Source organism: Micromonospora sp. DT62 (assembly GCF_049847285.1).
In the GTDB taxonomy this organism is placed as follows: Bacteria; Actinomycetota; Actinomycetes; order Mycobacteriales; family Micromonosporaceae; genus Micromonospora; species Micromonospora reichwaldensis.
This window is the reverse complement of sequence record NZ_JBNCOB010000006.1, coordinates 115,343-341,489: the sequence shown is the minus strand read 5'-3', so window position 1 is coordinate 341,489 and position 226,147 is coordinate 115,343. Positions and strand designations below refer to the sequence as shown.

At 73.6% G+C, this 226,147-nt stretch carries 205 protein-coding genes, 1 tRNA gene, 2 pseudogenes and 1 riboswitch (2 of these 209 cut by a window edge); of the genes and pseudogenes, 102 read left to right on the top strand and 106 right to left on the bottom strand.

Annotated elements, in window-relative coordinates; translation table 11 throughout:
- Positions 1-830: the 3' portion of a GNAT family N-acetyltransferase gene (locus ACPXCB_RS12490; protein ID WP_425874980.1), read on the top strand. The gene continues 100 nt to the left of window position 1, outside the view; 830 of the gene's 930 nt are visible here — the last part of the coding sequence; the start codon falls outside the window, past its left edge; it ends in the stop codon at positions 828-830.
- Between the two features lie 91 nt (positions 831-921).
- The gene (locus ACPXCB_RS12485) at positions 922-1,119 is read left to right on the top strand and encodes a hypothetical protein (RefSeq protein WP_088998151.1); all 198 of its coding nucleotides are present in this window, start codon (positions 922-924) and stop codon (positions 1,117-1,119) included.
- A 57-nt stretch (positions 1,120-1,176) separates the two neighbouring features.
- Here ACPXCB_RS12485 and groL read toward each other — a convergent pair whose 3' ends face one another.
- The 3 genes from groL to ACPXCB_RS12470 all read right to left on the bottom strand — a co-directional run bounded on the left by groL (position 1,177) and on the right by ACPXCB_RS12470 (position 4,610).
- Entirely contained in the window at positions 1,177-2,799 is a 1,623-nt protein-coding gene (gene groL / locus ACPXCB_RS12480) for a chaperonin GroEL (RefSeq protein ID WP_425874978.1), read from the bottom strand.
- A gap of 274 nt (positions 2,800-3,073) precedes the next feature.
- Entirely contained in the window at positions 3,074-4,192 is a 1,119-nt protein-coding gene (locus ACPXCB_RS12475) for a DUF3824 domain-containing protein (RefSeq protein ID WP_425874976.1), read from the bottom strand.
- A gap of 214 nt (positions 4,193-4,406) precedes the next feature.
- Entirely contained in the window at positions 4,407-4,610 is a 204-nt protein-coding gene (locus ACPXCB_RS12470; RefSeq protein ID WP_121400069.1) for a cold-shock protein, read from the bottom strand.
- A 210-nt stretch (positions 4,611-4,820) separates the two neighbouring features.
- Between ACPXCB_RS12470 and ACPXCB_RS12465 the strand changes: the two genes are divergently transcribed.
- Positions 4,821-5,354 carry a GNAT family N-acetyltransferase gene (locus ACPXCB_RS12465; RefSeq protein WP_357578716.1) on the top strand — a complete coding sequence of 178 codons (534 nt, stop codon included), beginning with the start codon at positions 4,821-4,823 and terminating at the stop codon, positions 5,352-5,354.
- Positions 5,355-5,435: 81 nt separating this feature from the next.
- On the opposite strand, the gene paaN is transcribed toward ACPXCB_RS12465, so the two are convergent.
- Complete coding sequence (gene paaN, locus ACPXCB_RS12460) at positions 5,436-7,109, bottom strand: phenylacetic acid degradation protein PaaN (RefSeq protein ID WP_425874974.1); 1,674 nt, start codon at positions 7,107-7,109, stop codon at positions 5,436-5,438.
- A gap of 215 nt (positions 7,110-7,324) precedes the next feature.
- Between paaN and ACPXCB_RS12455 the strand changes: the two genes are divergently transcribed.
- Both ACPXCB_RS12455 and ACPXCB_RS12450 read left to right on the top strand, forming a co-directional pair.
- Positions 7,325-7,873, top strand: a complete 549-nt coding sequence (locus tag ACPXCB_RS12455; RefSeq protein ID WP_425874972.1) for a matrixin family metalloprotease — start codon at positions 7,325-7,327, stop codon at positions 7,871-7,873.
- Between the two features lie 2 nt (positions 7,874-7,875).
- Positions 7,876-8,388, top strand: a complete 513-nt coding sequence (locus tag ACPXCB_RS12450; RefSeq protein ID WP_425874970.1) for a hypothetical protein — start codon at positions 7,876-7,878, stop codon at positions 8,386-8,388.
- A gap of 553 nt (positions 8,389-8,941) precedes the next feature.
- On the opposite strand, the gene thrC is transcribed toward ACPXCB_RS12450, so the two are convergent.
- The gene (thrC, locus tag ACPXCB_RS12445; RefSeq protein ID WP_425874968.1) at positions 8,942-10,228 is read right to left on the bottom strand and encodes a threonine synthase; all 1,287 of its coding nucleotides are present in this window, start codon (positions 10,226-10,228) and stop codon (positions 8,942-8,944) included.
- Positions 10,229-10,238: 10 nt separating this feature from the next.
- Positions 10,239-10,374: riboswitch (SAM riboswitch) on the bottom strand.
- Between the two features lie 120 nt (positions 10,375-10,494).
- Positions 10,495-10,923, bottom strand: coding sequence for a DoxX family protein (locus tag ACPXCB_RS12440; protein ID WP_425874966.1), 429 nt, complete (start codon positions 10,921-10,923; stop codon positions 10,495-10,497).
- A gap of 162 nt (positions 10,924-11,085) precedes the next feature.
- On the opposite strand from ACPXCB_RS12440, the gene ACPXCB_RS12435 reads away from it, so the two are divergent.
- Both ACPXCB_RS12435 and ACPXCB_RS12430 read left to right on the top strand, forming a co-directional pair.
- On the top strand, positions 11,086-11,835 hold the full coding sequence (locus ACPXCB_RS12435) for a hypothetical protein (RefSeq protein WP_425874964.1): 750 nt from the start codon (positions 11,086-11,088) through the stop codon (positions 11,833-11,835).
- Positions 11,836-12,572: 737 nt separating this feature from the next.
- Positions 12,573-13,130, top strand: coding sequence for a DUF4232 domain-containing protein (locus ACPXCB_RS12430; protein ID WP_425874962.1), 558 nt, complete (start codon positions 12,573-12,575; stop codon positions 13,128-13,130).
- Between the two features lie 13 nt (positions 13,131-13,143).
- On the opposite strand, the gene ACPXCB_RS12425 is transcribed toward ACPXCB_RS12430, so the two are convergent.
- Both ACPXCB_RS12425 and ACPXCB_RS12420 read right to left on the bottom strand, forming a co-directional pair.
- Positions 13,144-14,019 carry an ABC transporter permease gene (locus ACPXCB_RS12425; RefSeq protein WP_425874960.1) on the bottom strand — a complete coding sequence of 292 codons (876 nt, stop codon included), beginning with the start codon at positions 14,017-14,019 and terminating at the stop codon, positions 13,144-13,146.
- Positions 14,016-16,880, bottom strand: coding sequence for an alpha/beta fold hydrolase (locus ACPXCB_RS12420; RefSeq protein WP_425874958.1), 2,865 nt, complete (start codon positions 16,878-16,880; stop codon positions 14,016-14,018). Before ACPXCB_RS12420 ends, ACPXCB_RS12425 begins: the two co-directional genes overlap by 4 nt.
- A 362-nt stretch (positions 16,881-17,242) precedes the next feature.
- Between ACPXCB_RS12420 and ACPXCB_RS12415 the strand changes: the two genes are divergently transcribed.
- The 7 genes from ACPXCB_RS12415 to ACPXCB_RS12385 are packed head-to-tail and all read left to right on the top strand — an operon-like array spanning position 17,243 to position 25,542.
- The gene (locus ACPXCB_RS12415; protein ID WP_425874956.1) at positions 17,243-18,424 is read left to right on the top strand and encodes a hypothetical protein; all 1,182 of its coding nucleotides are present in this window, start codon (positions 17,243-17,245) and stop codon (positions 18,422-18,424) included.
- Complete coding sequence (locus ACPXCB_RS12410; protein WP_425874955.1) at positions 18,411-20,969, top strand: nitrate- and nitrite sensing domain-containing protein; 2,559 nt, start codon at positions 18,411-18,413, stop codon at positions 20,967-20,969. The genes ACPXCB_RS12415 and ACPXCB_RS12410 overlap by 14 nt, the downstream gene beginning before the upstream one ends.
- Positions 20,966-21,436 (top strand): roadblock/LC7 domain-containing protein, encoded by a 471-nt coding sequence (locus ACPXCB_RS12405; RefSeq protein ID WP_088998136.1) that lies wholly within the window; start codon positions 20,966-20,968, stop codon positions 21,434-21,436. The genes ACPXCB_RS12410 and ACPXCB_RS12405 overlap by 4 nt, the downstream gene beginning before the upstream one ends.
- A complete protein-coding gene (locus ACPXCB_RS12400) occupies positions 21,433-21,906 on the top strand; it encodes a DUF742 domain-containing protein (protein ID WP_425874953.1) in 474 nt (157 codons plus the stop codon). The genes ACPXCB_RS12405 and ACPXCB_RS12400 overlap by 4 nt, the downstream gene beginning before the upstream one ends.
- Positions 21,884-22,621: a GTP-binding protein gene (locus ACPXCB_RS12395; RefSeq protein WP_425874950.1), complete on the top strand. Its 738-nt coding sequence runs from the start codon at positions 21,884-21,886 to the stop codon at positions 22,619-22,621. Before ACPXCB_RS12400 ends, ACPXCB_RS12395 begins: the two co-directional genes overlap by 23 nt.
- A 46-nt stretch (positions 22,622-22,667) precedes the next feature.
- A complete protein-coding gene (locus ACPXCB_RS12390) occupies positions 22,668-23,216 on the top strand; it encodes a hypothetical protein (RefSeq protein WP_425874948.1) in 549 nt (182 codons plus the stop codon).
- Between the two features lie 22 nt (positions 23,217-23,238).
- Positions 23,239-25,542: an AAA family ATPase gene (locus ACPXCB_RS12385; protein ID WP_425874946.1), complete on the top strand. Its 2,304-nt coding sequence runs from the start codon at positions 23,239-23,241 to the stop codon at positions 25,540-25,542.
- Between the two features lie 65 nt (positions 25,543-25,607).
- On the opposite strand, the gene ACPXCB_RS12380 is transcribed toward ACPXCB_RS12385, so the two are convergent.
- The 19 genes from ACPXCB_RS12380 to ACPXCB_RS12290 form a co-directional block, all read right to left on the bottom strand.
- Positions 25,608-26,036, bottom strand: a complete 429-nt coding sequence (locus ACPXCB_RS12380) for a gas vesicle protein K (protein WP_425874944.1) — start codon at positions 26,034-26,036, stop codon at positions 25,608-25,610.
- The gene (locus ACPXCB_RS12375) at positions 26,033-26,287 is read right to left on the bottom strand and encodes a gas vesicle protein (RefSeq protein WP_425874942.1); all 255 of its coding nucleotides are present in this window, start codon (positions 26,285-26,287) and stop codon (positions 26,033-26,035) included. Before ACPXCB_RS12375 ends, ACPXCB_RS12380 begins: the two co-directional genes overlap by 4 nt.
- Before the next feature lie 19 nt (positions 26,288-26,306).
- Positions 26,307-27,146, bottom strand: a complete 840-nt coding sequence (locus tag ACPXCB_RS12370) for a GvpL/GvpF family gas vesicle protein (protein WP_425874941.1) — start codon at positions 27,144-27,146, stop codon at positions 26,307-26,309.
- Positions 27,130-27,498, bottom strand: coding sequence for a gas vesicle protein (locus tag ACPXCB_RS12365; RefSeq protein ID WP_425874939.1), 369 nt, complete (start codon positions 27,496-27,498; stop codon positions 27,130-27,132). The genes ACPXCB_RS12370 and ACPXCB_RS12365 overlap by 17 nt, the downstream gene beginning before the upstream one ends.
- Before the next feature lies 1 nt (position 27,499).
- Positions 27,500-27,850: a gas vesicle protein gene (locus tag ACPXCB_RS12360; protein WP_425874938.1), complete on the bottom strand. Its 351-nt coding sequence runs from the start codon at positions 27,848-27,850 to the stop codon at positions 27,500-27,502.
- Complete coding sequence (locus tag ACPXCB_RS12355) at positions 27,810-28,262, bottom strand: gas vesicle protein GvpG (RefSeq protein ID WP_425874936.1); 453 nt, start codon at positions 28,260-28,262, stop codon at positions 27,810-27,812. The genes ACPXCB_RS12360 and ACPXCB_RS12355 overlap by 41 nt, the downstream gene beginning before the upstream one ends.
- Positions 28,263-28,265: 3 nt before the next feature.
- Positions 28,266-29,021: a GvpL/GvpF family gas vesicle protein gene (locus tag ACPXCB_RS12350; RefSeq protein ID WP_425874935.1), complete on the bottom strand. Its 756-nt coding sequence runs from the start codon at positions 29,019-29,021 to the stop codon at positions 28,266-28,268.
- Positions 29,022-29,023: 2 nt separating this feature from the next.
- On the bottom strand, positions 29,024-29,455 hold the full coding sequence (gene gvpJ, locus ACPXCB_RS12345; protein WP_425874933.1) for a gas vesicle protein GvpJ: 432 nt from the start codon (positions 29,453-29,455) through the stop codon (positions 29,024-29,026).
- Positions 29,452-30,738 (bottom strand): SRPBCC family protein, encoded by a 1,287-nt coding sequence (locus tag ACPXCB_RS12340; RefSeq protein ID WP_425874931.1) that lies wholly within the window; start codon positions 30,736-30,738, stop codon positions 29,452-29,454. The genes gvpJ and ACPXCB_RS12340 overlap by 4 nt, the downstream gene beginning before the upstream one ends.
- Before the next feature lie 2 nt (positions 30,739-30,740).
- A complete protein-coding gene (locus tag ACPXCB_RS12335) occupies positions 30,741-31,304 on the bottom strand; it encodes a hypothetical protein (protein ID WP_425874930.1) in 564 nt (187 codons plus the stop codon).
- 275 nt (positions 31,305-31,579) lie between these two features.
- Positions 31,580-32,089 (bottom strand): GNAT family N-acetyltransferase, encoded by a 510-nt coding sequence (locus ACPXCB_RS12330; protein WP_425874928.1) that lies wholly within the window; start codon positions 32,087-32,089, stop codon positions 31,580-31,582.
- 174 nt (positions 32,090-32,263) lie between these two features.
- Positions 32,264-33,163 (bottom strand): hypothetical protein, encoded by a 900-nt coding sequence (locus ACPXCB_RS12325; protein ID WP_425874926.1) that lies wholly within the window; start codon positions 33,161-33,163, stop codon positions 32,264-32,266.
- A gap of 4 nt (positions 33,164-33,167) precedes the next feature.
- A complete protein-coding gene (locus tag ACPXCB_RS12320; protein ID WP_425874924.1) occupies positions 33,168-33,893 on the bottom strand; it encodes a DUF3618 domain-containing protein in 726 nt (241 codons plus the stop codon).
- A gap of 22 nt (positions 33,894-33,915) precedes the next feature.
- Positions 33,916-34,308, bottom strand: coding sequence for a phage holin family protein (locus ACPXCB_RS12315; RefSeq protein ID WP_425874923.1), 393 nt, complete (start codon positions 34,306-34,308; stop codon positions 33,916-33,918).
- Positions 34,305-35,138, bottom strand: a complete 834-nt coding sequence (locus ACPXCB_RS12310) for a hypothetical protein (protein WP_425874921.1) — start codon at positions 35,136-35,138, stop codon at positions 34,305-34,307. Before ACPXCB_RS12310 ends, ACPXCB_RS12315 begins: the two co-directional genes overlap by 4 nt.
- A 233-nt stretch (positions 35,139-35,371) precedes the next feature.
- Entirely contained in the window at positions 35,372-35,884 is a 513-nt protein-coding gene (locus tag ACPXCB_RS12305) for a DUF3263 domain-containing protein (protein WP_425874920.1), read from the bottom strand.
- 243 nt (positions 35,885-36,127) lie between these two features.
- Complete coding sequence (locus ACPXCB_RS12300; protein WP_425874918.1) at positions 36,128-37,144, bottom strand: ABC transporter permease subunit; 1,017 nt, start codon at positions 37,142-37,144, stop codon at positions 36,128-36,130.
- Positions 37,141-38,151: an ATP-binding cassette domain-containing protein gene (locus tag ACPXCB_RS12295; RefSeq protein ID WP_425874916.1), complete on the bottom strand. Its 1,011-nt coding sequence runs from the start codon at positions 38,149-38,151 to the stop codon at positions 37,141-37,143. The genes ACPXCB_RS12300 and ACPXCB_RS12295 overlap by 4 nt, the downstream gene beginning before the upstream one ends.
- A 150-nt stretch (positions 38,152-38,301) precedes the next feature.
- Positions 38,302-39,087: a DeoR/GlpR family DNA-binding transcription regulator gene (locus ACPXCB_RS12290; protein ID WP_425874914.1), complete on the bottom strand. Its 786-nt coding sequence runs from the start codon at positions 39,085-39,087 to the stop codon at positions 38,302-38,304.
- 194 nt (positions 39,088-39,281) lie between these two features.
- On the opposite strand from ACPXCB_RS12290, the gene ACPXCB_RS12285 reads away from it, so the two are divergent.
- Genes ACPXCB_RS12285 through nagA form a run of 3 tightly spaced genes read left to right on the top strand, consistent with a single transcriptional unit; the run spans position 39,282 to position 42,237 of the window.
- On the top strand, positions 39,282-40,211 hold the full coding sequence (locus tag ACPXCB_RS12285; protein WP_425874912.1) for an SIS domain-containing protein: 930 nt from the start codon (positions 39,282-39,284) through the stop codon (positions 40,209-40,211).
- Positions 40,208-41,128: an ROK family protein gene (locus ACPXCB_RS12280; RefSeq protein WP_425874910.1), complete on the top strand. Its 921-nt coding sequence runs from the start codon at positions 40,208-40,210 to the stop codon at positions 41,126-41,128. The genes ACPXCB_RS12285 and ACPXCB_RS12280 overlap by 4 nt, the downstream gene beginning before the upstream one ends.
- Positions 41,128-42,237 carry an N-acetylglucosamine-6-phosphate deacetylase gene (gene nagA / locus ACPXCB_RS12275; protein WP_425874908.1) on the top strand — a complete coding sequence of 370 codons (1,110 nt, stop codon included), beginning with the start codon at positions 41,128-41,130 and terminating at the stop codon, positions 42,235-42,237. The genes ACPXCB_RS12280 and nagA overlap by 1 nt, the downstream gene beginning before the upstream one ends.
- A gap of 496 nt (positions 42,238-42,733) precedes the next feature.
- On the opposite strand, the gene ACPXCB_RS12270 is transcribed toward nagA, so the two are convergent.
- Entirely contained in the window at positions 42,734-43,945 is a 1,212-nt protein-coding gene (locus tag ACPXCB_RS12270) for a DUF4032 domain-containing protein (RefSeq protein ID WP_425874906.1), read from the bottom strand.
- Positions 43,946-44,058: 113 nt separating this feature from the next.
- On the opposite strand from ACPXCB_RS12270, the gene ACPXCB_RS12265 reads away from it, so the two are divergent.
- Together ACPXCB_RS12265 and ACPXCB_RS12260 are read left to right on the top strand one after the other, a co-directional pair.
- On the top strand, positions 44,059-44,820 hold the full coding sequence (locus ACPXCB_RS12265) for a phosphatase PAP2 family protein (protein ID WP_425874904.1): 762 nt from the start codon (positions 44,059-44,061) through the stop codon (positions 44,818-44,820).
- A 9-nt stretch (positions 44,821-44,829) separates the two neighbouring features.
- On the top strand, positions 44,830-46,068 hold the full coding sequence (locus tag ACPXCB_RS12260) for an APC family permease (RefSeq protein WP_425874902.1): 1,239 nt from the start codon (positions 44,830-44,832) through the stop codon (positions 46,066-46,068).
- Between the two features lie 28 nt (positions 46,069-46,096).
- Here the strand turns inward: ACPXCB_RS12260 and ACPXCB_RS12255 are convergent, their stop codons facing one another.
- Complete coding sequence (locus ACPXCB_RS12255) at positions 46,097-47,872, bottom strand: NAD-binding protein (RefSeq protein WP_425874900.1); 1,776 nt, start codon at positions 47,870-47,872, stop codon at positions 46,097-46,099.
- Between the two features lie 99 nt (positions 47,873-47,971).
- On the opposite strand from ACPXCB_RS12255, the gene ACPXCB_RS12250 reads away from it, so the two are divergent.
- The 4 genes from ACPXCB_RS12250 (at position 47,972) to ACPXCB_RS12235 (ending at position 52,036) form a co-directional block, all read left to right on the top strand.
- The gene (locus tag ACPXCB_RS12250; RefSeq protein WP_425874899.1) at positions 47,972-48,463 is read left to right on the top strand and encodes an MSMEG_6728 family protein; all 492 of its coding nucleotides are present in this window, start codon (positions 47,972-47,974) and stop codon (positions 48,461-48,463) included.
- Positions 48,464-48,553: 90 nt separating this feature from the next.
- Complete coding sequence (locus tag ACPXCB_RS12245; protein WP_425874897.1) at positions 48,554-50,083, top strand: FAD-dependent oxidoreductase; 1,530 nt, start codon at positions 48,554-48,556, stop codon at positions 50,081-50,083.
- 52 nt (positions 50,084-50,135) lie between these two features.
- Positions 50,136-51,341: a hypothetical protein gene (locus ACPXCB_RS12240; RefSeq protein WP_425874896.1), complete on the top strand. Its 1,206-nt coding sequence runs from the start codon at positions 50,136-50,138 to the stop codon at positions 51,339-51,341.
- Between the two features lie 251 nt (positions 51,342-51,592).
- Entirely contained in the window at positions 51,593-52,036 is a 444-nt protein-coding gene (locus ACPXCB_RS12235) for an HNH endonuclease (RefSeq protein WP_425874895.1), read from the top strand.
- Between the two features lie 152 nt (positions 52,037-52,188).
- On the opposite strand, the gene ACPXCB_RS12230 is transcribed toward ACPXCB_RS12235, so the two are convergent.
- Together ACPXCB_RS12230 and ACPXCB_RS12225 are read right to left on the bottom strand one after the other, a co-directional pair.
- Positions 52,189-52,962: an enoyl-CoA hydratase/isomerase family protein gene (locus tag ACPXCB_RS12230; RefSeq protein WP_425875020.1), complete on the bottom strand. Its 774-nt coding sequence runs from the start codon at positions 52,960-52,962 to the stop codon at positions 52,189-52,191.
- 119 nt (positions 52,963-53,081) lie between these two features.
- Positions 53,082-55,475, bottom strand: a complete 2,394-nt coding sequence (locus ACPXCB_RS12225) for a M4 family metallopeptidase (RefSeq protein WP_425874893.1) — start codon at positions 55,473-55,475, stop codon at positions 53,082-53,084.
- Between the two features lie 399 nt (positions 55,476-55,874).
- Between ACPXCB_RS12225 and ACPXCB_RS12220 the strand changes: the two genes are divergently transcribed.
- A complete protein-coding gene (locus tag ACPXCB_RS12220) occupies positions 55,875-56,162 on the top strand; it encodes a hypothetical protein (RefSeq protein ID WP_425874892.1) in 288 nt (95 codons plus the stop codon).
- A 76-nt stretch (positions 56,163-56,238) separates the two neighbouring features.
- Here the strand turns inward: ACPXCB_RS12220 and ACPXCB_RS12215 are convergent, their stop codons facing one another.
- Genes ACPXCB_RS12215 through ACPXCB_RS12205 form a run of 3 tightly spaced genes read right to left on the bottom strand, consistent with a single transcriptional unit; the run spans position 56,239 to position 57,820 of the window.
- Entirely contained in the window at positions 56,239-56,904 is a 666-nt protein-coding gene (locus ACPXCB_RS12215; protein ID WP_425874890.1) for a histidine phosphatase family protein, read from the bottom strand.
- Between the two features lie 39 nt (positions 56,905-56,943).
- Entirely contained in the window at positions 56,944-57,363 is a 420-nt protein-coding gene (locus tag ACPXCB_RS12210; protein ID WP_121401524.1) for a VOC family protein, read from the bottom strand.
- Between the two features lie 10 nt (positions 57,364-57,373).
- Positions 57,374-57,820 carry an AraC family transcriptional regulator gene (locus tag ACPXCB_RS12205; protein ID WP_311411708.1) on the bottom strand — a complete coding sequence of 149 codons (447 nt, stop codon included), beginning with the start codon at positions 57,818-57,820 and terminating at the stop codon, positions 57,374-57,376.
- Positions 57,821-57,989: 169 nt separating this feature from the next.
- On the opposite strand from ACPXCB_RS12205, the gene ACPXCB_RS12200 reads away from it, so the two are divergent.
- Together ACPXCB_RS12200 and ACPXCB_RS12195 are read left to right on the top strand one after the other, a co-directional pair.
- On the top strand, positions 57,990-58,187 hold the full coding sequence (locus ACPXCB_RS12200; protein ID WP_425874888.1) for a hypothetical protein: 198 nt from the start codon (positions 57,990-57,992) through the stop codon (positions 58,185-58,187).
- Entirely contained in the window at positions 58,184-58,588 is a 405-nt protein-coding gene (locus tag ACPXCB_RS12195; RefSeq protein ID WP_425874886.1) for a type II toxin-antitoxin system VapC family toxin, read from the top strand. The genes ACPXCB_RS12200 and ACPXCB_RS12195 overlap by 4 nt, the downstream gene beginning before the upstream one ends.
- A gap of 29 nt (positions 58,589-58,617) precedes the next feature.
- Here ACPXCB_RS12195 and ACPXCB_RS12190 read toward each other — a convergent pair.
- Positions 58,618-58,694, bottom strand: a tRNA-Thr gene (locus ACPXCB_RS12190).
- A gap of 331 nt (positions 58,695-59,025) precedes the next feature.
- On the opposite strand from ACPXCB_RS12190, the gene ACPXCB_RS12185 reads away from it, so the two are divergent.
- Positions 59,026-60,117: an ABC transporter ATP-binding protein gene (locus tag ACPXCB_RS12185; protein ID WP_425874885.1), complete on the top strand. Its 1,092-nt coding sequence runs from the start codon at positions 59,026-59,028 to the stop codon at positions 60,115-60,117.
- Between the two features lie 128 nt (positions 60,118-60,245).
- On the opposite strand, the gene rlmB is transcribed toward ACPXCB_RS12185, so the two are convergent.
- Both rlmB and cysS read right to left on the bottom strand, forming a co-directional pair.
- Positions 60,246-61,385, bottom strand: coding sequence for a 23S rRNA (guanosine(2251)-2'-O)-methyltransferase RlmB (gene rlmB, locus ACPXCB_RS12180; protein ID WP_425874883.1), 1,140 nt, complete (start codon positions 61,383-61,385; stop codon positions 60,246-60,248).
- Positions 61,385-62,800 (bottom strand): cysteine--tRNA ligase, encoded by a 1,416-nt coding sequence (cysS, locus tag ACPXCB_RS12175; RefSeq protein ID WP_425874881.1) that lies wholly within the window; start codon positions 62,798-62,800, stop codon positions 61,385-61,387. The genes rlmB and cysS overlap by 1 nt, the downstream gene beginning before the upstream one ends.
- Positions 62,801-62,863: 63 nt before the next feature.
- Between cysS and ACPXCB_RS12170 the strand changes: the two genes are divergently transcribed.
- Both ACPXCB_RS12170 and ACPXCB_RS12165 read left to right on the top strand, forming a co-directional pair.
- On the top strand, positions 62,864-63,511 hold the full coding sequence (locus tag ACPXCB_RS12170; RefSeq protein WP_425874879.1) for an IclR family transcriptional regulator: 648 nt from the start codon (positions 62,864-62,866) through the stop codon (positions 63,509-63,511).
- 145 nt (positions 63,512-63,656) lie between these two features.
- A complete protein-coding gene (locus tag ACPXCB_RS12165; RefSeq protein ID WP_425874877.1) occupies positions 63,657-64,700 on the top strand; it encodes a hypothetical protein in 1,044 nt (347 codons plus the stop codon).
- A 98-nt stretch (positions 64,701-64,798) separates the two neighbouring features.
- Here ACPXCB_RS12165 and ACPXCB_RS12160 read toward each other — a convergent pair whose 3' ends face one another.
- Positions 64,799-66,487 (bottom strand): S8 family serine peptidase, encoded by a 1,689-nt coding sequence (locus tag ACPXCB_RS12160; RefSeq protein ID WP_425874875.1) that lies wholly within the window; start codon positions 66,485-66,487, stop codon positions 64,799-64,801.
- 133 nt (positions 66,488-66,620) lie between these two features.
- Complete coding sequence (locus ACPXCB_RS12155; protein WP_425874873.1) at positions 66,621-67,583, bottom strand: EamA family transporter; 963 nt, start codon at positions 67,581-67,583, stop codon at positions 66,621-66,623.
- 75 nt (positions 67,584-67,658) lie between these two features.
- Here ACPXCB_RS12155 and ACPXCB_RS12150 point away from each other — a divergent pair, with 75 nt between their 5' ends.
- Complete coding sequence (locus tag ACPXCB_RS12150) at positions 67,659-68,204, top strand: CGNR zinc finger domain-containing protein (RefSeq protein WP_425874871.1); 546 nt, start codon at positions 67,659-67,661, stop codon at positions 68,202-68,204.
- Positions 68,205-68,505: 301 nt separating this feature from the next.
- Here the strand turns inward: ACPXCB_RS12150 and ACPXCB_RS12145 are convergent, their stop codons facing one another.
- From ACPXCB_RS12145 to ACPXCB_RS12125, 5 genes are all read right to left on the bottom strand, one after another.
- Positions 68,506-69,915: a class II fumarate hydratase gene (locus ACPXCB_RS12145; protein ID WP_425874869.1), complete on the bottom strand. Its 1,410-nt coding sequence runs from the start codon at positions 69,913-69,915 to the stop codon at positions 68,506-68,508.
- A 138-nt stretch (positions 69,916-70,053) separates the two neighbouring features.
- A complete protein-coding gene (locus tag ACPXCB_RS12140) occupies positions 70,054-70,665 on the bottom strand; it encodes a GNAT family N-acetyltransferase (RefSeq protein ID WP_425874867.1) in 612 nt (203 codons plus the stop codon).
- 38 nt (positions 70,666-70,703) lie between these two features.
- Positions 70,704-72,371: a fumarate hydratase gene (locus ACPXCB_RS12135; RefSeq protein WP_425874865.1), complete on the bottom strand. Its 1,668-nt coding sequence runs from the start codon at positions 72,369-72,371 to the stop codon at positions 70,704-70,706.
- Positions 72,372-72,438: 67 nt separating this feature from the next.
- Positions 72,439-73,866 carry a PQQ-binding-like beta-propeller repeat protein gene (locus ACPXCB_RS12130; RefSeq protein WP_425874863.1) on the bottom strand — a complete coding sequence of 476 codons (1,428 nt, stop codon included), beginning with the start codon at positions 73,864-73,866 and terminating at the stop codon, positions 72,439-72,441.
- Between the two features lie 144 nt (positions 73,867-74,010).
- Entirely contained in the window at positions 74,011-74,499 is a 489-nt protein-coding gene (locus ACPXCB_RS12125) for an Lrp/AsnC family transcriptional regulator (protein WP_425874861.1), read from the bottom strand.
- A gap of 166 nt (positions 74,500-74,665) precedes the next feature.
- Here ACPXCB_RS12125 and hppD point away from each other — a divergent pair, with 166 nt between their 5' ends.
- The 4 genes from hppD to hisC are packed head-to-tail and all read left to right on the top strand — an operon-like array spanning position 74,666 to position 78,768.
- Positions 74,666-75,871, top strand: a complete 1,206-nt coding sequence (gene hppD / locus ACPXCB_RS12120; RefSeq protein ID WP_425874859.1) for a 4-hydroxyphenylpyruvate dioxygenase — start codon at positions 74,666-74,668, stop codon at positions 75,869-75,871.
- 11 nt (positions 75,872-75,882) lie between these two features.
- Positions 75,883-76,611 carry an RDD family protein gene (locus tag ACPXCB_RS12115; RefSeq protein ID WP_425874857.1) on the top strand — a complete coding sequence of 243 codons (729 nt, stop codon included), beginning with the start codon at positions 75,883-75,885 and terminating at the stop codon, positions 76,609-76,611.
- A gap of 22 nt (positions 76,612-76,633) precedes the next feature.
- Positions 76,634-77,668 (top strand): RDD family protein, encoded by a 1,035-nt coding sequence (locus ACPXCB_RS12110; protein ID WP_425874856.1) that lies wholly within the window; start codon positions 76,634-76,636, stop codon positions 77,666-77,668.
- Positions 77,665-78,768 (top strand): histidinol-phosphate transaminase, encoded by a 1,104-nt coding sequence (gene hisC, locus ACPXCB_RS12105; RefSeq protein WP_425874854.1) that lies wholly within the window; start codon positions 77,665-77,667, stop codon positions 78,766-78,768. The genes ACPXCB_RS12110 and hisC overlap by 4 nt, the downstream gene beginning before the upstream one ends.
- A gap of 83 nt (positions 78,769-78,851) precedes the next feature.
- On the opposite strand, the gene ACPXCB_RS12100 is transcribed toward hisC, so the two are convergent.
- From ACPXCB_RS12100 to ACPXCB_RS12075, 6 genes are all read right to left on the bottom strand, one after another.
- On the bottom strand, positions 78,852-78,977 hold the full coding sequence (locus tag ACPXCB_RS12100) for a hypothetical protein (protein ID WP_425874852.1): 126 nt from the start codon (positions 78,975-78,977) through the stop codon (positions 78,852-78,854).
- Between the two features lie 53 nt (positions 78,978-79,030).
- Positions 79,031-80,311 carry a PQQ-binding-like beta-propeller repeat protein gene (locus tag ACPXCB_RS12095; RefSeq protein WP_425874850.1) on the bottom strand — a complete coding sequence of 427 codons (1,281 nt, stop codon included), beginning with the start codon at positions 80,309-80,311 and terminating at the stop codon, positions 79,031-79,033.
- A 186-nt stretch (positions 80,312-80,497) separates the two neighbouring features.
- Positions 80,498-80,971: an SRPBCC family protein gene (locus ACPXCB_RS12090; protein ID WP_425874848.1), complete on the bottom strand. Its 474-nt coding sequence runs from the start codon at positions 80,969-80,971 to the stop codon at positions 80,498-80,500.
- Positions 80,972-81,072: 101 nt separating this feature from the next.
- A complete protein-coding gene (locus ACPXCB_RS12085) occupies positions 81,073-81,282 on the bottom strand; it encodes a DUF397 domain-containing protein (protein ID WP_425874846.1) in 210 nt (69 codons plus the stop codon).
- A 176-nt stretch (positions 81,283-81,458) separates the two neighbouring features.
- Positions 81,459-82,658 (bottom strand): fumarylacetoacetase, encoded by a 1,200-nt coding sequence (fahA, locus tag ACPXCB_RS12080; protein WP_425874844.1) that lies wholly within the window; start codon positions 82,656-82,658, stop codon positions 81,459-81,461.
- Positions 82,655-83,527, bottom strand: coding sequence for a hypothetical protein (locus ACPXCB_RS12075; protein WP_425874843.1), 873 nt, complete (start codon positions 83,525-83,527; stop codon positions 82,655-82,657). The genes fahA and ACPXCB_RS12075 overlap by 4 nt, the downstream gene beginning before the upstream one ends.
- A 95-nt stretch (positions 83,528-83,622) precedes the next feature.
- On the opposite strand from ACPXCB_RS12075, the gene ACPXCB_RS12070 reads away from it, so the two are divergent.
- The 6 genes from ACPXCB_RS12070 (at position 83,623) to ACPXCB_RS12045 (ending at position 94,057) form a co-directional block, all read left to right on the top strand.
- Positions 83,623-84,819 carry a homogentisate 1,2-dioxygenase gene (locus tag ACPXCB_RS12070; protein ID WP_425874841.1) on the top strand — a complete coding sequence of 399 codons (1,197 nt, stop codon included), beginning with the start codon at positions 83,623-83,625 and terminating at the stop codon, positions 84,817-84,819.
- Between the two features lie 343 nt (positions 84,820-85,162).
- Positions 85,163-85,354, top strand: coding sequence for a thiopeptide-type bacteriocin (locus ACPXCB_RS12065; protein WP_425874839.1), 192 nt, complete (start codon positions 85,163-85,165; stop codon positions 85,352-85,354).
- A gap of 103 nt (positions 85,355-85,457) precedes the next feature.
- Positions 85,458-88,265, top strand: a complete 2,808-nt coding sequence (locus ACPXCB_RS12060) for a lantibiotic dehydratase (protein WP_425874838.1) — start codon at positions 85,458-85,460, stop codon at positions 88,263-88,265.
- Positions 88,266-88,313: 48 nt separating this feature from the next.
- Positions 88,314-89,447, top strand: coding sequence for a lantibiotic dehydratase C-terminal domain-containing protein (locus ACPXCB_RS12055; protein WP_425874836.1), 1,134 nt, complete (start codon positions 88,314-88,316; stop codon positions 89,445-89,447).
- Between the two features lie 16 nt (positions 89,448-89,463).
- Entirely contained in the window at positions 89,464-92,292 is a 2,829-nt protein-coding gene (locus tag ACPXCB_RS12050) for a TOMM precursor leader peptide-binding protein (RefSeq protein ID WP_425874834.1), read from the top strand.
- Between the two features lie 13 nt (positions 92,293-92,305).
- Positions 92,306-94,057: a thiopeptide-type bacteriocin biosynthesis protein gene (locus ACPXCB_RS12045; protein WP_425874832.1), complete on the top strand. Its 1,752-nt coding sequence runs from the start codon at positions 92,306-92,308 to the stop codon at positions 94,055-94,057.
- Positions 94,058-94,091: 34 nt separating this feature from the next.
- Here ACPXCB_RS12045 and ACPXCB_RS12040 read toward each other — a convergent pair whose 3' ends face one another.
- The 4 genes from ACPXCB_RS12040 to ACPXCB_RS12025 are packed head-to-tail and all read right to left on the bottom strand — an operon-like array spanning position 94,092 to position 96,862.
- Positions 94,092-95,117: a tetratricopeptide repeat protein gene (locus tag ACPXCB_RS12040; RefSeq protein WP_425874830.1), complete on the bottom strand. Its 1,026-nt coding sequence runs from the start codon at positions 95,115-95,117 to the stop codon at positions 94,092-94,094.
- Positions 95,118-95,127: 10 nt separating this feature from the next.
- Complete coding sequence (ispF, locus tag ACPXCB_RS12035) at positions 95,128-95,610, bottom strand: 2-C-methyl-D-erythritol 2,4-cyclodiphosphate synthase (RefSeq protein WP_357566009.1); 483 nt, start codon at positions 95,608-95,610, stop codon at positions 95,128-95,130.
- Positions 95,611-95,624: 14 nt separating this feature from the next.
- On the bottom strand, positions 95,625-96,320 hold the full coding sequence (ispD, locus tag ACPXCB_RS12030) for a 2-C-methyl-D-erythritol 4-phosphate cytidylyltransferase (RefSeq protein ID WP_425874828.1): 696 nt from the start codon (positions 96,318-96,320) through the stop codon (positions 95,625-95,627).
- A 56-nt stretch (positions 96,321-96,376) separates the two neighbouring features.
- Positions 96,377-96,862 (bottom strand): CarD family transcriptional regulator, encoded by a 486-nt coding sequence (locus ACPXCB_RS12025; protein ID WP_091626665.1) that lies wholly within the window; start codon positions 96,860-96,862, stop codon positions 96,377-96,379.
- A 326-nt stretch (positions 96,863-97,188) separates the two neighbouring features.
- Here ACPXCB_RS12025 and ACPXCB_RS12020 point away from each other — a divergent pair, with 326 nt between their 5' ends.
- On the top strand, positions 97,189-97,884 hold the full coding sequence (locus ACPXCB_RS12020; protein WP_425874827.1) for a hypothetical protein: 696 nt from the start codon (positions 97,189-97,191) through the stop codon (positions 97,882-97,884).
- Between the two features lie 113 nt (positions 97,885-97,997).
- Here ACPXCB_RS12020 and ACPXCB_RS12015 read toward each other — a convergent pair whose 3' ends face one another.
- The 4 genes from ACPXCB_RS12015 to ACPXCB_RS12000 all read right to left on the bottom strand — a co-directional run bounded on the left by ACPXCB_RS12015 (position 97,998) and on the right by ACPXCB_RS12000 (position 101,905).
- Positions 97,998-98,738 carry a hypothetical protein gene (locus ACPXCB_RS12015; protein WP_425874825.1) on the bottom strand — a complete coding sequence of 247 codons (741 nt, stop codon included), beginning with the start codon at positions 98,736-98,738 and terminating at the stop codon, positions 97,998-98,000.
- A 2-nt stretch (positions 98,739-98,740) separates the two neighbouring features.
- Positions 98,741-99,829, bottom strand: coding sequence for a type III polyketide synthase (locus ACPXCB_RS12010; RefSeq protein WP_425875018.1), 1,089 nt, complete (start codon positions 99,827-99,829; stop codon positions 98,741-98,743).
- A 91-nt stretch (positions 99,830-99,920) separates the two neighbouring features.
- Complete coding sequence (locus tag ACPXCB_RS12005) at positions 99,921-101,087, bottom strand: acyl-CoA dehydrogenase family protein (RefSeq protein WP_425874823.1); 1,167 nt, start codon at positions 101,085-101,087, stop codon at positions 99,921-99,923.
- A 44-nt stretch (positions 101,088-101,131) separates the two neighbouring features.
- Positions 101,132-101,905: a methyltransferase domain-containing protein gene (locus ACPXCB_RS12000; protein WP_425874821.1), complete on the bottom strand. Its 774-nt coding sequence runs from the start codon at positions 101,903-101,905 to the stop codon at positions 101,132-101,134.
- Positions 101,906-101,950: 45 nt separating this feature from the next.
- On the opposite strand from ACPXCB_RS12000, the gene ACPXCB_RS11995 reads away from it, so the two are divergent.
- From ACPXCB_RS11995 to disA, 4 genes are all read left to right on the top strand, one after another.
- The gene (locus tag ACPXCB_RS11995; RefSeq protein WP_425874819.1) at positions 101,951-102,790 is read left to right on the top strand and encodes a UbiA family prenyltransferase; all 840 of its coding nucleotides are present in this window, start codon (positions 101,951-101,953) and stop codon (positions 102,788-102,790) included.
- A gap of 138 nt (positions 102,791-102,928) precedes the next feature.
- The gene (locus ACPXCB_RS11990; protein ID WP_425874817.1) at positions 102,929-103,699 is read left to right on the top strand and encodes a hypothetical protein; all 771 of its coding nucleotides are present in this window, start codon (positions 102,929-102,931) and stop codon (positions 103,697-103,699) included.
- A gap of 91 nt (positions 103,700-103,790) precedes the next feature.
- Entirely contained in the window at positions 103,791-105,245 is a 1,455-nt protein-coding gene (gene radA / locus ACPXCB_RS11985) for a DNA repair protein RadA (RefSeq protein WP_425874815.1), read from the top strand.
- Between the two features lie 142 nt (positions 105,246-105,387).
- Positions 105,388-106,569, top strand: coding sequence for a DNA integrity scanning diadenylate cyclase DisA (gene disA / locus ACPXCB_RS11980; RefSeq protein WP_132239885.1), 1,182 nt, complete (start codon positions 105,388-105,390; stop codon positions 106,567-106,569).
- 60 nt (positions 106,570-106,629) lie between these two features.
- Here the strand turns inward: disA and ACPXCB_RS11975 are convergent, their stop codons facing one another.
- The 3 genes from ACPXCB_RS11975 to ACPXCB_RS11965 all read right to left on the bottom strand — a co-directional run bounded on the left by ACPXCB_RS11975 (position 106,630) and on the right by ACPXCB_RS11965 (position 108,594).
- On the bottom strand, positions 106,630-107,352 hold the full coding sequence (locus tag ACPXCB_RS11975) for a hypothetical protein (RefSeq protein ID WP_425874813.1): 723 nt from the start codon (positions 107,350-107,352) through the stop codon (positions 106,630-106,632).
- A 148-nt stretch (positions 107,353-107,500) separates the two neighbouring features.
- Positions 107,501-108,085, bottom strand: a complete 585-nt coding sequence (locus tag ACPXCB_RS11970; protein WP_357578644.1) for a peptide deformylase — start codon at positions 108,083-108,085, stop codon at positions 107,501-107,503.
- Positions 108,082-108,594, bottom strand: coding sequence for a glycine cleavage system protein R (locus tag ACPXCB_RS11965; protein ID WP_425874811.1), 513 nt, complete (start codon positions 108,592-108,594; stop codon positions 108,082-108,084). The genes ACPXCB_RS11970 and ACPXCB_RS11965 overlap by 4 nt, the downstream gene beginning before the upstream one ends.
- 142 nt (positions 108,595-108,736) lie before the next feature.
- On the opposite strand from ACPXCB_RS11965, the gene ACPXCB_RS11960 reads away from it, so the two are divergent.
- Positions 108,737-109,636, top strand: coding sequence for an A/G-specific adenine glycosylase (locus tag ACPXCB_RS11960; RefSeq protein ID WP_425874810.1), 900 nt, complete (start codon positions 108,737-108,739; stop codon positions 109,634-109,636).
- Positions 109,637-109,947: 311 nt separating this feature from the next.
- On the opposite strand, the gene ACPXCB_RS11955 is transcribed toward ACPXCB_RS11960, so the two are convergent.
- Entirely contained in the window at positions 109,948-110,598 is a 651-nt protein-coding gene (locus ACPXCB_RS11955) for a C39 family peptidase (protein WP_425874808.1), read from the bottom strand.
- A gap of 634 nt (positions 110,599-111,232) precedes the next feature.
- Here ACPXCB_RS11955 and ACPXCB_RS11950 point away from each other — a divergent pair.
- Both ACPXCB_RS11950 and ACPXCB_RS11945 read left to right on the top strand, forming a co-directional pair.
- The gene (locus ACPXCB_RS11950; RefSeq protein WP_425874806.1) at positions 111,233-111,781 is read left to right on the top strand and encodes an ArsC/Spx/MgsR family protein; all 549 of its coding nucleotides are present in this window, start codon (positions 111,233-111,235) and stop codon (positions 111,779-111,781) included.
- Between the two features lie 74 nt (positions 111,782-111,855).
- A complete protein-coding gene (locus tag ACPXCB_RS11945; RefSeq protein ID WP_425874804.1) occupies positions 111,856-113,526 on the top strand; it encodes a right-handed parallel beta-helix repeat-containing protein in 1,671 nt (556 codons plus the stop codon).
- Positions 113,527-113,536: 10 nt separating this feature from the next.
- Here ACPXCB_RS11945 and ACPXCB_RS11940 read toward each other — a convergent pair whose 3' ends face one another.
- Positions 113,537-113,719, bottom strand: a complete 183-nt coding sequence (locus ACPXCB_RS11940) for a hypothetical protein (RefSeq protein WP_425875028.1) — start codon at positions 113,717-113,719, stop codon at positions 113,537-113,539.
- A 19-nt stretch (positions 113,720-113,738) separates the two neighbouring features.
- On the opposite strand from ACPXCB_RS11940, the gene ACPXCB_RS11935 reads away from it, so the two are divergent.
- From ACPXCB_RS11935 to pulA, 5 genes are all read left to right on the top strand, one after another.
- Complete coding sequence (locus tag ACPXCB_RS11935) at positions 113,739-114,527, top strand: hypothetical protein (RefSeq protein WP_425874802.1); 789 nt, start codon at positions 113,739-113,741, stop codon at positions 114,525-114,527.
- A 37-nt stretch (positions 114,528-114,564) separates the two neighbouring features.
- A complete protein-coding gene (locus ACPXCB_RS11930) occupies positions 114,565-114,954 on the top strand; it encodes a hypothetical protein (RefSeq protein ID WP_425874801.1) in 390 nt (129 codons plus the stop codon).
- Positions 114,955-115,090: 136 nt separating this feature from the next.
- On the top strand, positions 115,091-115,777 hold the full coding sequence (locus ACPXCB_RS11925; RefSeq protein WP_425874799.1) for a cellulose binding domain-containing protein: 687 nt from the start codon (positions 115,091-115,093) through the stop codon (positions 115,775-115,777).
- A 35-nt stretch (positions 115,778-115,812) separates the two neighbouring features.
- On the top strand, positions 115,813-116,301 hold the full coding sequence (locus tag ACPXCB_RS11920; RefSeq protein WP_425874798.1) for a GNAT family N-acetyltransferase: 489 nt from the start codon (positions 115,813-115,815) through the stop codon (positions 116,299-116,301).
- Positions 116,302-116,437: 136 nt separating this feature from the next.
- On the top strand, positions 116,438-121,930 hold the full coding sequence (pulA, locus tag ACPXCB_RS11915) for a pullulanase-type alpha-1,6-glucosidase (RefSeq protein ID WP_425874796.1): 5,493 nt from the start codon (positions 116,438-116,440) through the stop codon (positions 121,928-121,930).
- 100 nt (positions 121,931-122,030) lie between these two features.
- Here the strand turns inward: pulA and ACPXCB_RS11910 are convergent, their stop codons facing one another.
- The 4 genes from ACPXCB_RS11910 to ACPXCB_RS11895 all read right to left on the bottom strand — a co-directional run bounded on the left by ACPXCB_RS11910 (position 122,031) and on the right by ACPXCB_RS11895 (position 129,848).
- Entirely contained in the window at positions 122,031-123,665 is a 1,635-nt protein-coding gene (locus tag ACPXCB_RS11910; protein WP_425874795.1) for a right-handed parallel beta-helix repeat-containing protein, read from the bottom strand.
- A gap of 366 nt (positions 123,666-124,031) precedes the next feature.
- Complete coding sequence (locus ACPXCB_RS11905; RefSeq protein ID WP_425874793.1) at positions 124,032-125,735, bottom strand: right-handed parallel beta-helix repeat-containing protein; 1,704 nt, start codon at positions 125,733-125,735, stop codon at positions 124,032-124,034.
- A gap of 437 nt (positions 125,736-126,172) precedes the next feature.
- Positions 126,173-128,071 (bottom strand): hypothetical protein, encoded by a 1,899-nt coding sequence (locus tag ACPXCB_RS11900; RefSeq protein ID WP_425874791.1) that lies wholly within the window; start codon positions 128,069-128,071, stop codon positions 126,173-126,175.
- A gap of 271 nt (positions 128,072-128,342) precedes the next feature.
- Positions 128,343-129,848 carry an aminopeptidase P family protein gene (locus ACPXCB_RS11895; RefSeq protein WP_425874789.1) on the bottom strand — a complete coding sequence of 502 codons (1,506 nt, stop codon included), beginning with the start codon at positions 129,846-129,848 and terminating at the stop codon, positions 128,343-128,345.
- Between the two features lie 290 nt (positions 129,849-130,138).
- Between ACPXCB_RS11895 and asnB the strand changes: the two genes are divergently transcribed.
- Entirely contained in the window at positions 130,139-132,100 is a 1,962-nt protein-coding gene (gene asnB, locus ACPXCB_RS11890; protein ID WP_151455284.1) for an asparagine synthase (glutamine-hydrolyzing), read from the top strand.
- 137 nt (positions 132,101-132,237) lie between these two features.
- Here the strand turns inward: asnB and ACPXCB_RS11885 are convergent, their stop codons facing one another.
- Together ACPXCB_RS11885 and ACPXCB_RS11880 are read right to left on the bottom strand one after the other, a co-directional pair.
- Complete coding sequence (locus ACPXCB_RS11885) at positions 132,238-133,356, bottom strand: lytic polysaccharide monooxygenase (protein WP_425874787.1); 1,119 nt, start codon at positions 133,354-133,356, stop codon at positions 132,238-132,240.
- Between the two features lie 276 nt (positions 133,357-133,632).
- The gene (locus ACPXCB_RS11880; protein ID WP_425874785.1) at positions 133,633-134,007 is read right to left on the bottom strand and encodes a nuclear transport factor 2 family protein; all 375 of its coding nucleotides are present in this window, start codon (positions 134,005-134,007) and stop codon (positions 133,633-133,635) included.
- A 65-nt stretch (positions 134,008-134,072) separates the two neighbouring features.
- On the opposite strand from ACPXCB_RS11880, the gene ACPXCB_RS11875 reads away from it, so the two are divergent.
- Positions 134,073-135,008 carry a PfkB family carbohydrate kinase gene (locus ACPXCB_RS11875; protein WP_425874784.1) on the top strand — a complete coding sequence of 312 codons (936 nt, stop codon included), beginning with the start codon at positions 134,073-134,075 and terminating at the stop codon, positions 135,006-135,008.
- Here the strand turns inward: ACPXCB_RS11875 and ACPXCB_RS11870 are convergent.
- The 3 genes from ACPXCB_RS11870 to ACPXCB_RS11860 form a co-directional block, all read right to left on the bottom strand.
- Positions 135,005-135,946 carry a MerR family transcriptional regulator gene (locus ACPXCB_RS11870; protein ID WP_425874783.1) on the bottom strand — a complete coding sequence of 314 codons (942 nt, stop codon included), beginning with the start codon at positions 135,944-135,946 and terminating at the stop codon, positions 135,005-135,007. The two genes, ACPXCB_RS11875 and ACPXCB_RS11870, sit on opposite strands and share 4 nt — an antisense overlap.
- Before the next feature lie 108 nt (positions 135,947-136,054).
- Positions 136,055-136,882 carry an MBL fold metallo-hydrolase gene (locus tag ACPXCB_RS11865; RefSeq protein WP_425874781.1) on the bottom strand — a complete coding sequence of 276 codons (828 nt, stop codon included), beginning with the start codon at positions 136,880-136,882 and terminating at the stop codon, positions 136,055-136,057.
- Positions 136,879-137,283, bottom strand: a complete 405-nt coding sequence (locus tag ACPXCB_RS11860; RefSeq protein ID WP_151457646.1) for a thioesterase family protein — start codon at positions 137,281-137,283, stop codon at positions 136,879-136,881. Before ACPXCB_RS11860 ends, ACPXCB_RS11865 begins: the two co-directional genes overlap by 4 nt.
- 186 nt (positions 137,284-137,469) lie before the next feature.
- Between ACPXCB_RS11860 and ACPXCB_RS11855 the strand changes: the two genes are divergently transcribed.
- Positions 137,470-138,513: a phosphatase PAP2 family protein gene (locus ACPXCB_RS11855; protein ID WP_425874779.1), complete on the top strand. Its 1,044-nt coding sequence runs from the start codon at positions 137,470-137,472 to the stop codon at positions 138,511-138,513.
- A 25-nt stretch (positions 138,514-138,538) separates the two neighbouring features.
- Here the strand turns inward: ACPXCB_RS11855 and ACPXCB_RS11850 are convergent, their stop codons facing one another.
- The 3 genes from ACPXCB_RS11850 to ACPXCB_RS11840 are packed head-to-tail and all read right to left on the bottom strand — an operon-like array spanning position 138,539 to position 140,833.
- Entirely contained in the window at positions 138,539-140,044 is a 1,506-nt protein-coding gene (locus ACPXCB_RS11850) for a PH domain-containing protein (RefSeq protein ID WP_425874777.1), read from the bottom strand.
- A complete protein-coding gene (locus ACPXCB_RS11845) occupies positions 140,041-140,589 on the bottom strand; it encodes a PH domain-containing protein (protein WP_425874775.1) in 549 nt (182 codons plus the stop codon). Before ACPXCB_RS11845 ends, ACPXCB_RS11850 begins: the two co-directional genes overlap by 4 nt.
- Positions 140,590-140,602: 13 nt before the next feature.
- On the bottom strand, positions 140,603-140,833 hold the full coding sequence (locus ACPXCB_RS11840; RefSeq protein ID WP_425874773.1) for a hypothetical protein: 231 nt from the start codon (positions 140,831-140,833) through the stop codon (positions 140,603-140,605).
- Between the two features lie 278 nt (positions 140,834-141,111).
- Between ACPXCB_RS11840 and ACPXCB_RS11835 the strand changes: the two genes are divergently transcribed.
- The 7 genes from ACPXCB_RS11835 (at position 141,112) to ACPXCB_RS11805 (ending at position 148,394) form a co-directional block, all read left to right on the top strand.
- Positions 141,112-142,218, top strand: coding sequence for an AAA family ATPase (locus ACPXCB_RS11835; protein ID WP_425874771.1), 1,107 nt, complete (start codon positions 141,112-141,114; stop codon positions 142,216-142,218).
- Positions 142,197-143,201 carry a DUF58 domain-containing protein gene (locus ACPXCB_RS11830; protein WP_425874769.1) on the top strand — a complete coding sequence of 335 codons (1,005 nt, stop codon included), beginning with the start codon at positions 142,197-142,199 and terminating at the stop codon, positions 143,199-143,201. The genes ACPXCB_RS11835 and ACPXCB_RS11830 overlap by 22 nt, the downstream gene beginning before the upstream one ends.
- Positions 143,198-144,148: a VWA domain-containing protein gene (locus tag ACPXCB_RS11825; RefSeq protein ID WP_132238736.1), complete on the top strand. Its 951-nt coding sequence runs from the start codon at positions 143,198-143,200 to the stop codon at positions 144,146-144,148. The genes ACPXCB_RS11830 and ACPXCB_RS11825 overlap by 4 nt, the downstream gene beginning before the upstream one ends.
- 732 nt (positions 144,149-144,880) lie before the next feature.
- A complete protein-coding gene (gene fabG / locus ACPXCB_RS11820) occupies positions 144,881-145,585 on the top strand; it encodes a 3-oxoacyl-ACP reductase FabG (protein ID WP_151457585.1) in 705 nt (234 codons plus the stop codon).
- A gap of 35 nt (positions 145,586-145,620) precedes the next feature.
- Positions 145,621-146,388: an enoyl-ACP reductase FabI gene (gene fabI / locus ACPXCB_RS11815; RefSeq protein WP_151457584.1), complete on the top strand. Its 768-nt coding sequence runs from the start codon at positions 145,621-145,623 to the stop codon at positions 146,386-146,388.
- Between the two features lie 113 nt (positions 146,389-146,501).
- On the top strand, positions 146,502-147,563 hold the full coding sequence (locus ACPXCB_RS11810; protein WP_425874767.1) for a ferrochelatase: 1,062 nt from the start codon (positions 146,502-146,504) through the stop codon (positions 147,561-147,563).
- 51 nt (positions 147,564-147,614) lie between these two features.
- A complete protein-coding gene (locus tag ACPXCB_RS11805; RefSeq protein ID WP_425874766.1) occupies positions 147,615-148,394 on the top strand; it encodes an HAD-IIA family hydrolase in 780 nt (259 codons plus the stop codon).
- A gap of 7 nt (positions 148,395-148,401) precedes the next feature.
- Here the strand turns inward: ACPXCB_RS11805 and ACPXCB_RS11800 are convergent, their stop codons facing one another.
- The gene (locus ACPXCB_RS11800) at positions 148,402-149,196 is read right to left on the bottom strand and encodes a hypothetical protein (RefSeq protein WP_425874764.1); all 795 of its coding nucleotides are present in this window, start codon (positions 149,194-149,196) and stop codon (positions 148,402-148,404) included.
- A 232-nt stretch (positions 149,197-149,428) separates the two neighbouring features.
- Between ACPXCB_RS11800 and ACPXCB_RS11795 the strand changes: the two genes are divergently transcribed.
- A complete protein-coding gene (locus ACPXCB_RS11795) occupies positions 149,429-150,238 on the top strand; it encodes a DUF3097 domain-containing protein (RefSeq protein WP_425874762.1) in 810 nt (269 codons plus the stop codon).
- A gap of 43 nt (positions 150,239-150,281) precedes the next feature.
- On the opposite strand, the gene ACPXCB_RS11790 is transcribed toward ACPXCB_RS11795, so the two are convergent.
- Positions 150,282-151,598, bottom strand: a complete 1,317-nt coding sequence (locus ACPXCB_RS11790; RefSeq protein WP_425874760.1) for a serine hydrolase domain-containing protein — start codon at positions 151,596-151,598, stop codon at positions 150,282-150,284.
- Positions 151,599-151,709: 111 nt separating this feature from the next.
- On the opposite strand from ACPXCB_RS11790, the gene ACPXCB_RS11785 reads away from it, so the two are divergent.
- The 4 genes from ACPXCB_RS11785 to ACPXCB_RS11770 all read left to right on the top strand — a co-directional run bounded on the left by ACPXCB_RS11785 (position 151,710) and on the right by ACPXCB_RS11770 (position 156,668).
- Positions 151,710-152,183, top strand: coding sequence for an NfeD family protein (locus ACPXCB_RS11785; RefSeq protein WP_151457518.1), 474 nt, complete (start codon positions 151,710-151,712; stop codon positions 152,181-152,183).
- A gap of 4 nt (positions 152,184-152,187) precedes the next feature.
- Positions 152,188-153,294, top strand: a complete 1,107-nt coding sequence (locus tag ACPXCB_RS11780; RefSeq protein ID WP_425874758.1) for an SPFH domain-containing protein — start codon at positions 152,188-152,190, stop codon at positions 153,292-153,294.
- Between the two features lie 148 nt (positions 153,295-153,442).
- A complete protein-coding gene (locus ACPXCB_RS11775) occupies positions 153,443-154,243 on the top strand; it encodes a hypothetical protein (RefSeq protein ID WP_425874756.1) in 801 nt (266 codons plus the stop codon).
- A 208-nt stretch (positions 154,244-154,451) separates the two neighbouring features.
- A complete protein-coding gene (locus ACPXCB_RS11770) occupies positions 154,452-156,668 on the top strand; it encodes a transglycosylase domain-containing protein (RefSeq protein ID WP_425874754.1) in 2,217 nt (738 codons plus the stop codon).
- Between the two features lie 62 nt (positions 156,669-156,730).
- On the opposite strand, the gene ACPXCB_RS11765 is transcribed toward ACPXCB_RS11770, so the two are convergent.
- Positions 156,731-157,354 (bottom strand): dTMP kinase, encoded by a 624-nt coding sequence (locus tag ACPXCB_RS11765; protein WP_425874753.1) that lies wholly within the window; start codon positions 157,352-157,354, stop codon positions 156,731-156,733.
- A 142-nt stretch (positions 157,355-157,496) separates the two neighbouring features.
- Between ACPXCB_RS11765 and ACPXCB_RS11760 the strand changes: the two genes are divergently transcribed.
- Positions 157,497-158,060 carry a dihydrofolate reductase family protein gene (locus tag ACPXCB_RS11760; protein ID WP_358121680.1) on the top strand — a complete coding sequence of 188 codons (564 nt, stop codon included), beginning with the start codon at positions 157,497-157,499 and terminating at the stop codon, positions 158,058-158,060.
- A 78-nt stretch (positions 158,061-158,138) separates the two neighbouring features.
- On the opposite strand, the gene ACPXCB_RS11755 is transcribed toward ACPXCB_RS11760, so the two are convergent.
- Positions 158,139-160,010, bottom strand: coding sequence for a thiamine pyrophosphate-requiring protein (locus ACPXCB_RS11755; protein ID WP_425875017.1), 1,872 nt, complete (start codon positions 160,008-160,010; stop codon positions 158,139-158,141).
- Positions 160,011-160,099: 89 nt separating this feature from the next.
- Here ACPXCB_RS11755 and ACPXCB_RS11750 point away from each other — a divergent pair, with 89 nt between their 5' ends.
- On the top strand, positions 160,100-160,954 hold the full coding sequence (locus ACPXCB_RS11750) for a TrmH family RNA methyltransferase (RefSeq protein ID WP_425874750.1): 855 nt from the start codon (positions 160,100-160,102) through the stop codon (positions 160,952-160,954).
- Between the two features lie 9 nt (positions 160,955-160,963).
- Here ACPXCB_RS11750 and ACPXCB_RS11745 read toward each other — a convergent pair whose 3' ends face one another.
- A complete protein-coding gene (locus ACPXCB_RS11745) occupies positions 160,964-161,299 on the bottom strand; it encodes an Lrp/AsnC family transcriptional regulator (protein ID WP_425874748.1) in 336 nt (111 codons plus the stop codon).
- Between the two features lie 94 nt (positions 161,300-161,393).
- Here ACPXCB_RS11745 and ACPXCB_RS11740 point away from each other — a divergent pair, with 94 nt between their 5' ends.
- From ACPXCB_RS11740 to argG, 3 genes are all read left to right on the top strand, one after another.
- Positions 161,394-162,245, top strand: coding sequence for an LLM class flavin-dependent oxidoreductase (locus ACPXCB_RS11740; protein WP_425874746.1), 852 nt, complete (start codon positions 161,394-161,396; stop codon positions 162,243-162,245).
- On the top strand, positions 162,242-162,667 hold the full coding sequence (locus tag ACPXCB_RS11735; protein WP_425874744.1) for a nucleoside deaminase: 426 nt from the start codon (positions 162,242-162,244) through the stop codon (positions 162,665-162,667). The genes ACPXCB_RS11740 and ACPXCB_RS11735 overlap by 4 nt, the downstream gene beginning before the upstream one ends.
- 107 nt (positions 162,668-162,774) lie before the next feature.
- Entirely contained in the window at positions 162,775-164,226 is a 1,452-nt protein-coding gene (gene argG / locus ACPXCB_RS11730; RefSeq protein ID WP_425874742.1) for an argininosuccinate synthase, read from the top strand.
- Between the two features lie 102 nt (positions 164,227-164,328).
- Here argG and ACPXCB_RS11725 read toward each other — a convergent pair whose 3' ends face one another.
- Complete coding sequence (locus tag ACPXCB_RS11725) at positions 164,329-165,327, bottom strand: quinone oxidoreductase family protein (protein ID WP_425874741.1); 999 nt, start codon at positions 165,325-165,327, stop codon at positions 164,329-164,331.
- Positions 165,328-165,414: 87 nt separating this feature from the next.
- Here ACPXCB_RS11725 and ACPXCB_RS11720 point away from each other — a divergent pair, with 87 nt between their 5' ends.
- The gene (locus tag ACPXCB_RS11720; protein ID WP_425692102.1) at positions 165,415-165,837 is read left to right on the top strand and encodes a MarR family winged helix-turn-helix transcriptional regulator; all 423 of its coding nucleotides are present in this window, start codon (positions 165,415-165,417) and stop codon (positions 165,835-165,837) included.
- 227 nt (positions 165,838-166,064) lie between these two features.
- Here ACPXCB_RS11720 and ACPXCB_RS11715 read toward each other — a convergent pair whose 3' ends face one another.
- Positions 166,065-166,637: a DUF6892 domain-containing protein gene (locus ACPXCB_RS11715; protein WP_425874740.1), complete on the bottom strand. Its 573-nt coding sequence runs from the start codon at positions 166,635-166,637 to the stop codon at positions 166,065-166,067.
- A gap of 128 nt (positions 166,638-166,765) precedes the next feature.
- Here ACPXCB_RS11715 and ACPXCB_RS11710 point away from each other — a divergent pair.
- Positions 166,766-167,101, top strand: a pseudogene (locus tag ACPXCB_RS11710) (PucR family transcriptional regulator ligand-binding domain-containing protein); the annotation flags it as partial.
- 1,215 nt (positions 167,102-168,316) lie between these two features.
- Positions 168,317-168,772: pseudogene (locus tag ACPXCB_RS11705) on the top strand (PucR family transcriptional regulator); the annotation flags it as partial.
- Positions 168,773-168,913: 141 nt separating this feature from the next.
- On the opposite strand, the gene ACPXCB_RS11700 reads toward ACPXCB_RS11705, so the two are convergent.
- Complete coding sequence (locus ACPXCB_RS11700) at positions 168,914-170,263, bottom strand: hypothetical protein (protein ID WP_425874738.1); 1,350 nt, start codon at positions 170,261-170,263, stop codon at positions 168,914-168,916.
- A gap of 91 nt (positions 170,264-170,354) precedes the next feature.
- Here ACPXCB_RS11700 and murD point away from each other — a divergent pair, with 91 nt between their 5' ends.
- Complete coding sequence (murD, locus tag ACPXCB_RS11695; protein WP_425874736.1) at positions 170,355-171,701, top strand: UDP-N-acetylmuramoyl-L-alanine--D-glutamate ligase; 1,347 nt, start codon at positions 170,355-170,357, stop codon at positions 171,699-171,701.
- 1 nt (position 171,702) lies between these two features.
- Here the strand turns inward: murD and ACPXCB_RS11690 are convergent, their stop codons facing one another.
- From ACPXCB_RS11690 to ACPXCB_RS11680, 3 genes are all read right to left on the bottom strand, one after another.
- Positions 171,703-172,254, bottom strand: coding sequence for a DUF6114 domain-containing protein (locus ACPXCB_RS11690; RefSeq protein WP_425874734.1), 552 nt, complete (start codon positions 172,252-172,254; stop codon positions 171,703-171,705).
- A 1-nt stretch (position 172,255) separates the two neighbouring features.
- On the bottom strand, positions 172,256-172,885 hold the full coding sequence (locus ACPXCB_RS11685) for a DUF6230 family protein (protein ID WP_425874732.1): 630 nt from the start codon (positions 172,883-172,885) through the stop codon (positions 172,256-172,258).
- 211 nt (positions 172,886-173,096) lie between these two features.
- Positions 173,097-173,864: a TetR/AcrR family transcriptional regulator gene (locus ACPXCB_RS11680; protein WP_425874730.1), complete on the bottom strand. Its 768-nt coding sequence runs from the start codon at positions 173,862-173,864 to the stop codon at positions 173,097-173,099.
- A 377-nt stretch (positions 173,865-174,241) separates the two neighbouring features.
- On the opposite strand from ACPXCB_RS11680, the gene ACPXCB_RS11675 reads away from it, so the two are divergent.
- Positions 174,242-174,937 (top strand): Tat pathway signal sequence domain protein, encoded by a 696-nt coding sequence (locus ACPXCB_RS11675; RefSeq protein WP_425874728.1) that lies wholly within the window; start codon positions 174,242-174,244, stop codon positions 174,935-174,937.
- 61 nt (positions 174,938-174,998) lie between these two features.
- Here the strand turns inward: ACPXCB_RS11675 and ACPXCB_RS11670 are convergent, their stop codons facing one another.
- Positions 174,999-175,994: a hypothetical protein gene (locus ACPXCB_RS11670; protein ID WP_425874726.1), complete on the bottom strand. Its 996-nt coding sequence runs from the start codon at positions 175,992-175,994 to the stop codon at positions 174,999-175,001.
- A gap of 183 nt (positions 175,995-176,177) precedes the next feature.
- Between ACPXCB_RS11670 and ACPXCB_RS11665 the strand changes: the two genes are divergently transcribed.
- Both ACPXCB_RS11665 and ACPXCB_RS11660 read left to right on the top strand, forming a co-directional pair.
- The gene (locus tag ACPXCB_RS11665) at positions 176,178-177,485 is read left to right on the top strand and encodes an aspartate aminotransferase family protein (RefSeq protein WP_425874724.1); all 1,308 of its coding nucleotides are present in this window, start codon (positions 176,178-176,180) and stop codon (positions 177,483-177,485) included.
- 17 nt (positions 177,486-177,502) lie between these two features.
- A complete protein-coding gene (locus ACPXCB_RS11660) occupies positions 177,503-178,993 on the top strand; it encodes a CoA-acylating methylmalonate-semialdehyde dehydrogenase (RefSeq protein ID WP_425875015.1) in 1,491 nt (496 codons plus the stop codon).
- On the opposite strand, the gene ACPXCB_RS11655 is transcribed toward ACPXCB_RS11660, so the two are convergent.
- The gene (locus tag ACPXCB_RS11655) at positions 178,965-180,416 is read right to left on the bottom strand and encodes an acyltransferase family protein (RefSeq protein ID WP_425874722.1); all 1,452 of its coding nucleotides are present in this window, start codon (positions 180,414-180,416) and stop codon (positions 178,965-178,967) included. The two genes, ACPXCB_RS11660 and ACPXCB_RS11655, sit on opposite strands and share 29 nt — an antisense overlap.
- A gap of 195 nt (positions 180,417-180,611) precedes the next feature.
- Here ACPXCB_RS11655 and ngcE (ACPXCB_RS11650) point away from each other — a divergent pair, with 195 nt between their 5' ends.
- The 3 genes from ngcE (ACPXCB_RS11650) to ACPXCB_RS11640 all read left to right on the top strand — a co-directional run bounded on the left by ngcE (ACPXCB_RS11650) (position 180,612) and on the right by ACPXCB_RS11640 (position 183,914).
- Positions 180,612-182,030 carry an N-acetylglucosamine/diacetylchitobiose ABC transporter substrate-binding protein gene (gene ngcE, locus ACPXCB_RS11650; RefSeq protein WP_425874721.1) on the top strand — a complete coding sequence of 473 codons (1,419 nt, stop codon included), beginning with the start codon at positions 180,612-180,614 and terminating at the stop codon, positions 182,028-182,030.
- 73 nt (positions 182,031-182,103) lie between these two features.
- Positions 182,104-183,012 carry a carbohydrate ABC transporter permease gene (locus tag ACPXCB_RS11645; protein ID WP_363900616.1) on the top strand — a complete coding sequence of 303 codons (909 nt, stop codon included), beginning with the start codon at positions 182,104-182,106 and terminating at the stop codon, positions 183,010-183,012.
- Positions 183,009-183,914 (top strand): carbohydrate ABC transporter permease, encoded by a 906-nt coding sequence (locus tag ACPXCB_RS11640; protein ID WP_425857501.1) that lies wholly within the window; start codon positions 183,009-183,011, stop codon positions 183,912-183,914. Before ACPXCB_RS11645 ends, ACPXCB_RS11640 begins: the two co-directional genes overlap by 4 nt.
- Before the next feature lie 422 nt (positions 183,915-184,336).
- On the opposite strand, the gene ACPXCB_RS11635 is transcribed toward ACPXCB_RS11640, so the two are convergent.
- Positions 184,337-185,323: an N-acetylglucosamine kinase gene (locus tag ACPXCB_RS11635; protein ID WP_425874718.1), complete on the bottom strand. Its 987-nt coding sequence runs from the start codon at positions 185,321-185,323 to the stop codon at positions 184,337-184,339.
- Positions 185,324-185,514: 191 nt separating this feature from the next.
- Between ACPXCB_RS11635 and ACPXCB_RS11630 the strand changes: the two genes are divergently transcribed.
- From ACPXCB_RS11630 to ACPXCB_RS11610, 5 genes are read left to right on the top strand one after another with little or no spacing between them, the layout of a single operon-like run.
- Positions 185,515-186,477: a MurR/RpiR family transcriptional regulator gene (locus ACPXCB_RS11630; RefSeq protein ID WP_425874716.1), complete on the top strand. Its 963-nt coding sequence runs from the start codon at positions 185,515-185,517 to the stop codon at positions 186,475-186,477.
- A complete protein-coding gene (locus tag ACPXCB_RS11625) occupies positions 186,474-187,223 on the top strand; it encodes a sugar isomerase domain-containing protein (RefSeq protein WP_425874715.1) in 750 nt (249 codons plus the stop codon). The genes ACPXCB_RS11630 and ACPXCB_RS11625 overlap by 4 nt, the downstream gene beginning before the upstream one ends.
- Positions 187,224-187,248: 25 nt before the next feature.
- Positions 187,249-188,685 carry an N-acetylglucosamine/diacetylchitobiose ABC transporter substrate-binding protein gene (gene ngcE, locus ACPXCB_RS11620; RefSeq protein WP_425874714.1) on the top strand — a complete coding sequence of 479 codons (1,437 nt, stop codon included), beginning with the start codon at positions 187,249-187,251 and terminating at the stop codon, positions 188,683-188,685.
- Positions 188,686-188,705: 20 nt separating this feature from the next.
- On the top strand, positions 188,706-189,614 hold the full coding sequence (locus tag ACPXCB_RS11615; protein WP_425874712.1) for a carbohydrate ABC transporter permease: 909 nt from the start codon (positions 188,706-188,708) through the stop codon (positions 189,612-189,614).
- Positions 189,614-190,543: a carbohydrate ABC transporter permease gene (locus ACPXCB_RS11610; RefSeq protein WP_425874710.1), complete on the top strand. Its 930-nt coding sequence runs from the start codon at positions 189,614-189,616 to the stop codon at positions 190,541-190,543. The genes ACPXCB_RS11615 and ACPXCB_RS11610 overlap by 1 nt, the downstream gene beginning before the upstream one ends.
- 11 nt (positions 190,544-190,554) lie before the next feature.
- On the opposite strand, the gene ACPXCB_RS11605 is transcribed toward ACPXCB_RS11610, so the two are convergent.
- Both ACPXCB_RS11605 and ACPXCB_RS11600 read right to left on the bottom strand, forming a co-directional pair.
- Positions 190,555-192,285, bottom strand: coding sequence for an ABC transporter ATP-binding protein (locus tag ACPXCB_RS11605; RefSeq protein WP_425874708.1), 1,731 nt, complete (start codon positions 192,283-192,285; stop codon positions 190,555-190,557).
- Positions 192,282-194,159: an ABC transporter transmembrane domain-containing protein gene (locus tag ACPXCB_RS11600; RefSeq protein ID WP_425874706.1), complete on the bottom strand. Its 1,878-nt coding sequence runs from the start codon at positions 194,157-194,159 to the stop codon at positions 192,282-192,284. Before ACPXCB_RS11600 ends, ACPXCB_RS11605 begins: the two co-directional genes overlap by 4 nt.
- Before the next feature lie 132 nt (positions 194,160-194,291).
- Between ACPXCB_RS11600 and ACPXCB_RS11595 the strand changes: the two genes are divergently transcribed.
- Entirely contained in the window at positions 194,292-195,995 is a 1,704-nt protein-coding gene (locus tag ACPXCB_RS11595; protein ID WP_425875013.1) for a bifunctional 3'-5' exonuclease/DNA polymerase, read from the top strand.
- Between the two features lie 16 nt (positions 195,996-196,011).
- On the opposite strand, the gene ACPXCB_RS11590 is transcribed toward ACPXCB_RS11595, so the two are convergent.
- A complete protein-coding gene (locus ACPXCB_RS11590) occupies positions 196,012-196,425 on the bottom strand; it encodes a winged helix-turn-helix transcriptional regulator (RefSeq protein ID WP_327028989.1) in 414 nt (137 codons plus the stop codon).
- Positions 196,426-196,506: 81 nt separating this feature from the next.
- Between ACPXCB_RS11590 and ACPXCB_RS11585 the strand changes: the two genes are divergently transcribed.
- Both ACPXCB_RS11585 and ACPXCB_RS11580 read left to right on the top strand, forming a co-directional pair.
- The gene (locus ACPXCB_RS11585) at positions 196,507-197,319 is read left to right on the top strand and encodes an NAD(P)H-binding protein (protein ID WP_425874703.1); all 813 of its coding nucleotides are present in this window, start codon (positions 196,507-196,509) and stop codon (positions 197,317-197,319) included.
- A 230-nt stretch (positions 197,320-197,549) separates the two neighbouring features.
- Complete coding sequence (locus ACPXCB_RS11580) at positions 197,550-198,143, top strand: nucleotidyltransferase family protein (protein WP_357578672.1); 594 nt, start codon at positions 197,550-197,552, stop codon at positions 198,141-198,143.
- A gap of 94 nt (positions 198,144-198,237) precedes the next feature.
- On the opposite strand, the gene ACPXCB_RS11575 is transcribed toward ACPXCB_RS11580, so the two are convergent.
- Together ACPXCB_RS11575 and ACPXCB_RS11570 are read right to left on the bottom strand one after the other, a co-directional pair.
- Positions 198,238-198,810: a GNAT family N-acetyltransferase gene (locus ACPXCB_RS11575; RefSeq protein WP_425874701.1), complete on the bottom strand. Its 573-nt coding sequence runs from the start codon at positions 198,808-198,810 to the stop codon at positions 198,238-198,240.
- A 48-nt stretch (positions 198,811-198,858) separates the two neighbouring features.
- A complete protein-coding gene (locus ACPXCB_RS11570) occupies positions 198,859-199,443 on the bottom strand; it encodes an N-acetylmuramoyl-L-alanine amidase (RefSeq protein ID WP_425874699.1) in 585 nt (194 codons plus the stop codon).
- A gap of 395 nt (positions 199,444-199,838) precedes the next feature.
- On the opposite strand from ACPXCB_RS11570, the gene ACPXCB_RS11565 reads away from it, so the two are divergent.
- Positions 199,839-200,903 carry a phosphotransferase gene (locus tag ACPXCB_RS11565; protein WP_425874697.1) on the top strand — a complete coding sequence of 355 codons (1,065 nt, stop codon included), beginning with the start codon at positions 199,839-199,841 and terminating at the stop codon, positions 200,901-200,903.
- Positions 200,904-200,921: 18 nt separating this feature from the next.
- Here the strand turns inward: ACPXCB_RS11565 and ACPXCB_RS11560 are convergent, their stop codons facing one another.
- From ACPXCB_RS11560 to ACPXCB_RS11550, 3 genes are all read right to left on the bottom strand, one after another.
- On the bottom strand, positions 200,922-201,731 hold the full coding sequence (locus ACPXCB_RS11560) for a metal-dependent hydrolase (protein ID WP_425874695.1): 810 nt from the start codon (positions 201,729-201,731) through the stop codon (positions 200,922-200,924).
- Between the two features lie 214 nt (positions 201,732-201,945).
- Positions 201,946-203,277, bottom strand: a complete 1,332-nt coding sequence (locus tag ACPXCB_RS11555) for a glycosyltransferase family 4 protein (RefSeq protein ID WP_425874693.1) — start codon at positions 203,275-203,277, stop codon at positions 201,946-201,948.
- A gap of 140 nt (positions 203,278-203,417) precedes the next feature.
- Positions 203,418-205,364: an amylo-alpha-1,6-glucosidase gene (locus ACPXCB_RS11550; RefSeq protein WP_425874692.1), complete on the bottom strand. Its 1,947-nt coding sequence runs from the start codon at positions 205,362-205,364 to the stop codon at positions 203,418-203,420.
- Between the two features lie 42 nt (positions 205,365-205,406).
- Here ACPXCB_RS11550 and ACPXCB_RS11545 point away from each other — a divergent pair, with 42 nt between their 5' ends.
- The 4 genes from ACPXCB_RS11545 to ACPXCB_RS11530 all read left to right on the top strand — a co-directional run bounded on the left by ACPXCB_RS11545 (position 205,407) and on the right by ACPXCB_RS11530 (position 210,650).
- Positions 205,407-208,115: an MGH1-like glycoside hydrolase domain-containing protein gene (locus ACPXCB_RS11545; protein WP_425874690.1), complete on the top strand. Its 2,709-nt coding sequence runs from the start codon at positions 205,407-205,409 to the stop codon at positions 208,113-208,115.
- 223 nt (positions 208,116-208,338) lie between these two features.
- Positions 208,339-209,040 carry a hypothetical protein gene (locus tag ACPXCB_RS11540; protein ID WP_425874688.1) on the top strand — a complete coding sequence of 234 codons (702 nt, stop codon included), beginning with the start codon at positions 208,339-208,341 and terminating at the stop codon, positions 209,038-209,040.
- 227 nt (positions 209,041-209,267) lie between these two features.
- A complete protein-coding gene (locus tag ACPXCB_RS11535) occupies positions 209,268-209,888 on the top strand; it encodes a TetR/AcrR family transcriptional regulator (RefSeq protein ID WP_425874686.1) in 621 nt (206 codons plus the stop codon).
- 54 nt (positions 209,889-209,942) lie between these two features.
- Positions 209,943-210,650, top strand: coding sequence for an HAD family hydrolase (locus tag ACPXCB_RS11530; RefSeq protein ID WP_425874684.1), 708 nt, complete (start codon positions 209,943-209,945; stop codon positions 210,648-210,650).
- A 641-nt stretch (positions 210,651-211,291) separates the two neighbouring features.
- Here ACPXCB_RS11530 and ACPXCB_RS11525 read toward each other — a convergent pair.
- From ACPXCB_RS11525 to ACPXCB_RS11510, 4 genes are all read right to left on the bottom strand, one after another.
- The gene (locus tag ACPXCB_RS11525; protein WP_425874682.1) at positions 211,292-212,059 is read right to left on the bottom strand and encodes an SH3 domain-containing protein; all 768 of its coding nucleotides are present in this window, start codon (positions 212,057-212,059) and stop codon (positions 211,292-211,294) included.
- Entirely contained in the window at positions 212,047-213,879 is a 1,833-nt protein-coding gene (locus ACPXCB_RS11520; RefSeq protein WP_425874681.1) for a C39 family peptidase, read from the bottom strand. Before ACPXCB_RS11520 ends, ACPXCB_RS11525 begins: the two co-directional genes overlap by 13 nt.
- Before the next feature lie 98 nt (positions 213,880-213,977).
- On the bottom strand, positions 213,978-214,616 hold the full coding sequence (locus tag ACPXCB_RS11515) for a hypothetical protein (protein ID WP_425874679.1): 639 nt from the start codon (positions 214,614-214,616) through the stop codon (positions 213,978-213,980).
- Between the two features lie 21 nt (positions 214,617-214,637).
- Positions 214,638-215,363, bottom strand: a complete 726-nt coding sequence (locus tag ACPXCB_RS11510; RefSeq protein WP_425874677.1) for a hypothetical protein — start codon at positions 215,361-215,363, stop codon at positions 214,638-214,640.
- Positions 215,364-215,454: 91 nt separating this feature from the next.
- Here ACPXCB_RS11510 and ACPXCB_RS11505 point away from each other — a divergent pair, with 91 nt between their 5' ends.
- Positions 215,455-218,364, top strand: coding sequence for an AfsR/SARP family transcriptional regulator (locus ACPXCB_RS11505; protein ID WP_425874675.1), 2,910 nt, complete (start codon positions 215,455-215,457; stop codon positions 218,362-218,364).
- A gap of 151 nt (positions 218,365-218,515) precedes the next feature.
- On the opposite strand, the gene ACPXCB_RS11500 is transcribed toward ACPXCB_RS11505, so the two are convergent.
- The 3 genes from ACPXCB_RS11500 to ACPXCB_RS11490 form a co-directional block, all read right to left on the bottom strand.
- Positions 218,516-219,271 (bottom strand): SDR family NAD(P)-dependent oxidoreductase, encoded by a 756-nt coding sequence (locus tag ACPXCB_RS11500; RefSeq protein WP_425874673.1) that lies wholly within the window; start codon positions 219,269-219,271, stop codon positions 218,516-218,518.
- Positions 219,272-219,429: 158 nt separating this feature from the next.
- Positions 219,430-219,705, bottom strand: coding sequence for a hypothetical protein (locus ACPXCB_RS11495; RefSeq protein ID WP_311412954.1), 276 nt, complete (start codon positions 219,703-219,705; stop codon positions 219,430-219,432).
- A gap of 47 nt (positions 219,706-219,752) precedes the next feature.
- The gene (locus ACPXCB_RS11490) at positions 219,753-220,184 is read right to left on the bottom strand and encodes a hypothetical protein (protein ID WP_425874671.1); all 432 of its coding nucleotides are present in this window, start codon (positions 220,182-220,184) and stop codon (positions 219,753-219,755) included.
- A gap of 113 nt (positions 220,185-220,297) precedes the next feature.
- Between ACPXCB_RS11490 and ACPXCB_RS11485 the strand changes: the two genes are divergently transcribed.
- Positions 220,298-220,768, top strand: coding sequence for a hypothetical protein (locus ACPXCB_RS11485; RefSeq protein WP_425874670.1), 471 nt, complete (start codon positions 220,298-220,300; stop codon positions 220,766-220,768).
- Here ACPXCB_RS11485 and ACPXCB_RS11480 read toward each other — a convergent pair.
- The gene (locus ACPXCB_RS11480; protein WP_425874668.1) at positions 220,749-221,327 is read right to left on the bottom strand and encodes a DsbA family protein; all 579 of its coding nucleotides are present in this window, start codon (positions 221,325-221,327) and stop codon (positions 220,749-220,751) included. The two genes, ACPXCB_RS11485 and ACPXCB_RS11480, sit on opposite strands and share 20 nt — an antisense overlap.
- Positions 221,328-221,558: 231 nt before the next feature.
- Between ACPXCB_RS11480 and ACPXCB_RS11475 the strand changes: the two genes are divergently transcribed.
- Genes ACPXCB_RS11475 through ACPXCB_RS11460 form a run of 4 tightly spaced genes read left to right on the top strand, consistent with a single transcriptional unit; the run spans position 221,559 to position 225,943 of the window.
- Positions 221,559-222,848 (top strand): ABC transporter substrate-binding protein, encoded by a 1,290-nt coding sequence (locus tag ACPXCB_RS11475; RefSeq protein WP_425874666.1) that lies wholly within the window; start codon positions 221,559-221,561, stop codon positions 222,846-222,848.
- A gap of 46 nt (positions 222,849-222,894) precedes the next feature.
- Entirely contained in the window at positions 222,895-223,893 is a 999-nt protein-coding gene (locus ACPXCB_RS11470; protein ID WP_425874664.1) for a carbohydrate ABC transporter permease, read from the top strand.
- 1 nt (position 223,894) lies between these two features.
- Positions 223,895-224,728, top strand: a complete 834-nt coding sequence (locus ACPXCB_RS11465; RefSeq protein ID WP_121400801.1) for a carbohydrate ABC transporter permease — start codon at positions 223,895-223,897, stop codon at positions 224,726-224,728.
- 9 nt (positions 224,729-224,737) lie between these two features.
- Positions 224,738-225,943, top strand: coding sequence for an ABC transporter ATP-binding protein (locus ACPXCB_RS11460; protein ID WP_425874662.1), 1,206 nt, complete (start codon positions 224,738-224,740; stop codon positions 225,941-225,943).
- 60 nt (positions 225,944-226,003) lie between these two features.
- On the opposite strand, the gene ACPXCB_RS11455 is transcribed toward ACPXCB_RS11460, so the two are convergent.
- Positions 226,004-226,147 carry the 3' portion of a PRC and DUF2382 domain-containing protein gene (locus tag ACPXCB_RS11455; protein ID WP_425874660.1) on the bottom strand. The gene runs 591 nt beyond the window's last position, so only the last 144 of its 735 coding nucleotides appear in the window; its start codon lies off the right edge, out of view — the gene reads right to left on this strand; the stop codon is at positions 226,004-226,006.

Genomic DNA, 226,147 nt, shown 5'->3' with positions numbered 1-226,147 from the left:
CGGCCGTCGTGGACACCCTCTGGGCGCGGGCCGCCGCCCACCGCCCGGTGTTCGCGTGGGGCGCGCACCGGCAGGGGCGTCTCGTCGGTGTGCTCATCGGCTCCCTCGCCGCCGGCGACGGCGACGCCCGTGGTCACGTCGACCTGGTCGCGGTGGCACCGGAGGAGCGGCGGAACGGTGTCGGGAGGGCCCTGCTGGCGACCGCCGAGGCGCGGCTCGCCGAACTCGGCGCGGTGGAGGTGCTGCTCGCCGGGAACCCGCCGTACTACGCCTGGCCCGGGATCGACGTGCGCTACACCCCGGCGGTCTGCGCCGCGCTGGCGCTCGGCTACCGGCAGGACCGGACGGCGTGGAACATGACCGCCGACCTGTCGTACGACGGCTCGCCCGCGCTGCGCCCGACGGAGCCGGCGGAGGCGCGGCTGGCCGGGCAGGGCATCGCGGTCCGCCGCGCTGAGGCGGGTGACCTGCCGGCGCTGGCGGAGTTCGCCCGCGCCACCTTCGGCGGGGCCTGGGACGCCGAGCTGGCCGGCTCGGTGGGCCGGGAGGGGGCGGGCTGTCACCTGGCCGAGCGCGACGGCGAGGTGCTCGGCTTCGCCGCGTACGGGTCGTCCCGGCCGAGCTGGTTCGGCCCGATGGGCACCGCCCCGGCGGCCGAGGGCTCGGGGATCGGCGGGGTGCTGCTGCGCCGCTGCCTGCGCGAGCAGCGGGCGGCGGGCGTGACGGCGGCGCAGATCGGCTGGGTCGGACCGGTCCCGTTCTACTCGGGCAGCGCGGGTGCCCGGATCGAGCGCGTCTTCTTCCTCTACCGCAGGACGCTCGGGGACTGACAACGGGGCGAACGGGATATAGACCCTCATAACGCCATTCGCCCGCATTGGTGATCGTCGCGCCCTACCGTTTCCGGTAGAGGAGGCAGCCATGACCACGGACGACGAACGCCCCGGCCCGTTGCCGTTCGACCGGCTCGACTACGGCGACGCCGAGCAGCAGGCGGAGATGGCCGGCGTCGACGAGCCGGCCGACGAGCCGGTGACGCTGGTCGACGAGCCGGTGCAGATCCCGCAGCCGTACGACCGGGCGCAGAAGAGACGCAACCAACGGCCACTGCCGACGTGACAGCACAAGGGGCGGACCGCTGACGCGGCCCGCCCCTTGCGGCGTTTGGAACTGGACTCAGAAGTCCATGTCCCCGCCACCCGGACCAGCCGGGGCGGCCGGGGTCTTCTCCGGCTTGTCCGCCACGACGGCCTCGGTGGTGAGGAAGAGCGCCGCGATCGACGCGGCGTTCTGCAGCGCCGAGCGGGTCACCTTGGCCGGGTCGATGATGCCCGCGGCCAGCAGGTCGACGTACTCGCCGTTGGCGGCGTTGAGGCCGTGACCCGGGTTGAGGTTGCGGACGTGCTCGACGACCACGCCACCCTCGAGACCGGCGTTGACGGCGATCTGCCGCAGCGGGGCGTCCAGCGCGATCTTGACGATCTGCGCGCCGGTCGCCTCGTCGCCGACCAGGTCCAGCTTGTCGAAGGCGGACTTGCCGGCCTGCACCAGCGCGACGCCACCACCCGGGACGATGCCCTCCTCGACGGCGGCCTTCGCGTTGCGGACGGCGTCCTCGATGCGGTGCTTGCGCTCCTTCAGCTCGACCTCGGTGGCCGCGCCGACCTTGATCACCGCGACGCCGCCGGCCAGCTTGGCCAGCCGCTCCTGCAGCTTCTCGCGGTCGTAGTCGGAGTCGCTCCTGTCGATCTCGGCCCGGATCTGGTTGACCCGTCCCTGGATCTGCTCGGCGTCGCCGGCACCGTCGACGATGGTGGTCTCGTCCTTGGTCACCACGACCTTGCGGGCGCGGCCCAGCATGTCGAGGCCGACGGCGTCCAGCTTGAGGCCGACCTCCTCGCTGATGACCTGGCCACCGGTGAGGATGGCGATGTCGGCCAGCATGGCCTTGCGGCGGTCACCGAAGCCCGGCGCCTTGACGGCGACCGACTTGAAGGTGCCCCGGACCTTGTTGACGACCAAGGTCGCCAGGGCCTCGCCCTCGATGTCCTCGGAGATGATCAGCAGCGGCTTGCCCGACTGCATGACCTTCTCCAGGATCGGCAGCAGGTCCTTCACCGACGAGATCTTGCTGTTGACGATCAGGAGGTAGGGGTCGTCGAAGACGGCCTCCATGCGCTCCGGGTCGGTCATGAAGTAGGCCGAGATGTAGCCCTTGTCGAAGCGCATACCCTCGGTGAGCTCCAGCTCCAGCCCGAAGGTGTTGCTCTCCTCGACGGTGATGACGCCTTCCTTGCCCACCTTGTCCATCGCCTCGGCGATGATCTCGCCGACGCTGGTGTCACCGGCGGAGATGGAGGCGGTGGAGGCGATCTGCTCCTTGGTCTCGACGTCCTTGGCGAGCTTGAGCAGCTCCTCAGAGACGCTGGCCACGGCGGCCTCGATGCCCCGCTTCAGGGCGATCGGGTTGGCACCGGCGGCCACGTTGCGCAGGCCCTCGCGGACCAGGGCCTGGGCCAGGACGGTCGCCGTCGTCGTGCCGTCACCGGCGACGTCGTCGGTCTTCTTCGCGACCTCCTTGACCAGCTCGGCGCCGATCTTCTCGTAGGGGTCCTCGAGCTCGATCTCCTTGGCGATGCTCACACCATCGTTGGTGATGGTGGGGGCACCCCACTTCTTCTCGAGGACGACGTTGCGGCCCTTGGGGCCGAGGGTCACCTTCACGGCGTCGGCGAGCTGGTTCATGCCCCGCTCGAGGCCGCGGCGCGCCTCTTCGTCGAACGCGATCATCTTGGCCATACGGCGTTGTCCTCCTGGACACTCACGGGCCACCCGAGTGTGTGTCCCGGATGGGCCGCCTGGTGTACGCACCTTGGGGACGTCGCCACCTGGCGACGACGACGTCTCCTCGGCCGGGCCGGATAGCCCGCGACGACCGGCCATGTGCCGCAGCCGCGTCTGGGCGCCGCTACGACCGTGGCCCTACCGCCCCGACCATTGGCACTCGCGGTATGCGAGTGCCAATGACTTGTTTAGCACTCTCCCCTGCCGAGTGCAAGCACGATCGCCCCGGTCAGCCGAGTTCGCCGGCCAGCCGCGCGCTGTCCACCGGCCCCTCGTGGGCGCGCTGCTCGGCGTACGTGACGACCAGGCCGACCAGCTGGGCGAGGTGGGTCGGCAGGGCCAGCACCGCGCCCACCAGCGTCACCACGAGCACGCCGACCGCCGTGCCGGGCGACTCCAGCGGGGTGGTGCCGAACGGCAGCGCGCCGATGCCCTCCACCATGCCGGCGGCCCCGCCGCCGACGATCACCGCCGCCCCCACCAGCGCCACCCGGCCGAGCAGCAGACCGAGCCGGTCGTGGAACATGCGGAAGGAACGGCCGATCGGGTGCTGCCGCTCGAACAGGTAGACCGGGCCGGCCATGCTCAGCGCGAAGGCGAAGTAGATGCCGGGGATCACGCAGAGACAGACCCCGAGCCCGATGATGACGCTCATCAGCAGGGTCCAGCCCCAGAGGCCCAGCGCCCGGCGTGCCCCGTAGGAGAGGGCGGCGCCCACGCTCACCGGTTGACCGGCCGCCTGCCGGGTGACCACCCAGGTGCCGGCCGCCCAGCCCAGGCTCTGCACGAAGCCGAAGATGAGGGCGCTGCCGAGCACCACGGACAGCAGGACGACCGTGTCGGTCAGGAAGGTGTCGGGCAGCGCGGCCGGGTCGCCGGCCATGGACTCCTCCCACTTGGCGCTCGGGTCGACGACCAGCGAGAGCATCGACACCACCAGGGCCGGCAGCACCTGGGTGAGCAGCAGGATCGGCAGCAGCAGCCGCCAGCCCCGGCGCACCGCGCCGACGCACCGGCCGAACCAGCCGTTGACGCCCGCGCCGGGCGGGGTGACGAGCAGGTCGGCCGGGTCGAGGCCGTGCCCCGGCGGGTACCACCCGTGGACCGGCTGCCCGGGATACGCGACCGGGGCGCCCGGCTGCCCGGGGTACGCGACCGGGGCGCCCGGGTACCACGGCTGCCCGCCGTACGGGCCGGAGCCGGCCGGGTACCCGCCGGTGGGCGGGAAGACCCAGTCCTGCGGCTGTTGCGGGTCCGTCGGCGCAGCGCCGCCCGGGCCGACGGGTGGCGTCGCGGAGGGGTCGGGATCTCCCGGGGGCGGCGCGGCCTGGGGTGGCTGGTCGGACATGAACCCTCCTCAGCGATGGCTGGAACGGCTCACGATCCTCCCCTGCCGACGCAACCGCGTCGAAGCCCGCCCCCGTGGAGCGGACCGGCAGACTGCCCGGCCCCGTGGAGCGGACCGGCCGGCGACCACCCGGGGCACCGGGCCGCCCCCGGCCGGCGCCCCACGACCGGTGGCCGGGAGGTCGGTCGGCGCGGGGGCGCGGGAGGGACGCCCGTCAGGCGATGACGCGCACGCGCTCGGCCTGGGGGCCCTTCTGGCCCTGGGCGATCTCGAACTCGACCCGCTGGCCGTCGTCCAACGCCTTGTAGCCGTCCATCTCGATCGCCGAGAAGTGGACGAAGACGTCCTGCCCACCGTCGACGGCGATGAAGCCGTAGCCCTTTTCGGAGTTGAACCACTTCACGGTGCCCTCTGCCACGGTGCACTTCCTCACTCTGCGCGGCGTTCCACGACCCCGGAGGCCGGGCGGGCCGGCACCGGAGGACCACCGGCTCGGCGATCGACGAGGGCCGCTGAAACGGTGACCGAAATCGCACGCTACACGAAGCGTGACGACACCGCACGACCACAAATCGGACATACGCCGATCGACGGCCATCGGCCGTCATCGCTGTGATAGGCATTCGGCATGACGAGCACGCCCGACGGTCCGGGGCCGACGCGGCGGGCGGAGATCCGGCGGGTCCGACCCCCGGACGCAGCTCGGATGCGGGCGCTGCGGCTGGAGATGCTCGCCGACGCCCCGCTGGCCTTCCTGGAGACCCTCGCCGACGCGGCGGCCCGGTCGCACGCCGACTACGCGGCCAGGATCGCGTCCGTCTCCGTCGGGGCGGGCACCGCCCAGTTCGTCGCGGACCCGGGCGGCCGGCTCGTCGGGCACGCCGGCGGCACGGTGGCCCCCGGGGAGCCGGGGCTGACCGTGGTGTACGCCGTCTACGTCACCCCGCCCTGGCGGGGCACGGGCCTCCTCGGCGACCTCGTCGACGCGGTCGCGGCCTGGTCCCGCGCCTGCGGGCGCCCCGAACTGATGCTGGAGGTCGTGGTCGGCAACGACCGGGCCTACCGCGCGTACCGACGGCTGGGCTTCGTCGACACCGGCGTACGCGTCCCGCACCCCACGGTCCCGGCGCTCACCGAGCTCCAGATGCGCCGCCCGGCCTGACGCGCTGGCGACCCGTTCCGCCAGGACCGGATCGGCTGCCCGGAGCGGCCCGCGCGGGGCCGACCCGGGCAGCCGGACCTCTCAGGCGTGCCGGCGGGACTGCACGATGCGGAACCGGTTGGCCACGTAGGCGCCGTCGGTGAGCGCCGAGTTGGCCGCCGCGTTGGCGCCGCTGCCGTGGAAGTCGGAGAAGGCCGCCGACTGGTTCACGAAGACCCCACCGGTCAGGTTGCAGGAGAGGTGCACCCCGACCTCGATCGCCGCGGTCTCGGCCGCGTCGAGGACCGCCTCGTCGGTGGAGTAGACCGCCGCGGTGAGCGCGCCCTTCTCGCCGACCGTGGCGCGCAGGATCTCCAGGCTGTGCGCGGTGGAGTCCGTGGCGATGGCGAACGAGATCGGCCCGAACCACTCCTTCGAGTAGGTCGCGGTGTCGTCGGCCGCCAGCCTGACCACCGTCGGGGTGCGGACCACCGCGCCGGGGAAGGCCGGGTGCTCGACCGTACGCGACTCCAGCAGCGCCTCGCCGACCTTGGTGACCTCGTCGAGGCGCTCCAGCACCCCGTCGTTGACGATCGCGCCGGTCATCTCCACGCCGCGCGTCGGGTCGGCGGTGATCTTGGCGACCGCCGCGGCGATCCCGCCCGCCACCTCGTCGAAGCTCTTGTGCCCCTGGTCGGTCTCGATGCCGTTGCCGGGGATCAGGATGTTCTGCGACGTGGTGCACATCTGGCCGCTGTAGAGACTCAGGGTGAAGCCGAGGTTGCGGCACATCCCGGCGAAGTCGTCGGTGGAGTCGATCACCACCGTGTTCAGCCCGGCCTTCTCGGTGTAGACCGCCGCCTGCCGGGCGTTGGCCTCCAGCCAGTCGCCGTACTCGGTGGAACCGGTGAAGTCGATGATCTTCACGGCCGGGTGCAGGGCCAGCGTGGAGGCGAGCTTCTCCCCGGGAGCCTCGGGGGCGAGCAGCACCAGGTTCGGGTCGAAGCCGGCCTCGGCGAGCACCTCACGGGCGTACTTCACCGTGATCGCCAGCGGCAGCACCGCGCGCGGGTGCGGCTTGACGACGACCGGGTTGCCGGTGACCAGCGAGGCGAACAGCCCCGGGTACGAGTTCCAGGTCGGGAAGGTGTTGCAGCCGATCACCAGCGCCACGCCACGGGGCACCACGTGGAAGGTCTTGGTCATCCGCAGCGGGTCGCCCTTGCCGGCCGCCTTCTCCCAGCCCGCCGTCCCCGGGTGCCGGGTCATCTCCGCGTACGCGTAGGCGACCGCCTCCAGCGCGCGGTCCAGCGCGTGCGCGCCGCCCGCCTGGAAGGCCATCACGAAGGCCTGGCCGCTGGTGAACTGCACCGCATTGGCCAGCTCGAAGATGTGCTTGTGCAGCCGGTCGAGAATCTCCAGGCAGACCCCCACCCGGGCCTGCGGGCCGGCGTCGCGCCAGCCGGGCAGGGCCGCGGAGGCGGCGGCGACCAGCTCGTCGGCGCCGGCGTGCGGGTAGCGGACGTTCAGCTCGACGCCGAACGGGCTGCTCTCGGTGGCGACCCGGTCGGCCGCGCCCGGCTGGTCGAGGGGGAAGTCACCGCCGAGGTACGCCTCGAAGGCGGCCTTGCCGTCGGCGGCGGCGGTCTCGCCGTAGACCCGGGGGCTGGGCGACTCGGGGTAGGCGGACCAGTACCCGCGCTCCGTGATCGCGGTCAGCGCCCGGTTGAGGGTGTCGGCGTGCCTGTCGTACAGGGGGTGCGGGGTCTCCGTCATGCCCGCCATCATGCAACAGGAACCCCTCAGATCAGTAGGGCCGTGTCACAACTCGGATCGTGAGCTGCCAGTCCGCCCAGCCGCCGAGGCAGCGACGGCGTCGCCGCCCGCCCGCACCCCTCTCGGGCGGACCGGGGTCCGGGGAATTCGGGTCCACATCGGACGCCCCGGGTCAGTTACAGTGACGACCTTCTATCTATATTCGAGGAGGTTCTGTGGAGCAACGAGAGTCTGTCTTCCGTCGCCGGCCGGCCTGGTCGATGCTGGTGGTGTCCGGGATGATCGCCGCGTCGGCCCTGTTCGCGGCCCCTGCCGCGGCTGACGTGGGAATCGCCGGAAGCGCCTGCAACGCGGTCGACGGTGGGGAACTCGTCTACGATGACTTCACCAAGTACAACGACTCGCTCAATCACGCGGTCAACCAGTGGAACGCGCTCAATCCCATCGACGTCAGAGCCGACGACGCCTGGAGTTACTCCGACGTCGACGTCAGCGACAGCAATGACGGCGGGAACGGCACGGTCGCCTACTACTCCTGCGTAGCCGGCGCGGACGACATCGTCATGAACACCCACTATCTCGACAGTTACAGCACCTCACGTGATCACGCCGCGATGACCCACGAATTCGGGCACGCCATCGGTCTCGACCACGGTCCTGAAGTTGCGGTCATGGACCCCTACTCGACCGACTACAACCCGAACATGAACAACAATTTGCAATCGTGGGACATCAGCACCTATCACAGCAAATGGGGGTACTGAAGATGAACCACCGACTGAAGGCCCCGTTCGTCGGGCTGGTCGCCCTTGTTCTGGCCGTTGGCGGCTGGTTCACCTACCAACAGCTTCGCCCCGCGCAGACCCACCCGGTTTCGGTGAGCTTCGCGTTCGACACCACCAACCGCGCCAAGGTCGCCGGCTACGCCGATGCGGTCGTGGTCGGGACCGTCACTGGCGTCGCGGAGGTACGCCAGGGTGAGCGCGGCGCCCCCCACACCATCTTCAAGGTCGCTGTTTCCGACAGGCTCAAGGGCGACGTCGAGGACACCATCCTCGTCGACCAACTCGGCGGAACCCGCGGGAAGGACACCTGGACGGTCGAGGGCGTCCAGCAACTCGCCGTCGGCTCCGCGTACGTCCTGCCCCTCACCAGCCGGAACGGGTCCGACGAACACGTCCTGGTGCTGACCCCGACCCTGGCACCGGTCACCACGTCCGGCGCGAGCGTGCACGTCTGGACCCAGGCGGTGGCGAACCAGGACACCACGGTGTCCTAGCTCGGGCAGACACCGCAGGGCGTCCGGCCCCCGATCCGATCGGCAGACAGCCCGGCCGGACCGCCGCCCTCCGGTCACCGGCCCCACCGCGACCCGGTGGTCGCGGTCAGGTCGGCGGTGGGGATCGACGCTCGTTCAGCCCGCTTGGCGTGGGGGTGCCGCACGACGACGATCGGGCCAGCGGATCAACCGCTGGCCCGATCGGAAGTTGGTCGGGAGGGACGCTCGCACAACGCCTCCGGCGTTGGGTCGTAAGAACTGAAAGTCTCCGGCGAAACGCCCTCCCGCACGGAGCATCTTGCGCCGTCCGGTTCCTGCCGTCAAGTCCTTGTCGGCGCGTTTTCCGCACTCACAGCGAAAACCCAGTTACGCCGCGAATCCCCCGCCCGCCTGCCCGCAACCCCCCTCGGGCACGCCAGCTCCCGGCCCTCCGAGGGCCCGAGGCCCGGGGCTGGCGGCACTGTTCGCGATCAACTTCGCCGCCAACCTCATGATCGACGCGGAGGGGCGGGGAGGACCGGGGGTGCGGGGAGGACCGGGGTGCGGGGCGGGATCAGCCGAGGAGGCCGGCGTCGCGGGCGGCGCGGAGCGAGGGCTTGATGCGGTGGGTGGGGCCGACCTCGCCGGCCACCGCGTCCAGGGTCTTGAGGCCCTCGCCGGTGTTGAAGACGACGGTCTCGGCGGCCGGGTCGAGGCGGCCGGACTCGACCAGCTTGCGCAGCACGGCCACGGTCACCCCGCCGGCCGTCTCGGCGAAGACGCCGGTGGTCCGGGCCAGCAGCCGGATGCCCGCGCGGATCTCGTCGTCGTCGACGTACTCCATCCAGCCCCCGGTGCGGCGCACCGCCTCCAGCGCGTAGATGCCGGCGGCCGGGTCGCCGATGTTGAGGGACTTGGCGATGCCGGTCGGCTTGACGGGCGTGATGGTGTCGGTGTCGGCGTGCAGGGCGGTGGCGATGGGGTTGCAGCCGGCCGACTGCGCGCCGAACACCTTCCAGCCGCCGGCCGGCGCCTCGACCAGCCCGATCTCGACCAGCTCGGCGAACGCCTTGTCGATCTTGGTGAGCAGCTCGCCGGAGGCCATCGGGATCACCACCTGCGCGGGGATCCGCCAGCCGAGCTGCTCGGCGACCTCGTAGCCGAGCGTCTTCGAGCCCTCGGCGTAGTAGGGGCGCACGTTGACGTTGACGAACGCGGTGTCCTCGAACTCGTCCGTCTCCACCAACTCGCCGCAGAGCCGGTTCACGTCGTCGTACGAGCCGTCGATGGCGACCAGCTCGCCGCCGTAGACGGCGGTGGTGATGACCTTGCCCTGCTCCAGGTCGCCGGGGATGAAGACCACCGACGGCGCGCCGGCCCGGGCCGCGTGCGCGGCGACGGAGTTGGCCAGGTTTCCGGTGGAGGCGCAGGCGTAGCGGCTGAAGCCGAGCGCGTGGGCGGCGGTCAACGCCACCGAGACGACCCGGTCCTTGAACGAGTGGGTCGGGTTGGCGCTGTCGTCCTTGACCCAGAGCGGACCGGTGATGCCCAACTCGGCGGCGAGGTGCGGGGCGGCCACCAACGGGGTGAAGCCGGGGTCGAGGGTGACCCGGGTGGCCGGGTCCTGGCCGGCGGGCAGCAGCGCCGCGTACCGCCAGATGTTCTGCGGGCCCGCCTCGATCTGCTCCCGGGTGACCGTCGCGAGCGCGGCGGCGTCGTAGTCGACCTCCAGCGGGCCGAAACACTCGTAGCAGGCGTGCTGGGCGGCGAGCGGGTAGCGCGCCGAACAGGCGCGACAGACCAGGGCGCGGGCGGGGCTGGCGGTGGTGTCGATGCCGGAGGGGGCGAACGTCGACGTCATGTCGCGGGTCCTCTCATCTTTCCCCGCATCGCACCCTGCGGCGGGGACGGAATTGGCACCTGCCCCGCCGGTCGCTCTGCGATGAGCGCGCGGGGTGGTTGCCGGGGCGTCGTCGGGCCGTATCCCTCAGCCCCTCTGGATGAGGTATGCAGTTGTGTCGTCGAGTCTAAGCACCGACGCCGCCCGGATCGTCGGGAGATCCCACGCTGTGAGCGATCCCGCAGCCGCCGTCGGGCGGCCGGCGGGCCTTCCTCGACGGTACGGATTCAGGCGGTCACCGAGCGGGAGTCGGCGGGGCGTCGGGCCCGCAGCGCGGTGTCGACCGCCCACGCGCCGGGGCCGAACACGGCGATCAGCAGGAACGACCAGCAGAACAGGACGGCCAGCTCACCGCCGTTGCGTAGCGGGAGCAGCGCGTCTGGCTGGTGCACCATGAAGTACGCGTAGGCCATCGAGCCGGACGCCAGCAGGGCCGCCGCCCGGGTCAACAGCCCGACGAGCACCAGCCCGCCGCAGACCGCCTGGATCAGCGCGGCCCACCACCCCGGCCACTCGCCGAGCGGGACCGCCTCGCCGGTGCCCCGGCTGCCACCGAGGACCCCGAGCAGCGAGGCCAGGCCGTGGCAGAGGAAGAGCAGGCCGACGACGGCACGGAACAGGGACAGGGCTGGGCCGCCGATCCGGTCAGCGAGCATCAGGGCACCTCCGATGAGACGACGGGACGACATCAGAATGCCGACTTTCATTCGGCACTGTCGATGCATTCCCTCATCGTGGGAACGCTCCCACAAAGCTGCGGGGCATGCGTGGCGCGCCCCCGTTACGGTGCAGGCACATCGACGGAAAGGAACGCGCGAATGCGTCGCAAGCTCGTCCCGGTGGTGGCGCTCTCCCTGGCCTGCCTGCTGGCGATGACCACCGCCTGCTCCACCGGCAACCGCAAGAAGCGGAACCGGTCCGCCGACCGGCCCGCCGGCACCGCCGCGAAGCGGGACGACGTCGACGCCACCCCCGCCACCACCCGGGCCACCCCGACCCCCCGCCGCACCGGCGACCAGCTCACCTGCCCCGAACTGCGCGACACCCGCATCGGCAGCAGGAAGGTCCGCTACCGCGGGTACGCCGCCCCGCTCCGCCTCTCCAACGGCCGGTGGGCCGACCGGGACGGCACGACGGTGGAGTTGCAGCGGCCGTGCGCCGTCGGTGACCTCGACGGCGACGGCGCGGGCGACGCGATCGGCGTGGTCATGCTCGACGGCGGCGGCACCGGCCGCTTCTTCACCCTCGCCGCCTGGCGCAACGTCAAGGGTGAGCCGGACTACCAGGCCCAGGTCGACCTCGGCGACCGTACACCGGTGGAGAGCGTCAGCGTGCGCGACGGCAGGGCGACGGTGGTCTACCTGACCCGGCCGGCGGGCGGCCCGATGGCGGAGCTGAGCATCCGGCGCACCGCCGTCTACCAGCTCAGGGGCACGGCGCTGGCCGAACTGAGCCACACCGACGCCCGGGTGACCGACCCGTCCGGCGACGGGGACACCGCCGACTCGGGCACCGCGCCGGACTCCCCCGACTCCCCCACCCGCAAGCGCAGGCCCCGTTCCCGCTGACGTCCCCGTGACCGGCCCGCCTCAGTCGGGGACCGGTCGGTGGGTCGGCGGCCTCGGTAGCCGTATGGATCCGGTGGCCGTGCAGCCCTGCTGACTCACCTCGCCGAGGCAGCCCCACCCCGAGGTCGGAACGCGCTCGAAGTACTGCACGGGCAGGAGCGTCGCCCCGGTCGCCGCACGGCCAGGTGGGGGTGCGCCCCTCCCCGCTGAAGTGGCAGTGGCGCAGCCGACCGGGGACGTTCCAGAGTCGACGGGCCAGGGGCTCCATCGTCAACCGGGCGCCCGTGGTGCGGCTCGACCCGGTGGCCGGCTACAGCCGGGCTGCGACCGACGCTCCGATCACCTCACCCCCCCAAGTGGCGCGGGCCGGGTGATGTCGTAGGCGATTCAGCTCGACAGGCACCTCCCGGGGTGGCCCGGCCTGCTGGCCCCGCAGGTGGGGCAGCTCGACAGCGCCACCGGGTCCCACCGGGCGGGTGTCAGGGGATCGGCGGCGCACCGGCCGGTGCGATGATCGGGCGATGGCCCTCCCCGCGCCCCGACCCGCGAGCCGACCCGCGAGCCGACCCGCGGGCGGACCCGCACCGCGTCCTCGCGACGGCATCGCAGGTCCGGCACGGGCGGTCGGGCTCGCGATCGCCGGCCTCGTCCTGCTCGGCGCCTGTGCGCCGGCGATCGACCCGCCGTCAGCCGACCTGCCGCCAGCCGGATCAGCGCCGGCCACGATGCCCGGCACGATGCCGACCGCGACCGCATCGGCGACGGCGTTCTGGGCCACTCCCACGACCGAGTGCCCGGCAGCCGGCATCCGGATCAGTTCGCCGGGCAGCGACGCCGCGATGGGTCTGCGTGCGCTCGGTCTGGAACTGGTCAACTGCGGCACGAAGCCCTACCGGCTCCACGGCTACCCCGTACTGCGCCTGTTCGACGGCGACGGCGACCCCATCCCGGTCCGGGTGGTCCACGGGGCCAAGGAGATCACCTCGGGCTTCGACGACCCGCCCCGGCCACTGACCCTGCAGCCCGGCGAGCGGGCCGGCGCCGCCGTGCTCTGGCGCAACCTGGTCACCGATCCGACGGTCGTCGCCACCGATGGCGAGCGCCTGGAGGTCGCGCCCGCAGTGGGCGGGGCCCCGCAGGTCGTCGGCCTGGACGGGCCCGTCGACCTCGGCAACACGGGCCGGATCGGCGTCAGCGCCTGGAAGAAGGCGACCGACCCGGCACCGACGCCGGCCCGGCCGGGCAGACCGGTGCCGAGCAGGTCGGCGCCGAGCAGCCCCCGGCCGCTGCCGTGAGGCGCCCGGCGTCTCAGCTGGTGACGTCCTTGCGGGTGAAGCGCCAGAACGCCAGGCCCCAGAACAGCGTCGCGTAGCTGATCGCCGAGATCGCCCCGCGTACCACGTCGTCGGTCTGCACCGGCGTCGACAGCAGTCCCAGCCAGGCGGTGCTGTAGTGCGTCGGCAGGAACGCGCGCAGCGCGCCCAGGGCGGTGATCTGGTCGAGGATGCTGGAGAGGATCCAGAGCAGCACCGCACCGCCGACCGCGCCCAGCGCGGCGTCCGTCACCACCGACAGCAGGAACGCCAGGCCGGCCACCACCAGGAGTACGACCGCCAGGTAGCCGAGCACGCCCAGCAGCCGCAGCAGTCCCTCGCCCGGTTCGAGCTGGGCCGCCACGGTGCTGCGCAACGGCTCCCAGCCGTAGCGGAGGGTGCCGATGAGCAGGGCAGTGCCGGCGAGCAGCAGCAGCGCCAGGGCCGAGTAGACGAGCGCGACGAGCAGCTTCACCGTCAGCAGGCGGGCCCGGGGCACCGGGATCGCCAGCAGGTAGCGCAGGCTGCCCCAGCTCGCCTCGCTGGCCACCGTGTCACCGCAGAACAGCGCCACCACCACGACCATCAGGAACGACGCCGAGACGAAGATGGTGAAGAGCGTGAAGTTCAGCCCGCCCGACGTGGCGAACTCGACCAGGCTGCCGAACTCCCCGCGCCCGTTGTCGTCGTCGCCGCCCGTGTCGAACTGGAACGCGATCAGGATGATCAACGGCAGCAGCACCATGAACCCGAGCGCGAGCTGCGTACGCCGCCGGGAGGCCTGCCGCCGGAACTCGGCGCCGAACGGCAGGGTCGCCGACGGCCGGTAGCCGGCCGCCGCGCCCGCCGCTTGTGACGTGCCCGCCATCATCGGTCCCCGCTTCCCCGAGAGTTCTCGCCCACCAGGGCGAGGAACGCGTCCTCCAGGCGGCGCCGCGGCACCACCCGGTCCACCCCGATGCCGGCCCGGACCAGCTCGGCGACCACCTCGCTACGGGCGGTGCCGTTGGTGTCCACCACGAGCTGCCCCTCGCCGTCGGGAAGCACCCGCACCCCGTCCAGGCCGTCCAGCACCGCCCGGGCGGCCTCCGGGTCGGTCACGTCGAAGAGCACGCTCGGCGACTCGCCGACGATCTCCTCGACCGGGCCCGAGGCGACGATGCGGCCCTTGTTCACCACCACCGCGTGCGTGCAGGTCTGCTCCACCTCGGCGAGCAGGTGGCTGGAGACCAGCACCGCCCGGCCGTCGGTGGCGTAGCGCTGGAGCACCCGGCGCATCTCCGCGATCTGCGGCGGGTCGAGCCCGTCGGTCGGCTCGTCGAGCACCAGCAGCTGGGGCAGGCCCAGCATCGCCTGCGCGATGGCGAGGCGCTGCCGCATGCCGTGGCTGTAGTTGTTGGTCTTGCGGTGCACGGAGTCGCCCAGGCCGGCGATCTCCAGGGCCTCCTCGAAGTGCGCGTCCCCGGCGGGCCGACCGGTGGCCCGCCAGTACGCCTTCAGGTTGTCCAGCCCCGACAGGTGCGGCAGGAAGCCCGGCCCCTCGACCAGCGCCCCGATCCGGGACAGCACCGGCGACCCGGGCACCAGCCGGTGCCCGAAGACGTAGATCTCGCCGGCGGTGGGCTGGGTCAGCCCCATCAGCACCCGCAGCGTGGTGGTCTTGCCCGCGCCGTTCGGGCCGAGCAGGCCGACGACCTGACCGGGGTGCACCTCGAAGTCCACGTTGGAGACGGCGACGAAGCCGTCCGCGTACTCCTTGCGGAGCTGCCGCACGGCCAGCGGGACGCCCGCGTACGCCGGGTGGATGGAGCTGTCCTGGCGGCGGTGCCGGCGGCGGACCACGGCGACGACCACGACGAGCCCGACGACGATCGCCGCGACCAGGCCGGCCAGCACCCAGCGCCACACGGTGGCGGAGGTGGGGATCGGGTCGCCGGCGACGGTCGGCAGGCTGACCGCGCCAGTGGCCGCGACGGTGTGCACGGTCGGCTCGACCGGGGTGGCGTACGCCTGGTCGGAGGTCGCCACCACCACGCGCAGCCGGTGCCCGGCCTCGATCCGGCGCACGATCGCCGGCAGGGTGACGGTGACCGGCCGCGCCGTGTCGATGGTCGGCGGCAGGCCGGTGAGCCGGACCGGGGCGACCAGGCCGTTGGGCAGGGTCGCCGCGCCGTTGGGGTCGACGTCGTAGAGCTTGACGAAGAGCACCGCCTCCCCCGTGGCCGACGCCGCCCGCACGTCGACGGTCGGGGCGCCGACGACGTCCACCGCCTCGGTCAGCGGCCCCGACTCGAAGCGGGCGTGCTGGCCGGGGATGTCCCCCGCCACGCCGCCGAGCAGCGACGACAACTCACCGGCGAAGGGCACCGAGGAGATGGCGGCCGGGTTGCGGGACGGCGGGTTGGCGACGGGCTGGGCGGGGCCGGACACCGGTACGCTCCGGCGGGCCGTGCCGGCGATGCCGGGATAGTCGGCGTAGCGGTAGCCGGTCGCCACCAGCCCCCGGTCGAGGGCGTCGAAGCCGGCGATCCGCGACCAGGTGAAGTCGTCGCCCGGGGCCTCGCCCTCGCCCTTGACGTAGTGGTCGAGCCACTGCACGGTCAGGAACTTCACCCGGTCCGAGTCGGTCTTCGGGCCCTCGCCGCCGTCGTGGCCGCCGGTGAACCAGGCCACCCGCACGGGCGTACCGGCGGCGGCGATGCCGTTCGCGTTCGCGTTCGCCTCGCCGAGCGGGAAGAGGGTGTCCGCCTCGCCCTGCACGAGCAGGGTCGGCGCCTTGATCCGCTTGAGCACCCCGGCCGGGCTGGAGCGGCGCAGCAGGTCCACGGCGGCCTGGTCGGCCCGACCCGTGGTGGCGATGCGCAGGTACGCGGCGCAGATGTCGGCGGCGAACCGGCCGCAGGCCGGGTCTCCCGCCCCGGCGGGGGCGCGCCCCGGACCCGTCCCCGGGCCGGCGCCCGGCCCCGGGCCGGGCGGGCCGGCGGAGGCGGGCGCCCCCTCGGGCTGGGCGGCACTCGTCCCGGAGAGCCCGGCCGGCCCGGAGCCGACGTTGCCGCCCCCGCCGAAGAAGAGGCCGGCCCAGCCGGACTTGAACACGCCCTCGGTGGGCTCCTTCCCGGTGCTCTCCGGCAGGAAGGAGCGGGACAGGTCGTTCCAGGTGATCATGGGCACGATCGCGTCGACGCGCTGGTCCTGCGCCGCGAGCAGCAGCGCCAGGGCGCCGCCGTACGAGCCGCCGACGACACCGACCTTCGGGTCCCCGGCGGCGTCGGTACGGATCTCGGGCCGGGCGGCGAGCCAGTCCAGCAGACGTTCGGCGTCCCGGACCTCGTAGTCCGGGTGGTCCAGGTGGATCTGTCCGCCGCTGCGGCCGAGGCCCCGCGCGGTCCAGGTGAGCACCGCGTAACCGCGTCCGGCGAACTCCTCGGCGTCGGCGCGGACGGACTCCTTGGTGCCACCGAAGCCGTGCGCCAGCAGCACCGCCGGCACCTTGTTCGCCGCCGATGCGTCCTCGGGCAGGTAGAAGGTGGTGTCCAGGACGACGGGCTCGTTTCCGGTCGGCCCGGAGGGAACGTTCACGAACGCCGCCTCGGTCCGGACGGCCGGCCCCTGCGGCAGGACGGACCAGGTCACGGCGGCGGCAAGCAGCACGACGACCGCCGCCGCGGCGACGGCGCGCCGGCGGGTGGGCAGGGCACGCCGGATCCACGCGGCCGACAACGGCGATCTCATTGGGCACACGGTACGGCCCGGATCCTGAGCGTTGGCTGAGATCCTCCGTACGTCCGTCCGGTTGCTCCGATCGGCGTCGCCCCAGCGCGGTCCAGACCGTCCCACGAAGATGAATTCGGATCATGTGAATTCCGATGTTCGTCGGAAATCCGCTCCGATCCATCCTTGTCACTCTCTGCCCCGGCACGGACGGTGCCCGACGAGTGACCCTGCGGTTACTTCGAGCTTCGTGACGCAAAGCTGACCGTCCGGCGGCCGGAACGGCCCCCGCTGGTCGGTTAGTTTTCCGGTCCGGTGCACGGGACTTCGCCGTCGACCCCCGACACCCCGCCGATCCCGTGCTCCCGCCGGAGGAGACAGACATGACCGTCCCCGCACCGCCGGCCCGCCGGCGGCCCACCGCGGTGGGCCGCGTACTGCCGCTGCTGCTCCTCGTCGCCCTGCTCGCGCCGATGACCCTGCTGTTCGTCCAGACCTGGGGACTGACGGCCGACGACCGGGACCTGGCCGGCCGGGAACGGCTGGGCGTGGAGTACCTGCGCGCCCTCGCCCCGGTCACCCACGCCCTGGTCGAGGCCCAGTCCGCCGCCGTCGCCGCCCGGCCCGTCACCAGCGAGGCGCTGACCCGCGCGGTCGAGGCCGCCGCCTCCGTGGACGCGCGGGTCGGCGACGAGTTGCGCACCCAGGAACGCTGGGCGGGCCTGCGGGCCAGGATCGAGGCGCTGGGCGCCCGCGCTCCCGCCGACCCGGAGGCGGCCTTCACCGCGTACGGCGAGGCCACCGACCTGCTGCTGGCGCTGCACGGCAAGGTCCGGGAGACGTCCGGGCTCGTCCGCGACCCCCGGCCCGACTCCTTCTTCCTCCAGCACGCGAGCCGGGACCTGCCCGAGGCGGTCGTGGCGGCCGGCCGGCTGGCCGACCTGGCCGTGCTCGCCGCCCGCCGGCCCGCCGCCGACCGCAACCGCACCGCCGTCGAGATCGCCGCCCTCCGGGTGGGCGTGCTCACCCCGGCCGGTGACCTGGTCGCCGACCTCCGGGCCGCCGTGGACAGCTCGGAGAGCGCCGACCTCGGCCCGAGCGTGCTGAACCCGCTCGACACCTACCAACGGGCCGTCGAGACGTTGGCGGCCCACTCCGCGCCGGCCGGTCGCGACGCGGAGACCGACCAGGCGCGGATCGCCGGCGCCCGGTTGAACGCGCAGACCGCCGCCGAGCAGCTCCAGCCCGTCATCCTGGACGAACTCGACGCGCTCCTCGCCGGACGCTCCCGCGACCTGGACCGGGACCGCTGGCTGACCGTGGCGGCCGGGGCGCTGGCCGTCCTGCTGTGGGCGGCACTGGGCGCGGTGTGGCTCGCCGCCGTCCGACGGGCGCCGGGGCCAGCGGCACAGGCCCGACGCGACCGGTACGGCGCCGACGCCCGGCCGGAGGACACGCCGTGGCAGCCGGCCGGCCGGGGTGCCGAACCGCGTCAGCTCCAGCCGGCGGGGTCGGCCCGCGAACCCGGCGGCGCGCAGTGGGGGCCCTCCGATGCTGCTCGCTAGGCTCCGTATCCGGGGCAAGCTCGCGCTGCTCGTGGTCATCCCGCTGCTCAGCATGGTGGCGCTGGCCGTGCCGGCGGTGCTCGACCGCGTGGCCGCCGCGCAACGGGCCGGCGACATCGCCGACCGGGTCCGCGTCGCCAGCCGGATCGGCAGCCTCGTGCAGGACCTGCAACAGGAACGCGTCCTCTCGGTCGGGCTGCTGCTCGGCCGGGTCACCCGGAGCGAGCTGATGCAGCGGACCGCCGGCGTGGACGACCGGGTCGCCGACCTGCGAGCCACCCCGGCAGGCCTGCTGCCGCCGGAGGTGACGGAGGCCCTGCACGGCGTACGCGGGCTGACCGACCTGCGTGCCGCGGTGCTCGCCGGCACCGCCACGCCGGACCAGATCATGGCCGCGTACGGGTCGGTCAGCACGGGACTGATCAACGCGCTGCGGCTGCCGTTCGGGGTGGACACCGACACGGCGGCCGGGCGGCAGGTGCTGGCCCTGGACGGGTTGCTCCGCGTCGACGAGGCGATGGGCGCCTGCGCCACCCTCATCGTGCTCGTCAAGGCCACCGGCTCGCCCCGGGTCAGTGCCTCGTACGTCGCCTGCATGGCGGGGCTGCGGGCGGACAACCAGGGGTTCCGCAGCCTCATCACACCGGAGCAGTTGAAGCTGGTGACCCTGAACGACGCGGCCGTGGCCGCCCGGACCAGCGCGGACTTCCTCACCAGGAGCGCGCTGGACCCGGCCGGCGCGACCAGGGACATCCCGCTGGACGCGCTCTTCCCGTCGGTCCGCTCGATGATCACCTTCGGGCAGTTCATCGAGAAGAAGCTCGTCGCCGACGTCATCGCCGAGGTGACCGGGCAGCAACGCCGGGCGCTGACCGAGGCGTACCTGGTGGCGGGGATCGTCACCCTGATCCTCGCCGTGGTGGTGCTGCTCAGTGCGGCCGTCGCCCGGACGGTGGCCCGGCCGCTGACCCGGCTCACCCGCTCCGCCGACCGGGTGGCCCGGGTCGCCGAGGCGGAGCTGACCAGGGTCGCCGACGACGAGACCGAGGGCGCCGCGCCGGTACGCCTCGACCCGGTCGACGTACGGGCCCGCGACGAGATCGGCGACCTGGCCCGCGCGTTCGACCGGGTGCAGAGCACCGCCGCCCGGCTCGTGGAACGGCAGGTCGCCGGCCGACGCAACGTGGCCCAGATGTTCGGCCACGTCGGCCGCCGTACGCAGAACCTCGTGGGCCGGCAGATCGCGCTGATCGACCGGCTGGAGCGGCAGGAGACCGACCCCGGCCGGCTGGAGCACCTGTACCGGCTCGACCACATCTCCAGCCGCCTGCGCCGCAACGCCGGCAGCCTGGTGGTGCTCTCCGGCTCGGCCGGCGCCGACCCCCACGTGGCGCCGGTGCCGCTCGGGGACGTGGTCCGGTTGGCGCTCGGCGAGATCGAGGACTACACCCGGGTCGACGTGCAGGTCCCGTCCGGCGTGTCGGTGGCGCCCGGCGCCGTCGGCGACCTCGTCCTGGCGCTGGCCGAGCTGATGGAGAACGCGACGGTCTTCTCCCCGCCGCACACCCGCGTCACGGTGGGCGGCGAGCCGACCGGCTCCGGCGCCCGGCTGACCGTGGTGGACCGGGGCATCGGCATGGCCCCGGAGCGGCTGGCGGAGGAGAACGCCCGGCTCACCCGGCGGGAACGGCTCGACCTCGCGCCGACCGAGGTGCTGGGGCTCTTCGTGGTGGGTCGCCTGGCCCGCCGGCACGGCTGGCAGGTGCGGCTGACGCCGACCGCCGGTGGCGGGGTGACCGCGCACCTGGACGTCCCGGAGACGTCGCTGGTCGTCCACCGCGCCGAGCGGGCCGGCGTGACCGTGGCCCGGGCCGCCGTACCCGTCCGCGACCGGCGCTCGCCCGACGAGCCGGAGGCCGCCCGACCCCGCGCGGCGGTCGGCACCGGGTCCGGCGCGACGGTCGGCGCGGCGCCGTCCGAGCCCCGCGCGACGGTCGGCGCCGCGCCGGAGGCTGCGCCGTCCGGGTTCGACGCGGCGCTGCTGAGCCGCGCCACCCGCAGCGTGGAGTCCGGCGCCTCCTGGGACGCGTTCACCTCCAGTGGTGAGCCGGCCGGGGTCGAGCTACGGGCGCCGGCCGGCACCGAGCCACGGGCACCGGCCGCAGCCGCCCCGCCGGGCATCCGACAGCGGGTACCCGGTGCCACCCTGCGCCCGGCCGCCCCGCCGGCCGCCCCGCCGGTGAGCGGGCCGGTGCCGGTCACCGACGCGGACCCGGCCGCCGCCCGCGCCCTCGTCGAGGCCGTCGAGTCGGGCGTACGCCGGGCCGAACTGGGCCGGGGCACCCCGGACGGCACCGCGCCGGCCGGGCTGACCCGGCGGGTGCCCGGCGCGAACCTGACCGCCACCCCGGCCCGTCAGCCCGACAGCCCGCCGGAGAACCCGGACGAGGTCCGCGACCTCCTCACCGAGTTCGAGGCGGGCGTCGCCCGCGCTCTGCGCGAAGTCAGCCAAGACCGCCGCTACGAAGAGGGAACATCACGGTGACCAGCCCCTTCCTGCACGACAACGTCGACCACCAGAACCCGGGCGCCGGGGACCTGAGCCCGGAGGCGCGCACCTTCAACTGGCTGCTGGACTCCTTCACGTCGAGTACGGCCGGCGTGCTGGAGGCGATCGCCGTCTCGTCGGACGGGCTGCTGATGGCCATGTCGGCCATCAAGGACCGCTCCAACGCGGAACGGCTCGCCGCGGTGGTCTCCGGCATGACGAGCCTCGCCGGCGGCGCCGCGAGTTGGTACGCCCTCGGCGGGCTGAACCGGGTGGTCGTGGACATGGCCGAGGGCTACCTGCTGATCAGCGCCATCAGCAGCGGCTCCGTGCTCGGGGTGGTCGCCGACCGCTCGGCGAACCTCGGCACCGTCGCCTACGAGATGACGCTCTTCGCCGGGCGGGCCGGTGGCGCCCTCACCCCGAGACTGATCGCCGAGCTGAAGAACGCCGCCCAGCAATGACCCCCGAGGCCGCCGGCGAGGGACCGGACCCGGAACCCACGGTCCGGATCCGGCCCTACCTGCGCGCGTCGTCCCCGCATGACGCCCGGCCCGGCCTGCCGGCGACCACGGCCGCGCCGGCGACCGGGGACGGGCCCGCCAGCCCGCGCCCGTTCGTGCTCACCGCCGGGCGGGTGGCCGGCGCCGACCCGGCGATCGGGCTGGAGACACAGGTGACCGTCCGGCCGGCGACCGACCGGCCGCCGGCGCTGACCTGGCTGGCACCCGAGTTGCAGGCGATCGTCTCGCTCTGCGACGAGCCGATCTCGGTCGCCGAGATCTCCGCCCGTACCCGGTTGCACTTCGGCGTGACCCGGGTGCTGGTCGGCGACCTCCGCGCCGCGGGCCACCTCGACGTGCACGACGGCGCCGACGCTCTCGACCCCGACATCATCCTTCGAGTGATTGATGGACTCCGTGCGATCTCCTGAATGGCCGGTCGCCCCGCTGGGCGGGATCGCCGCCAACAGCGCCGCCACCCGGTACGGCTCCCCGACGGGGCCGCACCCCGCCGCGTCCGCTCCGCCGCCGCACCGGGCGCCGGCCACCGGGGTGGCCGCGGTGCCCCGGCCCACGCCGGCCGCCGCACCGCCGATCCCGGTCAAGATCCTCATCGCCGGCGGCTTCGGGGTCGGCAAGACCACCACGGTCGGCGCGATCTCCGAGATCGCCCCGCTGACCACCGAGGCGGAGATGACCACCGCCGGGATCGGCGTCGACGACCCCGGCGTACGCTCCGCGAAGACCACCACCACGGTGGCGATGGACTTCGGCTGCGTCACCATCGACCGCAGTCTGAAGCTGTACCTGTTCGGCACGCCGGGGCAGGCCCGGTTCGGTTTCATGTGGGACGACCTCGCCCGGGGGGCGCTCGGCGCGCTCGTCGTGGTGGACAGCGCCCGGCTCGACGACTGCTACCCGGCGATCGACTTCTTCGAGCGGGCCGGCCTGCCCTTCGTGGTCGGCGTGAACGCCTTCGACGGGCGGCTCACGCACGACCTCGACGCGATCCGGTGGGCGCTGGCCGTCGGCGACCACGTGCCCCTGGTGCAGTTCGACGCCCGGGACCGGCTCTCGGTGCGGGACGCCCTGCTGGTCGTCCTCGACCGCGCACTCGAGCGGGCCACCCGGGAGGGAAGGTCCTGAACCGCTGCGGCGGTTCGACCCGTTTCACGAGAAGGGGTGGTTCGTGATGAGAGGTGGACTGGACGAGACACTGGCCCGGATGGCGCGCCGCGAGGAGGCGTTGCGGCGGCGGGCCGCCGAGGCGGAGCCGGCGGGCGGGGAGGCCGTCGGGGCGCCGGAGGCCCGGGGCGGATCCGAGCCGGGGCGCGCCGACGTCCGGGGCGAGGGGCGCAACGCCGGGCCCGGCTGGGTCGACACGCGGCGGGGCGCGGAACACCGCGACCCCGTGGTGGAGGTCGCCGAGGCGGTCCGTCGCGTGGTGGCCGGCCACCCCGGCACCGCGGTCAGCATCCGGGTCGAGCACTACGGGCAGGCGTACCCGCTGCGGGTCACCTGGACCGACGCGGGCGTGACGGTCGACGCGGAGGCCCCCGCGCCGCCGCCGGCGTGGCCGATGTCGGTCAAGACGGTGCCGGCCTGGACGCCGGCCCAGGAGGGGCTGACCCCCGACCCGGCGGCACGGCTGGCCGAGCTGATCCGCCGCGACTCCTCCCTGTTGGGGGACGGTGACGGTCCTCGCGGAGCACGGAACGCCCCGGGAGGGGGCAGGGCGTGACCACGGCGGCTAGGGTCGGGCGGTGGCGGAACCCGACCTGACCCTGACCGCGAGCCTGCGGCCGGCGGCCCTCGACGCCCGACGGGGCGTCGTCCGGCTGCACCCGGAGGTGCTCACCGCGCTGGCGCTGCGCCCCGGCGACCCGGTGCGGCTGGCGGGCCGGCGGGTGAGCGCCGGCATCGTCGCGCCGGCCGAGCCGACCGCCAGCACCGCGCTGCTCTACGCCGACGACCTCATGCTGGGCAACCTCGGCATCCGCGACGGCGCCCAGGTGACGGTGAGCCGCCTGCCGGTCACGCCGGCCCTTCGGGTGCTTCTCGCCGGTCCGGCGCAGATCGCCGCCGTGGTCTCGCCCGAGATGCTCCGGCTGGCTCTGCTCGGCAAGGTGGTGACGACCGGGGACGACGTGTCGCTGCTGCCGCAGGACGTGCTGCCCGACGCCTCGGTGCGCAGCCTGGTGGAGGCCGCCCGGCGCAGCCTCTCCAACAGCGTCGGGTACGCCTGGACCAGCACCCTGCTCGCCGTGGTCGCCGCCGAGCCCGACACCGGCTCGCTGGTCACCATGGACACCGTGGTCGGCTGGGAGCACGGCCAGGCGACCCACGGCTCCGCCGGCACCGGGCCCGCCCCGCAGGGGCGCCGCCTCGACGCTGGCCCGACGGCGAACGGGACCGCCCCGGGCCGGGCGGCGGCCACGGGGGGCGTACGCCTTCCGGGCGCCGTGGACGCCACGGGACGCACCGCCGGGAGCGTCGACGACGCGCCGCCCGCGGTGGACGAGCTGCCCGGGCTGCGGTCGCAGGCAGAGGAGCTGACCGAGCTGCTCGACCTCGGCTTCCACCACCGGGAGGTGCTCGGCCGGCTGGGCACGACCGTCTCGCTGGGCGTGCTGATCGCCGGGCCGGCCGGCTCCGGCAAGGCGGCGCTCGTACGGGCCGTGGCCGCCCGGGTCGGGGCCCGGGTCAGCCCGCTCTGGGCGCCCGAGGTGGCCGCGCTGACCAACCAGGCCGCCGCCGACCGGCTGCGCGCCGCCGCCGCCGAGGCGCGCGCGGACGGCCCCGGGGTGCTGCTGGTCACCGACGTGGAGGCGCTCGCCCCGGCGGACGGGCCGGGGCCGGTGGCGACCGTGTTCCAGCAGGTGGTCGCCGAGACCGTACGGGCGGGGGCGGCGGTCGTCTGCACCACCGGCCGGCCCGAGGCCGTCGACCCCGCACTGCGTGCCCCGGACCTGCTCTCGCTGCGGATCAGCGTGCCGCTGCCGGACGCGGCCCTGCGCCGGGAGCAGTTGACGGTGCTGACCCGGCAGGTCCCGCTCGCCGACGACGTGCGGCTCGACGAGGTCGCCGGGCGTACCCCCGGCTTCGTCGCCGCCGATCTGGCCGCGCTGCTGCGCGAGGCCGGGGTGCGCGCGGCGCTGCGCCAGAAGTCGGCCGAGACGCCGACGGTGGCGATGGCCGACTTCACCGCCGCGCTGGAGGTGGTCCGCCCCACCACCATGGCCGCCTCCACCCTGGAGCTGGCCTCGGTGACGCTGGACGACGTGGGCGGCCTGACGGAGGTCAAGGAGACGCTGACCGAGTCGGTGCTCTGGCCGCTGACCTACCCGGACACCTTCGCCCGGCTCGGCGTGCAGCCGCCGCGCGGGGTGCTCCTCTACGGCCCACCGGGCTGCGGCAAGACCTACCTGGTCACGGCGCTGGCCGGCTCGGGGCGGGCGAACGTGCTCTCGGTGAAGGGCGCGGAGCTGCTGTCGAAGTGGGTCGGTGAGAGCGAGCGCGCGGTCCGCGAGCTGTTCCGCCGGGCCCGGGAGGCCGCACCCACCCTGATCTTCCTGGACGAGGTGGACGCGCTCGCCCCGGTACGCGGCCAGGCCAGCGACGGCGGCACCACCGACCGGGTGGTGGCCGCGCTGCTGACCGAGCTGGACGGCGTGGAGACGCTGCGCAACGTGGTGGTGGTCGGCGCGACGAACCGCCCCGACCTGGTGGACCCGGCGCTGCTGCGCCCGGGACGGCTGGAACGGCTGGTCTACGTGCCGCCGCCGGACGGGCCGGCGCGGGCGGAGATCCTGCGCGCCTCGGCCCGGAACGTGCCGCTGGCACCCGAGGTGGACCTCGTGGAGCTGGGTGGGGAGCTGGACGGCTTCTCGGCGGCGGACTGTGCCGCGCTGGTGCGCGAGGCGGCCCTGGCCACCATGCGGGAGTCGCTGACGGCGTCCACGGTCACGGCCGCGCACGTGGCGGCGGCCCGCGCCCGGGTCCGCCCGTCCCTGGACCCGGCCCAGGTCGCCTGGCTCGCCGCGTACGCCGAGAAGCGCGCCGGCTGACCACCCGCGCCCCCGGCCCGGCCGGGGGTGACGGGCGCTGTCGAGCTGATGTCGTGAACGACTCGTCAGTCGGTGGGCAGGAGGGGACCGAGGGGCCCGAGGTCGAGATTGAGGTCCTCGGGCGTGAGGCCGAAGTACTCGCGCAGCCCCGCCATCTGCTCCTCCAGGGCCATCAGCGTGGTGCCGATCCGTTCGATCTGCTCCTCGGTGAGGTCGCCGAGGTCGACCCGGCGCAGCGCCTGTCGCTCCATGAGCTGCCGCAACAGCTCGATCACGGTGAGCACGAGGCTGGCCAGCCCGCGCTCGACGCCGTCCCGGTCGACGGCGAGCCGGCGGTCCAGCGGCGTCACCCGGGGCGGCTGCCACCGGGTGTCGCCGAGCGCGGCGGCGAGTTCGGCCGCCTCGTCCCGGCGGTCGCCACCGCCGCCCGGCCTGCCCACGCCCACTCCGCCGCCCCCGCCACCCGGGCCGGTCGCGCCGTCCCGGGCGGTCACGGCCACGTCCCCGGCGTCCCGGCGGCGGCGCTCGGGGCGGCGTCGGGCAGTTCCGGCGGGGCGAGCGCGCCGACGGAGGCGACCAGTGCGCGCAGGGAGATCCGGACCAGGTCGATGTCGGCGATGGCGATGGTGATGTCGCCGCTGATCACCACGCCGGTGGCGAGGACCCGGTCGAGCAGGTCGACCAGGGCCACCGGCCGGTAGGCCAGCGGGTCGTCGGCACTGCTGGGGGCGAGCGACGTGGTCACCACGCCGGTCCCCGGGCCGTCAGCACGCTGGCTCCCGTACGGTGAGCGCCGGCTCGGCGGGCCGCTCCTCGGCGAAGGAGTACGGCGGCCACGGGCCGGTCAGCTCCAGCCGGATCTCCGGGTGCCGCCCGGCGAGCGCGCCGACCAGCTGGCGGAATCCGGCGACCGCCCCCTGGCCGACCAGGTACGCCCCGTTGAGCACCATGGCGGTGGGCGCGCCCGAGAGCCGGCGGTCCTGCGGGGGGTGCCGCCGGACGGCCACCGCGTGCCCGGCCAGTGCCTCGTGCACGGCGGAGGCGGCGTCGGCGGCGATCCGCTGCCCCTCCTCGCGGGCGGTGAGCTGGGCCCGGCGCCGCCGCAGGTACGCCGCCCCGGCGCCACCCGACCCGGCGGGCTCCGCCGTGCGGGGCGTCGCGCCCGGCACGACGTACCCCTTCACCCCCCACTCGTCGTGGCCCGCGAGCCGGTCCAGGACGGTGGTCAGCTCGACCCGGCGGGCGGTGAGCTGCCCCGCCACCCGGGCGTCGTCGTGGTGGACGGTGGCCAGCCGGGCGGGCACCACGGCGCCGTTGCGGGACAGGGCCGCGACCACCGCGTGGTGCGTCCGGGCCGCCCGCTCCAGCCAGGCCAGGTCCTCCAGGTTCCGGCGCAGCGCCTCCTCGCCGTACTCGGACAGCGGCGCGGCGCTGACGACGGCGACCAGGCCGGCGGCCCGTACCGCCCGCACCGGAGCGCCGTCCATCCCGGCAGTGGCGGCGAGCAGGGCGGGATCGACGTCCCGCGCCACGCCGTGCAGCCACACCCCGACGCCGGGGCCCGCCGGCCCGGTGGCGGGCGCGAGGTCAGCCGTCGAACTCATCCCGCTCCTCCCTGCGGGCGGCCGTCCGGGCGACCCGGGGGCGGCGTTCCGCCTCCACCTGCTCCGGGTCCCGTGGGCCGGGCTCCACCGGCGGCATCGCCCGGGAGCTGAGCCACGGGTCGTGCTCCCACCAGTCGATGCCGATCTGCCGGGCCGTGTCGACCGAGGCGATGACCAGTCGCAGCTTGAGCGTCAGCAGCTCGATGTCGAGCAGGCTGACCCGGATGTCGCCGGCGATCACGATGCCCCGGTCGAGCACGCGTTCCAGGATGTCGCCGAGATTGGCCGGCTCGTGCCCGGCGGGCAGGACCTGGCCGGAGTTCTGCACCACCGGGGGTGGCTGCACGCTCACCTCAACCCACCTCGCCCTTCCCGCGCTGGTAGCGCCGCACCCGCCGGTAGCCGAGCAGGCCACCCTCCAGGTCCAGCTCCACCTCGTAGAGGCCGAGCAGGTCGGTGGAGCTGGGGATACGCCGGTCCTCGATCACCTCCACCCCGATCAGCCAGCCGTCCCGCGACGACTTCAGCGAGGTGGTCCCCACCGGATCCCGGCCGGTCAACTCGACGATCTGCCGCATCCCCTCGCGCGCCGCCTCGGCGGCCGTGATGGGTTCGAGGTACTCCTCCTCGTCGTCGTACCGGTCGTCGTTGACGGGCTCGCTCCTACGCGCCCGACCGCCGTCGCCGCGGATCAGACCCCCCATCGCGCTCACCTCCCTCGCCGCCGCGCGACACCCGCCGCGAGCGTTCGGTGCCGACCTGCCGCACCCGTTCCGTACCGGTTCGTCGCGCCCGACCCGCGCCGGGCTCGTGCCGGGTCCCGCCGTTCTCCCGACGGGAGCCGGGGCCGTTCCGGGCCGGGGCCCGGCCCTGGGCGGGCGCCGGCCGCTGGACACCGCCGGTCAGCCGCTCCAACACCTGCTGCTGCCCCCGGTCCCGTTCCGCGGCGCTGATCTCGCCCGCCGTCTCCGCCGCGTCCAGCGCCTCCAGCTCGCGCCGGACGTCGACGGGGTTGCGCTGCCGCGACTCCGCCTCCCGGGCGATCACCTTCACCACCGCGGTCAGCCCCCGCACCGGCGCGTACGGCAGGGTCAGCAGCGTCCACAGGATGTCCACCGCTCACCCCATCAACTGGTGGGCGCTGACGAAGTCGTACGGCGCGAGCGGGCCGAGCAGCCGCATCCGGATCAGCTCCCGGCGCTGCTCGGCGTACTCCTCGACCGCCGAGACGAACTCGTCCTCCCGGTCCTGGTCGACCAGGAAGGCGGCGTTCGACGCGTCCAGCTCGTTGCTGGGCTGTCGGGGCGCGCTCGCCACGACGAGGGGACCGAGGGTGTCGACCAGTTGCCGGTTCTCCGCCTCCCGGCGCAGCTCCACCGCCTGGCTGATGATCTCGCCGAGCCGGATCCGCTGCGTCCGGGTGGCCGCCTCCGGCTGCCCACGCACCTGGTCCGCCAGGTCGGCGGCGCCCGGGTTGTCCGCCAGCACCGCCGCGATCAGGTTCGCCTCGTCGTAGCGCCCGTGCACGGTGTACTGGATCCGGCCCTCGAACTCGTCGAGCGCGGCGGCGAACCGGTCGTGGTGCGCGTCCAACAGGTCGGCGACCGCGTCGGGCCCGGTGACGACCGTGCCGAAGCGCACCGGCAGCACCGGCGCCACCGCCGCCGTGCCGTCCACCAGTTCCTGGTACGCGGTCAGGTCCGCCGGCCGGCCGAGCGGCTCGGTCAGGCTCACCTCGCTGACCAGCGCGGCCAGGTCGTCGTGCCGCACCGCCGTCACCTCTCCGGGCGGGTCGCCGACCCCGGCGGCGTCCGGGGTCGGCTCCACGTCGGAGGGCACGATGCCGTAGATGAACAGCCCGGTCTCCTCGGCCATGCTCACCGCTCCTCGTCCCGTCGCCGCCGGGGCCGGTCGCGATCCCGGTCGCGATCCCGGTCCTGGTCGTCCGATCCAAGCTCGCCGACGGCGTCCTTGATCGCGCCGACCGTCTTGCCGATCCCGGAGGCCGCCTTGCCGGCGCCGACCGCCCCCGAGGCCCCCTCGACCAGGTCGGGCAGCCCCTTCTGGCCCTTCGGGGTGATGTCGAACCGGTCGACCGCCTCGGCGAAGCGCAGGTAGGTCTCCACGCTGGCGATGACGATCCGGGCGTTGATCTCCACCAGCTGGATGCCGACCACCGCGATCGAAACCTGGGCGTCGATCACCACGCCCTTGTCCAGCACGGTCTCCACGACGTCGGCCAGGCCGGAGCCCCCGCCGCCGCGTTGCAGGGCGCCGCCGCCCTGACCCTCACTCGTCGCGACGGTCACTCCCGCTCCTCCCGTCGACGGCGGACCACGGGTCGCCGGGGCGCTTCCGGGGAACGGCGGGCCCGGGGCTCCTCGCGGGAACGGGGCTCCTCACGGGAACGGGGCTCCTCACGGGAACGGGGCTCCTCACGGGGCTGCGGGCGGCGGGCCCGCTCCGGGGCACGGCGGCGCGGCGGGGGCTGTTCCTCCTCCGGCTCCTCCTCGTCCTCGTCGTAGTCGCCCTCCTCGTACTCGTCCTCGTACTCCTCGTCCTCGGCCGGGCGACGGCGCTGGGGCGGTCGGCGGCGGCCACGCTCGGCGGGCCTGCGCTTCTCGCGCGGCTCCTCCTCGGCCTCCTCCGCCTCCTCCTCGGGCTCGGGCTCGCGCCGGCCGCGCTGCTCGCGCTCCTGTCGCTCCTCGCCCTCCTCCTGCTGCTCGCGCTCCTGCTGCTCGCGCTCCTCCTGCTCCTCGCGCAGCGCGGTCTCGTGGTCTCGGACCACTTGCGAGTCCTCGATCTCACCGCGCCAGCCCTGCACCGAATCCGGGTCGAGGACCGTCCGGGTCATCACGTGCCGGACGAAGTGCTTGAGCTCCAGCCGGGCGCGGCGGCCCTGGGCCCGCCACAGGTTGCCGGTGTGCTCGAAGAGGCCCTGCGGGTGGTACTCCAGCACCACCAGGATCCGGGTCAGGTCGGGCGACAGCTCGTGGAAGCTGACGGTGCCGTCGACGGAGCCCTTCTCGCCCTTCGAGCGCCAGTGGATCAGCTTGTCCGGGATCTGCCGGACGATGGTGGACTCCCAGGTGCGGTGCGACCAGAAGACCTGCGCCTTCCAAGTCAGCTTCTCGTCCGACTCGGTGTCGACGTTCTCGACCTTCTTCATGAAGCTCGGGAAGTCGCCGAACTGGGTCCACTGGTCGTACGCGACCCGGACCGGCACGCCGACCTCGATCGCCTCGACGATGTTGGTGACCTTGACCTTCTTGCCGCCACCCTTGCCGCCCTTGCCGCCCTTGCCGAGCGCCGACATGACCTTCTCCTTACCGCCGGCCAGTCCGGCATGGACCATCGCCTTCACCGGTGAACCGCCCTCCGCGAGCTTCTGCGTGCCGGTGGCAGCGGCGATCAGGCCGGGACCGCCGCCCTGCTTCGCGTAGTCGCTGAGCCGGCCGGTCGCGCCCGTGATCCGCTCGGTCACCACCCGCATCGCGCGTTCGCCGATGGCGCTGGCCAGGTTGCGCACCTCGCCGGCGAGTTGGCCCCGGACCTTCTCCCCGAGTCCGCCGGGCTTCGTCGTGTCCGGCATGGTCACCGCCCCCGCCGCTTGTCGCTGGCGTCGCGGTTCCGCTGCCCGCCGTCGTCGTCGCGGTCCTGCCCGCCGTCGTCGTCGCGGTCCTGCTGGCCGCCGTCGTCGTCGCGGTCCTGCTGGCCGCCGTCGTCGTCGCGGTCCTGGTGCCCGCCGTCGTCGTCGCGGTCCTGCTGGCCGCCGTCCGCGTCGCGCTCCTGCTGCTCGGCGTCGGTGTCCCGGTCCGGCCGGTCGCCGTCGCCGCGGGTGCCGGCCCCGCCCTTGCGGCGCAGCGCGTCGGCCGAGCCGCGCAGCTTGCCGCTGATGGCATCGATGCCGCTGCCGGCGGCGGCGGTCGCGGCCGCCTTGGAGGCGGCGGCGAGCGGGCTGCCCAAGCGGCCGAGGCTGCTCAGGTGGGGAGACGACTGAAGCAGGTTGCCGCCCGCCTTCAGCAGTCCGCCGGGCTCCCGACTGGCCCGACCGGCCGCGACCGCGGCGGCCAGGGTGAGGGCGGTACGCAGCTTGCGCCGGCGGCCCAGCAGGTAGCCGAAGCCGACCGCGAGCCCGATTCGTGCTCCGCTCTTCATCAGTTCTCCTTCGCTCCCCGGAGCGCCGGACACCTGACGGCAATGGTCGAAAGAATGGCCGCCGGGGATCAGCACGCGCCGGACCGCACATCAGGTTGTCCCGTTTGATCGGACCCGACGGGCAGTACCCGTTGACCTATCGGCGAAACACTCCCGCGCGTTGTCGACACCATTCACCCGGGCCGGAGCGCGCGCCTCGCAAATCGCGCAAAGCCGACACCAAGGCAGCACGGAGCAGGAAGAACGTCAGAAAGGAGATAACTGCGAATTGGCCGTCACATGGCCGGCAGCGTCGAATCGAGGCATATCTCGGCGTACACCCCACCGCCGCTTTCGCGCAATTTGGCGCCGCACTTCTCCAGCACGGAAATGGCGCCGTGGTTGTCGGCGGTGGTCTGTGCGACCACCAGTCGCATTCCGGCCGCCGCCGCCTCGTTCAACAGTTCGCGCAGGGCGGCCGCGCCGATTCCCTGGCCCCGGGCGGAGCGGCCCAGCCACATCCCGGTCTCGACCGTGCCCGGCTCGTCGCGGCGGGCCATCCGGATCATGCCGACCACCTCGCCGCCGGCCAGGATCGCGTACATGCAGGTGCCGGTCGGGCCGTCCAGACCTCCGAAGCTCGCCCGGTGGAACTCCCGGAACGCCTCCCGCCGGGCGCACGACCAGCCCGCAGGGGCCTCCACCGGCGGCATCACGTCACCGGGCTCCGCTTCCGCAGACGCTACGGAGAGCAATGGTTCCAGGTTCTGCTCGTCCACCGGCTCCAGCCGCACCGTTCCCGCCACGTGCCGCAGTCTGCCGGCCCCACCGGCCCAAGTCCACCCCATCGGGCCTCGACTGGCGGTCCGGCGGAAGGTACCGGCCGGTCGGCCCGCATCGTGTTCCGCCTCACGCTCCGCTGTCGACCGCCCGTCCGGCCCGGGTGACGGGCGGCGGACCCGCCCTGCCCACGGGCCCGGTCAGGGTGCCTCGGCGTCGAACTCGCAGAGCACCACGGAGGCGTCGTCGGCGGGCTTGTGCCGGCGCAACCGGTCCGGATGGTCCCGCTCGGCGACGCGTACCCGGTCGATCAGCGCGCCGGGGTCCTCGGCGGTCGCCACGTCCAGCAGCCCCGCCCAGTCGAGGACGCCGAACTGCTCCACCAGGGCCGATGCGCCGTCGCTGAGCAGCGCCGCCCGGCGTACCGCGCCCGGCCCCCGCAGCGGCAGGGTCCCGGTCACCGCGTGGAACGCCGCGTCCGGATCTGCGGCCGCCACCCAGTAACCGTGGGTGCGGTTCATCCGCGCCCGCTGCATGTCGACCGCCTGCCGGAGCCGGGCGACCCGGTCGGCGCCGCCGGCCGGCAGGGCCTCGACCATGGCCCGCAGCTCCGCCGTGGCGGCGTCCAGTCGGTCGTCGGTGACCACGCCGACCCGACCGCCCGCGTCGAGCACCAGCGGGCTGTCGCAGAGCACGAGGTAGTCGAGGTGATCGCCCCCGTCGCGCAGCAGGCAGACCGTGCTCGACGGGGTGCCCGGATGGTCCAGGTCGCACTCGTCGCCGTGGTCGGCCCGGACCGCGAGGATCGCCGCCGCCAGGTTGCTCATCAGGGTCGCCGTCGGGCGGACCGCCTCCGCCAGCCCGAGCCGGGCCGCGAGGTGCCGGACGTACCAGGCGGTGCCGTGCACGCAGCCCGTGTCGAAGCCCTCCGGCACGCTGGCGCCGTCCAGCACGCCGACCAGCGGCCCGAACCGGAAGACCAGGTCCTCGTTGACCGCCCGGCCGGGGGGCGGCGCGGACGCGGAGCGTACCCGCATCGTCCGCGCCGCCCCGACCACCCGGGTCGCCTCAGCGGCGACGGAGGTCGTCGGCGGTCTCATGCGCCTACCCCTGCATCTGGTGGGCGGCCGACCGGCCCTGATCCCGGACGGCGGACGCGCCACTGGCGGCCGTCGAACCGACCGCCCGGGCCGCCTCCTGCGCCGGTCCGCGCATGTTGTGGCTGACCTCGTGGCCCATCTCGCGGCCCACCTCGCCGGCCTGCTCCCGCAGGTGTCTGGCCTGCGCCCGCAGCTGGTCGGAATGCTCGCCGACCATGTCCTTGGCCTGCCCGGCCCACTGCCGTTCGGGACGGCTGGACGGGATCAGCGACGAGAGCAGCAGCCCGGCGCCGAAGGCGATCAGGCCGGCCGCCAGGGGGTTGCCCCGCGCCTGCTGGCGGGACTGCTGCCCGAGCGAACGGGCCTCCTCCCGCACCGACCCGGCCATGTGCGACATCTGCTCCCGGGACTGCTCCCCGAAGGACCGCGCCGAATCCGCAACGTGTGACACCCGTTCCCGGGACTGCCCGCCGAACTCCCGCGCCGAATCGGCCGCGTGCGACATCCGCTGACCTGTCGCCTGCGACATCCGCTGCGCGGCGCCGTGCCCGTCAGACTGCACGCCCATCACCTTCTCCCTGGCCCGGGTGAGCGCGCCACGGGCCTGCCCGACGCGTTCACCGGCGATCCGCCGCGGGTTGACCTTGTCGGCCAGCGCGTCGACGTCGCTGCTCAGTTCGTTCCGGGTGTTCTCGATCTCTGACCGGATCCGGTCCGGATCGTTGGACATGATCTGCTCCCTCCCGGCTGGTTCACCGGCCGCGCGCCGCGTCCGGTATCTCCTGTGCGGTCTGCCTCGTCCGGGGCAGCACCGAGCGGAGCTGCTCCTTCTCCTTGCGCGCCCTGGCGAGCAGGACACCCGTGACGACACCCCAGATGACGGCCACGATCAGCGCCGCCCAGCTCTGGTCCATCACGTTGGACAGCCCCCACCACAGCGCGTACGACACGAACAGCACCGTCAGGAAACCAGCCAGCGAGGCCCCGCCGAACATGCCGGCGAGCTTGCCGACCTGACCCGCCTCCTCACGCAGCTCCGCCTTGGCCAGTTCGACCTCCTTGCGGACCAGCACGGAGAAGTCCCGGGTCACGTCGCCCAGCAGGTCGCCGACCGACTGCGTCCGTTCCTTCTCGGGGGCGCTCACGGCGCCACCCCGCCCGGGATGTCCGGGCCCTGCCGACCCGACGGCGAGGCGTTGCGCACCCGGGCCGTCCCGGTGTACGCCTCCTCGGGCAGGTACGGCGCCTCGGCCGTCCGCTCGTACGGCTGCGGTCCGGCCGTGGTGGACGCGGCGGTCGGCCCGGTGGGCGCGGTACCCGGCCCGGTCGGCGCGGCGGTCGGCGGCATCGACGGCTGGCCCTCGCCCCGCGCCCCGTCGCCCGACGCGGTCAGGTTCCGGGTGAGCCGCCCGACCAGCATGCCGGCCAGGGCCGCGCCGGCCAGGAAGGTGCCCGGGTGCCGGCGTGCGTACGACCGCACGTCGTGGAGCACCGCCCCGGGTTCGCGCTCGTCGAGCCAGCCGGCCGCCTGCTGGGCGGCGTCGGCGGCCCGGCGGACCGCCTGGGCGGCCATCCCGGAGTCCTCGCTCCGCTCCGCCATCGAGCTGAGTTCGCGCCCGATGCCGCGCAGCCCGTCGGCGGCCCGGTGCTGCTGCGCCCGGGCCTGGTCGCGCAACTGCGTGCCGGCCTCACCGGTCAGGTTGCGCGCCTGCCGCCGGGCCTCCGACGCCACGTGTCCGCCCTGTTCGGCGGCGGCGTGCGCGACGTGTCCGCCCTTCTCGGCGGCGGCGTGCGCAATGTGTCCGCCCTTCTCGGCGGCAGCATGCGCGACGTGTCCGCCCTTCTCAGCGGCGGTGTGCGCGACGTTTCCGCCAGCCTGGGCCGCCTGGTGCCCGACCCGGGACGCCTCCTCCCGGGTCTGCTGTGCGGTGCCGGTCGCACCGTCCGGTGGCCGGCTCGGGTTGATCTGCGTCATCGCCCGCTCCCTCCATCGGCCCCGGGTCGCAGGTCACGGCCCGGAACGTGAACCGGCCGCGAGATGCGGCCCGGAACGACACCCGCGTACCCGCGCGGATCGCCGACATTCCGCACCCGCGTCGGGGGTAGGAGTGGCGGTCCGCCTGGGCGCGCCGCCACGCCGTCGGGACCGGATTGGTCGGTCGGAACGGGGCCGGCGGGGCCGGGACCGGTCGCGGGGTACGACAGCGGTCAGCGGCGGCGGTTGCGGGCCCGGGAGGACCGCAGCCGGCGCAGCCGCCCGATCAGCACCGGCTCGGCGGCGAGGGCGGCCGAGTTGTCGAGCAGCCCGTTGAGCAACTGGTAGTAGCGGGTGGCCGAGAGGCCGAAGGTGTCCCGGATGGCCTGTTCCTTGGCGCCGGCGTGCCGCCACCACTGCTGTTCGAAGGCGAGGATGCCGCGCTCACGCTCGGTGAGGCCACCCTCCGGCCGGGCGTCCGCCGGGGCGTCGGCGTCGGAGCCGGCCCCGCTCGGCGGGGCGTCGGCGTCGCGGGGCGCCGCCACGGCGGCGTCCGGCTCCGGCGCCGAGCGGGGCTGCGGGACCGTCGGCGTCCCGGCGCCCGGACCGGTACGCGGCTGGGGAACGACACTGCCGGCGTCCCGCGCCTCCCCGGTGGGGTCCGCCCCGACGGTCGCGCCGGCTTCGCCGGGCCGGCCCGGCGAGGCCGGCTCGGTGGGGGCCGGGGCGGCGTCGGCGGGCTGCATGGCGCTCCTCGTGGGGCTGGCGGGCGGCACACCACGACGCCGACCGGTGGGGGGAACCCCAGCCTAACCAGGGCCGACCCGGTTCGCATCGGGCGACAGTGCCGGAACGTGACCGCTCCGGTTCACCTCGTGTGTCCCGCGAACCCCACCGCCCCGCCCCGATTACGCCGTGTCGTCATCCCCCGGCCAGGATTGGGCGGTGCGACCGGGGCCGGGGAGAGCCGCCGGTCGCACCGCCGACGGTCAGGAGATGTCCCGCCGACGCATCGCCCAGAGGGCCGCGCCGAGGATCACCACGAACCCGACCGCCATCATCACCGAGGACTGCTGCCACGTGATGTCCAGCGTGTCCGGTTTGCACTCGCCGAAGTAGGTGGCCTGGCAGGTGTTCCAGTCCTCCAGGGTCACCTTCTTCTGCATCCACGCCACGGCGTAGGTCGGCAGCAGCCAGGCCTCGGCGAAGCGCACGCCGGCCATCGCCAGCAGGATGCCGAGGCCGAACTGGCCGACGACCATCAGGGCGATCACCCCGCCCAGGGCCATCGCGGTGTGCCGCCCCAGCGAGGCGAGCGCGAAGCCGATGGTCGCGGTGACCAGTGCGAGCACCAGCCCGCGCAGCCCGGTCAGGGCGAAGGACTGCCACGCCCCGGAGGTCATCTTCGCCGTGCTGCCACGGAACGTGGCGACCAGCCAGAAGCTGCCGAACCAGAGCGCCGTCGTGGGCACCGCCAGGGCGACCAGCCCGGTCAGCAGCGCCGCCAGCTTCGTCAGCAGTACGGTCAGCCGCTTCGGCCGCCACAGCAGCAGGTTCATCATGCCGCCGGTGTTCCACTCCGCCCCGACGAACGAGGCGCCGACGACGAACCCGACCAGCGCCAGGATCGCCGCGAGCGGCAGCAGCGTTTCGCCGAAGTTCTCCCGGAAGTCGAACGTGGAGGGCAGGAACCAGCCCGCCTGGATCGCGTCCCGGGGCGGGGGCTGGATCATCGCGCAGTCGTCGGGGAACTCCCCGGACTGGGCCGTGCCGGCCGCCTTCGCCTTCTCGCACTCCGCGCGGTACTGCGTGTTGTGGCGGACGTCCTGCTGCCACTGCTGCTCGGCGGCGCGCTCGGCCTTCGCCAGCGCGTTGGCGTCGATCTTCTCGTTGGTGAAGAAGACCCCGACCACGACGGCCGCGAGCACCAGCAGGCCCAGCAGGCCCATCCAGCGGGTGAAGCGCCGCTTGGCGAGCCGGCGCAACTCCGTACGGTAGAGGCTCACGCGCCCCACCCTCCCCCGGTGGGACCGGGCTGCCCCGCGCCACCGACCTTCGTGGACTGGTCGACCTGCCGGTGCTGGCCGGGTACCGGCGCGGTGGCGGTCAGTTCGAGGAAGACGCTCTCCAGGTCGACGGCGACCGGGGCGAGCTCGCTGACGTAGAGACCCTGCTCGGCGAGGAGCCGGGTCACCGTGGCCGGCTTGTCGACCCCGGCGAGCATCAGGTGGTCGGCCTGGCCCGCCACCCGGATCCCGGCCCGGGTCAGCGCGTCGGCGGCGACCGGCAGGTCGGTGACCGCCTCCAGCCGCACCCGGACCGCGCCCGAGGAGTGCTGGGCGAGCACCTGCTCGACCGGACCGAAGGCCACCCGCCGACCCAGCGAGATGATGGTGACCGAGTCACAGATCAGTTGGATCTCGCCAAGGATGTGGCTGGAGAGCACCACGGTCATCCCCGACTCGGCGAGGCTACGCGTCAGGGTGCGCATCTCCCGGATGCCGCCCGGGTCGAGGCCGTTGGCCGGCTCGTCGAGGATCAGCAGCTTCGGGTTCTTCAGCAGGGCCGACGCGACGGCGAGCCGCTGCTTCATGCCGAGCGAGTAGGTCTTGACCCGCTCGCCGGCGCGGTCGCGCAGCCCGACCAGCTCCAGCACCTCGTCGACCCGGTGTTGCGGCACGTCGCCCGCGCCGGCGAGCAGGGACAGGGTGTCCCGCGCGGTGAAGTGCGGAAAGAACTGCGGGCTCTCCACGATCGCGCCGACCTGACCGGCGACGGCGGGCAGCGCTGCCGGCACCTCGTGGCCGAGGATCGTCATCCGGCCGCCGTTGGGCCGGATCAGGCCGAGCAGCGTACGCAGCGTGGTGGTCTTGCCCGACCCGTTGGGGCCGAGGAAGCCGTGCACCTGCCCCTGTTCGACCCGCATGTCGAAGCCGTCCAGCGCGTTGCGGGTGCCGCGCCGACGGCTCTTGTACGTCTTGCGGAGACCTTCGATCTCCAGGACAGCTGGCAAGCTGCACCTCCCCCGATGGGTGTATGACACGCGACACCATACGCGGTATGCAGATCCCCGCAATACCCGGTATGCATGCGACGCGCCGATCAGGTGAAAGGAAGGGCCCTTCCTGCACCAGGCGCCAGGAAGGCGCCCTTCCTTTCAACGTCAGGCGCAGATGACCGTGACGCCGGCGGCGCGGAACGCCTCCACCACCTCGGGGTTGGCCCCGGAGTCGGTGACCAGCGTCTCCACCCGGTCCACCGGGCAGATCCGGGCGAACGCGTGACCGCCCAGCTTGGACGAGTCGGCGATGATGACGACCCGCTTGGCCCGGGCCACCATCAGGTTGTTCATCGCCGCCTCGCCCTCGTGGTGGGCGGCGGCGCCGAGCTGCGGGTCGATCGCGTCCACGCCGAGCAGGGCGACGTCGAGGGTGACCTCGCGCAGCAGCGCTCCGCCCAGCGGCCCGACCAGCTCGAACGACTTCGGCCGGACCACGCCGCCGGCCACCACGACCTTCATCCGGGAGCGGACCAGCAGCTCGTTGGCGATGTTCAGCGCGTTGGTGACCACGGTGAGCTGGGCGCCCTCGGCGCTGGTGTTCAGGTCGGGCCGGACGGCGAGGGCCCGGGCCACCTCCGTGCTGGTCGTGCCGCCGTTGAGGCCCACCACGGTGCCCGGCGAGACCAGCGCCGCGGCGGCGGCGCCGATCCGCTGCTTCTCCGCCGAGTGCTTGGCCGTCTTGTAGCGCAGCGGCAGGTCGTACGAGACGCCGTTGGCGACCGCGCCACCCCGGGTCCGGGTGATCATCTGCTGCTGGGCGAGCTGGTCGAAGTCGCGCCGGATGGTGGCCTGGGAGACGTCCAGCCGCTCGGCTGCCTCCTCGACGCTGACCCGGCCGCTGTCGGTCAGCATCTCGAGCAGGGCGTTCCATCTGGCGTACCGGTCCACCCGGGCCCTCCAGTTACTGCGCGGTCGGTGATTGATTGCGTGCACAGTAGTGCGCGAAACTACGAGGGCGCAAAACCCTGTCTTGCGCGATGCCGAGGCTGGTTGCCACAGCCAGCCGCTTTCGCGCAGAATAACGCGCGAAAGGCGGCTCTAACGAGCCGTATTGCGCACCGCTCCCCTGCGTAGGAGTTCTCATGTCGTACGTCGACGCCGAGATCGCGAGCCAGCCCGACTGCTGGCGGGAGGCGGCGCGACTCGCCGCCACCGCGACGGACCACCTCCCCCGCCCCGGCGAGCGGGTCGCCGTCGTGGGCTGCGGCACGTCGTGGTTCATGGCGATGGCGTACGCGGCCCGCCGCGAGCACCTCGGCCAGGGCGAGACCGACGCCTTCCAGGCCTCCGAGTTCCCGACCGGCCGGCGCTACGACCGGCTCGTCGCGATCACCCGCTCCGGCACCACCACCGAGGTCACCGAGCTGATCGCCGCCCTGCGCGGGCGGGTGCCGAGCACCGTCCTGGTCGGCGACCCCGACTCCCCCGCCGTCGCGCTGGCCGACGCGGCCGTGACCATGCCCTTCGCCGACGAGCGCTCGGTGGTGCAGACCCGCTTCGCGACCACCGCCCTGGCCCTGCTCCGCGCCCACCTCGGCGACAACATCGACGCGCTCGCCGCCGACGCGGAGGTGGCCGTACGCGCCCCGCTGCCGATCGACCCGACCCGCATCGAGCAGGCCACCTTCCTCGGCCGGGGCTGGACGGTCGGGCTGGCCCAGGAGGCGGCCCTGAAGTGCCGCGAGGCCGCCACCTTCTGGGCCGAGGCGTACCCGGCGATGGACTACCGGCACGGGCCGATCTCGATCGCCGCGCCGGGCCGGCTGGTCTGGGCGTTCGGCGAGTTGCCCGACGGGCTGCCGGCGGACGTGGCGGCGACGGGAGCGGCGTTCGTGCACAGCCGCACCCACGGCTGCCGCACGGTGCTGGGCAGTTGGGCCGCCGGTCGTACGCCCGTCGACCCGATGGCCGACCTGATCCTGGCGCAGCGCTTCGCCGTCGCGCTCGCCACCAGCCGGGGCCTCGACCCCGACGCGCCCCGGCACCTGACCCGTTCCGTGGTCCTCGCGTGAGGCCAGCCGACGTCGTCGTCGCGCTGGACGTCGGCGGCACCGGGATGAAGTGCGCCCTGGTCCGGGCCGACGGTGCCGTGCTGCACACCGAGCGGCACCCCACCGACGCGGAGCGCGGCCCGGACGCCGTCGTCGACACGGTCCTGGGGGTCGCCGAGGGGCTGGCCGGCAAGGCCCGCGCCGACGGGCTCGACCCGGTCGCGATCGGCATCGCCGTACCCGGGGTGATCGACGAGGCGCGCGGGGTCGCCGTCTGGTCGGCGAACGTCGGCTTCCGGGACGTACCGCTGCGGGACCTGGCGCAGGCGCGGCTCGGACTGCCCACGGCGGTCGGCCACGACGTGCGCGCCGGCGGCCTGGCCGAGGCCCGGCTCGGCGCGGGCAGCGACGCCGCGCACGTCCTCTTCGTCGCGATCGGCACCGGGATCGCCGCCGCGCACCTGGTCGGTGGCACGGCGGCCACCGGCGCGCACGGCGCCGCCGGCGAGATCGGCCACATTCTGGTACGCCCCGGCGGGCCGCGCTGCGGGTGCGGCCGTCCCGGCTGCCTGGAGGCGGTCTCCTCCGCCTCCGCGATCGGCCGGCGCTACTCGGAGTTGGCGGGCGTACCGACGACCGCCGCCGAGGTGGCCGACCGGGCGGCGGCCGGCGAGCCGCTGGCGGCGGACGTCTGGCAGGAGGCCGTCGAGGCGCTCGCCGACGGCCTCGCCACCGGACAGGCCCTCTACGACGTGGAGACCGTCGTGATCGGCGGCGGGCTGGCGCGGGCCGGCGCGCTGCTGTTCGACCCGCTGCGGGCCGCGCTGCACGAGCGGATGACGTTCCATCGGGAGCCGCGCCTGGTCGCGGCGGCCCTCGGCGACGAGGCCGGCTGCCTCGGCGCCGCCCTGCTCGCCCTCGACAGTCTGGAGAAGTGATGGCTCTTCGGGTGAACGGCAAGGTGGTGACCCCGACCGGCGTGATCCGGCAGGGCTGCGTGGAGGTGGGCGAGGGCCGGATCCGGGCGGTGGCCGAGTACCCGTCGGTCCGCGACGGGCACTGGATCGTGCCGGGCTTCGTCGACATGCACACGCACGGCGGCGGCGGGCACACCTTCACCACCGGCGACGCCGAGCAGGCCCGACAGGCCGCCGACTTCCACCTGCGGCACGGCACCACCACCCTGCTGGCCAGCCTCGTCAGCTCGCCCTTCGTGCTCATGCGCTCGGCCACCGAGGCGTTCGCCCCGCTGGTCGCCGAGGGGGTGCTGGCCGGGATCCACTTCGAGGGGCCGTACCTCTCCTCGGCCCGCTGCGGCGCGCAGAACCCCGAGTACCTGCGCGACCCGTCCACCGACGAGCTGGCCGAGCTGATCGAGCTGGGTGGCGGGGCGGTCCGGATGGTCACCCTCGCCCCCGAGCGGGACGGTGCCCTGGAGGCGATCAAGCTGCTCACCGCGCACCGGGTGGTCGCCGCGGTCGGCCACACCGACGCCACGTACGACGAGACCCGCGCCGCCGTCGCGGCGGGCGCGAGCGTCGGCACCCACCTGTTCAACGGGATGCGGCCGGTGCACCACCGCGAGCCCGGTCCGGTGGTGGCCCTGCTGGACGCCCCGAACGTGGTCTGCGAGCTGGTCGCCGACGGCGTGCACCTGCACGACGGGATGCTGGCCTTCGCCACGTCGACGGCGGGCCCCGAGCGGTCCGCCCTGATCACCGACGCGATGGCCGCCGCCGGCATGGCCGACGGCGAGTACGACCTGGGTGGCCAGACGGTCACGGTGGCGGACGGCGTGGCCCGGTTGGCCCGCGACGGCGCGATCGCGGGCAGCACCCTGACCATGGACGCCGCGCTGCGGCACGCGGTGGGCGCCGGGATCCCGATCGCGGACGCCGTGCGGATGGCGGCCACCACGCCGGCCCGTGCCATCGGCCTCGGCGACCAGCTGGGCGCGCTCCAGGTCGGGCTCCGGGCCGACCTGGTGGTGCTCGACGACGACTTGAACGTGGTCCGGGTGATGCGCGGCGGCTCCTGGCTGGAGTGACGTGGGTCGGGGCGTGGCGGCCACCGGCACCCGGAGCGTCGCCGTCAACAACAGCGAAGTGACGGCCCCGGCTCCCACCCGCGCGGAGGGGCTCGTGTCCGCGCTGTCGAGCTGAATCGTCTACGACATCACGCGGGCCACCTAGCTGTACTGCCCAGGGAGGTTGGTCAACCTGGTGATGGGTGGCCGGCCTGCGGTGGCGGTGTGGGGTCGGCCAGGACACGTCATAGCGCTCGGCCGCCCGCGCGACCGCCCAGCCCGGAGGCCTTCGTCATCACGTCTGTCTACGTCGGGTCGTCACACAACCTCAAACAACGTCCCTGGGCAGTACAGCTAGCCCGAATCGTTTACGACATCAGCTCGACAGCGGTCGCAGAGGGAGTCCCGCTGCCTTCCAGAACCATCCACCACCGTCACCGCGTCGCCACCGGAATCGGGGCCCGGAATCGGGGCCGGGGGCGGAACCAGGGCCCGGCGGAGTCAAAACGGTCCGGGTTCAGCCGGTGGTGGGGACCTCGTCGCCGAGCACCGCCTGCTCGTCGGGGCGGTGCACCAGCACGTCGGAGAGGAACGACTGCACGGCCGGGGCCATCCCGACATCCCGGCCGGCCCGCTCCGAGAGCAGCCACTTGTGCTCGATGATCTGGGCGAAGAGCTCCTGCGGCTCCAGCTTGCGGCGCAGGTGCGCGGGCACGGCCCGGACCACCGGCTCGAAGACTTCGGTCAGCCAGCGGTGCGCGGCCTGCTGCTCGTCCATCAGGTAGCTCTCCGCCCGGTAGGCGTCCAGGTCGTTGAGCAGCCGGCGGGCCTGGTTCTCCTCGGCGTCGAGGCCGGTCAGGCGGAGCAGCCGCCGGGTGTGGTAGCCAGCGTCGACCACCTTCGGCCGGACCAGGTAGCGCCCGTTGTCGATCGTGGACATGGCCACCTCGGCGACGTCGAAGCCCAGCTCGTTGAGGCGGCGGATCCGCCCCTCGATGTCGTGCCGGGCCTCCCGCTCGACCTGCTGCTCGTAGGTGATCTCGTGCCACAGCCGCTCGTAGCGCTGCACGACCTCCTCGCAGACCACCTCCGGGTCGATCGACTCGTGCAGCAGCCCGGCGGCCTGGAGGTCCAGCGCCTCGCCGAAGATGTTGACCCGGGCGATCTCCAGGTCCTCGCCGCGCTGGCCGTTGGAGAGGGAGTGGTGCAGCGCCCCGGTCTCGGCGTCCACCAGATACGCGGCGAACGCCCCCGCGTCCCGCCGGAACAGCGTGTTCGACAGCGAGCAGTCGCCCCAGAAGAAGCCGGTCAGGTGCATCCGGACGATCAGGGCGGCGAGCGCGTCGAGCAGCCGGCCCATCGTCTCCGGGCGCAGGGTGTGCGAGAAGAGCGCCCGGTAGGGCAGCGAGAACTGCAGGTGCCGGGTGATCAGCACCGGGTCGAGCGGCTCGCCGTCGTCGCTCTGCCTGTCGGCGACGATCGCCACCGCCTCCACGGACGGAAAGTCGATCCGCTCCAGGGCGCGCAGCAGGTCGTACTCCCGCTCGGCGACCCGCTCACCCGTCTCCTTGACCGCGTAGACGTAGCCGCCGAGGCGGACGAAGCGGACGATGTGCCGGGAGATGCCCTGCGGCAACGCCACCAGGTGTTGCGCAGGCCACTCCTCCAGCGGGGTCGACCAGGGGAGGTCGAGCAGCGCCGGGTCCACGAGGGCCGAGGTGATCCGCACGGGGACAAGTCTGACGGGTACCCCCCGCCGAGCGCCTCCCTTCGTGGCTCGGCACACAGGCGGCCCCGGCCCGTCCCCATCCGGCGCCGAACGGGGCCGGTAGCGTGGTCGGGGTGCGGGAGACCACGACGGTACGGGCAAAGGTGCAGCTCCGGCCGGTCCGGCCGGCCGGCTGGTGGTTCGACGCCCTGCTGCTCACCGGGTTCGCGGCGCTGACCCTGGCGCTCGCCGAGGGGCGGCTCCACGATCTCGACCTGGCCGTCAGCGACTGGGCGTACGCCCACGACCCGGCCCCGCTTTACTGGACCGCCCGGATCTTCAACCTGCTCGGGCAGGGCGGTTGGTTGCTGATGCCGGTCTCGGGGGCGCTCGCCCTCGCCGTGGCGTGGCGCCGGCACTCCGTCCGGCCGCCGATGCTGGTGGCGGGCGCATTCGTGCTGAACTACCTGACCATCGGCCCGCTCAAGCTGTGGACCGACCGGGCCGCGCCGAGCGCAACCGTCAAGGACCCGTTCCTACCTCCGAACGAGGCAGTGGAGATCTTCAACCAGCTGCCGGCGGGGGCCTACTCGATGTCCTACCCGTCAGGGCACGTTGCCAACGCAATTGTCTGGTATGGGGTGATCGCGGTGCTGCTGATCGCGCTGACCGCCGGGCGGCTGTCCCCGGTCGCGTACCGGCTGGTCCGGTTCGCGCCGCCGGCGATCCTTCTGGTCACGACCACCTATCTGAACTTCCACTGGCTCACCGACGGGCTGGCGGCCCTGATGCTCGGTCTTGTCCTCGACCGGCTGCTGCGCCGGGTGCCGTGGGACGACCTGCCGTTGCCGGGAGCGCTGCGGGACTGGAACCGTCCGTTCATCTCGGCCCCCTAGGGTCGCGCCGTGGATCGACTGGCACGCCGGCTGGGCGTACGGGATGCGGTGGTCATCGGCCTGGGGTCGATGCTCGGCGCGGGCGTCTTCGTGGTCTTCGCGCCCGCCGCGGCTGCGGCCGGCGGGGCCGGCCTGCTGGCGGCGCTGGTGCTGGCCGGCTTCATCGCCTTCTGCAACGCGACCAGCTCGGCCCGGCTCGCGGCCCGCTACCCGGAGTCCGGCGGCACCTACGTGTACGGGCGGGAGCGGCTCGGCCCGTTCGCCGGGTTCCTGGCCGGCTGGGGCTTCGTGGCCGGCAAGACGGCGAGCTGCGCGGCGATGGCGCTGACCATCGGGGCGTACCTCTGGCCGGGGCAGGCCCGGCTCGTCGCCGTCGGCGCGGTGGCGGCGGTGACCGCCGTGAACCTGCGCGGCATCGGCAAGACTGCCACCGCGACGAAGATGCTGGTCGGCGTGGTGCTGGTGGTGCTGGCCCTCGTCGCGGTGGCCGGCGCGGCCGGCGGCGACGTCTCGCTCGACCGGCTCGGCGACCTCGGCGGCGGCGGTCGGGGCGTGCTCACGGCCGCCGGGCTGCTCTTCTTCGCCTTCGCCGGGTACGCGCGGATCGCCACCCTCGGCGAGGAGGTGCGCGACCCGGCGCGGACCATCCCCCGGGCGGTCCCGCTGGCCCTCGGCGTGGTGCTGGCGGTCTACCTGGTGCTCGCCGTGGTCACGGTCGGCGTGCTCGGGGCCGACCGGCTGGCCGGTTCCGCCGCGCCCCTGGCCGACGTGGTGACCGCCGCCGGGCTGCCCGGCCTGACGTGGCTGGTGCGGGCCGGGGCGACGGTGGCGGTGACCGGTGTCCTGCTCTCCCTGCTCGCCGGGGTGGGGCGCACCGCGCTGGCGATGGCCCGCCGCCGCGACCTGCCGGGGGCGCTCGCCGCCGTCCACCCGGTGCACCGGGTGCCGCACCGCGCGGAGTTGGCCGTGGCCGCCGTCGTGGTGGTGATCGTGCTGGCGGGCGACGTACGCGCCGCGATCGGCTTCTCCAGCTGCACCGTGCTGGTCTACTACGCGATCACCAACGCCGCCGCGCTGACGCTGGACCGGGACCCGGGCCGGCGGCTGCCGGTGCGGGCACTGGCCGTGCTGGGGCTGGCCGGCTGCCTGCTGCTCGCGGTCAACCTGCCGCCGGCCAGCGTGCTCGCCGGCGTCGCCGTGCTCGCCGTCGGCGCCCTCTGGTACGCCCTGCGCCCCCGGCGAGCCTGACCCCGCCTCGGGCCCGGCGCGGCGGCCGTCATTCCTCCGGCTGGCGGGGCGCGGGCGTGACCGGGTCCTCCGGCGGGGGCGCGGCCTCGCGGAGCAGGGCGTTCAGGCCGGCCCGGCGGGCCACCACCGTCAGCCGGTCGCCCGCGACGATCACCAGCCGGGCATCGGGCGCCCAGTCGAGGCGCTGGCCGGCCCGGGCGTGCGCCAGCAGGCGTACGCTCTCGGCCCGCCCGACGGCGGCGAGCGGCCTGCCGTCCAGCGACGATCCGGCGGCGACGGAGACCTCGGTGACCAGCAGCGCGTGCCGGCCGACCGGGATGGTGGCGATCACGGCGCGGTCCAGCAGCGCGGCGGCGAACGAGAACGCGGCGAGGTACGACACGCTGCGCGAGACGCCGATGCCGAACGCCTGCTGGATGCGTTCGGCGAAGTGGCCGTCGAAGAGGCGCAGCACCACCTGGAGTTCCGGGTTGACGGCCCGGCCGATGAGCGCCGCCTGGAGGTTGGTCTCGTCGTCGGTCGAGACCACCACCAGTGCCTGGCAGCCGCCCACGGACGCCGACTGGAGGGTCTCCTCCAGCGCGGCGTCGCCCACGATCAGCGGCACGCCGAGCCGCCGGGCCAGCGCGCCACCGCGCGGCTCGGGCACCTTGTCGATCGCCACCACCTCGACGCCGAAGTCGCAGAGCTGGGCCATCACCCGGGTGCCGACGTTGCCCAGCCCGACCACCACCACGTGCCCGGAGCGCTCGGGCTGGATGCGGCCGGAGTGCAGGGCCAGCCGGGCGTTGACGATGCCGTCCACCACCACGGCGGTGATCAGCGGGATCAGCGCCAGCCCGGCGAGGTTGAGCACCACCTGCATGACCTGCTCGGCGGCCGACTTGTCCGGGTTCGGATCCTGCCCGGTCAGCGTGGTCACGAGCGTCAGGTAGAGCGAGTCGGCCCAGTCCTCGTGCGCGGCGTAGCCGTTGAGCGAGCCGAGCACCCCGATCACCGCCAGCAGCACGATCACCGCGATGCCGATCTTCCGGGTGGCGAAGCTGCGTACCGCGCGCAGCAGCACCGTCACCGGACGGCGGCGCCGGCGGGCCCGCACCAGCCGGCGGGCGGCCAGTTCCGTCCCCGGCGGCGTCCCGGTCGCCTCGGCGATCACCAGGTCGGCCGCGCGCTCGTCGGCGGGCAGCAGCCGGACCTGCTGCGGATCGCGGGTGTCGGCGACCCCGCAGACCACGTCGGGCGGGCGTACGTCCTCGCGGCGGGCCACGTAGAGGGTGCGCCCGCCGTGCCGGAAGTGGGTGGGGGCGACCTCGCCCAACGCGGCGGCCACGAAGGCGGGGGCGGCCATGGAGGCGTCGGAGAGTACGGCCGAGTCGGGGAAGATCTGCCGCACCCCGTTGGCGAGGCCGGTGTTGAACATCCGCACCACCAGCCGCAGCCGGGGCTCGACCTCCTGCGCGCAGAGCGCGGCGTGCATGTTGCCGACGTCGTCCTGGTGCAGCAGGGCCAGCCCGTCGGCGCCGGCCAGCCCGGCCCGGCGGAAGGTCACCTCGTCCAGCCGGTCGGCGCGGACGACCTCGACGCCCTGGAGGTCCCGCCCGTCAGGCTCGTCGGAGCGCGGTCGTTCCGGCACGACCAGGGTGATCCGGACGCGGCCGGCCTGGAGTTCGGTGGCGAGCAGCGCCCGCACCACCCAGTAGGCGAGGGCGTCGCGACCACAGATCACGTAGTGCGCCCGCCCGTCCCCGTTGACCCGGAGCCGCCGGCCGGCACGCCGCGCACGATCCAGCAGGGGCTCCGCCATGTGCCGCATCGTAGTCAGCCGGTCGCGCCGGACGCAGCCCCGTGATCATGAACGCTGGTCGCGCCGCATGTCCCTCCCGGCGACGGGTAGAGCACCGGCATGCAGACGTTCCTGCCGTACCCGGACTTCCTGGCCAGCGCCCGGACGCTGGACCAGAAGCGGCTGGGCAAGCAGCGGGTGGAGACCATCCAGGTGCTGCGCGGGCTGACCTGGCCCACGTACGGCTGGCGCAACCACCCGGCGGTGAAGATGTGGGCCGGGTACGAGGAGGCCCTCACCCGGTACGGGCTCGACGTCTGCGCAGTCTGGTGCGAGCCCGGCCGGGCCGACACGTGCGCGACCACGATGACCGCCGACCTCGCCGCCGCCTGCGGCCTGACCCGGGTCCGCACCCAGGCCGAGCTGGCCGGGGCCGGTGAGCTGCCGCCCTGGCTGGGCCGCGACGACCTGCACCTGAGCCACCGCTCGTCGCTGCTGCGCAAGGACCCCGGACACTACGGGCCGCTCTTCGGCGACGACGTCCCGCCCGACCTGGAGTACGTCTGGCCCGCCTCGGACCGGGAACGGCGCTGCCTCCCGCCGCCGGAGTGATGGCGGGGCACGTCAGGCGCTTCCCGCGGGAAAGGGTTCCCGCGCTGGCTGAGCGGGCAGACTGGAGACCCACCCGGCGGGAAGGTGCACATGGCGCTGTCGAAAGTGGTCGGTCGACTCATCGGCGTACGCGAGCACGAGGTGGACCCGGGCGGTGGTGGCGCCCCCCGCGTGCCGGGCCGGGTCGAGGCGGTGGTGGTCGGCGGCGGGATCGCCGGCATGTCGGCGGCGGTGGTGCTGGCGGAGCGCGGGGTGGCGGTGACGGTGCTGGAGGCCGCGCCGACGCTCGGCGGCCGGCTCGGGGCCTGGCCGGAGACGCTGGCCGACGGCAGCCGGCAGATGAACGAGCACGGCTTCCACGCGTTCTTCCGGCAGTACTACAACTGGCGGTCCATCCTGCGCCGCGCCGACCCGGGGCTGGGCTTCCTCAAGCCGGTCCCGGGCTATCCGATCCTGAGCGAGCGGTGGCCCACCGAGGAGTTCGGCCGGCTGCCGCCCGCGCCGCCGATGAACCTGCTGGCGCTGCTGCTGCGCAGCCCCAGCCTGCGCCTGGGCGACCTGCGGGGCATGGACCGGGACGCGGCGCTGCCGCTGCTCACCTACGACCCGGGGCGCACCTACGCCGAGTTCGACGACACGACCGCCGACGCGCTGCTCGCCTCTCTGCGGCTGCCCGACCGGGCCCGCGCGATGCTCTTCGAGGTCTTCTCCCATTCGTTCTTCAACCACGAGGCGGAGATGTCGGCGGCGGAGATGATCGCCCAGTTCCACTTCTACCTGCTGGGCAACCCGGAGGGGCTGGCCTTCGACTGCCCCGACGAGGACTACGCGACGGCGATCTGGGAGCCGCTGACGCGGCACGTGGAGAAGCACGGCGGCCGGGTGCTGACGGACGCCGCCGCCACCGCCGTGACCCGCGACGGCGCCGGCTGGCGGGTGGCGACCGCCGACGGCACGGCGTACCCGGCCCGGCACGTGGTGCTCGCCGTCGACCCGCCCGCCCTCGCCGCGCTGGTCGCTACCTCGCCCGGCCTGGGCGACCACGCGCCCCGGCTGGCGGCGCGGATGCCCGCGTTCGGCCGGCCCGGCCCGCCGTACGCGGTGGCGCGCTTCTGGTGCGACGGGGACGTCTCCGCAGACCGGGCGGTGTTCAGCGGGGTGTCCCGGCAGCCCACGCTGGACTCGGTGACCCTCTACCACCGGCTGGAGAACGAGTCCCGCCGCTGGGCCGAGCGCACCGGCGGCTCGGTCGTGGAGTTGCACGCGTACGCCTGCGAGCCGGGCGTGCCCGCCGAGGAGCTGGCCGAACGGATGCGGGTCGAGCTGACCGTGCTCTGGCCGGAGGCGGCCCGGCTGCGGGTCCGCGAGCTGCGCGCCCGGGTGGAGGCGCAGGCGCCGGCGTTCACGCCCGGCAGCCACGCCTGGCGGCCGGGGGTACGCACCGACGCCGACGGGCTCTACCTGGCCGGCGACGGCATCCGGACGGACTTCCCGAGCGCGCTGATGGAACGGTCGGCGGCGACCGGGATCATCGCGGCCAACCACGTCCTGCGGGCCGAGGGCGGCGCGGCGGAGCGGGTCCGCTCGATCCGGCCCCGGGGCCTGCTCGCCCGGCGATGAGGGGCAAAGCGGGCAAATGGGCCGTTCGGTTCACTTAGGCTGATCGTCTGGGGTGAGCCGGGAGGTCGGATTGTCGCCGCGCGGGGACGACGGCCCGCTCGTCGCCGACGTGCCGCGGGACGACGCGTACCCGCTGATCCGGGACGAGCGGGCCTGCGTCGTGACCGCCCTGCGGCTCGGCTGGTGGATGGCGGACGCTTACCACCACGCGCGGACCGCCGAGCTGCGCGACGCCGGGGACGACCGGCCGGCGGGCGCACCGGCGAAACTGTCCAACCTGACCGAGATGTCGGGGCGGCGGCGCATGCAGATGTACCTGGACGGCGTGGAGGTCGCGCTCGCCCAGATCGCGGAGCTGACCCGGCGCGTCGGCCCCGTGCCCGCCACCGCCGACGCGCGGGGCCGGGTGGCCGACGGGTCCGCCGACGCCCTACTGCTCGCCCTCGACGACCTGAACGTGGAACTGCTGCGCTGGACGATGGCCACCAACCAGCGGGTGGGGCTGGCGTACCGGCTGGGACGCTCGCTGGCCGACACCGTCCGGTACGGCGACGCCGTGCGGAACGGCGACGCCGGGCAGGTGGCCCAGCGCTTCGGCGGGCGGCAGTTCGAGATCGGCCGTTGGCTGGGCGAGCTGGCCAGCGTGCTGCCCCCGTACTCGGCCGCGGTGGTCCGCCACTCGCTGTCGGCGTGGGCGTCGGCGGTCACCAGGGCGGGCGTGGGCGACCCGACCGAGGCGGGGCTGCCCGAGCTGGCCCGCGAACTGCGCAACCAGGGCGAGCTGTGGCAGGGCGTGCTCACCGGCGGGCTGCACCCGAGGGACCTGCTGGACGAGGAGGACTACGCCATCGTCGCCCGAAACCTGATCGTGCGGGACCGGAGGCTGGTGGTGCAGGCCGTCCGGGGGATCTTCTGGCCGGTGCTCGTACCGCTGCTCGCCGTGCTGTTCGCCGTGGTGGGGGTGAGCGCGCTCGCCGCCGCCGGGTCGCCGGTGACCCGGGCGGCCGTGGCCCTGCTCGGGCTGGGCGCCGGGCTGGCCGCGATCTGGCGCACCGTCTCGGGGCCGGCGCTCGCGGTCGCCGGGGAGGTCAACCGGCCGCTGCTGGAGAGCGAGCTGACGGCGCGGATGGCCGTACGCATCGACCGGCCGCTGGCCGCCGCGCGGGCCGCCGGCCGGGCCCGCCGGCAGCGCCGCCCCGACGAGCCGGGGCCTCGATCGAAATCCGTTGCCCCTCTGTCCCCCGCCGACCTACCGTGATCGCGCAAGGTCAACCACCGCCGCGGGAGCTGGTCATGTCGATGTCGCACGTCACCGGTGTGCCGTCGTGCCTGCCCACGCGTCCGGCATCGCCGGCCGGCGGCGGTCGTCACCGTGCCGAAGACCCCGGGGGCGGCCGGCCCGACTGACGCGTGCCCGCACGACGTCGAGCCGCCCGTCCGCACCCGGACCGGGCGGCTCTTTCGCGCTCCGGCCCGCCCAGCTCGTCACCGCCACGAAGGGAGACACCGGTGGACGCCGTCCTCGTCGTCAACGCCGACCTCGGCCCGCTGCACCGGGTCACCGTCCAGCACGCGATCCGGATGCTCTGCCGGCGGGTCGCCGAGATCCACGAGGCCGAGCCGGACCGGGTGATCGGGATGTTCCCGATGCCCCGGGTGGTGCGCCTCGTCCGCTACGTGGTGACCCGGTGGCGGTTCAGCGCCGGACCGGCCTGGTCCCGCGCGGGCGTGCTGCGCCGCGACGGGCGCTGCTGCGCGTACTGCGGCGGGCCGGCCGGCACCATCGACCACATCCTGCCCCGCTCGCGCGGCGGCCGGAACACCTGGCGGAACACGACCGCCGCCTGCTACGGCTGCAACCAGCACAAGGGCGACCGGACGCCGGCCGAGGCGGGCATGCCGCTGCGGCGTGAGCCGGCCGTGCCGAGCTGGGCGGCGCTGGCGGGGCGGTGACGGACCGGCCGGCGGGAACGGGGGGCCGCGTCGGGGGTACGCCCTCGGCGCGGCACCCGTCGGCCACCCACCTCTCGGCCCCTACCTGGCCGTCCCGGCCTGGCGGGTCCGGCCTGGCGGGTCCCGGCCTGGCGGTACGGGAGGTGGAGCGGTCAGTGCCGGGCGGGTGGGGTCCAGCCGAAGCGGGCCGGGCGGCGCTCGTGGAAGGCGGCCACGCCCTCGCGGGCCTCGCCGCTGGCCCGGACCTGCCCGTGCCACCAGGCGATCCGGTCCTCGTCCGCCCGCCCGTCGACGATCTCCATGGCGGCGGCGACGCTGAGCTGCGACCGGGCGACCACGGCGGCGGTGAGCTCGTCCACCCGGGCGGCGAGCCCGTCGCCCGGCAGCACCTCGTCGACCAGACCCACCCGCAACGCCCGCTCGGCGTCGATCAGCTCGGCGGTGAAGAGCAGGTGCTTGGCCGCGGCCGGGCCGACCAGCCTGGCCAGCCGGCGGGTGGTGGGCGCCGGATAGACCAGGCCCAGCCGCGCCGGCGGCACGCCGAACCGCGCGTCGGTGGTGGCGACCCGCAGGTCGCAGGCGACGGCGAGCTGACAGCCGCCGCCCACGCACGCGCCCCGGACGGCGGCGACGGTCGGCTTGGCGAAGGCGGCGAGCCGCTCCTCGGCGGCCACCGCGATGCTGGCGTCACCGGCATCCAGCAGCTCGTCCAGGTCGCCCAGGTCCGCGCCGGCGCAGAAGGCGTCCCCCGCGCCGGTGAGCACCAGCGCCCGGACGGCCGGGTCGGCCTCCAGCCCGTCGAGCAGCTCCGGCAGCCGCCGCCACATGGCGGTGGTCATCGCGTTGCGCCGCGCCGGGTTGCGGATCACCACCGTCGCCACCGGCCCGGCCACCTCGACGAGGAGTTCCGCGTCCGCCACCGTCACCACCCCTTCGACGTACCGCCCGGCCGCCGGGAGCGGCGACGCGTGCGGCGACCATAACGGCGCCGGCCCGACGACCACCCTGGCGGGGTGGTCGCCGGGCCGGCGACGGTACGGCTACGTCAGGAGACGTTCAGCGCGGTGTCGTCCAACACGAAGGACGTCTGGAGCGACGAGTCCTCGACGCCGGTGAACTTCAGGGTCACGGTCTGCCCCTTGTACGCGGCCAGCGAGAACGACTTCTGGCTGTAGCCCGCGGCCTTGTTCAGGTTCGAGTACGTGGCGAGGGTCGCCAGCACCGTCCCGGAGGAGTTGAGCACCTGCACCCGCAGCGTGTCGTACGCGGTGCTGCTGGTGGTCTCCGCCGAGTCGATGTGCAGCCAGAAGCTGAAGTTGTACGACGTGCACCCGGCCGGCAGGCTCACCGACTGGGAGAGCGTCTCGGTACGGGTGGTCCCGTACCCGTTCATCCACGCGCTCCACGTGCCGGTGCGGGCCGGCTGCGAGGTGCCGTGCTGGCCGATCACGCCCGAGGTCTGCGTCCAGGTGGTGACCCCGGACTCGAAGCCCGCGTTGCCGAGCTTCTGACCGGGGCTGGTGCAGCCGCCGCCGGTGCCGTTGACGGTCAGCGTGTAGGTGGCGCTGCGGGTGACCGAGCCGGCGCCGTTCACGGTGACCGTGTAGGTGCCGGGCGCCGTGGCGGCCGTGGTGGCGACGGTCAGGGTCGACGAGCCGCCCGAGGTCACCGAGGCCGGGCTGAACGAGGCGGTCGCCCCGCTCGGCAGGCCGGAGGCCGACAGCGTCACGGTCTGCGCCGAGCCGCTGGTGGTGGCGGTCGCCACGGTGGTGGAGACCGAGCCGCCCGGGTTCACCGCGCCGGAGGTCGGCGAGAGCGAGACCGAGAAGTCGTTGCCGGTCGAGCACGGCGCGTCGTTGCCGGCCACGTTCACCGCGGTCCAGGCCGCCTGGACGGTCTTGTACTCGGTGGAGCAGCTGCCGTACAGGTCGGTCGCGGCGCGCAGGCTGTACGCCCGGGCGGTGTTGGCCGGGTTGCTGGTGTTGACGTACGAGGTGTTGGAGGTGAAGTACGCGTCCAGCGCCCGCCACCAGATCTTCTCGGCCTTGGCGCGGCCGATGCCGGTCACCGCCGGGGCGGAGCCGCAGATCGGCGAGGTGCCGTACGAGGTGGCCCCGGTGCCCTCGGCGAGGTTGAAGAAGAAGTGGTTGGCGACACCGGACGAGTAGTGCACGTCCTTGCTCCTGGTCGAGGTGGACCAGCAGCTGTCGCTCGAACCGTCCAGGGACGGGTTGTACATGTAGCGCAGCGGCGTACCGTTGCCGTTGATGTTGATCTTCTCACCGACCTGGTAGTCGCCCGGGTCGGCGGAGCTGTTGGCGTAGAACTCGACCATGTTGCCGAAGATGTCGCTGGTGGCCTCGTTGAGGCCGCCGGACTCGCCGGAGTAGGTCAGGCCGCCGGGGACGACGTTCTCGGTCACGCCGTGGCTCATCTCGTGGGCGGCCACGTCGATGGAGACCAGCGGCCGGGAGTTGCCGCTGCCGTCGCCGTAGGTCATCCGGGAGCCGTCCCAGAAGGCGTTGACGTAGTTGTTGCCGTAGTGCACCCGGCTCGGCACACCTCGGCCGTCGCCGAAGATGCCGTTGCGGCCGTGCACGTTCTTGAAGTAGTCGAAGGTCTTGGCGGCGCCGTGGTGCGCGTCCACGGCGGCGGACTGCCGGTTGGAGGCGGCGCCGGTGCCCCAGGTGTTGTCGGCGTCGGTGAACGTGGTGCACGTCGACGTGCCGTTGTTCATGTCGCACGTGGAGCCGTTGCCGCGCAGCGGGTCGATCATCTGGTACGTGCTGCCGGAGAGCGTGGTGTCCACGGTGACGGCGCCCGAGTAGACGCTGTTGCCCGTGCCGGAGACGGCCTCGATCTCGTCGTACGAGCCGACGACCTTGCCCGTGGTGGCGTCGGTGACGACGTGGAACCGCGACGGCGTCTGCCCGTCCGGGTGCCAGCCGGTGACGACGGTCTCCCAGGCGAGCCGGCCCTTGCCGGAGCTGGCGTCGACGAAGAGTTCCGGGGCGCCGACGGCGGTGAGCGTGCCGGAGAACTCGGCGCGGGCGGCCTTCTTCGCCGCCGCGGCGGGGACCTTCGCCGTGGTGGGCAGGGTCAGCGGGGCGTCCAGACCGACCGAGGAGCCGGCGTAGCCGCCGTTCGGGGTCGTGTGGATGACGAAGTCACCGCCGTACACCCGCAGGCCCTGGTAGGTCCGGGTGTAGCGGGTGTGTGCGGCGCCGTTGGCGTCCACCTTGGTGCTGTGCACCTGGTAGGCCTCGGCGCCGGTGCCCTGCACGGCGCCGGGGTTGGTTCGCAGGACGCTAGCCGCGGCGGCGGCGGGCCCGCCCGGGGCGGGGGCGGTGGGGGGTGCCGCGAGCGCCGGGGTGGCGACGCCGGTCAGCAGGCCGCTGGTGAGCAGGGCCGTACCGACGGCGGCAATGGGTCTTTTCACGTGCCCTCCTGAACGGGGGTATGCGCGACAGGTATAGTCACACATGTAGATATAACGATGTGACGACCCAAAAGAGAAGAGGTGATCCGGATTCCGCCCGGGACACTGACCGTTCGGTGGAACCGGGGCCGGCGGGAACCGCGCCGCCGCGCCGCGCGTCCGAGCGGAATGAGATCAGTTTCGATGGCTGCCGTCAAGATCGCGCTGCTGGCGACGGCCCTGTCCGGCTGCGCGGCGGCAGATCCGACAGACCAGGCAGCCTCACCGGGGCCCGTCCGACCGGAACCGACGTCGACATCCGCCGCGCCGGCCCCGGAACCGTCCTCCCCAGGGCCGGCGGACGCGGCGACGCGCGTCGTACTGACCCGCTCGGGCGGGTTCGCCGGGCGCGGCGACACCGTGACGGTGGAGCCCGACGGGCGGTGGGCCGTGGTCGACCGCGCCGGGTCGCGGCGTACCGGCCGGCTCTCCGGGGCGGACCTGGACCGGCTGCGACGGCTCGTCGCCGACCCCTCGCTCGCCGCCGAGGCCGGCCGCCCGTCGACCCCCACCGCCTGCCACGACGCCTTCGACTTCCGGCTGACCGTCGGGGCGGTCGAGACCGGCTACGTGGACTGCCCGACCGACGCCGCCCCACCGGAGACGACCCGGGCCGTGGTGGAGCTCCTGCTCGGGGCCATCGGCTGAGCACCACGACAACCACCCGGGCGGGTGGCGACCCATTGCCCGCTGCCACCCGCCGATGCCCTGCTCACCGACCGGATCAGAACCGGTAGTCGACCGGCAGGCCGGTGCCGCGCAGCTCGGGCGGCAGGTGCGCCACGTCGTTCACGGCGACCAGGGTCGGCGGCCCGCCGGAGCGGTAGCGGATGACCGTCAGCCCGCAGTGGTGCGCGTTGAACCCCAGCCAGCGCCGCTCCGGCGCGTCGAGCGCATGCCGGACGAACCAGGCGATCAGGAACGTGTGCGTGACGACCAGATCCCGCCGGTCGCCGTCGTCCGGCACGGTGGCGAAGCGCCGCAGGGCCGCCGCCGTCAGCCGCGGCCCGTCGGCCCGCTCCGCCGGGGAGAAACCCGCCAACAGCCGGGCGTACGCGGGCGGCAGGCCGCCCGGATCGGTGTCGTGCGGCAGGTGGTCGCCGACCTCCTCGGCGGCGTACACGCCGATCCCGGGCAGCGACGCCGCGACCAGCTCGGCGGTCTCGACGGCGCGCCGCAGCGGGCCGTGGTGGACGGCGTCGAGGGGCACGCCGCGCAGCCGCTCGCCGAGCAGGGTCGCCTGCCGGCGTCCCCGGTCGGACAGGCCGGTCTCCGGCGGGTCGACGCCCGGCGGGGTTCCCGGCGGGCGGTCCTGCTCGCCGTGCCGGGCCAGGTAGAGCAGGCGGGTCCCCACGTCGTCCCCCTCGTACGCGATCGGGAGGCGTGCCACCGGCGGCACGCCTCCCGATCATGACTTCCCGCCGCCAGGTCAGCCCCTGGGGAACATCTGGCCGATGCGGATCTTGTTGCCGAACGGGTCGCGGATGCCGAAGTCGATCCCGTACGGGCGCTCCATCGGCTCGTCGGTGATCTCGACGCCCTTGGCGACGAGGTCCTCGTACGTCTTGTGCGCGTCGTCGGTCGTCATGAAGAGGTACCCGCCCAGCGCCCCCTTGGTGAGCAGCTCACGGACCTGTTCGGCGGTGGCCGGGTCCAGCGCCGGCGGGCCCGGCTTCTCCAGCAGGATCTCGCGCTCCGGGTCGCCGGGCAGGTTCACCGTCAGCCAGCGCATGAAGCCGAGGTCCTGGTCGGTGTTGACCTCCAGGCCGAGCTTGCCGACATAGAAGTCGAGGGCCTCGTCCTGGTCGAGCACGTAGATCTGGGAGCGGCTGATCGCGTTCATCGTCATGCCGGGAACGCTACGGGGCTCCCCTGACCTGCTGCTTATCCAAAACTGACCTCTGCTGCCCGAAGCTGCTGGGCCGGGTCCAGGCCTTGGTGAAGCACACCGGCACGGCGGCGGTGGGCGCCTTGCGCCGGCGGTACTCCGACGGCGACTCCCCGACGATCTGCCGGAACGTGCGGCTGAACGTGCCCAGGCTGGCGAAGCCGACCGCGTAGCAGACGTCGGTGACGTCCCGGTCGGTGTGCAGCAGCAGGTACATGGCCCGCTCCACCCGCCGCCGCTGGAGGTAGCGGTGCGGGGTCTCGCCGAAGGTCGCCCGGAAGGTGCGGATGAAGTGCGCCTCGGAGACGTACGCGATCCGGGCCAGGGCGGGGATGTCGAGCGGCTGGTCGTACGCGCGGTCCATCGCGTCCCGGGCGCGCAGCATGGCCCGGTTCGACTCCTCCGTCGCCCTGCTCACGCCACCAGCATAGGCACTGCCCACAGGCCCCACGGCGACCCGCCGCCCCGCCGGTTCGACGTACCGCGGAACTGCCTCGATCCGTGGACGGCGCGTGCCGCAGATGACGGGTCCAGGCTCTCTGCGTGGAAGAATGGGATCCGCAGTGAGCAGGAGGGATCCAGGCGCGATGTCGAGCAACGCCGAGAGTGTGCCCGAGTGGCCGACTGCTGAACACGTACCGGCAACGGAACTGGCGCGTCGCCAGGGTGTCCGCCCGGTCGCCTCCGTCGACGACTTCGCACGGCCGGGCCTGTTCGAGTCCGACGACGAGCTGGACGACTTCCTCGCCGACCTCTACGCCTCCCGGCGGGCCGGCGCCGCGTGAGCCTGGTAGTCCTGGACACCGACGTCGCGTCGGCCATCCTGCGCGGTCGGCTGCACGACCGACTCCGCGCCCGGCTGACCGGTAAGACCCTGTGCATCACCTTCGTCACGCTTGGGGAGCTGACCAAGTGGACCGCGCTGCGGAGCTGGGGGCCACGCAAGCTGGCTGACCTCGCGCAGTGGCGCTCCGGCGTCGTGCTGCTGCCCTTCGACGAGGCGGTGGCGACGACCTGGGGGCATCTCCAGGCGCGGGCGCAGCATCGCGGGCGGCCCCGGCCGACGAACGACTCCTGGATCGCGGCGTGCTGCCTCGTCGACCGGCTACCGCTGGCGACCTTCAACGGCAAGGACTACGCCGACTTCGCCGAGCACGACGGCCTCCGCCTCTTCGACGTCTCCTAGCCTCCGGCAACCGGGCTGCCTGATGGAATTGGAGCCCCCGGCCGGGATCGAACCGGCGACATCTCGCTTACAAGGCGAGTGCTCTGGCCAGCTGAGCTACAGGGGCGTGTGGTGCCGACGTCAGCATAGCGACTGACGTCCGGATTTCCGCCGCGGCAGGCCTCCCGACCACCGGAAACGTCTCCGCCCCCCTGCGGCGGACCGACATCGACGGTCGATTGATGTCCGCCCGTGCCCGAGTGACCGGAATGTCTATGCGGTCCGTCCCATCCCGTGCGCCCCGCCTTGGCAGGTGGCGGAAAGCCGTTTACCGTGCAGTGACACGGACGACATCTCGATCATCGAGAGGCTGCCCGTGGGCCGGCGCGTCCCGTGCCGGCCGCTCCTTCACTCGGATCGTCCGGCACGTTCCTGCCGGTGAAAGGAAGCACCCCACCATGGCTACGGTCACCTACTCCAAGGCGTCCCGGATCTACCCGGGCACGGAGCGTCCCGCCGTCAACCAGCTCGACCTGGAGATCGGCGACGGCGAGTTCCTCGTCCTGGTCGGCCCCTCCGGTTGCGGCAAGTCCACCAGCCTGCGCATGCTCGCCGGCCTGGAGGACGTCGACCAGGGCTCGATCCACATCGACGACCGGGACGTCACCCACCTGCCGCCGAAGGCCCGCGATATCGCGATGGTCTTCCAGAACTACGCCCTCTACCCGCACATGACGGTGTACGAGAACATGGCGTTCGCGCTCAAGCTGCGCAAGACCTCGAAGGCCGAGATCGACCGGCGGGTCAAGGAGGCAGCGGCGCTGCTCCAGCTGGAGGAGTACCTGGGCCGCAAGCCGAAGGCCCTCTCCGGCGGTCAGCGCCAGCGGGTGGCCATGGGCCGGGCGATCGTCCGCGAGCCGCAGGTCTTCCTCATGGACGAGCCGCTGTCGAACCTCGACGCGAAGCTGCGTGTGCAGACCCGTACCCAGATCGCGTCGCTCCAGGCGAAGCTGGGCGTCACCACCGTCTACGTCACCCACGACCAGGTCGAGGCCATGACCATGGGCCACCGGGTGGCGGTCATGCTCGACGGCGAACTCCAGCAGGTGGACACCCCGCGGGCGCTCTACGACACCCCGGCCAACGTCTTCGTCGCCGGCTTCATGGGCTCCCCCGCCATGAACATCAAGACCGTGCCGCTGAACGAGCGGGGCGCGACCTTCGCCGACCTGCAGATCCCGCTCACCCGCGAGCAGGTCGAGGCGGCCCGTGTCGACGGCGGTGACAACAAGGTGACCGTCGGCTTCCGCCCCGAGGACTGCGACCTGGTCAGCCCGACCGAGGGCGGCATGCCGGTCGTCGTCGAGCTGGTCGAGGACCTGGGCTCGGACGCCAACATCTACGGCCACGCCGCGCTCGAGGGCAACAACGAGCGCTTCGTGGTCCGTACCGACCGGCGCACCATGCCGAACATGGGCGACACCGTGTTCGTCAAGCCGCGCGAGGGCCGCAGCCACGTCTTCAACGCGAGCACCGGCAACCGCATCTGACGTACGACGAGATGGGGGTGCCCGCCGACCGGCGGGCGCCCCCATCGTCGTCTCCGGGCTGAAGGCCCACGGACAGGCGAAGGGGCGGCCCGCCATCGACGGACCGCCCCTTCTTCGTGTCTTGCGGATCAGCCCTCGGCGGCCCGGCGGCGCGCCACCTCGGCGAGGGTGACGGCCGCGGCGACGCTGGCGTTGAGCGACTCGACGTCGGAGACCATCGGGATGCTGACCGTCAGGTCACAGGTCTCGCCGACCAGCCGGGAGAGCCCCCGGCCCTCGGAGCCGACCACCACGACCAGCGGGCCGACGGCGGCCTCCAGGTCGTAGAGGTCGGTCTCGCCGTCGGCGTCCAGGCCCACCACCAGGAAGCCGGCATCCTGACAGGCCTTCAGCGACCGGGTCAGGTTGGTCACCTGGGCGACCGGCACCCGGGCCGCCGCACCGGCGCTGGTCCGCCAGGCGGTCGCCGTGATGCCGGCCGCCCGTCGCTCCGGCACGAAGACACCCTGCGCGCCGAAGGCGGCGGCGGACCGGATCACCGCGCCGAGGTTGCGCGGGTCGGTCACCCCGTCCAGCGCCACCAGCAGCGGGGCGGCCTGCTCCAGCGCCGCCGCGACGAGGTCCTCGAAGGGCTCGTACGCGAACGCCGGCACCTGCAGGCCGATGCCCTGGTGCAGCACGCCGCCGGTCATCCGGTCCAGCTCGGCCCGGCTGATCTCCAGGATCGCGATGCCCCGGTCGGCGGCCGTCCGGACGATCTCGTTGATCCGGTCGTCGGCGTCGATGCCCTGGGCGGTATAGAGCGCGGTCGCCGGCACCTGGGCACGCAGCGACTCCAGCACCGGATTGCGCCCGACCAGAAGTTCCGGGGTGTCCTTCGACGGGTTGGACTTGCGGCCCGGGGCGACCCGGGGACCGCCGCGAGCGGCGGATCGGCCGCCGCCCCGGGCACCGCCAGTGCCGCGCCCGCCGGTGGTCGGTGTGCCCCGGCCACCGCCCTTGCCCCAGGTGGTGTCCTTGCTGCCCGGCTGGCCGATCTTGGGGGCGCGCCCCTCCTCGGCCGCCGCCCGGCGCTCCTTGTCCTGCTTCCAGGCGGTGCGCTGGGGCAGCTTCTCGGTGCCCGAGTAGGCCTTGTGCCAGGGCCGTTCGTCGGCGGGCAGGGTCTTGCCGCGCCCGGCCAGGCTGTCCTTGTTCTTGCCACCGGTGCCCTTGGGGGCTCCCGCCTTCGGCGTCAGTCGCCGGCCACGGCGCTGCGAGTTGCCGGCCATCAGTCCTGCTCTCCAATAGTCCAACGGGGGCCCTGGGGGGTGTCCTCGACCACCACGCCGGCCTGCTTGAGCTGGTCGCGTACGGCGTCGGCGGCGGCCCAGTCCTTGCGACCGCGGGCCTGTGCGCGCTGCTCCAGGGCCAGCGCGACCAGCGAGTCCACCACGCCGCGCAGGTCGTCCGCGCGGCCGCCACCGGTCCACGCCGGGTCGAGGGGGTCGACCCCGAGGATATCCAGCATGGCGCGCGCGGAGGCCAGTGCCGTGCGGACGGTCACATCGTCGCCGCCGGTCAGCGCGGTGTTGCCGTCGCGGACCACCTCGTGCAGGACGGCGAACGCGGCGGAGGTGTTCAGGTCGTCGTCCATCGCCGCCGCGAACGCGCCCGGCAGCTCGCCGAGCTGGCTGGCGCCGACGCGCTCGACGGCCCGCTGCACGAACCCCTCGATCCGGCGGTACGCGACGGCGGCCTCGCGCAGCGCGTCCTCGGAGTAGTCGATCCGGGACCGGTAGTGCGCGGCGGCGTAGTAGTAGCGCAGCTCCACCGGGCGCACCCCGAGCGAGTCGACGTACGTCAGGTCGAGGGCGTTGCCGAGCGACTTGCCCATCTTGGCGCCACCGATGCTGAGCAGCCCGTGGTGCACCCAGTAGCGGGCGAACGGCAGCCCGGCGGCCTGCGACTGGGCGATCTCGTTCTCGTGGTGGGGGAAGGTGAGGTCCAACCCTCCGCCGTGGATGTCGAACTCGGCGCCGAGGTAGCGCCGGCACATCGCCGAGCACTCGATGTGCCAGCCCGGCCGGCCCCGCCCCCACGGCGACGGCCAGTAGGCGTCCGCCGGCTCGTCGGGCTTGGCGCCCTTCCACAGCGCGAAGTCGCGCGGGTCGCGCTTGCCCCGGTCGGGGGCGTCCCCGGCCGACTGCATCGCGTCCGGCGACTGCCCCGACAGGGAGCCGTAGGCCGGCCAGGAGCAGACGTCGAAGTAGACGTCGCCGGAGTCGTCGGTGGCCGGGTAGGCGTGCCCGTCGGCGATCAGCTTGGCGATCAGCTCGTGCATCTCCGGGATGTGCCCGGTGGCCCGCGGCTCGTAGGTCGGGGGCAGCACGTTGAGCGCCCGGTAGGACTCGGCCAGGATCAGCTCGTTGGCGTACGCGATCGCCCAGAAGGGCTGGCCCCGCTCCATCGCCTTGACCAGGATCTTGTCGTCGATGTCGGTCACGTTGCGGATGAAGGTGACCTCGTAGCCGGCGGCGAGCAGCCAGCGGCGCAGCACGTCGTAGTTGACGCCGGAGCGAAGGTGACCGATGTGCGGCGGGGCCTGGAGGGTGAGACCACACAGGTAGACCCCCACCTTGCCGGCTTCCCGCGGGACGAAGTCCCGCACCGATCGGGTGGCGGTGTCATACAGGCGTAGCGTCACCGTACAAGGGTAGCCGTCCCCGCATTCCTGGGTTGTCCGGAGCCGGGTCGTACGCTGCTGGGCGTGGAGACGACGGCGCGGGGCGGGGAGACGGCGCAGACGCTGGACCGGGGGCTGCGACTGCTGCACCTGGTCGCCGACGCGCCGGGCGGGCTGACCGTCACCGAGGCGGCGAACCGGTTGGGCGTCGGCCGGGCGGCGGTGTACCGGCTCGTCGGCGCGCTCGCCGCGCACGGCATGCTGCGCCGCGACGGCGAGGGCCGCCTGCGCCTCGGCGCCGGGGTGCTGCACCTGGCCCGGCGGGCCCAGCCGCTGCTCGCCGAGGGGGCGCTGCCCGCGCTGCGCCGCCTCGCGGAGCAGGCCGGCGCGACCGCCCACCTGACGGTGGTCGAGGGCGGTGAGGGGGTCGCGCTCGTCGTGGTCGAGCCGAGCTGGACGTCGTTCCACGTCGCGTACCGGACGGGGGCGCGGCACCCGCTGGAGCGCGGGGCGGCCGGGCGGGCCATCCTCGCCGGCCGGGCGGGCGCCGCCGGCCCCGTGAGCACCGCCGGGGAACTGCAATCCGGGGCGTACGGCGTGGCCGCCCCGGTGCTCGGCGTGCCGGGCCTGGAGGCGAGCGTCGGGGTGGTGGCGCTGGCCCCGCTCGACGCCGAGGTGGTCGGCGCGCAGGTCCTCACCGCCGCCACCGCCATCGCCGCCGCCCTCTCCTGAGCCGCCGCCCGTCCTCGGGCGCGGACGGGCGCTCTACCACATCCGCACCCCGCCGTGCCGGTTGTCCACAGTCGGCATTCCTCGGGGTGGCCCCGGTTGTCCACAGGGCTGTCGGGCGGGGCCGGACGGCGGGCACGCTGCCCACATGCCACCTCCACCGCACCGTCCCGGCGTACTGGCCTGGCAGGTCTTCCGCGGCTCAGACGCGATTCGACAGGGACTGGTCACCGAGCACCAGCTGCGCAGCTCGGCCTGGCTGCGCCTGCGTCACGACGTCTACGCCGACGCCCGGCTGGACCGGGACCACGCCCTGGCCTGCCGGGCCGCCGCCCTGCGGCTGCCGCCCGAGGCGGTCGTCGCCGGCCCTTCGGCGGCCTACCTGCACGGCGTCGAGCACGCCGCCTCCTTCGCCGACGACGTGCACGTCCTCGTTCCCAGAACGATGCGCCTCGGCCCGCAGCGGGGCCTGCGCGTGCACTCCATGGGCCCGGCCACGTCGCCGTCGTACGCGTCCGCCCGGTCCCGAGGGACAGGCGGCGGCCCGAGCACGGCGATCCGTCAGCCTGACGGCGGCCCGAGCACGGCGATCCGTCAGCCCTCGGGTGGCCGGCGCACCGCGGTCCTCCCGTCCCCGGGCGGCCTGAGGGTGGCGGACCTGCGGACCGCCGGCGTGCCGGTCGTCACGGATCCGACCTCGGCGGCGTGGGAGACGGCGGTCTGGTTGGAACCGCTCCGTGCGGTCGGCATCGTCGACTCGCTGCTCCGGCAGGGATCGACCAGCCGAGAGGCCCTCGCCGACGTCGCCGACCGCAACGCCGACCGGCCCGGCGGCCGCCGGGCGCGCTGGGTGTTCGGGTTGGCGGATCCGGGCGCCCGGTCGCCGGCCGAGTCCGAGTTGCGGGTGCGGCTGGTGCTGGCCGGGCTGCCGCGTCCTACCGCCCGGCACCCCGTCCGGGTCGCCTCCGGGCTGGTGCTGCACGCCGACCTGGCGTGGCCGGCGTACCGCGTCGCCGTCGCCCAGGACGGGCAGCACGCCGAGGCCCGCGGCGGGCACCTCGACCGGATCGCCACACTGGTCAGTGCCGGCTGGCTCGTGCTGCCCGTGACCAGCAGGCGACTGCGCCAGGACTTCCCCGGTGTCCTGCGCGAGGTTCGCGCCGCGCTCGGGGCCCGGGGCTGGCGCCAGTGACCGGGGCGCTCCCGTCACCGTCCGGCGGGTCGGCCGCCCGCCGCCGGACATGCGAGGGGCCCGGCCGAACGAGTCGGCCGGGCCCCTGCCGTCCACCCCTACGGGCGGGCGTTGGGCTTGAGCGGGGTCTTCACCGCCGCGTAGGCGTCGACGATGCCGTAACCGTAGAAGCCGTTGAAGTTCAGGCCGCCGGCGCAGTAGGCGTCGAACTCGGCGTCCCGGCCCTCGTTGGCGTACGACTGCAGGCGCGGCTCCGGGCAGGCGTGCTCGGCGGCCGTCCGGTAGAGGTGCTGCTCCACCAGCTTCGGCGCCATGCCGAAGCCGCCGTGCCGCTCCTTCTTGCCGTGCTTGCTGACGATCAGCGCGGCGACGCCGGAGGCGTGCGGGGCCGCCATGGAGGTGCCCTGCAGGTAGGTGTAGTACCCGCACTCACCGTTGGCCTTGCACTGCTTGAAGACCGTCTCCTCGAACCCGGCGACGATGTTGCCGTTCGCGTCGACCGAGCCCTCCTCCTGGAGCACCTTCTTCGGGTACGTCGAGAGGATCATGTTGGCGTCGGTGCGGAAGGTGTCCGTGCCGAAGCCGTCACGGAACCAACCGCCGGGCGCCGCCACAGCGGTCTGCTCGGTGCCGTAGTTCGAGAAGTCCGACTTCTTGCCCGACGGCCCGACCGCCGACACGCTGATCACGTTGGGGCCCTCGGTGGGCAGGTCCCAGCAGCTGTCGTTGTCGATCTCGCGCGGGTAGGGCGCGGTGTCGCCGTAGTCCGGGCTCGACACGTCGGTGCGCGGAGCGCCCAGGTCCTCGTGGTTGTTGCCCAGCGCGCCGACCAGCGTGACGCCCCGGTCGTGGGCGAAGTTCAGCGCCCGCTTCATGGCCTTGATGGTGGCCCGCTGCTCGGCCTGGTCCTCCGGGGAGTCGGCCGGGTTGGCGGTGCAGTTGTAGAGCCAGGGGTCGACGTAGAAGGACATGTTGACCACGTCCAGGCCGGCCTTGCCGGCGTGCAGCAGGCTGTTGACCACCGGCTCCAGGAAGAAGTAGCCGGAGTCCTGGCCGCCCTTGAGCTCGACCAGGGAGATGTTCGGGGCGACGCCGGAGAGGCCGAAGCCGTTGGCGGCGGCGCCGATCGTGCCGGCCACGTGGGTGCCGTGCCCGCCGTCGTCGGTGCCGACCGGGTCGAGGCAGCTCGCCACCTCGCACGGGCCGTCGACGTCCACCATGTCCGGGGCGAAGTTACGGGACAGCGCCCAGTTGAAGTTCGGCGCGATGTCGGGGTTGCTGGCGTCGACGCCGGTGTCCAGCACGCCGACGGTGACCCGGCGGTCGCCCGGCTCGACCTTGCGGGCCTGGTCCGCCCGGATCATCTCCAGGCCCCAGAGCTTGTCGTCCAGCGGATCCATCTTCTTGCCACGCTTGGCGCCCGCGCCCTTGGCCGCGGCGGCGGCCAGCAGGTGCTCCTGCTCGACCCGGTCCAGCTTGGGCTTGCGGCCGATGGCCTTCTGCTCGGTGGCGCCGATCAGCGCGGTCGCGGCGGTGGCCTTCGCCGCGAAGTCGGCCCGGTCGCTGGTCACCCGGAACATGCCGACGTCGTCGGAGCGGGAGACCACCGTGCCGCCGGCCGACCGGATGGCGGCGATCGCGGCGTCCGCCGAGACGCCGTCCTCGGCGACGACGGTGAAGGTACGGGCACTGCTCGGCTCGGCGCTGGCCGGCACGCTCATGCCTGTCACCGCAAGTGCCAGCGCCGTCGCGGACGCGACGGCACCAGCGGTGAAGCGCTTGCTCACCACATCGGATCCTCTCGTTGAGGGACGTGGCAGCCATCAGACAACACCGCGGCACTTTCCGCCATAGCAACGTCGGCTGTGGCGTGAATCTGTCTTTCATCCGTGGTGGGCGCCGCCGGACGGCCCGGTCGAGTCACGGCAGGGCGGGCTCGGCGAGCTGCGGCCGCGGGTCGTCGGCACGGGGAGCGCGCAGCTCGTCGACGCGTACCAGGGCGACGCCGGCGACGATCAGAGCGCCGCCGAGCAACTGCACCACGGTGGGCAGTTCACCCAGCACCAGCCAGGCGATCAGCACGGCGAACATCACCTCGGTCAGCCCGACGAACGACGACAGCCGGGCGCCGAGGATCCGGGTGCCGGCGATCCCGGCGAGGTACGCGACGACGGCGGCGATCAGCGACAGGCCGACCACCGGCACCAGCCAACTGGTGCGCTGCCCGGCGAAGGTGACCTCGCCGAGGGACACCCGCAGTGGCAGCGCGCCGACCGCGCCGAGCAGCAGCAGGACGGCGGCCCCGACGGCCATGCCGCCGCTGGCCATGGCCACCGAGGGCAGCTCCTCGTCGACCCGCCCCGCGAGCACGAAGTAGCCGGCGAGGCCGACCGCCGCCCCCAGCCCCCAGAGCACGCCCACCGGGTCGAGCCCGCCGGCACCGGTCAGGTCCAGGACGAAGAACAGGCCGGCGAGGGCCGCCACCGAGCCGACGACCGTCAGCCGGCGGGGACGCTGCCGGTGGACCAGCCACATCCAGCCCACCACCAGGACGATCCCGAGGTACTCCAGCAGCAGCGCGACGCCGACCGGCAGGTAGCGGACCGCGTTGAAGAAGCAGACCTGGGCCGTGGCGACCCCGAGCAGCCCGAACACGCCGATCGCGGCGAGGTTGCGGCGCAGCACGCCCCACCTGCCGCGCAGGGACAGCACGGCCGGGACCGCCACGACCAGCGCGGCGACGCCGACCCGGGCGGCCACGGCGGCTTCGGCCGACCAGCCGGCGTCGATGAGGGACCGGGCGAACGTGCCGGACGTGGCGAAGGTGACGGCGGAGAGCAGGGCGAGGCCGAGACCGAGCCCGGCGGCGGGTGGTTGACGCATCGATCCACTCCCACTGTCATGAGTAAACTGCCACTATGCTCATGACGCTAGGCGGGCGCCACGACAGGAGTCAAGTTGCTCTTCACCCATGACACGGAATGCTCCCTGACTGCCATGGCCGCGCTGGTCAACACCGACGGCCGCGCCGGCGAGGAGCTGCCCGACGTCGCCGCCCTGGACGCGTTCTTCGTCACCCACACCTACAGCGGGCGGCACGAGCACAGCGAGGACGAACTGCGGGCGGTACGCGACCTCCGACCCCGGCTACGCCGCGTCTGGTACGCCGACACCGAGGGGATCGTCGCCATCGTCAACGGGCTGCTACGCGAGAACGACGCGCTGCCCCAGCTCATCACGCACGACGACGAGCCGTACCACATCCACGCCGTGCCGCGTGACGCGCCGCTGGCGACCCGGATGGCCGTCGAGGCGGCGATGGCGCTGGCGGATCTCGTACGCACCGGCGAGCTGCGCCGGCTGCGGATCTGCGACCACCCGGACTGCGAGAACGTGCTGGTCGACCTGTCGAAGAACCGGTCCCGCCGGTTCTGCGACGCGGGCTGCGGCAACCGGGCCGCCGTCACCGCCTACCGCGCCCGCAAGACCGCCAGCCGGAACTGAGCCGACCACGCGCACCGCCGGCACCACGCCGACGCGCCCTGCACACCTCCGCCCACCGGCACCGAGGACACCCGCCCGAAGTGAGCCCTCGGCGCCCACCCGCCGGCACTGAGCCCTCGGCGCCCACCGGAAGTGTTTCCATGCCCTGTCGAGCTGCCCCATCTGTGCGACCGGGCGGACCTGGCGCCACTGGCCGGTGCGGACACCGGCCGTCGCGCGTCACCAAGGCGCAGGACGGACACCGACGGGCACACCGTCGAGACGACGCGCACGGCGCGCCCAGCCTCAGGCCGAGCCAGGTTCAGGGGTGGGTCATCCGGAGCAGGTCGAGCGCCTCGTCGAGCTGGGTCTCGCTCAGCTTGCCCGAGTCGACGTGCCCCCGGGAGACGACCACCTCGCGGATCGAGACCTGCTTGGCCAGCGCCTCCTTGGCGATGGAGGCGGCCTCGTCGTACCCGAGGTAACGGTTGAGCGGGGTGACGATCGACGGCGAGCCCTCCGCGTACGCCAGGCAGACCTCGGCGTCCGCGACGAGGCCGACCACCAGTCGGTCGGCGAAGAGGCGGCTCGACGCGGCGAGCAGGCGGACCGACTCCAGCAGGTTGCGGCCCATCACGGGGAGCATGACGTTCAGCTCGAAGTCGCCCTGGGAGCCGGCGAAGCCGACGGCCGCGTCGTTGCCGATCACCTGGGCGCAGACCTGCCGCACCGCCTCGGCGACCACCGGGTTGACCTTGCCCGGCATGATCGACGAGCCGGGCTGGAGGTCGGGGATGCGCAGCTCGCGCAGGCCGGCGCGGGGGCCGGAGCCCATCCAGCGGATGTCGTTGGCAATCTTGTAGAGGCCGACGGCGACCGTGCGCAGCTGCCCGGAGGTCTCCACCAGGGCGTCCCGGGCGCCCTGCGCCTCGAAGTGGTTACGCGCCTCGGTCAGCGGCAGCCCGGTCGACTCGCGCAGCTTGCCGATCACGGCGGCGGCGAAGCCGAGCGGGGTGTTGATGCCGGTGCCCACCGCCGTGCCGCCCAGCGGCAGTTCGGCCAGCCGGGGCAGCGCCCCCTCCAGCCGCTCGATGCCGTAGCGGACCTGGGCCGCGTACCCGCCGAACTCCTGCCCGAGGGTGACCGGGGTGGCGTCCATCAGGTGGGTACGCCCGGCCTTCACCACGGTCTCGAACTCCGCCGCCTTGTCCTCCAGCGCCTCCGCCAGGTGGGCCAGCGCGGGCAGCAGGTCCCGCGCCACCGCCTCGGTGGCGGCCAGGTGGATCGAGGACGGGAAGACGTCGTTGCTGGACTGCGAGGCGTTCACGTCGTCGTTCGGGTGCACGTCCCGGCCCAGTTCCCGGCTGGCCAGCGTGGCGATGACCTCGTTGGTGTTCATGTTCGACGAGGTGCCGGACCCGGTCTGGAACACGTCGATCGGAAACTGGTCGTCGTAGCCGCCGTCGGCCACGTGCGCGGCGGCGGCGGCGATGGCCGCGGCCACGTTCGCGTCGATCACGCCCAACTCGCCGTTGACCTCGGCCGCCGCCCCCTTGATCTGGGCCAGCGCCCGGATCTGGGCCGGCTCGATGCCCCGGCCCGAGATCGGGAAGTTCTGCACGGCGCGCTGGGTCTGTGCACGCCACAGCGCCTCAGCGGGCACCTCCACCTCGCCCATCGAGTCGCGTTCGATCCGGTAACCCGTCGCCTCTGGAGTCGTCACGCGTACCATCCTGCCGCGCCGCGCGCCGACGTGCAGATGATCGCGCCGAGCACGGGAAAGGGGCCGGTCGTCCGCCCGCCGGGTACGGCCAGCCGCGCACCCTGACCTTCGCCTCACAGCCGGAATCCAGTCGGAGGCCCTCAGCGGTCACGGTTGGCTTGCTTGGCGGCGAGGGCTGCCGCCGTCCGGCTGGTCGTGAAGGCTCGATGCCGTGATAGCCCATTCGCGGGCCAGGATGGCGAAGACGAGTTGGTCGGCCCACTCTCCTCTGAACAGATAGCTTTCGACATGGTGCGCCTCCTGACGCATGCCAAGCCGGGCCATCAGGCGGGCGGACGCAGCATTGCGGCCGTGGCACCGGGCGTAGATCCGGTGCAATCCGAACTCGGTGAACCCCCAGTGCAGCAATGCGGTAGCGGCCTCCGTAGCCAGTCCGCGACCTCCATGACCGGGATGGAAGACGTAACCGAGTTCAGCCGTGCGGTCGGTCTGGCTGCGCCAGACCAGCTCCACCGTCCCGATGACCGCGGCGTCGGTGGCTACGGCCAAGGTCAAGCAGTCGCCCTCAGCGCGCAGTGCGTCCTCACCCGCCATGGCGATCACCGACGATCGCGACTCCTCGCGGGTACGCGGCTCGGCGAGCGTCCAGCGGAAGACGTCCGGTCGGCGCTGCCATGAGCACACATCATCGAGATCATCCAGCGTGACCGGGCGCAAGGTGAGTCGCGTAGTACGAATCGGGTACGTCGGTCGGGACATGCAGCGATATTAGGAAGTCTGCGCGGCGGGCTTGCCCGTCAGCGGCGACCGACCGTCAGCACCGGCTTGGTGACCTCGGCGAAGAAGTCGTTGCCCTTGTCGTCGACCACGATGAAGGCCGGGAAGTCCTCGACCTCGATCTTCCAGACCGCCTCCATGCCCAGCTCCGCGTATTCCAGCACCTCGACGTGTTTGATGCAGTCCTGGGCGAGCCGGGCGGCCGGGCCGCCGATCGAGCCGAGGTAGAAGCCGCCGTGCTGCTGGCAGGAGCGGGTGACCTGGGCGGAGCGGTTGCCCTTGGCGAGCATGACCTGCGAGCCGCCCGCGGCCTGGAACTTCTCCACGTACGCGTCCATCCGGCCGGCGGTGGTCGGGCCGAACGAGCCGGACGCGTAGCCCTCCGGGGTCTTGGCGGGGCCGGCGTAGTAGACGGCGTGGTCGCGCAGGTACTGCGGCATCGGCTCGCCGGCGTCCAGCCGCTCCGCGATCTTGGCATGCGCGATGTCGCGGGCCACCACGAGCGGGCCGGTCAGCGACAGGCGGGTCTTCACCGGGTACTTCGACAGCTCGGCGCGGATCTCGTCCATCGGCCGGTTGAGGTCGACGCGGACCACCTCGGACGCGTCGAGCGTCTCGTCGGTGACGTCGGGCAGGTAGCGCGCCGGGTCGGTCTCGAGCCGCTCCAGCCACACGCCCGACGGGGTGATCTTGGCGACCGCCTGCCGGTCGGCCGAGCAGGAGACGGCGATCGCCACCGGGCAGGAGGCGCCGTGCCGGGGCAGCCGGACCACGCGCACGTCGTGGCAGAAGTAGCGCCCGCCGAACTGCGCGCCGATGCCGAAGTTGCGGGTCAGCTCCAGCACCTCCGCCTCCAGCTCCAGGTCGCGGAAGCCGTGCGCGCTCATCGAGCCGGAGGTGGGCAGCGCGTCGAGGTACTTGGCGCTGGCGTACTTGGCGGTCTTCAGGGCGTACTCGGCGGAGGTGCCGCCGATGACGATGGCGAGGTGGTACGGCGGGCAGGCGGCGGTGCCGATCAGCCGCAGCTTCTCCTCCAGGAACTGCATCATCCGCGTGGGGTTCAGCAGCGCCTTGGTCTCCTGGTAGAGGTACGACTTGTTGGCCGAGCCGCCGCCCTTGGCCATGAAGAGGAACTTGTACGCGTCGGGCTGCCCGTCGGGGTCCTCCGCGTAGAGCTCGACCTGGGCCGGCAGGTTGCTGCCGGTGTTGCGCTCCTCCCACATGGTCAGCGGGGCGAGCTGCGAGTAGCGCAGGTTGAGCCGGGTGTACGCCTGGTAGACGCCGCGCGAGACGGCCTCGGCGTCGCTGCCGTCGGTGAGCACGTGCCGGCCGCGCTTGCCCATCACGATGGCGGTGCCGGTGTCCTGGCACATCGGCAGCACGCCGCCGGCCGCGATGTTGGCGTTGCGCAGCAGGTCGAGCGCGACGAAGCGGTCGTTCGGCGAGGCCGCCGGATCGTCGATGATCGCCCGCAGCTGGGCCAGGTGCGCGGGGCGCAGGTAGTGCGCGATGTCGTGCATCGCCTCGGCGGTCAGCGCGGTGAGCGCGGTCGGCTCCACGGTGAGGAACCGGCGACCCCCCGGCCCGTTGACGACGTCGACGCCCTCGTCGGTGACCAGGCGGTATTCCGTCTGGTCAGGGCCGGTCGGCAGCAAGGGAGCGTACGAGAACGCGGCGGCACTGCTCATGAGCGGAAAGCCTAGGGCAGAAGGGTCGGTCAGTCCCACCCGCCGGGTGGGTCCTGGGACGACGCTCTCACCCGGGGCACAGCTCCCGCTTCGGGCCGCAGCTGTCCTCCGGCCCGGGTACGCCCGCCGTGCCGCCGGGACCGGGTACGCCGCCGCCGTCGCGCGGCGGGACGGGGGCGCCCGGCACCCCGCCGAAGCGGACGTAACCGATCTCCCGCCCCTCGCCGATGATCATGCCCCTCGGGCCGACCGCGAGGGCGTTCGCGGAGGTGCGCAGGCTCGCCAGTTCCCGCCCGGTACGCGGGTCCAGCGCCACCAGCCGGGACGGCTTCTCGTCGGCGATCACGGCCGCGTACGGGGTGAGCGCCGCGCCGGCCTTCGGCCCGGTCGGGCGGGTCCACCGGACGCGTCCGGCGCCCAGCTCCCGGCCGACCACCGCGCGCTTGTCGGCCGGGCGGACCAGGGCGTACCGGTCGTCGACCGCGAGCAGCTTCTCCCCGGCGGAGGTGACCAGCAGCAGCCGCCCGTCGTAGCCGTCGAGGACCGCCTCGCGGGCGTCCGGGGCTACCCCGATCAGCACGTTGCGCGCGCCGTGCGGGTCCTCCCGCTGCGCGCAGCCGGCGTTGTCGGCGGTCCGCAGGTTGATCCCGGCCCGCTGCCACGTCTCCTGGCCGGTCGCCGCGTCCCGGCCGGAGATGGCGAAGTAGCAGGTGCCGTCCTGGGAGCGGGCGGTGATCCGCAGCAGCCGGCCGCCGACCACCGACAGCCGTTCGTCGCGGCCGGGCTCGACGTCCTGGAGCACCCGCCCGGTGGCGGTGTCGAGGACGTGCACCCGGCCGTCGATGGGGAAGCCGAGCAGCGGCGGTACGGGCTCCGGGCCGGCCACCTCGTCGTCGATGCGGACGGCGTCGAGCCGGCGGGTGTCGAGCAGCCCCGGGTTGTCGCCGAGCAGCCCGCTGCGTACCCCGGGCACGAAGGCCGTCCAGAGCGGGGCGGTGCCGCGCGCGTCCCAGGCGCTCACCGTGCAGTCGGTGGCCTCGACGCAGCGGGCGTCGAGCAGCATGTTGCGGTACGTCCAGACGGCCACCGCGTCGCCGTTGCGCCGCCGGGTGGCGCCGGTCGTCGGGTCCAGCACCTCGTAGCCCTTGACCAGCAGCTTGCCCACGACGACGACCGAGTCCCGGTCGCCGCCGGCCACCGCGGCCCAGTCGGCCTTGCGCTCCCACAGCTGGGCGCCGGTGGCCAGGCTGCGCGCCTCCACGCGCGTGCGCTGCTCGACCACGACGGTCTCGCCGGCGATGGTCACGCTGCGCGGGGTGCCGCCGACGCGCTGCTGCCAGACCACGTCCGGCTCGGAGATGGGCTGGCTCCGGTTCGCCCATTCCCACATCCCGGGGAACGGGTTCCACACTCCGGTCGCGGCGAGCGCGACGACGACGACGAGCGCGAGCAACAGCCCGCCACGCCACCCCCCGAGGCCGCCCGCCTTCGCCACACGCACACGGTAGCGACGACCGCCGCGCCGCCGCCGTCCCGCGCCGCCGTGTCGCCGCCCTTTCTCGCGCGCCCCGGGGGTGAGGAAGGGCCCCTTCCTATCGCCTTCTGTAGAGGAAGGAACCCTTCCTCACCCCTCCCCTGCTCAGCGCTGGGCGGCGGAGCGGACCAGGGGGAGGATGCGGTAGGTGATCTGTTCGGCGAGGGCGATGATCGTCGAGGCGCGGCGGATGCCCTCGTACGAGACGATCTGGTCGATGACCCGCTGGAGGTCGGTGTTCGAGCGGGCCACGATCCGGCAGAGCAGGTCGCTGGAGCCGGTGATGGTGTGCGCCTCCAGCACCTCCGGGATCGCGGCCAGGTGCGCGGCGACGAGGTCGTGCCCGTCCCGCTGGCTGATCTCCAGGGTGACGAAGCTGGTCACCCCGAACCCGATCGCCGCCGGGGAGATCTCCGGCCCGAAGCCCGAGATGACGCCCCGCTCGACGAGCTTGTCCAGCCGGGCCTGCACGGTGCCCCGGGCGACCCCGAGGCGCCGGGAGCACTCCAGCACCCCGATCCGCGGTTCCTCGGCGAGCAGTTCGATCAACCGCGCGTCGAGGGCGTCGAGCTGTACACCCTGACCAGCACTCATGGCAGATCACCCTACTGAATGCGCAACCTGACCAGGCATGAGCGTGACAGTTGCCCAGTGCGGCCCTTCCCCGCGATCCTCGCCACAGCACCACCGCACCACCGCACCACCGCACACGACCGACGGCGGCGGCCACGGGGCCGACCGGAACTTGAGGGAGACCGCGATGACCCAGGCGATCGACCGACCCCAGACGTCCGAGGACGTCGACGTCGACGTGCTCGTCGGCGCCGTCGACCACGACATCAGCCGCGACCCGTTCCCGGTCAAGGGCCTCGATCACGTGCACTTCCTGGTGGGCAACGCCAAGCAGGCCGCGCACTACTACTCCACCGCGTTCGGCATGACCTGCGTGGCGTACCGGGGCCCCGAGCAGGGCTACCGGGACCACGCCCAGTACGTGCTGACCAGCGGCTCGGCGCGGTTCGTGCTGACCGGCGCGGTCCGCCCGGACGCCGAGGGCGCCGAGCACGTGACCAGGCACAGCGACGGCGTCTCCGACATCGCGCTGGAGGTGCCGGACGTCGACGCCGCGTACGCGCACGCCACCGCGCAGGGCGCCACCGGCCTGACCGAGCCGCACGACGTCAGCGACGAGCACGGCACCGTCCGGATGGCGGCCATCGCCGCGTACGGCGACACCCGGCACACGCTCGTCGACCGCTCCCGCTACACCGGCCCGTTCCTGCCCGGCTTCGTGGCCCGCAAGCCGATCGTGGACCGGCAGCCGATGATCGACGCCGGCCTCCAGCCGAAGCGCTTCTTCCAGGCCGTCGACCACGTGGTCGGCAACGTCGAGCTCGGCCGGATGGACGAGTGGGTCGAGTTCTACAAGCGCGTCATGGGCTTCTCGAACATGGCCGAGTTCATCGGCGACGACATCGCCACCGACTACTCGGCGCTGATGAGCAAGGTCGTCGCGAACGGCACCCGCAAGGTGAAGTTCCCGCTCAACGAGCCGGCGATCGCCCGCAAGAAGTCGCAGATCGACGAGTACCTGGAGTTCTACCAGGGCCCGGGCGCCCAGCACATCGCCGTGGCCACCAACGACATCCTGGCCAGCGTCGACGCCATGCGCGCCGCCGGCGTCGAGTTCCTCGACACCCCGGACTCGTACTACGACGACCCGGAGCTGCGCGCCCGGATCGGCCAGGTGCGGGTGCCGATCGAGGAGCTGAAGGCCCGCAAGATCCTGGTGGACCGGGACGAGGACGGCTACCTGCTCCAGATCTTCACCAAGCCGGTGCAGGACCGCCCGACGGTCTTCTTCGAGCTGATCGAGCGGCACGGCTCGCTCGGCTTCGGCAAGGGCAACTTCAAGGCGCTCTTCGAGGCCATCGAGCGGGAGCAGGAAGCGCGCGGCAACCTGTAACACTGACGAGCGTGACGCAGCCTCCGACGTACCCGACGCCGCCGGCCGGTGGGCCTCCGCCCGCCGCCGGCGGCTTCGCGCCGCCTTCCGGTCCCTCCAGTCAGGGGTACGCGGTGCCGCCGCAACACGCCCCGTTCCCCGGTCAGGTCCCGCCCCCGGGCTGGGCGCCGCCGCCCCCGGGCTGGGCCGGGCCGCCCCGTCCTGCCCCGGCGCTCGGGCCGGGCGGCCAGCCGCTCGCCAGCTTCGGAGACCGGCTGCTCGCCGCGCTGATCGACGGCGCGCTGAGCACGGCGGTGGCGATGGTCCTCTTCCTGCCGCCGTTCCTGCTCCTGTTCTGGAACATGATGGACGACCTGACCCGGACCAACCCGGACGGCACCCTCGCCGATCCCGACCCCGCGTCGTTCCTGACCGACTTCATGCTGCCGATCCTGCTGCTCGAACTGGGCCTGATGGTGATCATGCTCGGGCTCTACTGGCTCTACCACGTGGAGTACATGAAGCGGACCGGCCAGACGTACGGCAAGCGGGTGATGAAGCTGCGGGTCGTGCCGCTCGACCCGGCCGCCACGCTGGACCGGCGGATGGCCGGCAAGCGGTACGCCGTGCAGTACGTCGCCGCCATGTTCCTGCCCGGCCTCAGCTACCTCGACGGGCTCTGGCAGTTGTGGGACAAGCCCTGGCAGCAGTGCCTCCACGACAAGTTCGCCGGCACCGTCGTCGTTAAGGTGTCTGCGTGAGCGAGCGCAGCGAGGCCAGGCCATGAGTGTCGGACCGGGATGGTACGTCGACCCGGCCGATCCGGAGACCCGACGTTACTGGGACGGCGAGGGCTGGATCGGCGCACCGATCCCCGTCGACGCCACCCCGCCCGAGGGGCCGCCGCCGGCCGAGCCGCCACCCGCACCCGCCCCGACGTCACCCGCGGCCCCGGTGCCCGCGTCGGGCGCCCCCGCCGGCGGGCAACCCCTCCCGGGGCAGCCCCACCTTGGGCAGCCGCAGCCGGGACAGCCCTATCCCTGGCAGCCGCCGCAGGGGCCGGGCCACCCGCAGGGCCCTCCGCCCGGCTGGCCGCCCGGTGGCGGTCCGCCGCCCGGCTGGCCGCCCGGTGGCTGGCCCGGACGGCCGCCGGAGCCGCGCCCGCACGGGCTCCCGCTGGCCGGGTTCGGCGCCCGGCTGGTCGCCCGGCTGATCGACTTCACGGTCGTCTTCGCGCTGAACGCCGTGGTGAACGGCTGGTTCGTCTGGCGGCTGGTCGAGGAGGTCACGCCGTACTGGCGGGAGGTGTTCCGGCGGGCGATGGCGGGCGACAGCTCCACCGACAACCTGCCGCAGCCCAGCGAGCAGGCTGGCGGCCTCCAGGTCGTCATCCTGCTGATCGCCACCGCCCTCTGGCTCGCGTACGAGGTGCCGACGACGGCCTCGGGCGGGCAGACCTTCGGCAAGCGGCTGGTGGGCGTCAAGGTGCTGCCGATGAGCGCGGACGAGCCGCTGGGCTTCGGCCGGGCGCTGCGCCGGTGGAACACCCTCGGCCTGCCCACCCTGCTCTGGTACTGCTGCGGCCTGGGCCTGCTGCTCCAGCTCGTCGACGCGCTCTCCCCGCTCTTCGACCACCCGCTGCGCCAGGCGCTGCACGACAAGCGGGCGCAGACCGTGGTGGTCCAGCTCCCCCGCAGCAACCGCAGCACCACGGGCGAGCGCGGCACGCCGGACGACCGCACCAGCACGCGTGAGCCCACCACCACGGACGACCGCACCCCCGACGACCGCACCGACCCCTCGGGAGACACCCCATGACCGACCCCGGACGTCACCAGCCGGAGCTGCGGCTGACCCGCCCCGACCTGGACGCGCTGCCCAACTACGTGCCCGGCCGCAGCCCGGCCGACCTGGCCCGCGAGCTCGGCCTCCCCGAGGCGATCAAGCTGGCCAGCAACGAGGTGCCGTACGGGCCGCTGCCCGGTGTGGTGGAGGCCGTCGCCGGGGCCGCCGCCGGGGTGCACCGCTACCCGGACATGGGCGCGCTCGCGCTGCGCGAGGCGCTCTCCGAGCGGTACGGCGTGCACGTCGACCAGATCGCCACCGGCTGCGGGTCGGTGGCGCTGGCCGAGCACCTCGTCCGGGCCACCTGCCTGCCCGGCGACGAGTTCCTCTACGCGTGGCGCTCCTTCGAGGCGTACCCGATCATCGCGGCGACCAGCGGCGCGACCAGCGTGCGGGTGCCCAACGACGCCGCGCACGGGCACGATCTGGCGGCGATGGCGGCGGCGGTGACCGACCGGACCCGGCTGATCGTGGTCTGTAACCCGAACAACCCCACCGGGACGTCGGTGCGCCGGGCGGAGCTGGACCGGTTCCTGGACACGGTCGGCGAGGACGTGCTGGTCGTGATCGACGAGGCGTACCGCGAGTTCGTCACCGACCCGGACGTCCCGGACGGTCTCACCTACCTCGACCGCCCGAACGTGGTCGTGCTGCGCACGCTCTCCAAGGCCTGGGGCCTGGCCGGCCTGCGGATCGGCTTCCTGGTCGCCCAGCCGGCGGTGGCGGCGGCGATCCGCAAGGTCGTGACGCCGTTCTCCAGCAACATGGCCGCGCAGGCGGGCGCGCTCGCCGCGCTGGCCCAAGCGGACGAGGTACGGCGGCGGTGCGCCCTCGTGGTCAGCGAGCGCGACCGCGTGACGGAGGCGCTGCGCAAGCTCGTCCCGGACGTGCCGGACAGCCAGGCGAACTTCGTCTGGCTGCCGCTGGGCGACCGGGCGGTGGACTTCGGCAAGGCGTGCGAGGCGCGTGGCGTGATCGTCCGCCCGTTCGCGGGCGATGGGGTCCGGGTCACCATCGGCACCCCGGCCGAGAACGACGCCTTCCTGGCGGCGGCGGAGACCGCGCTGGCCTGAGGCAGGTGCCGGTCCGGTCCGCCATCCCCTCGCGGACCGGACCGGACTCTCAGGCGACCGCCACCGGCCCGGAGCCGCACTCGTCAGGCGGCGGGACGGGTGTCGGCATCATGGTGGACGACGCCGACCGGGCCGGTCGGCGCGGCGTCGGCCGGCGAAGCGGTGACGAGGATGAGGATCGCGCCCAACAGGGCGGCCAAGAAACGCACAAATGGACTCTAAGTAACTTATGTCCGTTTTGTCGAGCAGCCGGGCCGGCGTTTCACGTCGCGGCGAAGACCATCGGCTCCGACGTCAGGTAGTAGCGCTGGTCGTCCGCCGTCGGGTCGACCGGCTTGCGGAGCCGCTCCACGGCCACGAACCCGCCGGCCGCGTACACCGCGCCGGGCACCCAGCCGATCCCGTCCGAGCCCACGTTGAGCGCGAAGAAGGACCGCTGCGCCCCCGTCGCCGGGTCCAGCGTCAGCAGGTCGTTCGTCTCCGTCAGCAGGTGCACCCGGTCGGGCTGGACGGCGAGCAGCCGCGCCTGCGACAGGCCGGGACGGCGCCACAGTTCCGCGCCCGTACGCGCCGAGCGGCCGACCGCCACCCCGTCCACGACCGCCACGGCCGTCCCGCCGACGAGTTCGGCGTTCGGCCGGTCCAGGGCCGGGGCGGCGACCGGTTCCCCGGCGCCGAGCAGCCAGCCCCGGCCCGCGTCGTCGCCCGGCCTCGCCGTCCGCAACCCGGTGCACCCCGTCCGGCCGGTGCCGCAGCCCACCGGGGTCGCCACCAGCTCGTCGCCGGCATCCGGCGGCCGCCAGCGCAGGCCCACCGCCCCGGTCGCGGCGTCGCGGAACTCCACCGTCGCCGGCCCCGCGCACGAGTCGACGGTGATCAGGTGGCCCGACGCGGTCGTGCCGAGCGCGTCCCGGCACCCGGCGACCGTGTCGCCCGGTGGCAGCGTGACGGTGACGTGGGACCGCCACAGTTCGCGGCCGTCGGCCAGGACCACGGCACGTGCCCACTCCGCCCCGGCCGCCACCACCACCTGCCGCCCGTCGGACGCGGGGGCCACGAAGATCCCCTGCGGATCCCAGACCGTCGCCGCGCCGGTGCGCCGGACCGTCCGCTCCCCGACCGGCGCCGGCCCGTCCGCCCGCCAGGCGACCCGCCCCGTCCGCGCGTCCAGCGCCACCAGCCGCCCGTCGGACCAGCGGGTGACCACCGTCGTCCCGCTCGCCACGACCCCGTCGAGCACCGCCGGCCAGCGGCGGTACGACCAGTACGGGGTCGTCCGGTGCCGGCCGTCGACCGGGCGGTCGGCGTAGACCTGGCGGTGGGCCGCGTAGACCCGCAGCCGGCCGTCGACGACGAGCGGGGCGACGGGGAGCCGGCCGATCACGCCGGCTGAGGGGGACGCGGCAGCCGGGTATCCGGCCCGCGCGGGCGTGCTGACCTCGGCGGGGGCGAGCACCCGGTAGACCGTCGCCGCGACGGCGACGGTGCCGAGCAGCGCCGCGACCGCCACCGCGATCCGCCGCCGGCCGTTCGGGAACCCCATGCCGCACCTCCGCCCGGCACCCTACCCAGCGGAGCCGGTCCGGGCCCTGTCAGGTCACCGGCGCACGGGCGCTCCGGCGGCGTCCCTGCCGGGGACCACACGTAAGCACCCCGGCCTGCGCCTCGGGCCGCCCGGCCTGCGCCTCGGACCCGCCCCGCGTGCGCCTCGGGCCACCCGACGTGCGCCTCAGGCCGCCTCGGTCGCGTTGGTGGCCGCCGCGGCGGCCAGGTCGGCGAGGTCCTGCCGCAGCGCGCGCTCGACCGTCCGGGCCGCCAGCCCGCCGAGCAGCAGCGCGACCACCCGGCCGTACGGGGCGGTCGGCACCGCCTCCTGCTCGACCGTGACGGCGGTGCAGCCCCGGCGACGCCGCTCGACCGGGCGCAGCGTCCAGGTGATCCGGTAGTCCACGCCGGCGCCCCGGGAGCCGAGCACCAACCGTCGGGGCGGCTCGGCCTCGATGACGAGGAACTCCTCGACCAGCGCGGTGCCGTCGGGCTGGGAACGGGTCTCCCGCCACACGGTGCCGGGGCCGAACGGGCCGGGGGTGAGCACCTCCACCGGCCCGGTGAAGCGCCGGGTGCGGGTGGTCAGGTCGGTCAGCAGCCGCCAGAGGTCGACGTCGTGCGCCTCCACGAACTCCGTGACCGCCACCGTCGACATGCCACCTCCCGTGGCCTCGACGGTACGCCGGGTGAGCGCGGATCGGGGCCCCCGGAGCGGATTTTCCACCGCCAGGGGCCCCGATCCGGAGCGGCGACCCGTCAGCGGCCGAGCTGGCCGGTTCGGATCGCGTCGACGAAGGCCGCCCACCCCGGCGGGCTGACCGCCAGCGTGGGGCCCGCCTGGTCCTTCGAGTCGCGTACGCCCACCACGCCGAGGGCGTCGACCAGGTTGTCCGCCACCTCCACGCAGAGGCCCTGGTCGTTGGAGCGGCTGCTGGTACGCCAGGCCGCGCCCGGGAGATCGTTCATCGTCGTCACCTTCCTGTCGTCGGTACGCCAACCGGCGGCCGGGCCGGAACCGGAAGGGGGCGTCCGGCCCGGCGCGGCGCGGCATGGCGACGGAATCCGCGACGATCAACGCGCAAACAACGGTCCCCGGTCGCACCAACTGTGCGACCGGGGACCGTCGATGATCGGAAGATGGGTCAGCGGGCGGCGAGGACCCTCCCGGTCACCTCGCCCAGGGCGATGGTGGTGCCGTCCGGGCCGGGGGCGGTGGCGGTGATCGTCACCGTGTCGCCGTCCTCCAGGAAGGTGCGGGTCCCGCCGTCGGCGAACTTCACCGGCTCGCTGCCACCCCAGGTGAGTTCCAGGAACGAGCCGACCTGTCCCCGTTCCGGCCCGGAGACGGTGCCCGAGGCGTAGAGGTCGCCGGTGCGCAGCGAGGCGCCGTTGACCGTGAGGTGGGCCAACTGCTGGGCCGGCGTCCAGTACATGGTGGCGAACGGCGGCTCGCTGACCCGCTCGCCGTTCCACTCCACCGACAGGCGCAGGTCCAGCCCGAGGTGCGGCACGTCGCGCAGGTAGGCGGCGACCGGCGGGTCCTGGTCGGGGGCGGGGACGAAGGCGTCGCCCAGCGCGTCCAGCGGGGTCACCCAGGCCGCGACCGAGGTGGCGAAGGACTTGCCCAGGAACGGGCCGAGAGGCTGGTACTCCCAGGCCTGGATGTCGCGGGCCGACCAGTCGTTGACCAGCACGACACCGAAGACGTGGTCGGCGAAGTCGTCGACGGAGACCCGATCGCCCAGCGGGCTGGGCACGCCGACCACGAAGCCGACCTCGGCCTCGATGTCGAGGCGTACGGACGGGCCGGTGACCGGGCCCTGCGGGGTGGCCCGCTGCCCGCTCGGCCGCACCACCGGCGTGCCGGAGACGACCACCGTGCCGGCCCTACCGTGGTAGCCGATCGGCAGGTGCTTCCAGTTGGGCAGCAACGGCGGCTGACCGGGGCGGAAGATCTGGCCGACGTTGGACGCGTGGTGCTCGGAGGAGTAGAAGTCGACGTAGTCGGCGACCTCGAACGGCAGCTGCATCCGCACCTCGGCCAGGGGCACCAGCAGCGGCTCCACCGCCGGCCGGTGGGCGGCGTCGGTGAGCAGCTCGGTCACCCGCTGCCGGACGGCCGTCCACTGTGGGCGACCGAGGGCCATGAAGTCGTTGAGGGTGGGCCGACCCAGCGTCCCCGCGGCCAGCACCAGGCCGGCCTCCTCCGCGCCGGCCAGGTCGAGCACGAAGTCGCCGATGCGTACGCCGACGCGCGGCGCGCCCTCCGCGTGGCGGAACACCCCGTACGGCAGGTTGGCGACCCCGTACGACGAACCGTCGGCACCTGTCACCCAGGTCATGCTTGAAAGCCCCCGTTCACCAGCCCCAGCCGGATCAGATCGGTCAGTGGTTCCAGGATGCTGCACGAGCCGAAGCCGATCCACAGCGGGCGCGGGCCGTCCAGCCCGGCCTCGGCGTACTGCACCAGCGGGCGCGGGTCGGTCGCGGTGAGCAGCTCGGCGACCGACTCCACGGTGGCGCCCCCGGCGGCCGCCAGCGTCGCCGCCAGCACGTTGACGAAGCCGTGGTGGGTGAAGCCGGTCTCCGGGTCGAGGTGCCGGACCGCCTGGTGCAGCCCGGCGGTCAGCTTGAACGGCAGGTCCCGGTCCCGGCAGGCGCAGATCACGGCGGCCAGCTCCGTCGGGGTGGGGAACAGCTCGGCGGCCAGCCCGCCGGTGCGGAACTTCGCGGCGATCGGCAGGCCGTCGGCGCGGGCGGCGGCGAGCGCGTCCAGCGCCCCCATCAGCCCGAACGTGAGCGGCAGCTCGGCGTAGACGGCGTCGAGGGTGGCCGGACCGGCACCGGAGCGACGGGCCAGCGTCACCAGCTCGGTCAGGCCGGGCAGCGGGTCCTCGCCGCGTTTGGCGACCGCCGCCTCCACCTGGCGCACGCGGATGCGCGGGTCGGCCGTGGCCCGCACCTCGTCGAGCCGGTCGAGGGGCACGTCGCCGATCACCCCGACGGCGATCCGCTCGTCGGCGCCGAGTAGCCCCGCCACCGCGGGCAGCCTCGTGGCCGGGACCAGGAGCGGGCCGACGAGGCCGGCGTACCAGGAGGTGCGGTGCCGCCGGTGCGCGGCGACGGCGTCGGGCAGCGGCGCGCTGCCGGGCGGGAAGACGGCGGCGTCGTCGACGAGGCCGTCGACGAGCGCGGGCACCTGCGTTGACACGAGACAAGAATGTACGGGACGCTACAAGGAACGGACAACAGCGTCCGATTATCGGACGCCGCTGGATCGGTGAACGGGACGAACCGGGAGGCGAGATGCCGTACTACCGCAGCGTCGGCGAGGTGCCACGCAAGCGCCACACCCAGTTCCGCCAGCCCGACGGCAGCCTCTACGCCGAGGAGCTGATGGGCCAGGAGGGCTTCTCCTCCGACTCGTCCCTGCTCTACCACCGGCACGCGCCGACCGCGATCGTGGCGGCCGAGGAGTTCACCCCGCCGGCGTTCACCCGGGTGCCGAACCTTCCGCTCAAGCCCCGCCACCTGCGCACCCACAAGCTCGACGGCGCCGGCGCCGACCCGGTGCTCGGCCGGCGGTACCTGCTCGCCAACGACGACGTGCGCATCGCGTACGTGCTGGCGGACCGGCCGTCCCCGCTGTTCCGCGACGCCACCGGCGACCACTGCCTCTACGTGGAGTCGGGCACCCTGCGGGTCGAGTCCACGTTCGGCGTGCTCGACGCGGTGCCCGGCGACTACGTCGTCATCCCCACCTCGACCATCCACCGGCTGGTGCCCACCGGCGACGCGCCGACCCGGCTGCTCGCCGTCGAGGCGGCCGGCCACATCGGCCCGCCCAAGCGCTACCTCTCGGTGCGGGGCCAGTTCCTGGAGCACTCGCCCTACTGCGAGCGCGACGTCCGGGGGCCGGACGCACCGCTGCTGGTCGACGGCGAGGACGTGGAGGTGCTGGTCCGGCACCGGTCCCGGGCGACCCGCCCGGATGGCAGCGGCACAGCATGGACGCGTCATGTCTTTGCCAACCACCCGTTCGACGTGGTCGGCTGGGACGGGCACATGTACCCGTGGGCGTTCTCCATCCACGACTTCGAGCCGATCACCGGCCGGGTCCACCAGCCGCCGCCCGTGCACCAGACCTTCCAGGGCCCCAACTTCGTGATCTGCTCGTTCGTGCCCCGCAAGGTCGACTACCACCCGGACGCGATCCCGGTGCCGTACAACCACCACAACGTCGACTCCGACGAGATGCTCTTCTACACGGGCGGCAACTACGAGGCCCGGCGCGGCTCCGGCATCGAGCAGGGCTCGATCTCGCTGCACCCGTCCGGCTTCACCCACGGCCCGCAGCCGGGCGCCGCCGAGCGTTCCATCGGCGCGGACTTCTTCGACGAGTTGGCCGTCATGGTCGACACCTTCCGGCCGCTGGACCTCTGCGACGCCGCGACGGCGTGCGAGGACGACGGCTACGCCTGGACCTGGGCCCGCCGCCCCTGACGAGTGACCGATGCTGCGGTCCGCAGCGGCGGGCCGCAGCACTTCCTGTCCGCGGGGCGGGCAGGACGACCGCGCCGCCGCGGGGAGCGTCCGCAGCCACCTGCGCCTGGTCGCGTTCCTGATGGACGGTCGCGACCCCATGGCATCCCACCCTCGCGCACATCAGCCGCGTGAACGCAGTTTCTCCTGATCGTCCGCCGGCCGCCGTCGTACGGCCATCGCCGACTGGACGCTCGGACGAATAATTCGTGGGCGGAGCTGACTAACATCTTGCGCACTGTCCATCTTGTCATCGACAAGTACGCCTGCCCGTCGATGGCACCCCCTCAAATCGGAGTACACCATGCGCGACATGACGGCCACGCTGGCCGACCTCGAAGACCTCAACCTGGCCGACCTCGAGGTGTCCGACCTGATGGAGGTGCACGCCGTACGCGAGTCGGTGGCCCTGCCGGAGACCGGCGCCTCGGCGAGCAACTCGCTCGTCTGGGAGTGGCTGGGCTACTCGTCCTGCGCCGTCACCCTCCCTCAGTAACAGGCCAGGACCGACCGGTGGGGCCGGGGACGCCGACAGCGGCGACTCGCCGGCCCCACCGGCTCGACCGTGGTCGGCGTCGAGGACCACGTACGGAGGAAACGTGACAACCACCCGCCAATCCCCTGCCCCACCGGTGGCCCCGGCCCCGGCCCCGGTCGGCCGGGTCGCGTCGGCGGTCCAGGTCGCCCCGTACGTGCTGGTCCGCAGGACGGCGGTCGACATGCCGGCGGCCGGGCCGGCCGGCTCGCACCTGCGTCGCCTCCAGGACCAGCTCGTCGACCAGCTGGTCGAGTGCCAGACCCTCGGTCCGGAACTCACCGAGGAGCTGTATCGCCTCGGCGGCGAGGCCCCGACGGCGTACCGCCGCTCGGTCCTGCTGCCGCTGCGACGGGACGTCCACAACGGCCGTTCTCCGGCCGGCGAGCTGCGCGCCCGGCTCGGCGACCTTCCCAGCCGGCTGCCGGCGCTGGGGCGCTGGCTGCGGGCTCGGGCCGAGGTCGACCGGCTCACCACCGCCATCGACACCGGGTCGGATGCCGCACTGGCCGAGGAGCGCCTCGCGCTCGCCGCCCTGTGCGACAGCGAGCCGTTCGGTCGGGCGGCCGCGTTGACCAGTCCTGAGCTGCTGGCGGCGGTGCGGCGGACGGCGGCGCACGGCGGCGAGCCGGACGCCCGCGGTCGCAAGTCCGAGCCCACCGTGCTCCGGTACGCGTTGCGGGCCACCACCCGGACCAGCCCACTGTCCTGGTACACCATCGTCGGCTGGGCCCCCTGGCCGGACGCCGGAGCCGTCCCCGCCCCGCTGACGTCCCCGCCCGACCGGGCGCTGCCGACCAACCTGGACCTGACGGCGAGCCTGGACCTGACGGCGAGCCTGGACCTGACGGCGGGCCTGGACCTGACGGGAGCGGGAGAACCGGTCGCGGTGACCCGTCCTCCCGCCAGCCTGGTCGCCAGCCTCTTCCTGGCCGGGAACAGCCGCCCGGACCAACTGCCGCGCACCCCGCACCGGCTGGCACCGGGCACCCGCGTGCACGACGGGCACGTGGTGTTCTACCGGGAACACCCGACGACCGGCGCCGACGGGATGCCGGTGATCCGGGAGGAACGCGTCCGGATGCCGCTGCGGCCCGCACTGGCCGCGATCATCCGGGTGCTGCGCGCCGCACCTGGCGGACACCCGCCGGCGGAACTCGTGGCAGCCCTCGGCCGAGGCACCGCACGCCCCGCCGCTGACGCCGCCGCGGCCGAACGGCTCGCGCGACGTCTCGTCACCCAACTCTGCGACGAACGCCTGCTGATTCCGGTACCCCCGACCACCGAGCACGACCCGGCGGCGCTGGCCGCGATCGCCGACTGGCTCGGCGGCAGCGGTGCTCCCGCCCTCGCCGACCAGGTACGGCAACTCGACAAGGACATCCGGTCGCTGGCCGAGGTCGACGCGGCGCGGCGCGGCGCGCTCGTACGTCGGATCGGTGCCGGCTGGCAGCAGGCCCTGGAGGAGCTCGGTGCCACCGCGCCGCCCCACGCCCCCGTCACCGAGGATGTCGTGCTACCCGGGCCGGTACGCCTGACCCGGCGGCCCGCCGACACCGCCGACCTGACCGCGCTGACCAGCCTCGCCCTGTTGTTCGACCAGGACCAGGTGTCGCGCCGACTCCTGCGACACCGGTTCGTCGAACGCTACGGTCCCGGGGGCCGCTGTGCGGACCTCGGCCAGTTCTTCGCCGAGGTCGGCGCGAGCTTCGGTGACCTGCCGACGGTGACCCCGGACGGGGCCCTGGCGGGCGGTCCGATCGCCCAGGTGCCCGAGCTGGCCCCGCTCGCCACGCTGCGCCAGGAGGTCGTCCGCGCCGTACGGGTCGACGGCGGGGACGACGGCGTGGAGACCGTCATCGGCGCAGAACTGGTCGCCGAGGCGGCCGCCGCGCTGCCCCGCTGGCTGCGGGCCCGACCGGTGTCGTACGCCTTCTTCGGCCAGCACGGCCCGGACGGGTCGCTGCACCTCAACCACGTCTACGGCGGCTGGGGCCGGTTCACCAGTCGCTTCCTGGACCTCTTCGGCGACACCGACATGCGCGACGCGGTCGCCGCCCAGCTCCGCCGGGTGCTGCCCGGCCGGGTGGCCCAGTTCCGGCCGGTGCACGGGTTCAACGCGAACCTGCACCCGCTGCTGGTCGGCGAGGACATCGGCGACGACCCGCGGCTGGGCGGGCTCGACCTCACCTCGATCGAACTGGTGCACGACCTGGCCAGCGACCAGATCCGGCTGCTCGATTCGGCCACCGGTGAGCTGCTCGACGTGCTCTACCTCGGTTTCCTCGCGCCGCCGGCGCTGCCGGCCCGGGTGGCGGCGCTGCTCGGCGACCTGGGCACCAGCGAGGTCGGGCTCCGCCACCTGGCCGCGACCCGGACGGTGTCCGGTCCGGGCGGGCAGGCCGTAATCTCCAACCGGCTCCGCTGTGGCCGCGTCGTCCTCGCCCGCCGGAGCTGGCGCTTCGACGACGGTGCCGAAGAGCACCTTCGCGGGCTCGGCTCGCCGCCGGCCGGTCCGTCGGTCGCCGCCGCCGCGGCGCTGCGGGCCGGCTGGAACCTGCCCGACCAGGTCTTCCTCAACCAGGGCGCCCGGCACGGCGGGCAGCCGGCCGCAGCGTCATCCGGACCATCGGTCGCCCCGCCGCCTCCCCCGACGATCGCCGGGCTCCGGGAGGCAGTCGCCCGGCCCAAGCCGCAGTTCGTCGACCTGGCCAGCCCGCTGCACCTACGGTGTGTGCCCCGATGGCTCGGACGGATCACCGGCGGGCTGGTCGTCGAGGAGGCCCTGCCCCGCCCCGCCGGCCACGACCGGCCGCACCGGATCACCGAGCTGGTCGTCGAGACCTACCTGCCGGCGGCCACCCGTGACTGATCGGCGCGGGCCGTCCGACCGCATCATCGAGCCGAGTGGAGTCGAGCCATGACCGAGCCGAACACGACCGCGACAGGGTTGACTCCGACCACCGACGTCGTGTGTCACTACCACGAGGAAGTCAAGTCACCGCTGCTGCGCGACGCCGTCCTGCCCGTCGCCGAGCGGCTGCGCGGTGCCGGGCTCTCCGTCCACCTGGAACGGCACTGGCTGCACGGCCCGCACGTACGCCTGCGGCTGCGCGGGCCCGAGGCGCACCGGGCCGCGGCCGCCGTCGAGGCCGCCGAGCGGTTGCGTGCCCACCTGGCGGTGGCGCCCTCCCGGGCCGGGCTCGACGAGGAGTTGCTGCGGCGCCGGTCCGAGGCGGCCGGGCGGGCCGAACTCGTGCCGCCCCCGTACGACCCGATCCACCCCGACAACACGGTGCTGGTCACCGATGGCGACCAGAGTGCGCTGGCCGCGCTGCTCGGCACGCCGGGCGCGGTCGAATGCCGTGCCGACATCCTCGCCGCCGGGCTCGCTCCGGTGCGGGTGTCGCTCGATCAGCTCGCCCTCGTCAAAGACGCCCCTGCCGCCCGGGTGGGCGTCGTGGTCACCGCCATGGCCGCGCACGCCGACACCTGGCCCGGACGGCTGCTGTCCGGCTACCACACCTTCCTGTCCCACCTGGAGGACTTCCTGTTCGGTGAGCGCGACGACGTCCTGCGCCCGCGCTTCGCCGCCTTCGCCGAGCGGGCCGGTGGCAGGTACCACGACCTGGTCCGGCAGGCGTCCACCCCGGACACCACCGAGCCGGTGGCGGCGGCGTGGCGGGCCTGGAGCGCGGCCGCGTGGCGGATCGCCGAGCGGGCGTACGACGCTGGTGCGCTCAACGGCGCCTTCTCCGCCGAGTTCCGGCGTCGCACCACCTCGTTCGACGACGCCACCGCGATCCGGTGGGACCTGAGCCGTCGCGGAGCGAGCGCCTACCACCAGGCGCTGGAGGCGTCGGGCTTCCAACGGATCGCCGCGAGCCGGGAGTTCCAGGTCTACCGGTTCTGCACGAACATGCTCTATCAGCTGTTGACGCTCTGCGACGTCGCGCCGCTGGAGCGGTACCTCGGTGCCCACCTGCTCGCCGAGGCGACCCAGGAGATCCACGGCGTGTCGTGGCAGGACGCCCTCACCGCCCGGGCCGGATGACCCGCGTGGAGGCGACGTGAGCGAGGTGACCCTGCGACCGGGCACCCTGGTCCGGGGGGTCGAGGGCGGGCTCCTGGTGAGCGGCTGGTGGTCCAGTTCGGTGGTGACCTGCCCACCGGTCGCCAACGAGTTGTGGCAACGGCTGGAGCCGCTCCTCCGCCGAGGTCTCGACCCGACGACCGCCACCGCGGGACTGTCCGACCGGACCGCCAGGGCGGTGGGCTGGCTGCTCGGTCTCCTCGCCGAGCACGACGTCCTGGCCGACGTCCGGGTGGCGCTGGACGCCCATCCGTTGGCGGCCTGTCTGGCGGGGTTCGCGCAGGATCCGGTTGACGCGCTGGACGCGGCGTCGCGGTGCACGGTCGAGGTCACCGGCGAAGGCGACCTTCCGCCCGCCGTACGGGCGGCAATGACCGCGTCCGGGTTGTCCACCGGGGACGATGCGGATTTCGTCGTGTGGGTCCACACGGAGGACCCCGGCGACCGCCGGGAGCCGCCCGCCGCCGCGTGGAGCCCGGCCGCACCCCGGCAGCCCGGCTCCTCCCGGCCAGCGGTCCTACCGGTGGCCGTCCGGCCGGACGGCGCCCTGATCGGCCCGCTGGACGCGACCGGTCGTGCCGACGCGCGGCGGGCCGCCGAAGTCACGGACGCCGCTGCGGCCGTGCGGGCGACCGACCACCGGCTGCTGCCGTTCCTGGTGACGCACGAGGTGGTACGTGCGCTGGCCGGGCTCGCCGACGGCACGGCGCTGTCGCTGCGCGGCGGGGTTGTCCAGCGCGTCGGCGAGCCGACCGGCCGACAGCCCGGGCCTGCGGCGAGGACCGGGGCGCTCACCGGCACCCCGGCGCCAGGCACCAGGCGCCAGGCAGGAGCGGTGCCGGTCCGCCCACCGTTCGACGCGGACACCACCGGTGACGCGGACACCACCGGTGACGCGGACACCACCGGTGACGCCGGATTGCCCGGTCCGAGCGGCGCGGACGACAGGCTGGTGCGGGTGATCGGAGACGACGACCGACTGGTCCGGGCGGTCTCCGTCAGCACCTCGACCGTACGACGACGGACAGATCGGCCCGTGGTGGTGGGCATCGGGGCGGACTGGCCGGCGGCCCGGCATCTGGCCGAACAGCGGGCGGCCCACGCGGCCGGCAGGGCGTACCTGCCGGTGCGGGCGCGCGGGACGGCGATCGAGATCGGCCCGTTGAGCAGCCCCGGTGTCGGCGGCTGCCTGCGGTGCGCGGACAGCCGACATGAGGCCGTCCTCGGCGGCGGCGACGTCGCCACGCTGCTCGCCGGCGGCCGGCCGCTGCCGTTGCCCCCGTACTGGCGGGGGCTGGTCGGGAAGCTGGTCGCCGGTCAGCTCGCCGACGACGCCGACCCGCGCGTCGCCAGCGTGCTGGCGGTCCGCGACGGCTCGATCAGTCGGCACCTGATCCGAGCGGTGCCGGACTGTCCGGCCTGCGGGGCCCTGCCACCCGACTCGGCCGGTGCCGCCACGATCGCCCTGCGCTCCCGCCGGCAGCCCGCACCCGACCAACTCCGGGTCCGTCCCGGACCGCCGGACCTGGCCATGCTCCGCGCCGAGCTGGTCGATCCCCGCTACGGGCCGGTGACGCACGTCCACTCCGACCGGCAGGGCCCGCTCGCGCTCGCGGCGGCGGAGCTGCCCGTCCCCGGCCGGACCGGTCGACTCGGCGGATACGGTCGAGCGGCGGATCATCCGACCGCGCAGGTGCTGGCCCTGCTGGAGGCGGTCGAACGGGAGGCCGGGCGCTGCCCGCAGGCCCGCCGGACGACCACGCTGGGCAGCTACCGGGAGCTCGCCGCCGACGCCGTCGATCCCGCCCGGCTGGGCCTGCCGGAGCCGGAGGCCGTACGCCACCCCGCGTACCGGCTGGACCCCTACACCCCGGACGCGGTCACGTCGTGGGTGTGGACGTACGACCTGGGCACCGGTCGGCCGGTCCTCGTGCCGGAGCATGCGGCCTACTACGGGGTGGCACGGGCCGGGGCCGCCCGGTTCCTCCACGAGTCCTCCAGCGGCTGCGCCGTCGGTGGCTGCCTGGAGGAGGCGATCCTGCACGCCTGCCTGGAGACGATCGAGCGGGACGCCTTCCTGCTCGCCTGGTACGCCGGCCGTACGCCACCGGCCCTGGCGCTGCCACCCGACGCAGATCCGCTGACCCGGCACCTCGCCGACCGGATCGCGGCGGAGGGCTACCGGCTGCACCTGCTCGACATCACCAGCGACATCGGGATACCGGCCGTCTGGGCCCTCGCCGTCACCGACCGGCCCGACCGGGGCGCAACCTTCTCCGCCGCCGGGGCGCATCCCGATCCCCGCCGGGCCGCCGCGGCGGCGATCCTGGAGGTCGGGGTCAACGTGGCGGTCGCGGCGAAGGTGGCCCGCCCGCCGCGCGACCGGCTGCTCGCCATGCTCGCCGACGCCGACCTGGTGGCGGAACTGGGCGACCACGCCGCCCTGTACCTGCTGCCACAGACCCTGCCCCGGTTCGACTTCGCGCTCCGGGAGGCCACCGCCGGCCCTTCGCGGCCGTTCGACGAGCACTTCGTTGGCTGGCGCGAGCGGTGGCTGCACCCCGACCTGACCGAGGTGCTGCGCAGGGTCGTCGACGCGATGGCCGCCGCCGGGACGCCACCGCTCGTGGTGGACCAGACCGGGACGGCCGAACGCCGCCTCGGCCTGGCCGCCGTCAAGGTCCTCGCGCCCGGGGCCGTGCCGATGACCTTCGGACACCTCAACCGGCGGGTCGACCTGCCCCGCCTACGACAGGCCCGGCTCGCCACCCCCGACCATCTGATCCTGCCCCACCCGTTCCCCTGAAGGAGAGCCGAGCATGGCTCGCTGGTCCGCCCTGCACGTCCACCTGAACGCCGGCTCCGAATGCACCGAGAAGGTGCTGCGGGAGCACATAGTGCCGACCACGACGGATCTGCTCGCCCGGGGCGAGATCTCCTCCTGGTTCTTCGTCCGGTACTGGGAGGGCGGCCCGCACCTGCGCTGGCGGGTGGCGGACGCGACGCCGGAGACGGTACGGCGGATGCGCGCCGGGCTGGTCGACGCGGTGGCCGCGCTGCCGCCACCGGCCCGGGAACTGCGTCCGGCGGACTGGTACGCCCAGTTCGGCGTGCACACCTCCGACCAGACCGATGGGAACGACCACGTCGACGCGGGGCACGGGGCCGGCGATGGGCCGGAACTGGGCTGGCACCCGCACGGCACGGTACGCGAACAGCCGTACCTGCCGGAGGTCGACCGGTACGGCGGCCCGGACGCGATCAGTGCGGCCGAGGAGCTCTTCGCCGCGTCCAGCCGGGTCGCCGCCGCGCTGCTCGACGCACCGCCCGCCCGGCGCCGGTCGACGGCCGTGGACCTGCTGTTCGGGTTCCTCACCGCCGGCGGTCTCACCGGGCACGAGGCGGTCCGGTTCCTGCGCGCCTACGCCAACGGGTGGACGCTGGTGCCCGAGGCGCACGGTCAGGACCTCGGCCTGGCCCTGGTCGCGGCGGAACGCGACTTCCACGCCGACACGTCCGTCTACCCGGCCCGGCAGCGACTCGTCGCCGACATCGTCACGCGGGGCAAGGGCGCCAGCACGTCCGTGAACTACTGGGCGGACGAGGTTGCCGCCTACGTCGAGCGGCTGCGAGCACTCGACGGGCAGGGTCGACTGCGCGGGACCGTGCCCGGCATCCTCGCCTCGCAACTGCACATGCTGCACAACCGCCTCGGGCTGAGCATCCCGGCCGAGTGCCACCTCGCCTGGTTGGCATCGCTGGCGTACGGCGCACCGGCCAACGCGCCGGACTTCCACGCCGACGGAGTCGACGCCCCGGACCGGGCCTACCACGAGCGGTCGAAGTTCGTCCGTACGCGGTGGCCCGACCAGCGTCCCCGTACCGTCGAATCGGCGCCGGGTCGTCCCCTCCCGTCCGGCGCCGTGACGCTGACACTGCCCGAGCCGACGCCGGGCGCGCTCGCCGACACCACGCTCGCGGCGGTGTTACTCGACCGCCGCACCCGGTACGACTTCGGCGGCAGGGAGGCGGACGTGGCGGACCTGGGCCGGCTGCTGCGCTACGCGGCGGGTGACACCTCGCCACCCGGCAGCGACCAGCGACGGCTGGCGTACCCGACTCCGGGCGCCCTGGCGACCGCCCGGCTGCTGGTGCTTCCCCGGCGGGTCGCCTCGGTGCGGTCGGCACTCTACGAGTACCTGCCGCAGCGGCACGCCCTCCAGCGGGTGGCATCCGATCCAGGCCCCGACCGGCTGTCCCGGGTCGCGCCGCAGTTCGTACCCGCCGGGGTCGACGTCCCGCCCGGACCCAACGGGCTCGACGTCGACACGGTGCCGCTCTGGCTGTTCGTGGTCGCGGACCTGCGACGGGCCAGGGCCCGGTACGGGCTGCGCGGCTACCGGTTCTCCGCCATGGAGACCGGCCATCTCGCCCAGAACCTGCTGCTCGCCGCCACGGCCCTCGGGCTCTCCGCCGCCCCGCTCGGCGGATTCTTCGACGACGAGCTCAACCACCTGCTGCTGCTCGACGGGCTGGACGCCAGCGTCTTCTACGCCCTCGCCCTCGGCTGAGGACCGATCCCCCGAGCGGCCCGGCGGTGTTCAGTCACACCGTGCTGCGGGAGAGAACGGCGAGTTCGGCCGCGACCGCGGCGAGGATGGCGAGGACCAGCGGCCACGGGGTGCCGACCAGGGCGTAGAGCAGGATCAGCGCCGGTGCGGCGGCCGCCGCGTAGACGGCCAGGGCCAGCGTGCGGTCGGAGCGGAGCAGGCTCGGCAGGATGGTCCGGGACAGGCCGGGCAGCCGGGCGGCGAAGCGCCAGACCACCAGCGCCCCGCCGAGTGCCGCGAACGCCGCCGCGACGCGGGACAGCCCGGCGCTGCCCGGCGCCATGCAGGCGATCAGCACGGCGGTGATCATCGTCCAACCCGCGCCGTAGACCACGAGCTGGCGCAGGCCGAGCGAGATGGTCCGGCCGGAGTCGACCCGCCCGGGGCTCATCGACGCCGCCTCGGCGAGGTGTTCCAGCGCCTCGCTCCAGCGCCGCTGCTCCAGCCGGAGCACGCCGATGTCGTGCCGGGCCTCGGCGAGCTGCGGGTCCAGCCGCAACGCCTCCCGGTAGGCGCGCTCGGCCAGGTCGAACATCTGCATGTTCGCCGCCACCAGCCCGAGCACCAGGTGCGCCTGGGGATTCTCGGGTGCCAGCTCGATCCCACGCCAGGCCGCGTTCAGCGCCGGCTGCCCGTTGCGCGAGCCGGCCAGGATCGCCGCGGCGCTGCTCTGGGCGTACGCGTCGTCGGCGCCCAGCGCCAGGATCCGGTCGGCGGTGCGGGCCGCCTCGGGGTACTCCTCCAGATCGCCGAGGGCGAGGGCGCGGGCGACCAGCGCCGGGACGCTGTCGGGGGCGGCGGCGACCGCGGCGTCGGCGGCGGTGCGCGCCTCCGTCGGCCGGCCGGCCGCGAGGTGGACCCGGGACAGCATGGTCAGCGCCCCGGCGTCGGCCGGGTCCAGGGCGACGGCGTAGGAGACCTCGGCCGCGGCCTCGTCGTAGCGGCCCAGCTCGGCGAGGAGCTGGGCGCGTTGGAGGTAGCCGTCGGCGGCGGACCGGTCTGAGGTGGCGTCGCTGGACATCGCGGCGAGCCTAGGCGGCCGGAGCCTCGTACACCAGGGCCACCGCGATGCCGGTGAGCCCCTCGCCGCGCCCGGGGAAGCCGAGTCCGTCGGTGGTGGCCGCGGAGACGGTCACCGGCGCGCCGACCGCCTCGGAGAGCACCCGCTGGGCCTCCTCGCGGCGCGGGCCGATCTTGGGCCGGTTGCCGACCACCTGCACGGACACGTTGCCGATCGCGAAGCCGGCGGCCCGCACGCGGCGGGCGCTCTCGGTGAGCAGGGCGACGCCCGACGCGCCGGCCCACTCGGGCTGGCCCACGCCGAAGTTGGCGCCCAGGTCCCCGAGGCCGGCCGCCGAGAGCAGCGCGTTGCAGGCGGCGTGCGCGACCACGTCGGCGTCCGAGTGTCCGGCCAGGCCGTCCTGGTCGGGCCAGTGCAGGCCGGCAACCCAGCACGGCCGGCCCGCCTCGAAGGCGTGCACGTCGGTGCCGATGGCCACCCGGGGAACGATCATGAGAAGAGGGTACGTCAGGCGCCCGTGGCGAGCAGATGCTCGGCCAGCGCCAGGTCGAACGGGCGGGTGACCTTCAGCGCGTACTCGGAGCCGGGGACGCAGGACACCGGGACGCCCTGTTTCTCGACCAGGCCGGCGTCGTCGGTGAGCGGGTCACCGGCGGCGGCGTGCGCGGCCGTCAGCACCGCCCGGCGGAAGCCCTGCGGGGTCTGCACCGCGCGCAGGGCGGAGCGGTCGACGGTGCCGAGGACGACCTCGCCGGCGCCGACCTCCTTGATCGTGTCGACGACGGGCAGCACCGGGATCACCGCGTCGTGCCCGGCGCGGACGGCCGCCGCGACGGATTCCACCAGGTCGGGCGGGGTCAGCGCCCGGGCGGCGTCGTGCACGAGGACGATCTCCGGGCCGGCGGGCACCGCCGCGAGGGCGGCGGCCACCGACGCCTGCCGCTCGGCGCCACCGGGCACCACGGTCACCGGGGCGACCGGGGCGAGCAGCTCGCGTACCGCCGCCACCTCGGCGGCCGGGGCGGCCACGACGATGGTGTGCACCGACGGCGCGGCGGCGAGCCGGCGGACCGCGTGCACCAGCAGGGGTTCCCCGCCGAGTAGGCGCAACGCCTTGGGGCGGCCGGGGCCGAGCCGTACGCCGGCACCGGCCGCAGGCACGAGGACCGCGACGTCACCGCACGGATTGAGCTGCGCGGTCACGTCGCGGTCCTCGGTGGTTTGTTCGCTACGAATCGGGTACGACGATGCTGCGGGGACTAGGCCTCGGTCAGGACCTTGTCGAGCAGCGTCTCCGCCTCGTCCTTGGTGCTCTTCTCGGCCAGCGCGACCTCGCCGACGAGAATGTCGCGGGCCTTCGCGAGCATGCGCTTCTCACCCGCGGAGAGGCCCCGCTCCCGCTCCCGACGCCACAGGTCGCGCACGACCTCGGCGACCTTCAGCGGGTTACCGGAGGCCAGCTTCTCCAGATTCGCCTTGTAACGCCGCGACCAGTTGGTCGGCTCCTCGGTGTGCGGTGCACGGAGCACGTCGAAGACCTTGCCGAGGCCCTCTTCGCCGACCACCTCGCGCACACCCACGATCTCGGCGTTCTCGGCGGGCACCCGGACCGTAAGGTCACCCTGCGCGACCTTCAAGACGAGGTACTGCTTAGGCTCGCCCTTGATCACCCGAGTCTCGATTGCCTCGATGAGTGCGGCCCCGTGGTGGGGGTAAACAACGGTCTCGCCGACACTGAAAACCATAGGTTCGAAACCCCTTTCGCTGTGTCTAGGGTAACACGCTCAGGCACCGATGTCTCACCGCTGTCCTGACCGTTGGCGCAGCTCAGGGGCCCTGTGAGAGGTCTTTCTTCAGCTTGACAGACCGCCAAACCAGTGGTTTGGCCACGCTCCGTAACGCTCGGATGACGTCCCGGTACGAGTGACGCGAACGTCGAGATCAAGGGCTATGCGCTCTTCCCATGGTACCCGGCCGGCCGGGTATGCGCCCAGGTGTAGCGGCAGCCCGCCCCGTGCGGGACGCTGGAGGCCGAGCAGCTGTCCGCTCGCCGAGACGTCCTGGGGGTCCGATGGACAAGCCCGACGCAGACGGCCCCGGACTGCCCGACCTGCCACCGGAGTGGGGCCGGGTGGTCGTGCCGGACGACGCCTCCGCGCTCGCCGCCGAGGCCGAACAGCTCCGCCTCGAACGGCGCGCTACGACCCACCGCGCCGTCCGACGCCCGCCTGTCCGGTCCCCGCTCGCCCTGCCCGCGCTGGTGCTTCTGGTGGCGGTGCTGACCACCCTCGCCGGCCTCGCGGCGGTCACCTGGCCCCGGCCCGGCCGGTCCACCCCGGAGCCCGCCCCCACCCCGTACGCGCCGTCGGCCGGGGCGGCCGGTCGACCGCTGCCCGCGCTGGACCTGGTCGACGCCGGCCAGTCACCGGTGCCCCTGCGCGGTCTGGTGCCGGCGATGATCATCCTCGTGGACGGCTGCCCCTGCCCAGCCGACGTGGCCACCGCCGCCGCCCTGGCACCGGCCGGCGTCACGGTGGTCACCGTCGCCGGCACCCGGCCCGTACGCGCCACGCCGCCGCCCGTCGGGGCCACGGTGCGACCGCTCGCCGACCCGGCTGGCGGGCTGCGCTCCTTCCTGCACCTGCCGGCCCGCCCCGGCGCCGTCACCGCGCTGCTGGTGGACCGGTCCGGCGTCCTCGTCAAGGTGGTCCCCGAGATCCACTCCGCCGAGGACTACCGAGCCGACCTGACCCGCCTCGCCGCCTGAGCCGCCCGTTCGGCCGCCAGCCGGCTTCGCCCGTACGGCGCGGTGACCCGGCAGGGGGCGCCTCCCCTCGAGTGCGGCCCCTTTCCGACACCCGCGGCAGGCGCGGCGACGCGTCAGGGCAGGGCGACCAGTTGCGCCTCGACCCTGAGCGGCTCGGCGTTGGCGCTCGACAGCGAAACCTGGAACGGCCCGCCCCTGCCGGTGACCTCCGTCGAGGTGACCGAGCCGTCGCAGGCGCTGGTGATCGGGTCCGCCGCCCGGGCCCCGTCGACCACGATCAGCAGCTCACCGGGGCCGACGCAGCGGAACTGGAGCAGGTGCCGGGCGCCACCCTCGGCGGAGGCCTGCTTGACGAGCCCCGCCCCCGGGCTGAGCACGGCCCGGGCGGTCCAGACCGCGTCGGGGAACCTGTCCAGCCCGCTGCGCCGCGCGGCCTCGTCGAGCCGGTCGTCGATGAGCCGGCGGGCGTCCGAACCAGGTCCGACATCGACCCGGACGGCGTCGCCGCTGCGCGGGTCGACCCGGAAGGTGACGCTGCTGTCCGGGTCCGTCCGGACCGTGCCACCGGTCTTCGGATCGACGAGCCAGAAGCTGGATGTCCGGGCGCCGTCCGGTGCGACGGGCTGGGCCCGGGCGCCGAACCGGACCCCGGCCTGCGGTGCAGCACTGGACACGACCCCGACCGGACCGGTGTGGGGCGCCTCGGCCTGCCACCACCAGGCGCCGCCGGCCAGCGCGGCCAGCCCCGCCGCGGCCAGTACGGCGCCACGCAGCCGATCGTCGGCCCCGACACCAGCCGTCTGCCCACCCGCGTCCGGCCCGGTCTCCGGCCGGTCTGCCGCATCGGCGTCCATCATCAGAGGGTAACCGCGCCGGGCGAACCGCCCACTCCTGTCCGTTCCAGCAACGCGGCGAAGAGGGTCAGGCCGGGGCCGAACGCCAGCATCACCACCCGCCGTGGCGGCGACGCGGCCCGGCGCAGCCGGTCCAGGATCAGCAGCACCGTCGGCGACGAGCAGTTGCCGTGCTCGTCCAGCGTCGCCCGGGACGCCGCGAGGCCCTCCGGCGGCAGGGCCAGCTCCCGCTCGACCACGTTCAGGATGCGCGGGCCGCCCGGGTGCACCGCCCAGCCGTCCACCTCGGACAGCGTCGTGCCGTGCCGGGCCAGCAGCCCCTCGACCAGGCCCCGGACGTGCGTGGAGAGCACCTGCGGCACCTTCGGTGACAGCCCCATCCGGAAACCCGTGTCGGTGACGTCCCAGGTCATGTGGTCGGCCGTCGAGGTGTCCGTGACGGAGGTGACCTCGCGCAGCGCGTACCCCCGGCCGCCCGGAACGACCACGGCGGCGACCGCGGCGTCCGAGAAGAGCGCGTGGGAGACGATCTGCTGGGTGTCCACCCGGGCGCTGGAGGGCTGGATGTGCAGGCTGGTCAGCTCCGCGCAGAGCAGCAGCGCGGGCCGGCCCCGGGCGGTGACGAAGTCGCTCGCCGCGCCCAGGCCCGGCACCGCCGCGTAGCAGCCCATGTGCCCGACGAACAGGCGCTGCGTGTCCGGGGCCATGCCCAGGTCCCGGGCGAGCAGGATGTCCAGCCCCGGGGTGGCGTACCCGGTGCACGAACAGACGACGAAGAGCCCGACGTCGCCGGCGGAGAGGCCGGCGGCCGTCAGCGCCCGGCCCACCGCCTCCTTGCCCAGCGGCAGCGCCTCGACCAGGTAGCGGCGCATCCGCCGCTCCGTGGGCCAGTCGGAGACGTCCTCCAGCAACGGGTTCACGGCAGCCTGCCGGCGGGTGACCCCCGAGTGCGCGAAGATCCGCTGCGCCAGCGCCCGCGTGCTGCCGGAGAAGTGCTTCGAGAAGAAGCCCTCCCACAGGTCGTCCTGCGCGGCCGACGGCGGGTGTGCCGTCCCCAGCCCCGCGATCACCGGTACGGCCACCATGCCCACCTCTCGTCCGGCCTTGCGCACCGGGCGGTAGCACCCGCCCCTGGACGGGCCGTGCGCCCGCGCGTCCGCCGACTCGGCGGACCCCCCACGCTCACCAACGAGGCACCGTTCCGTCGCGGTCCGGGTCACCGCCCAGCGCGGCGACGCCCAGCCAGTCCGCGCAGACGTCCGACGTCGCCGGGTGCAGCGAGCCGCAGCGGGCGTCCCGGTAGAGCCTTTCCAGCGGATGTCCCCGCCGGGTGGCGGACGTGCCGGCCGCCTCCAGCACGGACGCCGCCACGTCGGCGGCGGTGGTGCCGGCGAGCAGCTTCGCCCGCCAGACCCAGCGGTTGGTCTCCGCGTCGCCCGGCGCCTCGTCCACCCGGCGGGCCGCCTCCGCGACCACCAGCTGGGCCGCCGCCACCGCCGCGTCGGCCCGACCCAGGCGGGACCGGACCGCCGGCAGGCCGGCGAGGTTGCGGGCGTTCAGGTGCTCGGCCGCCGCGTCGAGGGCCGCCCGGGCCACCCCCACGTAGACGGCGGCGTAGCTGGCGACCAGCCAGTGCGGCATGAGCTGGGCGACCACCAGGGCCAGCCCCTCCACGCCGCCGAGCAGCCGGTCGGCCGGCACGGTCACGTCCAGGTGCAGGTCGTGCGAGGAGGTCGCGCGCATGCCGAGCGAGTCCCACGTCGGCTCGACGGTCAGCCCGTCGCCGGCCGGCACCAGGAACTGGGAGACCACCGACTGGTCGGCGGCGCTGCGGGCGGCCACCAGGTAGCCGTCCGCGTGCCCGGCCCCGGAGCAGAACGTCTTGCTGCCCTTGAGGTGCCAGCCGCCGTCGGCCGGCTCGTAGCCGGTGCTGAGCTGGGAGAGCCGGGCCCCGGCGCCGCGCTCGCTCATCGCCACGGCGTACCAGGAGCCCTGGGCGGCGGCGGTGAGCAGCCGGTCCCGGGCGGCCAGCGCCTCGTCCGGGACGCCGAGCGCCTCGGCCAGTTCCTCGGTCACCGCGCCGAGCGCACCGGTGACCGAGGCGTGCATGTTGAAGACCAGGGCCGTCGCGCCGTTGCCCCGGGCCAGTTCGGTGGCGACCGCGGCGTACTCGGCGAAGGTGGCGCCCATCCCGCCGAGGGCGGTGGGAACCATCAGGCCGAAGAGCCCGGCCTCGCGCAGGTCACGGAAGTCCTCGACCGGGAACGAGCCGTCCCGGTCGTGCTCGGCCGCCCGGGCGGCCAGCCTCGGTGCCAGGCGGCGAGCCGCCTCCAACGCGTGCTGCGTCATACAGCCCCCTTCTCGGCCCTCTCCCTACCCAGGGACGGGCAGCGCTATCCGCTCCGCGTGCCACGCCCCTGGTAGAGCACGGCGGTCGACCAGGTCGGCACGATCCGCGGCGGCGGGCCGGCGACCGTCGCGTGCGGACGGTCGGCCGGGACCGCGTACGGACGGCCGGCGGCGCGCATCCGGCGGACCAGCCAGCCGAGCAGGCCGGGCAGCCCCGGCCGGATGCCCCGCAGGTGCAGGTCGACCCCGTGCCGGGCGCACTCCGCCACCAGCGCCCGGGAGTCCACGAACAACCGTGGATCGTGGATGCCCTTCGGCACCGTGGGCAGCCGCTCGGCGATCCGCACGGCCAGCAGGCGGCTCAGCACCGTGTCGTTCAACGTGTCCAGGACGAGCAGGCCGCCGGGCCGCAGCAGCCGGCACGCCTCGGCCACCGCGCGCCGCCAGTCCGGCACGTGCTCCAGCAACTCGCCCGCGGCGACCACGTCGGCGCAGCCGTCGGCCAGCGGTACGGCGGTCACGTCGCCGTTGACGACGGTCACCCCGTGCGCGGCGGCCTGCGCCAGGGCTGACCGGGTGAGGTCGACGCCCACGTGCCGGTAGCCCTTGCCGGCCAGGTGCGGGGCGAGCAGCCCGGCGCCGCAGCCGAGGTCGACGAGGAGGGCGCCGGGGCGGGACGCGGGTGGCACCAGGGCCGCGCGGGCCTCGGCCAGCCAGTGCAGCATCGCGAACGCGCCGTCCGGCCGCCACCACTCGCCGGCCAGGTCGTCGTACTGGCGCGGATCGTTGCGTGGCAGGGTGCGGCCCGCGTCTGGCATGGACCGAGCGTGGCACGACTGCCCGGTAACGACCAGACTTTCCTCATGTCGCCAACGGTGCTAGGGCTGGTCAGGGCGAGTCACCCGGAGCCGGCCGCCGCGGTCACCACGGTGGCCGGGCTACTGGCGTGGGGCGTCGGGCACCGGCCGGGCGGGATCCTCGCCGTGGTGCTCACCGTGGCGGCCAGCCAGCTCGCCGTCGGCTGGGCCAACGACGCGCTCGACGCCGACCGGGACGCCACGGTGGGGCGTACCGACAAGCCCGTCGCCGCCGGCGCGGTCGGCCGGCGCGCGACGGCCGTGGCCGCGGCGGTGGCCGCGCTCGCCACCCCGGCGCTGGCGCTGGCCACCGGGCCGGCCGCCGCGCTCTGCGCCACCCTCGGGCTGGTCTCCGCGCTGCTCTACGACTGGCCGCTGAAGTCGACCCCGGTCTCGGTGCTGCCCTACGCGGTCTCCTTCGGTTCACTGCCCGCCTTCGTCGTGCTGGCGCTGCCCGGGGCGGTGGTGCCGCCGGTCTGGCTGGTCGCCGCCGCGGCCTGCCTGGGCGCCGGGGCGCACTTCGCCAACGTCCTGCCCGACCTGGCCGACGACGCCCGGACGGGGGTGCGTGGGCTGCCGCACCGGCTCGGTCCGGCCGGCAGCCGGGCCGCCGCCGCGCTGCTGCTGCTCGCGGCGACCGCCACGCTGGTCCTCGGGCCGCCCGGGCCGCCGTCGGGGGTCGGCCTCGCCGCGGTCGCGGCCGCCGTCGTGGTGCCGCCGCTGAGCTGGTACGCGGGACGCGCCACCACCCGGGCCGGAGGCCGGCAGGTGGCCGCCTTCCGGGCCGTGATGCTGGTCGCCCTCATCGACGTCGTCCTGCTGGTCACGAGCGGCCGACTGGTGTGAGGCGCGTCCCCCCGGGTGCCATCTCCGGGTCGGCGTGCGGGGGTGGATCAGGCCCAACTACCCTGGAGCGCGGTCTGCGCGGGCATGGCCACCATGCCCGGCGTGAGCACCGGGTGGATCGTGACGAGGAGGACCGACGTGACGCGCTCGATCAGGGGTTCCCGGCGGGCGGCCCTGCTGCTGTCCGGGATGGCCGCGGCGACCGGGCTGCTGCTGTCCGGCTGCGGCGCCGGCCAGGTCTCCGAGACCGCCAACAAGGCGCCGTCGGTCCAGGGCGTCAACCTGTCGGCCGGCAACGGCGCCTACGCGGTCCGCGGCCTGCTGGTCGAGTTCCCCGGCACCGAGGGCTACAAGGCGGGCGCCAACGCCGTCCTGAGCGCCGTGATCTACAACGACTCGCGGAACCCGGTGACCGTGACCGTGACCACCGGCAGCGCGCGCGAGGTGGTGATCACCGGCACCGGCGCCTCGGCCAGCCCGTCGGCGTCCCCGAGCGAGTCGGAGTCGCCCTCGCCGGCGGAGTCGGCCAGCCCGGGCGCCCCCGAGAGCCCGTCGGGATCGGCCAGCCCCGGCGCCTCCGAGAGCCCGTCGGAGTCGGTCAGCCCCGGCGCCCCGGAGAGCCCGGCCCCCGAGAGCCCGGCCGCGCCGGCCGGCGAGCCGGCCCGGATCGAGATTCCGCCGCTGAGCTACGTGCAGCTCAGCGCCCAGTCGAACCGGGTCTTCCAGCTCATCGGCCTGAACGAGGCGCTGCGCTCCGGCCAGAACGTCACCCTGACCTTCGATTTCGGCAACGGTGCCACGGTCACCGGCCCGGCCCCGGTCGCCGTGCCGCTCACCCCGGCCGCACCCCCGTCGAAGATCGTCGAGCGCCTGGGCGGCTACGAGGAGAACGAGGGCGGCGGTCACTGACCCTCCGCCCCGCTGTTTCCGACGACACCGTCGGCGTGGTGACTGCCACGCTGACGGTGTCTTCGTCGTACCGGAGGACTAACGTCCCGGTGTGACCACCTCCCGATCGACCTCCCCCCGCGCCGGCGGGGCGGGCGGGCGCGGCCGCGCCGCCGCCCGCGAGCCCCGGCCGGCCTACGCGTGCGACGCCTGCGGGCACCAGCCGCCGAAGTGGGTCGGGCGCTGCCCGGAGTGTGGCGAGTGGGGCTCGGTGGTCGAGTGCACGGTCACCGGCCCGACGGTCTCCGGCAAGGTGGTCAGCTCCCGGATGCCGGCCGAGCCGGCCCGGCCGATCGCCACCATCAGCGCCGCTCCGGCAAGGGCCCGTCCCACCGGGGTCAGCGAGCTCGACCGCGTCCTCGGCGGCGGCCTGGTCCCCGGCGCGGTGGTGCTGCTCGCCGGCGAGCCGGGGGTCGGCAAGTCCACCCTGCTGCTCGACGTGGCCCAGCAGTGGGCCGTCGGCGCCGGCAGCCCCTCCCTGGTGGTCAGCGGCGAGGAGTCGGTCAGCCAGGTCCGGCTGCGCGCGGAGCGGATGGGCGCCCTGCACGACCAGCTCTACCTCGCGGCCGAGAGCGACCTCGCCGCGGTGCTCGGTCACCTCGACGCGGTCAAGCCGGGCCTGCTGGTGCTCGACTCGGTGCAGACCATCTCCACCAACAACGCCGAGGGCGTGTCGGGCGGGGTGACCCAGGTGCGGGCGGTCACCGCCGCCCTGGTCTCGGTGGCCAAGGAGCGGGGCATCGCCACCGTGCTGGTCGGCCACGTCACCAAGGACGGCCAGGTGGCCGGGCCCCGGGTGCTGGAGCACCTGGTCGACGTGGTGCTGCACTTCGAGGGCGACAAGCACTCCTCGTTGCGCATGGTGCGCGGCGTGAAGAACCGGTTCGGCGCCGCCGACGAGGTGGGTTGCTTCGAGATGCACGAGGGCGGCATCAGCAGCCTGGCCGACCCGTCCGGGCTCTTCCTGACCCGCTACTCGGAGCCGGTGCCCGGCACCTGCGTCACCGTGGCGATGGAGGGGCGCCGGGCACTCGTCACCGAGGTGCAGGCGCTGATCGGCGCGACCGTGGCCGGTTCGCCCCGGCGGACGGTCTCGGGGCTCGACTCGGCCCGGCTCGCGATGGTGCTGGCCGTGCTCCAGCGGCGCACCGAACGCCTGACCCTGCACGACCGGGAGGTCTTCGCGGCCACCGTCGGCGGCATCCGGGTGGTGGAGCCGGCGGCCGACCTCGCCGTGGCCCTCGCCGTCGCCTCGGGCGGGCTCAACCTGGCCATCGCACCGCACCTGGTGGCGATCGGCGAGGTCGGCCTGACGGGCGAGGTGCGCCGTGTCGGCGCGGTGCCGCGCCGGCTGGCCGAGGCGGCCCGGCTCGGCTTCCGGCTCGCGCTGGTGCCGACCGGCTGCGGCCCCGAGAGCACCGGCGTCACGCCGGAGCACATGCGGGTGATCGAGGTGACCGACGTACGCTCGGCGCTCCAGGCCGTCGCCCGGGCTTCCGCCGAGTGAGCGCCGGGGGTGGTCGGCGGAACGTCCGGCCCGATACCGGACAGCCCGGACGCCGGCCCACGGTCCGGGCGAGGTGGGGCATCGTGACACATCACAGTAACCACGACAGCACCCACCGCAGGGCAGTCCGTAGACTGTGTCCGTGCCGACCGACCGCGACACCGCCAAGCCTGCTGGCGCGACACCCCACGCCCGCACCGGCGCCGTGGGCTCCCCCGCCCGCGCGATCAGCGTGACCGTGACCGGCGGCGCCGGGGGCGCCGGTGACCCGTTGCGGGCGAACCTGGCCCTGATGGCCCCGGGCACCGCGCTGCGCGACGGCCTCGAGCGCATCCTGCGCGGCCGGACGGGCGCGTTGATCGTCCTCGGCTACGACAAGGTGGTCGAGGGTCTCTGCACCGGCGGGTTCCCGCTCGACGTCGAGTTCTCCGCCACCCGGGTGCGGGAGCTGTGCAAGATGGACGGCGCGGTCGTGCTCTCCAGCGACGGCACCCGCATCGTGCGGGCCGCCGTGCACCTGATGCCCGACCCCACCATCCCGACCGAGGAGTCCGGCACCCGGCACCGCACGGCGGAGCGGGTCGCCCGGCAGACGGGCTACCCGGTGATCTCGGTCAGCCAGTCGATGCGGATCATCAGCCTCTACGTCAACGGCCAGCGGCACGTGCTGGACGACTCGGCGGCCATCCTGTCCCGCGCCAACCAGGCCCTGGCCACGCTGGAGCGCTACAAGCTCCGGCTCGACGAGGTCTCCGGCACCCTCTCCGCCCTGGAGATCGAGGACCTGGTCACCGTACGGGACGCGGTCGCGGTGGTGCAGCGGCTGGAGATGGTCCGCCGGATCGCCGACGAGATCGCCGGCTACGTGGTGGAACTGGGCACCGACGGTCGGCTGCTCGCCCTCCAGCTCGACGAGCTGATGGCCGGCGTCGACGCCGACCGCACCCTGGTGATCCGGGACTACCTGCCGGCCGGCCGGAAGTCCCGCACCCTCGACGAGGCCCTGGTGGAGCTGGATCTGCTCGGCGCGACCGAGCTGATCGACCTGGTCGCGGTCGCCAAGGCCATCGGCTACCCGGCCGCGTCCGACGCCCTCGACGCGGCGGTCAGCCCGCGCGGGTTCCGGCTGCTGGCGAAGGTGCCCCGGCTGCCGGTCGCCGTGGTCGACCGCCTCGTCGTGCACTTCGGCAGTCTCCAGCGGCTGCTGGGTGCCACGGTCGAGGATCTCCAGGCCGTCGAGGGGGTCGGCGACGCACGCGCCCGGGGCGTCCGCGAGGGGCTGTCCCGCCTCGCCGAGGCGTCCATCCTCGAACGCTACGTCTGACCCGGTCCGTACGCCGGTCGTCGCCCGGACTGCCCGGCTGGCCGCCCGGCCCACCGATGGTCAGTCGGTGACGGTGAGCTTGACCGGCCCGCTGAGCTTCGTGCCGACCCGGGCGTAGACCTGGTAGGTGCCGGCCGGCGGGTTGGGGCCCGCCGCCACCCCGTTGGCGCACTTGGTGGTGTCGCGGCCGTTCCAGCCCACCTGGTAGGCGCGCTCGAAGCCCGGGGTGAAGGACTGCACGTCAGAACCCTGAGCGGTGCCGCACGTGTCGGACGACCAGATCTTCTCGGCCCCCGACTTGATGAACAGCTCCTGCACGGAGGCGCCGACATCGCGGCTGCACGTCCGCTCGGACCGATTCTTGATCTTGAGCTGGAGGTCCACCACGGCCCCCCGGACCACCGAGGCGGGCTGGGCCACCGGGGTCACCGTGATCTCGGCGTCCGTGCAGGCGCCGTCGCCGGCGGCCGGCACGACGGGCGCCACCGGCGGCGAGTCGGTGGTGACCGGCTCACCCGACGGGTCGTCGGCGTCAGGGCCATCCGCCGCACCCGGCGAGGGCCCCCCGGTCTGCGGGGCGAGCACCGAACCGGTGGGTTCCGGCGAGGCGCCGGACGACGTCGCGCCCGGAGTGGGCTGCGCGTCACCGCCCTTCTTCGCGTTCCGGTCCGATCCGGTGCACGAATAGAGCAGCACAATCAGGAAGAGAAGCCCCGCTCCGAGTACGACGGCGCGACGCCGCCAGTACACGGCGGGTGGCAGGGGGCCGACCGTCAGACGCATGATGCCCCCACCGTAGCGGCGCGGGGCACGTCAGCCCCGCACGACGCGCCGAGTCGCCCCCCGCTCACCGCACCGGCCCTCCACATGCGACGGCCCCGGCTGCCGACCGTGTCCCGCCGGCGACGCTGGGTCGCCGCGCCGCCGGCACTCAGAGGTACACCTTGCGCTGGTAGATGGCGTGGGCACCCGCGACCCGGTCCAGGAAGAGCAGGCCGGCGCAGTGGTCGATCTCGTGCTGGAGGGCCCGCGCCTCGAACCCGTCCGTCACCAGCCGTACGGGCCGGCCGGTGCCGGGCAGGACGCCCTCCACCACCAGCCGGCTCGCCCGCTTGACGTCCCCGGTCAGGTCGGGCACCGACATGCAGCCCTCACGCGCCACCTTCCACCGGCTCGCCTCGACGACCCGGGCGTTGCACAGCACGAAGGTGCCGTGCACGGTCAGCGCCTTCGGGTGGCCCGTCACGTCCACCGCGAAGACCTGCGCACCCACGCCCACCTGCGGGGCGGCCAGCCCCACGCAGCCCGGGGACACCCGCATGGTGGCGATCAGGTCGGCGGCCAGCCGTACCGTCTCCGCCGCCGTCGGATCCACCTCGCCGCCGGAGCGGCTGAGCACCTGCTCCGGCGCGGACACCACCGGTCGCACCTCCCCCGGTACGGCCAGGGACTCCGGGGTCCAGTCGCCGAGGCCGACGTACGCCTCGACCTCCGGTCCGCGCCCCGCGCCGGTCACAGCAGGTCCGGATCGGCCGGCCGGAGGGTCACCCCGACGCCCAACTCCTCGGCCGTCGCCGCCAGCCGTCCAGCCAGCCCGTCGGCCGTGCCGGGCGGCAACTCCACCTCGGCGACCACCACGTAGAGCGAGCCGGTGAGGCGGGTGCTCAGGTCGGTCACGTTGCCGCCGGCATCGGCGAGCACCCGGGTCATGGCCGCCACGATGCCCATCCGGTCCGCGCCGTGCACCGCCACCACGTACGGCTCGCCGGCGGGAGCCGTCTCGCCATCGGGGGTGACCGCGCGTACGGTGGCCAGCAGTTGGCCGTCGGCGGAGAGCGGCGCCAGCGCGGCCTCGACGTCGGCGGCGGCCGGGCCCACGCAGATCAGGGTCATCGCGAAGTGCCCCCGCAGCCGGGTCATGGTGCTGTCGGTGAGGTTCGCGCCGAGCCGGGCGAGCAGCTCGGCGACGTCGGCCACGATGCCCGGCCGGTCCCGGCCGATGACGGTGATCGCGAGCTCGTTCATCCGGGCATTCTGCCCGATCCGTCCGCCGCCGCAGCAGCGCCCCGCCCGGACCGCCCAGCCAGCGGGACGGTAGGGGCGCCCGTCGTGGCACCGTCGCCCGCGCCGCCCCGGCGGTGGGCCGCGTGACATCATCGGCGACGCGATGTCTGAGCCCACTTTCGCCACCCTGGTCAGCCGGTGGTACGAGGAGAACGCCCGCGACCTGCCATGGCGCGGACCCGACGTGAGCCCGTGGGCCATCCTGGTCAGCGAGGTCATGCTCCAGCAGACGCCGGTCGTACGCGTGCTCCCCGCCTGGGAGGCCTGGCTGGCGCGCTGGCCCGAGCCGGCCGCGCTGGCGGCGGACAGCCCCGCCGAGGCGATCCGGATGTGGGGGCGACTCGGCTATCCCCGTCGGGCGGTGCGGCTGCGCGACTGCGCGCTGGCGATCGTCGAGAGGCACGGCGGGCAGGTCCCCGACCGGCTGGACCAGTTGCTGGCGCTGCCGGGCGTCGGCACGTACACGGCCCGGGCGGTGGCCGCTTTCGCGTACGGTCAGCGGCACCCGGTGGTCGACACCAACGTGCGGCGGGTGGTCTGCCGGGCGATCGCCGGCGAACCGGACGCCGGCCCGGCGACCCGCCCTGCTGACCTCGTCGCCACCGAGGAACTGCTTCCCGTCGAACCGGCCGCCGCCGCCCTGGCCAGCGCGGCCTTCATGGAGCTGGGCGCGGTGGTGTGCGTCGCCAGGTCGCCCCGCTGCGGCGCCTGCCCTGTCGAATCGATCTGCGCCTGGCGCGCGTCCGGCCGCGAGGCGCCCGCGGGTCCGACCCGCCGCCCCCAGCGGTACGCCGGCACCGACCGCCAGGTACGCGGGCTGCTGCTCGGCGTACTGCGGGAGGCGACCGGGCCGGTGCCGCACCAGCGGCTCGACCAGGTGTGGGCCGACGACGTCCAGCGGTCCCGGGCGCTCGCCGGACTGGTGCGGGACGGTCTCGTGGAACCGGTCGGCGAGTCCTCGTTCCGCCTCGTCGGCGACGGGCCACCGGTCCCGGTGGGCTGATCCGGCACCGACACTGGGCGACGCTGCACGGCGCTGCACAGCCCGGCGCTGCGGGACGTGAATCGGCGCGGTCGGCGCGGTCGCTGGGCGACACGGCACTGCACGGCACTGCGCTGGGCGACGGGGGCGGCGTGGGCGCTGGGCGGCGCTGCGCTGCCCGGCGTGGGCGCGGGGAGGCGTGGGCGCTGGGAGGCGTGGGCGCTGGGAGGCGCCGGGTCGACGTGGGTCAGCCCCCGGGCGTGACGAAAGGGCCGGCCCCTTGTGGGGGCCGCCCTTGTCGTTGGCTGGTGCCGTTTTCGTGTCGGTGTGGGTCAGGCGGTGTAGCCGCGGGTGGCGATCCAGTCGGCGAGGTTGTCGACGCTGATCCGGTAGGAGGCCTGGTTGGGGTTGGCGGAGTCGGCGATGGTGACGGTGTTGCCGTTGTCGCGGTAGCCGACGACGCTGATGTAGTGCCCGCCTTCGAAGGAGTGGGTGGTGCCGTCGGTGTCGGTGGCGGTGCCGGCGATGTTGGCGACCACGGCGTGGCCTTCGTCGATGGCGGTGACGATGTCGGCGCGTAGCTTGTCGGTCTGCTTGTCGTCGGCCTTGGCGCCGGGGATCTCCACGGACTGGTAGGCGTCGGTGCCGGTTTCCTTGTTCAGGACGGGGGTGATGTCGTTGATGGAGTTGGTGCCGGCTTCGGTGGTGCCCATGCGCTGGGCCATGCCGTCGACGTCGATGTTCTTGCCCTGGACGCTGAGGGCGTTGCGGGCGGCGGCGGGGCCGCAGTAGTAGAAGTTGGGCTGTGCCTCGTAGCGCACGCCCAGCTCGCGCTCGCCACCCTTGCGGTCCTGAGCGACGGTGGTGGGCTTGGCCTCGGCGGGGGCGGCGAAGGCGGTGGTGACGGGGCCGGCGATGGCGCCGCCGGTGAAGGCGAGCCCGGCAGCGGTCAGGGCGGTCTTACGCAGGATGTCGGTACGCATGATGGCAGCACCTTTCGATCGGGGGTACGCGACACACACCGCGGGGGACGGGTGGCGTCACGGGCTGAGGAAAGGTCGAACCAGGTACGCCCTCGACGAGGGGGTGGGGCGCGTCCGGGGGGATGTAACGACACGGGCCCGGCCGGCATTCCGACCGGCGACCCCCGGCCATCCCGCAGGGCTCGGGGGTCCAGGGCCCCGGGGTTACGCGCTCACGGTGGTTACAACGACCCGGGCCCCCGACCCATGCCCACCGGGCGCGTGACCGGAGCCACCACAAAACGTCTACAACCGGACAAGGGTGTCGAACGCGCTGCACCGGATCGCCTTCCTGGCCGGACGCCGACCCCAAACCCAGACAGCGACCCCGAACACGTGATCAGGACGCCATGGACCTCACGGTGGCCGGATGACGTCCATGGCGTCCTGATCACCTTGCGCTCGCACTTGTTGGTGGAGGGTTCCAGCCGACGGGGCACAGGTCAGCCCGGATGACATCCGGCTTGGAGCGATGTCTGATTCGGGGGCGATGTCCGTCCTGATCACGTCGGCTGAGCGCGCGGAGCAGCGGGTCACGGGGACGCGCGCGGGAGCGGGCGGGCTCGTACGTCACCTCAGGGGGACGCTTGCGACGATGACGGGTATGGAGATCTGGAACAACCCGTCGTGCTCGAAGTGCGCCGCCGCCCGGACCGCGCTCGACGAGGCTGGGGTCGGCTACGCGCTGCGCCCGTACCTGGACCGGCCGCCGAGCGCGGCGGAGCTGGCCGAGGTGCTGCGCCGGCTCGACGCGCGTCCCTGGGACGTCTGCCGCACCCAGGAGCCCGCCGCGGTGGCCCTCGGCATGGCCGACTGGCCGCGGGACGAGGCGGCCGAGCCGCGCTGGATCGAGGCGATGGTGGCCGCCCCCGAGTTGATCCAGCGGCCCCTGCTGCTGCTCGACGACGGGAGCGCGCTCGTGGGGCGTACCGCCGGGGCGCTGGCGGAGGCGCTGCGCCGCACCGGCGCGACGCCCGGCACCGGCGCGACGCCCGGCACCGGCGCGGACCCGGGACTCGCGACGCCCGGCACCGGCGCGACGGCCGGCACCGGCGCGGAGCCGGGACCCGCGACGCCCGGCAGCGGCGTGGAGCCAGGCCCTGCGGCGACCGCGCCGGCGGACCCGCCGCACCCGGCCGGGTAACGCGTTTCCGGGCGGGTGCGGCGGGAATGCGCCGCTCGCGGGCGAACGACCGGACGCCGCAGAGGAGGGGTCGGATGCCGCACCAGAGCCTGTCCACCGCCGCGAAGCGGCTCACCCCCGTCGCCGGCGCGCCCCTGTGGTGCGACGCGCGGGAGTTCGGGCTGCGCGGCGACGGCGTGACGAACGACCAGCCGGCGCTGTCGGCGCTGGTCGACCGCCTCGGCGAGGGCTACGCCGCCGACGGGCGGGCCCGGGTCATCCACTGTCCGCCGGGGATCTACTCGATCCGGGACGCCGGGACGGTCTGGCGCAGCGGGGTGTCGCTGATCGGCGCGGGCCCGGGGGCGACGCGGTTCCTGCTCAGCAACGAGGGGAACCGGGCGGACCCCACGCCGTTGGCCTTCTGGACCACCGTGCAGCACGGCGCGAGCCGCGACCGGCACATCGCCGACTGCACCTTCGCGGACTTCGAGATCGACGGCTCCGGCGTGGCGATGGTCGAGTACAACTACCTCGCCAAGGGGCTGGGCCTCCAGTACGTGGTGCGCGGCGTCTTCCGCAACCTCTACATCCACCACACCGGCGCCACCGGACTCGGCTGCGACTTCCTCCAGGACAGCCTGATCGACGGGGTGGTCGTGGTCGGTTGCGGGCGGCTGGACAACGGCGAGGAGATGGGCGGCGCGGGCATCGGCGTCGGCATCGGCGGCTGGGGCGACGTGGAGCGCCTCACGATCGCCAACTGCACCGCCGTCGGCAACGGCACCAACGGGATCTTCCTCGAACTGCAGAAGGACTACTGGACGCCGCCGCGCGGCTACCGCATCATCGGCTGCCACAGCCAGGCGAACCGCTTCGGCATCTCCGACTGGGGCGCCGACGGCCTGATCGTCTCCGCCTGCACGCTGACCGGCAACCTGGAGGCGGGCTTCGACGTCTCCGGCAACGGTACGGCCGGCGTGTCCGGCCGGGGCGGCATCATCAGCGACTGCGTCGTCGACCGCAACGTCCGCGACGGGATCAGCATGGGCAACACGCCCGGCCCGTACACCGTGCGCGGGAACCGGATCAGCGCCAATGGCGAGTACGGCTACCACGAGCACGACCTGGGGCACGGCTACCGGGGCGTGGCGGCGGGCGTGGTCGTCGACGGCAACGACTTCTGGGACAACGGCCTGGACGCGATCCGGATCGACCGGCCGATGACCGACGTCGTCGTGGTGAACAACCGGATCCGCAACAACGGCCGCCGGTGCGCCCCGGCCGCCACCGGCGCGGGCGAGTCGGTGCGCTACCACCACCGCTCCGTCACCGACCTGTCGGCCCACTGGCCGCACGACGGGCACCGGGGCAAGGTGGTGCGGGTCGGGTCACGCATGGCGGTGGTGATGTCCAACACCGACACCGACCTCGCCCTCGCCGAGGTGCGGGCGGATTCCCCCACCGGCTGGAACGAGGACACGCCGCCGCCCGGGGCGGCGTACGAACTGCCGGCGGCACCGCCGATCCGGGCCGGCATCACCGTCAACGCGCCGTTCGACTCCGCCACGGTGCGCGGCAACCGGATCTGGGACCACCGCGACGAGCAGACCCAGACCTACGGGCTCTGGATCACCCCGGCCGGCAGCTGCGTGTCCTGCCGGATCGAGGACAACGACCTCGCCGGCAACGCCGTCGGGGCGGTGCGGCTCGACACCCCGCCGGTCGGCGGTCGCTGGGACCGCAACCACCACGAGGTGGACTGACGCCGGAGGCTCAGCGCGCGTCGTCGGCGGGGGCCGTCGCCTCCGCGTGCCGGTCGCGCAGCCGGTCCCGGATCTCCTCCGGGGTGTACGCCCGACGCCGCCGTTCCGCCCGGGCGATGACCACGCCCGACGCCGCGACGCCGGCCAGGCCGGCCAGCCCGAGGACCTTCCACCACCGCATCCGTTGCCGCATCGGCCTAGGGTAGACCCCCATGAGCATCAGCCTGGACGAGGCCGTGGACCTGACCCGTACCGGCGACGTGTGGGTGTTCCGGGGCCGCAGCGTGCCGGACCGGGCCATCCAGTTGACCACCAACAGCCCGGTCAACCACGTCGGCATGGCGGTCGTGCTGGACGACATGCCGCCCCTGATGTGGCACGCCGAGCTGGGCAGGTCGCTGCCCGACATGTGGACGGGCACCCACCAGCGCGGCGTGCAGCTGCACGACCTGCGCGACGCGGTCTGCGTCTGGGCCAACCGGTACGGCCAACGGGCCTGGCTGCGCCAGCTCGACCCGCCGGCCGACGCGGAGATGGAGAAGGCCGTGCTGCGCACCGTCGCGCGCCTGGACGGCACCCCGTTCCCGTCCACCGCCCAGCTCGCCTGGCGCTGGCTGCGGGGCCGGGTCCCGGCGGTGCGGCTGCCGGCGCTGCCGGGCCGGGCGGGGGACCGCGAGGCCGCGCCGGCGCCCGACCGCACCGCGCCGACCGTGCCCGACCGCACCGCGCCGACCGCGCCCGATCGCACCGCGCCGACCGTGCCCGATCGCACCGCGCCGACCGTGCCCGATCGCACCGGCATCGCCGTGCGCGACGGTGCACTGGAGACGGCCTACTGCGCGGAGGTGGTCGCGGTGACCTACGAGGCGATGGGATTGCTGCCCGCCGGGCGGCGTCCCAACTGGTACGACCCGGGCCGGTTCTGGAGCGGCGACGACCTCGGTCTCGCGGGCGGCGCCCGGCTCGGGGCGGAGATCGAGGTGCGCATCCCGCCGCGCTGAGGTTTGGCCCGCCGTCCGGCCGGCAATTGCTGTCCTCGTGAGAGCCCCCACCGATCTGGACACGCTGACCGACTTCTTCGACCGGTACGGCGTGGCGCTGACCACCGGCGACGTGCCCGCCATCGCCGGCTGCTACGCCCTGCCCGGGATGGTGGTCGCCGACACGTACAGCTTCTCGTTCACCTCGCCGGCGGCGGTGGCACTGTCCTTCGTGGGCGCGGCCCCCGACTACCAGGAGCGCGAGCTGGTCGCGGCGCACGCGACCATCGAGGACGTGCTTCCGGTGTCGGCGCTGCTGACCATGGTCGCCGTGGAGTGGGAGTTCCTGGACAGCCAGGGCCGGGCGGTCCCCGGCGAGCGCTACCGCTACGTGCTGCGCTCCACCGACGACGGCCCGCTCATCTGCACGGTGCTGCGGACCGCCTGACCGCCGGCCGTACCCGCGGCACCCTCCGACGGGCGGCAGCCCCCGCCCACGCGGTGCCGTACGCGCCGCGTGCGCACGGTCGCACCATGTCGCCACGGACCGCTACGCTGCCCCGGAGGACCGCGGGAGGAGAAGCATGTCCGGCACGCGCCGAACATCGAGCAAGTCCTACGGCATGACCGCCATCGCGTCCTCGCCGTGGATCGTGGTGTCCGTCGGCGTCGCGGTGATGGTGGTCCTGCTGGCCATCGCGCTCGGCGCCTACCGGGGGCGCGGCCCCGCGTTCGACGCGCAGCCCGGCCCGCCGCTGCCGACCGTCGGCCTGGCCGACCCGGAACCGTCGGCGGCCAGCCCGACGGTCACACGCTCGCCGCGGGCGACGGCCACGCAGTCCGGCCGCTCCACCAGCCGGCCCACCGCGACCCGGTCCACGCCCGCCCGCAGCAGCGCCCCGCCGTCGCCGACCCCCAGCGGGAGCGAGGAGACGGCGCTGGTCGCGCCGCCGTCGGTGTCCCCGCTGACGGGCCGGTACCGGGTGGTGGAGTCGTACGCGGACGGGTTCGTCGGGGAGGTGCTGGTCGGCAACACCTCGTCGGCCGGTCGGGAGTGGACGACGCGGCTGACCTTCCCGGGAGCGCGGCTGGGCGGCGCGTGGATCGAGGGCGCGCCACAGGGGACGGCGCAGCGGATCGACGACGGCTTCACCTACCGCAGCGGCGGCGACCTGCCCGGGGGCGCGTCGGTCACGCTGCGCTTCTACGTCCAGGGCACGCAGAGCCGCCCGACGAGCTGCACGGTCGACGGCGTCTCCTGCCGCCTCTGATCGACGCCACGCCGTCGGTCACCTAGGGTGCCGCCATGGCGCTCACCCTCCGCCCGCTCACGCTCGACGACACCGACGCCGTGCACGACTGGGCGCGTCTGCCCGAGTCGTGCCGCTACCAGGCGTGGGGGCCCAACACCTACGAGCAGACGCAGGCGTACGTGCGGGCCGCCGTGGCGGCGCCTGCGGACCGGATGGTGTTCGGGGTGCTCGTCGACGGCGAGGTCGTGGGCAGCGCCGAGCTGAAGCTGCACGGCCCGAGCACCGGCGAGATCGCGTACGCGATCCATCCACGGCGGTGGGGGCAGGGCATCGCCACGGCCACGGCGCGGGAACTGTTGCGACTGGGCTTCGACCGGCACGGGCGCCATCGCATCTTCGCCACGTGCGACCCGCGCAACCTCGCCTCGGCGGCGGTGCTGCGCAGGATCGGGATGCGGTACGAGGGCCGGATGCGGGGCACCGCCCTCATCCGCGACGGCTGGCGCGACTCGGACCTGTACGCCGTCCTCGCCGACGACTGAGCCCTGGGCACAGGCTCGCTGCGGAGGGCCGTCATTGCAAGCGGGCTGTCATGTTACGACTTTGTTTGCAAGGTATTGCAGAACGTTTCGGCAAGAGCTAGCGTGCGGGCCAGCCAGCGACCAGAGGAAGGCGTCGATGAAACCCCCGCCGATACCGCGCAAGGCCCTGCTCGCCCTCGTCTCCCTGCTCACCCTCACCCTCGTCGGCACCCCGCTGGCCGTCCGCCAGCTGGGCGCCGACACCCCCGACGACACCGGCCCGCTGGTCACCACCGGCGCCGCGCAGTGGCGCACCGAACCCTCGGCGGAGGCGCTGCTCGCCGCCGGCAGCCGCCAGGCCCGCGCCGAGCAGTTCTACTTCGTCCTGCCGGACCGGTTCGCCAACGGCGACCGCCGCAACGACGCCGGGGGCCTCACCGGGGGCCGCCTCTCCACCGGCCTCGACCCGAAGGACAAGGGCTTCTACCACGGCGGCGACCTCAAGGGCGTCATGGACCGGCTCGACTACATCGAGGGGCTCGGCACCACGGCCATCTGGCTCGCGCCCATCTTCAAGAACCGCCCGGTGCAGGGCACCGGAGCCGACGCCTCCGCCGGCTACCACGGCTACTGGATCACCGACTTCACCCAGGTCGACCCGCACTTCGGCACCAGGGAGGACCTGAAGCGGCTGGTGGCGCTCGCGCACCGGCGGGGCATCAAGGTCTACCTCGACGTCATCGTCAACCACACCGCGGACGTCATCAAGTACGCCGAGGACAAGTACACCTACGTGGACAAGGCGACCTCGCCGTACACCGACGCGCAGGGGCGCCCCTTCGAGGACCGCAACTACGCCGACGGCAGCCGGGGCTTCCCGAAGGTGGACAGCACGTCGTTCCCGTACACCCCGACGTTCGAGACCCCGGCCGACGCAAAGGTCAAGGTCCCGGCGTGGCTGAACGACCCGACGATGTACCACAACCGGGGCGACTCCACCTTCGCCGGGGAGAACAGCGAGTACGGCGACTTCTTCGGCCTCGACGACCTGTGGACCGAGCGCCCCGAGGTGGTGCGCGGCCTGACCAAGGTCTACTCCGACTGGATCGCGTCCACCGGCGTCGACGGCTTCCGGCTGGACACCGTGAAGCACGCCAACCTCGACTTCTGGCCGCAGTTCAGCCAGGGCGTCGAGCGCGTCGCCGCGCGCGCCGGCAAGAAGGACTTCTTCATGTTCGGCGAGGTCTACAGCGCCGACCCGGAGATCACCTCGACGTACGTGCGGCGCGGCGGCCTGCCGGCCACCCTCGACTTCGCCTTCCAGGAGGCGGCGCGCGGCTACACCGCCGGCGACGGCCCCGCGAAGGCCCTCGCCGACGTGTACGCCCGCGACGACCTCTACCGCGCCCGGGACACCGACGCGCGCCGGCTGACCACTTTCCTCGGCAACCACGACATGGGCCGGATCGGCTCGTTCATCGCCGGCGGCGGCACCGACCCGGCCACCCACCTGCGCCGCGACCGGCTCGCCCACGAGCTGATGTTCCTCACCCGCGGCCAGCCCGTCGTCTACTCCGGCGACGAGCAGGGCTTCACGGGCCCGGGCGGCGACAAGGACGCCCGGCAGGACATGTTCGCGTCGAAGACCCCCGACTACCTCGACGACGACCTGCTCGGCACCGATCGCACCCACGCCAGCGACCAGTTCGACCGCGCCCACCCGCTCTACCGGGCCATCGCGGAGCTGGGCGCGCTGCGCCAGGCGCACCCGGCGCTGCGCGACGGCGTGCAGGTCGGCCGGTACGCCGCCGACGGCCCCGGCGTCTTCGCGTTCTCCCGGATCGACCCGAAGCAGCGCACCGAGTACGTCGTCGCGGTGAACAACGCCGCGACCGCGCAGACTGTCACCGTGGACACGTGGTCGGCCGGCGCCACCTTCACCGGCGTGTACGGCGCATCGTCCGCCCCGGTCGCCGGCGCGGACGGCAAGCTCACGCTGACCGTGCCGCCGCTGTCGGCCGTGGTGCACCGCGCCGGCACGCCGATCGCGTCGCCCGACGCCGCGCCGAAGATCACGATCACCGCCCCGGCGCCCGGCGCGCCCGTCGCCACGAAGGCCGCCGTCACCGCGCAGGTCACCGGCGATCCGCTGGCCACCGTCACCGTCGCCGCCCGGGTCGCCGGCGGCAGGTGGACGCTGCTCGGCAGCGCCGAGACGGCCCCGTACACGGTGCACCACGACCTGACCGGGCTGGCCGGCGGCACGAAGGTCGAGTACAAGGCCGTCGTCCGCGACGGCAAGGGCCGCACCGCGACCGCCCGGTCCACCGCGACCGTGGGCACGCCGGCGCAGTCCGCCTCCCGCGACTGGGCCGTGGTGCACTACCAGCGCCCGGCCGGCGGCTACGACGACTGGGGCCTGTACGCCTGGGGCGACATCGACCCGGCGTACGCGACCGAGTGGCCCAAGGGGCAGCCGTTCGCCGGCGAGGACTCCTACGGCCGGTTCGCCTGGGTGAAGCTCAAGCCGGGCGCGAAGTCGGTCGGCTTCGTGGTGGTCGACAAGTCCGGGAAGAAGGACGTGGAACAGGACCGGACGATCGACGTGACGAAGACCGGCGAGGTCTGGGTCAAGCAGGGTGACCCGGCGACCTACCCGAGCCGGCAGGCCGCCACCGGCGAACCCGACCCGCCGGTGGCCGACGGCACCGCCCTCATCCACTACCGCCGCGCCGACGGCAACTACGACGGCTGGGGCCTGCACCTGTGGGACGGCGCCGCCAACCCGACGGACTGGGCCGCCCCGCTCGCCCCGGCCCGGATCGACGCCTTCGGCGCGGTCTTCCGGGTGCCGCTGGCCGCCGGGGCGACCGGGCTGAGCTACATCATCCACCGCGGCGACGAGAAGGACCTGCCGACCGACCAGCGGCTCGACTTCGCCGACGCCGGACGCGAGGTGTGGCTGCTCGCCGGCACGCCCGGCCGGCTGCTGCCGTCCACCGCGTCCGCCACCGGCCCGGACGTCGACATCACGAAGCAGAAGGCGCACTGGATCGACCGCTCGACCGTCGCCTGGCAGACCGGGCCCACCGACGGCAGGACGTACGCCCTGGTCGCCGCCCCGGCCGGCGGGGTCACCGTCGCCGACGGCGAGCTGGTCGGGACGTACCGCACGCTGCCGTTGACCGCGCAGCGCAACGGGCTCACCGAGGCCCAGCGCGCGGACTTCCCGCACCTGTGGGCGCACGGTGCCCTCACGCTCGACCGGCGGGACCTGGCGAAGGTCCCGGCGGCCCTGCGCGGGCAGCTCCTGGTGACCGAGCGGGACGCGGCGGGCACCCTGCTCGCCGCGACCGGCGTGCAGATCCCCGGCGTGCTCGACGACGTCTACGCCCGGGCGACCGACGCGCGGCTCGGGCCGACGTTCGCCGGCGGGGTGCCGACGCTGGCCGTTTGGGCGCCCACCGCCCGCACGGTCTCGCTCCAGCTCTTCGACTCGCCGACCGCGACGCCGCGGACCGTCGCGATGCGCCGCGACGACCGCACCGGCGTCTGGTCCGTGCGTGGCGCCCGCGACTGGACCGGCAGGTACTACCGGTACCAGGTCCAGGCGTGGCAGCCGGCGACGCAGAAGATGGTCGACGCCGCCGTGACCGACCCGTACTCGCTGGCGCTGGCGCCGGACTCCACGCACAGCCAGATCGTGGACCTCGCCGACCCGGCGCTCGCGCCGGCCGGATGGGCGTCGCTGCGCAAGCCGGCGGCGGTGCCGTCGACCAAGGTGCAGATCTCCGAGCTGTCGGTGCGGGACTTCTCGATCGCCGACGGCACCGTGCCGGCCGAGCGGCGGGGCACGTACCTCGCCTTCACCGACCCGGGCACCGCCGGCATGAAGCACCTGAAGGCGCTCGGCGACGCCGGGGTCACCCACCTGCACCTGCTGCCCGCGTTCGACTTCGCCACGATCCCCGAGCGCCGCGCCGACCAGCGGCAGCCGGCCTGCGACCTGGCCGCGCTGCCGCCGGACTCCGAGCAGCAGCAGAAGTGCGTCGCGGCGGTCGCCGACACCGACGGCTACAACTGGGGGTACGACCCGCTGCACTACACCGTGCCGGAGGGCGGCTACGCCGTCGACCCGGCCGGGGCGAAGCGCACCACCGAGTTCCGGCGGATGGTCGCCGGCGTCAACGGCGCCGGGCTGCGCGTGGTGATGGACGTCGTCTACAACCACACCTCGGCGGCGGGCGCCGACCCGAAGTCGGTACTCGACCAGATCGTGCCCGGCTACTACCACCGGTTGCTGGACGACGGCGCCGTCGCCAACTCGACCTGCTGCGCCAACACCGCCCCCGAGCACGCCATGATGGGCAAGCTCGTGGTGGACTCCCTGGTCACCTGGGCCCGGGCGTACAAGGTGGACGGCTTCCGGTTCGACCTGATGGGCCACCACCCGAAGGCGAACATCCTGGCCGTGCGCAAGGCGCTCGACGAGCTGACCGTCGGCCGCGACGGCGTGGACGGGAAGAAGATCCTGCTCTACGGCGAGGGCTGGAACTTCGGCGAGGTCGCCGACGACGCCCGGTTCACGCAGGCCACCCAGGCCAACATGGCCGGCACCGGGATCGGCACGTTCAACGACCGGCTGCGCGACGCCGTACGCGGCGGCGGGCCGTTCGACGCCAACCCGCGGGTGCAGGGCTTCGCCTCCGGCCTGTTCACCGACCCCAACGGTGACGACGTGAACGGGTCCACGGCCGAGCAGCGGGCCCGGCTGCTGCGCCAGCACGACCTGATCAAGGTGGGGCTCACCGGCAACCTGCGCGGCTACCGCTTCACCGACTCGGCGGGCCGGCAGGTGACCGGCGCGCAGGTCGACTACAACGGCTCGCCCGCCGGCTACACCGCCGCGCCGGGGGAGGCGGTCACCTACGTCGACGCGCACGACAACGAGATCCTGTACGACGCGCTGGCGTACAAGCTGCCGCGGGACACCTCGGCGGCGGACCGGGCCCGGATGCAGGTGCTGGCGCTGGGCACGGTGGTGATGGGCCAGGGGCCCGGATTCGTCACCACGGGCACCGAGCGGCTGCGCTCGAAGTCGCTGGACCGCAACTCGTACAACTCGGGGGACTGGTTCAACCAGATCCGCTGGGACTGCGCCCAGGGCAACGGGTTCGGCGCCGGCCTGCCGCCCGAGCAGGACAACCGGGACAAGTGGCCGTACGCCAAGCCGCTGCTGGCCGACCCGGCGCTGGTGCCGGACTGCGCGGCGATCGACCTGGCCGACGCTCGCTACGCCGAGCTGCTGAGGATCCGGGCCTCCTCGCCGGTCTTCGGGCTGACCACGGCGGAGCAGGTGCAGAAGCGGGTCGCCTTCCCGCTCTCCGGCGCGGGGGAGACCCCCGGTGTGCTCACCATGACGCTGGACGGTCGGGGCCTTGACGGGCGGTGGAAGTCGGTGACGGTGGTCTTCAACGCCACGCCGGAGACGGCGCGGCAGCGGCTGACCGGGCTGCGCGGGGCGGACGTGGCGCTGCACCCGGTGCTGCGGGCCTCGGCGGACGAGTCGCTGCGGACGGCCTCGTTCGACCGGGCCAGTGGCACGTTCACCGTGCCGGCCCGCAGCGTGGCGGTCTTCGTGCAGCAGTAGCCCGCGACGTGGACCGGCCCCCTTCCGCGAGGCGGAAGGGGGCCGGTTCGGCGTTCGGTGTCCGGAGCGGCCGGAGGGGCCGCCCGTCAGCCGAGGGCGATCAGCCGAAGCAGTTCTCCACGGGGGAGGGGCTGCCCAGGCAGTTCGTCGGCTTGTTGCCCTTGATCGCGGACTTGTCGTCCACGTTCACCTCGCCGCCGAAGTTGAACACCCCGCCCGGCCGGAACCTGGAGACGTTGTCCGCCACCTTCGTGTCGTGCAGGTTGACCCGGCCGAAGACGTTGAAGATGCCGCCGCCGGTGCCGATCGGCCCGACGGCCTGGTTCCCGACGATCTCGCTGTCGCGGAACGTGACCTCGCTGGCGAAGTTGAACACGCCGCCGCCGAAGAAGGCCGCGAAGTTCTCCTTGACCTCGGTCTTCTCCGCCGTGACGTGGGCGCCGAAGGCCAGGGCCAGGCCGCCGCCGACACCGGCGGTGGTGTTCTTGGCGATCGTCACCTTGTGCAGGTGCAGCTGGCTGTCGTCCGCCGCAGCGATGCCGCCGCCCGCGATCAGCGCGGTGTTGTCGAGGATCCTGGAGTACTTGATGGTGGTGTTGCCCTCGATGTCGAGCAGGCCACCGCCGAAGCCGATCGTGTGGTTGTTGCTGATGTCGGTCTTGTCGATCCAGACGGTTCCGCCGTCGACGTCGTCGCGGAAGATGCCCGGGGCGCCGTTGGCGATGCCGCCGCCGCCGATCCCGGCCTTGTTGTACTTGACGTGGGACTCCTCGACCTTGAGCACCCCGGCGTTCAGGATGCCGCCGCCGAAGAAGAAGGCGGTGTTGTCGGCGACCGTGGTGTGGCGCAGGCTGATCTTGCCGAAGTTGGCGATGCCGCCGCCGCTGCCGCCGGCCTGGTTCTCGACGATGTGGCTCTTCTCGATGTCGGCGGAGCCGCCCGGCTGCACCAGGATGCCGGCGCCGTCGTTGGCCTCCGGCTCCTCCAGCACGCTGGCGCCGGCCTTGGCCGCCGCGGCCTTCGCCGCCGCGGCACCCTTCGGCTCGGCCTGGAGCAGCGGCAGGTACGGCTTGCCGGCCTTGGCCGCCTCGGTGGCCTCGACCGAGTTCGAGTACCGCGACCACACCGTCTCCGCCGAGACCGTCTCCGCCATCTTCCGCTCGAGGGTCTGGCCGTTCTTGATGGTCAGGCCCTTGAGGGTGAGGTGGCCGCCGCTGCCGACGTTGAAGATGCGGAACTGCTCGGCGGTGGCGTCCCGCACGATCTTGGTGTCGTGGCCCTTGAGCGTGATGGGCTGCTCGATCACCGGCAGGCCGTTGCCGTAGTAGTCGTGCCGGGTCAAGGTGTACGTGCAGTCCTTGGCCAGCTCGAACACGCCGCCGTGGTTGGCGTTGGCGTACACGATCGCCTGGATCAGCTTGTCGGAGTCGCAGGGCACCTCCTTCCCGCGATCCTTGTGGTCCTTGTCCCGGTCCCGGCCCTCGCCTTCGCGGCCTTCCTCGCCCTCGCGGCCCTCCTTCTCGCGGTCCGCGTCCTGGTCGCCATCCATGCTGACCTGAGCGGTGGCCCACTTCAGGCCGTCCGCACCTACCGCGCCGGCGCCGGTGGCCACGCCCACGGCGGCGAGGCTGACCACGCCGGTCAACCCGGCCACACCACTGGCGAGCCAGAGCTTGCGGCGACGCTTGGGCGCCGCCGGCTGCTCGGAGTCGTTGTTCGTTAGGTAGTTGGACATCGGAGCTCTCTGCCCTCTCCTCGTACCAGACAGGGTCGCAGCGCCACAGGCGAGCGTCCCCTGCTACAAATCGGTTGTAGCTCCCGAACTAGACAATATGAGAATCTTCCTCGCCTCGCGGCCATATGCGAAATAACCCCGCATTAGGTTCGGAGTGCCCCCTGCCCGGTGCGGACGGCCCGCGCCGGCCCATCCACCGCAGCGACGCCGGTAGGGGAGTCCGCAGGAGAACGGGTGCTCCCGGCGCGGAACAGCCCGTTCGGCGGAAGAACGGCCACGAGGGGGCCGGAAGGTGAGAGGGCTCCTCCGGCCGCCGGGGCGGCTCGTGGAGGAGCCCTCTCTCTATGTGGTGTCGCTCTCGGGTGTTCAGGCGAAGCAGCGGTCGGGGATGACCGTGCTGCCCTTGCAGTTCGTCGGCCGGTTGTCCTTAACGGCGGACTTCCGGTCGATGAGGACGCCGTCGTTGTTGGTGAAGATGCCACCCGGCGGCGCGGTGGCGACGTTGTGGACCACCTTCGTGCTGACCAGCTTCGTCCGGCCGAAGTCGTTCAGGATGCCGCCGCCCACCCCGTACTCGCCGACCGCCTGGTTGCCCAGCACCTCGCTGTCCCGCAGCGTGACGGTGCCTTCGTCGTTGTACAGGCCCCCGCCGCCCCCGCCTGCGGCGACGTTCTCCTTGATCACGCTGTGCTCGATCACGGCGTTGCTGCCTCCGCCGACGCCGACGCCGCCGGCCTCTCCGCCCGCGTAGTTCCTGGCGACCACGACCTTCTCCAGGGACAGCCTGCCGTCGCTGAAGGTGACCAGCCCGCCCGCGTCCGTGCCGGCGGTGTTGTCCGTGATCTCGCTCTGCGTGAGCACGATGTCGCCCCGGTTGTCGAAGACGCCACCGCCGATGAACGAGGTCCGGTTGTGGCTGATGCTGCTCTTCCACACCCAGACGGTGCCGCCGCCCACCGTCGTGCCGTTCGGGGTCGTGCCGTTGGCGATGCCGCCGCCGCCCAGCCGGGCGCTGTTCTTCGACACCGTGGACTCCTCGACCCGCAGCACCCCGACGTTGAAGATGCCGCCGCCGAAGCCGCTGGCGCTGTTCTCCTCGACCGCGGTGTGGCGCAGGTTGGTGGTGCCGAAGTTGGCGATGCCGCCGCCGTTCCAGCCGGCGTGGTTCTGCACGATCCTGCTGTGCTCGAGGTCGGCACGACCGCCCCGCTGGACCAGGACGCCCGCTCCGTCGGCGCCGGCGGGCGCGGCCGTCACGGTGCCGTCCGGCCGGGCCGTCGCGACGGCGCCGGAGCGATCCGTCGGAGCGGCCGGCAGTTCGGAGGTGGCGGTGGCCGGCCGCGTGGGCGCCGTCATCGCCGGTCGGGGGGCCGGTTCCGCCGGTTCCGCCGCGCCCTCCGTGCGCCCAAACGAGCTGACCGGTGCCGGGACGGTCTTCGCGGCGACGGTCTGCCCACCCGTGACGGTCACGTCTCTCAGCGTCAGGTGGCCGCCGCTACCGACGTTCAGGATCCGGAAGCGCTCGGCCTCGGCCGCCCTGACGATCCTGGTGTCCTCGCCCTTGAGGACGATCGACTCCTTGATCACGGGCAGGCCGTTGCCGTGCTCGCTGCGCGTCAGCTCGTACGTGCAGTGCCTGGCGAGTTTCAGCGTCGCGCCGTCGGTCCTGTTGGCGTGGGTGATCGCCTGGATCAGCCTGTCGGTGTCGCAGGGCACCTCCGTCACCCGACCGTCGTGTTCGCGGTCCTTGTCGCCGCTCCAGTCGCCACCCGACCAGTCGTTCTCGCCCTCGGCGGCGGGGTTGCCGCCGGCCTCGTCGTCGGCCTTGCCAGCGTCGTCGTCGGCTCTGCCAGCGTCGCTGACGTTCTGCTTCGGGGCCGACGCCTGGGCGTCGGAGAGCCGCTCGGAGTCGCCGGACTTGTCGTCGCGGGCGGCCAGGCCGCCCAGCGCCGCCAGGCCGACGACGCCGGTCAGTCCGGCCACCCCGGCAGCCAGCCAGAGTTTGCGCCGCCCTCGCATCGGTGTGCCCACGGGCGGGCCACCGTCAGGTCTCGTTACGTCATCGGACATCAGAGCCTTCCGCCCTTTCCTGCTCTCACGGGGACCGCACCACGCAAGACGGTGCGATCAGCCACAAATAGGGTTTGACCCTCTGCGGACCACCGTATGAGAACGATTCTCGCGATGGTGCGTTATCCGAGTAATCCACACATTCGCCTCACGTCGGCTGTCGCTCCGCAGCGGGCCGCTACCGGGTAGGGAAGCCACCTGGGCAGCACAAACACCCGCGGGTGCGCCGGATTGGCGACACCTCAGCGAATGCGCCCCCGCCTGCTGACCGGCGGCCGGCGCCACCAGGAGGGGCCCGCGCGTGAAGTCCCGGTGCGGCCCGGCCACCACCAGGACAAGGCCGTACGCGAAGCTCCGGCGCGGCCCGGGGCAGGCCGTCGTGACGACCCTCCCCGGGCGGCGCCGGAACGCGCGGTGGAGCGCTGGCTGTCCCCCGCTCAGCCGAAGCAGTTCGGAACAGGGGTCGGGCTGCCCTCGCAGTTCGTGGGCTTGTTCCGGATGATCACCGTCTCGTCGTCGACGGTGACTCCGTCGTTGTCCGTGGAGACGCCACCCGGCGCGAGGAGCGACGAGTTGTCGGTGATCCGTGACCTGATCACGGAGATCCTTCCGCCCTGGTTGTAGACCCCGCCCGCGACCTGCAGGTCCACGGCGACCCGGTTCCGGTCGACCTCGCTGTGGAAGATGACCACCTGGCCGCTGTCGTTGGCGATTCCGCCGCCGTTGCCCCGGGTCACGTTCTCGTTGACCTTGCTGTTCGAGATCGACAGTCCGCCGAAGACCGCGGCGAGGTTCGCGATGCCGCCGCCGTCACCGTCGGCGGTGTTGCCGCGTACGGTGCTGTGCTGCACGTACATCGTCCCCGCGTTGCGGATGCCGCCGCCGCTCGCACCGCTCTGGTTGCCGAACACGTGGCTGCGCTTGACGGTCATGGCGACGTTGGGGTTGCCGCCGCTCTGGATGCCGCCGCCCGAGCCCACGGCGGTGTTGTGCGAGATCGTGGTGTCGGTGACGACGGCGGAGGCGACGTTCTCCAGTCCGCCGCCGGTGTCGCCGCTCTGGTTGTGGCTCACCCGGACGTCCTCCAGGAAGAGCTGGCCGACGTTGCGGATCCCGCCGCCGCTGCCCACGGCGGTGTTGTCGGTGATCTCGCTGCCGTGCCCGCCGGCCTCGCGGTCGTCGCCCCTGTCGTCCTGCTCGTTGTCCCGGCCGGGGCTGCCCGCGTCCCGGGCGGCCGAGGCGCCGCCAGCGGCTCCCGCCGTGGCCCCGTCCCCGGCGACCGCCTTGCCGTCGGCGTCCAGCCCGGCGGGGGCTTTGGTGTCGGTGCCGTCGGTGTTGAGGCCGCCGGGGGCTTTGGTGTCCAGGCCGGCGGGGGCCTTCGTGTCCGTGCCCGCGGGATCCGTGGGCCCGGCGGGGGCTTCGGCGCCGGTGCTCGGGGCGGTGCGGCCGTCGGTCGACGGGGCTGTCCCGTCGGTGCCGCTGAGGTCGCCCGGGGTGGTGTCGTCGTGCCCCGTGTCGGCCGCGTTCTTCTCGCCGCCGGCGGGCTCCTTGCCCTTGCCGTCGGGGCCGGTGGCGCGCGTGGACAGGATCCGGGTGACGCCGAAGTTCGTGACGCCACCGCCAGCGCTGCTGCTCTGGTTTCCGGTGATGCGGCTGTCGAGGATGGTCGCCCTGCCGCCCGCCTGCACCAGGAGGCCACCGCCGCCCAGCCCGGGCTGGGCGAACCCGCCCTTGACCGTGAGGTCGTGCAGGGTCAGGTCGCCGCCGACCCCCACGTTGAAGATCCGGAAGGCGGCGGCGTTCGTGGCGCGGAGGACGGTGGCGTTCTCGCCCTTGATGGTCACCGGTCTGACGATCTCTGGCAGGCCGTTCCCGTCCCGGCTCAGCGTCAGCAGGTACGTGCAGTCGCGCGCGAGCTTGAGCGTCCCACCGTGACCGGCGTTCACCCGGTTGAGTTCGACGATCAGTCTGTCGGTGTCGCAGGGGACGTCCGTGACGTCCTGCTCCTTGTCGTTGCGTCCCTTCTCGTCCGGTCCCTTGCCGTCCGCTGCGGGGTCCTGTCCGCCGGAATTCATGCTGGCGGCCGCGGCGTCCACCCGGTCGTCCGGGCCCAGCGGTGCCTCAGCCTGCGCGGCCGCCTCGGTGAGCTGCCGGCCGGCCACGTTCCCGAGGCTGCCCGTCGCGGCTGCGCCCGGCAGCGTGACGACCCCGCTGGCCGCGAGGCCGACCGCGCCGGTCAGGCCGGCCACTCCGGTGGCGACCCACAGGACGCGCCGCTTCCGGCGACGCCCGGTCGGGCCCCCTGCCCCGGTTGCTTCGGACTGATTGGTTGACATGTGCTCTCACCCACATCTTTCGTATCCAACGGGCATGCACCGCCTTAGGAGGCGTAACCAGCCCTGAATCGGTTAGAAAGGTTCGGTGTCAACATAAGTGAACGGTCTTCGCGATGAGGATGAAAGTGAGAGATCCGCGCTTTCCGGGCGGTAAGCGACCGGATCCCGACGCAGCTCCGCGCGGCGGCAACGGCACCGTCGGGGGCCGGACGGCGAACAGCCCGGCCGCGACGGGGGTCGCGCCGGGCTGCGGCGAGGATGCGGGGTGTGGTCAGTCCGGCAGTCGCGGACCCGCCTCGCGCTGCTCGGCCAGCCAGGTCTCCACCTCGTCGGCGGCGCGCGGCAGCCCGGCGGAGAGGTTCACCGCGCCGGTCGCGGTGACCAGGATGTCGTCCTCGATCCGGATGCCGATCCCGCGCAGCTCCTCGGGAACCAGCTCGTCCTCCGGCTGGAAGTAGAGCCCGGGCTCGACGGTGAGCACGTAGCCCTCGCCCAGCGTGCCGTCCCGGTACTTCTCCTTGCGGGCGTTCGCGCAGTCGTGCACGTCGATGCCGAGCATGTGGCTGGTGCCGTGCAGCGTCCAGCGCCGGTAGACCGTCGACCGCCCGTCCATGGCCTCGTCGACGCCCACGGGCAGCAGACCCAGGTCGGACAGCGCCTGGGCGAGCACCCGCATCGACGCCAGGTGGACCTCCCGGAACGCCACGCCGGGGCGGATGGCGTCGATGCCGGCCTGCTGTGCGGCGTGCACGGCGTCGTAGACCTGGCGCTGGAGCGGGCTGAACCGGCCGTCGACCGGCAGCACCCGCGTGACGTCGGCGGTGTAGAGGTTGCGGTTCTCCACACCCATGTCCATCAGCAGCAGCTCGCCCGGCCGGGTGGCGCCGTGGTTGTGCACCCAGTGCAGGATCGTGGCGTGCTCGCCCGCGCCGACGATCGAGCCGTAGCCGACGTCGTTGCCGTCGTGCCGGGCGCGCAGCGCGAAGATCCCCTCCAGCAGCCGCTCCGACACGCCCCGGTCCGCCGGCAGTGCCCGGGCCACGTCCTCGAATCCCCGGACGGTCGCGTCGACCGCGTCCTGGAGCTGGGCGATCTCCCACTCGTCCTTGACCAGCTTCAGCTCCGAGATGGCGATCGCCAGCTCCCGGTCGCGGGCCGGCTGGCCCTCGGCGCGGTGGCCGTCGTACGGGCGCACAGCCGTGTCCACCCGTGCGTCGAAGCCGCGCAGCACCCGGGTACGCCCCGGTGCCAGGTCGGCCAGCGTCGCGTCCAGCTCGGTCAGGTCCGCCGTGGGCAGGCCCAGCTCGGCCGACTTCTCGGCCAGGGTGTGCCGCCGGCCCACCCACAGCTCGCCGTGCCGGCTGCGGAAGAACTCATCGGTCCGCCGCGACGACCGGGGCCGCATGTAGAGGGTGGCGTCGTGGCCCGACCCGTTGGGCCGCAGCACGAGCACCCCGTCCGGGTCGTGGTCACCGGTCAGGTAGGCGAAGTCGCTGCCCGGCCGGAAGGGATGGCCGGTGTCGTTGGCACGTACCTTCTCGCGGCCGGTGGGGATCACCAGGGTCTCGCCCGGGAAGGCCGCCGAGAGCGCGGCCCGTCGCCTGGCGTGGTTGGGCACCTCGGGCCGCGGGCCGACCGGCAGGGTGGCGTCCCGCCAGCCCTGCCGCATGAACGCCAGGAACGCCTCGGGGAAGTCCGGGTCGTGCGACCCGGTGCCGTCCGCCGGCCTGCTGTCGGTACGTCCCTCGGTCACGCTCCGCTCCCTCCGCCTCCCCATCGTCGCAGGTCAGGCGGTACCGCGTGGCGCGGCGGACGGATCGCGCCGGGACGGGCGGTGACCGGCGAGCCGGGCGGTGGGCGAGTGGGTCGCACGACGCTGTCGAGCTGAGTCGTTCGCGACATCGGGGATTGCCCGAATCGTCTACGACATCAGCTCGACAGCCTCCCGCACGCGCATCCGGTCGGCAGCGACCCGGAACCCGTGGAACATGCGGGCCGGGCAGCCTCGCGGCGTGGAGCCCAGCGGTGCCGCGACGCCCGCTCGGGCCGCGTGGAAAGATGGCGACCATGTGCGGACTCCTGGCCTTCTTCAGCGCGCGCGGCGACGCCGCCGCCCACCGCGACAACATCGCCGGGGCGTTGGAATGCCTGCACCACCGCGGACCGGACGAGACCGGTGTCGAGGTGGTCGGCGACGCCTCCGGCCGGTACGCGGACGGGGTGTTCGCGCACAAGCGGTTGGCGATCATCGACGTTGCCTCCAGCCAAGAGCCCCTGTCCTACGCGAACGGGCGCTACCTGCTGACCTTCAACGGCGAGATCTACAACTACATCGAGCTGCGCGAGGAGCTGATCCGGAGCTTCGGCGCGCAGTTCGCCACCGCCGGTGACGGCGAGGTGATCGTCGCCGGTTTCCACTACTGGGGCGAGCAGGTGCTCACCCGGCTGCGCGGCATGTTCGCCTTCGTCATCTGGGACCGGCAGGAACGCCGCGCGTTCGGCGGCCGGGACTACTTCGGCATCAAGCCGCTGCACTACCTGGAGACCGCCGACGGCCTCTACCTGGCCTCGGAGAAGAAGGCGCTGCTGCCCTTCGCGCACTCCAACTACCAGGGCGACGCCGGCATCGACACGGCCAACCTGAGCCACTACCTGACCCTGCAGTACGTGCCCGAGCCCGGCACCCTGCACAAGGGGATCAGCCGGATCGGCTCCGGCGAGTACCTGACCTGGACCCCGGGCGGGCGGATCGACGTGCGCCGGTGGTACCGGCCGGTGTTCCGGCCCACCCCGGTCGACGACGAGCAGCGGCTCTACCACGAGATCCGGGAGACGCTGCGGGAGAGCGTCCGGATGCACATGCGCTCCGACGTGCCGGTCGGCTCGTTCCTCTCCAGCGGCATCGACTCGACCGCGGTGGTCGCCCTGGCCCGGGAGTTCAACCCGAACATCCTGACCTTCACCGTCGGCTACGACGTCCCGGGCTACTCGGAGATCGACGTCGCCCAGGACTCGGCCCGCCACCTCGACGTGACGACCATCCCGACCAAGATCGGGCCGTACGACATGATCGAGGCGCTGCCGAAGATCGTCTGGCACCTGGACGACCCGGTCGCCGACCCGGCCCTGGTGCCCCTCTACTTCGTGGCCAAGAAGGCCGCCGAGCACGTCACCGTGGTGCTCTCCGGCGAGGGCGCCGACGAGTTCTTCGGCGGCTACACCATCTACCGTGAGCCGCTGTCGTTGAGCTCGGTCAACGGGCTGCCCGACGGGGTGCAGAAGGGGCTGCGGGCGGTCTCCAAGGCCATCCCGCAGGGCGTGAAGGGCAAGAGCTTCCTGGAGCGCGGCACCACCCCGATCGAGCAGCGCTACTACGGCAACGCCCGGATGTTCACCGAGGAGGAGAAGCAGCACCTGCTGCGCCGCTACGACCCCTCGGTCCGCTACACCGACGTCACCGCGCCCATCTACGCCGAGTGCACGGAACTCGACGACGTCACCAAGATGCAGTACGTCGACCTCTACACCTGGCTGCGCGGCGACATCCTGGTCAAGGCCGACCGGATCTCGATGGCGCACTCGCTGGAGGTGCGGGTGCCCTTCCTGGACCGGGCGGTCTTCGACGTGGCGTCCAGGATCCCGGTGGACCTCAAGCTCCCGCCCCGCTCCGACGCCACCAAGTACGCGATGCGCCAGGCGTTGCAGGGCGTGGTGCCGCCGGCCATCGTCAACCGCAAGAAGCTCGGCTTCCCGACCCCCACCCGGGTCTGGCTGCGCGGCGAGATGTACGAGTGGGCGCGGCACGTGCTGTCCACTTCCGGTGCCGGTGACCTGCTCGACCTGTCGTACGCGATGCGGCTGCTGGAGGAGCACAAGCGGGAGGAGGCCGACCACTCCCGCAAGGTGTGGACGGTGCTCATCTTCTGCATCTGGCACGCCATCTTCGTTGCCAAGACGCTCGACCCGGGCATCCAGCGCAACCAGTCCGCCCTGCTGACCAAGCCCGTGGTCGGCTCCATGGTCCGCTGACCGGCCACTGCAACCCAGTCCCCCGCGCCTGGCCACGCTGGCCAACGCTGTCGATCAAGAGGTTTGCGTCCCCGGCATCGTTCCCGGAGGACGCAAACCTCTTGATCACTTCAGGGGTCCGGTGTCGGGCCGGGGTCTCAGCGGCCGGAGCAGGTGACCGTGGGCAGGGTGTTGGTGCCGTTGGTGGTGGCGACGAAGCCGAAGGTCGTGGTGCCCTCCGGGGCTATCGTGCCGTTGTAGGGCGCGTTGGTCACGGTGACCGACGAGCCGGATGTGCTCAGCGTGCCGCTCCACAGGCTGTTGATGGTCTGCCCGCTGGGCCACGTCCAGTTGGCCGTCCAGCCCGACCAGGTCGACGAGCTGTGGTTCATGATCATGACCTCACCCTGGAAGCCGCCGTTCCAGGTGCCGACCACCTTGAAGACCGGCATGCAGTCCCCGCCGTGCGGCGGCGGCGTGGTCGGGTTCGGCGGGGGCGTCGTCGGGTTGGGCGGCGGGGTCGTCGGGTTGGGCGGGGGAGTGGTCGGGTTGGGCGGCGGCGTGCCGCCCGGGCCGACGCCGGTGACCTCGCCGTTGCCGCCGTCGAAGGTGACGTCCGAGCAGCCGAAGAAGTTCTCCTGGCTGTCGGAGCGCACCCAGCGCGAGTAGATGAGGTGCCGGCCGCTCTTGTTGGTGGGCAGGTTGCCGCTGAAGTAGTAGTGCCCGTCGTTGGTGCCGCTCGAGCCGCGCTGCGGCGGGTTGGTCACCGTCAGGAACGGCTCCTCCAGGTCGCTCCACGCCAGCGGACGGCCCGGGCTCCAGCTGTCCTTCGTGACGTAGAAGTAGAACGTGCCGGGGTGGTGGGCCCAGTTGCTGTAGCGGAACTCCATCCGGGCCCCGGCCGTCAGGTGGGTCAGCGGCCAGTCGGTGCGGGCCAGGTCGTAGCCGGCGAAGCCCGGGTTGCCGCCGCTGCACAGCTTGCCGTCCGGGATGAAGCCGACGGTCCGGCCGGCGGCGTCGGAGCGCAGCACGCTGAACCAGTTGTAGAGCGAGTTGGCCCCGCTCTGCGCCACGGCGGCGGAGCATGCCGGGTTGTTCGGCTTGATCTCGCCGGTGGACGAGAGGCCGTCCTTCCAGCAGAGGAAGGTGCGGCTGCCGGGGGCCATCGGGGTGCCGTGCGCGGCGGCGGGGTCGGGCCCCGCCGTCAGGACGACGGCGCCCGCGAGAAGGGTCGCGGCCGCGGTGAGCAACGCGGCCATACGCGATCGGTGGGACACGGGGGTTCTCCTCACTCGTGGGACGGGGGAGTCCCACGGGCAACGCGCGGGGTGGCAACACCGGCCGCCCCGCTGCGACGCGGGCAAGACGGTCGCGGCGGACGTGCCCCGGCGCGGATGGCCGGCGTACGTGCGCCGTCGGCGGCCCGACTCGCGGGCCGGTGCCCTCGCGTGGATGTGAACCCGGTGCCGGCGGCGCGGCAGCCCCCGCACCGCCCGGCAAGCGCCATCCCACCACGGGACGGTGACGAGGCGCAATAGCCGTTGCTCGATGTGTCAGTAGCGCACGACGAGGTGCTCCCGGCCGGGCGGCGGCTCGTAGGGCTCCGGCCAGAACTCGGTCACCTCGCGGACGAGACCGGCCTCGTCAAGGTCGAGGAAGCTCACGGCGGGAACCTCCTCGCCCGCGAGGACACAGGTGATCCAGACGGCGGCGTGCCGACCCGAGACGATCGCCCGGGTCACCGTGAGGTGCCAGCTGCCGGGATACTCCTGGTTGAGGCGCAGGAACGACTCCCGGCCCACGACCCGCTCGCGGGTCTGCGGCAGGTGGTAGACCACGTCGTCGGCGAGCAGCCGGCCGAAGGCAGCCCAGTCCCGCGCCTCCAACGTCGCCCAGTAGGCCGACACTACGGCTTCAGCATTCGTCATGGCGCGTACTGTGCCAGCCTGGTGCGACAAGATCGGTCGGCGCGCGGCGTGGACGGAGGACACCAATGGGTTACGCGGTGGTGCTCGGCGAGGCACTGGTCGACCTGCTCGACACCGAGCGTGACGGCGAGCCGGTCTACCGGCAGGCCGTCGGTGGCGGGCCGCTGAACGTGGCGGTCGCCGTCGCCCGGCTCGGCGGCGCGGTGCAGTTCGTCGGGTCGCTCGGCGACGACGTCCTGGCCGGGCGGATCCGCGACTTCCTGACCGGCGCGGGCGTCGGCCTGGCCGGGGCGGTCACCGTCGCCGCCCCGACCGCGCTGGCGGTGGCCACCTTCGCCGGCCCGGAGCCCGACTTCCGGTTCTACGGCGAGCCGCCCTCCTACGGCCTGCTCGGCCCCGACGACCTCGACGCCGACCTGGTGGCGGGCGCCGACGTCCTCTACTGCGGGTCGATCGTGCTGCTCCAGCCGCCGGCGCTGGCCGCCGCGCGCCGGGCCTGGGCGCTGGCGTCCGGGCTGCGGGTCTTCGACCCCAACGTCCGTCCCCGGCTGCTCGACGGGCCGACCGCGCTGGCCGGGCTGCGCGAGGTGGTGGCCGAGTTCGCCGCCGGCGCCCACCTGGTCAAGCTGAGCGCCGCCGACGCGAAGCTGCTCTACCCGGGCGAACCCGAGGAGGGCGTGGCGGCGTACCTGCGGGAACTCGGCGCGGGCACCGTGGTGGTCACCCTCGGCGCCGCCGGCGCGGTGGTCGCCGCCGCTGGCACCGATCCGGTACGCGTTCCCGCGCCGAAGGTCGCCGCGGTGGACGCCACCGGCGCGGGCGACTCGGTGATGGGCGCCCTCGTCGCGGAGCTGCTGGCCGGCGGCGAACCCGCCGACCCGGCGGGCTGGCACGAGCGGGTGGCGTTCGCGCTGCGGGTCGCCGGCCTGGTCTGCGAGTCACCCGGCGGCGCGACCGCCATGCCCACCCGCGCGCAGGTCCACGCCCGCTTCACCCGCTAGGCCGGCGTGCGGGCCCGCAGGGCCCGGACGGACCAGTCGAGCGCCGGCGCCAGGCTCTCGGGGGCCGGCCAGCCGTTGACCACGGAGAGCAGCCGCAGGTAACGCTCCCTGCGTGGGTCGTTCGCGGCCTCCAGCCTGGCCAGCAACCGGCACCGGAGAGTGACGTCCTCGGGGCGGCCACAGAGGTCCGCGTACCGGGCCATGACCGCGTCGACGACCGGGTCGGCCTCGGCCGAGGCCGGGTCGACGCCGGCCCGCCGGACCGGCTCGGTCTGGTCACGGACCATGGCGACGGGGTCGCGGCGGACGCCGCCGGTGCGGCTGTGGTGGGCGCGGTCGGCCGCGTGCTGCTCGGCCAGCCGCCGCATGCCCGCGCGGAATTCCGGGTCCCGGGACAGCTCGGCCAGTTCCACCCACGCCTCGACCTGCGCGACGTCGGCGTCGTCGGGCAGCTCGGGGGTCATCGAGCGCCTGATCCCGGCGAACCCGGGGTCGACGTCCAGCCCGCCGAAGGCCGCGTCGAGGAACTCGGCGACCAGGCGTCGCCGTTCGTCCTCGGAGAGTCCGGCCAGTCTGTGCACGAGTTCCATCTCCTCCGGGTCGGACCCGCGCCTGGCCACCACCGTCAGTACCGCCTGCCGCAGCCGCAGCGCTCTGACCTGCGTCGCCAGCGCCTCGGCGTGCGTCGCGGCGACCTCGGCGAGGGGGACCTCCCGCTCCACGACCCTGCGGATGGTGGCGAGGTCGAGCCCCAGCTCGCGCAGCGTACGCACCAAACCCAGGCGCACGACGGCCTGAACGCCGTAACGGCGGTGGCCGGTCGGGCCACGGTCGGTCGGCGGCACGATTCCCCGGTCGGAGTAGAACCGGACGGTCTTGACCGTCAGCCCGGTACGTCGGGCCAGCTCCCCGATCGAGTAGCGCGTGTCGCTGTTCATGCCCCCACCCTCGCGCCTCCCCCTAAGGGAGACGCAAGCTTCCCGCCGCCAGCGGTCGCCGGGCTGATCCGCCACGCCGCGCCCCGGCCGGGTCGGTCGCGGTCGCCGTCAGGCGGTGCCGTCGAGTTCGGCGTAGCCGCGGCGGGCGGCGTGCAGGGCGGGACGGGCGCCGAAGGGCGCCTCGGCGGCGACGCGCTCCGGCGGTGCGCCGCCGGTGTGCCCGGCGCGGATGAGCCAGGCCAGCTCGACGAGCTGGGCGTGCTGCGCGCGTACGAACGCCGCGTCGACCGGTTCGCCGTGCCCCGGCACGACCACCGTGGCCGGGGTGGTCATCCGCAGCAGCTCGGCCACCGTGTCGGGCCACTGCAACGGGTACGACTCCTCGAAGGCCGGCGGGCCACTCTGCTCCACCAGGTCCCCGGCGACGAGCACGTCGACGTCGGGCACGTGCACCACCAGGTCACCGGCGGTGTGCCCGCGACCGGGGTGGCGCAGCACCACCCGCCGGCCGCCCACGTCGAGCACGGTCTCGCTGTGCACGGTGTGCGTCGGCACCAGCAGCTCCGTCCGGGCCACCTCGGCGGCCAGCGTGGGGTGCGCGTCGCGCAGTTCCGCGTACGCCTCCCGGCGCAGCCGGTCCGGCTCGCGCATCGCCTCGGCGGCCAGCTCGTGGGCGTACACCGGGCGGGGCGGGTCGGCGGCGAGGGTCGCGTTGCCGAAGCAGTGGTCGAAGTGGTGGTGGGTGTTCACCAGCGTCCACGGATGGGGGGTGACCGCCCGGGCGGCGGCGGCCAGCTCGGCGGCCTGCCCGGCGGTGGAGAGCGTGTCGACCAGCAGCGCGGCCCCGTCGCCGACGACGAGCGTGACGTTGACGTGCAGCAGCGGCTCGCGCAGCACGTGCACCCCGTCGGCGACCCGCGTGAAGCGGGCGGTCACGACGACCGCGCGGCGCGTTCCACGAAGCGCTGCCGGTCGACCAGCACCCGCTCCACCCGGCCCTCGGCGACCGTCTCGTCGCCGTCGCTGACGCTGACCTCGAAGTACAGCCGCCGCCCCTCGACCGCGGTCAGCCGGGCCTGCGCCACCACCGTGCGCCCCACGGGGGTGGCCGCCCGGTGGTCGAGCTCGACCCGGGTGCCGACGGTGGTCGACCCGCCGGGCATCCGGGCGGCGGTGGCCGCCACCGTGGCGGCCTCGGCGAGGGCGAGCACCCGGGGCGTGCCCAGGACGGGCACGTCTCCGGAGCCGACGGCCTGGGCGGTGTCGGTGTCGGCGACGGTCAACTCCACCCGGGCGGTGAGGCCCGGGGTCAGCGCGGGCTCCGGCTGCTCCTGCATGGCCAAAGCCTAGACGAGGCGGGCGGCGGGCGGGGCGTGCGCGTCGGTCGCCCCACTGGCGCACACCGCCCCTGGGCGACGCCGAACCGCCGCACCCGGCCGCCGGTTCCGCCGCGCCCGAGAGGACGGCGCGGCCGGGGTGGTCGGCGTGGGCCGATGCCGCCCGCGCCGCTAACCTTGACCGCGATGTCTGTCGCGACCGACCCCCAGCCCCCCGCCCGGACCGAGCCACCCGCCGCACCCGACGGCGGGCGTCGTCGCGTGGTCGCGATGACACTCTGGGGGGTCGCCTTCGTCGCCGGCTGGCTCGGCATCGGCCTGCCGACCGACCCGGCGTACGCGTTCCTGTGGATCTGGGCGGGGACGATCGCCTGGAACAGCAGCCGGCCGTGGCGCAGCCACCTGCGCTTCGCGCGGGACTGGGTGCCGGTGGTGCTGCTGCTCGCCGTCTACAACCTGTCCCGGGGCTTCGCCGACAACGGCGCCACCCCGCACGCGTACGAGCTGATCGTCGCCGACCGGGTGATGTTCGGCTGGGCGACGGGCGGGCAGGTGCCGACGACCTGGCTCCAGGAGCACCTCTACCGGCCCGAGGTGCACTGGTGGGACGTCGCCGTCAGCTGGGTCTACTTCTCCCACTTCGTGGTGGCGCTGGCCGCCGCGGCGGTGCTCTGGCTGCGGGACCGGGGGCGCTGGGCGGCCTTCATGCGCCGCTGGGGCTTCCTGTGCGCCACCGGCCTGGTCACCTACTTCCTCTACCCGGCCGCCCCGCCCTGGTGGGCGGCGCAGAACGGGCTGCTGGAGGAGGTCGCGCGGATCTCCACGCGCGGCTGGAAGGCGTTCGGCATGCACGGCGCCGGGAACCTGCTCAACGCCGGGCAGATCGCCTCCAACCCGGTGGCCGCGATGCCGTCGCTGCACACCGCGTTCGCGCTCTTCGTGGTGCTGTTCTTCCTGCGGCAGACCCGCCGCCGCTGGTGGCCGCTGCTGCTGGCGTACCCGCTGGCGATGACGTTCACCCTCGTCTACTCGGGCGAGCACTACGTCATCGACGTGCTGGTCGGCTGGGCGTACGTCGGGATGACCTTCCTCGCGGTCGGCCTGGCCGAGCGCTGGTGGGCGGCCCGCAAGGCCCGGCGGGCCCCGGCGGACCCCGACCCCGACGCTGAGGCCGAGCCGACCGACCCGCCGGCCGCCGCCGAGCCGCCGCCGGTCACGGCCACCCGCTGAACCACCCGCGTTCGGACGGGCGCGGTCAGCCCGCCCGGCGGGCCGCGCGCGAGCGGGCCGTCAGCTCCGCCGCCAGGGCCCACGCCTCGGCGAGGTCCCGGTCCCGGGCGGCCGCGCCGGCGCCGCCAGCGGTGTCGGCGTGCACCGTCGCCAGCCGCAGCCGCCGCTGCGCCGGCCCCTGCACGACCCGAACGCTCTGGATCCGGGCGTACGGCACGAGCACCAACTGCCGGGTGAGCAGGCCGGAGCGGACGGCGAAGACCCGGTCGTCGAGCCCGGCGCCGAGCACGCCCCGGCTCAGCGGGTTGAGCCAGCGGGCCCGCGTCGGCGGCGGGCTCAGCGGCAGCGCGGCCAGCCGCACCCCCGGCAGCACCTCGGTCACGATCGCCTCGCCGGTCGCCACATCACCGACGGGGAGCAGCCGGTCCGGCCGGTTGCGCTCGTCGGCCTCGCCGGCGGAGTAGCCGGCCACCTCCAGGCGCAGCCGCAGCCAGCCCTTGACCCGCCACAGCAGCGGCCAGGTCACCCCGACGGCCTGCACCCGGTCCAGCGGCACGGTCTGCGCGCGGGTCTCCAGCAGGCCGTTGCGGATCCGCAGCGTGCCCTCGTCCCGGGCGAGCCGGAAGTTCCAGTCGTCGAGCACCCGCCGCACCGGTTGCAGCAGCACGCCGGCCATGGCGGTGAGGGTGCTCGCCACCGCGACGAACGACCAGGTGTCCTCGGAGAGGAACTGCGCCACCACGAACGCGACGCCGAACGGGATCATGAACGCCTGCGGGGTCAGCAGCTGGCTGACCAGCAGGTCGTTGTTGGCCACGGCGTGCAGGGGCCGGCCGGACGGTGGTGCCGGGGTCCCCGCCTGTCCCGCGGCCACTCCCGCCGGCGGCGCTCCCGGCTCGGCCGCGATCCGTCCGGCGAGGGCGAGCAGCCGCTGGCGCAGCGCGGTCGCCTCGGCAACGCTCAGGTAGGCCAGCGGCGCCTCGGTCTTGCCCCCGCCGACCACCTCCAGCCGCAGCTCGGCCAGGCCGGTGAGCTGGGCGAGCAGCGGGCGGACCACCTCGACGGCCTGGAGCCGCTCCAGCGGGATCGCCCGGGTCCGCCGCCAGAGGAGGCCCTCGTGCACCCGCAGCTCGCGGCCCACCACGTGGTAGCCGGTGTAGTACCAACTCACCACGGCCAGCACGGTGGCGCCCAGGGCCAGCACCACCGCCATCAGCGCGAACCAGCCGAAGCCGACCCGCGACAGCGTCGACCACGACAGGCCGGCGATCACCACGACCAGGGACTTGGCGCCGTGCAGGGCGGGACTGAGCGGGTGCAGCCGCTGCCGCGGCTCGGCGCCCCCGGGCGCCCCGGCGGACCAGCCCGGCCCCGGCGGGACGGGCCCGGCCGCCGAAGGCGGGAGGCCGGATCCGGCGTCGGGCCATGCCGTCTCCGGCGGTGCACCGGGCCCGGTCGGCTCCGGCGGGACGCCCGGCTCCGCCGGGGACGGTCCGGCGTGGTCCGTGTCCCGGGCGGCCGGGTCGCTCACAGGCCCTCCGCCCGGTCCTCGCCCAGCGCGGTGAGCCGGTCGCGCAGCCGGGACGCCTCCGCCGGGCGCAGCCCGGGCACCCGGGCGTCGCTCGCCGCGGCGGCCGTGTGCAGCTGCACGGTGGCGAGCTCGAACGCGCGCTCCAGCGGCCCCGCGCTGACGTCGACGAACTGCATCCGCGAGTACGGCACGATGGAGAGCCGCCGCACCAGCAGCCCGTGCCGGACCAGCAGGTCGTCCTCCCGCTCCGCGTAGCCCCAGGCCCGTACGGCGCGGACGATCGTCACGCCCCGCAGGACGCCGAACAGCAGCACCACGCCGAGTGCCGCGCCGAGGAAGCCGCTGCCGCTGAACGCCCAGCCGACGCCCAGCCCGAGGGCGAGGACGACCAGCACCAGCGCCAGGCGGATCAGCTCCACCCAGATCAGGTCGGACGAGATCGACTGCCAGCGGACGGTGTCCGGCCACGGCTCCAGGGGGCCCGCCGGCGGAAGGGATGGCGCCGGCGGCGGGCCGGCGGACCCGTCACTGCTCACCGGGGACATCCGTTGTGCGCGCTCACTCTTCGAGCGTAGGCGATCCGGGCGCCGGTACGACCTCCCGGAGGAAGCCACGGGCGTCGAGGAAGTCGCCGAGGGTGGCGCGGTGCGCGGTGCACGCGAGCCAGGTCTTGCGCCGGTCGGTGTCGTGCAGCCGGGGATTGTTCCACCTCAGCGCCCAGTGGGCGGGGGCACGACATCCGCGGGACGAGCAGACCAGCGGCTCGTCGGCGGGAAGGGGGCTGCTCATCCCGGCCAGTCTAGGGGCGGTGGCGGCACCGGAAGTTTGAGCGCCGGGCGGCCACGGGGGGAGCCGCCCGGCGACGGGTGAATGGTACACGCGCCGGGCCCGTCCCTGTCCACCCGTGAGCGGCGATTCCGTGCCGCGCGACGGCGTGGCGGGCCCGCGACCCGGCATCGGGGACGGGGCGGCGAGAATCGGCTTCTCCCCACCTCGGCACTCAGCCGGGCATGCGAGTCTTGATACGCACCACGCCGCGCGACAACCGATCATGCTGTGGAGGACCGGTGGCCCAGCCGACCACGCCCGACGCCCCGACGCCGAACGGGACGGGCCCGGAGACACCCGAGCCGGTGACCACGCCGGCCGAGGACGCGACCCTGCTCGAGCGGGCGCTGTTCGAGATCAAACGGGTGATCGTCGGGCAGGACCGGATGGTGGAGCGGATGTTCGTCGCGCTGCTCGCGCGGGGCCACTGCCTGCTGGAGGGCGTGCCGGGGGTCGCGAAGACCCTCGCGGTGGAGACCCTCGCGAGGGTGGTCGGCGGCTCCTTCGCCCGGGTGCAGTTCACCCCCGACCTGGTGCCCGCCGACATCATGGGCACCCGCATCTACCGGCAGTCGAGCGAGAAGTTCGACGTCGAGCTGGGTCCGGTGTTCGTCAACTTCCTGCTCGCCGACGAGATCAACCGGGCGCCGGCCAAGGTGCAGTCGGCGCTGCTGGAGGTGATGAGCGAGCGGCAGGTCTCCATCGGCGGCGAGAGCCACCGGGTGCCCGACCCGTTCCTGGTGATGGCGACGCAGAACCCGATCGAGCAGGAGGGGGTCTACCCGCTGCCCGAGGCCCAGCGGGACCGCTTCCTCATGAAGATCGTCGTCGGCTACCCGACCGACGCCGAGGAGCGGGAGATCGTCTACCGGATGGGGGTCGCCCCGCCGCAGCCGGCGCCGGTCTTCACCACCGGTGACCTGATCGCCCTGCAACGCAAGGCGGACCAGGTCTTCGTGCACAACGCCCTGGTCGACTACGCGGTCCGGCTGGTGCTGGCCACCCGCGCCCCGGCGGAGCACGGGATGCCGGACGTCGCCCAGTTCATCCAGTACGGCGCCAGCCCGCGCGCCTCGCTCGGCCTGGTCCGGGCCACCCGCGCGCTGGCGCTGCTGCGCGGCCGGGACTACGCCCTGCCGCAGGACGTGCAGGACATCGCGCCGGACATCCTGCGCCACAGGCTCGTGCTCAGCTACGACGCGCTCGCCGACGACGTGCCCGCCGACCACGTGGTGCACCGGGTGATGTCCACCATCCCGCTGCCCTCGGTCGCGCCCCGGCAGCAGGCCACCGCAACGCCGACCACCGCGCCGCCGGGCGCCGGGTGGCCCGGGCAGCGCCCGTGACCTCACCCGCCCGTCGGCCTGCCGACGTCCCCTCCGACCGCACCGAGGCCGTCCTGTCGCGGCTGCAACTGATGGTCACCCGCAAGCTCGACGGCCTGCTCCAGGGCGACTATGCCGGCCTGCTGCCCGGGCCGGGCAGCGAGGCGGGGGAGTCCCGGGAGTACCGCCCCGGCGACGACGTACGCCGGATGGACTGGCCGGTCACCGCCCGCACGACGATGCCGCACGTCCGGCGTACGGTGGCCGACCGGGAGCTGGAGACGTGGCTGGCGGTGGACCTCTCGGCGAGCCTCGACTTCGGCACCGGCCGGTGGCTGAAGCGCGACGTCGTGGTGGCCGCCGCGGCGGCGCTGGCCCACCTGACGGTCCGGGGCGGCAACCGGATCGGCGCGGTGATCGGCAGCGGCGGCGGCACGAGCGCGCCGGCCCGCCGGTGGCGCGCCGCGCCGCCGGTCGCCGGCCCGGACGTCTACACCCGGCTGCCCGCGCGCTCCGGACGCAAGGAGGCCCACGCGCTGCTGCGGGCGATCGCCGGCACCGAGATCCGCCCCGGGCGCAGCGACCTGGGCACGCTTGTCGACATGCTCAACCGGCCGCCCCGGCGGCGGGGCGTGGCGGTGGTCATCTCCGACTTCCTCGCCCCGCCGGAGCGGTGGTCCCGGCCGCTGCGTAAGCTGCGCGTCCGGCACGACGTGGTGGCGATCGAGGTGGTCGATCCCCGGGAGCTGGAGCTGCCCGACGTCGGGGTGTTGCCGGTGGTCGACCCGGAGACCGGCGAGCTGCACGAGGTGCAGACCGCCGACCCGCGGCTGCGCCACCGCTACGCCGAGGCGGCGGCCGCCCAGCGGGCGGAGATCTCCGCGGCGCTGCGCGGCGCCGGCGCGGCCCACCTGCGACTGCGTACGGACCGAGACTGGCTGCTCGACATGGTGCGTTTCGTTGCCGCGCAGCGGCACGCGCGCACCAGGGGGACGACACGATGATCCGCTTTCTGCAACCGTGGTGGCTGCTGGCCGTGCTGCCGGTGCTCGCCCTCGCCGCGCTCTACGTCTGGCGGCAGCTGCACCGCCGGGCGTACGCGATGCGGTTCACCAACGTGGACCTGCTGCGCACCCTGGCGCCGAAGGGGCTGGGCTGGCGGCGGCACGTGCCGGCCACGGCGTTCCTGCTCTGCCTGCTGGTGCTGGCGACCGCGCTGGCCCGCCCGTCGGTCGACACCCGGGAGCCGTTGGAGCGGGCCACCGTGATGCTCGCCATCGACGTGTCGCTGTCCATGCAGGCCGACGACGTGGCGCCGAACCGGCTGGAGGCGGCGCAGGAGGCGGCCAAGCAGTTCGTCGGGGAGCTGCCGGAGAGCTACAACCTGGGGCTGGTCTCGTTCGCCAAGTCGGCGAACGTGCTGGTGCCACCGGGCAAGGACCGGGACGCGGTGACCAGCGCGATCGACGGGCTGGTGCTGGCCGAGGCGACGGCGACGGGCGAGGCGGTCTTCACCTGCCTGGAGGCGATCCGGTCGGTGCCGGCCGACGGCGCGGCGGGGATCCCGCCGGCCCGCATCGTGCTGCTCTCCGACGGGTACCGCACCTCGGGCCGGTCGGTGGAGGAGGCGGCCGCCGCCGCGCAGGCGGCGAACGTGCCGGTCTCCACCATCGCCTTCGGCACCGACTCCGGGCAGGTGGACATCGGCGGCCAGCTGCAACGGGTGCCGGTGGACCGGCTGGCCCTGGCCGACCTGGCCGAGGCCACCGAGGGCTACTTCTACGAGGCAGCGTCGGTGAGCGAGCTGAAGCAGGTCTACCAGGACATGGGCAGCTCGATCGGGTTCCGCACGGAACCCCGCGAGGTCACGCAGTGGTACGCGGGGGTGGCCCTGCTGCTGGCACTCTGCGCGGGGGCCCTCAACCTGCTGTGGTCCTCGCGGATGCTCTGACGCGCGGGGTGCGGGCGACCGTCGGTCGGTGCGTGCCGTCGCCGGCGGCCGGGCGCGTCCCGTCGGTCGGTGCGTGCCGTCGGTCGGTGCACGGCAGGGTCGGTGGTCGGTGCGCGGCGCCGCCGGTGGTCAGTGGGCGGCGCCGCCGGCGAGGACGAAGACGACGGCCACCCAGACGGCGGCGAGGGTGAAGCCCAGCGGGGCGACGTAGCGGCTCATGGACGGCTCCGGGCGGCGACTGGACGGTCCGCGCGTGCGGGGGCGGACCGCAGAGGGGTGGGTCGGGACGCGCACACGAAGTCGTGACCGGGCGGCTCCCGGCGCGGCGCGGCCGACCGGCGCGGGGGCCGGTGACCGGGCGGGACGGGGAGCGGAGCTGGGTCAGCTCACCTGCTGAGTCGTGGCTCAGCGGGGCTGACGTTCGGCCCGGCCACGACTGGGAGGATCGCTATCTCGCACAGCGATCACCTCCTGCGGTCGGCGGGGCCCGGAAGCGGACCGCACGGCCCGCAAACGCGGATCATCGTACACCCGCCGGTCGCCGTCGCCGCACTCGGCCGAGCGGCCGGACGGACCTCGGCCGAGGGGCGCGCCGCATCGCCGGCGGGGGCGGGGCAGGGGCCGGTGCCGGGCGACGCCGCGCCGGCCCGGACGTGCACGGCGTTAGCGCTTACCTGCCGGTAACGCCTAGGCTCCGACCGACCGGGAGATCACTGAACTACAGGGGGAACCGTGGCCCGTACCGTCCTGGTGACCGGCGGCAACCGGGGGATCGGCCTGGCCATCGCGCAGGCCTTCGCGAAGCAGGGCGACCGGGTGGCGGTGACCCACCGCAGCGGCGAGCCACCCGAGGGGCTGTTCGGGGTCCGCTGCGACGTGACCGACTCCGCGTCGGTCGACGCGGCGTTCACCGCGATCGAGGCCGAGCTGGGGCCGGTGGAGGTGCTCGTCGCCAACGCCGGGATCACCGACGACACGCTGCTGCTGCGGATGTCGGAGGAGCAGTTCACCCGCGTGCTGGACACCAACCTGACGGGCGCGTTCCGGTGCGCCAAGCGCGCCTCGGGCAAGATGCTGCGCGCGAAGTGGGGCCGGATGATCTTCATCTCCTCGGTGGTCGGCCTCTACGGCGGCCCCGGCCAGGTCAACTACGCGGCGAGCAAGGCCGGCCTGGTGGGCGTGGCCCGCTCGATCACCCGCGAGCTGGGCAGCCGCAACATCACGGCCAACGTGGTCGCGCCCGGCTACGTGGAGACCGACATGACCGCCGGCCTGCCCGAGGACCGCAGGACCGAGTACCGCAAGGCCATCCCCGCCAACCGGTTCGCCCAGCCGGACGAGATCGCGGGCGTGGTCACCTGGCTGGCCGGCGACGCCGCCGGCTACGTCTCCGGCGCCGTCATCCCGGTCGACGGCGGCCTCGGCATGGGCCACTGACAAGCGGTCACTGAGAACTACGGAGGAATCCCTGCATGTCCGGACTGCTCGCCGGTAAGCGGCTGCTGGTCACCGGCGTCATCACCGACGCCTCGATCGCCTTCTCGGTGGCGAAGCTCGCCCAGGAGAACGGGGCGCAGGTCGTGCTCACCGGCTACGGCCGGCTCTCCCTGGTGGAGCGGATCGCCAGGCGACTGCCCGAGCCCGCCCCGGTGATCGAGCTGGACGTGACCGACGCCGACCATCTCGCCGGGCTCGGCGACCGCGTGCGCGAGCACGTCGACGGCCTGGACGGGGTGGTGCACTCGATCGGCTTCGCCCCGCAGAGCTGCCTCGGCGGCGGCTTCCTCGATGCCCCCTGGGAGGACGTGGCGACCGCGCTGCACGTCTCCACGTACTCGTACAAGTCGCTGGCCATGGCGGCGCTGCCGCTGATGTCCGCCGGCGGCGCGGTGGTCGGCCTGACCTTCGACGCCACGAAGGCGTGGCCCGTCTACGACTGGATGGGCGTGGCCAAGGCCGGGCTGGAGTCCGCCTCCCGCTACCTGGCGCTGCACCTGGGCAAGCAGGGCATCCGCAGCAACCTGGTCGCCGCCGGGCCGCTGCGGACCATCGCCGCCAAGTCGATCCCCGGCTTCGATCAGTTCGAGGAGGCCTGGGCCGAGCGCGCGCCGCTGGGTTGGAGCCTCACCGACCAGGAGCCGGCGGCGCGGGCCTGCCTGGCGCTGCTGTCCGACTGGTTCCCGGCCACCACCGGCGAGATCGTGCACGTCGACGGCGGCTACCACGCCATCGGCGCCTGACGTGTGAGGAAGGGCCCCCTGCAATCGCATTCTGTACAGCAGGGGACCCTTCCTTGCAGCCGGGACCAGGGGGCCGCCGCCGGCGGGGACGGCCACGGGGAAGAATGGGAGCCATGGCGTACGACGCGGTGGTCCTGGTGTCCTTCGGCGGACCGGAACGGCCCGAGGACGTGATGCCGTTCCTGCAGAACGTGACCCGGGGGCGGGGCGTGCCGCCGGAGCGGCTGGCGGAGGTCGCCGAGCACTACCAGCACTTCGGTGGCGTCTCGCCGATCAACCAGCAGTGCCGGGAGCTGCTCGCGGCGGTCCGGGAGGACTTCGCCGCCAACGGCGTCGACCTGCCGGTCTACTGGGGCAACCGGAACTGGGACCCGATGCTCGCCGACACCGTGGCGCAGATGCGCGACGACGGCGTCACCCACGCCCTGGCGTTCGTGACCAGCGCCTTCGGCGGCTACTCCTCCTGCCGTCAGTACCAGGAGGACATCGCCGCCGCCCGCGCGGCGGTCGGCCCCGACGCCCCGCTGATCGACAAGCTCCGCCAGTTCTGGGACCACCCCGGCTTCGTCGAGCCGCACGCCGACGCGGTGCGGACGGCGCTCCGCCGCCTCGACCCGGCGAAGCGGGACGGCACCCGGCTGGTGTTCACCGCGCACTCGGTCCCGAACTCGATGGCCGCGAACGCCGGCCCGCACGGCGGCCGGTACGAGGCGCAGCTCACCGAGGTCGCCCGGCTGGTCCACGCCGCGGCCGCCCCGGACCTGCCGTGGGACCTGGTCTGGCAGAGCCGCTCCGGCCCGCCGCAGGTGCCGTGGCTGGAGCCGGACGTCAACGACCACCTCCGTACGCTGGCCGGGGCCGGCACCACCGGCGTGGTGGTCAGCCCGATCGGGTTCGTCTCCGATCACCTGGAGGTGGTGTGGGACCTGGACACCGAGGCGCGGGAGACGGCCAGGCAGCTCGGGCTGGACTTCGTCCGGGCCGCCACCCCCGGCACCGACCCCCGGTTCGTGGCGATGGTGCGCGAGCTGGTCCGCGAGCGGACCGACCCGGACGGGATTGGCCTGCGCCGCCGCCTCGGCGAGCTGCCCATGTGGGACACCTGCCCCACGGTGTGCTGCGTCCCGGCGCGCCGCCCCACCGCCGCCGCGGAAGCCGGGGATCCGGCCTCCTGACCGCCGCGCCGGCCCCGCCGGCGGACTCGACAACCCCTGGAACGAGTGACGATGCAGGACCGCAAGCCGGTGGAGAGCTGGCTGACCGACATGGACGGCGTGCTGGTGCACGAGGGCCAGCCCGTGCCCGGGGCACCGGAGTTCGTCTCCCGGCTGCGCGCCTCCAGCAAGCCGTTCCTGGTGCTCACCAACAACTCGATCTACACGCCCCGCGACCTCACGGCCCGGCTGAGCCGGATGGGTCTCGACGTGCCGGAGCAGGCGATCTGGTCCTCCGCGTTGGCCACCGCCCAGTTCCTGGCCGACCAGCGCCCGGGCGGCACCGCGTACGTGATCGGGGAGGCCGGGCTCACCACGGCGCTGCACGCGGTCGGCTACGTGCTGACCGACTTCGCCCCGGACTACGTGGTCCTGGGCGAGACCCGCACCTACAGCTTCGAGGCGATCACCAAGGCGGTCCGGCTGATCAACGACGGGGCCCGGTTCATCTGCACCAACCCCGACGTGACCGGCCCGTCGGTGGAGGGCGCGCTGCCAGCCGCCGGCTCCGTCGCCGCGATGATCTCCAAGGCGACGGGGATCGAGCCGTACTTCGTCGGCAAGCCCAACCCGATGATGATGCGCTCGGCGCTGAACACGATCAACGCGCACTCCGAGACGACCGCGATGATCGGCGACCGGATGGACACCGACATCCTCTGCGGGCTGGAGGCCGGGCTGGAGACGATCCTGGTGCTGACCGGCATCAGCAGCCGCGCCGAGGCGGAGCGCTACCCGTACCGTCCATCGCGGATCGTCAACTCCGTCGCCGACCTGGTCGACGAGATCTGACCGGCGCTCAGGGCCGCAGCGGGGCGTTGCAGGCGGCCACCAGCGCCTGCCGGCAGGCGGTGGTCAGCGGGCGCAGCGCGGCGTCGCGCTGCTGAGCCTCGTAGTTGTTGATCGCGCCGCCGGGCGCCGCGTGCCCGGCCAGCGCGAGCACCCGATCGAGCACGGCGGCCCGGGCGAAGAGCCGCCGGGCCCGGGGGTCGAACCCGGGCGGCAGGTCGGTGGCGCCGTCCGGCCGGCGCAGCGCCTCCAGCGCCCCGGCCAGCTCGGGTCGCCACTGCGCGACGTCCAGCCGGGTCAGCGCGGCGGTCGTGTCGGCCAGGGCCACCGCCAGCTCCGCCTCGGCCTCGGCCGCGCCGGGCAACGCGAGGGAGGCGGCCGGGGCGTCGGCCGGCAGCGGGTAGACCCGCCAGAGGACCGTCTCGAAGGTGTCGCCGGAGCCGGACGTGTGCGTGCGTACGTGCGGGATGAGCCCGAGGCACCCGGCGACGACCGCCTCGCCGGCGACCAGCGCCGCGCCGGCGAAGTCGCCCGGCCCGGGCAGCCCGCGCGGGTCGCCGGGCGCGGGCAGCACGAGCCGGATCTCGTCGGGCGAGAGCTTCGCGAGGGTGGGTAGCGCCTGGGGCAGGGGAACGTCGGTCCAGGTGCCGGGCGCGTCGGCGACCAGGTGCTCCTCGTCGCCGGCGATGGCGTCGGCGAGCTCGTCGAAGGGCACCAGCCCGGCGCGCCACGCGCGCACCCAGGCCACGAACCGGCTGGACCGGCGCGGTGTGAGAGTGGCCGCGCCCGCTGCGGGGGTGGACATGCCGAAAGGGTACGTGGTCACCGCCGCCCCTGTCTCGACTGCCGCTCCGACTGTCCGCCGCCCCGCTGATCATGCGCCCCCCGTCCCGTCGATCATGGAGTTGTGGTGGGCGGGTCGTCGACCTCTGCCCCTTTCGCGGGGCACCACAACTGCATGATCGCCGCGGCGAGGGCGGCGGGGGCGGGCGGCGTGTCGGGTGCGGGGGGCGGGGTGGGAGGTTAGCTTGATCGGCATGGGGCGGTACGCGGACGATGTGCTGGCGGGGGACTGGCGGCGGCGGAAGGTCACGCCCGAGGTGGACGCCGAACCGGACCTCGTGGTCGAGGACGCCGACTCCGGCTTCTGCGGGGCGGTGGTCGGCTTCGAGGCCGGCGCGGTGGTGCTGGAGGACCGGCACGGACGCCGGCGCAACTTTCCGCTGCTGCCGGCGGCGTTCCTGCTCGACGGGCGGCCGGTGACGCTGCGCCGGCCGACCCGCGCCCCGGTGCCGGCCGCCCGCCGCCGCACCGCCTCCGGCTCGATCGCCGTCGACGGCGTACGCGCCCAGGTCGCCAGGGCCAGCCGGATCTGGGTGGAGGGCATCCACGACGCCGCCCTGGTCGAGCGGATCTGGGGCGACGACCTGCGCGTCGAGGGTGTCGTGGTGGAGCCGCTGGACGGCATCGACGCGCTCGACGCCGAGGTGCGCGACTTCGCCCCCGGCCCCGGCCGCCGCCTCGGCGTGCTCGTCGACCACCTGGTCGCCGGCTCCAAGGAGAGCCGGATCGTCGCGAAGGTGACCTCCCCGTACGTGCTGGTCACCGGGCACCCGTACGTCGACGTGTGGCAGGCGGTCAAGCCGGCGGCGCTGGGCATCCGGGCGTGGCCGGTGGTGCCGCCGGGACGGCCGTGGAAGGAGGGCGTCTGCGCCGCGCTCGGGGTGGCCGAGCCGGCGGACATGTGGCGGCACATCCTGTCCCGGGTCGACAGCTTCGCCGACGTGGAGACCCCGCTGATCAACGCGATGGAACGCCTGATCGACTTCGTCACCGAGCCGGCCTGAGCCCGGTCGCCGACGGGCCCGGCCCGTCGGCGACCGTCGACCCTCAGGGCTCCTGGTCGGGGGTGCGGGTGAAGACGAAGGTGGCGATGTCGAGCGCCACCGCCCGCCCCGACCCGTCGCGCAGCACCGACAGGATCTCGCCGTTCTCCGGGCCGGAGCGACCCCGCCAGCGGTCCGGTCCCTCCGGGACGAACACGCTGACCCGCTCGCCGCGCACGTAGCCGACCAGCTCGCCCCTGGCCGCGTCCCAGGTGAGGTCGAGCGACGCCCCCATCCACCACCAACGACCGGTCACCTCGTCGACCTCGGCGGGCGGGGGAGCGGCGGCGGGCCGCCAGGGCTGCGGGAACGCCGGCTCGGCGTCCAGGACGGTGGTGAGGATCCGTAGCGCGAGCCCACCGATCCCGCCGGTGCGGAAGCCGTACGAGTTGGCGAAGCCGATCACGCCGGTGCGGGACGGGCGGTGCACCGCCAGGGCGGCCACGTAGCCGGGCATCGAGCCGCCGTGCCCGGCGTACACCCGCTCGCCCTGCCGGTAGAGCTCCAGCCCGAGGCCGTGCCCGCCGGTCCACGAGTCGACGTCGCTGATCGACACGGGGACGCACATCTCGGCCAGCGTCTCCGCCGCCAGCACCTGCGGCGCGGGGTCGGCCAGGAAGGCCGCCCACCGGGCCAGGTCCTCGGCGGTCGACCAGAGCTGCCCGGCCGGGGCCATCGCCCCGGTGTCGGTACGCGGCTCCTCCCGCAGCGTGTCGTGCCAGGGGTGCACCACGTAGCCGCGGGCGAACGGCTCGGTGGCCGCGTACGTGGTGCGGCGCATGCCGAGCGGCTCCAGCACGCGCTGGCGGAGCAGCTCGGCCCAGGGGGTGCCGGTGATCCGCTCCAGCACGCCGCCGAGCAGCCCGTACGCCAGGTTGGAGTAGTGGTAGACCCGGTGCGGGGGATAGGCGATCTTCTCGGCGCTCACCCCGGCCAGCAGGGTCGCCAGGTCCCCGACCTCGGCGCGCTCCCACCACTGCCCGTCCGGCTCGCGGCGCAGGCCGCTGGCGTGGCCGAGTAGCTGCCGCAGGGTGAGTGTGCCCACACCGGTGCCGGGCAGGTGCTTCTCCAGCGGGTCGTCCAGGGCCAGCCGGCCGGCGTCGCGCTCCTGCATGACCAGGGTGGCGGTCATGGTCTTGCTGATCGACCCGAGGCGGTACTGGAGGTCGGCGTCGGGGCGCGGGTGCTCGCCGGCGGTGGCGAGGTGGGTCAGCGCGCCGTCCCGCACCACGCCGATCAGCAGCGACGGCGTACGGCCGGCGGACTGCGCCCCGGCGACGAGGGCATCGACCTGGCGGGTGGTCTCGGGCAGCAGGGACACGGGCTCTCCTCGGGGGATTCCGGTGCCGTCGGGGTGGGCCGCCGGCGTGCCGCCGAGCTTACTGATCTTCGCGGGTGGGCTCCACGTGCTTTGACGTGTCACGATCGGGGGGTGGACGCCGTGTTCTGGATCGTGCTGGGTGTCGTTCTGGCGGTCGCTGAGATCTTCACGACGACGCTGTTTCTGATCATGTTCGCGGTCGGGGCCCTGGCCGCCGCGGGAGCGGCGGCGCTCGGCGCCCCGGTCGAGGTGCAGGCGATCGTCTTCGCCGGCGTGTCGGCGCTGACGGTGCTGGGCGTGCGGCCCACGCTGCGCAGGCACCGCCGCTCGGCGCTGGAGAGCGGCGAGCAGCCGTTCGGCGTGGAGGCGATCGAGGGCAGCACGGCGCTCGTGCTGGAGCAGGTCGACGCCGGGCAGGGCATGGTGAAGATCGACGGCGAGCTGTGGCAGGCCCGCTCCTACGACGCGAGCCAGCACTTCGCCCCGGGCGACCGGGTGCAGGTGATCCAGGTGCGGGGTGCGACCGCCCTGGTGTGGCGGGACGACGTTTCTCCTTCCGGGGAGCTACCCGAAGCGAAAAGGTGAGTACATGGAACTTGTGATCCCGGTCCTACTGATCGCCATCGCTCTGATCGGGGTGATCACCCTGGCCAAGGCGGTACGGATCGTGCCGCAGCAGCGTCAGGACGTGGTCGAGCGGCTCGGCAAGTACAAGCGCACCCTCAACCCGGGGCTGAACATCCTGGTCCCGTTCGTCGACGCGGTGCGTACCAAGGTCGACCTGCGGGAGCAGGTGGTCAGCTTCCCGCCGCAGCCGGTGATCACCTCCGACAACCTGGTCGTCTCGATCGACACGGTGCTCTACTTCAAGGTCGTCGACTCGGTCCGGGCCACGTACGAGATCTCGAACTTCCTCCAGGCCATCGAGCAGCTCACCGTCACCACGCTGCGCAACGTGATCGGCTCGCTGGACCTGGAGCGGGCGCTGACCAGCCGCGACCAGATCAACCGGCACCTGTCCGGCGTGCTGGACGAGACCACCGGGCGGTGGGGCATCAAGGTCACCCGGGTGGAGCTCAAGGCGATCGAGCCGCCGGCGAGCATCCGCGACTCGATGGAGAAGCAGATGCGCGCCGAGCGCGACCGCCGGGCGGCGATCCTGAACGCCGAGGGGCACAAGCAGTCGCAGATCCTCACGGCCGAGGGTGAGAAGCAGTCCGCGGTGCTGCGCGCCGACGGTGACCGGCAGGCCCGGATCCTCCAGGCCGAGGGTCAGGCGAAGGCGATCAAGACGGTGTTCGACGCGATCCACCAGGCGAACCCGAGCCAGAAGGTACTCGCCTACCAGTACCTCCAGGCCCTGCCGCAGATCGCCAACGGCACCGCGAACAAGGTCTGGATCGTGCCGGCCGAGCTGACCAAGGCGCTGGAGGGCATGGGCGGCGCGCTCGGCGGGCTGAGCCGGATGGTCGGCGACGAGCCGGCGCCGGAGGTAGCCGGCAGCGCGAGCGATGTGGAGCGCGAGGCGGCCGAGGCCGCGCAGGCCGCGGCCGCCGCCGCACAGCAGATCCACGACGAGGTACGCGTCGCCGAGGCGCAGGCCTCCGGCGGCAAGCCGCAGGGGCTGCCGGCACCGGAGCCGGTCTCCCCGGCGAGCCTGCTCAACGACCCGGCCGACCAGCGCGAACGGGCCTGACCGGTGCCGGGCGCGGTCGCCCGGAAATGCGAGAAGCACTCATGGGGCGCTCCGTCGCCTGCCACCATCGGTCCTAGGACGGGCGGTGAGCAGGCATCGGGGCGCCCCGGCGCGTCCCGCACCGCTCGTCGGACGAGCGAGGTGACGCATGAAGGATCCGGCGAAGCGGGTACGGTCCTCGGCCCCGGTGCCCGGTGCGCACGATCCCACCGGGCCGCTCGGCAGCCGGCGTACCGGCGGGGGGTTCGGGGTGCTGCCCTTCGTCGAGCCGACGGCGGTCGGGCCGGCCACGAACGCCACCTGGGCCTGGTCGCTGCGCCGGCTCGCCCGGGGCGCGGTGTGGCTACTCCCCGCGTACGCCATCCTCTACGCCGTCGTGGCGATGGGCAGCGACGGCGGGGTGGGCAACGACCCGTACCCGGCCGACGGCCGGCCGCTCTACCTGGTGGGCTGGGTGGCGGCGGTCTGGCTCGGACTGCTCGCCCTGCTGGCGCTTACCGGGCTGCTGGCGGCGACCCGCAGTCGCCGGGCGGCCGTCGCCGGCCTGCTCGTCTCCATCGCCGGCACGGTGCTCATGCTCCCCTTCGCGGGGCTGGCGGAGCAGACCCCGGTCTTCGGGACCACCGCGCGCATGCTCGTGCTCGTCGGCGCCACCTGCTACAGCCTGGGTTGGCTGCTGACCGGCTGGTCGGTGGCCCGGTCCGGCACGTTCAGCATCGGCGACGGCGTCATGCTGATGATCGCCGCCCCGCTGCTGGGCGTCGGCGGCGCGCTGATCGGCTCGTTGCAGACCTTCGGCGCGATCTTCGTGCTGGTCGCCGGCATCGGCATCGGCTACCGCTCGGGCCGCCTGGTGCCCCGGGACATCGCCCGCGACGCCGCCACCGCGAGCCTCGCCACCGCCGCCGCCCCGGCCACTCCCGGCCCGAACGGCCCCCTGCCCACCTGACCCGTCGCACCGGCCCCGGAGGCCACCCCACACCGGGTGGGCGCCACCGGAAGTCGGGCGGTCATCGCCGGGGCGGGTGGTGGCCACGGGGTTCGCGGTGGCCGAGGGGGCGCTGGGATGGGAATTCGCTGGTCACGGGCGGTGAAATTGCTGACAACCGGGCCGCGGGGGTGGCCGGTTGGCCCGTTACGTGGCAATCCTGGGGACCATGGCCCCACCCCGCCCGCCGCTGTCGCGGCTGTTCACCGTGCTGCTCGCCGGCGTGCTCGCCGGCCTCGTCCTGGCGGTCGCCGCGCTGCCGGGAAACCTGCTGCTCGGGTTCGCCGCCAAGGCCGCGGTCGGGTCGTACGCGGGGCTGCCCGAGGCCCTGCGCACCCCGGCCACGCCGCAGCGGTCCTACCTCTACGCCAACGACGGCAAAACGCTGATCACCACGTTCTACGACGTCAACCGCACCGACGTGCCGCTCGACGAGATCGCCCCGGTGATGCGGCAGGCGATCGTGGCGGCCGAGGACCGGCGCTTCTACGACCACGGCGGCGCGGACCTGCGCGGGCTGCTGCGGGCCGTGGTGTCGAACGTCTCCGGCGGCGGCCAGCAGGGCGGCTCCACGCTGACCATGCAGTACGTCCGCAACGTGCTCAAGACCGACCCCGGGCGCACCGCCGAGGAACGCGCCGCGGCCACCGAGCAGACCGTCGGGCGCAAGATCCAGGAGATCCGGTACGCCTCGGCGCTGGAGCAGCGCCTGAGCAAGGACGAGATCCTCAACCGCTACCTGAACATCGCGTACTTCGGCTCCGGGGCGTACGGCATCGCGGCGGCCAGCCATCGCTACTTCGCCAAGTCCCCGGCGGAGCTGACCCTCGGCGAGGCGGCCCTGCTCGCCGGCCTGGTGCAGTCGCCGGAGGCGTACAGCCCGATCGACGGCGACGCGGAAGCCGCCCTGGAGCGGCGCGGCTACGTGCTGGACTCGATGGTCGCCACCGGCGCGATCGGCGCCGAGGAGGCCGCGCGGGCCAGGACCGAGAAGCTGACGCTGCGCCCCACGGCCCAGCCCAACGGCTGCACCGCCGTGGCCGAGGGCCACGACGACTGGGGCTTCTTCTGCGACTACCTGCGGCAGTGGTGGCTCGCGCAGCCGGCGTTCGGCGCGACCGTCGAGGAGCGCGAGCAGGCCCTGCGCCGCGGCGGCTACACCGTGGTGACCTCGCTGGACCCGGAGATCCAGGCCACCGCGCAGAAGCAGGCCACCAGCGTCTACTCCTACGACAACAAGCGCGCCCTGCCGATCGCCGCCGTCGAACCGGGCACCGGCCGGGTGCTGGCGATGGCGGTCAACCGGCACTACAGCCTCGACGCGAACCCGGACGGGCAGGCCAACCGCCCCAACACCGTCAACCCGCTGATCTCCGGCGGCGACAGCGTGGCCGGCTACCAGGCCGGCTCGACGTTCAAGCTCTTCACCATGCTCGCCGCGCTGGAGGCCGGCAAGCCGCTGTCCACCGGCTTCGACGCGCCCAGCCGGCTGCCCACCCGGTACGCCGCCGAGGGCGAGGGCAGCTGCGACGGCCGGTGGTGCCCGGCCAACGCCAACCCCGAGTGGATGGACGGCTACCGGATGATGTGGGACGGCTTCGGCCGCTCGGTGAACACGTACTTCGTCTGGCTGGCCGAGCAGGTCGGGCAGGAGAAGGTGGTCGAGATGGCGAAGCGCCTCGGCATCACCTTCCGGGCCGACGCCGACGCCACGTTCGCCGAGAACGACGCCGCCGACTGGGGCTCGTTCACCCTGGGCGTCACCGCCACCACCCCGCTCGACCTGGCGAACGCGTACGCCACGGTGGCCGCCGAGGGCACGTACTGCGCGCCGCTGCCGGTGGTCTCGGTGACCGCCGCCGACGGCGAGCGGGTGCCGGTCGGCGACCCGTCCTGCCGCCGGGTGCTCGACGCCGACGTGGCCCGGGCCGCCACCGACGCCGCCCGCTGCCCGGTCGGCCAGCAGTCCACGCTCGCGCAGTGCAACGGGGGCACGGCCACCTCGGTGAACCGGATCCTCGACGGCCGGCCGGTGGCCGGCAAGACCGGCAGCTCGGAGAAGAACGCCACCGAGACCTTCGTCGGCTTCACGCCGCAGGTGGCGGTCGCGGGCATCGCCGCCAACCCGGACGACCCGACCGACTCCGTGGGCGCCGCCGTGCAGGCGCGGGTGATCGACGCGGTCGCCCGGGTCATCGGCACCGCCGTCGACGGTGAGCCGGAGAAGAAGTTCGCCGCCCCCAGCCGCGAGCTGGTCGGCGACCCGCGCCGCCCGGTGGAGCGCCCGCAGGTCGAACAGCGCCGCCCGTCCGAGGAGCGGCGGCCGTCGGCCCCGAACGATCAGCGTCTGTCCGACCTGCGCCGCTGGCTCCAGGGCCGCGGCTGACGACCGCGCCTGCGGATCCGTCCGTTCCCGGAGGTACGGCCGCGCGCGAGATCGTCGTTGCCCTACTGCGTCAGCGGGGGACGCCGACGGGGGAGGGTGGCCCGGACCACCCGGTCGAGGGCGGCGCTGACGTCGGCCGGGTCGCCGTCCGCGTCGACGACGGTGAACGAGCCGAACTCCGGCAGTCCCCGGTAGCCGGCGTCCAGGGCCAGCAGGTGAGTCAACTCCTCGGTGTCGATGCCCCGGACCAGCACCCGTTGTTGCGCCCGTTCGGGCGAGACCGCCAGGAAGCAGACCAGATCCGGTCGGGGGAAGATCGCGTACGCCAGCCGGGCCAGCCGCCCGCCCCGGTCGCCGCGGGCCTGCATCACCACGTACTGGCACCAGGACCAGCGGTCCATGACCGCCGTCCGGCCGGTCAGCCGGGCGGCCAGCACCGCCCGGGCGATGGCGAGCCAGCGTACGGTCGCCTCGATGGTCACGTAGCCGGTGCGGCCGAACAGGTGCGGCCCGTCGCGGCGGCCCAGCGCCTGCGCGAGCCGGTTCCAGAGGGGCCGGCCGCCAGCGTTCTCGAAGTAGCTGGCCGGTACCCCGGCCGCCCTCAACCGGTCGGCCAGCGCCTTTGCCTGGGTGGTCTTTCCGGCCCCGTCGACGCCGATAAGAGCAATAATCATCGGACGGCGCATGAGCGGCACGGTAGCCGCCCCGGACCAGCCCCAGGAAAAATCTTGCGAAGGTGGTGCCGGGCTGTCGGATCCGGCGGGGCCGTTCCGACCACCTGGCGAAAGCGCCCACGAGGGCGCGTCAGGGGTCAGGAGGAGCAGCGCCATGCGGAAGATCGTCTACGGGGTGCACCAGTCGCTCGACGGGTTCATCGAGGGGCCGAACGGCGAGTTCGACTGGCCGGAGATGGGCCCGGAGCTGTCCGCGTTCTCGCTGGAGCAGTGCGACCGGGCCGGCGCGTTCGTCTACGGCCGCCGGGTCTGGGAGTTCATGGCCGCCTACTGGCCGCAGGCGGAGTCGATCTCCGACCACCCGCACGACCTGGCGTTCGTGCCGATCTGGCGGCGGACGCCGAAGGTGGTGCTCTCGCGCACGCTCACCGAGGCCGATCACGGTGCCCGGGTGGTCGGCGGCGGGGACCTCGCCAGGGAGGTGACCGCGCTCAAGGAGCAGCCGGGCGGTGACCTGCTGCTCAACGGTGGCGCCGAGGCCGCCGCCGCGCTGACCGACCTCGGCCTGATCGACGAGTACCAGATCTTCGTGCATCCGGTGGTGCTGGGCGGCGGCAAGCCGGTCTTCGCCGCCACCGAGCGGATGAAGTTCCGCCTGGCGGAGTCGCGGACCTTCGACGGCAGGTCGGTGCTGCTGCGGTACCACCGGGCCGGCTGACGCCCGGCCGCGGGCCGACGACGGTCCAGCACAGGCCGGCCGCGCTGGGCTTGTCCGGGTCGCATCGCGCCGTCCCGGTCAGCCTCGGCGGCGCCCCGGCCGGAGGGTGGCGACCGCCGTGGGCAGGCCCCGCCGGATGATGCCCGCCCAGTCGGTGTCACCGCGCAGCACGGCCGCGGCGGTGTTGCGGGCCTGCTCGGCGGTGAAGTGCGGCGGCAGCATCAGCTCGGCCGGGTCGACCAGCGCGTTGACGACCACGGGCCGATCCGCGCCCAGCGCCCGCTCCCAGACGCCCGGCACCTGCTCCGGCGCGTCGACCAGCTCGCCGTGCAGGCCCAGTACCTCCGCCCACCGGTGGTAGCCGATGTCGGGCAGCTGCTGGCTGTCCGGGAACATCGGCGTGCCCTCGCTGGAGCGCTGCTCCCAGCTGACGAAGGCCAGATCCCGGTTGTTGAGCACGAGCACCACGAAGCGGGGGTCCGACCAGCTCCGCCAGTACTTGGCCACCGTGATCAGCTCGTTGACCCCGTTCATCTGCATCGCGCCGTCGCCGATCAGGGCCACCAGCGGACGGTCCGGGTGGGCGAACTTGGCGGCCAGCGCGTACGGCATCGCGCCGCCCATCGAGAGCAGGGTGCCGGAGAGGCTGGCCAGCATGCCGGGGCGGACCTGCAGGTGCCGGGCGTACCAGGCGGTCGTGGTGCCGCAGTCGACCGAGATCATCACGTCGTCGGGGAGCCGGTCGCTGAGGGTGGCGAAGAGCAGCTGCGGGTTGACCGGGTCGGCGGCCTGCCCGGCCAGTTCCCGCTGCGTGCGGCGCCAGGCGGTGGTGGCCTTGCCGATCGTCGCCCGCCAGCGGGTCGGTCCCGGGCCGGGGCCGAGCTCGCGCAGCAGGGCCCGCAGGGTGGGGGCGGCGTCCCCGGTCAGGTTCACCTCGGTCGGGTACCGCAGCCCCAGCTGGGTGCCGTCCCGGTCGATCTGCACCGCCCGGGCCTGCCCCTGCGGCGGGTAGAACTCCGAGTACGGCATGTTGCTGCCCACGATCAGCAGCCGGTCGCACTCGTTCATCAGCTGCCAGCTGGGCCGGGTGCCGAGCAGGCCGATCGCGCCGGTCACCCAGGGTTCCCGGTGGTCGACCGCGGCGAACCCGAGCAGCGCCGCCGCCACCCCCGCGCCGAGCCGGTCGGCGACCGCGCGGACCTCGTCCACCGCGCCGAGCGCGCCCTGCCCGACCAGCATGGCGACCCGCTCGCCGCCGCCCAGCACCTCGGCGGCTCGGCGCAGGTCCGCCTCGGGCGGCACCGTCGGGCCGCTGCTGGGCACGTCGCTGGTGCGGTAGTAGCCGTGCGCGTGCGGTGGCTCCGGCACGGCCGGCGCGCCCTGGATGTCGGACGGCAGCACCAGCGCGGTGACCGTACGCCGGGCCAGCGCCGTGCGGCAGGCCCGGTCGACCAGGTGGCGGACCTGGCTGGGGTGGTCGAGCTGGGCCAGGAAGGCGGCCGCGACGTCCTTGTAGAGGGCGAGCAGGTCCACCTCCTGGTAGTAGCCGCCGCCCTCGGCGGTGAGCGCGGTGTGGCCGACCAGGGCGACCACCGGCTGGTGGTCCAGCTTGGCGTCGTACAGACCGTTGAGCAGGTGGATCGCGCCGGGGCCGCTGGTCACCAGCGCGCAGCCGAGCGGTCCCCCGCCGTACTTGACGTGCGCCGACGCCGCGAAGCCGGCGGTCTCCTCGTGGCGGACCTGGACGAACTGCGCCCGGTCCCGGGTGCGTTGCAGCGCCGAGGTCAGGCCGTTGATGCCGTCGCCGGGATAGCCGAAGTAGCGGCGGACGCCCCAGCCGGCCAACCGGTGCACGATGTGGTCCGCGACGGTGGCGTCGCGGGGCAGTGGACCCAGGTCGACGCGCCACCCGTCCGGCTGGTCGATGCGGGCCGGCCCCGGCGTGCCCATGGGACGTGCGTTCACCTGACAGTCCTTCCGTCGCTCCGGCCCGCCATTCCCCTATTTCCCGGGACAAAACGCCACGGGGCACCCCGGCGTTGGGCGGCCCGGGGCGGCTGCGGCGCGTCCGGCAGAATCGGCGGGTGCCCATCCACCCGATCACCGACCCCGACGACGACCGGATCGCCGACTACCGCGCGCTGACCGACGTCGAGCTGCGTACCCGCTGGGAACCGCCGCACGGCCTGTTCATCGCCGAGGGCGAGCTGGTGCTGCGCCGCGCGCTGCGCGCCGGCTACCCGGCCCGGTCGTACCTGGTGGACGCCAAGCGGGTCGACCAGCTCGCCGACCTGGACACCGGCGACGCCCCCGTCTACGCCGCCACGCAGGACGTGCTGCAACGGGCCACGGGGTTCCACGTGCACCGGGGCGTGCTGGCGTCGTTCCGGCGCAAGCCGTTGCCGCCCGCCGCCGAGGTGCTGGCCGCCGCGCGGCGGGTGGTGATCCTGGAGGACGTCAACAACCACACGAACCTGGGGGCCATCTTCAGGGCGGTGGCCGCGCTCGGCGTGGACGCCGTGCTGCTCTCGCCGACCTGCGCCGACCCGCTCTACCGGCGCAGCGTCCGGGTCAGCATGGGCGAGGTCTTCGCGATCCCGTACGCGAAGCTGGAGCCCTGGCCGGACGCGCTCGGCGACGTCCGCGCGGCCGGCTTCACGGTGCTGGCGATGACCCCGGCGCCGGACGCGGTGCCGATCCAGCGGCTCGACGCGGCGCAGCGGGCCCGCGCGGCGCTGCTCATGGGGGCCGAGGGCGCCGGCCTGACCCGGGCGGCGATGGACGGCAGCGATGTCCGGGTGGTGATCCCGATGCGCCGCGGCGTCGACTCGCTCAACGTCGCCGCCGCCACCGCGGTGGCCTGCTGGGAACTGGGCCGCGACGACCCGGCCTAGTGCTCCGCTTCAGCCGCGGGGGGCGTTCGTGCCCCGGTCACGAGCGGGGCGGCGACAGGCGCGGGCCGCGATAGGGCAGGGTGGCGCTGTAGACCACGTTGGTGGTGGCCGGCTGCCGGGGTACTTCAGCCGGACCACCGCGAGCACGGCGAAGCCCGCCTTGGCTAGGTCGACCTCGGCGCGGTAGCCGCTGATCACACCGGTCGCCTCCAGCCGCCTCACCCGTTCGCTGGTGGCCGACGCGCTCAGCTTGACCCGGCGGCTGAGCTCGGTGATCGGCAGCCGGCCGTCGCCCTGCAACTCGATCAGGATGGACCAATCGACAGCGTCAAGATTCTCGGCCATCGGGCCATCTTGCCGGTGGATCCACGGCAAAAGCCAGCAAAGGCAGGGAACGCGATGTTCACACACGGAACCCACCCCGGCTAGCGTGGAACCCGTGCAAATTGGCGTCAACGTACCGAACTTTGCCCCGGGCACCGACCCCGACATGCTGCGACGGTGGGCGCAGACGGTCGAGGGCCTCGGCTTCGACCTGCTGATGGTCTCCGATCACATCGCGGTGACCCCGGACGTGGCCGAGCAGTATCCGGCGCCGTTCTACGAGCCGTTCACCACGCTGTCCTGGCTGGCCGGGGTGACCCGCCGGGTCCGGCTGGGCACCACGGTGCTCATCGTCCCGTACCGGCACCCGCTGCTCACCGCCCGGATGGCGGCGAACCTCAACCGGCTCAGCGGCGGCCGGCTCGTCCTCGGCGTCGGCGTCGGCTGGGCCCGGCAGGAGTTCGAGGCGCTCGGCGTGCCGTTCCGGCGGCGCGGCGCGCTGACCGATGAGTACCTGCACGTCATGCGCGACGCCTGGCGGAACACCGACGACTACGATACGACCCCGATCCCGATCTGGGTCGGCGGCAACAGCGACGCCGGCATTCGTCGCGCGGTACTGCTCGGTGACGCCTGGCACCCGCTGCGGGTCACGCCCGGATGGCTGGCGGACGCAGCGGGGCGGCTGAAGGCCACCGCCGACGAACTGGGCCGGCCGGTGCCCGCGTTGATGCCACGCATCGGACTCCGGGAGACCCGAGAAGTGGTCACCGCCCCGGACCGGCTCGCCGGTGTCGGCACCATCGAGCAGATCATCGCTGACATCGACCAGATTCGTCTGCTCGGGGCGGAAACGGTGGTGCTCGACCCGTTCAACGGCGACCTGACCGAGATCCGCCAGCCCGAACGCGCCTGGCAGACCCTTGCGGCCGTGGCCGCGTACCACAAATCCCAGGAGGACCGATGACCCCTGACGACGAGAGATTTCTCCGCCGTGCGGTGGAACTCGCCAGCGAGGCCGGGGCATCCGGCGAACGGCCGTTCGGCTCGTTGCTGGTCGGTGCGGACGGCACCGTCCTGATCGAGGACCACAACACCGTGGTCTCCGACTCGGACATCACCGCCCACCCGGAACTGAAGCTGGCCCGCTGGGCCGCCCGGGAACTCGCTCCCGACGTGGCCGCCGGCACCACCATGTTCACCAGTTGCCAGCCCTGCCCGATGTGCGCGACCGCGATCGACCGGTCCGGCCTCGGCCGGGTGGTGTACGCCCTGTCCGCCGAACAGTTCGAGGAGGTCAAGCCGGTCACCCTGCCGCTGCTCCCGGTGCGATACGAGGGGCCGGCGCTGTTCGACGAGGCGCGCCAGCCGATCGACAACTATTACTAGAGCGGGACCCTTGCGGCGGTGCGCAGCGTGCGGTGGGTCCCGCTGTCGCGGGTCATGTCCCCACCCTGCGTTTGCATGGCCATGCGGCCTAGTGCATAATCTTCCTTGTGTCCAAGGTTCTCACCTCCCTGCCCATCGGCGAACGTGTCGGCATCGCCTTCTCCGGCGGCCTCGACACCTCGGTCGCGGTCGCGTGGATGCGCGACAAGGGCGCCGTTCCCTGCGCCTACACCGCCGACATCGGCCAGTACGACGAGCCGGACATCGCCTCGGTGCCCGGTCGCGCGCTCAGCTACGGCGCCGAGGTCGCCCGACTGGTCGACTGCCGCGCCGCCCTGGTCGAGGAGGGCCTGGCGGCGTTGACCTGCGGGGCCTTCCACATCCGCTCGGGCGGGCGGGCGTACTTCAACACCACCCCGCTCGGCCGGGCCGTGACCGGGACCCTGCTGGTCCGGGCGATGATCTCCGACGACGTCCAGATCTGGGGTGACGGCTCGACCTTCAAGGGCAACGACATCGAGCGGTTCTACCGCTACGGCCTGCTGGCCAACCCGCAGCTGCGCATCTACAAGCCGTGGCTCGACACCGACTTCGTCACCGAGCTCGGTGGGCGCAAGGAGATGTCGGAGTGGCTGCTCGAACGCGGCCTGCCGTACCGGGACAGCGCCGAGAAGGCGTACTCGACCGACGCCAACATCTGGGGCGCCACGCACGAGGCGAAGACCCTCGAACACCTCGACACCGGCATCGAGACGGTCAACCCGATCATGGGAGTCCGGTTCTGGGACCCGTCGGTGGAGATCCCGGCCGAGGACGTCACGATCGGCTTCGACCAGGGCCGCCCGGTGACGATCAACGGCAAGGAGTTCGGTAGCCCCGTCGACCTGGTGCTGGAGGCCAACGCCATCGGCGGCCGGCACGGCATGGGCATGTCGGACCAGATCGAGAACCGGATCATCGAGGCCAAGAGCCGGGGCATCTACGAGGCTCCCGGCATGGCGCTGCTGCACGCCGCGTACGAGCGGCTGGTCAACGCCATCCACAACGAGGACACCCTGGCGAACTACCACAACGAGGGCCGCCGCCTCGGCCGGCTGATGTACGAGGGACGCTGGCTGGACCCGCAGGCGCTGATGCTGCGCGAGTCGTTGCAGCGCTGGGTGGGCACGGCGGTCACCGGCGAGGTGACGTTGCGGCTGCGCCGGGGCGAGGACTACTCGATCCTCGACACCACCGGCCCGGCGTTCAGCTACCACCCCGACAAGCTGTCGATGGAGCGTACCGAGGACTCGGCGTTCGGCCCGTCGGACCGGATCGGCCAGCTCACCATGCGCAATCTCGACATCGCCGACTCGCGGGCGAAGCTGGAGCAGTACGCGACCCTCGGCATGGTCGGCGGCGCGGCCCCGCAGCGGATGGTCGGCGCCGCGCAGGCGGCCTCGACCGGGCTGATCGGCGCGATGCCGCAGGGCGGCGCGGAGGCCATCGCCTCCCGGGGTGTCCCCTCCGCCGCCGACGAGGCACTGGACCGCGCCGCGATGGAGTTCGGTGTCGACTGAGCTCCACCTCTGGACGTGATCGTCACACGGCCCGGAAGTCCCGCACGTCGAGGGGCTTCCGGGCCGTGTCGCTCCAGGGAACCTCGGGCCGTTTGTCGCGTCCTATCCGACCTTGAGGGCCAGCTTCCCGACATAGTGATCATTCAGGGCGCGGTGCGCATCCCCGGCTCGGGCCAACGGGAAAGTCCGGGCGACGTGGACCTCGAAGGAGCTCGCCTCGATGATCGCGTTCAGCCGATCGGTGGCGGTGCGGCTCCGGTCTCCGTCGTAGTGGGACACCGTCGCGCCCGGCGACGTCACCGGCGCGGGTAGGACACCGTTCGGCCAGGCGATCCGCCCCGACTTCCTGATCGCGCGAAGAGATCGTTCGGCGATCCCGCCTCCCAGGGTGACCAGTGCCGCATCGAGCCCGCCCGGTGCGAACTCGAACGCCGCAGCCAACACGTCGTCTCGACGACCGTCGACGGCGTCGTCGGCGCCCAGCCGCCGGGCCAGGGCGACACCGTCGTCACCAGAGGCCACGGCCAACACCCGGATGCCGCTGTGTCGCGCCAGCTGCACGGCCATGTGGCCGATACCCCCACTGGCCCCGAAGACCATGAGCGTCTCGTCCGGCCGCAGGCCGAGCAGATCGAGGCCGCTCAGTGCGGTCAGGGCGTCCCAGGCCATCGCGCCGGCCTGTCCGGTCGGCAGCCGGTCGGGCACGCGAGCCACGAACTCCGCCTCGACGACGGCGTACTCGGCGTAGGAGCCGCCACGCGGTACCGGCATCGTCGCGGCGTAGACCCGCTCGCCCACGCCGAACCGGGTGACGTTGCGCCCGACCGCGGCCACCGTGCCGGCCGCGTCCCAGCCGAGGATGTAGGGGAAGGTCGAGGCGACGCCGAAGACGCCGTCGTATTCCCCCTCCCGCTCGCCCGCGTCCCAGGACCCGACGCCTGCGTACTCCACCCGGATGAGGACGTCGTCGTCGCCGACCTGCGGGAGCGGTATCAGGCGCGACGAGAGTTCGTCGACTCCGCCGAACCGGTCAAGGACGACCGCGTTCATCTGCGGCGCCACGATCGCGTCGCCCGCTGTGCGCTCGACTCTGCTCCCCATCGTCCCCCCTTGTTTACTTGAGTGCATCAAGGATCATTGGACCACAGCTATTTGAGTGAATCAACTAAATCATCTAGGCTGGGGGACATGGCGCTGCCGAACGGGCCCGTGACTCCCTCGTCCGAGGCCGAGGCAGCCCTGTTCGACCTGGTCGACGTGTACGACCGCGCCTACGAGGCGGCGGCAGCCGAGCTGTCGCTCAGCCCGGCGCAGGCATGTGTCCTCGGGCGACTCGATGAGCGACGGGGCATGGGCGCCCTGGCCGAGGAACTCGGCTGCGATGCCTCCAACATCACCCAGATCGTCGTACGTCTCGAAGCGCTCGGCCTCGTGACCCGCGAACCGAACCCCCGGGACCGCCGCGCACGGCTCGTCGCGAGAACCCCCCGGGGAAACGAGATCAACCACCGGTTCGCAACGGCCTTCACCTTCGCCCGCACGGCGGTCGGACGACTCTCGCCCGACGAGCAGGACCAGTTGACGGCGCTGCTGCGCAAGGCACTGGGCTGACCCGCATTCGCAAACCACGCCAGCCGACAAGCCGAACCCGGCGCGTCCATCATGGGCATCCAGAGCGAGACATCTGAACACGCAGCCTTACAAACTGCTTGATCGAACGTTCTTCGAGATTCCGCCGCAGGCGTCACCTCTTCCTGCGTCGCTTTTCCCCGCGTGGCACCACGTTCCCACCCAGGACCCCCAACCTCTGTGGGGCAACGGCCCCTGCGGTGGCGCGGTCAACGGTGGATCGTCGTTCCGCGGGCCTCCAAGCGGGTCAGGACATCGGGGTCGTCGAGGTGCGCCAGCGAGACGTCCAGGGTGTGTAGCGCAGGCAGCGACTCCAGCGCCGCCGCTCCCGTGCATTTCCCGGTCAGCACCAGTTCCGACAGGGCCGGGTGGCCGGTCAGCGGGGTCAGGTCCAACGGCCCTTGGCGATAGCCGTGGCCGTCCAGGTCCAGGGACCGCAGGCTGGACAGTGCGCGAATGCCCTCCAGCGACGTCACGTTGTAGTCGTCGGACTCGCCGCCGGTGTCGATGTCCAGGGTCTGCTCGATCAGCATGTAGATGTCGCTGCCGCCGTCGAACTGCAAGTCGGTGATCGCTGCAGCCTCGGCCGACGGCACCGCGACGGCATGTAACAGCTCCAGTGACGCCTTCAGGCGCGGGCCTGGACCCGGGTAGCCGTCCTCCGGGCCATCGGGGCCGGTCGACTCGATGAGCGCCTTGAGGTCGTCGGCAGCGATCGCGTCGTCCAACAGGGCGTCCAGGACGCCCAGGTGCAGGCCGAGGTCGGCGAGGATGAGGGTCATGATCCCGACCGTATCTCGGCACCGGCTTGGCTCAGGACGCGGAGCGGGCCGTCGTTCGAGTCAGACAGGGCGGGCGGGGCCCGAGACTGGGTGGCCGCTCGTGCGGAATCGACGTCACGGACGGTAGCGTGTCGCCCGTGTTCCCTACCGTCCGTGAGGTCCTCGCGCTGGGCCCGGTTCGCCACGGCGCCCCGCGCCTGGTCGCCGGGGACGCCGGTCTCGACCGCCCGGTGCGCTGGGTGCACGTGACCGAGGTGCCCGACATCGCCCCGCTGCTCGGCGGCGGCGAGCTGGTGCTCACCACCGGGATCGGCCTGCCCGCTGACGACGCCGGGCTGCGCGCCTTCATCGGCGACCTGGCGGACGTGGGCGTCTCCGGCCTGGTCGTCGAGCTGGGCCGCCGGTACGTCAGCGGGGTGCCCCGGGTGATGGCCGCCGCCGCCGAGCGGCGCGGGCTGCCCCTGGTCGAGCTGCGGCGGGCCACCCCGTTCGTCCGGATCACCGAGGCCGTGCACGCGCTGATCGTCGACGCCCAGCTGACCGAGCTGCGGGCGACGGAGGAGATCCACCAGCGCTTCACGGAGCTGTCGGTGGAGGGCGCCGGGCCCGGCGAGGTGGTACGGCAGGCCGCCGACCTCTCCGGCTGCCCGGTGGTGCTGGAGAACCTCTCCCGGCAGGTGCTCGCGTACGACCCGGCGGGGGAGAGCGCCGAGCTGCTGCTGGACTGCTGGGAGCAGCACTCGCGGCGGATCCGGCCGGCGGGGCGGACCGCGTACGACGGCGACAACGGGTGGCTGGTGACCACGGTGGGCGCCCGGGGGCAGGACTGGGGGCGGCTGCTGCTGCGCTGGCCCGGCGGGGGCGACCTGGCGGCGGGCCGGCGCGTGTTCGACCCCGTCGAGGAGGGCGGCGCGCCTGTCGGCGTCGCCGCGCCGCCCGTGGTCCCGCCCACCCGGCTGACCATCCTCGTCGAGCGGGCCGCCTCGACGCTGGCCCTGGGCCGGCTGATCCGGCGCGACGCCGAGGGCCTGGAACGGCAGATCCACCGTACGCTGCTCACCGCCCTGCTCGACCACTCGCTACCGGTGGACGAGGTCGCCCTGCGGGCCCGGGCGCTCGGGGTGCTGCTGGAGCGCCGGCACCTGGTCGGGGTGGTGGTCCGGCACCGGGCCGACGACCCGGCGGGGGAGGGCGGCCCGGCCCCGGACCAGGGGCACCCGGGCGGTCCGGAGGCCGGCCCTGCTCGGCTGCGTGATCTCGCCGAGGCGGTCGGGCAGGCGTTGCACGAGGCGAAGCTGACCGGGCTGTCCAGCGCCATCGACGACCACGCCGTCGGCGTGCTGCTCGCCCTGCCGGAACCGGCGGCCGAGGAACGGGCGCTGGCCGCGTTCGCCACCGCGCTGCACCGCACCCGCCCGGACACCCCCGCCCGCCCGGACACCCCCGCCCGTGCGGACGGTCATGCCCGTTCGGACGGTCATGCCCGTTCGGACGGTCATGCCCGCTCGGACGGGCTCGTACGCCCGGACGGGCTCGTACGCCTGGAGAGTCATCCTCGTCCGGGCGGCTCCGCTCGTCCCGACGGCCAGGCCCGCCCGGGCGGCCCCGTCCGTGGTGACGGACCGGCCCGGTCCCACGGGCGGACGAACGGCGTGGCCCGGCCGGCAGGCGGCGGCCTGCTCGTCGCGGCCGGTTCTGGCGTGCCCAGCCTGCGGGAGGCGCGCCGGTCGCTGGTCGAGGCCCGGCAGGTCGCCGACGCCGCCCGGCGGGACCGCCGGGACCTGCCGGTCTTCCGGCTGCCGCACGTCGGGCTGGCGGGGCTGCTGCACCTGCTGCGCGACGAGCCCCGGGTGCAGACCTTCGTCGAGCGGGAACTTGGCGCACTGCTGACCCACGACGCGCAGCACCCGCGGGAGCAGCTGCTGGGCACCCTGCGGGCGTACCTGGAGCAGGGCCGCAACAAGTCGGCGGCGGCCGGGGCGGCGCACCTGTCCCGGCCGGCCTTCTACGAGCGCCTGGCCCGGATCCGCCGCGTCCTGGACGTGGACCTCGACTCGGTCGAGGCCTGCCTCTCCCTGCACGTAGCCCTGCTGGCCCTCGACGCCATCCGCACCCACCCCGCCTCACCCCGCTGACCCCGCCTCACCCCGTTGCCCCGTTGCCCCCGCCTCGCCCCGTTGATCATGAAGTTGTTGCCACGACACGCCGAGGCGAAGCGCAATAACTTCATGATCAACGGGGCGAGCCAGGGGAGGGGGAGGGCGGGGGAGGGGAGGTCAGGTGAGGGCGGTTAGGGCCTTGGCGTAGGGGGGTGGGATGTGGTTCGGGCCGCCCGGGGTGAAGACGTCCGAGGTGGCCGCCGTCGACCAGGCCGTGGCCGGGACCGCGTCGACCAGGGCGCGGACGACCGGGGCGTCGCGCCACTGGTCCTGCTCGGCCAGCAGGCTCAGGGCCACCACGGACTCCTCCACCTCGCCGACGCACTCGAACGGCTTGTGCCCGTCCACGCCCAGCAGCTCCCGGTAGCCGGGGATCTGCGACTCGTCGGCGAGCAGGTCGCCGCCGAAGATGTGGGTGATCCGACCGCGCGACATGAACGGCGCCATGGCCAGGAAGACGAACCGGCACTTCGGGCAGTCGCGGCACCAGCGCTCGCTGGCGTCGCGCAGCTTGAACGCGGCGTTGCAGCTCGTCACCACGTCGTCGTAGCGGTCGATCTCGGCGAACGACCGGGCGATGTGCAGCTCCGACAGCGAGCGCAGCAGCGAGAAGTACGGCTCGGTGAGCCCGGCGTGCCCGGCCAGCGCGGCCCGCAGCAGCCCCTCCGCCTCCACGCCCTTGGACCACTGGTGGTTGATCTCGTGGCCGTTCCAGACCAGGTTCGGGTCCGACGCCGAGCGTTCGTTGGACATCACCACCGGGCCGAGTCCGTGCAGCACCGCCGTCGCGACGGCGATCAGCGAGTTGATCGCGGTGACCGGGATGTGGCCGTTGAGCGCCCCGGCGGCGTTCAGCTCGAACAGCACCGGATCGATGCGCCGCCGGGCGGCGAGCGGGGCCAGCCCGGACGCCTCGTTCACCGCGACGATCACGTGGTTCGGGTTGACCGAGAAGGGCACCGGGTCGAAGCCCGCCCGGCGCAGGGCCTCCAGGCTGACGATGGAGTCCTTGCCGCCGCCGACCGCCGAGAGCGGACGCCTGTCGGAGTCGTCGTACTCCCGGGCCGGGGAGACCGTGCCGGGCGGCACCTCCGGGCGCAGCGCGAGCACGTGGGGCAGCTGGTTGCGGTACGCGTACTCCGCGAGGCCCTTGGTGTAGACGGCGGTGACCAGCTCGGCGGCGGCCGTGCCCAGCGGCGCCGGCAGCACCAGGCGGGGCGGGGCGGCGGCCTTGTAGTAGCTGACGCCGGCGACCACGTGCAGCAGCTCCAGTACCCGGCCCAGGGTCGCCACGGTCTCGTCCGAGGGCGGCGCGTCCGGCAGGGGAAGGGTGACCACCTCGGTGAACCGCTGCTCGCCGTCGGGGCCGGTGAGGGCGTAGTCGAACAACACCTCCCCGGTGGAGAGGTCGATCGAGTAGGACGGGAAGGTGAAGGCGTCCATCCGCCGGAGCTGCTCGTTGGGCACACGCCATACTAGGCCCTGGTTCGTCCGGCCGTGTCCGGCTGCGCCGGACCCCGCCCCTGCCACGCCCGCCAACACCCCCTGAGGAGAGCCTGTGCGCCTGTCTGACCTGCGCGGACGTACCGTCGCCGTCTGGGGGGCCGGCCGGGAGGGCCGGGCCGCGGTGACCGCGATCGCCGCGCACGGCCCGGCCGACCTGGTCGCCGTCGACGACAGCGCCAACTTCCTCAGCCTGCCCTGGGAGGGGCCGCTGGCCGAGGCGGCGCCCCTGGTCACCGGCGAGGAGGGCTTCGCCCGGCTGGCCGCCGCCGACGTGGTGGTCCGCTCGCCCGGCGTGCCGCAGACCCACCCGTGGCTGGTGGAACTGCGCCGGCGCGGGGCGACCGTCACCCAGGGCACCGCCCTGTGGATGGCCGACCACGCCGCCCGCACCGTCGGCGTCACCGGTAGCAAGGGCAAGAGCACCACCTCCAGCCTGATCAGCCACCTGCTCGCCGCCGTGGACCGGCCGAACGTGTTCGGCGGCAACATCGGCGTGCCGACGCTGGACCTGCCGGACGCGGAGCTGTACGTGCTGGAGCTGTCCAGCTACCAGTGCAGCGACCTGACCGACTCGCCCCGGGTCGCGGTCGTCACCTCCCTCTTCCCCGAGCACCTTGACGCGCATGGCGGCGAGCGCGAGTACTACCGGGACAAGCTCAACCTGCTGGCGCACGGGCCACGGACCGTGGTGGTCAACGGCGCCGACCCGAGGCTCGCCCTCGAACTGGGCGACCGTGCGGCCGTACGCGCCGGCCTGCCGGACACCGCCCACGTGGCCGGCGGCGCGGACGGCACGCCCTGGTTCCACCTCGGCGACCGGCCGCTGTTCCCGCGCGCGGTGCTGCCGCTGGTCGGCCGGCACAACGAGGGCAACCTCTGTGTCGCACTCGCCGTGCTCGACGCGCTCGGCGTCGACGTGGTGGAACGCCGGGACACCCTGGCCGTGGCGGTTGCCGAGTTCCAGGGGCTGGCCCACCGCCTCACCGAGATCGCCGACCCGTCCGGCCTCACCTTCGTCGACGACACCCTGGCCACCAGCCCGTACGCGGCCATGCACGCCATCGACGCGTACGAGGGGCGGCCGTTGACCGTGATCGTCGGCGGCACCGACCGGGGCCTGGACTACGCGCCGCTGCGCGAGCACCTCGCGGAGCGCGAACTCATCGTGCTCGGCATCCCCGACAGCGGCCCCCGCATCGTCGAGGCGCTCGCCGGCCTGCCGAAGGTGCGTACCGAGGTGGTCGACGACCTGGTCGACGCCGTCCGGCTGGCCCGCGAGGTGACCCCCGCCGACGGGGTGGTGCTGCTCTCCCCGGCGGCGCCGAGCTACGGGCGGTTCCGCAACTTCGAGCACCGCTCCGAGGTCTTCGCCCAGGCGGTACGCGACACCGCCGGCTGAGTCAGCCCCGGTCGGCGGGCGTCGGGTGCGTCGTGCCCAGGCCCGGCAGCAACTCGTCGTCGTCCGGGTCCCCGTCCGCGTCGTCGTCCGGGTCCCCGGTCTGCGAGGCCGGTGCTTCGGTCTGCGGGGTTGGTGACCCGGGCGCCCCGGCGGCGCCGGCCGGTTGGCGCCGCTTGTCGGGCGTCCAGGCGAAGGCGAGTGCCCCGCCGACGAGGACCAGCAGCATCCCGACCAGGAAGCCGCCCAGGTTCGAGGTCAGCCAGGAGACCAGCCCGAGCAGCAGCGAGAGCACGGCGTAGAAGACCCGCTGCTGCGGAGTGGCGACCAGCAGCACCCCGCAGAGCACCAGGACGGCCGGCACCAGGTACGCGGCCAGGCCCTGCGGCCCGACGTGCAGCAGCACCCCGAGCGGCGCGCGCAGGGTCACGAGCATCTCCGTGCCGCCGAGCGCGATCAGCACCCCGGCGGTGAACGGGCGGCCCCGCCGCCACCGGCGCCAGCGCCCGCCGGATCGGCGGGCGGCCGGCACCGGGTGGTGTCCTCCGCTGGTCACGTCAGCATCCGTCGGAGGTGAACGCCATGCGCAGGTCGGGCAGGTTGAAGACGGCCGCGGTGGTGGCGTAGTTGTTCTGCCGCAGGTTGGTGATGATCACCGTGTCCGACTGCTGGGCGAAGACGCCGGGGTTGCCCCTGACCCCGGGCACCTGGTCGAGGGTGCTGGCGTCCTGCCCGACGTTGATGTTCTTGAACGAGGCGTTGCCGGCGACCTCGTCGCCGTCGACCACCAGGGTGCGGGCGGTGACCGGTGTGCCGGCGCCGCCGGCGGTGATCTTCAGGTAGACGCCGCCCAGGTTGATGCTCTGGCAGAGGTTCGTCAGTTCGGCCTTGTCGATCGCCGACACCATCACCAGGACCTGCCCGCCGGTGTCGCCCTGGTTGGGGCTGTCCGGAATCATCTGGTCGATGGTGGCGAACTGCTCGAACCCCGTGCCGGTGAGCTTGTCGGCGGTGACGGTGAACGGCATGCCGGAGATGGCGAACTGTGCGCCCAGTACGCCCTGGGCGGTCAGCACGACCATGCCGGCGGCACCCGCCACGACGGTGCCCAGCGTGGCGGCGAACCGGCGCCAGCGCACGCCGCTGCGCGGCGGATCGGGTTCGATCGGTGCGATCTGCTCCGACATGGTGGGCTCCCTTTCGAAGATCAATTGATCGGCGACAATGGGAAATCGACTCAAGGGTCTGCGCAGGCTGAAGTTACCGCCGAGTAAATGCCGGGTCAACGGCCGGTGGGGGCTGGTTGAGGCGGTATCTGCCAAATGCGGCCAAAGTGAAAAACCGCTGCGGTTTCCGACCGGGCGGCGTCGGCTGTCCGGCCGGGTGGCCGGGGTGCCGTCAGGGCAGGGTGGCCGCCTCGCCGGCCGGCGCGCACGGCGCGGTCGTGCCCGGGCCGTCGGCCGGGCGTGCCAGCCGCGTCGCCCGGGCCGCGTCGTCGGTGCCGAGGAAGGGTGCGGTGGCCGCGTAGGTGAGCACCGGCAGCAGTTGGGGCAACTCCGTCGCCCGGCCCTGGGCCACCCGGCTGCGCACGGTGGCGTGGATCCCGCCGACCACGGTGGACACCAGCGCGTCCCGGTCCACGTCCGCCGTCGGGCCGGGGCCGGCGTCGGCGAAGAACCGGCGGAAGCTGCCGAGCAGGGCGTCGCGCTCCCGGCGGGCGTCCGGGCCGGCCGCGTCCACCTCTACGAGCGCCATCCGGGCGAAGGCGGGCACGCTCGCCAGCACCTCCAGCAGGGTGCGCAGGGCGGCGCGGGCGGCGTCCGACCATGTCGGCCCGGCCTCCCGGTAGGCGCTCTCCATGAGCTGCGACAGCACGGCGACGCCGTGCCGGTACGCGGCGAGGAAGGCGTCCTCCTTGCCGCTGAAGAGGGCGTAGAAGGCCGGTCGGGTCACCCCGGCGGCATGGCAGATGTCGGTGACCCGGGCGTTGTCGTAGCCCTTCGTCGCCACCTCCCGCACGAGCCCGTCGAAGAGGCGGTCGCGCTGGGTCGCGGCCACCGCCTCGGCGGAGAGCCGGCGCGGACCACGTTTGATCGCGCGATCGGGGTCGCGACCGGGGCGTGCGCCCGGCAGGGGCGCCGGATGCGGACGGCGCTGCGTGGTCAACGTGCCTGCCTCTCCGTTCGATTGACTTTACGACCCTCCGGGGTTTATAACTTTCTGCACGCTCAGTTGGGATCCCGTCACCATGGGTGATCTTCCGGATGGTCACCCGTCGACTCATCGAAGGAGGGCTCGATGGCTGCCATTATCGCGGAACAGGAGCGCCCTCCCAAGGCCGGAAAGACGCAGGTGACGCCGCTGCGCCGCGGCGCGCCACGCCGGCCTGACCGCTGACGTCGCCGCACCACCACCACCGCCGTCCGGCCCCGACGGCCGCCCGGCACCCCTCACCGCCGTCCATGACGCGACGGCCCCGGTCGCCACGTGGGCACCCCCCGCCCGCGCGAGTCGACCTCCCCCCGCCCCGGAAAGGAAGAACCATGCTCAGGTACGGACGAATCGGCGTGGGTCTCACCACCCTCGCGCTGCTGACCGGCGTCGCCGCCGCCCCCGGCTCGGCCGCCGCTCCGCGCTCCGCCACCCCGGCACCGTTCGCCAACAACGTGCTGACCTACCCGACGACGGGCGGCACCGCCGTCGCCGTCAACGACGTGATCCGGGCCAACCTCAGGACCGGCACCAACGCCACCTTCTACTCCTCCGCCTCGGGAACCACCGGCGTGAAGTGCGCCGTGTCCAGCTTCAGCGCCAAGGTGCTGAGCAACCCGGCGGCCCCGGGCACCGCCACCGAGAGCCTGACCGCCCAGTCCTTCACCAACTGCACCACCAACGTCATCGGCACCACCGGGGTGCAGGGCGTGACCGTGCAGAACCTGCCGTACGCCACCTCGGTCACCAGCGCCGGCGTGGTCAAGATCAGCGGCACGGCGACGGCGCCGATCCAGAGCACCGTCGTGCTGAACTCGCTGCTCGGCACGATCACCTGCGTCTACCGGACCAGCACCAACAGCCTGACCGGCACGGCGACCAACGCCAACAACTCGATCACCTTCACCAACCAGACGCTGACGAAGTTCTCCGGCCCCAGCCTCTGCTTCGGCACGGCGTACTTCTCCGCGACGTACTCGCCCGTGCAGGACGCCAGCAAGGGCAACGCCCCCGTCTACGTCAACTGATCGCGGTCCACGGGCCGGCGCGCGGCGATCCGTCGCGCGTCGGCCCCCGGCCGTGCGCCGCTCAGCCGTCGCCCAGCGCCGTGTGCAGGGCCCGCACGGACCGGATGGCCGAGCGGATCTCCTGGAGGTAGCGACCGGGGGTGAGCGCCGGTTCGGGCAGCCCGGCCAGGTCGGGCAGGGCCGGGTCGACGCCGACGGTCTCGATCGCGCAGCCGTACGGCACGGCGAGGGTGCGCAGCGCGTCGCAGTGCTGGAATGGCACGTAGATCGGCGCGGTCACCATCAGCACCGTGTCGCCCGCGCGCAGGCGGACGTGCTCGGCCCAGAACCGCTGGGTGTCGGCGGTGTGCGCGCGGCGCCGCGCGGGATCGCCGGACGGGGCGGCCAGTACGCGCACCTGCGGGCCACCCTCGGGCCGGTACGTGCGCGACGACCAGGAGCGGTGCGGGTGGTCGGCGTCGTGACCGTCCTCCTCGGCCGGGACGGCCACCGCGAACTCCCGCCGCACCGCCGCGTCCAGCGCCGCCACCTCGGTGTCGCAGGGCGGGACGCCGGCCACGTCCAGGGCCCGGCACTCCGCCTCCGACAGCGGGCGGAAGCTGCCCAGCACCGCCACCTCGCCGCCGACCCGGGTGCCGCCGCGCAGCAGGTGCGCCGCGTACGCGACGCGGCGCTGGCAGGCGTGCGCCAACCCGCCGAGCACGACCAGGTGGGCGTACCGCGAGCGGGCCGGCGCCGCCGGACGCACCATGCCGAGCGCGGCGGCGGTGGCGAGCACCAGCCGCGCGGTGGCCGCGTCGACGGCCGGTTCCCGGGCGTCCGGCCGCTCCCGGCCACCCCGGAAGTCCCAGTGCCGGGCGGAGAAGTCGTCGAGGCCGGCCAGCACTCCCGCCACGTCCCCGTCCGGCCACGTGCCGCCGAAGTGCCCGACGAGGTCGCGCAGCGGCCCCGAGCCCACCCAGGCCCGTACGCCGGCCGCGATCGCCTCGACGCTCGTGCCCGCCGCGCCGGTCGGCAGCGCCGGCGCCTCACGCGGCGCTTCCTCACCGGTCCGCACCGCCGGATCGTACCGGCGGCCGGGTGCCCGGGCGACGAACGACCGGGCCGGCGACGAACGACCGGGCCGGGCCGGGCGACGGTGTGGGGCGGCCCCGGTGCCGCGCCACCCACCGCCTCTTGTCCCGGCCGCCGGCTGGTGGCAGCGTGCGGTTACCGCGAACGCCGCTGAGAGGGTGCGACGATGACCACCGAGGATCTGCTGGCCCGGCACCGGGCCGTGCTCCCGTCCTGGATGCCGCTCTACTACGCCGAGCCGATCGAGCTGGTCTCCGGCTCCGGCCGCCGGGTCACCGACGCCCGGGGCCGCACCTACCTCGACTTCTTCGGCGGCGTGCTGACCAACATGATCGGCTACGACGTCCCGGAGATCCGGGAGGCCGTCGAGCGGCAGTTGCGCACCGGCATCGTGCACAGCTCCACCCTCTACCTGATCCGGCAGCAGGTCGAACTGGCCGAGAAGATCGCCCGCCTCTCCGGCATCCCGGACGCGCGGGTCTTCTTCACCAACTCGGGCACCGAGGCGAACGAGGCGGCGCTGCTGGTCGCCACCAACCACCGCCGCTCGCACCAGATCCTCGCCGTGCGCAACAGCTACCACGGCCGGTCGTACGCGGCGATGGGCGTGACCGGCAACCGGGGCTGGTCGGCCAGCGCGCTCAACCCGCTCCAGGTGGCCTGGCTGCACTCCGGCGAGCGGCTGCGCGGCCTGCTGGCCCGGCTGGGCGAGACCGAGCGGGTCGAGGCGGCCGTGGAGGACCTGCACGAGGTGCTCGCCACCCAGACCGCCGGCGACGTGGCCTGCCTGATCGCCGAGCCGATCCAAGGGGTGGGCGGCTTCGTGCACCCGCCGGACGGGCTCTTCGCCGCCTGGAAGAAGGTCCTCGACTCCCACGGCATCCTGTTCGTCTGCGACGAGGTGCAGACCGGCTGGGGACGCACCGGGGAGCACTTCTGGGGCTACCAGGCACACGGCGTGACCCCGGACCTGCTCACCTTCGCCAAGGGCATCGGCAACGGCTTCGCCCTGGCCGGCGTGGTCGGCCGCGCGGACGTGCTGGAGTCGGTGCCGGGGATCAGCTTCTCCACCTTCGGGGGCAACCCGGTCTCGACGGCGGCCGGTAACGCCGTGCTCGACTACCTGCTCGACCACGACCTCCAGGCCAACGCGGCCCGCACCGGGGCGATCCTCGCCGACGGGCTGCGCGCCGCCGTGGGCGGTCTCGACGGCGTCGCGGAGGTACGCGGCAAGGGGCTGATGCTCGGCGTCGAGTTCGTCCGGCCGGGCACCGCCGAGCCGGACCCGGCGCTGACCGACCGGGTCTTCGAGGCGTGCCGCACCGGCGGGCTGCTCACCGGCAAGGGCGGCCTGTACGGCAACGTGCTGCGGATGGGCCCGCCACTGACCCTGACCGAGGACGAGGCCCGCGAGGGCCTGGCCATCCTGGTCGACGCGATCCGCTCCTGCGTGGCGGCGGAGGTGGCGGCGTGAGCGCGGCGGAGCACGGCGTGGACGTCATCGGCCACTTCGTCGACGGCAAGCCGTTCAGCGGCTCGTCCGGGCGGCACGGGGACGTCTTCGATCCGGCGACCGGTCGGCGTACGGCCCGGGTGGAGCTGGCCTCGGCGGCGGACGTCGCGGTCGCGGTGGAGGCCGCCGGGCGCGCGGCCCGGTCCTGGCGGGACGCGTCGCTGGCGAGGCGGACGGCCGTGCTGTTCGCCTTCCGGGAGCTGGTGCACGCGCGGCGGGACCGGCTCGCCCGGGTGATCACCGCCGAGCACGGCAAGGTGCTCGCCGACGCCGCCGGCGAGGTGCAGCGCGGCCTGGAGATCATCGAGTACGCCTGCGGCATCCCCTCCGCGCTGCGCGGCGGGTTCAGCGAGAACGTCTCCACCGAGGTCGACTCGTACAGCCTGCGGCAGCCGCTCGGCGTCGTCGCGGTGATCTCCCCGTTCAACTTCCCGGCGATGGTGCCGCTGTGGTTCCTCCCGATCGCGGTGGCCTGCGGCAACGCGGTGGTGCTCAAGCCGAGCGAGAAGGACCCGAGCGCGGCGCTGCTGCTGGCCGAGTGGTTCGCCGAGGCGGGCCTGCCCGACGGGGTGCTCAACGTCGTCAACGGCGACGCCGAGGCCGTGGACGCGCTGCTGGACCACCCGGGCGTCAAGGCCGTGTCGTTCGTCGGCTCCACCCCGGTCGCCCGGCACGTCCACCAGCGCGGCACCGCCGCCGGCAAGCGGGTGCAGGCGCTGGGCGGGGCGAAGAACCACATGGTGGTGCTCCCCGACGCCGACCTGGACCTGGCCGCCGACGCGGCGGTCAACGCGGGGTTCGGCTCGGCGGGGGAGCGGTGCATGGCGATCTCGGCCCTGGTCGCCGTGGAGCCGGTCGCCGACGCCCTGGTCGCCCGGATCGCCGAGCGGATGGGCCGGCTGCGCACCGGCGACGGCCGGCGCGGCTGCGACATGGGCCCGCTGGTCACCGCCGCGCACGCCGCCCGGGTGCGCGCGTACGTCGAGGCGGGGGTGGCCGCCGGCGCGGTGCCGGTGGTGGACGGCCGCGACGTCGAGCCGGACGGGGACCCGAACGGGTTCTGGCTGGGCCCGACGCTGTTCGACCGCGTCACCCCGGACATGTCGATCTACACCGACGAGATCTTCGGCCCGGTGCTCGGCGTGCTGCGGGTCGGCTCGTACGACGAGGCGGTGGAGCTGGTCAACGCCAACCCGTACGGCAACGGCACGGCGATCTTCACCAACGACGGCGGCGCGGCCCGGCGCTACCAGCACGAGGTGGAGGTCGGCATGGTCGGCGTCAACGTGCCGATCCCGGTGCCGATGGCGTACTACTCCTTCGGCGGTTGGAAGGCCTCGCTCTTCGGCGACCTGCACGCGCACGGCGAGGACGGGGTGCGCTTCTTCACCCGGGGCAAGGTGGTCACCAGCCGCTGGTTGGATCCCCGGCACGGCGGGGTCAACCTCGGCTTCCCCACCCAGACCTGAGCAGGCGCAGGGTGCCGGCCCCGGCCAGGTACGCCACCAGCGCCGCCGCCGGCAGCCCCAGCGGCTCGGGGGCCGCCCTCGGCGTCTGGGCGTTGACCACCAGGGCGTACACCACGGCGGCGAAACCGGCGGCGGTGAGCGCGCTGCGCACGGTGGCCCGCCACCCGCTGCCGGCCGGCGCGCGGCCCGGTGCGGCCCCGCCGCCGGCCGGCCGGCCCTGCCCGGTGCGGCCGGTGCGGGCCTCGACGGGGCCGAAGACGGCGACCAGGGCGGCCAGCACCACGGTCAGCATCAGCACCCACGGCACCCGCCAGGCCAGCCAGGCTGCCGACCCCGCGGGTGGGGTCGGCAGCCGCCCGGCCGCGTCCAGCGCGCCGACCAGCAGGATCGCGGCGGTGAGGTGCCAGAGGAAGACGGTGAGCACGACCGCGTTCACCGCGATCACCGCCTGCCACGGGCGGGGGCGGCGCAGCCAGCGCTCCGCCGGGTCGCGCAGCAGCAGGATCAGCCCGAACTGGGCGACGGTCAGCGTCAGCAGGGCCAGGCTGGGCGGGGCGGCGTTGTCCAGCCGCTCGCCCGGGACGTTGAGCATGCTCACCGGGTACGGTCCGACCGTGGTCAGTAGCACCGTCGCGGCCAGGCCGCCCAGCAGCGCCGCCGCGCCCGCGCGCCGCGACAGCGGCAGCCGACGTGGCCGCGCCCGGTCGCGCGCGGACGCGGGGCGTGGCGGGTGCCCGCCCGCCGCGTCCGGGTGGGCGTCTTGACGCCCGGCGTCGGCGTCGCGCCAGGCGATGCCGAGCTGGTGCACGGCCAGCCAGCCGAGGACGTAGTTCGGCAGCGCCAGCTCCGCCGGGCCCAGCGCCCGCCCCACGTCGCCGGCGACGACCAGCGCGGCCAGCGCCGCCGGCACGAGCAGGCCGAAGCGCCGGTGCAGGGCGAGCATCGCCGGGGTCAGCGGCACCACGATCAGGTAGGCGGCGAGGAACCAGAGCGGGATCGTGGCGAACCAGGCGACGGTACGCACCAGCGTCGCCCCGACGCCGCCGAGCGACGCGAGCGCGGCGCCGCCGGCGATCACCAGCAGCAGCGCGGTCGTCGGGCGCAGCAGCCGGGCGCCCCGGTCCAGCAGCCACGCGGTGGCGTCGACGCCGGCGGCCCGGCGGGCGGCCAGCGAGGCGGCGTTGGCGTACCCGCCGACCAGGAAGAAGATCGGCATCACCTGGGCGACCCAGGTGAGCGGGTACGCCCACGGCAGGTCGGGCAGCGCCGAGCGCCCCGTCGGCCGGCCGGCCGCGTCCTCGCCGATCGTGGCGACGGCCCAGTGGCCGAGAACGACCATGCCGATCGCGAGCGCCCGGAGCAGGTCGACGTAACGTTGCCGACCAGCGGGGGTGCGCGCGGCGAGTTGCCGCAGGCGGCGCATGGCCCCGAGGGTACGTCAGGCGTGGACTGGCCGCTGCTGATAACGGTTCGGTCCCCGGGGGTTGAAGTCCGCGCCCTCCTGCCGTAGAAATTCTTCAGCAACATATTGCGAACTGAAGACAAATTCCCCCTGCGCCTCGTGCGGCGGTCGCCATCCCCCATCCGGCGACCGCCCGGACGGATCCGAGGAGAGACCATGAACAGGCGTGACATCCTGCGGCGCACCGCCGCCGCCGGCCTCCTGGCCACCCCCGCCGCCGGCCTGCTGACCGGCTGTGCCACGGGCGGCGGTGACGACGACAAGGGCGACGCCGGCACCTACAAGGGCACCAAGAGCGAGCAGAACCCGCTCGGTGTCAAGGAGGACGCGCCCCTCGAGGTGGTGATCTTCAACGGCGGCTTCGGCGAGGAGTACGCGAAGGCCCACGAGGCCATGTACACCGAGAAGTACCCGAAGGCGAAGATCAACCACTCGGCGACGCAGGAGATCGCGAAGACCCTCCAGCCGCGCTTCGTCGACAACACCCCGCCGGACGTGGTCAACAACTCCGGCGCCAACCAGATCGACTTCAACGGCCTGGTGTCGCAGAACGCCATCGCCGACCTGGGCGAGCTGCTGGCCGCCCCGAGCCTCGACATCCCGGGCAAGACGGTCAAGGACACCCTGCTGCCGGGTGCCGTCGAGGTCGGCTCGTACGACGGCAAGTTCCTGGTCATGAACTACACCTACACCGTCTACGGCATCTGGCACTCCACCAAGCTCTTCACCGAGCGCAAGTGGGAGTACGCCAAGACCTGGGACGAGCACATCGCGCTGTGCAAGCAGATCAAGGCCGCGGGCATCGCCCCCTGGACGTACGCGGGCGCGCACCCGCGCTACATGAGCTGGCCGGTCATCTCGACCGCCATCAAGTTCGGCGGCCCCTCGGTCGCCACGGCGATCGACAACCTGGAGCCCAACGCCTGGAAGTCCGACGCGATGAAGACCGCGGCCGACGCCTGGCACCAGATCGTCAAGGACAAGTTCATCCTCGAGGGCTCGCCCGGCCTCGACCACAAGCAGTCGCAGACCGCGTGGTGCCAGGGCAAGGCGGCCTTCATCTCCTGCGGTTCCTGGCTGGAGAGCGAGCAGAAGGACGTCACGCCGGCCGGGTTCAACATGACCATCCAGCCGACCCCGAGCCTGGGCAGCGGCGACAAGCTGCCGTTCGAGGCCGTCCGGGGCACCGCCGGGGAGCCGTTCATGGTCCCGGCGAAGGCCAAGAACGTCGCCGGCGGCCTGGAGTTCTTCCGGGTCATGCTCTCCAAGAAGGGCGCGCAGGACTTCACCAAGAAGGTCTCCAGCCTGACCGTGGTGGCCGGTGCCAGCGAGGGCGTCGAGCTGCCGTTCGGGCTGAACACGGTCGTCAAGGCGCTGGATGCCTCCGGCAGCAACGGCTTCAACTGGGTCTACAACAACTACTACCGCAAGCTGGAGCGCAACCTCATCGACGCCGCGTGCGGCGAGTTCTTCAGCGGGCGGATCAGCCCGGCGGAGTTCCTCGACCAGTGCCAGAAGGGCGCGGACTCGATCGCCCAGGACAGCTCGATCAAGAAGTACAAGCGGGCCGCCTGACACCCCGGCCGGTGGGGGCGGGGTGGACCGCCCCGCCCCCACCGGGCCGCCGCTGAAGAGGTAGGACCTCATCGTGAGACATGGCAAGTACCCGCTGATCGTCACCTTCCTGGTGCCGCCGGTGCTGCTCTACGTCATCTTCGTCGTGTCGCCGTACCTCCAGGCGTTCCAGATCTCCACCACCGACTGGCTCGGCTACTCGCCCGACGCCAACTCCGTCGGGCTGGCGAACTTCAAGACGCTCTGGAACGACGACTACGTCTGGAACGCGTTGAAGAACAACGCGATCCTGCTGGCGCTGGTTCCGGTGCTGACGATCGTGCTCGGCCTCTTCTTCGCCGCCATGCTCAACATGGGCGGGCGCAAGGGCCGGGCGGGGGTCAGCGGGGTGCGCGGCTCGTCGTTCTACCGCACGGTCTACTTCTTCCCCCAGGTGCTCTCCGTCGTGATCATCGCGCTGCTGTGGAAGGAGGTCTACCACCCGAACAAGGGCCTGCTCACCAGCGCCCTGAACAGCGTCGGTCTGGGCGCGCCCACCTGGCTGGGGGATCCGCGGACCGCCTTCTGGTGCGTGCTCGCCGTGATGATCTGGAGCAACGTCGGCTTCTACGTGGTGCTCTTCGGCGCGGCCATGTCGGCCATCCCCAAGGAGATCTACGAGGCGGTCATGCTCGACGGCGCCTCCCGGCTGACCACGCTGTGGAAGGTGACCATCCCGCTGCTCTGGGACACCGTCCAGGTCGCCTGGGTCTACCTGGCCATCTTCGCCCTGGACGGGTTCATCCTGGTGCAGTTGATGACCAACGGCGGTCCCAACTTCTCCACCGACGTCATCGGTGTGCGGATGTACGACACGGCGTTCGGCAGCGAGACCAAGTTCGGCTACGCCTCGGCGATCGGCGTGGTGATGTTCTTCCTGACCCTCACGGTGGCGGTGCTGGCGCTGCGGGCCAGCAAGCGAGACAGGATCGAGTACTCGTGACGACTCTGGACAAGCCCGCGTCCGTGGCGCTGCCCGACGAGCCTCCCGGCCCCGCCGACCGCCCGGTACGCCGCGAACTCGGCGTCGCCAACGTGCTGTCGCACGGCTTCCTGCTGTTCTGGGGTGCGCTGACCGTACTGCCGCTGCTCTGGATGTTCATCAGCTCGTTCAAGAGCAACGCGGAGATCCTGGCCGACCCGTGGTCGCTGCCCGGCGCGCTGCGCTTCGACAACTGGTCGCGCGCGTGGAGCGGGGCGCACATCGGCCAGTACTTCCTGAACAGCCTGGTGGTGGTCGCGGGCTCGGTCACCCTGACCATGCTGATGGGCGCCACCGCCGCGTACGTCTTCGCGCGCTACGAGTTCCGGGGCAAGCAGGTCGTCTACTACCTGTTCGTCGGCGGGCTGATGTTCCCTGTCTTCCTGGCCCTGGTGCCGCTGTTCTTCGTGGTGCGCAACGCCGGCCTGTTCGGCACCTGGACCGGGCTGATCCTGGTCTACGCCGCGTACTCGCTGCCGTTCACGGTGTTCTTCCTGACCGCCTTCTTCCGTACCCTGCCCACGGCCGTCGCGGAGGCGGCACTGGTCGACGGCTGCGGTCACTTCCGGCTCTTCTTCCAGGTGATGCTGCCGATGGCGCGTCCGGGACTGATCAGCGTCGCGATCTTCAACTTCCTCAGCCACTGGAACCAGTTCCTGCTGCCCCAGGTGCTCATGCAGGGCGACGAGTCCAAGTGGGTGCTCGCCCAGGGGCTCGCCGCGCTCTCGGTCAACCAGGGCTACGCCGGCGACTACGCGCAGCTCTTCGCCGGCCTCACCATCGCGGTGGTCCCGGTACTGCTGGTCTACATTCTCTTCCAGCGCCAGGTCCAGTCCGGGCTGACCGCCGGCCAGCTCAAGTAAGCCCCTTCGCGCCGGACCGGTTCTGATCAGCTCGGCAGGGCGCCTCGGTGCGTGCGGAGCTGGCCCGACCGGTCGCTGTCCGCGCGCTGTCGAGCTGATGTCGTAGACGATTCGCTCGTCGGTGGCGCCTGGCCCGGTCCGCTGCGCCGCGCGCGGCGCGGACGCCACACCGCGCTGGCACCGGCGCGGACGCCACGCGCGCGCTCCGCCCCGACCTGCACCGGGGGCTCGGCACCGGCGCGGACGCCGGCCGCGCGATGACGTAGACGATTCAGCTCGACAGCGCCGGGCGAGGCAGCCCTCGCCCCCGGGCGGGTGGACGGCGGGGACGGCGACCCGAGCGCCGTGTGCGACCCCTGCCCGCCGCGAAGCGGGCCAAGCGGGAGTCCGAGCTGGCGTCGGTCCCGGCGACGCGCGCAGGGTCAGGCCACCGGCACCAGGAGGGCGTGCAGGGCGACCGGGTCGGTCACCTCGGGCAGGTCCCGGGCGGCGAGCCAGGCCGCCGCGGCCGCGCCGTCGCCGGCCGAGTGCAGCGGCGCGTCCGGCCACCGCCGGGCGACCTCGGCCCGGACCGCCGCGGCGAGCGGGGTGTCGCCGGTCAGCAGGCCGCCGCCGAGCACGATGGGGGAGACCCCGCCCGCGGGGCGGATCCGCGCCGCGCTCTCCGCCAGGTGCGCGGCGGCCTCGTCGAGGAGCCCACAAGCGACCGGCTCGCCGTCGACGGCGGCGGCGACCACGAGGGGCGCGAGCCGGGCCAGTTCCACGGGGGGTCGCCGGGTCACCGTCTGGACCAGGGCGTCGACGGTGTCCCGGGGGCGGGCAGCCACCTCGGCGGAGCCGAGCAGTTCGGTGAGCACCCCGGTCGCCAGCCGGCCCGGTGCGTGCCCCCGGTCGAGGTCGGCCAGCAGCCGGCGGACCGCCTCCCGGCCCAGCCAGAAGCCCGAGCCCGCGTCGCCGAGCAGCCAGCCGTGACCGTCGGCGACCCGGTCCAGCCGCAGCTCCCGTACCCCGGCGGCGATCGCCCCGGTGCCGGCGATCAGCACCGTGCCGTCCGGGCTGGCGGTCCCCGACGCGTACGCGACCAGCGCGTCGCCGTGCACCGCGTACGGGCAGCGCAGGCCGGCGTCACGCCAGGCCCGGTCGAAGGCGTCGCGGCCCGCCGGATCGGCGAGCAGCCGGCCCGCCCCGGCCAGCCCGATCGTGCCGCCACGCACCAGGGCGGGATCGACGCCGGCGAGCGCCTCCCGCAGGGCGGCCAGGAGTTCGCCCGCCGCCCGCTCGGCACCGTGGCTGGTGGGGTTTCCGCCGCCCGCCCGGCCGCTGCCCAGCCGCCGCCCGTCGAGGGTCAGGGCGGTCGCCCGGGTGGACGTACCCCCGACGTCGAGACCGACCACGACGCTGTCGGACATCCGCAGCCACCCCTTCGATCGACGCCGCGTTCATGCTGGTCGGCCCAACGACGGCAGGCAAGGGGCGGACCCGCCCGGAGGCCGTGCGCCAGGTAACAGTTTGAAAACTTCGCCCACGGTCTTGACACGGAGGGGCTTTCAGTAAGAACTTTTACCACTAACAGTTAACACTCTTTTCGGAAAGGTGCCCCATGGTTGATCACGAGGTGGACGCCTCCGCGGGGACCGCGGTGGTCGACGCCGGCGCGGTCGACCGGCGGGGTGCGCTCGGGGTCGGCTCCGACGGCGTGCTGGCGCGGGTCCGGGCCGGCGCGGGCGAGCTGACGGGGGCACTGCGCCGCGTCGCCGAGCACGTGCTCAGCGACCCGGAGGCCGCCGCCCGGGCGACCATCGTGGAACTGGCCGAGCGCAGCGGCACCTCCCCGGCGACGATCACCCGGTTCTGCCGGGCGATGGGCTTCGACGGCTACGCCGACCTGCGGCTCGGCATCGCCGCGGAGACCGGCCGGGCCCGCTCGGCGGGCTGGACCGTCGACATCGGCCGCGAGATCCAGCCCAGCGACCCCCTCTCCCGGGTCCTCGACCAGATCATGGCCGCCGACACCCGCGCCATGCACGACACCGCCGCGCTGCTCGACCTCGTCGAGGTGGAACGGGCCGCCGTCGCCATCGCCGGGGCGTCCAGAGTGAACATCTTCGGGGCCAGCGGCAGCGCCCTGGTCGGCGAGGAGATGCAGTTCAGCCTGCACCGCATCGGCGTGGCGGCCTGGGCCTGGAACGACGTGCACGAGGGCCTCGCCAGCGCGGCCCTGCTGTGCCAGGGCGACGTGGCGCTCGGCATCTCGCACACCGGCCAGACCCGCGAGACCATCGAGATGCTCGCCGAGGCGGGCAGCCGGGGCGCGACCACCGTGGCGCTGACCGGATTCCCGCGCTCGCCGCTGGCCGAGCTGGCCGACATCGTGCTGCTCACCGCCAGCCAGGCCACCACCTTCCGCCCCGACGCGCTCTCCGCCCGGCACCCGCAGCTGGTCGTGCTCGACCTGCTCTACATCGCCGTCGCCCAGCGCACCCACGACCGCGCCCACGCGGCCTTCCGGCGTACCGCCCAGGCCGTCGACGGGCACAAGGCCGCGAAGGGGGCCACCGCATGATCAGCGCCCAGGGGTACGCCGACGCCGTCCGCCCGGTGCTCGACCGGCTCGTCGACGCCAGCGCCGACGCGATCGGCGCCGCCGCCGACCTGATCGCCACCAGCCTGCGCGCCGGCGGGGTGCTCCAGGCGTTCGGCGCCGGCCACTCCGAGGCGTTCGCCGCGGAACTGGTCGCCCGGGCCGGCGGGCTGGTGCCCACCAACCGGCTCTCCCTGCACGACCTGGTGCTGCACGGCGACGCCCCGCGCGACGTGCTCGCCGACCCGAAGCTGGAGCGCGACCCGGCGGTCGCCCACCAGCTCTACGAGCTGGCTGCCCCGCAGCCGCGGGACGTGTTCGTGGTGGCCTCGCAGTCCGGCATCAACGGCTCGGTGGTCGAGCTGGCGACGCTGGTCACCGGACGCGGCCACCCGCTGATCGCGGTCACCTCGGTCGCGCACACCGCACGGGTCGCCCCGCGGCACCCGTCCGGCCGGCGCCTCGCCGACCTCGCCGACGTCGTGCTGGACAACGGCGCGCCGTACGGCGACGCACTGCTGCCGCTCGAGGGCGGCGGCGCGGTCTGTGCGGTCTCCTCGGTCACCGCGGCGCTGCTGGCGCAGCTGCTGACCGCCGAGGTCGTACGACGGTTCCACCAGGCCGGGGAGGTACCCCCTATCTACCTCTCCGCCAACGTCCCCGGCGGGGACGAGCACAACCACGCCCTCGAGTCGCGGTACGCCGGGCGCCTCCGGCGGACCGCCTGACCCGAACACACAAGGAGAGACGACGATGTCGATTACCCCCGACAACCCGGCCGACCTGAGCCGCCGGACCATGCTGCGCCGGGCCGCCGCGGTGGGCCTGCTCGCCACCCCGGCCGCCGGCCTGCTGAGCGCCTGCGCGACCAGCGGCAGCGACGAGAAGAACGAGCAGGTCGCGGACGGTGCGAAGAGCGCCACCAACCCGCTCGGGGTGGCCGAGGACGCCCCGATCGAGGTGGTCATCTTCAACGGTGGCTACGGCGAGAAGTACGCCACCGACGTGCACCAGCCGCTGTACAAGAAGGCGTTCCCGAAGGCCGAGGTCAAGCACCAGTCGACCCAGGCCGTCTCCACCGTCCTCCAGCCGCGGTTCGCCTCGGGCAACCCGCCGGAGTTCGTCAACAACTCCGGCGAGAAGCTGATCGACTTCGGCTCCCTGGTCGCCGACGGTCAGCTCCAGGACCTCACCGAGCTCTGGGACGCCCCGTCGGTCGACGACCCGAACAAGAAGGTCCGCGACACCGTGGTGCCGGGCACCGTCGACGTCGGCTCCTTCAACGGCAAGCCGTACGTCCTGTACTACGTCTCCACCGTCTTCGGCATCTGGTACTCGGGCAAGCTGTTCAAGGACAACGGCTGGGCGCCGGCGAAGGACTGGTCCGAGTTCACCGCCCTGCTCGACAAGATCAAGGCCAAGGGCATCACCCCGTACGGCTACGCCGGGGCGAACGCCGCGTACTACCAGTGGAACGTGATCCTCACCCACGCGGCGAAGATCGGCGGCACCGACGTACTGAAGAACATCGACAACCTGGAGGACGGCGCCTGGCAGCAGGACGCGGTCAAGCAGGCCGCCGCGGCGTGGGCCGAGATCGGCGCCAAGTACGTCGACAAGAGCTTCGAGGGGCTCAAGCACACCGACGTGCAGCTGCGGCAGAACCAGTACAAGCTGGCGTTCTACCCCAGCGGCGACTGGCTGGAGGGCGAGCAGAAGAAGGACACCCCGTCCGGCTTCGACTACCAGCTGATGCCGGTGCCGAGCCTGTCCGCGTCGGACAAGCTGCCGGCGACGGCGCTGCGGGCCACGGCCGGTGAGGGCTACTTCGTCTCGGCCAAGAGCAAGAACCCCAAGGGCGGCTTGGAGTACATGCGCCAGATGCTCTCGGTGGCCGGCGCGAAGGGCTTCACCGAGGTGGTCAAGGCCCCAACCGTGGTCACCGCCGGCTCGGAGGGCTTCGCCTTCCCGCCCGGCGTGGCCAGCTCGCAGGCCGCGCTGAAGGCCGCCGGCCAGGACGTGTTCAACATCTACTTCGACGGCTGGTACAAGGAGCTCGACACGGAGGCCCGCACGGCCACCAACGAGCTGATGTTCGGCCGGATCAAGGCGGACGCCTTCGTGGAGCGCATCCAGAAGCGTGCCGACGCGATCAAGAAGGACAGCTCCATCGCCAAGTTCAAGCGCTGATCGATCGGAGCGTAGGGGTCATGCGGCACGGCAAGTATCCGTTCGTGATCGGGTTCCTCTTCGTCCCGGTCACGCTGTACGTGGTCTTCGTCATCGCGCCGTACGCGCAGGCGTTCCAGATCTCGATGACCAACTGGCGGGGGCTCTCGGCCCCGCAGTGGGTGGGCTTCGACAACTTCCGGAGGTTGTGGGACGACGACAACTTCTGGAAGGCGGTCCAGCACCACGGCGTACTGCTGCTTGCCCTGCCGCTGATCACCATCGCCATCGCCCTGTTCTTCTCCTTCCTGCTCAACGTGGGCGGGAAGAGCAGCGGCGGGCAACGCCAGGGGGTCTGGGGGTCGAAGTTCTACCGGGTGGTGTTCTTCTTCCCCCAGGTCCTGGCGGTGGCCATCATCGCGGTGCTGTTCCAGATGGTCTACCGGCCGAACGAGTCCGGCCTGATCAACGGCGTGCTGATGAAGCTCGGCTTCGACCCGGTGCTCTTCCTGGTCCGGCCGAACCTGGCGCTCTGGTCGATCATCGGCGTGCTGGTCTGGCAGGCGGTCGGCTTCTACGTGGTGCTCTTCTCGGCGGGCATGGCCTCCATCCCGGGCGAGATCTACGAGGCCGCCGAGGTGGACGGGGCGAGCCGGGTGACGCTCTTCTTCCGGGTCACCCTGCCGCTGCTCTGGGACACCCTCCAGGTCGCCTGGGTCTACCTGGGCATCGCCGCGTTCGACGCGTTCGCCATCGTCTCGGTGCTCTCGGTGGACGGCGGCGGCCCGGACGGCGCCACCACCGTCCTGGCCATGGAGATCTACCGCAACGCCTTCGTCTACTCGAAGTACGGCTACGCCTCGGCCATGGGCGTGGCGCTGTTCTTCCTCACCCTCACGTTCGCGGCGCTGACGCTGCGGCTGACCAAGCGGGAAAGCGTGGAGTACTGATGAACCCGCAGACGACGGTGCCGCCGACGCCGGCGGCGCTACCGCCGAAGACCGTGAAGCCGGGCGCCGCGGGTGGGCGCGGAGGTCGGGGCAGACGCTCCGAGGTACGGCTTCTCGCCACCCTCGGGCACGTGGCGCTCGCGGTCTGGGCGGTGATCGTGATCGTGCCGATCCTCTGGACCTTCCTCGCCTCGTTCAAGAACACGACGGAGATCTTCAGCAGCCCGTGGACCCTGCCGGCCGAGCTGCGCTTCGAGAACTACGCCCGGGCGTGGAACAAGGCGAACGTCGGGCGCTACTTCCTGAACAGCGTGATCGTGGTGGCGTGCAGCACCTTCGGCACCATGCTGCTCGGCTCGATGGCCGCGTACGTGCTGGCCCGCTACAAGTTCTGGGGCAACCGGGCGATCTACTACCTGTTCGTCTCGGGGCTGGCGTTCCCGGTCTTCCTCGCCCTCGTGCCGCTCTTCTTCGTGGTGAAGAACCTGGGGCTGCTGGACACCCACACCGGGGTGGTGCTGGTCTACATCGCCTACTCGCTGCCGTTCACGGTGTTCTTCCTGGCCGCGTTCTTCAAGACGCTGCCGTCGTCGGTCGCCGAGGCGGGGATGATCGACGGCTGCTCGCACACCCGGCTCTTCTTCCAGGTGATGATGCCGATGGCGAAGCCGGGCCTGATCAGCGTCGGCATCTTCAACATCATCGGCCAGTGGGGGCAGTACCAGTTGCCGCTCGTGCTGCTCTCCAACGCCAAGGACAAGTGGGTGCTCACCCAGGGCATCGCCGACATCTCGGTCAACGCCGGCTACGAGGCCGACTGGTCCGGCCTCTTCGCCGCCCTGACCATCGCCATCCTCCCGATGATCGTCGTGTACGCGATCTTCCAGCGGCAGATCCAGTCGGGTCTCACCTCCGGCGCGGTCAAGTAGACCCGGGCGGGTCAGGGGTGCCAGGAACGCCACAGGGCGGCGTACGGGCCGTCGGCCCGGACCAGCTCGTCGTGACTGCCGAGCTCGGTGATCCGGCCCCCCTCCAGCACGGCCACCCGGTCGGCGTCGTGGGCGGTGTTGAGGCGGTGCGCGATCGCGATGACGGTCCGCCCGGTGAGCAGGGCGGCCAAGGCCCGCTCGGTGCGCCGGGCGGTCGTCGGGTCGAGAGCGGCGGTCGCTTCGTCGAGGATCAGCGTGTGCGGGTCGGCGAGCACCAGCCGGGCCAGCGCGAGCTGCTGGGCCTCGGCGGCGCCGAGCGGGTGCGCCCCGTCGCCGAGCAGGGTGTCGAGGCCGTCGGGCAGGCGGGCGTGCCAGTCGGCGCCGACCGTGGCCAGCGCCGTGCGCATCCGGTCGTCGGAGTCGTCCGGGGCGGCGAACGCGAGGTTGTCGCGTAGCGAGCCGATGAACACGTGGTGTTCCTGGGTGACCAGGGCGATGCGCCGCCGGCGCTCGGCCGGGTCCAGGTCGGTGACCGGGCAGCCGCCGACACTGACGACCCCCTCCCGGGGCGCGTCGATCCCGGCGAGCAGCCGCGCCAGGGTGGACTTCCCGGCCCCCGACGGCCCGACGAGCGCCAACCGCTCGCCGGGCCGCACCTCGAGGTCGATGCCGTGCAGCACGTCGGGTCCGCCGCCGTACGCGAACCGGGCTCCCTGGACGACCAGCCGCTCGTCCACCGGCGTGGCGGCCCGGCCGGGCCGCTCCGGCGGCACCTGACCGACGCCGAGCACCCGGGCGAACGAGGCGAAGCCGCGCTGCGCCTGCTCCATCCACTGGAGGATCCGGTCCAGCGGCTCGATGGCCTGCTGAAGGTAGAGCGTGGCGGCGACCACCGCGCCGAGGGACACCTCGCCCCGCGTGAGCAGGAGCCCACCGACCAGCAGCAGCACGGCCACGGGCAGCGGGTAGCTGGCCTCCACCACGGTGAAGAACACGGTGCGCAGCGCCAGGGTCGCCCGCCGGGCGGCCCAGACCCGGCCGATGCGCGCGCTGCCGTGCCCGATCCGTTCGTCGGCGAGCCGGAACGCCTCGACCGTACGGGCGCCCTCCGCGGTGCTCGTCAGCGTCTCGGTCAGCTCGGCGGCGGCCGCCCCCTCGACCAGGTACGCCGGGCTGGCGCGCCGCAGGTACCACCGGGTCACCAGCGCGATCGTCGGCAGCCCGGCGAGCGCCGCCAGCCCGAGCAGCGGGTGCAGCAGGAAGACCGCCCCGAACAGCAGCGCCAACTGCACCGAGGCGATGACGATGGTGGGCACCACGTCCCGGACGGTGGTGCCGACCGTCGCCACGTCGACCGAGCTGCGGGTCGCCAGGTCCCCGGCGCCGGCGCGCTCGACGACGCCGACGGGCAGGTTCAGCGTCCGCTCGACGAACTCCTCGCGCAGCCGGGCCACGGCCCGCTCGCCGAAGCGGTGGCCCGCGTACCGCGCGTACCGCGACAGCAGCGCCTGGGCCAGCACGGCCCCGCCGATCGCCAGGGCGAACCGGTCGACGGTGGCGACGCCGGCCCCGGCGGACACCCGGTCGACGATGGCGCCGAGCAGCCACGGCGGGGCGAGCCCGGCGACCGTGGCGGTCGAGTGCAGCGCCAGCACGACCGCCACGGCGCGCCGGTCCCGGGCGATCAGCCGACGCGTCGCGCGGCGTACGGTGGCCCGGTCGGCGACCGGCAGCCCGCTCACCGCAGCGCCTGCTCGGCGTCGGCGTCGCCACGGGCCACGAGCCGCCGGTAGCCCGGGTCCCGGTCGAGCAGGTCGGCGTGTGTGCCGGTGGCGGCGACCCGCCCCGCGACCAGGTGCGCGACCTCGTCGGCCCGTCCCAGCAGCAGCGGCGAGGTGGTGAGCACGACGGTGGTCCGTCCGGCCCGCGCGCGGCGCAGCCGCTCGGCGATGCGCGCCTCGGTGTGCGCGTCGACCGCCGAGGTCGGCTCGACGAGGATCAGCACCTCCGGTTCGGCGAGCAACGCCCGGGCCAACCGGACCCGTTGCCGCTGGCCGCCGGAGAGGGACCGGGCGCGGGTGTCCAGCGGAGTGTCGAGCCCGTCCGGCAGGGCCTCGACGACGTCCTCGGCCGACGCGGCGTGCAGGGCGGCGGTGATCCGCTCCCGGTCATCGCCGGGGCGGGCCCCGCGCAGCACCTCCCGCAGCGTCCCGGCGAACAGGTGGGCGTCGTGGTCGGCGACCAGGATGCGGGCCCGCACCTGGTCGAGGTCGACGGCGGTCAGCGGCACGCCGCCCCAGGTGGCGTCGCTGACGGCGTACCGACCGAGCCGGTCGGCCAGCGCGAGGGCGTCCGCCGGGTCGGCGGCGGCCACCGCGGTGAGGTGGCCGGCCCGGACGGTCAGCCCGCTCGACCGGTCGTGCAGGTCGGCGGGACCGTCGGGGGCCGGGACCGGGCCGGCGGGCGCCGGGACCGGGCTGGCGGGGCCGGCGGGGGCCAGGGCAGGACCGGCGGGGCCGCCGGGGGCCGGGACGGGGGTGGCGGGGTGGGCCGGCTGGCGGCTGCCCGGAACCGTCGCCGCGCGGGCACGGGCCGGCGTGTCGTGCGGCCCGCCGACGTCGTCCGGTTCGACGGCGAGCAGGGCGACGATCCGGCGGGCCGCGACCCGGCCCCGGATCAGCTGGTGGCCGCCCTCCAGCAGGAACCAGACCGGCACGACGAGAGTCGCGACGTAGCCGTAGACGGCGACCAGCTCCCCGACGCTGATGTCGCCGGTGACCGCCATCCGGGCCGACAGCCACACCACCGCCGCGAGGAACAGCCCGGGCACGGCCACCGTCGCCGCGTCGATCCAGCTGTTCACGGCGCCCACCCGGTACCCCTCGACGAGCAGGTCGCGGGAGCGGGCCGCGTACCGGCGGGCGAACAGGCCCCGGCCACCCACCCCGGCGAGCACCCGCAGCCCGGCCACGATGTCGCCCGACCGGGCGGTCAGCTCACCCTGCTGCTGCCGGTAGACCGACTCCGCCCGCTCCAGCCGGCGCAGCAGGGGAGCGACGACCAGGACGACCGACGGCACACCCACCAGCACGCAGAGCGCGAGCAGGGGCGAGATCGACCAGAGCACGACGGCGACGACCAGGTATGCCACCACCGCGCCGACGCCGGGCCCGGTCATCGTCATCACCTGCGCCGCCCGGTCGATGTCGGTGCCGCCGATCGTGGCCACCTCGCCCGCCGCGGCCCGGCGCGGCAGCACGGCGCCGACCCGGGACAGCTGGCGGAGCACCACGGCGGCAGAGCGCGCCTTCGCATCCTCCCGGATGAAGGTCATCGTGCGGTGCCGCATGATGCCCAGCCAGGACAGCGCGACGCCGGCGACGACGATCGCCGCCACCCACAGGGCCAGGGCCCGGTTGTCGCCGGCCCGCAGTCCGTCGTCCACGGCGCGGGAGATCAGGTAGGGCCGGACCGCCAGGCCTGTCATCCAGGCCGTGCCGAACAGGCTGCCGCGCAGCACCCGCCACGGCTGGCAGCGAACCAGCCACCACAGGTACCGCATCGGCCCCCGGATGTCCGGGGTGCCGGGCTCGGGATGGGGGATCCGTGGTGGCACCGGCCAACGCTAGCGAGCCGGGCACCGCCTCGCCGCCCCGTTTCCGCCGTACCGCCTGCCGACGTTCCGTCGCCGGCGCCGGCGGCCGACCCACCCCGGCGCGGGGGCGCGCCGGAGTGGCTGGTGGGTGAAGTGTCGCAGGGGCGAGGCAGAATCGCATCCGTGCTGGTGACGGTGGCCTCCGACGAGCGGGGCGGGGGAGCGCTGCAACCCCTCGACGCCGCGGGGCAGCCCGTCGGCCCGGTGCAGCCGGTCACCGACCTGGCCGCCGCCGTCGCGGCGCGCGAGGCGGCGGACCGGCCGCGCTGGGTGTGGGCCTCCGGCGCGACCGTCTACCCGGCGCTGCTGCGCGCCGGGGTGCGGGTCGAGCGCTGCCACGACGTCGAGCTGACCGAGGCCCTGCTGCTCGGCCACGCCGGCCGCTGGGGCGAGCCCCGTTCGTTCGCGGCGGCCTGGGCCCGGCTGACCGGCGCGCCGGTGCCGGCCGATCCGCCGCCCCGGCCGGCCGCGCCGCCCGGCCACGGGCAGGGCGCGCTCTTCGACGCCCTGCCCGGCCCGCCGGGCCCCGGCGTCGAGGCCCTGACCCGGGTGTACGCCGACCAGCTCGCCCGGATCGCCGCCACCGAGCATCCCGGCCGGTTCCGGCTGCTGGTCGCCGCCGAGTCGGCCGGCGCGCTGATCGCCGTGGAGATGGGGGCCGCCGGGCTGCCCTGGCGGGCCGACGTGCACGACCGACTCCTCGCGGAGCTGCTCGGCGAGCCGTCGCCGGTGGGCGGCCCGCCCCGCCGGCTGGCCGAGCTGGCCGCGCGGATCGCCGACGCGTTCGGCGTACGCCAGTTGCACGCCGACTCCCCGGCGGAGCTGTTGCGGGCGTTCGCCCGGGCCGGGGTGGAACTGCCCAACACCCGGGCCTGGGTGCTGCGCGGGGTGGACCACCCGGCGGTGCCGCTGGTCCTGGAATACAAGGAGCTCTACCGCATCTGGACGGCGCACGGCTGGGCCTGGCGCGACGCCTGGGTGCGCGACGGCCGGTTCCAGCCGGAGTACGTCCCGGGCGGGGTCGTCTCCGGCCGCTGGGCCACCCGGGGCGGCGGCGCGTTGCAGATCCCCAAGGTGATCCGGCGGGCGGTGGTGGCCGATCCGGGCTGGCGGTTCGTGGTGGCCGACGCCGGCCAGCTGGAGCCGAGGGTGCTCGCCGCAGTCTCCGGCGACGCCCGGCTCGCCGCCGCCGGTGGTGCCGGCGACCTCTACGCCGCCCTCGCCCAGGACGCCTTCGGCGGCGACCGGCCCCGGGCCAAGGTGGCGCTGCTCGGCGCCATGTACGGGCAGACGGGCGGGGCGGCGGTGCCGGCGCTGGCGGTGCTGCGGCGCAGCTACCCGACGGCTTTCGGCTACGTGGAGGCGGCGGCCCGCACGGGGGAGGCTGGCGGGCTGGTGCGCTCCTGGCTGGGTCGCACCTGCCCGCCGGGCACGGCCGGGTTCGGCGACCCCGACGCCGACGTGCCCGACGACGGCGACGATCCGCAGTCGCCGCGGGCGCGGGCGGCCCGGTCCCGGGGGCGGTTCACCCGCAACTTCGTCATCCAGGCCACCGCCGCCGAGTGGGCCTCGACCCTGCTGGCGACGCTGCGCGGCCGGCTCGCCGCCACCGGCGGCGAGCTGGTCTTCTTCCAGCACGACGAGGTGATCGTGCACTGCCCGGCGGAGCGGGCCGACGCGGTCGCCGACGCGGTCACCCGGTGCGGCGAGCAGGCCGGCGCGCTGCTCTTCGGCGACACCCCGGTCCGCTTCCCGCTGGACCTCTCCGTCGTCGACTGTTACGCCGACGCGGCCTGACGGCTCTCGTCCCGGGTCAGGAGACGCCGGAGTCGGGGTTGGCGGCGTCCCACGCGTGCCGCGACTCGGCGATGGCGTCCTTGTGCGCCAGCGACCAGTCCGCCAACTGCCTGACCAGGTGCGTGAGGCTCCGCCCGCGTTCGGTCAGCTCGTAGGTGACGGTCACGGGGACGGTCGGGTACGCGGTGCGCAGCACCAGCCCGTCACGCTCCAGCCGACGCAGGGTCAGGGTGAGCATCCGCTGGGAGATGCCGTGGATGGCCCGTTGCAGCTCCCGGAACCGGCGGACACCGGAGGAGAGCTCGACGATCGCGAGCACCGACCACTTGTCGCCGATGCGGTCGAGCACGTCGCGGATGCCGCAGTCGGGGTGCTCGGGTAGGCCGCAGGGTGCCAGCGCGTCGGTTACCGCCGTGTGCCCTGCCGACATCGAAGTGCCTCCTTGTGGCCGCGTCCGTGGTTCCCGACGATGAGGCTAGTTCCGATTCGGTACCACCGAAAGGCTCGCCACATGCTGCTGGTCACCGGCGCCTCCGGGCACCTGGGCTCCCTCATCCACGCCGGGCTGGTCGAGCGAGGGCTCGCCCCGCTCGCCGGCACCCGTACGCCCGGTCGCTTCGGCGACGCTGGGCGCAGCGTGGACTTCGACGACCCGGCGGGGCCGGACCTGACGGGCGTACGCGTGCTGGTGCTGGTCTCCGCTGGCTACGGCGAGGACGACGTCGTCACCGCCCGCCACGACCGGGTGATCGCCGCCGCCGAGCGGCACGGGGTGGCGCACGTGGTCTACACGAGCCTGGTCGGCGCCGGCGACCACCTGGCCTTCGCGCTCGCGCACCGGTGGACGGAGCGTCGACTGCGGGAGAGCCGGCTCGACTGGACGATCCTGCGCAACGGCCTCTACGCCGAGCTGTTCGGTCAGTTGGCCGCCCCGGTCGACGGCGCGGTCACGGCCCCGTTCGGCACGGGAGCGCTGGCCGCGGTGGCCCGACAGGATCTGGCCGACGCCGCCGTGCGGGTGGCTGCCGACCCGGCCGCCCACCGCGGTCGCACGTACGAGCTGACCGGACCTGTCGCGCTCACCGCGGCCGGCGTCGCCGCCGGGTTGGGCGTGCCCTACCGCCCGGAGTCGCTAGGCGAGCGGCGTGCCGCCCTGACGGGCCCGGGCCTGCTGCCGTTCCAGCCGGCCATGCTCATGTCGATCTACTCCGCCACGGCGGCCGGGTTCCTCGCGCGGACCCACGGCGACCTGGCGCGCCTGCTGTCGCGTCCGCCCCGCGACCCGATGCCGGTCGCGGTCGCCGCCGCCGGGGCGCCGTCCTGACCGTACGCGCAGCCTCGACGGGGCTGCCCGCCTTCGAGCCAGCCGCGCCGGAGAAGGGCGACGCGGTGCGGTTCCGGGCCGGTAACGGTTGCACTATTTTCCCTTTTCGCCCCGCTACCCGGTCTGCCTTCTCCTCGTTGCTCCCGATGTCCGTACGACGGAGCGGGCCGTGCGTTCGCGCCACGGCCCGCTCCACGGTGGAGGGGGCCCAGCTGAACCGGATCGCAGGAATGATCATCGCCGCGGGCGGGGGGCGCCGCATCGGCGGCCCCGAGGCGCTGCTGCATCAGGGGGAGAAGCCCCTGGTGAACCGGATGATCGACACGATGACCGAGGCGGGCTGCGAGCGGATCGTGGTCGTGCTCGGCGCCGCGGCCGACCAGGTCCGCGAGACGGCGGACCTGAGCCGGGCCACCGTGGTGATCAACCGGGCGTGGGGGACCGGCGTCGGCTCGTCCATCCGGGCCGGCCTCGCCGCGCTCGACGACGAGGGCATCGAGGCGGTCGTGGTGGTGCCGGTCGACATGCCCGGCCTGACCGCCACCGCCGTGCGTCGGGTCGTCGCGCTGCCGTACCCCGACGTGCTGGTCTGCGCCACCTACGACGGGCTGCGCGGCTACCCGATGCTGTTCGGACGCCGGCACTGGTCCGGCATCGCCACCCTGGCCAGCGCGGACGTGGGCGCCCGGCCCTACCTGCTCGCGCACAAGGACCAGATCGTCGACATCTCCTGCGACTCGGTGGCCGACGGCAGCCGGGTCGACACCCCGGAGCTGATGGCGCTCTACGGGCTGACCGTTCCACCCCAGCGCATCGGCGCCTAACTGCGCTGGACAGGCTCAGCCGGCAGGACACGGGTCGCTGCCGCGGACGTCTTCCGCAGCGGCGCGACCCGACCGGGGACGCTGAGCCATGCGGTCACAGCGGTGACGGGTCGTCGCGCAGCCGGCTGTAGAGCCACCCGTCACGCCAGGCGCCGGCCCGGAACTCGCAGGCCCGCACGACCCCCTCCAGCTGGAAGCCGGCCTTCTCCAGCGACCGCTGCTCGGCGGTGTTCTCGGCGTGGGTGCTGGCCTGGATGCGCTGCGCCGGGGTGTGGCTGAACAGGTAGTCGCAGAGCAGCGCCTGGGCCCGCCAGCCGATGCCCTGGCCGCGCCACTCGGGCAGCAGCACGATGCCGATCTCCCAGTACGGGGCCCGCCCGCCGTACTGGCCCTGGAGATAGCTGAGGTAGCCCGCCGGGGCGTCCGACGCCGGCTCGACCTGCACGATCAGGCCGCCGGTCCGCTCGCCGAGATAGCCGTCCTCGGCGAAGCGGCGGGCCGGTGCGGCGGCGTCCCGGAAGCCGGCCCAGTCGAGCCCGATCAGCCCGGGTTCGACCGCGAACCGGCGCAACATCCCCAGATCGTCCTCGGCCACCGGGCGCAGCCGTACGGTCGAGCCGGGCGCCTGGTGCACGATGCCGGCCACCAGCGGATGGGAACTGTCCATCCTCCGCACCGTAGCGACGGGCCGGGCCGTCCGCTGCCCCGGACCGGCTCAGGGGGCGGCGCGCCGTACGACGAGGCCCGGTGAGGGCGTGGGCCCGGACGGACTGGCGATCTGCCGGGCGGCGACCAGGATGTCCGGCTTCTGCGCGACGATCGGCGGGCCGGGGCACTTGTCGTGCCCCCAGGCCGATCCTCCCATGCTGTGGTGGCCGAGGCCTGTGCCCGACGGGTCGGCCGTCAGGGCGAGAGGGACGCCGCACTCCTCGTGCACCCTGGCGAAGATCCGGCCGAGGGCCACGATCTGCTCGTCGGTCAGCCTCTCCCAGCCGGGATGGCTGGCGTGGTGCGGGCTGCCGACGCTGAACCCGGAGCACTCCACCGAGAGCCAGTGCCCGTTGCCGGCTCGCTGGGTCCAGGCCTTGTCCGCCGTGTCGACCATCTGCGCGATGTCACCCTCACGACTGACGATGAAGTGCGAGGAGGTTTCGGTGTCCGGGTCCTGCTGGTGGCTGATGGTGCCCTCATAGGTGCCGTCGGCGATGTGTACCACCAGGCCGCGAACCTCCACCATGCCGTTCGGGACCCGGTTGGCGGTGGGGCCGCGCCAGCTTGCGAGATCCTTCCAGAGGGCCATCGAATGCTCCTTTCGGCGGACGCCGGTGCGGATGGCCGGCCGCAGGCTCGACAATCCGAACGTATCGTCGTCCCCACTCCCGTTGCCGGCGATTCGGCCGACTGGTCGTGCGCGCCCGGGGTAGGTCGCTGACGGCGGATCGCCCAGATCGGTCATCGCTCGGCCTGCACCCCGTCGGCGGCTGTCCGGTCCGGCCACTGCCCCCATGCCAGGCCGCTGTTCCGCTAGCGTCGGCGGGCGCGGCACCGCCGCCGTGGCACACCGCGGCGGGCCGCTGACGACGGGGGAGGCCGGCCGATGATCGGAACGTTGACCCGGCACATAGCCGGGGCGGTCGCCGCCTGGCTGGTGTTCGTCGCCGAAGGACTGGTCGGCTACCTGGCGCTGGAGGCCCCGTGACCACGTCCCGCCCGCCGACCGACCTCGTCCCCGCCGACGTGCCGGCCGGGCAGCTCACCCACAACATGCTCAACGGGGTGACCGACGGCATCTGGCGCACCCGCCGGGACGGGCGGTCGGCCGTGTTGAAACTCCTCACCCCGCCCGGCCGCCCCGGCCCGGCGCACTGGGCCGGCAGCGACGAGCCGGGGCACTGGAACTACTGGCGCCGCGAGGTCGAGGCGTACCGCAGCGGGCTGGCCGCCGCCGCGTACGCCGACGCCGGGCTGGCCGCGCCGACGGCGCTGGCGGTCGACGACCGGCCGGACGGCTCGGTCGCGCTGTGGCTGCCCGAGGTCGCCGGTCGGCCGGGCGTCGCCTGCACGCCCGTCGACCTCGGCGAGGTGGCCGTCCGGCTCGGCGCCGGACACGCCCGCTGGCTCGGCGACCCCGAGGCGCGGGAACTCGCGGCCGGCGGTCGCCCGCCGGACTGGCTGGCGCGCGACTGGCTGCGCGACTACACGCTGAGCCGCCCGGTGGCCGCGCCGGTGCCGTGGGAGCACCCGGTGGCCGTCGCCGCCTGGCCGCGCCCCCTGCGCGACGCGCTGCGGGTGCTGTGGGAACGGCGACACGACGTGCTGGCCGCCACCGACCGGCTGCCGCGTACGCTCTGCCACCACGACTGCTGGCCGATGAACCTGGTGTTCGCCGCCGACGGCCCGGTGTTGCTGGACTGGTCCGGCGTCGGCCCCGGGCCGGTCGGCGAGGACGCGGCCAACCTGGTGCTGGACACCTTCCTCGACGGGCTGGTCGACGTCGCGTTGCTCGACGAGGTGGCCGCCACCGTGCCCGACCGGTACGCCGAAGGGCTGCGCGGTGCCGTCGCGCCGGGGGAAGTGGCCCGTGCCGTCCGGCTCACCGGGGCGGCCAAGTACTTCTGGCTGGCGCCGATGATGCTCGGCCGGCTGGGCCGCTCCGCCATCAGCGGCACCTACGACGCCCGCGACGAGGCGGAGATGATGGCGGGCCGTCGGCCCGTGCTGGAGCTGCTCGCCCGCTGGGCCGCCGAGGCGTGGGACTGACCGGGCGCGGGAAGGCCGTCAGACGTCGATGTTGAAGCGTTGCAGCACCGACGGGGCGACCAGCCCGGCCGCCGCGAGCACCGAGATCGCGGTCAGTACGGCCCGGACGACCACCACCTCGGTCTTGCTGCCGGCCCGTAGGGCGATCTTGTTCGGCAGCCCGATCGGCGTCCACATCCGACGCTTGATCGGGATGGGCCAGAGGATGGGCACGCCGGCCCGGGTGATCATGTCGCCGAGGATGTGCACGAAGCAGCCGACCCCGACGGCGGTGCCGATCAGCGGGTAGCCCCGGCCGCCGGGCAGGTTGGCGAAGGTGTACCAGGCGGCGGCGGCCGACGCGAGGGTGACGATGACCCAGCCGGCGCGCTCCGCCCACTTGTCGAACAGGCCGCGCAGCGCCAGCCCGAACATGAAGAACAGGATGCCGATGACGGCCCACTTGCCGTACGCGGCGCAGAGCGTGGTGGTGCCCCAGCCGACCAGCAGGGTGAACGGGATGGTGTGGGTCAGGGTGCGGTGGCCGTTGTTGCGGCGCGGATCCTTGCTGAGCTTCGTCGCGTAGTAGACCCCGAGGGAGATCTTCTCCATCACCTCGGCGATGAAGAGCGAGAACACGCCGAAGGTACGGGCGACCGTCGCCCCGCCCTGGTTGCGGGTCACCTTGCCGGAGAGGTCGAGGTCGGGGAAGAGCGCGCCACCGGCGCAGACGGCGGTGCCGACGGCGAGTTCCAGCGGCGACTGGTGGTAGTCGGCGAACTGTTGCAGCGCCCAGGATCCGGCCAGCCACACCGCCGCGCCGGACAGCGCGTGGGACGGTCCCATCATGTCGGCTCACCCTCCCCAGGGATCTTGAGCGCCAAAACTACGCCACTGTAGTTCGCCGACGCTCCGCAGGGGCATCGCCCGGACGGTCCACCGGGGACGGTGGCGGGGAGGGGTGGGTGGATCTGCCGCACCGGCAGGGAAGTATGCCCTTGCCGGGCGGCGGACGGGGCCGGTCTGTCGGCCACCGGACGGTAGGGAGGCGGCGACGGTCCGCTCAGCGGACGGCGCCGCCGGCCGCGAGCAGGTTCCCCTCCGGGATGGTGATCTTCTGGCGGGCCCCGCCGAGTCGGGCGGCGGCGCGCCGGGCCTGCGTCGGGCCGTGCTCCCGGCCGACCGTCGCGTACGTGCCGGCGGTCCGGGCGGCGATGGTCGTCCAGCCGTAGTGACGGCCGACCATGGCGCGCGCCCGCCGGGCCACCCGCCGGGCGAAGACCTCGTCGGCGAGGAGCTGGTCGACCGCCTCGCCGAGGGCGCCCGGGTCGCTGTGCGGGAAGGTCACCCCGGTCACGCCCGGCTCGACGATCTCGGCGAGGCCGCCGGTGCGGGCCACGGCCAACGGCGCACCGGCCGCCGCAGCCTCCAGGGCCACCATCCCGAACGGCTCGTAGAGGCTGGGCACCACGGTCGCGTCGGTGGCGCCGAGCAGCGCGGGCAGGCGGGTCGCGTCCAGGAAGCCCGCGAAGCGTACGGTCTGCCCGAGCCCGAGGCGGTGGGTCTCCTCCTCCAACTCGCCGCGGTAGGGGCCGTCGCCCGCGATCACCACCCGCAGCCCGGGGTGCCGGTCGCGCAGGTACGGCACGGCGTGCACCAGGTGCTGCACGCCCTTCTCGTAGACCAGCCGGCCGGCGTACCCGACGAGCGGGCCGTCGCCGGCGAACCGGGCCCGGGCGGCGGTGACCGCCCCCGGCCGGGCGCGCCAGGCCCGGTCGTCGACCCCGTTGGGCACCACGTCGACCTGCCCGGCCGGCACGTCGAAGAGCGTGGCGACCTGCTCGCGCATGTAGCCGGAGCAGACGATCACCCGGGCGGAGGCGTTGCTCAGCCAGTGTTCGACGCCGTGGATGGTGCGGTTCATCTCCTCGGGCAGCCAGCCCTGGTGTCGGCCGGCTTCGGTGGCGTGGATGGTGCTGACGAGTGGGATGTCGAGGTGTTCGCGCAGGGTCATGGCGGTGTGGGCGACGAGCCAGTCGTGGGCGTGGATGACGTCGTAGGTGCCGGCTTCGGTGGCGCGGAGGGCGGCGCGGGTGAGGGTGTGGTTGAAGGCCATGGTCCAGGCGAGCAGGGAGGAGGTGGCGAGGGGGAAGGTGACGGGGTCTTCGGCGGCGCGGACGATGCGGACGCCGTCGGCGTACTCCTCGAGGGGTGCGCCGTCGGTGTGGCGGGTGACGACGGTGACCTCGTGGCCGGCGGCGGCGAGGGCGACGGAGAGGGCGTGCACGTGTCGGCCGAGCCCGCCGACGAGGACCGGCGGGTACTCCCAGGAGAGCATCAGCACCCGCTGTCGCCGGGCGGGATGGATGTCGATCACGTCGGCGTCAGGTGACATGTGGCCCCCTTGATTTATCCCCGAGCGCGCGTCGACCGGCACCGCAACCGGTGCCCGCCGATGTCGCGACTGGATCGGGACCCATCCTGCTGGTGGCCGGATAACCAGCGGAGACGCCGCCGTTGCGGTCGTGTAAAGCGCTACCGGCCGTTCCTGCGGGCGCGCAGCAGTTCGGCGACCGACCACGCCTGGAACGGGCACCCGGTGGCGGCGTGCGGCGCGAGTCCGTCGGCCGTCTCACTCACCGATCCCAGGCCATATTCGGTCAGATGGGCCTCGATGCCGACGAAAAGGTCATCGACCGGCATCTTGGCCCGTCGGGCGGCGTCGGCGTACGGGCCGAGCAGCCACGGCCAGACGGTGCCCTGGTGGTAGGCGCCGTCCCGCTCGGCCGGACCGCCCCGGTGCCGCCCGACGAACTCGGGCGCGTCGGGGGAGAGGCTGCGCGGGCCCAGCGGGGTGAGCAGCCCGCCGGCGACCCGGCGCACGGTGGGCTCGTCGGGCTCCAACGGGGCGTACGGCAGCGACCAGGCCAGCAGCTGGTTGGGGCGCAGCAGGTCGTCGTCGTGCTGCGCGGCCCCACCCAGCGGGTACGCCGGCGCGGGCGCGTCCACCACGTCGTGCAGCCAGCCCGTCGGGGCCGGGAACCGGCGCCGGAACGCGGCGCCGGCCTGCTCGTGCAGCCGCCACAGCTCGCCCGCGTCGCGCCCCGCCAGCTCGGTCAGCTCGGCCAGGCCGGCCAGCCCGTTGACCCAGAGCGCGTTGACCTCCACCGGCTTGCCCGTACGCGGGGTGACCGGCACCCCGTACACCCGGGCGTCCATCCAGGTCAGCGCCGTGCCCGGGGTGCCGCCCTGGGTGAGCAGCCCGTCGGCCGGGTCGACGGCGATGCCGAAGCGGGTGCCGGCGAGGTGCGCGTCGACCACCCCGTGCAGCGCGGGCAGCAGCTCGTCGCCGAGATCGGTGTCGCCGGTGACGGTGACGTGCCGGCTGACGGCGTGCAGGAACCACAGGGTCGCGTCGACGGTGTTGTACTCCACCCGCCCGGTGTCGGCGGTGTTGGCGAGCATCCCCTCCGACAGCGTCGCCGCGTACGCCCGCAGCAGCTCCCGGCCCTCGTCGGCCCGGTTGGTGCAGAGGAACAGCCCCTCGTAGGAGATCATCGTGTCCCGCGACCAGGCGCCGAACCACGGGTAGCCGGCCACCACGTCGGGCCCGGTGCAGGTGCGGACCACGAACGCGTCGGCGGCCAGCGCGAGCGTCGCCTCGACCGGGTCGGCCGGCTTCGCCGCGGCCACCACCCGCCGGTTGCGGGCCCGGGCCGCCGCGACCACCTCGGTCGCCGGTGGCGGCTCCTCGGCCAGCTCGCCGGCCCAGGCGAGCACCGACACCGTGTCGCCCGGGCGCTCCAGCTCGCCCGAGAACCGGCCCGCGTACCAGAGGTCCTCGTCGGGGTTCAGGCCCCGCGCCGCCTCCTCCCGGTGGTGCGCGCCGAGCCACCACTGTCCCTGCGGGGTCCAGTCCGGCCCGGCGAGCCGGAACGCGTCCTCGACCACCGCCCCGCCCGGCACCGGCTCCATCCGTGGGGCCGGGCCGTCGGCGCGGCGCTCGCCGTGCGCGTCGCGCCAGGTGCAGGCCGCCGCGAGTTCGAGCCGCACCGGCCCGCCGGAGACGAGCCGGTGCACGACGGCCACGCAGGAGCGGCCGTACGTCATCGCCAGCTCACGCTCGATCACCACGTCGCCGACGCGCCAGCGCCACCGGGGCAGGCCGTCGGTCAGGTCGAAGCGCTCCAGCAACTCGAAGCCGCGCGGGTCGACGTCGCCGGACGCCCACTCGTGCGCGCCCAGGCGCACCCGGGCGCCGGAGGGGAACAGCACGGCCGGGTCCAGGCCGACCAGTCCCACGCGGCGGGACGCCGGCGTCTCGCCGGCCACCACGAGCAGCCCGTGGTACCGGCGGGTGCGCAGCCCGCTCACCGTGCCGGTGGCGTAGCCGCCGAGACCGTCGGTGACCAGCCACTCCCGGGCGGCGCCGCCGCCGGTCAGGTCGCCGCACACCTGCGGGCCGAAGCGAATGTCGATCAACTTTCCTCCACCGGCGGCGGGGTGCAACACGCCACGACGAGAATGGCTCCTGTGGTGAAGTCCCCCGGCGGCGTCGAAGATGTGCGAGTGATCACCGACGTGCCGCCCCCCGACGACTCCGCGCCCGACCCCGAACGGCTCCGGCTGGCTCAGGCCGACGCCGGGGAGCAGGACTGGCGCGCATGGGGTCCCTATCTGTCCGAGCGGGCGTGGGGGACGGTACGGGAGGACTACAGCGAGCACGGTACGGCCTGGGACTACTTCCCGCACGACCACGCGCGGTCCAGAGCCTACCGCTGGAGCGAGGACGGCATGGCGGGCGTCTGCGACGACCGGCAGACGTTCTGCTTCGCCCTCGCCCTGTGGAACGGCAGGGACCCGATCCTCAAGGAGCGGATGTTCGGCCTCGGCGGCGACGGCGGCAACCACGGCGAGGACGCCAAGGAATACTGGTGGTACGAGGACTCCACCCCCACCCACTCGTGGATGCGCTGGCGCTACCACTACCCGCAGGCCGCCTTCCCGTACGACGAGCTGGTCGCGGTGAACGCGCTGCGCGGCCGGGACGACACCGAGTACGAGCTGGTCGACACCGGCATCTTCGACGACGACCGGTACTGGGCGGTGACGGTCGACTACGCCAAGGCCACCCCGACGGACCTGTGCGTCGTCGTCACCGTCGCCAACCGGGGCGACCAAGCGGCCACCCTGCACGTGCTGCCCACCCTCTGGTTCCGCAACACCTGGGCGTGGGGGCTGCCCGGCGGTGACCGGGTGCCCCGGCTGGTCGGCGAGGGATCGCGGCTCGTCGGCGAGCACCGGGTGCTCGGTCAGTTGCTGCTGGAGGGCGACGGGGAGCCCACGCCGCTGCTCTGCGACAACGACACCAACGCCGAGCGGCTCTGGGGGCTGCCCGGCCGCTCGGCCTACCCGAAGGACGGCATCAACGACCACGTGGTCGACGGGGCCGACACCGTCAACCCGGCGGGCGAGGGCACCAAGGGCGCGCTGCACTACGTGCTGGAGGTACCCGCCGGGGCACAGCGGCGGATCCGGCTGCGGCTGACCCGTACCGCCCCACCGCCCGGCGGCGCCCCGCCCCCGCCGGCGGACCTGGGTGACGGCTTCGACGCGGTGGTGTGGGCCCGGCGGGCGGAGGCGAACCGGTTCTTCGCCGGCGTCATCCCGGCCGCCGCGACACCTGACGAGACCCTGATCGCCCGGCAGGCGATCGCCGGGCTCATGTGGGGCAAGCAGTTCTACCACTTCGACGTCAAGCGCTGGCTGGAGGGCGATCCCGGCTCCGCGCCCCCGCCACCGGGCCGCCGGCACGGGCGCAACAGCGCCTGGTGGCACATGACGAGCTTCGACGTGATCTCCATGCCGGACCCGTGGGAGTACCCCTGGTACGCGGCCTGGGACCTGGCCTTCCACTGCGTCAGCATCGCGCGGGTCGACCCCGGCTTCGCCAAGGAGCAGCTGCTGCTCCTGCTCCGCGAGTGGTACCTGCACCCCAACGGCCAGATCCCGGCGTACGAGTGGGCGTTCGGCGACGTGAACCCGCCGGTGCACGCGTGGGCGGCGCTGAAGGTCTTCGAGATCGACGGCAGCCGGGACCACGACTTCCTGGCCCGGGTGATGCACAAGTTGCTGCTCAACTTCACCTGGTGGGTCAACCGCAAGGACACCGGCGGCAACAACGTCTTCGAGGGCGGCTTCCTCGGGCTGGACAACGTCGGCCCGTTCGACCGGTCGGCGGCGCTGCCGGTGGCCGGGGTGCTGGAGCAGTCCGACGGCACCGGCTGGATGGGCATGTACGCGCTGAACCTGTTGGACATCGCCGTCGTGCTGGCCGAACACGACCGCACTTGGGTCGACACCGCCACCAAGTTCTTCGAGCACTTCGCCTACATCGCCGCCGCCGCGTACGAGCAGGGCCTGTGGGACGCCGAGGACGCGTTCTTCTACGACGTGCTGCGCCTCGCCGACGGCTCGAAGGTGCCCCTGAAGGTCCGCTCGGTCGTCGGCCTGCTGCCCCTGGCCGCGACGACCCGGCTCACCGCCCACACCCTGCACCGGCTGCCCGAGCTGCACGCCCGGCTGCGCTGGTTCCTCGCCAACCGCCCCGAGTACGCCGACGTCATCGGCGCCCGCCGGCTCGGGCCCGACGGCCGCCAGCACCGGCTGCTGTCCATGGTCGGCCCGGAGCAGATCGTCCGGCTGCTCGCCCGGATGCTCGACACCGACGAGTTCCTCTCCGAGTACGGCCTGCGCACGCTGTCCCGGGCCCACCTCGACAAGCCGTTCTCGGTGACCCTCGGCGGCCAGGAGTTCAGCGTCGGCTACGAGCCGGCCGAGTCGACCAGCGGCCTGTTCGGGGGCAACTCGAACTGGCGCGGCCCGATCTGGATGCCGACCAACTTCCTGCTGATCAGCGCGCTGCGCGACTACGCCGCCTTCTTCGGCGACGACCTCCAGGTGGAGTACCCGACGCGGTCGGGGGTGAAGCGGACCCTCGACGAGATCGCCGACGACCTCTCCGCACGGCTGATCTCGCTGTTCACCCGCGACGACTGGGGCCGACGGCCGATCTACGGCGCCGCCCAGCTCTTCCAGACCCACCCGGACTGGCGGGACCTGATCTGCTTCCCCGAGTACTTCCACGGCGACAACGGCGCCGGGCTGGGCGCCTGGCACCAGACCGGATGGACGGCCCTGGTCGCCGACCTGATCCTCACCCTGCGCCGCTGAGCCTGAATCCACCGGTGGTTGGCGAAGCGGGCCGGTCTGCCCGGCTTGCTCCCTGGTCTTGGTCGTGGTGGTCGGCAGTCGGACCGGGAGTGGGCCGGGCCGTCGTGGCCGACCGATGGTCTCGTAACTCACCGTCAACGTCAGTCAACCGCGCCACCCAGCGGCTGGCGAAGCGAGTCCCGCGCGCCGTGCGGCGTTGTACTGGCGCTCTACGCTCCGGCTCGTGTCGATTCGCAATTTCCGGCCGGTGAATCAGCTCGGTGCGGAGTACCTGGGCGTGTTGACCGTCGTGTCGGCACTCGGCGGCGCACTGGTCGCCACCACGTGGATCCGCGCCGACGTGGCGGCCCTGCCGGGCACGATCCTGTGGTGCCTCGCCTTGATGGCGGCGGCGCTCGTGACCGCACCCGCACAACCTCCCCGCATGGGCATGCTGTGCCTGGCGTGGCTCTTGTCCGGGCTGCTCATGTTCGCCAGCGCGATGGGTTTTTACACCGCCGTCCTCGAAGCGCGTGGCAAGCGGGTCGAGGCCACCGTGACGCAGGTACGCGAGGGTAGGGAGAATGGGCGCCACCTCTACTACGCGTTGGCGGATCCGGAGGGCACACGCATTCCCGGCGAGCTGGGCGCGTGGCCGGGCGCGGAGGTCGGCGCGAACCACAATCCCGAAGGCGAGGTCGGCGCGCGGGTCACGGTGATACGGGACCCGGAGGGCCTGGTCGATCCACGCCTGCCGGACGACGTCGATGCTCCTTCCGCGGTGTTCAACTGGCTCGTGGCCTTCACCATGACCGCCGTGGCCTGCATGCTCGCTGGACGACCGCTGAAGCCCCGGGTCGTGGTGCGCCAGCCGCGCGAGACTTCCGAGACCGGACGTAGCCGAGCCCGGCGGCAACGGCGTAAGCGACGCCTCCGTCGGTCCTGACCTCGCCAGGTGGTGTACACGCCGTCGCACTCCAACCGCAGGGACCGCTTCACACACCGGCTGCCGCCCCCGGGCCTTGTGTGCCGCATCTAAATCCGCAAGAGGTTGCCCAGGCCGGACGTCTCCGAAGCCGAGTACCGGTGGATTCAGGCTCAGCCGAGCAGCGCCAGAGTCGCCAATCCGTCGCGTGGGCGTCACCGTCGGTGCCGCTCACTAGCATCGGCGGAGTGCCGACAGCAGACGGAGCAGACGCCGAGCCGGCCGAGTCCGAGCGCGTCGTCCTCGCCGCGCGGGAACTGGCCGAGGCCGAGGGGTGGGCGGCGGCCACCCACCGCCGGCTGGCCGAGCGGACCGGCATCGACATCGAGGCCCTCTACCGCCGCTTCCCGGACCTGGCCGCGCTCATGTCCGCCGTGGCGTTGCGCGGCTTCGCCGACCTGGCCGCCGCGCTCGCCGCGGCCCGCGCCGCGCCCGCCAGCCACGGCGACTGGCCGGCGGTGGTGGCGGCCTACCTTGACTTCGCGTACGCCAATCCCGAGGTCTACGACGCGATGCTCGCCCACACCTCGGACCTCACCCTGGGCCGCGACCCGGGACCGGGCGCGCCCGGCGCCGCCTTCGCAGAGCTGCGCGCCGGCGTGGCCCCGCTGGCTGCCGGCCGGGATCCCGACACGCTCGCCGAACTCGGCTGGGCGCTGTTGCACGGCACGGTCATGCTCACCCGGGGCGGGCGGCTGCGCCCCGACACGCAGCAGCAGCGGGAGGACATGATCATGTCGGGGCTGCTCGCCGGCACGGAGGCCCCGGCGTCCGCCAGGGACGAGCCGACCCCGCGGAAACTTGGCTGACCGGGCCGACGGGCCCGCAGTACCGTGGCCCCGGCCAGCACGGGGAGGAGAGTCATGGGGAACGCGACGCGCCGCCGCGACGGGCAGGTGCTCGTCTTCGACGCCGACGACACGCTCTGGGAGAACAACGTCCTGTTCGAGCGGGTGATCGACGACTTCCTGGAGTGGCTGGACCATCCGACCCTCGACCGGGCCGAGACCCGGGCCATCCTGGACGACATCGAGCGGGCCAACGCGGTCGCGCACGGCTACGGCAGCAAGGTGTTCCTGCGCAGCCTGGGGGAGTGCCTGGAACGGCTGCGACAGCGGCCCGCGACCGAGGCGGAGCGGCGCGAGATCGAGGAGCTGGCGGCGGCCCTGGTCGCGCACCAGGTGGAGTTGATGCCCGGGGTGGCCGAGGCGCTGGACGCCCTGGCCGCCCGGCACCACCTGCTGCTGCTGACCAAGGGCGAACGCGAGGAGCAGCAGCGCAAGCTCGACGCCTGCGGTCTGCTGCACCACTTCCGGGCCGCGCACATCGTGCCGGAGAAGGACGTCGACACCTACCGGTGGCTGGTCCGGGAGCACGGCGTCGACCCCGCCGTCACCTGGATGATCGGCAACTCCCCGAAGTCCGACATCCTGCCGGCCCGCGCCGCCGGGCTGAACGCCGTGTTCATCCCCAACGACAACACCTGGGTGCTGGAGCACGACGAGCTGGACCCGGCCGACCCGGGCGTGCTGCGGCTGTCCGCGTTTCCCGATTTGCTGCGCCACTTCTGAGCCGCGGCCGGGCCGCCGGGGAGCGGCGGCCGGGCCGCCGGGGAGCCGCGGCGGCGCACCGGACACAATGGTCGCCTCGACGGGAAACAGCGTTGGCCCCGAGGGGCGTGTTACGTCGACATGCCGCTTTTTCACCTTGACATCAATCACGCCGCCTCGGCCCCGACTCGTCCTTGTCCGGGCCCCGGCGGCACGCCTAGCCTGATTCGGCGCTCACGGCCCTTCGGGGTGGGCCGGGAGCGTGCCGAAGTCCGGTTGCCGGGCACACGGAGCTGAGTGCAGGCGGCAGGCTCGCCGCGTCGAGCCCGGCGTGGGCGGCGTGCCACGCCCACGCGCTCACGCGGTGCGTCCGTTACGACGCCGGACGGCTGGGGGCAGGACCGGGGAGTTGCGGCCCCGGTCCTGGCACCCCCGGCGGATCGCCTCTCCGTCGCGCCGCCTGACGGCGGAAAATCCCCCCTGTCGCAGAGCACCGCCGTGGGCGTCGCCACCCGATTCCGGTGGTCCGGCGAGCACGGGCATCTTGCTGGTGTCGCTCGCCGGGCCGGAGCGGCTGGCGGTCGACCCGGCGGCCACCGGCAAAGCTGGTACACGGGTCCGCGCCCGGGCTGTCGACCCGGGCGCGGAATCGTGTTTCCGGTTCAGCAGCTCGGGGCGACGGTGCCCGACGAGCCCGTGTGGACGAAGCCGTCGGAGACGAACCGTCCGTCGCCGATCTTGTCCCAGATATCCGTCCAGTACTGGTAGACGTCGCTCCAGACGCGCGTGCCCCGGGCCTGGCAGATGATCCGTACGGTTGCGCCGTGGGCCACCGTGCCGACCAGGGCGTACGAGGTGCCCGGTCCGGAGCGGACGTTCAGGGCATCTCCACCGGTGTTCACCGTGCCGTAGACCCCGCCGCCGGGGTTGTTCACGCCGTCGCGGGCCTCCGTGAGGTAGTTGCGGTAGGCGCCGTTGGTGTAGGTGGCCCACGCGCTCCATCCCGACCAGCCCCAGATGTCGTGGGCGGCGCGGGCGTTGCAGTAGAGCTCGTAGGCGCAGGCGTCGGTGACCCAGGAGTGGTAGCAGTTGTTGATCTGCCAGGCGCCCCGGTCCAGGGAACCGTTGGGGCAGCCGGACGTCGGGCCGTTGTAGCCCTGCGCGCCCGCCACGCACTGCGACTCGGCCAGCGACACGGCGACCGAGATGACCAGGTTCTCACCGGTCCAGCCGGCGGCCCGGGCGGCTGCGGCGCAGCGTACCGACCGGGCGGTGGCCTGGATGCCCACGTCGTCCGCGTTCGACGCGGCCTGGGCCGCGGGGACCTTCGCGCCGGGCTCGGCCGGGACCGCGGCGGCGGCCGGGCCGCCGGCGTACCCGATGCCGAGGATTGCTACCAGTGCGACCAGCCCACGGGTCATGCGGCCCATGCGTACCACCCCCGGATGTAGTCGAGCGTGTAGACGGTGTTCTTGCCGTCCCAGGTGCCGTCCGTGCCGGCGCCGTACGGGTCGTTGACATAGACGCGACCGTCGTCGAGGTAACCGGTGATCAGCCCGATGTGTCCGTACTGGCCGTAGGCGAAGTTGCCGCTGACCACGACCATCAGGTTTGCGTCGATCTTCGACTTGATCCACGACCAGGTGACGTTGCCGGTCTCGGCGACGGGGTAGCTCACGTGCCGGTTCAGGTAGTCGCCCATCCAGCGGTGCAGGGTGCCCTGGGACGGCGTCTCCACCAACCAGCCGTACGCCCCGGCGAAGTAGTTCCAGTTCGGGTCCGGCGCGGTGGCGTCGTAGGTGGTGCCGTAGGCGGTGTAGCTGTGGGTGATGTACCGGCCGTACGGCGACCAGTGCCGCGACGGCGTGCTGACGTAGTAGCCGTTCTGGTTGGCGAGTTGGTAACCGGCGAGGTCCATCACCGCGCTGGTCGGCCCGCAGGCCGAGTTGCCGTTGAAGTTGTCGGCGGTGTCCCACAACTGGTGGATGAAGGTCGAGCCGACGATCTTGGACTGGACGCCGACGTCCCCGCCGACGTCGTGCCCGCCCGCCGGAGCCTTCGGGGCCGCCCCCTTGGTTGCGGTGGTGACGGCGGTGGCCGGGGCGGCGGTGGCGTCGAGCACCGCCGCGGTCACCGGTCGTGCCGCGTCCACCACCTGGATGCCGTACCGCTCGGAGGCGAGGCGCAGCTGCGCGCCGGCGAAGCCGTCGAGGCGGTAGTTCGGGGTGACGCCCTCGACGAGGCGCTGGGCGGTGGTCGCGGCGAGGTCCCGTACGTACGTGCCGTTGAGCTCGTCGAGCCGCTGCAACGCCCGGGAGCGGCTGGCCGCCTTCTCCGCCGGCGAGACGCACGCCTGGATGGTGTAGGCGACCCGGTCGCCGTCCGGACTCCAGGCCGCCTCGCGGTAGGAGTCGCGGGTGGCGCCCGTACGGATGACCGCCGTGCCATGTTCGTCAGCCAGCAGCAGGCTCGACGAGGTGCCGGCGCACGGGTAGACGTGGTCCGCGACGATCGCGCTGACCCGCTGCGCGCCGTCGATCCGGGTCACCCGGATGTCCCGGTAGACGACGCCCTTTGCGGCGTCGCCGGCCAGTACGGTCCGGGCACCGCCGGTGGCCAGGTTGACCCGGGTCAGCGAGGGACCCGACGGCTCTCCGACGGCGCGGTGGGTGAGCAGCGCCGCGGCGGCGCCCTCCCCCCAGCCGATCAGCTGTACGTCGACGCCGTCGAGACTGGCGACGGGCCGGTCGGCTGCGCCGCCGTCGGGCTGGCGCAGCCGCAGTTGACCCGAGCTGTCGCCGGCCAGCACGTAGCCGAGCCGGCCGTCCGGCGTGTAGACGGCGGAGGTGATCCGTCCGGCAGCGACCCTGGTCAACCGTCCGGTGCCGACGTCGAGGGAGAGCAGTTCGGCGCCGTACCGGCCGTTGAAGTCCCGGATCAGCGCGGCGTGTCGCCCGGTCGGGCTCAGCGTGGTCCGTACCGAATTGCCGGGATCGTCGACCGTGACGGTGGCGCGGGTGACACCGTCGATCCGGACCTGGTAGCCGGCGTCGGACCGGACGGTGTGGATGCCGGCGGCGGCCGGGCCGGCCACCGGGGTCACCGTGGCGGGCCCGGCGGTGGCCGGCGCCACGCCGGCGAGGGCGGCGCAGAGCGCGGCGGCGCAGAGCCCGGCGAGCACCGCCGGCCGGGAGGCCCTGTGCCGTGTGCGTCGGGGTGGTGGATGGCCCGGGCAGGGCAGTGGTTGCATGTGCCCCTCCTTGGAGGTGTACCGCCCGGCCCCGGGGGCGGGACCGGGCGGGACGGGACGGTGGGTCCCGGCCGGCGTCGGCGCCGGCCGGGCGGTGGTCACAGAGCCGGCTCCTGGTTCGCCCTGACGAGACCCAGCGCGGTGCGCAGCGCCAGCGCCACGGCCGTCGGGTCCGCCAGGTGGCTGCGCCGGACCAACAGGGCCGTGGAGACGGGCCACGTGCTGTTCGCCTGACGCATCAGTTCGGCGGTCGCCACGTCGGCCGCTCGGCCGGCGCCGAGGACCCGGTCGGCCGTGGCATCGTCGAGGACGTAGACCCAGACGCGGTACGGGCTCGGATCGTCGGTGAGACCGGGGCCGGCCACCGTGGTGCGTCCGACCCGGTCCGGAAGGTGCGGGGCCGGGCAGCCGAACGTCAGCGCCGTCGCCGGGCTGAAGCGCGCCCTGCCGTAGGCGCCGGTCCAGTTCGGGTCCTGGCGTGCCCGCTCCAGGCCCGCGAGCAGACCGCCGCGGATGGCCTGTCCGTCGGCGTCCATGCCGGCCTCGACGCACATCCGCAGGGACGAGCGGCTGGTGACGAGCAGCCCGTTGGTGGTGTCGACGTGGGCGTGGTCGCCGTGGTCGTGTCCGTGGTCGCGGTCGAGCACGGCCGTCGCGACCGCTCCGGCCGCGACGGCCGACGCGAGACAGGCCGTCAGCGTGGTCAGCAGACGGGTCCTGAGGGAAAGTCGTGCCATCGTGGCCCCCTTGCGGAAACGTCAGGCCATGACGTTCAGGACGGACTGGAAGTCGGACGGGCTCGGATACCAGTTGGTCCAGTTGCCGCAGCCGTAACCCACCACCGTGCTGTGCATGAGGCTCGGCGGGTTGCAGGTGCCGTTGTCGTCGGTCAGCCCGAAGACGTGCCCGAACTCGTGGTTGATGAAGCCCCGCCCCACGTTGTCGAGGCGTCCGCCGGAGCTGAAGACCAGGAAGACGTACGCCCACTGGCTGTCGTAGTGGCCCTGGGCGGCGTCCCACACGGGGTTGTCGTGCTCGACGCAGTTGTAGTAGCCGACGGAGCCGCCGCAGCGCCCGCTCCAGTCCCAGCCGTAGTGGACCTCGATCTCGATGGTGTTGCGCGTCGAGGCCGGGTACGAACTGCAGTTGGCGTTGGTCGCCCAGAGGTCGATGCGCCAGTTGCCCAGGCCGTCCCAGACCTTGCCGGATCCCATCTCGGTCAGTGTCTGCTTGACGAAGGCGCGGGCCGCGCTGTGGCTGACCTTGGACGTGTCGGTGGACTCGACGCAGAACTGCTCGTCGTTGGCGCCCGCCGACGATCCGGACGTGGCGTAGTGCATGTTGTGCAGGTGGCGGGTGGAGGCGGGGTTGGGGTGTGAGGCGTGGGCGGGGCTCGTCGGCACCAGCAGCGCCGCGAGGAGCACGGCGACCCACATCGCCGGCACCCAGGCAGGCAGCCGCTCTCCGGCAGTTCGATCAGACACGGGAGGAACTCCTTTCCCGATGGGAGGTGCGGCGCAGCTTCCCAGCGGTCGTTCTATTTCTGGTATAGACGAGCCGCTATGCTCCGGTGGCATGAGTGGTCGGCTGACCTTCGGGCTGCTCGGTCCGGTGCAGGTCTGGTCGGATGACCAGCCGGTTCCGGCCGGTCCGCCCAGGCAGCGGGCGGTGCTCGCCGCGCTGCTGCTGCACGCCAACCGGGTCACCCCGGTCGACGACATCGTCGACCTGCTCTGGGGCGACGAGCCGCCGCGCACCGCGCGCAAGAACGTCCAGCTCCACGTGTGGCGCCTGCGGCAGTTGGTGGGTGACCGGCTGGCGTCGGACCCACCTGGCTACCGCATCACCGTCGGCCCGGCCGAGCTGGACGTGTCCCGGTTCGACGCCCTGCTCGGGTCCGGCCGCGCGGCGGTGGGGTCCGGCCTGACCGAGAAGGCCGCCACGCTCTACCGGTCCGCGCTCGACCTGTGGCGTGGGGACCCGCTGGCCGACGTGGCGTGCCTGGGCAGTTTCGGCGTCAACGTCGCGTGGTTGGACCGGCAGCGGCTGACGGCGTACGAGGAGTACGTCGACCTCGGGCTGGAGCTGGGCCGACACCATGACATGTTGACCGTGCTCGACGAACTCGTCGCGCGGTACCCGCTGCACGAACGCTTCGCCGAGCAGCAGGTCATGACGCTGCAACACCTCGGTCGCCGCGGCGAGGCCGTCGATGCCTACCGGCGCTGTCGTCGCGCGTTGGCCGACGAGCTCAAGCTGGAACCGGGCCCGGTGCTGCACCGGCTCGGCGAACTGGCCGGCAAGGCGGCTCCGACCGACACCGAGGCGCCCGGGCCGGCGGGTGGGCCTGCCCGGCAGCTGCCGCACACCGTGCCGACACTCGTCGGACGGGACGGGGCACTCGCGACACTGCGTGACTCGCTGGCCACCGGGCCCGGACGCGTCATGCCGCTGTGTGTGGTCAGCGGCCCGGCCGGGGTCGGCAAGTCGGCGCTGGCGGTGCAGGCGGCACACCAGGTGGCCGGCGCCTTTCCCGACGGCCAACTCTACGTGGACCTTCGCGGCGCCACGGCCGGCGTGTGTCCGGTGCCGCCCCTGGACGTGCTGGGCCGCCTCCTGCGGGGGCTCGGTGTCGCCGAGGCGGCGATCCCCGTCGACGTGGCCGAGGCGTCGGCCACGCTGCGTTCGCTGCTGGTCGGCCGGCGGGTGCTGCTGGTGCTCGACAACGCCCACGACGCGGGTCAGGTGCGACCCCTGATCCCGGCGGACGACGGGTGCGCCGTCCTGGTGACCTCCCGACGCAGCCTCACCGACGTCGACGGCGCCACCCACCTGGAACTCGACGTGCTCGACGACGCCGACGCCGTCGACCTGCTCCGCCGGCTCGTCGGCAGCACCCGGGTCACCGCCGAGGCCGACACCGCGGTGCGGATGGTCCGCCGGCTGGGCGGACTGCCCCTGGCGATCCGGATCGCGGGCGCGCGCCTGGCAGCCAGGCCGAACTGGACGCTGGCGACGCTCGACGGCCGCCTGCGCGACAAGCACCGCCGGCTGCACGAGCTGCGCCTGGGCGACATCGCGGTACGCACCAGCTTCCTGGTCAGCTACCAGCACCTGACGCATCCACTTGCGACGCGGCTGTTCGGGCTCATCGGCGCGGTCGACGGCCCGGACGTCACCTGCGCGGTGGCCGCCGCGCTGCTCGACGTCGACCTGCCGCCGGCACTCGACGCGCTCGACGAACTGGTCGACGCGCGACTGCTCGACGAGCCGGTGGCGAACAGGTACGCGATGCACGACCTGATCCGACTCTTCGCCCGCGAGCGTGCCGAAGAGGAGCCGGGGCCGCAACGGACGGCGGCCGTGAACCGGATGCTCGCGCACCACCTGGAGCGGACCCGCCACGCGTTGGCGCTGCTGCGGCCGGGCACCCGGGCGCCGTCGATCACCGGCCCGTCACATTTCGCCGACGCCGACGCGGCACTGGACTGGCTGGCCGCCGAACGACCGAACCTGGTGGCGGCCGTCGTCCAGTCGGCAGCCTCGTCGGCCACCGCGCAGCTGGGCGTCGACCTGGCCGACAGTCTCTTCCTGTTCTTCGAGATGCGCGGTCACGTGGGTGACTGGATCACCGTGGACCAGGCGGGTATCGCCGCGGCGGAGCGGCTGGGCGACCGGGCGGCGCAGGCCGGTCTGCTGCACGACCTGGCGGTGGCGTACTTCCATCTGCACCGCACCGACGAGGCGACGCGTCTGCTGCGACGCAGTTTGGAGATCAGCCACGCCGCGGGCGACGACGGGGGCCAGGCACGAGCGCTCAACCAACTCGGCGTCCTGCACGGGATGGCCGGCGAGTACGACCGGTCGGCCGAGTGCTTCAAGAGCAGCCTGCGGCTGCGCCAGCGGCTCGGCGACCTCCGCTCCTGCGCCGCGACGAAGGGCAACATCGGCATGGCGTACCGCCTGGCCGGCCGCTACGAGGAGTCGATCCGCTTCTGCCGGGCGGCGGCCCGCCTCGCCCGCCGCAGCGCCGCCCCGGAGATCGAGGCCAACGCGCTGGGCAATCTCGGCGAGGTGCAGTGCCTGCTCGGGCGCTACCGCTCCGCGCTGCACTACCTGCGGCGCGGCCTGGCCGTCGCCGGCGTACCGGTGAACGAACGCAACCGGGGCAGCATGATGGGCACCCTGGCCGAGGCGTGCCTCGGCGACGGCCAGATCGGCCCGGCCATCAGGTATGCCGAACTGGCCGTGGAGGCGATGCGCCGGGCCGACTTCCGGCACGGAGAGGCGGCGGCACTGCGCCGAGTCGGCCTGATGCGGTGCCAGCACGGTGACGCCGCCCGCGGGATCCAACAGCTCCGGCTGGCGCTGGCCCTCTTCACCGAGGTGGGCAGCGTCGAGGCCGACGAGATCCGCGCGCAACTGCGGGCCCAGGTCGCGCTCCAGGGGGTTCACCGCGGGCGCTCGCGCGCTGGTGCCAGCTGATCACGACCTGGCCGGCCGGGTGTCGGCCTCGCGGCAGGAGGCGGCGGGCCGGCGATGTGTGGCGCGCAAGCATGGGGGGCGGGGTGGCCGAGCCCCACGCGCGAATGCGGCGAGCGGACGGCGGTGCGGTTCAGCTCGCGACGAGCTGCGCTCACCGCATGTGCAGCCACCCGCCGTCCACCGGGAAGGACTGGCCGCTGATGAAGCGGGCGCCGTCGCCGGCCAGGAACACCAGTAGCGGGACGAGGTCGGTGCTGGGATCGCCCAGCTTGCCGCCGATGGGAATCTGGGTGGCCATCATCGCGTCGTGTTCGGCGAGTTCCTCCGCGTTCAGGCGATCACGGTAGTCGTCGTACATGCCCGTCCACATCGCTGGCGCGACCGCGTTGACGGTGATGTCGTGCGGCGCCCATTCCTGAGCGACGGCACGGGTCCACACGTGCACGGCGGCCTTGCTCGCCGAGTAGGCGGCCTGCATCGGTACTCCCACGATGCCGGACCGGGAGCCGAAGTTGATGATGGCACCGCCGTTGGCCCGCAGGTGGGTGAAGGCTGCGGAGTTGGTGTTGCGGGTGCCCTTGGCGTTGACGGCGAAGACCGCGTCCCAGTCGGCGTCGGGGATCTCGGCGGAGGGGCCGCCACGTTCGATGCCGGCCACGTTGACCAGAACGTCCAGGCCGCCCAGCAGCGGGACGACTTCGTCGAACACGGCGTTGACGGACTGCTGGTCCGACACGTCACAGCGGCGGCGGATGATGTCGCCCGCGTCGGACTCCGAGCCGTCGAACTTCAGGTCGAGCGCGGCTACCCGGGCGCCTTCGGCCACGTAGCCGGCAACGATCGCCGCTCCGATTCCCTGGGCCCCACCAGTCACGATAATCCGTTTTCCACTGAGCTGGCCTGCCATGAGGACCTCTTCCCGCGGATCGAGTTCGGAACTATCCGTCCGCTATGTCCTATCAGCTTCCCCGCTCGGGCGAGCCCGAACGCAGCGACTGCGTCGAGCACGTCGAACGCGCCGCGTGGCAGATCCCCGACCAGGTATTCGACGGTCGGTCGCATGGTTCAGGAGACCTCGCCGCGCACGATCGCCACCGCCACCCGGCAGAACTCGTCCATGTCGGGGTTGAAGCCGGCGGCGATGTCCGGGTGCAGCCCCGAGCGCGTCTCGTCGAGCAGCCGCTGGCAGACCTGCTCCACCGGCTCACCGGCGTAGCTGGCGCTGACCCGTTCCGTGGCGGCCTGCAAAGCCGAGGTCAGCTGGTCCTCCAGCGGGCCCTGCAGCTTCTGCTGCACGGGATCGAGCCCGCGAGGGTCCAGCGTGACATGTGGCTCCGACATCGGCGCTCCCTTCGTCGGCGTCCGCGGTACCCCACCGCGGCCGTCGGTCAAACCACGTGCGGTACGGCGGCCACCCGCACCCGGTACGAGAAGTCCTCGGCCGGCTCCTCCGCGTACGACAGCCGGCGGATCTGCCGGTCGTCGTCGTAGAGGGCGACGTCCACCAGGACGCCGAGGTGGGCCAGGCCGATGCTGGCCACCCGCTTCTTGTCCTGCAGCACCGCGCACACCCCGCCGAGCAGGGTGCTGGCGTCGGAGGTGCGGTGCCCGGGCGGGCAGCGCAGCACGAGGTCCACCTCGATCGGCCCCGACAGCGGCGTCCAGCCGGTGCGCTGGGCCGCTTCGCAGGCCGCCTGGAGCAGGGCGCGGACCCTCGTCGCCTGCCGGTGCCCGGCGGCGAAGACGGACAGCGCCTCGGTCCTGACCGGTGGCAGGCCACCCACCTCGAACGTCAGGGCGAGAGCGCGGGTGTCCTGCACGGCGGCACCTCCTCGTTGGCAACGATCCTGCCCAACGCAGCCGGCGGTGGCGTGGGTTCCCGCGAGAACCCACCGATCGGGGCGGGGTGGGGCGATCTTGTTACGGTGTGGTCGTGACGGGTGGAGCGGCTGGTTGGGGAAGGAAGGTCCTGCTCTGGGCCGGACTTCCCTTCCTCGCGCTCCTCGGGCTGGGCCTCGGCGTACCCGACGTCGCCCCGGCATGGCAGGCGAGGTCCGGTGGCGGCACGGCGGGGACGTTCACCGCCCTGCACGAGAAGTGCAGCCGCTACTGCGTCTGGTACGGCGACTTCGTCCCGGACGGGGGCGGGACGCCGCGTCACGACGTCATCGTCTACGACGGGCCGGACCGGCTGACTTCGGGGACCACCGTGGCGGCCCGCGACACCGGCGCCCACAGGGGCGTCTTCGCGGTCCAGGGCGGCGACACCTGGCTGCTCTTCTCCGGGCTGGCGGGGGCCGGCGTGCTCGCCGCGATCGGCTGGGTGGTGCTGCTGGTGCGCGCGATGACCAGCCGGCGCCGGCCCGGGAAGGCGACGCCGCAGGTCAGTGGCGGGCGCGCTTGACCTCGTGGAAGGCCGGCATCCGGATCAGGGGTAGCAGCGAGTCCCAGATCGTCAGGGCGTCGTCGGTGCCGGGGACCTCCGTCAGGATCGGGCCGTGGATGCCCCGCTCGGCGCCCGGGACCATGAGCACCGGCGCGCCGATGTCCGGGCCGGCCGAGGCGTACGCCAGGGCGTGCGACTCGCGTACCGCCTCGTCCCAGCGGTCGTCGTCTAGCGCCGGCGCGGCCGCACCCAGGCCTGCCGCCTCGACGGCCGCGTCCACGATCTTCGCCGACAGCGGGTTGCCCGCGTCGTGGCTACGGGCGCCGACCTCGGCGTAGAACCGGGCGACGTCGTCGTGGCGGCCCTCGGCGCGCAGCGACTCCACCAGCCGCAGCGCCCGGCTTGAGGCGGTCATCGCGTCGGCGAACTCCGGTGGCACCCGACCCGAGTTGAGGATGGCCAGGCTGAACGCCCGCCACTCGATGTGCAGGCCCCGGGCGTCGGCGACCGCGACGAGCCAGCGGGAGGTGCGCCAGGTCCACGGGCAGGCGGGGTCGAGGAAGAAGGTGGCGTCCATCGGCCGAGCCTACGGGCGGCCGGGCCGGCCCGCACGGCGGTGATCCGCGCCACAGCCGGTGCTGTCGGAGCCCTCGCGGCAGCGTCAGGTTTCGCAACTTCGCAGGTCGGGCAGTGTTGGGGCCACGAAACGTCCGGGCGACGCAACCGCTGGTCAGACGGCCCGAACGGCTCGCCGTGCGCCGGGGCGCGGAGCCTCTCCCCGGTCTTGGCCGACACGAGGGGAGGGGTGATGAGCGACCCTGACAAGGCCCGACGCCGACGGCGGCCACGGGTGCGCGCGGTGGCTGCCGCCGCGGCGTTGACGCTGGTGGCACCGATGGCGGCCGCCTGCGGTTCCGACGGGGACGGCGGCACACCCACGATCAACCTGTACTACCCGCCGGAGCAGAACCTGCAGAAGGTCGTCGACGACTGCAACGCGCAGGCCCAGGGGCGCTACAAGATCGTCCTCCGGGTGCTGCCCCGGCAGGCCGACGACCAGCGGGTGCAGATGGTCCGCCGGTTGGCCGCGCAGGACAGCGGGATGGACGTCCTCGGCCTCGACGTGACCTGGACCCAGGAGTTCGCCAGCGCCGACTGGATCAGGGAGTGGACCGGGCAGGACCGGGCCGAGGTCGAGCAGGGCACCCTCGCCGGCCCGCTGGAGACGGCGCGCTACGAGGACAAGCTCTACGGCGCGCCGAAGAACACCAACGTCCAGCTGCTCTGGTACCGCAAGGACCTGGTGCCGCAGCCGCCGAAGACGTGGGACCAGATGATCTCCACCGCCCAGGAGCTGAAGCAGCAGGGCAAGCCTTACCAGGTCCTCACCATGGGCGCCCAGTACGAGGGCCTCGTCGTCCTCTACAACACCCTCGCCGAGAGCGCCGGTGGCAAGATCCTCAGCGACGACGGCAAGCAGGCCGTCATGGACGAGGGCACCGTGCGGGCGCTGGAGCAGCTCCAGCGCTTCGCCACGTCAGGCGTGACGTCGCCGTCGTTCAGCAACGCCACCGAGGACCCGGTCCGGCTGGAGTTCCAGTCCGGCGACGGCGCGTTCCAGGTCAACTGGCCGTTCGTCTACCCGGCGCTGCAGGAGGCCGACCCGGAGCTGGCGAAGCAGGTCGGCTGGGCCCGTGTCCCGGGCGTCAACGAGAACACGCCGAGCAAGGTCACCATCGGCGGGATCAACATGGCGGTCAGCGCCTACTCGAAGCACCCCGAGGAGTCCTTCGAGGCGGCCCGCTGCATCCGCAGCGAGAAGAACCAGAAGTTCTCCGCGGTCAACGACGGCGTGCCGCCGACCATCGAGAAGGTCTACGCCGACCCGGAGATGGCCGAGGCGTACCCGATGCGGGACACCATCCTCGAAGAGCTCAAGGAGCCGGCGGTCCGTCCGCTGACCCCGGCGTACCAGAGCATCTCCACCGTCATGTCGGCGATCCTGTCGCCGCCGTCGGCGATCCGGCCCGAGCAGACCGCCGACGAGCTGCGCGACGCCATCGCCGACGCCCTCGAATCGAAGGGGGTCCTGCCGTGAGCCAGCGCACCCGGCGACTCGACGCCGACCGCCCGGAGGTGGCGGCATGAGCGTCAACGCCACGCCGGCGGGCGCCGACGTGGCCGCCGACGAGACGGCCGCCCGGCCCGGCCGGGACGCCAAGGTGCCGGCCCAGCGCGCCGGTCGGGGCCGTAAGGCCCCGCTGAGCGAGAACAAGAAGGCCGAGCGCCGGCTGGGCTGGCTGCTCTGCGCACCCGCCGCGCTGGTCATGGTGCTGGTGACCGCGTACCCGATCATCTACTCGGTCTGGCTGTCCCTCCAGCGTTACGACCTGCGCTTCCCCGCCGAGCGCGAGTTCGTCGGGCTGGAGAACTACGCCACCGTGCTGACCAACGAGTTCTGGTGGACGGCCTTCGGGGTCACCGCGCTGATCACGGTGGTCACCGTCGCCGTCGAGCTGGTGCTCGGCATGGGACTGGCGCTGATCATGCACCGTACGCTGGTCGGCCGGGGCATCGTGCGGACCGCCGCGCTGATCCCGTACGGCATCGTCACGGTCGTCGCGGCCTTCTCCTGGCGGTACGCGTGGACGCCGGGCACGGGCTACCTGGCCAACCTGTTCAGCGACGGCGCGCCCCTGACCGAGCGGGCCAGCTCGCTGGCGATCATCATGCTGGCCGAGATCTGGAAGACCACACCGTTCATGGCGCTGCTGCTCATGGCCGGCCTCGCCCTGGTGCCGGAGGACCTGCTCAAGGCCGCCTCCACCGACGGCGCCACCTCCTGGCAGCGCTTCACCAAGGTGATGCTGCCGGTGATGAAGCCGGCGATCCTGGTCGCGCTGCTGTTCCGCACCCTCGACGCGTTCCGGGTCTTCGACAACATCTTCGTGCTGACCGCGGGCGGCAACGAGACCTCGTCGGTGTCGATGCTCGCCTACAACAACCTGATCCGGGGCCTGAACCTCGGCATCGGGTCGACGATGTCGGTGCTGATCTTCCTCACCGTGGCGATCATCGCCTTCGTCTTCGTGAAGCTGTTCGGTACCGCTGCCCCCGGCAGCGACGACGGGGAGAGGCGTTGAGATGGCTGACACCACCACCCGGGCCAAGCTGCGCTGGGGCCTGCTGGACGCCATCGTGGTCGTCTTCGCGCTGGTGCCGGTGCTCTGGATCATGTCTTTGTCGTTCAAGACGCCGGCGACCCTGACCGACGGGAAGTTCATCCCGCAGGAGTGGACGCTCGACAACTACCGGACGATCTTCCAGACCGACCAGTTCGTCCGGGCCCTGGTCAACTCGATCGGCATCGCGCTGATCGCCACCGTGATCGCCGTCGTGCTCGGCGCCATGGCCGCGTACGCGATCTCCCGGCTGGACTTCCCCGGCAAGCGGCTGCTGGTCGGGGTCTCCCTGCTGATCGCGATGTTCCCGCAGGTGTCCCTGGTGTCGCCGCTGTTCGAGATCGAGCGGCAGCTCGGCCTCTTCGACACCTGGCCGGGCCTGATCCTGCCGTACATCACCTTCGCGCTGCCGCTGGCGATCTACACGCTGTCGGCGTTCTTCAAGCAGATCCCGTGGGACCTCGAGAAGGCGGCGAAGATGGACGGCGCCACGCAGGCCCAGGCGTTCCGGCGGGTCATCGCCCCGCTCGCCGCGCCCGGACTGTTCACCACGGCGATCCTGGTCTTCATCTTCTGCTGGAACGACTTCCTCTTCGCCATCACGCTGACCTCCACCGAGCGGGCGCGCACGGTGCCGGTGGCGCTGTCGTTCTTCACCGGCGAGTCGCAGTTCGAGGACCCCACCGGGGCGATCTGCGCCGCCGCCGTGGTGATCACCGTTCCGATCATCCTGTTCGTCCTCTTCTTCCAGCGCCGCATCGTCTCCGGCCTGACCTCCGGCGCAGTCAAGGGATAGGTGGTACTCATGGCTGACATCGTGCTCGACAAGGTGAGCAAGAAGTTCCCGGACGGGACCGTCGCGGTGGCCGACGTCGACCTGGAAATCGCCGACGGCGAGTTCGTCATCCTGGTCGGCCCGTCCGGCTGCGGGAAGTCCACCACCCTCAACATGATCGCGGGCCTGGAGGACATCAGCTCCGGCGAGCTGCGCATCGGCGGCCAGCGGGTCAACGACAAGGCGCCCCGGGACCGGGACATCGCGATGGTGTTCCAGTCCTACGCCCTCTACCCGAACATGACCGTCCGGGAGAACATGGCGTTCCCGCTGCGGCTCGCGAAGCTGGACAAGGAGACGATCAACCGGAAGGTCGACGAGGCGGCGAAGGTCCTGGAGCTGTCCTCGCTGCTGGACCGCAAGCCGGCCAACCTCTCCGGCGGCCAGCGCCAGCGGGTCGCGATGGGCCGCGCGATCGTCCGGCAGCCCAAGGCCTTTCTGATGGACGAGCCGCTGTCCAACCTGGACGCCAAGCTGCGGGTGCAGATGCGCACCGTCGTGTCGCGCCTGCAGAAGAAGCTGGGCACCACCACCGTCTACGTGACCCACGACCAGACCGAGGCGATGACCCTCGGCGACCGCGTGGTGATCATGCGGGGCGGCGCGGTGCAGCAGGTCGGCCCGCCGCAGGAGCTGTACGACCACCCGCGCAACCTCTTCGTCGCCGGCTTCATCGGCTCGCCGTCGATGAACTTCCTGCACGCCGCCGTCGAGGACGGCAAGCTGCGTACGGCGCTGGGCGACGTGCCGATCGGCGAGCGGATCCGGCGCGAGCTGGAGGGGGCGGACGCCCCGCGCGAGCTGATCCTCGGCATCCGGCCGGAGCACTTCGAGGACGCCGCGCTGATCGACGACGACACCCGCCGCAGGGGCGCGGAGTTCGAGGCGCCGGTCGACATCGTCGAGTCCATGGGCTCCGACAAGTACGTCTACTTCAGCGTCGAGGGGGAGCGGGCCAGCGCCGCCGAACTGGAGGAGCTGGCGGCCGACGCGGGCGCCGACTTCAGCGGCGGCGGCGCCAGCCTGGTGACCCGGCTGTCCGCCGAGTCCCCGGTCGAGGAGGGACAGACCCGGCGCGTCTGGTTCAACCTGGAGAAGATCCACCTGTTCGACCCGTCCGACGGGCGCAACCTGACCCTGCACGAGGGCCGGGCGGCGGGCGCGCTCGCCGACTGACGTACGCCGCGACGGGCGGGTGGGTCGAACCGACCCTCCCGCCCGTCGCCGTGTCAGCGGTCAGCGACGTCGCCGGCTGCGTTCCGGGATGTCCGCGTCCACCCGCTCCCGGCGGATCCGGTCGTCGATGGGCTGCTCCTCGACGATCTCGTCCTTGGCCAGGTGGACCCGCTCGACGGGCACCGTCTCCTTGCCGACCACCGG

Bases quoted from the DNA above. Each gene is read 5' to 3' on its own strand.
- ACPXCB_RS11780 (WP_425874758.1), top strand. From the start codon at position 152,188: ATGGAACTTGTGATCCCGGTCCTACTGATCGCCATCGCTCTGATCGGG.
- ACPXCB_RS12335 (WP_425874930.1), bottom strand. From the start codon at position 31,304: ATGAAGAGCGGAGCACGAATCGGGCTCGCGGTCGGCTTCGGCTACCTG.
- ACPXCB_RS11610 (WP_425874710.1), top strand. From the start codon at position 189,614: ATGAACCCGCAGACGACGGTGCCGCCGACGCCGGCGGCGCTACCGCCG.
- ACPXCB_RS11805 (WP_425874766.1), top strand. From the start codon at position 147,615: ATGCAGGACCGCAAGCCGGTGGAGAGCTGGCTGACCGACATGGACGGC.
- ACPXCB_RS11795 (WP_425874762.1), top strand. From the start codon at position 149,429: ATGGGGCGGTACGCGGACGATGTGCTGGCGGGGGACTGGCGGCGGCGG.
- ACPXCB_RS12340 (WP_425874931.1), bottom strand. From the start codon at position 30,738: ATGCCGGACACGACGAAGCCCGGCGGACTCGGGGAGAAGGTCCGGGGC.
- ACPXCB_RS11460 (WP_425874662.1), top strand. From the start codon at position 224,738: ATGGCTGACATCGTGCTCGACAAGGTGAGCAAGAAGTTCCCGGACGGG.
- ACPXCB_RS12040 (WP_425874830.1), bottom strand. From the start codon at position 95,117: ATGTCCAGCGACGCCACCTCAGACCGGTCCGCCGCCGACGGCTACCTC.
- ACPXCB_RS12210 (WP_121401524.1), bottom strand. From the start codon at position 57,363: ATGACGATGAACGCGATCAGCCGCTCCCAGATCTACGTGCTCGACCAG.
- ACPXCB_RS11585 (WP_425874703.1), top strand. From the start codon at position 196,507: ATGCTGCTGGTCACCGGCGCCTCCGGGCACCTGGGCTCCCTCATCCAC.
- ACPXCB_RS11655 (WP_425874722.1), bottom strand. From the start codon at position 180,416: ATGCGCCGCCTGCGGCAACTCGCCGCGCGCACCCCCGCTGGTCGGCAA.
- hppD (WP_425874859.1), top strand. From the start codon at position 74,666: ATGACCCAGGCGATCGACCGACCCCAGACGTCCGAGGACGTCGACGTC.
- ACPXCB_RS11775 (WP_425874756.1), top strand. From the start codon at position 153,443: ATGAAGGATCCGGCGAAGCGGGTACGGTCCTCGGCCCCGGTGCCCGGT.
- ACPXCB_RS11975 (WP_425874813.1), bottom strand. From the start codon at position 107,352: ATGCGTCTGACGGTCGGCCCCCTGCCACCCGCCGTGTACTGGCGGCGT.
- thrC (WP_425874968.1), bottom strand. From the start codon at position 10,228: ATGACGTCGACGTTCGCCCCCTCCGGCATCGACACCACCGCCAGCCCC.
- ispF (WP_357566009.1), bottom strand. From the start codon at position 95,610: ATGATCGTTCCCCGGGTGGCCATCGGCACCGACGTGCACGCCTTCGAG.
- ACPXCB_RS11615 (WP_425874712.1), top strand. From the start codon at position 188,706: ATGCGGCACGGCAAGTATCCGTTCGTGATCGGGTTCCTCTTCGTCCCG.
- ACPXCB_RS11950 (WP_425874806.1), top strand. From the start codon at position 111,233: ATGACGGGTATGGAGATCTGGAACAACCCGTCGTGCTCGAAGTGCGCC.
- ACPXCB_RS11960 (WP_425874810.1), top strand. From the start codon at position 108,737: ATGTCTGAGCCCACTTTCGCCACCCTGGTCAGCCGGTGGTACGAGGAG.
- ACPXCB_RS11800 (WP_425874764.1), bottom strand. From the start codon at position 149,196: ATGTCCACCCCCGCAGCGGGCGCGGCCACTCTCACACCGCGCCGGTCC.
- ACPXCB_RS12145 (WP_425874869.1), bottom strand. From the start codon at position 69,915: ATGGTACGCGTGACGACTCCAGAGGCGACGGGTTACCGGATCGAACGC.
- ACPXCB_RS11825 (WP_132238736.1), top strand. From the start codon at position 143,198: ATGATCCGCTTTCTGCAACCGTGGTGGCTGCTGGCCGTGCTGCCGGTG.
- ngcE (WP_425874714.1), top strand. From the start codon at position 187,249: ATGTCGATTACCCCCGACAACCCGGCCGACCTGAGCCGCCGGACCATG.
- ACPXCB_RS11725 (WP_425874741.1), bottom strand. From the start codon at position 165,327: ATGGGGAGCAGAGTCGAGCGCACAGCGGGCGACGCGATCGTGGCGCCG.
- ACPXCB_RS11480 (WP_425874668.1), bottom strand. From the start codon at position 221,327: ATGGACGCCACCTTCTTCCTCGACCCCGCCTGCCCGTGGACCTGGCGC.
- ACPXCB_RS11810 (WP_425874767.1), top strand. From the start codon at position 146,502: ATGGCGTACGACGCGGTGGTCCTGGTGTCCTTCGGCGGACCGGAACGG.
- ACPXCB_RS11560 (WP_425874695.1), bottom strand. From the start codon at position 201,731: ATGATGGGACCGTCCCACGCGCTGTCCGGCGCGGCGGTGTGGCTGGCC.
- ACPXCB_RS12245 (WP_425874897.1), top strand. From the start codon at position 48,554: ATGGCGCTGTCGAAAGTGGTCGGTCGACTCATCGGCGTACGCGAGCAC.
- ACPXCB_RS11735 (WP_425874744.1), top strand. From the start codon at position 162,242: ATGACCCCTGACGACGAGAGATTTCTCCGCCGTGCGGTGGAACTCGCC.
- ACPXCB_RS11720 (WP_425692102.1), top strand. From the start codon at position 165,415: ATGGCGCTGCCGAACGGGCCCGTGACTCCCTCGTCCGAGGCCGAGGCA.
- ACPXCB_RS11465 (WP_121400801.1), top strand. From the start codon at position 223,895: ATGGCTGACACCACCACCCGGGCCAAGCTGCGCTGGGGCCTGCTGGAC.
- ACPXCB_RS12305 (WP_425874920.1), bottom strand. From the start codon at position 35,884: ATGCAGCCCGCCGACGCCGCCCCGGCCCCCACCGAGCCGGCCTCGCCG.
- ACPXCB_RS12000 (WP_425874821.1), bottom strand. From the start codon at position 101,905: ATGCCAGACGCGGGCCGCACCCTGCCACGCAACGATCCGCGCCAGTAC.
- ACPXCB_RS11765 (WP_425874753.1), bottom strand. From the start codon at position 157,354: ATGCGCCGTCCGATGATTATTGCTCTTATCGGCGTCGACGGGGCCGGA.
- rlmB (WP_425874883.1), bottom strand. From the start codon at position 61,385: ATGGCCGGCAACTCGCAGCGCCGTGGCCGGCGACTGACGCCGAAGGCG.
- ACPXCB_RS12125 (WP_425874861.1), bottom strand. From the start codon at position 74,499: ATGAGTGCTGGTCAGGGTGTACAGCTCGACGCCCTCGACGCGCGGTTG.
- ACPXCB_RS12395 (WP_425874950.1), top strand. From the start codon at position 21,884: ATGGACTCCGTGCGATCTCCTGAATGGCCGGTCGCCCCGCTGGGCGGG.
- ngcE (WP_425874721.1), top strand. From the start codon at position 180,612: ATGAACAGGCGTGACATCCTGCGGCGCACCGCCGCCGCCGGCCTCCTG.
- ACPXCB_RS11945 (WP_425874804.1), top strand. From the start codon at position 111,856: ATGCCGCACCAGAGCCTGTCCACCGCCGCGAAGCGGCTCACCCCCGTC.
- fabI (WP_151457584.1), top strand. From the start codon at position 145,621: ATGTCCGGACTGCTCGCCGGTAAGCGGCTGCTGGTCACCGGCGTCATC.
- ACPXCB_RS11935 (WP_425874802.1), top strand. From the start codon at position 113,739: ATGAGCATCAGCCTGGACGAGGCCGTGGACCTGACCCGTACCGGCGAC.
- hisC (WP_425874854.1), top strand. From the start codon at position 77,665: ATGACCGACCCCGGACGTCACCAGCCGGAGCTGCGGCTGACCCGCCCC.
- ACPXCB_RS12110 (WP_425874856.1), top strand. From the start codon at position 76,634: ATGAGTGTCGGACCGGGATGGTACGTCGACCCGGCCGATCCGGAGACC.
- ACPXCB_RS12425 (WP_425874960.1), bottom strand. From the start codon at position 14,019: ATGATGGCGGGCACGTCACAAGCGGCGGGCGCGGCGGCCGGCTACCGG.
- ACPXCB_RS11520 (WP_425874681.1), bottom strand. From the start codon at position 213,879: ATGCAACCACTGCCCTGCCCGGGCCATCCACCACCCCGACGCACACGG.
- ACPXCB_RS12005 (WP_425874823.1), bottom strand. From the start codon at position 101,087: ATGACGCAGCACGCGTTGGAGGCGGCTCGCCGCCTGGCACCGAGGCTG.
- ACPXCB_RS11920 (WP_425874798.1), top strand. From the start codon at position 115,813: ATGGCGCTCACCCTCCGCCCGCTCACGCTCGACGACACCGACGCCGTG.
- ACPXCB_RS12410 (WP_425874955.1), top strand. From the start codon at position 18,411: ATGCTGCTCGCTAGGCTCCGTATCCGGGGCAAGCTCGCGCTGCTCGTG.
- ACPXCB_RS12450 (WP_425874970.1), top strand. From the start codon at position 7,876: ATGAACCACCGACTGAAGGCCCCGTTCGTCGGGCTGGTCGCCCTTGTT.
- ACPXCB_RS12255 (WP_425874900.1), bottom strand. From the start codon at position 47,872: ATGGCGGAGCCCCTGCTGGATCGTGCGCGGCGTGCCGGCCGGCGGCTC.
- ACPXCB_RS11745 (WP_425874748.1), bottom strand. From the start codon at position 161,299: ATGGCCGAGAATCTTGACGCTGTCGATTGGTCCATCCTGATCGAGTTG.
- ACPXCB_RS11495 (WP_311412954.1), bottom strand. From the start codon at position 219,705: ATGTCGGAGCCACATGTCACGCTGGACCCTCGCGGGCTCGATCCCGTG.
- ACPXCB_RS12350 (WP_425874935.1), bottom strand. From the start codon at position 29,021: ATGGCCGAGGAGACCGGGCTGTTCATCTACGGCATCGTGCCCTCCGAC.
- ACPXCB_RS11855 (WP_425874779.1), top strand. From the start codon at position 137,470: ATGTCTGTCGCGACCGACCCCCAGCCCCCCGCCCGGACCGAGCCACCC.
- paaN (WP_425874974.1), bottom strand. From the start codon at position 7,109: ATGACGGAGACCCCGCACCCCCTGTACGACAGGCACGCCGACACCCTC.
- ACPXCB_RS11525 (WP_425874682.1), bottom strand. From the start codon at position 212,059: ATGGGCCGCATGACCCGTGGGCTGGTCGCACTGGTAGCAATCCTCGGC.
- ACPXCB_RS12085 (WP_425874846.1), bottom strand. From the start codon at position 81,282: ATGAACGATCTCCCGGGCGCGGCCTGGCGTACCAGCAGCCGCTCCAAC.
- ACPXCB_RS12435 (WP_425874964.1), top strand. From the start codon at position 11,086: ATGCGTCGCAAGCTCGTCCCGGTGGTGGCGCTCTCCCTGGCCTGCCTG.
- ACPXCB_RS12485 (WP_088998151.1), top strand. From the start codon at position 922: ATGACCACGGACGACGAACGCCCCGGCCCGTTGCCGTTCGACCGGCTC.
- ACPXCB_RS12065 (WP_425874839.1), top strand. From the start codon at position 85,163: ATGCGCGACATGACGGCCACGCTGGCCGACCTCGAAGACCTCAACCTG.
- ACPXCB_RS12020 (WP_425874827.1), top strand. From the start codon at position 97,189: ATGGACAAGCCCGACGCAGACGGCCCCGGACTGCCCGACCTGCCACCG.
- ACPXCB_RS11630 (WP_425874716.1), top strand. From the start codon at position 185,515: ATGGTTGATCACGAGGTGGACGCCTCCGCGGGGACCGCGGTGGTCGAC.
- ACPXCB_RS11995 (WP_425874819.1), top strand. From the start codon at position 101,951: ATGTCGCCAACGGTGCTAGGGCTGGTCAGGGCGAGTCACCCGGAGCCG.
- ACPXCB_RS11845 (WP_425874775.1), bottom strand. From the start codon at position 140,589: ATGTCCCCGGTGAGCAGTGACGGGTCCGCCGGCCCGCCGCCGGCGCCA.
- ACPXCB_RS11760 (WP_358121680.1), top strand. From the start codon at position 157,497: ATGCGGAAGATCGTCTACGGGGTGCACCAGTCGCTCGACGGGTTCATC.
- ACPXCB_RS11880 (WP_425874785.1), bottom strand. From the start codon at position 134,007: ATGACGAATGCTGAAGCCGTAGTGTCGGCCTACTGGGCGACGTTGGAG.
- ACPXCB_RS12045 (WP_425874832.1), top strand. From the start codon at position 92,306: ATGGCTCGCTGGTCCGCCCTGCACGTCCACCTGAACGCCGGCTCCGAA.
- ACPXCB_RS12400 (WP_425874953.1), top strand. From the start codon at position 21,433: ATGACCCCCGAGGCCGCCGGCGAGGGACCGGACCCGGAACCCACGGTC.
- ACPXCB_RS12165 (WP_425874877.1), top strand. From the start codon at position 63,657: ATGCCACCTCCACCGCACCGTCCCGGCGTACTGGCCTGGCAGGTCTTC.
- ACPXCB_RS11635 (WP_425874718.1), bottom strand. From the start codon at position 185,323: ATGTCCGACAGCGTCGTGGTCGGTCTCGACGTCGGGGGTACGTCCACC.
- ACPXCB_RS11505 (WP_425874675.1), top strand. From the start codon at position 215,455: ATGAGTGGTCGGCTGACCTTCGGGCTGCTCGGTCCGGTGCAGGTCTGG.
- ACPXCB_RS12475 (WP_425874976.1), bottom strand. From the start codon at position 4,192: ATGTCCGACCAGCCACCCCAGGCCGCGCCGCCCCCGGGAGATCCCGAC.
- ACPXCB_RS12310 (WP_425874921.1), bottom strand. From the start codon at position 35,138: ATGACGCAGATCAACCCGAGCCGGCCACCGGACGGTGCGACCGGCACC.
- groL (WP_425874978.1), bottom strand. From the start codon at position 2,799: ATGGCCAAGATGATCGCGTTCGACGAAGAGGCGCGCCGCGGCCTCGAG.
- ACPXCB_RS12250 (WP_425874899.1), top strand. From the start codon at position 47,972: ATGCAGACGTTCCTGCCGTACCCGGACTTCCTGGCCAGCGCCCGGACG.
- ACPXCB_RS11580 (WP_357578672.1), top strand. From the start codon at position 197,550: ATGATCATCGCCGCGGGCGGGGGGCGCCGCATCGGCGGCCCCGAGGCG.
- pulA (WP_425874796.1), top strand. From the start codon at position 116,438: ATGAAACCCCCGCCGATACCGCGCAAGGCCCTGCTCGCCCTCGTCTCC.
- ACPXCB_RS11860 (WP_151457646.1), bottom strand. From the start codon at position 137,283: ATGCAGGAGCAGCCGGAGCCCGCGCTGACCCCGGGCCTCACCGCCCGG.
- ACPXCB_RS11910 (WP_425874795.1), bottom strand. From the start codon at position 123,665: ATGTCCAACTACCTAACGAACAACGACTCCGAGCAGCCGGCGGCGCCC.
- nagA (WP_425874908.1), top strand. From the start codon at position 41,128: ATGGCTCTTCGGGTGAACGGCAAGGTGGTGACCCCGACCGGCGTGATC.
- ACPXCB_RS12140 (WP_425874867.1), bottom strand. From the start codon at position 70,665: ATGTCCCGACCGACGTACCCGATTCGTACTACGCGACTCACCTTGCGC.
- ACPXCB_RS11870 (WP_425874783.1), bottom strand. From the start codon at position 135,946: ATGAACAGCGACACGCGCTACTCGATCGGGGAGCTGGCCCGACGTACC.
- ACPXCB_RS12420 (WP_425874958.1), bottom strand. From the start codon at position 16,880: ATGAGATCGCCGTTGTCGGCCGCGTGGATCCGGCGTGCCCTGCCCACC.
- ACPXCB_RS11625 (WP_425874715.1), top strand. From the start codon at position 186,474: ATGATCAGCGCCCAGGGGTACGCCGACGCCGTCCGCCCGGTGCTCGAC.
- ACPXCB_RS11770 (WP_425874754.1), top strand. From the start codon at position 154,452: ATGGCCCCACCCCGCCCGCCGCTGTCGCGGCTGTTCACCGTGCTGCTC.
- ACPXCB_RS11515 (WP_425874679.1), bottom strand. From the start codon at position 214,616: ATGGCACGACTTTCCCTCAGGACCCGTCTGCTGACCACGCTGACGGCC.
- ACPXCB_RS11555 (WP_425874693.1), bottom strand. From the start codon at position 203,277: ATGTCACCTGACGCCGACGTGATCGACATCCATCCCGCCCGGCGACAG.
- ACPXCB_RS12200 (WP_425874888.1), top strand. From the start codon at position 57,990: ATGTCGAGCAACGCCGAGAGTGTGCCCGAGTGGCCGACTGCTGAACAC.
- ACPXCB_RS12155 (WP_425874873.1), bottom strand. From the start codon at position 67,583: ATGCGTCAACCACCCGCCGCCGGGCTCGGTCTCGGCCTCGCCCTGCTC.
- ACPXCB_RS12070 (WP_425874841.1), top strand. From the start codon at position 83,623: ATGCCGTACTACCGCAGCGTCGGCGAGGTGCCACGCAAGCGCCACACC.
- ACPXCB_RS11925 (WP_425874799.1), top strand. From the start codon at position 115,091: ATGTCCGGCACGCGCCGAACATCGAGCAAGTCCTACGGCATGACCGCC.
- ACPXCB_RS11530 (WP_425874684.1), top strand. From the start codon at position 209,943: ATGGGGAACGCGACGCGCCGCCGCGACGGGCAGGTGCTCGTCTTCGAC.
- ACPXCB_RS11665 (WP_425874724.1), top strand. From the start codon at position 176,178: ATGACCACCGAGGATCTGCTGGCCCGGCACCGGGCCGTGCTCCCGTCC.
- ACPXCB_RS11475 (WP_425874666.1), top strand. From the start codon at position 221,559: ATGAGCGACCCTGACAAGGCCCGACGCCGACGGCGGCCACGGGTGCGC.
- ACPXCB_RS11575 (WP_425874701.1), bottom strand. From the start codon at position 198,810: ATGGACAGTTCCCATCCGCTGGTGGCCGGCATCGTGCACCAGGCGCCC.
- ACPXCB_RS11675 (WP_425874728.1), top strand. From the start codon at position 174,242: ATGCTCAGGTACGGACGAATCGGCGTGGGTCTCACCACCCTCGCGCTG.
- asnB (WP_151455284.1), top strand. From the start codon at position 130,139: ATGTGCGGACTCCTGGCCTTCTTCAGCGCGCGCGGCGACGCCGCCGCC.
- ACPXCB_RS11570 (WP_425874699.1), bottom strand. From the start codon at position 199,443: ATGGCCCTCTGGAAGGATCTCGCAAGCTGGCGCGGCCCCACCGCCAAC.
- ACPXCB_RS12095 (WP_425874850.1), bottom strand. From the start codon at position 80,311: ATGGGGTTCCCGAACGGCCGGCGGCGGATCGCGGTGGCGGTCGCGGCG.
- ACPXCB_RS11895 (WP_425874789.1), bottom strand. From the start codon at position 129,848: ATGGGGAGGCGGAGGGAGCGGAGCGTGACCGAGGGACGTACCGACAGC.
- ACPXCB_RS11905 (WP_425874793.1), bottom strand. From the start codon at position 125,735: ATGTCCGATGACGTAACGAGACCTGACGGTGGCCCGCCCGTGGGCACA.
- ACPXCB_RS12390 (WP_425874948.1), top strand. From the start codon at position 22,668: ATGAGAGGTGGACTGGACGAGACACTGGCCCGGATGGCGCGCCGCGAG.
- ACPXCB_RS11900 (WP_425874791.1), bottom strand. From the start codon at position 128,071: ATGTCAACCAATCAGTCCGAAGCAACCGGGGCAGGGGGCCCGACCGGG.
- ACPXCB_RS11500 (WP_425874673.1), bottom strand. From the start codon at position 219,271: ATGGCAGGCCAGCTCAGTGGAAAACGGATTATCGTGACTGGTGGGGCC.
- ACPXCB_RS12360 (WP_425874938.1), bottom strand. From the start codon at position 27,850: ATGGGGGGTCTGATCCGCGGCGACGGCGGTCGGGCGCGTAGGAGCGAG.
- ACPXCB_RS12415 (WP_425874956.1), top strand. From the start codon at position 17,243: ATGACCGTCCCCGCACCGCCGGCCCGCCGGCGGCCCACCGCGGTGGGC.
- ACPXCB_RS11840 (WP_425874773.1), bottom strand. From the start codon at position 140,833: ATGAGCAGCCCCCTTCCCGCCGACGAGCCGCTGGTCTGCTCGTCCCGC.
- ACPXCB_RS12370 (WP_425874941.1), bottom strand. From the start codon at position 27,146: ATGAGTTCGACGGCTGACCTCGCGCCCGCCACCGGGCCGGCGGGCCCC.
- ACPXCB_RS11685 (WP_425874732.1), bottom strand. From the start codon at position 172,885: ATGTCGGAGCAGATCGCACCGATCGAACCCGATCCGCCGCGCAGCGGC.
- ACPXCB_RS12025 (WP_091626665.1), bottom strand. From the start codon at position 96,862: ATGGTTTTCAGTGTCGGCGAGACCGTTGTTTACCCCCACCACGGGGCC.
- ACPXCB_RS11590 (WP_327028989.1), bottom strand. From the start codon at position 196,425: ATGTCGGCAGGGCACACGGCGGTAACCGACGCGCTGGCACCCTGCGGC.
- ACPXCB_RS12090 (WP_425874848.1), bottom strand. From the start codon at position 80,971: ATGTCGACGGTGGCGGTCACGGAGTTCGTGGAGGCGCACGACGTCGAC.
- ACPXCB_RS11715 (WP_425874740.1), bottom strand. From the start codon at position 166,637: ATGACCCTCATCCTCGCCGACCTCGGCCTGCACCTGGGCGTCCTGGAC.
- ACPXCB_RS12135 (WP_425874865.1), bottom strand. From the start codon at position 72,371: ATGAGCAGTGCCGCCGCGTTCTCGTACGCTCCCTTGCTGCCGACCGGC.
- ACPXCB_RS12430 (WP_425874962.1), top strand. From the start codon at position 12,573: ATGCCGACCGCGACCGCATCGGCGACGGCGTTCTGGGCCACTCCCACG.
- ACPXCB_RS11875 (WP_425874784.1), top strand. From the start codon at position 134,073: ATGGGTTACGCGGTGGTGCTCGGCGAGGCACTGGTCGACCTGCTCGAC.
- ACPXCB_RS12320 (WP_425874924.1), bottom strand. From the start codon at position 33,893: ATGTCCAACGATCCGGACCGGATCCGGTCAGAGATCGAGAACACCCGG.
- ACPXCB_RS12465 (WP_357578716.1), top strand. From the start codon at position 4,821: ATGACGAGCACGCCCGACGGTCCGGGGCCGACGCGGCGGGCGGAGATC.
- fahA (WP_425874844.1), bottom strand. From the start codon at position 82,658: ATGACCTGGGTGACAGGTGCCGACGGTTCGTCGTACGGGGTCGCCAAC.
- ACPXCB_RS11965 (WP_425874811.1), bottom strand. From the start codon at position 108,594: ATGAACGAGCTCGCGATCACCGTCATCGGCCGGGACCGGCCGGGCATC.
- ACPXCB_RS12185 (WP_425874885.1), top strand. From the start codon at position 59,026: ATGGCTACGGTCACCTACTCCAAGGCGTCCCGGATCTACCCGGGCACG.
- ACPXCB_RS11545 (WP_425874690.1), top strand. From the start codon at position 205,407: ATGGCTCCTGTGGTGAAGTCCCCCGGCGGCGTCGAAGATGTGCGAGTG.
- ACPXCB_RS11955 (WP_425874808.1), bottom strand. From the start codon at position 110,598: ATGCGTACCGACATCCTGCGTAAGACCGCCCTGACCGCTGCCGGGCTC.
- ACPXCB_RS12285 (WP_425874912.1), top strand. From the start codon at position 39,282: ATGTCGTACGTCGACGCCGAGATCGCGAGCCAGCCCGACTGCTGGCGG.
- ACPXCB_RS12055 (WP_425874836.1), top strand. From the start codon at position 88,314: ATGACCGAGCCGAACACGACCGCGACAGGGTTGACTCCGACCACCGAC.
- ACPXCB_RS12325 (WP_425874926.1), bottom strand. From the start codon at position 33,163: ATGAGACCGCCGACGACCTCCGTCGCCGCTGAGGCGACCCGGGTGGTC.
- ACPXCB_RS11755 (WP_425875017.1), bottom strand. From the start codon at position 160,010: ATGGGCACGCCGGGGCCGGCCCGCATCGACCAGCCGGACGGGTGGCGC.
- ACPXCB_RS11940 (WP_425875028.1), bottom strand. From the start codon at position 113,719: ATGCGGCAACGGATGCGGTGGTGGAAGGTCCTCGGGCTGGCCGGCCTG.
- ACPXCB_RS11470 (WP_425874664.1), top strand. From the start codon at position 222,895: ATGAGCGTCAACGCCACGCCGGCGGGCGCCGACGTGGCCGCCGACGAG.
- ACPXCB_RS12440 (WP_425874966.1), bottom strand. From the start codon at position 10,923: ATGCTCGCTGACCGGATCGGCGGCCCAGCCCTGTCCCTGTTCCGTGCC.
- ACPXCB_RS12015 (WP_425874825.1), bottom strand. From the start codon at position 98,738: ATGGACGCCGATGCGGCAGACCGGCCGGAGACCGGGCCGGACGCGGGT.